Source organism: Pseudomonas sp. TE3895, from assembly GCF_056278855.1.
The window spans coordinates 799,718-1,027,539 of sequence record NZ_JBWBQE010000001.1; the positions used below are offsets into that span (position 1 = coordinate 799,718).

211 protein-coding genes, 2 rRNA genes and 6 pseudogenes (2 of these 219 running past the window's edge) are annotated in these 227,822 nt (G+C 60.9%); 99 read left to right on the forward strand and 120 right to left on the reverse strand.

The annotated features are described in order from the left end of the window. The 5 genes from ACZ889_RS03525 to ACZ889_RS03545 all read left to right on the forward strand — a co-directional run. Positions 1–673 carry the 3' portion of a LysR family transcriptional regulator gene (locus tag ACZ889_RS03525; protein ID WP_003253385.1) on the forward strand. Its footprint begins 200 nt before the window's first position, so only the last 673 of its 873 coding nucleotides appear in the window; its start codon lies off the left edge, out of view; its stop codon occupies positions 671–673. A gap of 240 nt (positions 674–913) precedes the next feature. Continuing rightward, positions 914–1,177 (forward strand): DNA-directed RNA polymerase subunit omega, encoded by a 264-nt coding sequence (gene rpoZ / locus ACZ889_RS03530; RefSeq protein WP_003253383.1) that lies wholly within the window; start codon positions 914–916, stop codon positions 1,175–1,177. A gap of 59 nt (positions 1,178–1,236) precedes the next feature. Beyond that, positions 1,237–3,345 (forward strand): bifunctional GTP diphosphokinase/guanosine-3',5'-bis pyrophosphate 3'-pyrophosphohydrolase, encoded by a 2,109-nt coding sequence (spoT, locus tag ACZ889_RS03535; RefSeq protein ID WP_003253381.1) that lies wholly within the window; start codon positions 1,237–1,239, stop codon positions 3,343–3,345. Between the two features lie 23 nt (positions 3,346–3,368). Beyond that, the gene (locus tag ACZ889_RS03540) at positions 3,369–3,749 is read left to right on the forward strand and encodes a RidA family protein (protein ID WP_476257179.1); all 381 of its coding nucleotides are present in this window, start codon (positions 3,369–3,371) and stop codon (positions 3,747–3,749) included. Positions 3,750–3,805: 56 nt separating this feature from the next. Next, positions 3,806–4,537, forward strand: a complete 732-nt coding sequence (locus ACZ889_RS03545) for a hypothetical protein (RefSeq protein WP_012054105.1) — start codon at positions 3,806–3,808, stop codon at positions 4,535–4,537. A gap of 169 nt (positions 4,538–4,706) precedes the next feature. On the opposite strand, the gene ACZ889_RS03550 is transcribed toward ACZ889_RS03545, so the two are convergent. Continuing rightward, on the reverse strand, positions 4,707–5,564 hold the full coding sequence (locus tag ACZ889_RS03550) for an SDR family oxidoreductase (protein WP_012054106.1): 858 nt from the start codon (positions 5,562–5,564) through the stop codon (positions 4,707–4,709). Between the two features lie 189 nt (positions 5,565–5,753). On the opposite strand from ACZ889_RS03550, the gene exbB reads away from it, so the two are divergent. From exbB to ACZ889_RS03580, 6 genes are all read left to right on the forward strand, one after another. After that, the gene (exbB, locus tag ACZ889_RS03555; protein ID WP_476257180.1) at positions 5,754–6,728 is read left to right on the forward strand and encodes a tonB-system energizer ExbB; all 975 of its coding nucleotides are present in this window, start codon (positions 5,754–5,756) and stop codon (positions 6,726–6,728) included. Positions 6,729–6,731: 3 nt separating this feature from the next. Beyond that, positions 6,732–7,160: a TonB system transport protein ExbD gene (gene exbD / locus ACZ889_RS03560; protein WP_003253367.1), complete on the forward strand. Its 429-nt coding sequence runs from the start codon at positions 6,732–6,734 to the stop codon at positions 7,158–7,160. Continuing rightward, positions 7,157–7,888, forward strand: a complete 732-nt coding sequence (locus ACZ889_RS03565) for an energy transducer TonB (RefSeq protein ID WP_010955804.1) — start codon at positions 7,157–7,159, stop codon at positions 7,886–7,888. The genes exbD and ACZ889_RS03565 overlap by 4 nt, the downstream gene beginning before the upstream one ends. Before the next feature lie 94 nt (positions 7,889–7,982). Beyond that, positions 7,983–8,909 carry a hydrogen peroxide-inducible genes activator gene (locus tag ACZ889_RS03570; RefSeq protein WP_003253362.1) on the forward strand — a complete coding sequence of 309 codons (927 nt, stop codon included), beginning with the start codon at positions 7,983–7,985 and terminating at the stop codon, positions 8,907–8,909. 3 nt (positions 8,910–8,912) lie between these two features. Continuing rightward, positions 8,913–10,991: an ATP-dependent DNA helicase RecG gene (gene recG / locus ACZ889_RS03575; RefSeq protein WP_014861179.1), complete on the forward strand. Its 2,079-nt coding sequence runs from the start codon at positions 8,913–8,915 to the stop codon at positions 10,989–10,991. A 78-nt stretch (positions 10,992–11,069) separates the two neighbouring features. Continuing rightward, the gene (locus ACZ889_RS03580; protein ID WP_476257181.1) at positions 11,070–12,473 is read left to right on the forward strand and encodes an HDOD domain-containing protein; all 1,404 of its coding nucleotides are present in this window, start codon (positions 11,070–11,072) and stop codon (positions 12,471–12,473) included. A gap of 125 nt (positions 12,474–12,598) precedes the next feature. Here the strand turns inward: ACZ889_RS03580 and ACZ889_RS03585 are convergent, their stop codons facing one another. The 4 genes from ACZ889_RS03585 to ACZ889_RS03600 form a co-directional block, all read right to left on the reverse strand. Further along, entirely contained in the window at positions 12,599–12,973 is a 375-nt protein-coding gene (locus ACZ889_RS03585) for an SCP2 sterol-binding domain-containing protein (RefSeq protein ID WP_180689073.1), read from the reverse strand. A gap of 148 nt (positions 12,974–13,121) precedes the next feature. Next, positions 13,122–13,421: an HU family DNA-binding protein gene (locus ACZ889_RS03590; protein ID WP_003253355.1), complete on the reverse strand. Its 300-nt coding sequence runs from the start codon at positions 13,419–13,421 to the stop codon at positions 13,122–13,124. Positions 13,422–13,608: 187 nt separating this feature from the next. Further along, entirely contained in the window at positions 13,609–14,757 is a 1,149-nt protein-coding gene (locus tag ACZ889_RS03595) for an NAD(P)/FAD-dependent oxidoreductase (RefSeq protein WP_180689072.1), read from the reverse strand. 16 nt (positions 14,758–14,773) lie between these two features. After that, on the reverse strand, positions 14,774–14,941 hold the full coding sequence (locus ACZ889_RS03600; RefSeq protein ID WP_003253349.1) for a rubredoxin: 168 nt from the start codon (positions 14,939–14,941) through the stop codon (positions 14,774–14,776). 225 nt (positions 14,942–15,166) lie between these two features. On the opposite strand from ACZ889_RS03600, the gene ACZ889_RS03605 reads away from it, so the two are divergent. Further along, positions 15,167–15,724 (forward strand): chorismate--pyruvate lyase family protein, encoded by a 558-nt coding sequence (locus ACZ889_RS03605; RefSeq protein ID WP_012054112.1) that lies wholly within the window; start codon positions 15,167–15,169, stop codon positions 15,722–15,724. Next, positions 15,724–16,614, forward strand: coding sequence for a 4-hydroxybenzoate octaprenyltransferase (gene ubiA / locus ACZ889_RS03610; protein ID WP_004575206.1), 891 nt, complete (start codon positions 15,724–15,726; stop codon positions 16,612–16,614). The genes ACZ889_RS03605 and ubiA overlap by 1 nt, the downstream gene beginning before the upstream one ends. Before the next feature lie 104 nt (positions 16,615–16,718). Here ubiA and ACZ889_RS03615 read toward each other — a convergent pair whose 3' ends face one another. Next, positions 16,719–17,090 (reverse strand): COG4315 family predicted lipoprotein, encoded by a 372-nt coding sequence (locus ACZ889_RS03615; RefSeq protein WP_180689070.1) that lies wholly within the window; start codon positions 17,088–17,090, stop codon positions 16,719–16,721. Between the two features lie 173 nt (positions 17,091–17,263). Here ACZ889_RS03615 and phoB point away from each other — a divergent pair, with 173 nt between their 5' ends. From phoB to ACZ889_RS03630, 3 genes are all read left to right on the forward strand, one after another. Beyond that, entirely contained in the window at positions 17,264–17,953 is a 690-nt protein-coding gene (gene phoB, locus ACZ889_RS03620) for a phosphate regulon transcriptional regulator PhoB (protein WP_003253341.1), read from the forward strand. Between the two features lie 48 nt (positions 17,954–18,001). Then, positions 18,002–19,309 carry a phosphate regulon sensor histidine kinase PhoR gene (gene phoR, locus ACZ889_RS03625; RefSeq protein ID WP_180689069.1) on the forward strand — a complete coding sequence of 436 codons (1,308 nt, stop codon included), beginning with the start codon at positions 18,002–18,004 and terminating at the stop codon, positions 19,307–19,309. A gap of 173 nt (positions 19,310–19,482) precedes the next feature. Beyond that, positions 19,483–20,823 carry a hemolysin family protein gene (locus tag ACZ889_RS03630; RefSeq protein WP_064491880.1) on the forward strand — a complete coding sequence of 447 codons (1,341 nt, stop codon included), beginning with the start codon at positions 19,483–19,485 and terminating at the stop codon, positions 20,821–20,823. Between the two features lie 12 nt (positions 20,824–20,835). On the opposite strand, the gene ACZ889_RS03635 is transcribed toward ACZ889_RS03630, so the two are convergent. The 8 genes and pseudogenes from ACZ889_RS03635 to ACZ889_RS03670 all read right to left on the reverse strand — a co-directional run bounded on the left by ACZ889_RS03635 (position 20,836) and on the right by ACZ889_RS03670 (position 31,351). After that, the gene (locus ACZ889_RS03635) at positions 20,836–21,732 is read right to left on the reverse strand and encodes a peptidoglycan DD-metalloendopeptidase family protein (RefSeq protein ID WP_476257182.1); all 897 of its coding nucleotides are present in this window, start codon (positions 21,730–21,732) and stop codon (positions 20,836–20,838) included. 146 nt (positions 21,733–21,878) lie between these two features. Next, the gene (locus ACZ889_RS03640; RefSeq protein ID WP_180689067.1) at positions 21,879–22,769 is read right to left on the reverse strand and encodes a response regulator; all 891 of its coding nucleotides are present in this window, start codon (positions 22,767–22,769) and stop codon (positions 21,879–21,881) included. Positions 22,770–22,932: 163 nt separating this feature from the next. Beyond that, positions 22,933–23,704: pseudogene (gene phoU, locus ACZ889_RS03645) on the reverse strand (phosphate signaling complex protein PhoU). Positions 23,705–23,805: 101 nt separating this feature from the next. After that, the gene (gene pstB / locus ACZ889_RS03650) at positions 23,806–24,639 is read right to left on the reverse strand and encodes a phosphate ABC transporter ATP-binding protein PstB (RefSeq protein ID WP_003253327.1); all 834 of its coding nucleotides are present in this window, start codon (positions 24,637–24,639) and stop codon (positions 23,806–23,808) included. Between the two features lie 72 nt (positions 24,640–24,711). Continuing rightward, entirely contained in the window at positions 24,712–26,328 is a 1,617-nt protein-coding gene (pstA, locus tag ACZ889_RS03655) for a phosphate ABC transporter permease PstA (protein ID WP_172830966.1), read from the reverse strand. A gap of 71 nt (positions 26,329–26,399) precedes the next feature. Continuing rightward, a complete protein-coding gene (locus ACZ889_RS03660) occupies positions 26,400–28,688 on the reverse strand; it encodes an ABC transporter permease subunit (protein ID WP_108078755.1) in 2,289 nt (762 codons plus the stop codon). 138 nt (positions 28,689–28,826) lie between these two features. Continuing rightward, complete coding sequence (locus tag ACZ889_RS03665; protein WP_014754876.1) at positions 28,827–29,825, reverse strand: phosphate ABC transporter substrate-binding protein PstS; 999 nt, start codon at positions 29,823–29,825, stop codon at positions 28,827–28,829. A 236-nt stretch (positions 29,826–30,061) separates the two neighbouring features. After that, the gene (locus ACZ889_RS03670; RefSeq protein WP_014754877.1) at positions 30,062–31,351 is read right to left on the reverse strand and encodes an MFS transporter; all 1,290 of its coding nucleotides are present in this window, start codon (positions 31,349–31,351) and stop codon (positions 30,062–30,064) included. A gap of 361 nt (positions 31,352–31,712) precedes the next feature. Here ACZ889_RS03670 and ACZ889_RS03675 point away from each other — a divergent pair, with 361 nt between their 5' ends. After that, on the forward strand, positions 31,713–32,111 hold the full coding sequence (locus ACZ889_RS03675; RefSeq protein WP_003253317.1) for an acyl-CoA thioesterase: 399 nt from the start codon (positions 31,713–31,715) through the stop codon (positions 32,109–32,111). A 71-nt stretch (positions 32,112–32,182) separates the two neighbouring features. Further along, positions 32,183–33,079, forward strand: coding sequence for a D-hexose-6-phosphate mutarotase (locus ACZ889_RS03680; protein WP_180689066.1), 897 nt, complete (start codon positions 32,183–32,185; stop codon positions 33,077–33,079). A 125-nt stretch (positions 33,080–33,204) separates the two neighbouring features. Here ACZ889_RS03680 and ACZ889_RS03685 read toward each other — a convergent pair whose 3' ends face one another. From ACZ889_RS03685 to purE, 4 genes are all read right to left on the reverse strand, one after another. Then, positions 33,205–33,738, reverse strand: coding sequence for a DUF3299 domain-containing protein (locus ACZ889_RS03685; protein ID WP_476257183.1), 534 nt, complete (start codon positions 33,736–33,738; stop codon positions 33,205–33,207). A gap of 48 nt (positions 33,739–33,786) precedes the next feature. Continuing rightward, positions 33,787–34,032, reverse strand: a complete 246-nt coding sequence (locus ACZ889_RS03690) for a GlsB/YeaQ/YmgE family stress response membrane protein (RefSeq protein WP_003253308.1) — start codon at positions 34,030–34,032, stop codon at positions 33,787–33,789. A 108-nt stretch (positions 34,033–34,140) separates the two neighbouring features. Beyond that, on the reverse strand, positions 34,141–35,223 hold the full coding sequence (locus ACZ889_RS03695) for a 5-(carboxyamino)imidazole ribonucleotide synthase (RefSeq protein WP_003253306.1): 1,083 nt from the start codon (positions 35,221–35,223) through the stop codon (positions 34,141–34,143). A 10-nt stretch (positions 35,224–35,233) separates the two neighbouring features. Continuing rightward, positions 35,234–35,725: a 5-(carboxyamino)imidazole ribonucleotide mutase gene (gene purE / locus ACZ889_RS03700; RefSeq protein WP_003253304.1), complete on the reverse strand. Its 492-nt coding sequence runs from the start codon at positions 35,723–35,725 to the stop codon at positions 35,234–35,236. 270 nt (positions 35,726–35,995) lie between these two features. Here purE and ACZ889_RS03705 point away from each other — a divergent pair, with 270 nt between their 5' ends. Next, positions 35,996–36,622, forward strand: coding sequence for a zinc-dependent metalloprotease family protein (locus ACZ889_RS03705; protein ID WP_003253301.1), 627 nt, complete (start codon positions 35,996–35,998; stop codon positions 36,620–36,622). On the opposite strand, the gene ACZ889_RS03710 is transcribed toward ACZ889_RS03705, so the two are convergent. After that, the gene (locus ACZ889_RS03710; RefSeq protein WP_003253299.1) at positions 36,614–37,531 is read right to left on the reverse strand and encodes a LysR substrate-binding domain-containing protein; all 918 of its coding nucleotides are present in this window, start codon (positions 37,529–37,531) and stop codon (positions 36,614–36,616) included. The two genes, ACZ889_RS03705 and ACZ889_RS03710, sit on opposite strands and share 9 nt — an antisense overlap. 182 nt (positions 37,532–37,713) lie before the next feature. Between ACZ889_RS03710 and aspA the strand changes: the two genes are divergently transcribed. The 4 genes from aspA (at position 37,714) to ACZ889_RS03730 (ending at position 42,804) form a co-directional block, all read left to right on the forward strand. Continuing rightward, the gene (gene aspA / locus ACZ889_RS03715; protein WP_003253297.1) at positions 37,714–39,138 is read left to right on the forward strand and encodes an aspartate ammonia-lyase; all 1,425 of its coding nucleotides are present in this window, start codon (positions 37,714–37,716) and stop codon (positions 39,136–39,138) included. Positions 39,139–39,368: 230 nt separating this feature from the next. Further along, positions 39,369–40,361, forward strand: coding sequence for an AraC family transcriptional regulator (locus tag ACZ889_RS03720; protein WP_003253295.1), 993 nt, complete (start codon positions 39,369–39,371; stop codon positions 40,359–40,361). 296 nt (positions 40,362–40,657) lie between these two features. Further along, the gene (locus ACZ889_RS03725) at positions 40,658–41,701 is read left to right on the forward strand and encodes a histone deacetylase family protein (RefSeq protein ID WP_144000519.1); all 1,044 of its coding nucleotides are present in this window, start codon (positions 40,658–40,660) and stop codon (positions 41,699–41,701) included. After that, positions 41,701–42,804, forward strand: a complete 1,104-nt coding sequence (locus tag ACZ889_RS03730; protein ID WP_108192092.1) for a polyamine ABC transporter substrate-binding protein — start codon at positions 41,701–41,703, stop codon at positions 42,802–42,804. The genes ACZ889_RS03725 and ACZ889_RS03730 overlap by 1 nt, the downstream gene beginning before the upstream one ends. Before the next feature lie 31 nt (positions 42,805–42,835). Here the strand turns inward: ACZ889_RS03730 and pdxR are convergent, their stop codons facing one another. After that, positions 42,836–44,365 carry a MocR-like pyridoxine biosynthesis transcription factor PdxR gene (gene pdxR, locus ACZ889_RS03735; protein ID WP_409259516.1) on the reverse strand — a complete coding sequence of 510 codons (1,530 nt, stop codon included), beginning with the start codon at positions 44,363–44,365 and terminating at the stop codon, positions 42,836–42,838. 89 nt (positions 44,366–44,454) lie between these two features. On the opposite strand from pdxR, the gene ACZ889_RS03740 reads away from it, so the two are divergent. The 3 genes from ACZ889_RS03740 to ACZ889_RS03750 are packed head-to-tail and all read left to right on the forward strand — an operon-like array spanning position 44,455 to position 46,221. After that, on the forward strand, positions 44,455–45,084 hold the full coding sequence (locus ACZ889_RS03740; RefSeq protein WP_108192094.1) for an FMN-binding negative transcriptional regulator: 630 nt from the start codon (positions 44,455–44,457) through the stop codon (positions 45,082–45,084). A gap of 11 nt (positions 45,085–45,095) precedes the next feature. Next, a complete protein-coding gene (locus tag ACZ889_RS03745) occupies positions 45,096–45,542 on the forward strand; it encodes a GNAT family N-acetyltransferase (protein ID WP_012054127.1) in 447 nt (148 codons plus the stop codon). 7 nt (positions 45,543–45,549) lie between these two features. Next, a complete protein-coding gene (locus tag ACZ889_RS03750; RefSeq protein WP_180689062.1) occupies positions 45,550–46,221 on the forward strand; it encodes a GNAT family N-acetyltransferase in 672 nt (223 codons plus the stop codon). 121 nt (positions 46,222–46,342) lie between these two features. Here the strand turns inward: ACZ889_RS03750 and oadA are convergent, their stop codons facing one another. Together oadA and ACZ889_RS03760 are read right to left on the reverse strand one after the other, a co-directional pair. Further along, positions 46,343–48,151: a sodium-extruding oxaloacetate decarboxylase subunit alpha gene (oadA, locus tag ACZ889_RS03755; RefSeq protein ID WP_003253282.1), complete on the reverse strand. Its 1,809-nt coding sequence runs from the start codon at positions 48,149–48,151 to the stop codon at positions 46,343–46,345. Positions 48,152–48,162: 11 nt separating this feature from the next. Further along, positions 48,163–49,578: an acetyl-CoA carboxylase biotin carboxylase subunit gene (locus ACZ889_RS03760; RefSeq protein WP_003253279.1), complete on the reverse strand. Its 1,416-nt coding sequence runs from the start codon at positions 49,576–49,578 to the stop codon at positions 48,163–48,165. A gap of 189 nt (positions 49,579–49,767) precedes the next feature. Between ACZ889_RS03760 and ACZ889_RS03765 the strand changes: the two genes are divergently transcribed. Further along, on the forward strand, positions 49,768–50,730 hold the full coding sequence (locus ACZ889_RS03765; RefSeq protein ID WP_003253277.1) for a LysR family transcriptional regulator: 963 nt from the start codon (positions 49,768–49,770) through the stop codon (positions 50,728–50,730). On the opposite strand, the gene ACZ889_RS03770 is transcribed toward ACZ889_RS03765, so the two are convergent. After that, on the reverse strand, positions 50,672–50,890 hold the full coding sequence (locus tag ACZ889_RS03770; protein ID WP_003253275.1) for a PA3496 family putative envelope integrity protein: 219 nt from the start codon (positions 50,888–50,890) through the stop codon (positions 50,672–50,674). The two genes, ACZ889_RS03765 and ACZ889_RS03770, sit on opposite strands and share 59 nt — an antisense overlap. A gap of 211 nt (positions 50,891–51,101) precedes the next feature. Continuing rightward, the gene (hexR, locus tag ACZ889_RS03775) at positions 51,102–51,968 is read right to left on the reverse strand and encodes a transcriptional regulator HexR (RefSeq protein ID WP_003253273.1); all 867 of its coding nucleotides are present in this window, start codon (positions 51,966–51,968) and stop codon (positions 51,102–51,104) included. A 103-nt stretch (positions 51,969–52,071) separates the two neighbouring features. Here hexR and zwf point away from each other — a divergent pair, with 103 nt between their 5' ends. The 4 genes from zwf (at position 52,072) to ACZ889_RS03795 (ending at position 57,421) form a co-directional block, all read left to right on the forward strand. Then, positions 52,072–53,514, forward strand: coding sequence for a glucose-6-phosphate dehydrogenase (zwf, locus tag ACZ889_RS03780; protein WP_180689061.1), 1,443 nt, complete (start codon positions 52,072–52,074; stop codon positions 53,512–53,514). A gap of 214 nt (positions 53,515–53,728) precedes the next feature. Next, positions 53,729–55,915, forward strand: a complete 2,187-nt coding sequence (gene uvrD / locus ACZ889_RS03785; protein ID WP_004575197.1) for a DNA helicase II — start codon at positions 53,729–53,731, stop codon at positions 55,913–55,915. 130 nt (positions 55,916–56,045) lie between these two features. Continuing rightward, positions 56,046–56,900: a Tim44 domain-containing protein gene (locus ACZ889_RS03790; protein ID WP_003253268.1), complete on the forward strand. Its 855-nt coding sequence runs from the start codon at positions 56,046–56,048 to the stop codon at positions 56,898–56,900. Between the two features lie 113 nt (positions 56,901–57,013). After that, complete coding sequence (locus ACZ889_RS03795) at positions 57,014–57,421, forward strand: SMI1/KNR4 family protein (RefSeq protein WP_003253266.1); 408 nt, start codon at positions 57,014–57,016, stop codon at positions 57,419–57,421. 158 nt (positions 57,422–57,579) lie between these two features. Here the strand turns inward: ACZ889_RS03795 and ACZ889_RS03800 are convergent, their stop codons facing one another. Continuing rightward, positions 57,580–59,340 carry a cation:proton antiporter gene (locus ACZ889_RS03800; RefSeq protein ID WP_003253264.1) on the reverse strand — a complete coding sequence of 587 codons (1,761 nt, stop codon included), beginning with the start codon at positions 59,338–59,340 and terminating at the stop codon, positions 57,580–57,582. Positions 59,341–59,679: 339 nt separating this feature from the next. Between ACZ889_RS03800 and ACZ889_RS03805 the strand changes: the two genes are divergently transcribed. Further along, positions 59,680–60,165 carry an acyl-CoA thioesterase gene (locus ACZ889_RS03805; RefSeq protein ID WP_003253263.1) on the forward strand — a complete coding sequence of 162 codons (486 nt, stop codon included), beginning with the start codon at positions 59,680–59,682 and terminating at the stop codon, positions 60,163–60,165. Here ACZ889_RS03805 and pdxY read toward each other — a convergent pair. After that, positions 60,162–61,034 carry a pyridoxal kinase PdxY gene (pdxY, locus tag ACZ889_RS03810; RefSeq protein ID WP_003253261.1) on the reverse strand — a complete coding sequence of 291 codons (873 nt, stop codon included), beginning with the start codon at positions 61,032–61,034 and terminating at the stop codon, positions 60,162–60,164. The two genes, ACZ889_RS03805 and pdxY, sit on opposite strands and share 4 nt — an antisense overlap. Before the next feature lie 120 nt (positions 61,035–61,154). Between pdxY and ACZ889_RS03815 the strand changes: the two genes are divergently transcribed. Then, a complete protein-coding gene (locus ACZ889_RS03815) occupies positions 61,155–61,547 on the forward strand; it encodes a DUF3301 domain-containing protein (RefSeq protein WP_003253259.1) in 393 nt (130 codons plus the stop codon). On the opposite strand, the gene ACZ889_RS03820 is transcribed toward ACZ889_RS03815, so the two are convergent. The 3 genes from ACZ889_RS03820 to zigA are packed head-to-tail and all read right to left on the reverse strand — an operon-like array spanning position 61,548 to position 64,391. Beyond that, on the reverse strand, positions 61,548–62,519 hold the full coding sequence (locus ACZ889_RS03820; protein WP_476257184.1) for a CobW family GTP-binding protein: 972 nt from the start codon (positions 62,517–62,519) through the stop codon (positions 61,548–61,550). It lies immediately after the preceding gene. A 40-nt stretch (positions 62,520–62,559) separates the two neighbouring features. Then, the gene (locus tag ACZ889_RS03825) at positions 62,560–63,186 is read right to left on the reverse strand and encodes a DUF1826 domain-containing protein (protein WP_012054130.1); all 627 of its coding nucleotides are present in this window, start codon (positions 63,184–63,186) and stop codon (positions 62,560–62,562) included. After that, positions 63,183–64,391 (reverse strand): zinc metallochaperone GTPase ZigA, encoded by a 1,209-nt coding sequence (gene zigA / locus ACZ889_RS03830; RefSeq protein WP_003253252.1) that lies wholly within the window; start codon positions 64,389–64,391, stop codon positions 63,183–63,185. Before zigA ends, ACZ889_RS03825 begins: the two co-directional genes overlap by 4 nt. Before the next feature lie 114 nt (positions 64,392–64,505). On the opposite strand from zigA, the gene ACZ889_RS03835 reads away from it, so the two are divergent. Further along, positions 64,506–64,886, forward strand: a complete 381-nt coding sequence (locus ACZ889_RS03835; protein ID WP_004575191.1) for a hypothetical protein — start codon at positions 64,506–64,508, stop codon at positions 64,884–64,886. A gap of 272 nt (positions 64,887–65,158) precedes the next feature. Here ACZ889_RS03835 and ACZ889_RS03840 read toward each other — a convergent pair whose 3' ends face one another. Continuing rightward, a complete protein-coding gene (locus tag ACZ889_RS03840; RefSeq protein WP_003253248.1) occupies positions 65,159–65,686 on the reverse strand; it encodes a DUF3617 domain-containing protein in 528 nt (175 codons plus the stop codon). Positions 65,687–65,818: 132 nt separating this feature from the next. Between ACZ889_RS03840 and cls the strand changes: the two genes are divergently transcribed. After that, positions 65,819–67,258: a cardiolipin synthase gene (gene cls / locus ACZ889_RS03845; protein WP_064613725.1), complete on the forward strand. Its 1,440-nt coding sequence runs from the start codon at positions 65,819–65,821 to the stop codon at positions 67,256–67,258. Between the two features lie 162 nt (positions 67,259–67,420). On the opposite strand, the gene cfaB is transcribed toward cls, so the two are convergent. Beyond that, positions 67,421–68,605 (reverse strand): C17 cyclopropane fatty acid synthase CfaB, encoded by a 1,185-nt coding sequence (gene cfaB, locus ACZ889_RS03850; RefSeq protein WP_004575189.1) that lies wholly within the window; start codon positions 68,603–68,605, stop codon positions 67,421–67,423. A gap of 207 nt (positions 68,606–68,812) precedes the next feature. Between cfaB and lpdA the strand changes: the two genes are divergently transcribed. Further along, positions 68,813–70,213, forward strand: a complete 1,401-nt coding sequence (gene lpdA, locus ACZ889_RS03855; protein WP_003253243.1) for a dihydrolipoyl dehydrogenase — start codon at positions 68,813–68,815, stop codon at positions 70,211–70,213. 111 nt (positions 70,214–70,324) lie between these two features. Here lpdA and ACZ889_RS03860 read toward each other — a convergent pair. From ACZ889_RS03860 to ACZ889_RS03900, 9 genes and pseudogenes are all read right to left on the reverse strand, one after another. After that, positions 70,325–70,525 (reverse strand): annotated as a pseudogene (locus ACZ889_RS03860) (transketolase family protein); the annotation flags it as partial. After that, positions 70,510–70,743: pseudogene (locus tag ACZ889_RS03865) on the reverse strand (GABA permease); the annotation flags it as partial. The pseudogenes ACZ889_RS03860 and ACZ889_RS03865, both read right to left, overlap by 16 nt. Before the next feature lie 147 nt (positions 70,744–70,890). Further along, positions 70,891–72,048, reverse strand: coding sequence for an MFS transporter (locus tag ACZ889_RS03870; RefSeq protein ID WP_476257185.1), 1,158 nt, complete (start codon positions 72,046–72,048; stop codon positions 70,891–70,893). A gap of 30 nt (positions 72,049–72,078) precedes the next feature. After that, positions 72,079–72,450, reverse strand: coding sequence for an ethanolamine utilization protein EutQ (locus tag ACZ889_RS03875; RefSeq protein ID WP_003253236.1), 372 nt, complete (start codon positions 72,448–72,450; stop codon positions 72,079–72,081). Beyond that, the gene (locus ACZ889_RS03880) at positions 72,447–73,775 is read right to left on the reverse strand and encodes an NAD(P)/FAD-dependent oxidoreductase (RefSeq protein WP_476257186.1); all 1,329 of its coding nucleotides are present in this window, start codon (positions 73,773–73,775) and stop codon (positions 72,447–72,449) included. Before ACZ889_RS03880 ends, ACZ889_RS03875 begins: the two co-directional genes overlap by 4 nt. A 9-nt stretch (positions 73,776–73,784) precedes the next feature. Beyond that, on the reverse strand, positions 73,785–75,020 hold the full coding sequence (locus ACZ889_RS03885) for an NAD(P)/FAD-dependent oxidoreductase (protein WP_223817420.1): 1,236 nt from the start codon (positions 75,018–75,020) through the stop codon (positions 73,785–73,787). Beyond that, a pseudogene (locus ACZ889_RS03890) lies at positions 75,009–75,170 on the reverse strand (rubredoxin); the annotation flags it as partial. The pseudogene ACZ889_RS03890 and the gene ACZ889_RS03885, both read right to left, overlap by 12 nt. Before the next feature lie 12 nt (positions 75,171–75,182). Further along, a complete protein-coding gene (locus tag ACZ889_RS03895; protein WP_014861157.1) occupies positions 75,183–76,628 on the reverse strand; it encodes an aldehyde dehydrogenase family protein in 1,446 nt (481 codons plus the stop codon). Positions 76,629–76,638: 10 nt separating this feature from the next. Beyond that, complete coding sequence (locus ACZ889_RS03900; RefSeq protein ID WP_003253228.1) at positions 76,639–77,829, reverse strand: aromatic ring-hydroxylating oxygenase subunit alpha; 1,191 nt, start codon at positions 77,827–77,829, stop codon at positions 76,639–76,641. A gap of 398 nt (positions 77,830–78,227) precedes the next feature. Here ACZ889_RS03900 and ACZ889_RS03905 point away from each other — a divergent pair, with 398 nt between their 5' ends. Continuing rightward, complete coding sequence (locus tag ACZ889_RS03905) at positions 78,228–79,931, forward strand: BCCT family transporter (RefSeq protein WP_367243740.1); 1,704 nt, start codon at positions 78,228–78,230, stop codon at positions 79,929–79,931. A 66-nt stretch (positions 79,932–79,997) separates the two neighbouring features. Here the strand turns inward: ACZ889_RS03905 and ACZ889_RS03910 are convergent, their stop codons facing one another. The 22 genes and pseudogenes from ACZ889_RS03910 to rpmH all read right to left on the reverse strand — a co-directional run bounded on the left by ACZ889_RS03910 (position 79,998) and on the right by rpmH (position 101,806). Beyond that, the gene (locus ACZ889_RS03910) at positions 79,998–80,906 is read right to left on the reverse strand and encodes a LysR substrate-binding domain-containing protein (protein ID WP_003253225.1); all 909 of its coding nucleotides are present in this window, start codon (positions 80,904–80,906) and stop codon (positions 79,998–80,000) included. A 544-nt stretch (positions 80,907–81,450) separates the two neighbouring features. Then, positions 81,451–83,286: a glutamine--fructose-6-phosphate transaminase (isomerizing) gene (gene glmS, locus ACZ889_RS03915; protein WP_004575180.1), complete on the reverse strand. Its 1,836-nt coding sequence runs from the start codon at positions 83,284–83,286 to the stop codon at positions 81,451–81,453. 3 nt (positions 83,287–83,289) lie between these two features. Then, positions 83,290–84,066 (reverse strand): DeoR/GlpR family DNA-binding transcription regulator, encoded by a 777-nt coding sequence (locus ACZ889_RS03920; protein WP_003253204.1) that lies wholly within the window; start codon positions 84,064–84,066, stop codon positions 83,290–83,292. Positions 84,067–84,255: 189 nt separating this feature from the next. Beyond that, positions 84,256–85,623: a bifunctional UDP-N-acetylglucosamine diphosphorylase/glucosamine-1-phosphate N-acetyltransferase GlmU gene (gene glmU / locus ACZ889_RS03925; protein ID WP_003253201.1), complete on the reverse strand. Its 1,368-nt coding sequence runs from the start codon at positions 85,621–85,623 to the stop codon at positions 84,256–84,258. Positions 85,624–85,742: 119 nt separating this feature from the next. Continuing rightward, positions 85,743–86,162 carry a F0F1 ATP synthase subunit epsilon gene (locus ACZ889_RS03930; protein WP_003253199.1) on the reverse strand — a complete coding sequence of 140 codons (420 nt, stop codon included), beginning with the start codon at positions 86,160–86,162 and terminating at the stop codon, positions 85,743–85,745. A 43-nt stretch (positions 86,163–86,205) separates the two neighbouring features. Next, positions 86,206–87,583 (reverse strand): annotated as a pseudogene (gene atpD, locus ACZ889_RS03935) (F0F1 ATP synthase subunit beta). A gap of 27 nt (positions 87,584–87,610) precedes the next feature. Next, positions 87,611–88,471, reverse strand: a complete 861-nt coding sequence (gene atpG / locus ACZ889_RS03940) for a F0F1 ATP synthase subunit gamma (protein WP_003253195.1) — start codon at positions 88,469–88,471, stop codon at positions 87,611–87,613. A gap of 48 nt (positions 88,472–88,519) precedes the next feature. Beyond that, positions 88,520–90,064, reverse strand: coding sequence for a F0F1 ATP synthase subunit alpha (atpA, locus tag ACZ889_RS03945; protein WP_003253193.1), 1,545 nt, complete (start codon positions 90,062–90,064; stop codon positions 88,520–88,522). A gap of 21 nt (positions 90,065–90,085) precedes the next feature. Further along, positions 90,086–90,622 (reverse strand): F0F1 ATP synthase subunit delta, encoded by a 537-nt coding sequence (locus tag ACZ889_RS03950; RefSeq protein WP_003253191.1) that lies wholly within the window; start codon positions 90,620–90,622, stop codon positions 90,086–90,088. Positions 90,623–90,634: 12 nt separating this feature from the next. Next, complete coding sequence (locus ACZ889_RS03955; RefSeq protein ID WP_003253189.1) at positions 90,635–91,105, reverse strand: F0F1 ATP synthase subunit B; 471 nt, start codon at positions 91,103–91,105, stop codon at positions 90,635–90,637. A 56-nt stretch (positions 91,106–91,161) separates the two neighbouring features. After that, a complete protein-coding gene (atpE, locus tag ACZ889_RS03960) occupies positions 91,162–91,419 on the reverse strand; it encodes a F0F1 ATP synthase subunit C (RefSeq protein ID WP_003097235.1) in 258 nt (85 codons plus the stop codon). Positions 91,420–91,563: 144 nt separating this feature from the next. Further along, entirely contained in the window at positions 91,564–92,433 is an 870-nt protein-coding gene (gene atpB / locus ACZ889_RS03965; protein WP_003253188.1) for a F0F1 ATP synthase subunit A, read from the reverse strand. A 16-nt stretch (positions 92,434–92,449) separates the two neighbouring features. Beyond that, the gene (locus ACZ889_RS03970; RefSeq protein WP_003253187.1) at positions 92,450–92,857 is read right to left on the reverse strand and encodes a F0F1 ATP synthase subunit I; all 408 of its coding nucleotides are present in this window, start codon (positions 92,855–92,857) and stop codon (positions 92,450–92,452) included. A gap of 149 nt (positions 92,858–93,006) precedes the next feature. Next, positions 93,007–93,879 carry a ParB/RepB/Spo0J family partition protein gene (locus ACZ889_RS03975; protein ID WP_003253185.1) on the reverse strand — a complete coding sequence of 291 codons (873 nt, stop codon included), beginning with the start codon at positions 93,877–93,879 and terminating at the stop codon, positions 93,007–93,009. Positions 93,880–93,888: 9 nt separating this feature from the next. After that, positions 93,889–94,680 carry a ParA family protein gene (locus ACZ889_RS03980; RefSeq protein WP_003253182.1) on the reverse strand — a complete coding sequence of 264 codons (792 nt, stop codon included), beginning with the start codon at positions 94,678–94,680 and terminating at the stop codon, positions 93,889–93,891. An 18-nt stretch (positions 94,681–94,698) separates the two neighbouring features. Continuing rightward, positions 94,699–95,349, reverse strand: a complete 651-nt coding sequence (gene rsmG, locus ACZ889_RS03985; RefSeq protein ID WP_003253179.1) for a 16S rRNA (guanine(527)-N(7))-methyltransferase RsmG — start codon at positions 95,347–95,349, stop codon at positions 94,699–94,701. After that, positions 95,346–97,238, reverse strand: coding sequence for a tRNA uridine-5-carboxymethylaminomethyl(34) synthesis enzyme MnmG (gene mnmG, locus ACZ889_RS03990; protein ID WP_003253177.1), 1,893 nt, complete (start codon positions 97,236–97,238; stop codon positions 95,346–95,348). The genes rsmG and mnmG overlap by 4 nt, the downstream gene beginning before the upstream one ends. 633 nt (positions 97,239–97,871) lie before the next feature. Beyond that, positions 97,872–99,242 (reverse strand): tRNA uridine-5-carboxymethylaminomethyl(34) synthesis GTPase MnmE, encoded by a 1,371-nt coding sequence (gene mnmE, locus ACZ889_RS03995; RefSeq protein ID WP_003253174.1) that lies wholly within the window; start codon positions 99,240–99,242, stop codon positions 97,872–97,874. 88 nt (positions 99,243–99,330) lie between these two features. Beyond that, the gene (yidC, locus tag ACZ889_RS04000; protein WP_003253171.1) at positions 99,331–101,013 is read right to left on the reverse strand and encodes a membrane protein insertase YidC; all 1,683 of its coding nucleotides are present in this window, start codon (positions 101,011–101,013) and stop codon (positions 99,331–99,333) included. A gap of 2 nt (positions 101,014–101,015) precedes the next feature. Then, positions 101,016–101,261, reverse strand: a complete 246-nt coding sequence (gene yidD / locus ACZ889_RS04005; RefSeq protein WP_003253169.1) for a membrane protein insertion efficiency factor YidD — start codon at positions 101,259–101,261, stop codon at positions 101,016–101,018. Next, a complete protein-coding gene (gene rnpA / locus ACZ889_RS04010) occupies positions 101,254–101,658 on the reverse strand; it encodes a ribonuclease P protein component (RefSeq protein WP_003253166.1) in 405 nt (134 codons plus the stop codon). Before rnpA ends, yidD begins: the two co-directional genes overlap by 8 nt. A gap of 13 nt (positions 101,659–101,671) precedes the next feature. Further along, entirely contained in the window at positions 101,672–101,806 is a 135-nt protein-coding gene (rpmH, locus tag ACZ889_RS04015; protein WP_003253163.1) for a 50S ribosomal protein L34, read from the reverse strand. Between the two features lie 595 nt (positions 101,807–102,401). On the opposite strand from rpmH, the gene dnaA reads away from it, so the two are divergent. From dnaA to gyrB, 4 genes are read left to right on the forward strand one after another with little or no spacing between them, the layout of a single operon-like run. Further along, complete coding sequence (dnaA, locus tag ACZ889_RS04020) at positions 102,402–103,919, forward strand: chromosomal replication initiator protein DnaA (protein WP_003253158.1); 1,518 nt, start codon at positions 102,402–102,404, stop codon at positions 103,917–103,919. 40 nt (positions 103,920–103,959) lie between these two features. Then, entirely contained in the window at positions 103,960–105,063 is a 1,104-nt protein-coding gene (gene dnaN / locus ACZ889_RS04025) for a DNA polymerase III subunit beta (protein ID WP_003253156.1), read from the forward strand. 15 nt (positions 105,064–105,078) lie between these two features. Then, the gene (gene recF, locus ACZ889_RS04030) at positions 105,079–106,182 is read left to right on the forward strand and encodes a DNA replication/repair protein RecF (protein ID WP_011953076.1); all 1,104 of its coding nucleotides are present in this window, start codon (positions 105,079–105,081) and stop codon (positions 106,180–106,182) included. 4 nt (positions 106,183–106,186) lie between these two features. Beyond that, the gene (gene gyrB / locus ACZ889_RS04035; RefSeq protein ID WP_064491469.1) at positions 106,187–108,607 is read left to right on the forward strand and encodes a DNA topoisomerase (ATP-hydrolyzing) subunit B; all 2,421 of its coding nucleotides are present in this window, start codon (positions 106,187–106,189) and stop codon (positions 108,605–108,607) included. A gap of 64 nt (positions 108,608–108,671) precedes the next feature. On the opposite strand, the gene ACZ889_RS04040 is transcribed toward gyrB, so the two are convergent. After that, on the reverse strand, positions 108,672–109,079 hold the full coding sequence (locus tag ACZ889_RS04040; RefSeq protein WP_180689056.1) for an RcnB family protein: 408 nt from the start codon (positions 109,077–109,079) through the stop codon (positions 108,672–108,674). A gap of 129 nt (positions 109,080–109,208) precedes the next feature. Further along, complete coding sequence (locus ACZ889_RS04045; protein WP_180689055.1) at positions 109,209–110,501, reverse strand: sigma-54 interaction domain-containing protein; 1,293 nt, start codon at positions 110,499–110,501, stop codon at positions 109,209–109,211. A 222-nt stretch (positions 110,502–110,723) separates the two neighbouring features. Between ACZ889_RS04045 and ACZ889_RS04050 the strand changes: the two genes are divergently transcribed. From ACZ889_RS04050 to ACZ889_RS04060, 3 genes are read left to right on the forward strand one after another with little or no spacing between them, the layout of a single operon-like run. Next, a complete protein-coding gene (locus tag ACZ889_RS04050; protein WP_010951461.1) occupies positions 110,724–111,608 on the forward strand; it encodes an MBL fold metallo-hydrolase in 885 nt (294 codons plus the stop codon). Between the two features lie 40 nt (positions 111,609–111,648). After that, positions 111,649–112,917 carry an NAD(P)/FAD-dependent oxidoreductase gene (locus ACZ889_RS04055; RefSeq protein WP_476257187.1) on the forward strand — a complete coding sequence of 423 codons (1,269 nt, stop codon included), beginning with the start codon at positions 111,649–111,651 and terminating at the stop codon, positions 112,915–112,917. Next, a complete protein-coding gene (locus tag ACZ889_RS04060; protein WP_014589206.1) occupies positions 112,914–113,732 on the forward strand; it encodes a sulfite exporter TauE/SafE family protein in 819 nt (272 codons plus the stop codon). The genes ACZ889_RS04055 and ACZ889_RS04060 overlap by 4 nt, the downstream gene beginning before the upstream one ends. On the opposite strand, the gene ACZ889_RS04065 is transcribed toward ACZ889_RS04060, so the two are convergent. Beyond that, positions 113,721–114,608 carry a LysR family transcriptional regulator gene (locus tag ACZ889_RS04065; protein ID WP_014589207.1) on the reverse strand — a complete coding sequence of 296 codons (888 nt, stop codon included), beginning with the start codon at positions 114,606–114,608 and terminating at the stop codon, positions 113,721–113,723. The two genes, ACZ889_RS04060 and ACZ889_RS04065, sit on opposite strands and share 12 nt — an antisense overlap. A gap of 234 nt (positions 114,609–114,842) precedes the next feature. Between ACZ889_RS04065 and ACZ889_RS04070 the strand changes: the two genes are divergently transcribed. Continuing rightward, positions 114,843–116,489 carry a GMC family oxidoreductase gene (locus ACZ889_RS04070; RefSeq protein WP_274082815.1) on the forward strand — a complete coding sequence of 549 codons (1,647 nt, stop codon included), beginning with the start codon at positions 114,843–114,845 and terminating at the stop codon, positions 116,487–116,489. Between the two features lie 97 nt (positions 116,490–116,586). After that, positions 116,587–118,206, forward strand: coding sequence for an MFS transporter (locus ACZ889_RS04075; RefSeq protein WP_476257188.1), 1,620 nt, complete (start codon positions 116,587–116,589; stop codon positions 118,204–118,206). Between the two features lie 174 nt (positions 118,207–118,380). Here ACZ889_RS04075 and ACZ889_RS04080 read toward each other — a convergent pair whose 3' ends face one another. Genes ACZ889_RS04080 through glyQ form a run of 4 tightly spaced genes read right to left on the reverse strand, consistent with a single transcriptional unit; the run spans position 118,381 to position 122,743 of the window. Further along, complete coding sequence (locus ACZ889_RS04080; protein ID WP_010951467.1) at positions 118,381–119,166, reverse strand: lysophospholipid acyltransferase family protein; 786 nt, start codon at positions 119,164–119,166, stop codon at positions 118,381–118,383. Positions 119,167–119,213: 47 nt separating this feature from the next. Next, positions 119,214–119,741, reverse strand: coding sequence for a D-glycero-beta-D-manno-heptose 1,7-bisphosphate 7-phosphatase (gmhB, locus tag ACZ889_RS04085; protein WP_003253129.1), 528 nt, complete (start codon positions 119,739–119,741; stop codon positions 119,214–119,216). A 3-nt stretch (positions 119,742–119,744) separates the two neighbouring features. Next, complete coding sequence (gene glyS / locus ACZ889_RS04090) at positions 119,745–121,799, reverse strand: glycine--tRNA ligase subunit beta (RefSeq protein ID WP_004575173.1); 2,055 nt, start codon at positions 121,797–121,799, stop codon at positions 119,745–119,747. Next, positions 121,796–122,743, reverse strand: a complete 948-nt coding sequence (gene glyQ / locus ACZ889_RS04095; protein WP_003253126.1) for a glycine--tRNA ligase subunit alpha — start codon at positions 122,741–122,743, stop codon at positions 121,796–121,798. Before glyQ ends, glyS begins: the two co-directional genes overlap by 4 nt. An 83-nt stretch (positions 122,744–122,826) precedes the next feature. Here glyQ and ACZ889_RS04100 point away from each other — a divergent pair, with 83 nt between their 5' ends. Together ACZ889_RS04100 and ACZ889_RS04105 are read left to right on the forward strand one after the other, a co-directional pair. Continuing rightward, positions 122,827–123,378, forward strand: a complete 552-nt coding sequence (locus tag ACZ889_RS04100) for a DNA-3-methyladenine glycosylase I (RefSeq protein ID WP_003253123.1) — start codon at positions 122,827–122,829, stop codon at positions 123,376–123,378. 41 nt (positions 123,379–123,419) lie between these two features. After that, entirely contained in the window at positions 123,420–124,307 is an 888-nt protein-coding gene (locus tag ACZ889_RS04105) for a lysophospholipid acyltransferase (RefSeq protein ID WP_003253121.1), read from the forward strand. A gap of 98 nt (positions 124,308–124,405) precedes the next feature. Here ACZ889_RS04105 and ACZ889_RS04110 read toward each other — a convergent pair whose 3' ends face one another. From ACZ889_RS04110 to def, 5 genes are read right to left on the reverse strand one after another with little or no spacing between them, the layout of a single operon-like run. Beyond that, positions 124,406–124,720, reverse strand: coding sequence for a tetratricopeptide repeat protein (locus ACZ889_RS04110; RefSeq protein WP_476257189.1), 315 nt, complete (start codon positions 124,718–124,720; stop codon positions 124,406–124,408). A gap of 11 nt (positions 124,721–124,731) precedes the next feature. Further along, the gene (trkA, locus tag ACZ889_RS04115; protein ID WP_003253117.1) at positions 124,732–126,105 is read right to left on the reverse strand and encodes a Trk system potassium transporter TrkA; all 1,374 of its coding nucleotides are present in this window, start codon (positions 126,103–126,105) and stop codon (positions 124,732–124,734) included. 23 nt (positions 126,106–126,128) lie between these two features. Beyond that, positions 126,129–127,439 carry a 16S rRNA (cytosine(967)-C(5))-methyltransferase RsmB gene (gene rsmB / locus ACZ889_RS04120; protein WP_003253115.1) on the reverse strand — a complete coding sequence of 437 codons (1,311 nt, stop codon included), beginning with the start codon at positions 127,437–127,439 and terminating at the stop codon, positions 126,129–126,131. After that, the gene (gene fmt / locus ACZ889_RS04125) at positions 127,436–128,368 is read right to left on the reverse strand and encodes a methionyl-tRNA formyltransferase (protein ID WP_003253113.1); all 933 of its coding nucleotides are present in this window, start codon (positions 128,366–128,368) and stop codon (positions 127,436–127,438) included. Before fmt ends, rsmB begins: the two co-directional genes overlap by 4 nt. A gap of 60 nt (positions 128,369–128,428) precedes the next feature. Then, the gene (gene def, locus ACZ889_RS04130; RefSeq protein ID WP_003253111.1) at positions 128,429–128,935 is read right to left on the reverse strand and encodes a peptide deformylase; all 507 of its coding nucleotides are present in this window, start codon (positions 128,933–128,935) and stop codon (positions 128,429–128,431) included. A gap of 206 nt (positions 128,936–129,141) precedes the next feature. Between def and dprA the strand changes: the two genes are divergently transcribed. From dprA to ACZ889_RS04145, 3 genes are all read left to right on the forward strand, one after another. Beyond that, on the forward strand, positions 129,142–130,239 hold the full coding sequence (gene dprA, locus ACZ889_RS04135) for a DNA-processing protein DprA (protein WP_019750121.1): 1,098 nt from the start codon (positions 129,142–129,144) through the stop codon (positions 130,237–130,239). Between the two features lie 42 nt (positions 130,240–130,281). After that, positions 130,282–130,839 carry an L-threonylcarbamoyladenylate synthase type 1 TsaC gene (gene tsaC / locus ACZ889_RS04140; protein ID WP_003253107.1) on the forward strand — a complete coding sequence of 186 codons (558 nt, stop codon included), beginning with the start codon at positions 130,282–130,284 and terminating at the stop codon, positions 130,837–130,839. A 379-nt stretch (positions 130,840–131,218) separates the two neighbouring features. Then, positions 131,219–131,536, forward strand: a complete 318-nt coding sequence (locus tag ACZ889_RS04145) for a hypothetical protein (protein ID WP_014859479.1) — start codon at positions 131,219–131,221, stop codon at positions 131,534–131,536. Positions 131,537–131,663: 127 nt separating this feature from the next. Here the strand turns inward: ACZ889_RS04145 and ACZ889_RS04150 are convergent, their stop codons facing one another. Continuing rightward, positions 131,664–132,641, reverse strand: coding sequence for an NADPH:quinone reductase (locus ACZ889_RS04150; protein ID WP_004574918.1), 978 nt, complete (start codon positions 132,639–132,641; stop codon positions 131,664–131,666). Between the two features lie 160 nt (positions 132,642–132,801). Here ACZ889_RS04150 and ACZ889_RS04155 point away from each other — a divergent pair, with 160 nt between their 5' ends. The 3 genes from ACZ889_RS04155 to aroE all read left to right on the forward strand — a co-directional run bounded on the left by ACZ889_RS04155 (position 132,802) and on the right by aroE (position 135,232). After that, positions 132,802–133,035 (forward strand): hypothetical protein, encoded by a 234-nt coding sequence (locus tag ACZ889_RS04155; RefSeq protein WP_143999436.1) that lies wholly within the window; start codon positions 132,802–132,804, stop codon positions 133,033–133,035. A 435-nt stretch (positions 133,036–133,470) separates the two neighbouring features. Next, positions 133,471–134,382: an oxygen-dependent coproporphyrinogen oxidase gene (gene hemF / locus ACZ889_RS04160; RefSeq protein WP_143999437.1), complete on the forward strand. Its 912-nt coding sequence runs from the start codon at positions 133,471–133,473 to the stop codon at positions 134,380–134,382. A gap of 25 nt (positions 134,383–134,407) precedes the next feature. Next, positions 134,408–135,232: a shikimate dehydrogenase gene (gene aroE / locus ACZ889_RS04165; RefSeq protein WP_010951480.1), complete on the forward strand. Its 825-nt coding sequence runs from the start codon at positions 134,408–134,410 to the stop codon at positions 135,230–135,232. A 129-nt stretch (positions 135,233–135,361) separates the two neighbouring features. Here the strand turns inward: aroE and ACZ889_RS04170 are convergent, their stop codons facing one another. The 3 genes from ACZ889_RS04170 to betC form a co-directional block, all read right to left on the reverse strand. Beyond that, a complete protein-coding gene (locus ACZ889_RS04170) occupies positions 135,362–136,927 on the reverse strand; it encodes a SulP family inorganic anion transporter (RefSeq protein ID WP_102886211.1) in 1,566 nt (521 codons plus the stop codon). A 128-nt stretch (positions 136,928–137,055) separates the two neighbouring features. Then, positions 137,056–137,979 carry a choline ABC transporter substrate-binding protein gene (gene choX, locus ACZ889_RS04175; protein ID WP_180689050.1) on the reverse strand — a complete coding sequence of 308 codons (924 nt, stop codon included), beginning with the start codon at positions 137,977–137,979 and terminating at the stop codon, positions 137,056–137,058. Between the two features lie 14 nt (positions 137,980–137,993). Continuing rightward, positions 137,994–139,511 (reverse strand): choline-sulfatase, encoded by a 1,518-nt coding sequence (gene betC, locus ACZ889_RS04180; RefSeq protein WP_017147851.1) that lies wholly within the window; start codon positions 139,509–139,511, stop codon positions 137,994–137,996. 108 nt (positions 139,512–139,619) lie between these two features. On the opposite strand from betC, the gene ACZ889_RS04185 reads away from it, so the two are divergent. Then, on the forward strand, positions 139,620–140,519 hold the full coding sequence (locus tag ACZ889_RS04185; protein ID WP_179053183.1) for a choline sulfate utilization transcriptional regulator: 900 nt from the start codon (positions 139,620–139,622) through the stop codon (positions 140,517–140,519). Between the two features lie 77 nt (positions 140,520–140,596). Continuing rightward, positions 140,597–140,731, forward strand: a pseudogene (locus tag ACZ889_RS04190) (choline sulfate utilization transcriptional regulator); the annotation flags it as partial. Between the two features lie 122 nt (positions 140,732–140,853). Here ACZ889_RS04190 and ACZ889_RS04195 read toward each other — a convergent pair. Then, positions 140,854–141,471: an NAD(P)H-binding protein gene (locus ACZ889_RS04195; RefSeq protein WP_108078768.1), complete on the reverse strand. Its 618-nt coding sequence runs from the start codon at positions 141,469–141,471 to the stop codon at positions 140,854–140,856. Positions 141,472–141,523: 52 nt separating this feature from the next. Between ACZ889_RS04195 and ACZ889_RS04200 the strand changes: the two genes are divergently transcribed. After that, positions 141,524–141,856, forward strand: coding sequence for a DOPA 4,5-dioxygenase family protein (locus ACZ889_RS04200; protein ID WP_003253084.1), 333 nt, complete (start codon positions 141,524–141,526; stop codon positions 141,854–141,856). 120 nt (positions 141,857–141,976) lie between these two features. Here ACZ889_RS04200 and trpA read toward each other — a convergent pair whose 3' ends face one another. After that, positions 141,977–142,786 (reverse strand): tryptophan synthase subunit alpha, encoded by an 810-nt coding sequence (gene trpA / locus ACZ889_RS04205; protein WP_047603773.1) that lies wholly within the window; start codon positions 142,784–142,786, stop codon positions 141,977–141,979. Next, entirely contained in the window at positions 142,783–144,000 is a 1,218-nt protein-coding gene (gene trpB / locus ACZ889_RS04210) for a tryptophan synthase subunit beta (protein WP_004575268.1), read from the reverse strand. The genes trpA and trpB overlap by 4 nt, the downstream gene beginning before the upstream one ends. A gap of 110 nt (positions 144,001–144,110) precedes the next feature. Between trpB and ACZ889_RS04215 the strand changes: the two genes are divergently transcribed. After that, positions 144,111–145,007 (forward strand): LysR family transcriptional regulator, encoded by an 897-nt coding sequence (locus ACZ889_RS04215; RefSeq protein ID WP_129931866.1) that lies wholly within the window; start codon positions 144,111–144,113, stop codon positions 145,005–145,007. Here ACZ889_RS04215 and ACZ889_RS04220 read toward each other — a convergent pair. Next, positions 145,004–145,327, reverse strand: coding sequence for an ElaB/YgaM/YqjD family protein (locus ACZ889_RS04220; protein ID WP_004575266.1), 324 nt, complete (start codon positions 145,325–145,327; stop codon positions 145,004–145,006). The genes ACZ889_RS04215 and ACZ889_RS04220 overlap by 4 nt on opposite strands. A gap of 150 nt (positions 145,328–145,477) precedes the next feature. Between ACZ889_RS04220 and ACZ889_RS04225 the strand changes: the two genes are divergently transcribed. Beyond that, positions 145,478–145,693 (forward strand): dodecin, encoded by a 216-nt coding sequence (locus ACZ889_RS04225; RefSeq protein ID WP_003253076.1) that lies wholly within the window; start codon positions 145,478–145,480, stop codon positions 145,691–145,693. 100 nt (positions 145,694–145,793) lie between these two features. Beyond that, complete coding sequence (locus ACZ889_RS04230) at positions 145,794–146,015, forward strand: DUF1161 domain-containing protein (protein WP_180689049.1); 222 nt, start codon at positions 145,794–145,796, stop codon at positions 146,013–146,015. A 72-nt stretch (positions 146,016–146,087) separates the two neighbouring features. Here ACZ889_RS04230 and ACZ889_RS04235 read toward each other — a convergent pair whose 3' ends face one another. Further along, positions 146,088–147,092 carry an LLM class flavin-dependent oxidoreductase gene (locus tag ACZ889_RS04235; RefSeq protein WP_180689048.1) on the reverse strand — a complete coding sequence of 335 codons (1,005 nt, stop codon included), beginning with the start codon at positions 147,090–147,092 and terminating at the stop codon, positions 146,088–146,090. Positions 147,093–147,244: 152 nt separating this feature from the next. On the opposite strand from ACZ889_RS04235, the gene ACZ889_RS04240 reads away from it, so the two are divergent. Continuing rightward, entirely contained in the window at positions 147,245–147,670 is a 426-nt protein-coding gene (locus ACZ889_RS04240) for an OsmC family protein (protein ID WP_003253070.1), read from the forward strand. Positions 147,671–147,745: 75 nt separating this feature from the next. Next, a complete protein-coding gene (locus ACZ889_RS04245) occupies positions 147,746–147,979 on the forward strand; it encodes a DUF1161 domain-containing protein (RefSeq protein ID WP_003253067.1) in 234 nt (77 codons plus the stop codon). A 35-nt stretch (positions 147,980–148,014) separates the two neighbouring features. On the opposite strand, the gene ACZ889_RS04250 is transcribed toward ACZ889_RS04245, so the two are convergent. Next, on the reverse strand, positions 148,015–148,428 hold the full coding sequence (locus ACZ889_RS04250) for a PA0061/PA0062 family lipoprotein (RefSeq protein ID WP_011953134.1): 414 nt from the start codon (positions 148,426–148,428) through the stop codon (positions 148,015–148,017). Positions 148,429–148,483: 55 nt separating this feature from the next. Next, entirely contained in the window at positions 148,484–148,897 is a 414-nt protein-coding gene (locus tag ACZ889_RS04255; protein ID WP_010951496.1) for a lipoprotein, read from the reverse strand. Positions 148,898–148,982: 85 nt separating this feature from the next. On the opposite strand from ACZ889_RS04255, the gene ACZ889_RS04260 reads away from it, so the two are divergent. Then, positions 148,983–150,056 carry an aminopeptidase gene (locus tag ACZ889_RS04260; RefSeq protein WP_476257190.1) on the forward strand — a complete coding sequence of 358 codons (1,074 nt, stop codon included), beginning with the start codon at positions 148,983–148,985 and terminating at the stop codon, positions 150,054–150,056. Between the two features lie 105 nt (positions 150,057–150,161). Here ACZ889_RS04260 and ACZ889_RS04265 read toward each other — a convergent pair whose 3' ends face one another. Further along, a complete protein-coding gene (locus ACZ889_RS04265; protein WP_004575264.1) occupies positions 150,162–150,812 on the reverse strand; it encodes an HAD family hydrolase in 651 nt (216 codons plus the stop codon). Between the two features lie 59 nt (positions 150,813–150,871). Then, entirely contained in the window at positions 150,872–151,420 is a 549-nt protein-coding gene (locus ACZ889_RS04270; RefSeq protein WP_004575263.1) for a gamma carbonic anhydrase family protein, read from the reverse strand. A gap of 66 nt (positions 151,421–151,486) precedes the next feature. Here ACZ889_RS04270 and prlC point away from each other — a divergent pair, with 66 nt between their 5' ends. The 6 genes from prlC to ACZ889_RS04300 all read left to right on the forward strand — a co-directional run bounded on the left by prlC (position 151,487) and on the right by ACZ889_RS04300 (position 159,851). Next, positions 151,487–153,574: an oligopeptidase A gene (gene prlC, locus ACZ889_RS04275; protein WP_019436839.1), complete on the forward strand. Its 2,088-nt coding sequence runs from the start codon at positions 151,487–151,489 to the stop codon at positions 153,572–153,574. Beyond that, entirely contained in the window at positions 153,571–153,852 is a 282-nt protein-coding gene (locus ACZ889_RS04280; RefSeq protein ID WP_003253053.1) for a YheV family putative zinc ribbon protein, read from the forward strand. Before prlC ends, ACZ889_RS04280 begins: the two co-directional genes overlap by 4 nt. Before the next feature lie 124 nt (positions 153,853–153,976). Next, the gene (locus ACZ889_RS04285; protein WP_476257191.1) at positions 153,977–155,971 is read left to right on the forward strand and encodes a M3 family metallopeptidase; all 1,995 of its coding nucleotides are present in this window, start codon (positions 153,977–153,979) and stop codon (positions 155,969–155,971) included. 70 nt (positions 155,972–156,041) lie between these two features. Then, the gene (locus ACZ889_RS04290) at positions 156,042–157,100 is read left to right on the forward strand and encodes a PA0069 family radical SAM protein (RefSeq protein ID WP_179053181.1); all 1,059 of its coding nucleotides are present in this window, start codon (positions 156,042–156,044) and stop codon (positions 157,098–157,100) included. Positions 157,101–157,406: 306 nt separating this feature from the next. Continuing rightward, entirely contained in the window at positions 157,407–158,126 is a 720-nt protein-coding gene (locus ACZ889_RS04295; RefSeq protein ID WP_003253046.1) for a carbonic anhydrase, read from the forward strand. Positions 158,127–158,318: 192 nt separating this feature from the next. Next, positions 158,319–159,851, forward strand: coding sequence for a SulP family inorganic anion transporter (locus ACZ889_RS04300; RefSeq protein ID WP_004575261.1), 1,533 nt, complete (start codon positions 158,319–158,321; stop codon positions 159,849–159,851). 371 nt (positions 159,852–160,222) lie between these two features. Here the strand turns inward: ACZ889_RS04300 and ACZ889_RS04305 are convergent, their stop codons facing one another. After that, positions 160,223–160,864 carry a hypothetical protein gene (locus ACZ889_RS04305; RefSeq protein WP_014861534.1) on the reverse strand — a complete coding sequence of 214 codons (642 nt, stop codon included), beginning with the start codon at positions 160,862–160,864 and terminating at the stop codon, positions 160,223–160,225. A gap of 369 nt (positions 160,865–161,233) precedes the next feature. Between ACZ889_RS04305 and coxB the strand changes: the two genes are divergently transcribed. From coxB to ACZ889_RS04325, 4 genes are read left to right on the forward strand one after another with little or no spacing between them, the layout of a single operon-like run. Then, positions 161,234–162,361, forward strand: a complete 1,128-nt coding sequence (gene coxB / locus ACZ889_RS04310) for a cytochrome c oxidase subunit II (RefSeq protein WP_476257192.1) — start codon at positions 161,234–161,236, stop codon at positions 162,359–162,361. A gap of 43 nt (positions 162,362–162,404) precedes the next feature. Further along, positions 162,405–163,994: a cytochrome c oxidase subunit I gene (gene ctaD, locus ACZ889_RS04315; RefSeq protein WP_476257193.1), complete on the forward strand. Its 1,590-nt coding sequence runs from the start codon at positions 162,405–162,407 to the stop codon at positions 163,992–163,994. Between the two features lie 9 nt (positions 163,995–164,003). Next, entirely contained in the window at positions 164,004–164,570 is a 567-nt protein-coding gene (locus ACZ889_RS04320; RefSeq protein WP_180689042.1) for a cytochrome c oxidase assembly protein, read from the forward strand. 16 nt (positions 164,571–164,586) lie between these two features. Next, a complete protein-coding gene (locus ACZ889_RS04325; RefSeq protein WP_003253033.1) occupies positions 164,587–165,474 on the forward strand; it encodes a cytochrome c oxidase subunit 3 in 888 nt (295 codons plus the stop codon). Positions 165,475–165,506: 32 nt separating this feature from the next. Here the strand turns inward: ACZ889_RS04325 and ACZ889_RS04330 are convergent, their stop codons facing one another. Beyond that, positions 165,507–165,710, reverse strand: coding sequence for a twin transmembrane helix small protein (locus ACZ889_RS04330; protein ID WP_003253030.1), 204 nt, complete (start codon positions 165,708–165,710; stop codon positions 165,507–165,509). Between the two features lie 51 nt (positions 165,711–165,761). Between ACZ889_RS04330 and ACZ889_RS04335 the strand changes: the two genes are divergently transcribed. Genes ACZ889_RS04335 through ACZ889_RS04355 form a run of 5 tightly spaced genes read left to right on the forward strand, consistent with a single transcriptional unit; the run spans position 165,762 to position 169,645 of the window. Then, positions 165,762–166,499 carry an SURF1 family protein gene (locus ACZ889_RS04335; RefSeq protein ID WP_143999441.1) on the forward strand — a complete coding sequence of 246 codons (738 nt, stop codon included), beginning with the start codon at positions 165,762–165,764 and terminating at the stop codon, positions 166,497–166,499. Next, positions 166,468–167,049, forward strand: coding sequence for a hypothetical protein (locus ACZ889_RS04340; protein ID WP_108078497.1), 582 nt, complete (start codon positions 166,468–166,470; stop codon positions 167,047–167,049). The genes ACZ889_RS04335 and ACZ889_RS04340 overlap by 32 nt, the downstream gene beginning before the upstream one ends. Positions 167,050–167,058: 9 nt before the next feature. After that, positions 167,059–168,138, forward strand: a complete 1,080-nt coding sequence (locus ACZ889_RS04345; RefSeq protein ID WP_476257194.1) for a COX15/CtaA family protein — start codon at positions 167,059–167,061, stop codon at positions 168,136–168,138. After that, complete coding sequence (cyoE, locus tag ACZ889_RS04350; RefSeq protein WP_047603781.1) at positions 168,123–169,016, forward strand: heme o synthase; 894 nt, start codon at positions 168,123–168,125, stop codon at positions 169,014–169,016. The genes ACZ889_RS04345 and cyoE overlap by 16 nt, the downstream gene beginning before the upstream one ends. After that, positions 169,013–169,645, forward strand: coding sequence for an SCO family protein (locus ACZ889_RS04355; RefSeq protein WP_014861528.1), 633 nt, complete (start codon positions 169,013–169,015; stop codon positions 169,643–169,645). Before cyoE ends, ACZ889_RS04355 begins: the two co-directional genes overlap by 4 nt. A 121-nt stretch (positions 169,646–169,766) precedes the next feature. Here ACZ889_RS04355 and ACZ889_RS04360 read toward each other — a convergent pair whose 3' ends face one another. From ACZ889_RS04360 to ACZ889_RS04370, 3 genes are all read right to left on the reverse strand, one after another. Next, positions 169,767–170,537 (reverse strand): MetQ/NlpA family ABC transporter substrate-binding protein, encoded by a 771-nt coding sequence (locus ACZ889_RS04360; RefSeq protein ID WP_003253017.1) that lies wholly within the window; start codon positions 170,535–170,537, stop codon positions 169,767–169,769. A gap of 64 nt (positions 170,538–170,601) precedes the next feature. Then, a complete protein-coding gene (locus tag ACZ889_RS04365) occupies positions 170,602–171,273 on the reverse strand; it encodes a methionine ABC transporter permease (protein WP_003253016.1) in 672 nt (223 codons plus the stop codon). Beyond that, positions 171,273–172,280, reverse strand: a complete 1,008-nt coding sequence (locus ACZ889_RS04370) for a methionine ABC transporter ATP-binding protein (protein ID WP_003253013.1) — start codon at positions 172,278–172,280, stop codon at positions 171,273–171,275. The genes ACZ889_RS04365 and ACZ889_RS04370 overlap by 1 nt, the downstream gene beginning before the upstream one ends. A gap of 227 nt (positions 172,281–172,507) precedes the next feature. Here ACZ889_RS04370 and katE point away from each other — a divergent pair, with 227 nt between their 5' ends. Further along, entirely contained in the window at positions 172,508–174,643 is a 2,136-nt protein-coding gene (gene katE, locus ACZ889_RS04375) for a catalase HPII (protein ID WP_180689037.1), read from the forward strand. Positions 174,644–174,711: 68 nt separating this feature from the next. Here the strand turns inward: katE and ACZ889_RS04380 are convergent, their stop codons facing one another. The 4 genes from ACZ889_RS04380 to zur form a co-directional block, all read right to left on the reverse strand. Beyond that, on the reverse strand, positions 174,712–175,419 hold the full coding sequence (locus tag ACZ889_RS04380) for a PA5502 family lipoprotein (RefSeq protein WP_011953148.1): 708 nt from the start codon (positions 175,417–175,419) through the stop codon (positions 174,712–174,714). Between the two features lie 126 nt (positions 175,420–175,545). After that, complete coding sequence (gene znuB / locus ACZ889_RS04385) at positions 175,546–176,328, reverse strand: zinc ABC transporter permease subunit ZnuB (protein ID WP_003253007.1); 783 nt, start codon at positions 176,326–176,328, stop codon at positions 175,546–175,548. Beyond that, positions 176,321–177,094 (reverse strand): zinc ABC transporter ATP-binding protein ZnuC, encoded by a 774-nt coding sequence (gene znuC / locus ACZ889_RS04390; RefSeq protein WP_003253004.1) that lies wholly within the window; start codon positions 177,092–177,094, stop codon positions 176,321–176,323. Before znuC ends, znuB begins: the two co-directional genes overlap by 8 nt. Beyond that, positions 177,091–177,576 carry a zinc uptake transcriptional repressor Zur gene (gene zur, locus ACZ889_RS04395; protein ID WP_003253002.1) on the reverse strand — a complete coding sequence of 162 codons (486 nt, stop codon included), beginning with the start codon at positions 177,574–177,576 and terminating at the stop codon, positions 177,091–177,093. The genes znuC and zur overlap by 4 nt, the downstream gene beginning before the upstream one ends. A gap of 66 nt (positions 177,577–177,642) precedes the next feature. Between zur and ACZ889_RS04400 the strand changes: the two genes are divergently transcribed. Next, positions 177,643–178,551 (forward strand): zinc ABC transporter substrate-binding protein, encoded by a 909-nt coding sequence (locus ACZ889_RS04400; protein WP_476257195.1) that lies wholly within the window; start codon positions 177,643–177,645, stop codon positions 178,549–178,551. Between the two features lie 111 nt (positions 178,552–178,662). Here ACZ889_RS04400 and ACZ889_RS04405 read toward each other — a convergent pair whose 3' ends face one another. Both ACZ889_RS04405 and ACZ889_RS04410 read right to left on the reverse strand, forming a co-directional pair. Next, positions 178,663–179,613 (reverse strand): homoserine kinase, encoded by a 951-nt coding sequence (locus ACZ889_RS04405; protein WP_476257196.1) that lies wholly within the window; start codon positions 179,611–179,613, stop codon positions 178,663–178,665. Between the two features lie 69 nt (positions 179,614–179,682). Further along, on the reverse strand, positions 179,683–179,970 hold the full coding sequence (locus ACZ889_RS04410; protein ID WP_003252997.1) for a DUF2782 domain-containing protein: 288 nt from the start codon (positions 179,968–179,970) through the stop codon (positions 179,683–179,685). Between the two features lie 75 nt (positions 179,971–180,045). Here ACZ889_RS04410 and polA point away from each other — a divergent pair, with 75 nt between their 5' ends. Next, complete coding sequence (gene polA, locus ACZ889_RS04415) at positions 180,046–182,793, forward strand: DNA polymerase I (protein WP_476257197.1); 2,748 nt, start codon at positions 180,046–180,048, stop codon at positions 182,791–182,793. A gap of 545 nt (positions 182,794–183,338) precedes the next feature. Here polA and yihA read toward each other — a convergent pair. Further along, positions 183,339–183,971, reverse strand: coding sequence for a ribosome biogenesis GTP-binding protein YihA/YsxC (yihA, locus tag ACZ889_RS04420; protein WP_010951522.1), 633 nt, complete (start codon positions 183,969–183,971; stop codon positions 183,339–183,341). Positions 183,972–184,172: 201 nt separating this feature from the next. Between yihA and ACZ889_RS04425 the strand changes: the two genes are divergently transcribed. The 7 genes from ACZ889_RS04425 to ACZ889_RS04455 all read left to right on the forward strand — a co-directional run bounded on the left by ACZ889_RS04425 (position 184,173) and on the right by ACZ889_RS04455 (position 191,409). Beyond that, positions 184,173–184,475, forward strand: a complete 303-nt coding sequence (locus tag ACZ889_RS04425) for a c-type cytochrome (protein WP_003252992.1) — start codon at positions 184,173–184,175, stop codon at positions 184,473–184,475. 31 nt (positions 184,476–184,506) lie between these two features. Continuing rightward, positions 184,507–185,124, forward strand: a complete 618-nt coding sequence (locus ACZ889_RS04430) for a c-type cytochrome (RefSeq protein WP_003252989.1) — start codon at positions 184,507–184,509, stop codon at positions 185,122–185,124. 151 nt (positions 185,125–185,275) lie between these two features. Further along, complete coding sequence (gene dsbA / locus ACZ889_RS04435) at positions 185,276–185,908, forward strand: thiol:disulfide interchange protein DsbA (protein ID WP_003252987.1); 633 nt, start codon at positions 185,276–185,278, stop codon at positions 185,906–185,908. Positions 185,909–185,920: 12 nt separating this feature from the next. Continuing rightward, positions 185,921–186,775 (forward strand): endonuclease/exonuclease/phosphatase family protein, encoded by an 855-nt coding sequence (locus ACZ889_RS04440; protein WP_003252985.1) that lies wholly within the window; start codon positions 185,921–185,923, stop codon positions 186,773–186,775. Positions 186,776–186,802: 27 nt separating this feature from the next. Next, positions 186,803–188,740: a GGDEF domain-containing protein gene (locus ACZ889_RS04445; RefSeq protein WP_180689034.1), complete on the forward strand. Its 1,938-nt coding sequence runs from the start codon at positions 186,803–186,805 to the stop codon at positions 188,738–188,740. A 77-nt stretch (positions 188,741–188,817) separates the two neighbouring features. Continuing rightward, entirely contained in the window at positions 188,818–189,606 is a 789-nt protein-coding gene (locus ACZ889_RS04450; RefSeq protein ID WP_011953154.1) for an N-acetylmuramoyl-L-alanine amidase, read from the forward strand. 204 nt (positions 189,607–189,810) lie between these two features. Next, entirely contained in the window at positions 189,811–191,409 is a 1,599-nt protein-coding gene (locus ACZ889_RS04455) for an EAL domain-containing protein (RefSeq protein WP_019437393.1), read from the forward strand. Between the two features lie 14 nt (positions 191,410–191,423). Here the strand turns inward: ACZ889_RS04455 and ACZ889_RS04460 are convergent, their stop codons facing one another. Both ACZ889_RS04460 and algB read right to left on the reverse strand, forming a co-directional pair. Continuing rightward, positions 191,424–193,205: a KinB sensor domain-containing domain gene (locus ACZ889_RS04460; RefSeq protein ID WP_180689033.1), complete on the reverse strand. Its 1,782-nt coding sequence runs from the start codon at positions 193,203–193,205 to the stop codon at positions 191,424–191,426. Beyond that, positions 193,202–194,548 (reverse strand): sigma-54-dependent response regulator transcription factor AlgB, encoded by a 1,347-nt coding sequence (algB, locus tag ACZ889_RS04465; protein WP_014589262.1) that lies wholly within the window; start codon positions 194,546–194,548, stop codon positions 193,202–193,204. The genes ACZ889_RS04460 and algB overlap by 4 nt, the downstream gene beginning before the upstream one ends. A 210-nt stretch (positions 194,549–194,758) precedes the next feature. On the opposite strand from algB, the gene ACZ889_RS04470 reads away from it, so the two are divergent. From ACZ889_RS04470 to ACZ889_RS04495, 6 genes are all read left to right on the forward strand, one after another. Continuing rightward, a complete protein-coding gene (locus tag ACZ889_RS04470) occupies positions 194,759–195,580 on the forward strand; it encodes a BON domain-containing protein (RefSeq protein ID WP_180689032.1) in 822 nt (273 codons plus the stop codon). Between the two features lie 172 nt (positions 195,581–195,752). Continuing rightward, positions 195,753–196,043 carry a hypothetical protein gene (locus ACZ889_RS04475; RefSeq protein ID WP_003252968.1) on the forward strand — a complete coding sequence of 97 codons (291 nt, stop codon included), beginning with the start codon at positions 195,753–195,755 and terminating at the stop codon, positions 196,041–196,043. Positions 196,044–196,086: 43 nt separating this feature from the next. Continuing rightward, positions 196,087–196,248: a DUF1328 domain-containing protein gene (locus ACZ889_RS04480; protein WP_003252966.1), complete on the forward strand. Its 162-nt coding sequence runs from the start codon at positions 196,087–196,089 to the stop codon at positions 196,246–196,248. Positions 196,249–196,250: 2 nt separating this feature from the next. After that, positions 196,251–196,721 (forward strand): inhibitor of vertebrate lysozyme family protein, encoded by a 471-nt coding sequence (locus tag ACZ889_RS04485; protein ID WP_014861521.1) that lies wholly within the window; start codon positions 196,251–196,253, stop codon positions 196,719–196,721. 743 nt (positions 196,722–197,464) lie between these two features. Then, entirely contained in the window at positions 197,465–198,793 is a 1,329-nt protein-coding gene (gene gltP / locus ACZ889_RS04490) for a glutamate/aspartate:proton symporter GltP (RefSeq protein ID WP_128573840.1), read from the forward strand. 147 nt (positions 198,794–198,940) lie between these two features. Next, positions 198,941–200,170, forward strand: a complete 1,230-nt coding sequence (locus tag ACZ889_RS04495; RefSeq protein WP_014754974.1) for a nucleoside recognition domain-containing protein — start codon at positions 198,941–198,943, stop codon at positions 200,168–200,170. On the opposite strand, the gene ACZ889_RS04500 is transcribed toward ACZ889_RS04495, so the two are convergent. The 9 genes from ACZ889_RS04500 to ACZ889_RS04540 form a co-directional block, all read right to left on the reverse strand. Next, the gene (locus ACZ889_RS04500; protein ID WP_476257198.1) at positions 200,152–200,787 is read right to left on the reverse strand and encodes an ABC-type transport auxiliary lipoprotein family protein; all 636 of its coding nucleotides are present in this window, start codon (positions 200,785–200,787) and stop codon (positions 200,152–200,154) included. The genes ACZ889_RS04495 and ACZ889_RS04500 overlap by 19 nt on opposite strands. Continuing rightward, positions 200,784–201,722: an MlaD family protein gene (locus ACZ889_RS04505; protein ID WP_014754976.1), complete on the reverse strand. Its 939-nt coding sequence runs from the start codon at positions 201,720–201,722 to the stop codon at positions 200,784–200,786. Before ACZ889_RS04505 ends, ACZ889_RS04500 begins: the two co-directional genes overlap by 4 nt. A gap of 3 nt (positions 201,723–201,725) precedes the next feature. Continuing rightward, a complete protein-coding gene (locus ACZ889_RS04510; protein WP_003252949.1) occupies positions 201,726–202,517 on the reverse strand; it encodes an ABC transporter ATP-binding protein in 792 nt (263 codons plus the stop codon). Beyond that, a complete protein-coding gene (locus ACZ889_RS04515) occupies positions 202,514–203,647 on the reverse strand; it encodes an ABC transporter permease (protein ID WP_180689030.1) in 1,134 nt (377 codons plus the stop codon). Before ACZ889_RS04515 ends, ACZ889_RS04510 begins: the two co-directional genes overlap by 4 nt. Before the next feature lie 201 nt (positions 203,648–203,848). Next, a complete protein-coding gene (locus tag ACZ889_RS04520) occupies positions 203,849–204,874 on the reverse strand; it encodes a DUF5924 family protein (protein WP_003252945.1) in 1,026 nt (341 codons plus the stop codon). Between the two features lie 93 nt (positions 204,875–204,967). After that, on the reverse strand, positions 204,968–206,374 hold the full coding sequence (locus ACZ889_RS04525) for a M16 family metallopeptidase (protein WP_180689029.1): 1,407 nt from the start codon (positions 206,372–206,374) through the stop codon (positions 204,968–204,970). Positions 206,375–206,404: 30 nt separating this feature from the next. Then, positions 206,405–208,063: a Na/Pi cotransporter family protein gene (locus ACZ889_RS04530; RefSeq protein WP_392490503.1), complete on the reverse strand. Its 1,659-nt coding sequence runs from the start codon at positions 208,061–208,063 to the stop codon at positions 206,405–206,407. Between the two features lie 282 nt (positions 208,064–208,345). After that, a complete protein-coding gene (locus ACZ889_RS04535) occupies positions 208,346–209,116 on the reverse strand; it encodes a TerC family protein (RefSeq protein WP_003252940.1) in 771 nt (256 codons plus the stop codon). Between the two features lie 69 nt (positions 209,117–209,185). Beyond that, a complete protein-coding gene (locus tag ACZ889_RS04540) occupies positions 209,186–210,493 on the reverse strand; it encodes a CitMHS family transporter (RefSeq protein WP_476257199.1) in 1,308 nt (435 codons plus the stop codon). Positions 210,494–210,760: 267 nt separating this feature from the next. Here ACZ889_RS04540 and ACZ889_RS04545 point away from each other — a divergent pair, with 267 nt between their 5' ends. Continuing rightward, positions 210,761–211,162: a GFA family protein gene (locus ACZ889_RS04545; protein WP_180689027.1), complete on the forward strand. Its 402-nt coding sequence runs from the start codon at positions 210,761–210,763 to the stop codon at positions 211,160–211,162. 38 nt (positions 211,163–211,200) lie between these two features. On the opposite strand, the gene ACZ889_RS04550 is transcribed toward ACZ889_RS04545, so the two are convergent. The 10 genes from ACZ889_RS04550 to ACZ889_RS04595 all read right to left on the reverse strand — a co-directional run bounded on the left by ACZ889_RS04550 (position 211,201) and on the right by ACZ889_RS04595 (position 221,012). Further along, positions 211,201–213,156: a DUF7844 domain-containing protein gene (locus ACZ889_RS04550; RefSeq protein ID WP_476257200.1), complete on the reverse strand. Its 1,956-nt coding sequence runs from the start codon at positions 213,154–213,156 to the stop codon at positions 211,201–211,203. Next, complete coding sequence (locus tag ACZ889_RS04555; protein ID WP_003252932.1) at positions 213,153–213,473, reverse strand: DUF2388 domain-containing protein; 321 nt, start codon at positions 213,471–213,473, stop codon at positions 213,153–213,155. Before ACZ889_RS04555 ends, ACZ889_RS04550 begins: the two co-directional genes overlap by 4 nt. 36 nt (positions 213,474–213,509) lie before the next feature. After that, positions 213,510–213,803, reverse strand: coding sequence for a DUF2388 domain-containing protein (locus tag ACZ889_RS04560; protein WP_011953168.1), 294 nt, complete (start codon positions 213,801–213,803; stop codon positions 213,510–213,512). An 89-nt stretch (positions 213,804–213,892) separates the two neighbouring features. Beyond that, positions 213,893–214,210 (reverse strand): DUF2388 domain-containing protein, encoded by a 318-nt coding sequence (locus ACZ889_RS04565; protein ID WP_011953169.1) that lies wholly within the window; start codon positions 214,208–214,210, stop codon positions 213,893–213,895. Positions 214,211–214,520: 310 nt separating this feature from the next. Further along, complete coding sequence (locus tag ACZ889_RS04570; protein WP_003252924.1) at positions 214,521–214,736, reverse strand: DUF1127 domain-containing protein; 216 nt, start codon at positions 214,734–214,736, stop codon at positions 214,521–214,523. Between the two features lie 372 nt (positions 214,737–215,108). Further along, complete coding sequence (locus ACZ889_RS04575) at positions 215,109–216,602, reverse strand: acetyl-CoA hydrolase/transferase family protein (protein WP_003252922.1); 1,494 nt, start codon at positions 216,600–216,602, stop codon at positions 215,109–215,111. A gap of 186 nt (positions 216,603–216,788) precedes the next feature. Next, the gene (locus ACZ889_RS04580; protein WP_003252919.1) at positions 216,789–218,225 is read right to left on the reverse strand and encodes an NAD(P)(+) transhydrogenase (Re/Si-specific) subunit beta; all 1,437 of its coding nucleotides are present in this window, start codon (positions 218,223–218,225) and stop codon (positions 216,789–216,791) included. 2 nt (positions 218,226–218,227) lie between these two features. After that, positions 218,228–218,542, reverse strand: coding sequence for an NAD(P) transhydrogenase subunit alpha part 2 (locus tag ACZ889_RS04585; RefSeq protein ID WP_003252914.1), 315 nt, complete (start codon positions 218,540–218,542; stop codon positions 218,228–218,230). A gap of 11 nt (positions 218,543–218,553) precedes the next feature. Further along, entirely contained in the window at positions 218,554–219,675 is a 1,122-nt protein-coding gene (locus tag ACZ889_RS04590; RefSeq protein ID WP_003252911.1) for a Re/Si-specific NAD(P)(+) transhydrogenase subunit alpha, read from the reverse strand. 419 nt (positions 219,676–220,094) lie between these two features. Next, positions 220,095–221,012, reverse strand: a complete 918-nt coding sequence (locus ACZ889_RS04595) for a LysR family transcriptional regulator (RefSeq protein WP_004575245.1) — start codon at positions 221,010–221,012, stop codon at positions 220,095–220,097. Positions 221,013–221,172: 160 nt separating this feature from the next. Between ACZ889_RS04595 and ACZ889_RS04600 the strand changes: the two genes are divergently transcribed. The 4 genes from ACZ889_RS04600 to ACZ889_RS04615 all read left to right on the forward strand — a co-directional run. Further along, positions 221,173–222,354, forward strand: coding sequence for an acyl-CoA dehydrogenase (locus tag ACZ889_RS04600; protein ID WP_003252907.1), 1,182 nt, complete (start codon positions 221,173–221,175; stop codon positions 222,352–222,354). Between the two features lie 13 nt (positions 222,355–222,367). Next, positions 222,368–223,588, forward strand: a complete 1,221-nt coding sequence (locus ACZ889_RS04605; protein WP_476257201.1) for a CaiB/BaiF CoA transferase family protein — start codon at positions 222,368–222,370, stop codon at positions 223,586–223,588. A gap of 553 nt (positions 223,589–224,141) precedes the next feature. Beyond that, positions 224,142–225,678: ribosomal RNA gene (locus tag ACZ889_RS04610) — 16S ribosomal RNA — on the forward strand. Between the two features lie 292 nt (positions 225,679–225,970). Then, positions 225,971–227,822: ribosomal RNA gene (locus ACZ889_RS04615) — 23S ribosomal RNA — on the forward strand; it runs 1,041 nt beyond the window's last position. The 16S and 23S rRNA genes sit together here, the layout of an rRNA operon.

Below are 227,822 nucleotides of genomic sequence, written 5' to 3' on the forward strand. Positions count from 1 at the left end.
CTTGGCCGAGCAGGCCGAACGTGCCGAGCAGGCGCTGGAAGCGGCGCGCATTGCCATGACCAGTGGCGAGCAGGTGGTCAGCGGCACGGTGCGCCTGACCTGCACAGAGGCGGTGATGCACAGCCTGTTGCTGCCGGCGCTGGCCGAGTTCATGTCCAACTACCCGGCTTTGTCGCTGGAGATGGGCACCTCCAATACCTTCGCCAACCTCAGCCGGCGCGACGCCGACATCGCCCTGCGCCTGACCAACACACCTCCGGAGCACCTGGTTGGCCGCAACCTGGGTTCGACCTCCTATGTAGTCTGCGGCCAGCCACAGTGGCGCGAGCGCCTGAGCGAGTCCCCCGCCAGCGTGCCGTGGATCGCACCAGACGACTCGATGCAGGACCACCCTACGGTGGTCTGGCGCAACCAACAACACCCGGGCCTGAGCCCGCGCTACCAGTGCAGCAGCATGTCGACCATCGCCCAGTTGGTAATGGCCGGCCTGGGCGTGGCAGCACTGCCGGACTATATGGTGCATGCGCTGCCTGGGGTGGATGCTCTCAGCGGTCCCCTGCCCGGCTGCGACACTCAGCTGTGGTTGCTGACCCGGCCGGATTGCCGGGCGTTGCGCTCGGTGCAGACCTTGTTCGAAGAGCTGACCCCGCGGTTGCGTGACGCGATGCTCTGAGGTTATCGTCAAGCTCATGCACTGAGGGTGTCTGTTCCGGCTCTTTCGCGGGTAAACCCGCCGCTACAAGCAACACGGTCCCTGTAGGAGCCGGTTCACCCGCGAAGAAGGCATCGCAGGGTTTGCAGGTACCGCCCGGCAAAACAGCGCTTCCCTATTGGCTGGTGAATTTTTATACTATCGAGTCCGCCTGCCCATTAATGGGCTGCACGCCCACCGCAATTGCTACTGAGGAAGACCATGGCCCGCGTAACTGTTGAAGACTGCCTGGAACACGTGGATAACCGCTTTGAGCTGGTCATGCTCTCGACCAAGCGCGCTCGCCAGCTGGCGACCGGCGGCAAAGAGCCACGCGTTGCGTGGGAAAACGACAAGCCAACCGTTGTTGCCCTGCGTGAAATTGCCGAAGGCATCGTCACCAACGAGTTCATCGCCGCTGAAGAGATCGTCACCGAGGATCCGGTGTTCGCCGCGTTCGAGGACGAGAACAACGAGGCTGTCTGATTGATGCCAGGTCGACGTCGTACGGCGCAAGGCCCTCTTCCTCGGCAGGAGGTGAACCCATGCCGGGTATAGAAGCCTTGGCCGAACGGCTGTCGACCTATCTTGGCCCCGAACAGGTCAACCTGGTTCGGCGTGCCTATTTCTACGCCGAACAGGCTCACGATGGGCAACGCCGCCGCAGTGGCGAGCCCTACGTGACCCACCCCCTGGCCGTGGCCAGCATCCTCGCCGACATGCACATGGACCATCAGAGCCTGATGGCGGCCATGCTGCACGATGTGATCGAAGACACCGGCATCGCCAAGGAAGCCCTCAGCCAGCAGTTTGGCGAGACAGTGGCCGAACTGGTCGATGGGGTCAGCAAGCTGACCCAGATGAATTTCGAGACCAAGGCCGAGGCACAGGCGGAAAACTTCCAGAAGATGGCCATGGCCATGGCCCGCGATATCCGCGTGATCCTGGTCAAGTTGGCCGACCGCCTGCACAACATGCGCACCCTGGAAGTGCTGTCTGGCGAAAAACGCCGGCGCATCGCCAAGGAAACCCTCGAGATCTACGCCCCCATCGCCAACCGCCTGGGGATGCACACCGTGCGCGTGGAGTTCGAAGACCTTGGCTTCAAGGCCATGCACCCGATGCGCTCGTCGCTGATTCATCGAGCAGTGAAGAGCGCACGCGGCAACCGCAAAGAAATCGTCGCCAAGATCGAGCACTCGCTGGCCAACTGCCTGTCCGCCGACGGCATCGAGGGCGAGGTCAGCGGTCGGCAGAAACACCTCTATGGCATCTACAAGAAGATGCGCGGCAAGCGCCGTGCCTTCAACGAGATCATGGACGTGTATGCCTTCCGCATCATTGTCGACAAGGTTGACACCTGCTACCGCGTGCTCGGCGCCGTGCACAACCTGTACAAGCCGCTGCCCGGACGCTTCAAGGATTACATCGCGATCCCCAAGGCCAACGGCTACCAGTCGTTGCACACGACCCTGTTCGGCATGCACGGCGTGCCCATCGAAATCCAGATCCGCACCCGCGAAATGGAAGAGATGGCCAACAACGGCATCGCCGCGCACTGGCTGTACAAGTCAAACGACGACGAGCAGCCCAAGGGCAGCCACGCGCGTGCCCGCCAGTGGGTCAAGGGTATCCTCGAACTGCAGCAACGTGCCGGCAACTCCCTGGAATTCATCGAGAGCGTGAAGATCGACCTTTTCCCGGACGAGGTCTACGTGTTCACGCCCAAAGGCCGGATCATGGAGTTGCCCAAAGGCTCCACGGCCGTCGACTTCGCCTACGCGGTGCACACCGACGTTGGCAACAGTTGCATCGCGTGCCGCATCAACCGCCGCCTGGCGCCGCTGTCCGAACCGCTGCAAAGCGGCTCGACAGTGGAAATCGTCAGCGCCCCGGGCGCTCGGCCAAACCCGGCCTGGCTCAACTTTGTGGTCTCAGGCAAGGCACGCACGAATATCCGGCACGCGCTCAAGCAACAGCGCCGTTCCGAATCCATCAGCCTGGGCGAGCGCCTGCTGAACAAGGTGCTCACTGGCTTTGACAGCAGCCTGGAGAAAATCCCCCAGGAACGCATCGAGTCTATTCTCGCCGAGTACCGCCTGGAGCTGATAGAAGACCTGCTCGAAGACATCGGCCTGGGCAACCGCATGGCCTACGTGGTCGCGCGCCGCCTGCTGTCGGCCGAAGGCGAACAGTTGCCGGCGCCAGAAGGCCCGCTGGCGATCCGCGGTACCGAAGGCCTGGTGCTGAGCTACGCCAAGTGCTGCACGCCGATCCCGGGTGACCCGATTGTCGGCCACCTGTCGGCCGGCAAAGGCATGGTCGTGCACCTGGAAAACTGCCGCAACATCAGTGAAATCCGCCACAACCCCGAAAAGTGCGTGCAACTCTCCTGGGCCAAGGACATCACTGGCGAGTTCAATGTCGAACTGCGTGTCGAACTGGAACACCAGCGGGGGCTGATCGCCCTGCTGGCCAGCAGCGTCAACGCCGCCGACGGCAACATTGAGAAGATCAGCATGGACGAACGCGACGGCCGTATCAGCGTGGTCCAACTGGTGGTCAGCGTGCACGACCGCGTGCACCTGGCGCGTGTGATCAAGAAGCTGCGTACCCTGACCGGTGTGGTCCGCATCACCCGCATGCGTACGTAGTCCGCCAACCGCAAGGAGTCATCATGAGCAAAACCGTCATCAACAGCGACAAGGCCCCTGCCGCCATCGGCACCTACTCGCAGGCGATCAAGGCCGGCAACACCGTGTACATGTCGGGCCAAATCCCTCTGGACCCGAAGACCATGGAACTGGTCGAAGGCTTCGAAGCCCAGACCGTGCAGGTGTTCGAGAACCTCAAGGCCGTGGCTGCAGCTGCTGGCGGTTCGTTCAAGGACATCGTGAAACTGAACATCTTCCTCACAGACCTGAGCCACTTCGCCAAGGTAAATGAGGTGATGGGCCGCTACTTCGAACAGCCCTACCCGGCCCGCGCCGCCATCGGCGTTGCCGCGCTGCCGAAAGGCGCCCAGGTCGAAATGGACGCCATCCTGGTCATCGAATGATGCCCTGGTGACGGGCCCTGCCCGTCACCCTCCTTCCTCTGCAAGGTTACCCCGTCATGCGTCAAGCACTGCCCTTCGCGCTGGCAGCCCTGCTACTGGGCGGCTGCACCAGCCACAAACCCGAAGATTTCAACGGCATCTGGATCAACCAGGAAGCCATCACTGCGGCGGTCAAAGCCGGCAGCCTGCGCCAGGCGCTGAATGAGCACGGCCCAGTGTTCGAGTGGAAGCTCGACGTGGCCAATCAGCAAGCTAGCTATAGCAATGGTTTCGAGGCCGCTGACGGCCAGCTGAGCGCCAATGAAAAGCAATGGCAGGCCCGTTTCCAAGGCGGCCAGACCGAGCAGCTTTCGCTCGATGGCGACGAGCTGCTGGCCGTCGACCAGAACGGCACCAAGCAAACCTTCGTGCGCGCCAAGACACCGGCGGCAGCCAATGCACCACTGGGCAGCAGCTTCGAGAAGGCGCTTTACCAGGCCTACCTGGGTGGTGACTGGAAGATCGTCGACGGCCAAGGCAAAGGTGCCAGTGTACGCTTCAGCGATACCGGCAACGTCACCGGCCTACCGGGGCCGGACCGCTTCGCCCTGTGCCTGGCAGGTGATTGCGCGACCATGGGTGGCAACAATGACAGCCTGTGGCTGGAGCGCAACCAGCGTGGCGCACCGTTCATCATCAAGCGCGATGGTGACAAGCTGGAGATTTTCCAGGCAGTGAACCGTGCCCAGCCGGATGAAATGCCAGAGCTGGCAGCGGGCAAGCGTCAATGGGCGCTGGAGCGCAGCTGAGATGATGCGCGGTTCCTGTAGGAGCGGGGTTACCCGCGAAGAAGACACCGCGGTGGATGGCACGGGCTTCGCCCGTGTTCGCGGGCAAGCCCGCTCCCACAGGGATCGCGCCAGCTTTTAGAAATTGAGCAAGACAGTTGCTCCCACAAGGGACCGCGCCACCTGCCAGCTAGGCTTTTCCTGCCAGAATCGCGGCGTAGCCTTCCTTGTAGCTCGGATACTCAGGCGCCCAGCCGAGCGCCCGCGCCCGGGCATTGCTGCAGCGCTTGCTGCCAGTACGCCGCACCCGCTGCTCATCGGACCATTCGGTAACGCCCATATACGCCCGCAGCCAGGCCACCACATCGGCCAGCGGCGCCGGGTCGTCATCGACGCCAATGTAGCAGTCGTCCAGAGCCTTGCCATCAGCATCGGCCTGCAGCAGAAACGCCAGCAGGCTGGCGGCATCTTCGGCATGAATGCGATTGCCATACAGCGGTGGCTCCTCGGCAACGCGGTAACCCTGACGCACCTGGCTCAGCAACCACTCACGCCCTGGGCCATAGATACCGGTCAGGCGGACCACGCTCGCCGGGATCCCGCTGGCCAGTGCCAACCGTTCAGCCTCCAGCATCACACGCCCGGAATAGCCCTCAGGCTCGGTGGCAGCGCCCTCCTCTATCCACTCGCCGCCTTTCTGCGCATACACACTGCTGCTTGAGATGAACAGCAGCCGACGCGGGCGCTGGCCACGCTCGGCCAACCAGGCCAACACATGGCGCAAACCATCGACATAGGCTGCTTGGTAACCCGCCTCATCGTGCTGGCTGGCCGCCACGCAGTACACCAGGTAGTCCAGCGGGCCCTGTGGCCAGGACTGCGGTATCGACGGTTCGGCCAAATCTGCGGCAACCGGCTGAACCCCTGCGGGCAGCTGACCAACAGAACGGCGCAGGCCGCTCACCTGCCAGCCTTTAGCCAACATCTGCTTGGCCAGACGCCCACCCACATCACCACAACCCACCACCATCACGGAAAGGTCTGACATCTCTAAACTCCCTAGACCAATTGATCAGCCTGGCCACGCTACACGATGGGCGGCTAGACCATAGGCGAAAAAAGCTACAATATTACTTTTGTTAACAAGAATTACTTGCAATAATGGCCGCCAAATTGTTCTCGGCCTACATCGAGGCCTTGGAGAACGTTCACTTTTTCTTCATCAGGTCCGGCCAGCATGACACGTACTCAACCTTCCGCTTCGCCAACCCCGTCGCGCGCCTGGCGCGCCATCGCCGCGCTGACACTCAGCCTGGTGCTGGCCCCGGTGGCCATGGCCGATGAGCCAACCACCAACGCAGCCACACCTGCGGCTGCTTCTGCCCCGGCCGCACCCGCTGCTGCCCCGGTCGATGCGCCGGCGCCTGGTGCCACTGCCACCAACCCGGCAGATACACCGGCCGCAGCAGACCCAAGCGTTCAAGCCCTGGTCGAAGACACCTCGCTGGGCATGGCCCATGACCTGTCCCCATGGGGCATGTACAAGAACGCCGACATCGTGGTGAAGATCGTCATGATCGGCCTGGCCATCGCCTCCATCATCACCTGGACCATCTGGATTGCCAAAGGCTTCGAGCTGATGGGCGCCAAGCGCCGCCTGCGGGGTGAAATCGCCCAGTTGAAGAAGTCCACCACCCTGAAGGAAGCCAGCGAAGTCTCCAACAAGGAAGGCACCCTGGCCCATACCCTGGTCCACGATGCCCTCGAAGAGATGCGCCTTTCGACTAACGCCCGCGAAAAAGAAGGCATCAAGGAGCGCGTCAGCTTCCGTCTGGAGCGCCTGGTGCATGCCAGCGGCCGTACCATGAGCAGCGGCACCGGCGTCCTCGCAACCATCGGCTCCACCGCACCGTTCGTTGGCCTGTTCGGTACCGTATGGGGCATCATGAACAGCTTCATCGGCATCGCCAAGACCCAGACCACCAACCTGGCCGTCGTTGCCCCAGGTATCGCTGAAGCGCTGCTGGCCACTGCTCTGGGCCTGGTCGCGGCAATCCCGGCCGTGGTCATCTACAACGTCTTCGCCCGCTCCATTGCCGGTTACAAGGCGCAGGTGTCCGATGCCTCCGCTCAGGTACTGCTGCTGGTCAGCCGTGATCTGGACCACCAGGGTAGCGAACGCGCCGCCCCGCACATGGTGAAAGTGGGGTAAGCCATGGGCCTGCATCTCAACGAAGGTGGCGACGACCTCGCCGAAAACCACGAAATCAACGTTACACCGTTCATCGACGTGATGCTGGTGCTGCTGATCATCTTCATGGTCGCCGCCCCCTTGGCCACGGTCGACATCAAGGTCGACCTGCCGGCCTCAACCGCCAAACCGGCGCCAAGGCCAGAGAAACCGGTGTTCGTCAGCGTCAAGGCCGACCAGAAGCTGTATGTCGGCGACGATCAGGTTGCTGCACCCGACCAGCTTGGCCCGATGCTCGACGCCAAGACCAAGGGTGACAAGGAAACCACCATCTTCTTCCAGGCTGACAAAGGCGTGGATTACGGCGACCTGATGGAGGTGATGAACAACATGCGCGCGGCCGGCTACCTGAAAGTCGGTCTGGTAGGTCTCGAGACGGCAGCCAAGAAATGATGAAAACGCGCTCTAACATGGCGCGCTACGGTGGCAGCCTGGCGATCGTGCTGGGTGTGCACGTAGTCGCCGTGCTGCTGACGCTCAACTGGTCGGTGCCACAGGCCATCGAGCTGCCCCCGGCAGCGATGATGGTCGAACTGGCACCGTTGCCGGAGCCTGCGCCACCACCACCCCCAAAGGCAGCTCCGCAGCCACCGGCCCCGGTCGAGGAACCACCGTTGCCGAAGCTGGCAGAAGCGCCCAAGCCCAAGATCGCCATCCCCAAGCCGCCCAAGCCGAAGGCCAAGCCCCAGCCGCCCAAGCCCGAGAAAAAGCCTGAGCCGCCGAAGGAAGCACCGCCCACCGAGCAAACGGTGGACGCACCACCCAGCAACTCGCCACCGCAGAAGTCTGCGGCACCGGCACCGAGCATTGCGTCCAACAGCAACGCCTTGCCAACCTGGCAGAGCGACCTGCTGCGCCACCTTGCCAAGTACAAGCGTTACCCGGAAGACGCGCGCCGTCGCGGCCTGCAAGGCATGAACCGCTTGCGCTTCGTGGTCGACGCCGAAGGCAAGGTCGTGTCGTACTCCATGGCCGGTGGCTCGGGCAGTGCCGCACTGGACCGGGCGACCCTGGAAATGATCCGTCGGGCCGGCACGGTACCCAAGCCGCCACCCGAGTTGCTGAACAATGGCACGATTGAAGTCGTGGCACCGTTCGTCTACTCACTGGACCGCCGCTAAGACTTTTGTTTCTGTCACAATTCGGCAAGTCTGATAACGTGCGTCTATCAATTGCAGCCGCTATGCTGGGCTCGCAACTTCATGGACGCACGTTATGACCCTCACAGAATTACGCTACATCGTCACACTCGCCCAGGAACAGCACTTCGGCCATGCCGCCGAGCGCTGTCATGTGAGCCAACCCACCCTGTCGGTCGGTGTGAAGAAGCTCGAGGACGAGCTTGGCGTTCTGATCTTCGAGCGCAGCAAAAGCGCAGTACGTCTGACCCCGGTCGGCGAAAACATCGTCGCCCAAGCGCAGAAGGTACTGGAGCAGGCCCAAGGCATTCGCGAGCTGGCCCAGGCCGGCAAAAATCAGCTGACCGCTCCGCTTAAGGTCGGCGCTATCTACACCGTCGGCCCCTACCTGTTCCCGCACCTGATCCCGCAGCTGCACCGCGTAGCGCCGCAAATGCCGCTGTACATCGAAGAAAACTTCACCCACGTACTGCGCGAAAAGCTGCGCAATGGTGAACTGGACGCGGTGATCATCGCCCTGCCGTTCAACGAAGCCGACGTGCTGACGCTACCGCTATACGACGAACCGTTCTGCGCCCTGATGCCTGCCGACCACCCATGGACGGCGAAGAAGACCATCGACACCGCCATGCTCAACGACAAGAGCCTGCTGCTGCTTGGTGAGGGCCACTGCTTCCGTGACCAGGTACTGGAAGCCTGCCCTACCCTGAACAAGGGGGGTGAAGGCTCACGGCACACCACGGTTGAGTCCAGCTCGCTGGAAACCATCCGTCACATGGTGGCTTCCGGCCTTGGCGTATCGATCTTGCCGCTGTCGGCAGTGCACAGCCATCACTATGCCCCCGGCGTCATCGAAGTGCGCCCGCTGACGGCACCGGCACCGTTCCGCACGGTCGCCATCGCCTGGCGCGCCAGCTTCCCGCGGCCAAAGGCCATCGAGATCCTCGCCGATTCGATCCGCCTGTGCTCGGTCGCCAAAAACCCTGCGGAACAACCGGCCTGAGTCATGAGTGAGCTGTCGAAGGTCCCGGTCACAGTACTGAAAGGCGTGGGCGAGGCTATGGCGGAGAAACTCGCCAAGGTCGGCCTGGAAAACCTGCAGGACGTGTTGTTCCACCTGCCCCTGCGCTACCAGGACCGTACGCGCGTGGTGCCAATCGGCCAACTGCGTCCCGGCCAGGACGCGGTTATCGAGGGCGTGGTCAGTGGTGCCGATGTGACCATGGGCAAGCGCCGCAGCCTGGTGGTGCGCCTGGGCGACGGGAGCGGTGTGCTGACATTGCGCTTCTACCACTTCAGCAACGCGCAGAAGGAGGGCCTGAAGCGGGGCACCCACCTGCGCTGCTACGGAGAAGCCCGCCCCGGCGCTTCGGGCCTGGAAATCTACCACCCAGAGTACCGTGCGCTGAACGGCAACGAGCCACCACCACCGGTGGAGCAGACCCTGACGCCGATCTACCCGTCCACCGAAGGCCTTACCCAGCAACGCCTGCGCCTGTTGTGCCAGCAGAGCCTTGCGCTGCTTGGCCCGCGTAGCCTGCCCGACTGGCTGCCTGACGAACTTGCCCGGGACTACCAGCTGGCACCCTTGGACGAAGCCATCCGCTACCTGCACAACCCGCCGGCCGACGCTGACCTCGACGAGCTCGCCGAAGGCCAGCACTGGGCTCAACACCGCCTGGCCTTCGAAGAGTTGCTGACCCATCAGCTGTCGCAGCAACGCCTGCGCGAAAGCCTGCGCAGCCTGCGTGCGCCGGTACTGCCCAAGGCCACGCGCCTGCAGGCGCAATACCTGGCTAACCTGGGCTTCCAGCCGACCGGCGCGCAGCAGCGGGTAGCCAACGAAATTGCCTACGACCTTAGCCAACACGAACCGATGATGCGCCTGGTGCAGGGCGACGTGGGTGCCGGCAAGACCGTGGTCGCTGCACTGGCGGCGCTGCAGGCGCTGGAGGCTGGCTACCAGGTGGCATTGATGGCACCCACCGAGATCCTCGCCGAGCAGCACTACATTACCTTCAAGCGCTGGCTGGAACCGCTGGGCATCGAAGTCGCCTGGCTAGCCGGCAAACTCAAGGGCAAGGCCCGGGCCGCCTCCCTGGAGCAGATCGCCAACGGCGCACCCATGGTGGTCGGCACCCACGCGCTGTTCCAGGAAGAGGTAAGGTTCAAGCACCTGGCCCTTGCGATCATCGACGAACAGCACAGGTTCGGCGTGCAACAACGCCTGGCCCTGCGCAAGAAGGGCGTGGCCGGCGAGCTGTGCCCGCACCAGTTGATCATGACCGCCACGCCTATTCCGCGCACGCTGGCCATGAGCGCCTACGCCGACCTGGACACCTCGGTGCTCGACGAGTTGCCGCCAGGCCGTACGCCGGTGAACACCGTGCTGGTGGCCGACAGCCGCCGCTTCGAAGTGGTCGAGCGGGTACGCGCCGCCTGCGCCGAGGGGCGCCAGGCCTATTGGGTATGCACGCTGATCGAAGAGTCCGAAGAACTCACCTGCCAGGCCGCCGAAAGCACCTACGAGGAGCTTGGCAGCGCGCTAGGCGAGCTGAGGGTGGGGTTGATCCACGGGCGCATGAAACCGGCGGAAAAAGCCGAGATCATGGCCGAGTTCAAGGCTGGCAACCTGCAGCTTCTGGTCGCCACCACGGTCATCGAGGTGGGCGTGGACGTGCCCAACGCCAGCCTGATGATCATCGAGAACCCCGAGCGCCTGGGCCTTGCACAGTTGCACCAGCTGCGCGGCCGGGTAGGCCGAGGCAGTGCCGTGAGCCATTGCGTGCTGCTGTACCACCCGCCGCTGTCGCAGATCGGCCGCGAGCGCTTGGGGATCATGCGCGAGACCAACGACGGCTTCATCATCGCCGAAAAAGACCTTGAACTGCGGGGCCCGGGTGAGATGCTCGGCACCCGCCAGACCGGTCTGCTGCAGTTCAAGGTCGCCGACCTGATGCGCGACGCCGACCTGCTGCCGGCCGTGCGCGACGCGGCCCAGGCCTTGGTATCACGCTGGCCGGAACACGTCAGCCCGCTGCTGGACCGCTGGCTGCGCCACGGCCAACAATATGGCCAAGTGTGACGCCAGTCCCAGAATGGATCCAGATTTGCTCGCAGGCTGGTTATACTTCGCGTTTAAAAGAAACAGTGGATACGGACCATGACTGAAGTTGCCCTGGACACCGCAACCCCACACGCCCCCTCCGTCATCAGGCTGCTGCTCGACAAGCTCGGCGTGCCCTACCGCCAGGTGGTCGAACACTCGCACCTGCCTGCGGCTTCGCGGGTGCAGGCTGTCCTTCTCGACGACGAGGTCGGCGCCCTCATGGTGCTGTTCCCGCAGAGCCACCTGCTGGACCTCAACCGCCTGGCCGAGCTGACCGGGCGCAAGCTGACCGCGGTGTCGGTGCCGCGCCTGAAGCAGATGCTCGACAAGCACCACCTCAAGGCCCTGCCGGGCATTCCGGCGCTGACCAGCTCGCCATGTCAGTACGAAAAGAGCCTGCTCGACGCCGAAACTGTCTTTATCCAGTCAGGCGAAGCCGGCCTGTTGCTGGAAATCGAACGTGCATACTTCAAGCGCATGCTGGCCAAGGCCAGCGCCAGCAGCTTCGGCCAGCAAGTCGAAGCGATCAGCCCCAATCTCGACCGCCCCGATGACGACACCCGGGAAATCACCGATGCGGTCCAGGCCTTCACTGCCCGACGCATTCAGAAACGCCTGGAAGAAACCATCGAAATACCACCGCTCGCCGACACTGCGCAGAAGATCATCAAGCTGCGGGTAGATCCCAACGCCAGCATCGACGACATCACCGGCGTGGTCGAAACCGACCCGGCGCTGGCGGCACAGGTGGTGAGTTGGGCTGCATCGCCCTACTATGGTTCGCCGGGCAAGATCCGCTCGGTGGAAGACGCCATCGTGCGTGTGCTGGGTTTCGACCTGGTGATCAACCTGGCCCTGGGCCTGGCGCTGGGCAAGACCTTGAGCCTACCCAAAGACCAACCGCAGCAGGCCACGCCCTACTGGCAACAATCGATCTACACCGCCGCGATCATCGAAGGCCTGACCCGCGCCATGCCTCGTGCAGAACGCCCCGAGGCCGGGCTGACCTACCTGGCCGGGCTACTGCACAACTTCGGCTACCTGCTGCTGGCGCACGTGTTCCCGCCGCACTTCTCGCTGATTTGCCGCCACCTTGAGGTCAACCCGCATTTGAACCACACCTATGTGGAGCAACACTTGCTGGGCATCAGCCGCGAACAGATCGGTGCCTGGCTGATGAAGCTGTGGGACATGCCAGAAGAGCTGTCGACTGCCTTGCGCTTTCAGCACGATCCGGCCTACGACGGCGAGTACTTCGCGTTCCCCAACTTGGTGTGCCTGGCCACCCGCCTGCTGCGCTCGCGAGGTATAGGCTCAGGGCCGCAGGAAGAGATACCTGACGAACTGCTGGAACGCCTGAGCATTACCCGGGACAAGGCCGAGGATGTGGTGAACAAGGTGCTCGAAGCCGAGAACCTGCTGCGTGAGCTGGCTTCGCAGTTCCATGCACCGCATTAAGCATTAACACATAGCCTGTGCGGGCATGCCCGCGAACACCGGCAAAGCCGGTGCCATGCACCGCGTCGCTTGTTTCGCGGGCACGCCCGCTCCCACAGGTAAAGCGTCATCATCCCCGTCGGGTTTCAGCCTTTCTTCTTCGGTTTCAGGTATTTCATCAACCCCTGGAACCACATCACCAGCGCCGGATTGCCCTTGATCTGGATGTGCTTTTCCTGAATCCCCTGCATGAACGCCAGCTGCTTGTTACCCGCCTGCATGGTGGCGAAGCCATAGGCGGCGTCCTTGAAGGCAATGGCGAATGCCGGCTGTGGGTGCGCGCCGCCCTTGCTGCGAATGCGTTCGTTGTTGACGATGAAGTGTCGGGCGACCTTGCCGTCCAGGGTCTGCATCTGGAACACCAGGTCCTTGCCCTTGAGCTGCTGCTGGAATGCGGGGTTATTACGGCTGGCCCTGGCCATCAACAGCCCCATGGCCCAGAGAAGAAAGCGGAACTTCATCAACGCGCCTCGAATGAAAAGTGACTAAGGCGCGCAGTTTATCCTTTTCCAGAACTATTTATGCAAGTTCGAAACATTTTACCTGCAGAAAGCACAACGGGCGCCTTGGGGCGCCCGCTTGGCCGACACTGGGGTTGTCAGGGAGCAATCACTTGCCTTTCTTGGCTGGCTTGGCGGGGGCGTTAACGCTGTCGCGCAGGTTCTTGCCAGGCTTGAAGGCCACAGTATTGCTGGCCTTGATCTTGACCGGTTCCCCAGTTTGCGGGTTCTTGCCGGTACGCGCGCCGCGATGACGTTTTTCGAAGGTGCCGAAACCGACCAGGGTCACGGTGTCCTTGTCCAGGGCACCGGTGATGCTGTCGAGAATCGCGTTCAAAACCTGATTGGCCTTTTCCTTGGTCAGATCAGCCTTATCGGCGATGACGGCGGCGAGTTCTGGTTTGCGCATAGTGAAGCCTCTTTGACGGAATTCTTGTTGTTATGCCGTGCTGCCTCTGGGAGCAGCGCTCAAGGCACCGCAGGCTCTAATCTGCGGCAGACGGGAGTGAGAATGGCACGAGCTCAGGGGCCGCGCCAGTATCTGGGCGGCCATTGTGCAGGCAACAACAGGATAAATCCGACAGAACAGCCGCTATTTACGCCATAACCGCTGGTAACTGACGATTCAGCGCCAGCTTCTCCATCACCGCCGCTCCGGTCAGGGCGTAGCCCAGCAACTTGCCGTCGGCATCAAGGCAGAGCACCTTGAGGTCACTGCCCTGCCCCTCTACCTGCCAGGTGCCTTCGCAACCCTGTGGCGCTGGCGAGACGACCAGCGGACAGGCCGGGGTTTTAACGGTGATAGGCATCGGCCCGTAGGAAACTGCCGTCGGCTTGCCGGCCAGGGTTTGCGCCAGCGCCCGGGCACAGCTCATCAGCGGCATCACGTACAGCAGGTTGATGCCATCAACTTCGGCACAGTCGCCAAGGGCGAAGATGTTGGCGTGTGATGTACGTAGCTCGCGGTCTACGCTTACACCTCGATTGGTCTGCAGCCCAGCTGCGGCAGCCAGGTCGGTACGTGGGCGCAGGCCGATGGCCGAAACCACCAGGTCGCAGGCAATCACGCTGCCATCCGACAGGTGCGCCTCCAGGCCTTGGGTCACCTGCTGCAGGCGGGTCAGCACCGGCCCCAAGTGAAAGCGTACTCCCAGCCCCTCCAGCCCACCCTGTACAGCCGCCGCAGCGGCCGGGTGCAGCAGGGTCGGCATGACCTGTTCACACGGAGCCACAACGTCGACCTTGAAACCGCCCAGGCTCATGTCGTTTGCGAATTCGCAGCCGATCAGGCCGGCGCCGAGGATCAGGACTCGCTGCTTGCCAGCGGCGGCAGCACGGAAGCGTGCGTAGTCCTCCAGATCGTTGATCGGGAATACCAGATGGCCGCCATCACCCTCGATCGGCACCTGCACGGTCTGCGCCCCCCAGGCCAGCACCAGATCGCGGTATTCCACGGCTTCTTCGCCGATCCACAGGCGCTTGTGGCCCGGGTCGATGCCGCTGATGCGGGTATGGGTGCGGACCTCGGCGTTCAATTGCTCGGCCATGGCGCCCGCCTCGGCCATGCACAGGCCGTCGGCGTCCTTCTGCTTGGCAAAGCCCATGGAAAGCATCGGCTTGGAGTACGAACGACCATCGTCGGCGGTGATCAGCAACAGCGGCGTCTGCGCATCGAGCTTGCGAAATTCACGGGCCAGGTTGTAGCCCGCAAGGCCGGTACCGATGATTACCACAGGGGACGTCATGTCGTGCTTTCCTCGATTAACCGATGGAGATCATTTCAAAGTCGCTTTTGCCGACACCGCAGTCGGGGCACAGCCAGTCTTCAGGCACATCCTCCCAACGGGTGCCGGGGGCGATGCCGTCGTCGGGCCAGCCTTCGGCTTCGTCGTAGATCAGGCCACAGACAATACATTGCCACTTTTTCATCAGGTCTATTTCCTCGGTTCAGGCTGGGGCTTGTGTTGCTGCTGATGGCCTCTTGGCGGGCAAGCCCGCGCCTACAGTGACCGCGCAGGCCTGGCGGGCTTGCCCGCGAACAGGGCCAGCGCGCAATGCGTGGGGGCTTTGTAGCGGCCCTGCCGGCAGTATGCAAGCAGTTGGGGCAATCATGCTAAGCTCGCCGCCTCTCTGGCTGTAACAAAGCATATCGACGTGTCGTACGAATCCCCGCAAGCAGCCGCTGTCGCGTGGCTGCCGTATTCACAGCTGGCGACCGACATCGACCAGCCCACCCTTGACTGGCTGTTCGACGAGGGCTCGCTGACCCGCCGCCTGACCCGTCTGTCCATCGATCACTTTTCCGTCACCCCGTTGTTCGAGGGCTGGCAGCCGCTGCGCGATGACGAATGCCAAGCGCTGGGCATCGCTGCTGGCGCCGAAGGCTGGGTGCGCGAAGTGTACCTGCGCGGCCATGGCCAACCTTGGGTGTTCGCCCGCAGCGTGGCCAGCCGTAGCGCACTGGAACGTGGTGGCCTGGACCTGGAATCCTTGGGCAGCCGCTCGCTGGGCGAGCTGCTGTTCTGCGACCAGGCGTTCATCCGTCATCCGCTCGAAGTGTGTACTTACCCACAGGCATGGCTGCCGTCCGAAGCTGCACATGCGGCGCTTTGGGGCCGCCGCTCGCGCTTCGAGCGCAACGGTCTGGACCTGCTGGTGGCAGAAGTGTTTCTGCCGGCATTGTGGCAAGCGGCCAAGGAGGAAAACCGCTGATGTACCTGCAACTGCTCAAGTCGCTCAACCGCCTGCACCCACGGGCCTGGGACTTCGTCCAGCTCAGCCGTATGGACCGGCCGATAGGCATCTACCTGCTGTTGTGGCCGACCCTGTCGGCAGTGTGGATTGCCGGCAATGGGTCACCCACCCTGGCCAATGTGCTCATCTTCGGCCTTGGTGTGGTGCTGATGCGCGCGGCCGGCTGCTGCATCAACGACTTTGCCGACCGCAAGGTTGACGGCCACGTCAAGCGGACCGCCGACCGCCCCCTGGCCAGTGGCCGGGTGCGGCCACGCGAGGCGCTGACACTGTTCGCGATTCTGGTCGGGGTGAGTTTCCTGCTGGTGCTGTGCACCAACAGCCGCACCGTCTGGCTGTCGTTCGGAGCGGTGGCCTTGGCGTTCTGCTACCCGTTCATGAAGCGCTACACCTACTACCCGCAGGTGGTGCTGGGGGCGGCGTATTCGTGGGGCATTCCCATGGCTTTCACAGCCGCTGGCGGTGAATTGCCGGCCGGCGCCTGGCTGCTGTATATCGCCAACCTGCTGTGGACGGTGGGTTATGACACCTATTACGCCATGGTCGACCGCGATGACGACCTGAAAATTGGTGTGAAATCCACTGCGATCCTGTTCGGCGACGCTGATCGCAGCATCATCCTGACCCTGCAGTTGCTGTCGCTGGGCTGCCTGTTGCTGGCCGGTAGCCGCTTCGACCTGGGTGGCTGGTTCCACCTTGGGTTGCTGGGTGCGGCGGCGTGCTTTGCCTGGGAATACTGGTCAACACGCAAGCTGGACCGGGAATCGTGCTTCAAGGCGTTTCTGCACAACCACTGGGCGGGGATGCTGGTGTTTATCGGGGTGGTGCTGGATTACGCGTTGCGCTGAGTAGTTTGGGGCTGCTGCGCAGCCCATCGCGACACAAGGCCCCACATGGTCCTGCGCACGCCGATCAATGTGACGCGATGGGCCGCACAGCGGCCCCGGCTATCTCAAGGCTTGGCAACGTGCCAGACGTCTTTCATGCCGTCACCGGTCATGTCACCGGCCTTCTTGTCCTTGATGAAGGTATACAGCGGCTTGCCGTCGTAAGCCCACTGCATCGAACCGTCGTCACGCTCTACATGGGTCCATTTATCCTTCGGTGCTTCGTCTTCTTTCTTGACCATCAACGGTGGCCAGTTCTTGGCGCACTCGCCATTGCACATCGACTTGCCACCCGCATCCTTGTCAAAGGTGTACAGGGTCATGCCGTCATCATCGACCCACTTGCCATCCTTCTCCATGGCATGGTGGGCCAACGCCACCCCCGGGAGCGCCAACGCAGTGAAAAGGGCCATCCAGCTCAGCGTATGTCGTGTCATTGGATTCACCATTGTTTCGGGGGGAAATGGGTTCGGGTTGCCATTAAAGCGGCCCTCTGTAGCCTAGTTCAGTCATGGAATGTCGCCAGAACGGCCAACACCCTGTCACACAGCTGCAATAATTCCGTTATCTAATGCGGGCCAAGACACCGAATCCAGGAGAGGTTTTGAGCATGGTAGGCAGGAACATTCTGATCGTCGACGACGAAGCACCCATTCGCGAGATGATCGCCGTTGCCCTGGAAATGGCCGGCTATGACTGCCTGGAAGCGGAAAACTCCCAACAGGCCCACGCGATCATCGTCGACCGCAAACCGGACCTGATCCTGCTCGACTGGATGCTGCCGGGCACCTCCGGCATCGAGCTGGCCCGCCGCCTGAAGCGCGACGAACTGACCGGCGATATCCCGATCATCATGCTCACCGCCAAGGGTGAAGAGGACAACAAGATCCAGGGCCTGGAAGTGGGCGCCGACGACTACATCACCAAGCCGTTCTCGCCGCGTGAACTGGTAGCGCGACTGAAAGCCGTGCTGCGCCGCACGGGTCCGAGCGACAGCGAGGCGCCGATCGAGGTCGGCGGCCTGCTGCTCGACCCGATCAGCCACCGTGTGACCATCGACGGCAAGCCGGCCGAGATGGGCCCTACCGAATACCGCCTGCTGCAGTTTTTCATGACCCACCAGGAGCGCGCCTATACTCGCGGCCAACTGCTGGACCAGGTGTGGGGCGGCAACGTCTACGTCGAGGAACGTACCGTCGACGTGCACATCCGTCGCCTGCGCAAGGCACTGGGTGAAGCTTACGAGAATCTGGTACAAACCGTCCGGGGCACTGGCTACCGTTTCTCGACCAAGAGCTGATCGAGTTCCCGAGCGCCAAGCTGCACGTCGTTGTACAAGGACCGTCAATTGAACCAGAACTGGCACGCAACCCTGATTCGCCATCTGCTGTTGCTGATTACCGTCTGCCTGATCGGCGGGCTGATCAGCGGCTACTACGGCTGGAGCCTGGCCATTGGCCTGGCGCTCTATCTGGGCTGGACCCTCAAGCAACTGCTGCGCTTGCACGACTGGCTGCGCAATCACCAACCCGACGAAGCACCGCCCGATGGCTACGGCCTGTGGGGCGAGGTATTCGATAGCATCTACCACCTGCAACGCCGCGACCAGCGCGTACGGGGCCGCCTGCAGGCAGTGATCGACCGGGTGCAGGAGTCCACCGCTGCGCTGCGTGACGCGGTGATCATGCTCGACAGCGACGGCAACCTGGAATGGTGGAACCGCGCCGCCGAGACCCTGCTGGGCTTCAAGACCCCACAGGACGGCGGCCAGCAAGTGACCAATCTGGTGCGCCACCCGCTCTTCAAAGAGTACTTCGAGGCAGAAAACTACCTCGAACCGCTGGAAATCCCTTCGCCGATCAATGACCGCATGCGTGTGCAGTTGCACATCACCCGCTACGGCAACAATGAACACCTGATGCTGGTGCGCGATGTCACCCGCATTCACCAGCTGGAACAGATGCGCAAGGACTTCGTCGCCAACGTGTCCCACGAGCTGCGCACGCCGCTGACAGTAATCACCGGCTACCTGGAAACCCTGCTGGACAACGTCGAGGACGTGAACCCGCGGTGGAGCCGCGCCCTGCAGCAGATGAGTCAGCAAGGCTCGCGCATGCAAACCCTGCTCAACGATTTGTTGCTACTGGCCAAACTGGAAGCCACCGATTACCCATCGGACAACCAGCCGGTGGCGGTCGATGCCCTGCTCGCCGCCATCAAGAACGACGCCCAGGCCCTGTCCGGGCCGCGCAACCAGCGCATCAGCCTGGAAGCTGCGCCTGGCATCAAGCTGAAGGGCAGCGAGTCGGAACTGCGCAGTGCCTTTTCCAATCTGGTGTTCAATGCAGTCAAGTACACCCAGGACGAAGGCAACATCCGCATCCGCTGGTGGGCCGATGCCCAGGGCGCACACCTGTCGGTGCAGGACTCGGGGGTGGGCATCGATGCCAAGCATTTGCCACGCCTGACCGAGCGCTTCTACCGCGTAGACTCCAGCCGTGCATCGAATACCGGCGGTACCGGGCTGGGGCTCGCAATCGTCAAGCATGTGCTGATGCGCCACCGGGGCAAGCTGGAAATCAGCAGTGTACCGGGGCATGGCAGCACCTTTACCTGTCACTTTGCGCCAGCACAATTGGCCAACGAAAAGGCTTGAGATTGAGGCTGCTGCGCGGGCCTTCGCGGGCATGCCTGCTCCCACAGGGACTGCAATGAGTCCGCTGCCCTTTGCTTTTACGGCCCCAGCCGCTACATTGGATCCCCTGTGCCAGCAAAAGCTGGCACTTTTTTTCTCTCTATCTCAAAGACGGACCCCGTAAAAACTCCATCATGGACCCTTCCTCTGGTATTAGCCTCACCTCGTTATTCGCCGACTTCGGCATGATCATCTTTGCCTTCCTGCTGGTGCTGCTCAACGGCTTCTTCGTTGCCGCGGAGTTCGCCATGGTCAAGCTGCGCGCTACACGCGTAGAGGCCATCGCCGAAAAGCACGGCTGGCGTGGCAACATCCTGCGCAAGGTTCACAACCAGCTCGACGCCTACCTGTCGGCCTGCCAATTGGGCATTACCCTCGCCTCGCTAGGCCTGGGCTGGGTGGGTGAGCCCGCCTTCGCCCACCTGCTGGAACCATTGCTGGCCTATTTCGGCGTGGACAGCGCCGAGCTGGTCAAGGCGATCTCGTTCTTCGTCGCCTTCTTCGTCATCTCGTACCTGCACATCGTGGTCGGCGAGCTGGCCCCCAAGTCCTGGGCTATCCGCAAGCCAGAGCTGCTGTCGCTGTGGACCGCCGTGCCGCTTTACCTGTTCTACTGGGCGATGTACCCGGCCATCTACCTGCTCAATGCCAGCGCCAACACCATCCTGCGCATTGCTGGCCAGGGCGAGCCTGGCCCGCACCACGAGCACCACTACAGCCGCGAAGAACTCAAGCTGATCCTGCACTCCAGCCGTGGTCAGGACCCAAGCGACCAAGGCATGCGCGTGCTGGCCTCGGCCGTGGAAATGGGCGAGCTGGAAGTGGTCGACTGGGCCAACTCGCGTGAGGACATGATCAGCATCGACGCCCATGCGCCTTTGAAGCAGATCCTGGGCCTGGTGCGCCGCCACAAGTTCAGCCGCTACCCGGTGTACGACGCCGAGCGCGAAGAATTCACCGGCCTGCTGCACATCAAGGACTTGCTGCTGGAGCTGGCTGAGCTGGAGCACTTGCCAGAGACCATCGACCTGGAGGACCTTGCCCGGCCACTCGAACGCGTGTCGCGGCACATGCCGCTGGCCCAGTTGCTGGAGCAGTTCCGTAAGGGCGGCGCGCACTTCGTGCTGGTCGAGGAAGCCGATGGCAAGGTGATCGGCTACCTGACCATGGAAGACGTGCTGGAAGTGCTGGTAGGCGACATCCAGGACGAGCACCGCAAGACCGAGCGTGGCATTCTTGCCTACCAGCCGGGCAAGCTGCTGGTGCGTGGCGACACCCCACTGTTCAAGGTCGAACGCCTGCTGGGTATCGACCTTGACCACATCGAGGCCGAAACCCTGGCCGGGTTGATCTACGAGACGCTCAAGCGCGTGCCGGAAGAAGAGGAAGTGCTGGAAGTCGAAGGGCTGCGCATCATCATCAAGAAGATGAAAGGGCCCAAGATCGTACTGGCCAAGGTGCTGAAGCTGGATTGATGGCCCAATCGGTCAGGGGTTGCCGGCAGTGAAATCCGGCATCCCGCTGATCGGCCTGTCGAAGCGGTAAGGTATCGACTCCAGCGCCAACCCCACATTGCGCTGCACCACAAAATGCAGGTGCGGCCCAGTGCTGTTGCCGGTATTGCCCGACTTGGCCAGCATCTGGCCCTGCCGTACCCGCTGCCCCTCCGCCACCATCACCGAACCACGCATCAGGTGGAGGTATACGCCCATGGTGCCATCCGGGTGCAAAATCCTGACAAAGTTACCCGAGGGGTTGGGGCCGCGCCCGCTCTGGCTGTTCTGCGTCTTCACCACCACCCCTTCCCGCGCCGCGATGATGGGTGTGCCTTCGGGCATGGCGATATCCATGGCGTAGCGCCCTCGGGGCCCAAAATGACTGACACGGCCATTGGGGCCCTGAGTGACGCGGAACGGCCCGCCAATCCACGGGAACGCATAGCGGAAGCCCTGGGGCCGTTTGCCCGGGTCACCCATGGCCTGCAGCAGGGTCGAACGGTAGTTCAGCAGCAGCCCGGGCCGCCCCCTGAGCACACTGAGCATCTGCGTGGTACGCGGCGGCAGCAGCCGGCGCACGATACGCGGGGCGTCACCGCCTTGTGCGTTGACCAGGTTGTCCAGCCGCAACTCTACCTCTACCGGCACATGCAGCTCGTTTCGTGCCGAAAAGCTCACGCCACCGTCGAAGGTTTTCGCGTTCAGCAGTACCTGGCCTTCGAGCGTTTCGACCATGGGCTCGAGCAACACCAAGGGCTTGGCGCCGGGGCCAGGGCGGTCGGAATAGGAGATGACACCGGAATCGTCGGTGATCTTGTAGAGGGTCACGCCCTGGCTCGACGCCGAGGCCATGAGCAATGCACAGAACAGCAGCAGGCGCGCGGGCATGATAGTGGCTTTTTGACAGTTATGATCTGTCGAAGCCTAGCAGCGGGTTTTACGGTAGGTATTGCAGTTGGTCGGATGGGGCAACTTGGGCTTGGGCAGAAGCAGCCGTGTGCTGCTCCTGCCCAAAGCATGGCGCGGGGCCGGGGTCAGGCACCGGGGGTGAAGTGCTTCTGCGCTGTGCCGCGGGCAATCAATCGAGACAGGTAGTCGAGCTTCTGGGCATCCTGGTCGACAAACTTGAACGTCAACTGCAACCAGTCACTGTCAGGTTTTGACTCCAGCGCCGCGACAGCATGCAGGTAGCCGTTCAGGCGAGCGACTTCGGCACTTTCGCCCTGCTCCAGGTCCAGCACCGCACCTTCCAGCACCTGTGGCAGCGCTTCGTTGCGGCGTACCACCAGCAGTGCCTCTTTCAGGCTCAACGCCTTGATCACGCATGGCTGCATGCCACTGGCCAGGCGCAGCTGGCCCTGGCCACGGCCGCTCGGCGCGGGGGCGGCAGGTGCGGGCGCCGCGACCAAAGGCTTGACCGGTGCCGGTGTCGGCGCCGCCACCTTGACCGCTTCGGGCTTGCCCGCAGTCAGCGCGTTCAACGAATCGTTGGCAAACGCCGGGTTGGCTCGCGCCGGGCCGGTGGCCATCAGGCTGTCGAGCTTACCGATCTTGGTCAGGGCTTTTTTTACCTTGGTCAGCAGTTGCTCGTTGGTGAACGGCTTGCCTACAAAATCGGAAACGCCCGCCTGGATCGCCTGAATGACGTTTTCCTTGTCGCCACGGCTGGTCACCATGATGAACTGCAGGTTCTTCAGTGCAGGCTGCTGACGGCACCAGGTCAGCAGTTCCAGGCCTGACATTTCCGGCATTTCCCAGTCGCAGAGGACCAGATCGAACGCTTCCTTGCCGAGCATGGCCATGGCCTTGCGACCGTTGACCGCGTCGTCGATGGCCATACCCGGGAAGGCGTTGCGCAGACACTTGCGGACCAGATCACGGATAAACGGGGCGTCATCCACGACCAGCACATTCACTTTACTCATCGATACTCCTTATGAATCCCGACTAGCCTACTGCCAAATGATGGCCATTTGCTACAACCTGGTCACGCCGGGACTTCTTCACATCGTTCGCGGGTGCCTGCCGGCTCTCGACCGCAAACGAAAACGCCCGGCCAAGGCCGGGCGTCGATGCTCGGGAGCAACCTTACTTATCGTCAGATTCACCCGGAACATTAGCCTTTTCGCCGTTAGCGACAGCAGTGCCCTGCACTTCTGCCGTCATGCGCTTGAGGCCCATGTGGCGCACGTCGGTGCCGCGCACCAGGTAGATCACCAGTTCGGAGATGTTGCGCGCATGGTCGCCAATACGCTCCAGCGAGCGCAGCACCCAGATCACGCTCAGCACCCGCGAGATAGAGCGCGGGTCTTCCATCATGTAGGTCACCAGCTCACGCAGCGCTGTCTTGTATTCGCGGTCGATGGTCTTGTCGTACTGGGCCACCGACAGCGCCAGGTCAGCGTCAAAGCGGGCAAAGGCGTCCAGCGCATCCCGGACCATGTTGCGCACCCTGGTCGCCAATGTGGCGCACCTCGACATAACCACGCGGCGACTCGCCCTCTTCGCACAGCTGGATGGCGCGGCGAGCGATCTTGGTCGACTCGTCACCGATGCGTTCCAGGTCAATCACCGACTTGGAAATGCTGATGATCAGGCGCAGGTCCGAGGCCGCTGGCTGGCGGCGGGCGAGGATGCGCAAGCACTCCTCGTCGATGTTGCGCTCCATCTGGTTGATCTGCTCGTCAACCTCGCGCACCTGCTGGGCCAGACCAGAGTCGGCTTCGATCAGCGCGGTAACCGCGTCGTTGACCTGCTTTTCCACCAGCCCGCCCATGGCCAGCAGGTGGCTGCGCACCTCTTCCAGCTCGGCGTTGAACTGCTGGGAAATGTGATGGGTAAGGCTTTCTTTGTTGATCATCGTTTTGTCCTTTGGTAGCGCGGCCCTGTAGGAGCGGGTTCACCCGCGAACACCGGCAACGCCGGTGCCAGACACCGAGGTGCCTGTTTCGCGAGCGGCGCTTAGCCGTAGCGACCGGTGATGTAGTCTTCGGTCTGCTTCTTCGCCGGGTTGGTGAACAGGGTATCGGTATCCCCGAATTCGACCAGTTTGCCCATGTACATGAACGCGGTGTAATCCGAAACACGCGCCGCTTGCTGCATGTTGTGGGTCACGATGACGATGGTGTACTTGGATTTCAATTCATAGATCAGTTCTTCGACCTTCAAGGTCGAGATCGGGTCCAGCGCCGAGCACGGTTCGTCAAGCAGCAGCACCTCCGGCTCCACGGCAATGGTGCGGGCGATGACCAGACGCTGCTGCTGGCCACCGGACAGGCCCAGCGCCGACTCGTGCAGGCGGTCCTTGACCTCGTCCCACAAGGCCGCGCCCTTCAACGCCCACTCGACGGCTTCATCAAGCACGCGCTTCTTGTTGATGCCCTGGATGCGCAGGCCGTAGACCACGTTCTCGTAGATGGTCTTGGGGAACGGGTTCGGCTTCTGGAACACCATGCCCACACGCCGGCGCAGTTCGGCAACGTCTTCGCCCTTGCGGTAGATGTTGTTGCCGTACAGGTTGATGGCACCTTCCACACGGCAACCGTCAACCAGGTCGTTCATCCGGTTGAAGGTGCGCAGCAGGGTCGACTTGCCGCAGCCGGATGGGCCGATGAAGGCGGTCACACGCTGCTTCGGGATGTTCATCTGCACGTCGAACAGCGCTTGCTTGTCGCCATAGAACAGGCTCAGGCCCGGCACTTCGATGGCCACGGTTTCTTCAGCCATTCGCAGGCTTTGCTTGTTGCGGCCCAGGGCAGACATGTCGATGCCATGGGTGTGGGAATCTTGCTGCATGGTCAACTCCATACGCTATCAAGTCGTTTCAAAGGGCCGCCCGGCTTACGGGCGGCACGCTTGTAATCAGGGTCAGCCGTCCAGCGCCTTGTACTTCTCGCGCAGGTGGTTGCGAATCCACACGGCAGAGAGGTTGAGGGTCGCGATCACCAGCACCAGCAGCAGCGCAGTGGCATATACCAGCGGCCGCGCGGCTTCGACGTTCGGGCTCTGGAAGCCGACGTCATAGATGTGGAAGCCCAGGTGCATGATCTTCTGGTCCAGGTGCAGGTACGGGTAGTTTCCATCCACCGGCAGCGACGGCGCCAGCTTCACCACACCTACCAGCATCAGCGGCGCGACTTCGCCGGCGGCACGGGCCACGGCGAGGATCATGCCGGTCATCATGGCCGGGCTGGCCATGGGCAGGACGATTTTCCACAGGGTCTCGGCCTTGGTTGCGCCCAACGCCAGCGAGCCTTCACGCACGGTGCGCGGGATTCGCGCCAGGCCTTCTTCGGTGGCCACGATCACCACCGGCACCGCCAGCAATGCCAGGGTCAGCGATGCCCACAGCAGGCCCGGGGTACCGAGGGTCGGCGCCGGCAACGCTTCGGGGAAGAACAGGCGGTCGATCGAGCCGCCCAGCACATAGACGAAGAAGCCCAGACCGAACACACCGTAGACGATCGCAGGAACACCGGCCAGGTTGTTCACCGCAATGCGGATAAGCCGGGTGACCGGGCCCTGCCTGGCGTATTCACGCAGGTACACGGCAGCCAGCACGCCGAACGGGGTAACGATCACGGCCATGATCAGGGTCATCATCACGGTACCGAAGATGGCCGGGAAGATACCGCCCTCGGTGTTGGCTTCACGCGGGTCGTCGCTGAGGAACTCCCAGACCTTGCCGAAGTAGGTGCCCAACTTGGTGAACGCCGACATGCCGTTCGGCTGAACGGCATGCACCACCTTGCTCAGGTTGATTTCCACTTCACGGCCGTTGCCATCCCGGGCCACCAGGCTGTCGCGGGAGAAAGCCTGGTGCAGGCCGGTCAGGCGGTCTTCGATAGCCTTGTAGCGGCTGTTCAGTTCGGCACGGTCGGCGTCCATGTCGGCCTGGGCAGCGGCGTCCAGCTTGCCGTCCAGCTCCAGCTTGCGCGCTTGCAGGCGCAGGCGCTCAAGGCCATGGTTGATGGCACCGATGTCCTTCTTCTCCAGCTGCTGCAGCTCGCTGTTGAGCTGGTTGGCACGCTTGAGGCGGGCCTGTAGTTCGTTCCAGGCAGCGGGGCCTTCGGCAACCACACGGCCTTGTTCCTTGACGCTGACCAGGTAGCCATAGAAGTTGCCCCACTCGCGGCGCTCAAGGGCCATCAGGTCCGCCGGGCGCTGTTCGTCGACCAGCCAGTCGCCGACCACCCAGGTAAAGTCGCTGCCGTTGAGGTCGCGGTTACCCACCTTGATCAGCTCCCGGGTCATGAACTCCGGGCCCTGGTCCGGTACCGGTAGGCCAGCACCCTTCAGACGAGCTCGGGGTACTTCCTCCTTCTGCACCACTTCGCCAATGACGACGTGATCGGCCTGGCCTGGCACCTTGTAGGTGGCCTGGACAAGATCGGCTGGCCAGAAGTGGCCCAGGCCGCGCACGGCGATCACCGCCAGCAGGCCGACGGTCATGATCACGGCCATGGCCACCGCGCCGCCGCTCATCCAGACGCCTGGGGCGCCGCTCTTGAACCAGCCTTTGAGGGAATCCTTTTTCACGGATCGCTACCTTTCTATCAAAGCGACGAGTATTTCTTGCGCAGACGCTGGCGAATCAGCTCGGCCAAGGTGTTCATGATGAAGGTGAACATCAGCAGCACCAGGGCGGCCAGGAACAGCACGCGATAGTGGCTGCCACCGACTTCCGATTCCGGCATTTCCACAGCCACGTTGGCGGCCAGGGTGCGCATGCCCTCGAACAGGTTCATCTCCATCACCGGCGTGTTGCCGGTAGCCATCAGCACGATCATGGTCTCGCCTACCGCACGGCCCAAGCCGATCATCAACGCCGAGAAGATGCCCGGGCTGGCAGTGAGGATGACCACGCGAGTCAGGGTCTGCCAAGGCGTCGCGCCCAGTGCCAGCGAGCCCAGGGTCAGACTGCGCGGCACACTGAACACGGCATCTTCGGCAATCGAGTAGATGTTCGGGATGACCGCGAAGCCCATGGCGATACCGACTACCAGGGCGTTGCGCTGGTCGTAGGTGATGCCTAAATCGTTAGTGATCCACAGGCGCATGTCGCCGCCGAAGAACCAGCTTTCCAGATGCGGGCTCATGGTCAGGGCGAACCAGCCGGTGAACAGGATGACCGGAATCAGGATCGCCGCTTCCCAACCATCCGGTACACGCAGGCGGATCGACTCCGGCAGCCGGCTCCAGAAAAAGCCGGCCAGCAGGATACCGATCGGCATCAGCAGGAACAGGCTGAACACACCGGGCAGGTGGCCTTCCAGGTACGGGGCCAGGAACAGGCCGGCGAAGAAGCCGAGGATCACCGTCGGCATCGCTTCCATCAGCTCGATCACCGGCTTGACCTTGCGGCGCATGCGCGGGGCCATGAAGTAGGCGGTGTAGATGGCTGCGGCAATGGCCAGCGGGGCGGCCAGGATCATGGCGTAGAACGCGGCCTTCAGGGTTCCGAAGGTCAGCGGCGACAGGCTCAGTTTAGGCTCGAAGTCAGTGTTTGACGCGGTCGATTGCCAGACGTATTTCGGCTCGTCGTAGTTCTCGTACCACACCTTGCCCCACAGCGCGCTGAACGAAACTTCCGGGTGCGGGTTGCGCAGGCTCAACGGCAACAACTTGCCGCCTTCTTCGATGATGATGCGGTTGGCGCGTGGCGACAGGGCCAGCGTGCCAGGGCCTTCGGCAGCAGGCTCTACCAGCAGGGTTCGGTGTGCAGTGCTATGGAACACGCCCAGTTTGCCTTCGGCGTCCAGGGCGATGAAGCCCTTGCGGCGCTCTTCGGCGTCGATCTGCACGATCGGCGCCTTGCCCATCTGGAAGGTACGGATCTGCTTGAAGCGCGATTCGCCATCCGGGTCGCGGGCCATGAACCACTGGGCCAGCCCGCCCTTGGAGTCACCGATGATCAGCGAAATGCCGCCAACCAGCTGGGCCGTGGCAGTAATTTCGGTGTCGGCGCTATCAGACAACTTGTAACGGCCGTTGAGGCTCTTGTCGCGCAGGCTGAACACGTCGGCCGTGGCGCGGCCGTTGATCACGTACAGCCAGTGCTGGCGTGGGTCGATGAAGATATTCTTCACCGTCTCGGTCATTTGCGGCAGTTCGATGCGGTTCTGCTCGGTGGTGACCTCTTCGGTCATCATGTTTTCCGTGCGGGTCAGCTCGACCACCTGCAGGTGAGCACCGGTAGAACCGGCCAGCAGCAGGGTGTCGCCGTTGACGTTGACGCTGACGTGGTCCAGCGCACGCCCCTGCTCGTCGAGCACGAACGATTGCTCGCCGTACGGGTAGTCGATGCCAGGGGTGATGGTTTTCTTGTTGTCCGGGTAGGTGATCTTGTAGGTGTGCTGGAAAACCAGCGCCTGGCCATTGGACAGGCCCAGCACCACCAGCGCGCTGCCCGGCTGGTCAGTACTGATGGACGTGACTTGGGTGTCTGCCGGCACGGGTAGCTCGACACGCTTGAGCTCGTTACCGGTCTTGGTATCGAAGAACAATGCCTGGCCCTTGTCCGAAACACGCATCCCCACCTGATTCTGCTCTTCAAGCGCGATCATCAGTGGCTTACCGGCATCCTGCTGCAGCCATGTCGGCTCCAGGGCTTTCTTGCTGGTCAGCTCGGCGCCCTGGAACAGTGGCAACACCACATAAGCCAGGTAGAAGAAGATCAACGTGATTGCCGCCAATACGGCAAGCCCGCCTACCAGCACATACCAGCGGGTCAGGCGGTCCTTGAGCGCGCGCATGCGGCGCTTGCGTTGCAACTCGGGCGTATTGAAATCAATGCGCACGGGCTGGGAGTTTTGGGTCATGTTGGAATTGGCCAGATCATTCATGCGCACACCCTAGCGGTCCCGTGTGACAAAAACATTACAAAGTGGTGACGCGCGAAAGCCCGCCGCACAGGGAACCTGGCTTCGGACTGGAAATTCGTGGAAGAGGCCGGGCTGTGGCACCGGCCTCCTCTTAATTACTTACTTCTTTGCAACGTTACCGGCGTGCGACAGGCCCAGGTCAGCCAGGGTCTTGTCGACGACTTTGGCCGGCAGCGGGATGTAGCCATCCTTCACCACCACCTGCTGGCCCGCTTGCGACAGCACCAGCTTGACGAACTCGGCTTCCAGCGGAGCCAGAGGCTTGTTCGGCGCCTTGTTGACGTAGACGTACAGGAAGCGCGACAGCGGGTAGGTGCCGTTCAGGGCGTTGGCTTCGTTGTCTTCAACAAACTCGCCGCCTTCTTTCTTGGCCAGGGCTACGGTCTTGACGCTGGCGGTCTTGTAACCAATACCCGAGTAGCCGATGCCGTTCAGCGAGGAGCTGATCGACTGCACGACCGAAGCCGAGCCAGGCTGTTCGTTGACGTTAGGCTTGAAGTCGCCTTTGCACAGGGCTTCTTCCTTGAAGTAGCCGTAGGTGCCCGATACCGAGTTGCGGCCGAACAGCTGGATTGGCTTGTTGGCCAGGTCGCCGGTCACACCGACGTCGCCCCAAGTCTTGATCTCGGCCTTGCCACCGCACAGGCGAGTGGAGGAGAAGATGGCGTCAACCTGAGCCATGGTCAGGCCCTTGATTGGGTTGTCCTTGTGCACGAACACGGCCAGGGCGTCGACGGCGACCGGGATGGCGGTCGGCTTGTAGCCGTACTTCTGCTCGAAGGCTTGCAGCTCGACGTCCTTCATCTTGCGGCTCATCGGGCCGAGGTTGGCGGTGCCTTCGGTCAGCGCGGGTGGCGCGGTAGAGGAGCCGGCAGCCTGGATCTGGATGTTTACGTTCGGATATTCCTTCTTGTAGGCCTCGGCCCACAGAGTCATGAGGTTCGCGAGGGTGTCGGAACCAACGCTGGAGAGGTTGCCCGAAACACCAGTGGTCTTGGTGTAGGTCGGGATCGCAGGATCGACAGCGGCTACCGCGTTGGCGGTTGCAACGCCAGCGGCGGCAAAGGTTAGGGCCGCCATCAAACGCTTCAGTTTCATGCCTTGCTCCTAGCAGGAATATTGGGGTGTTGGATGGAACGGGCCCAAGTATCGGCAGGCCGCATGAACACGATATGACTTCATTATGACAATTGGATGAAAGGCCATCACTGAAAGCAGGTGTGGCCTCTTCGCGGCTAAAGCCGCTCCTACAGGTTCGGTGTCGGCCTTGAGGCCTGTGCCAAACCCTGTAGGAGCGGCTTTAGCCGCGAAGAGGCCAGTAGCCGTAGCGCAGATCAGCGCTTGTTGGCGAGCAGGTACAGGCCCACGGCCAGACCGACGGCGCACAGGCCTGCCACGTAGTAGGCAGGCGCCATCGGGCTCACCTTCAGCAGTGCGGTCACCACCATCGGCGTCAGGCCGCCAAAGATGGCGTAGGCCACGTTGTACGAGAACGACAACCCGCTGAAACGCACCACCGCCGGGAATGCCTTGACCATCACATAAGGCACCGCGCCAATCACACCCACGCACAGGCCGGTCACGGCATACAGTGGGAACAGCAACTCGGGGCGGGTCGGCAGGCTGTGGTAGAAGCTCCAGGAGCTGGCCAGCAAAAGCAGGCTACCGATCACGAATACCCGGCCCGCACCATAGCGGTCGGCCAGGCTGCCGGCACCAATACAGCCGAAGCTGAGCAACACGATGGCCAGGCTGTTGGCTTTGAGCGAGTCGGTCGGGCTGATGTGGTAGAAGCTCTGCAGCAGCGCCGGGGTCATCAGGATGACCACCACGATGCCGGCCGAAAGCATCCAGGTCAGCAGCATCGACAGGATGATCGGACCACGGTGGTCACGCAGCACGGCGCGCAGAGGCAACTCCTCGGCCAGTGCCTTGCGTTGCTGCATTTCGGCGAACACCGGGGTTTCGTGCAGCCAACGGCGCAGGTACACCGAGAACAGGCCGAACACACCGCCAAGCAGGAACGGGATACGCCAGGCGTAGTCAGCCACTTCTTCCGCGCTGTACACGCTGTTGATCAAGGTCGCTACCAGCGAGCCCAGCAGAATGCCGGCAGTCAGGCCGGCGGTCAGGGTGCCGCAGGCATAGCCGGTGTTGCGAGCCGGCACGTGTTCAGAGACGAACACCCATGCGCCCGGTACTTCGCCGCCGATTGCCGCGCCCTGGATCACGCGCATCAGCAACAGCAGGATCGGTGCCCACATGCCGATCTGCGCATACGTCGGCAGCAGGCCCATGATCAGGGTCGGCAGGGCCATCATGAAGATGCTCAGGGTGAACATCTTCTTGCGCCCCAGCAAGTCGCCGAAGTGGGCCATGATGATGCCGCCCAGCGGCCGCGCCAGGTAGCCGGCGGCGAAGATGCCGAACGTTTGCATCAGCCGCAGCCACTCGGGCATGTCGGCCGGGAAGAACAACTTGCCCACCACCGTGGCGAAGAACACGAAGATGATGAAATCGTAGAACTCCAGCGCGCCGCCCAGGGCGGACAGTGAGAGGGTCTTGTAGTCGCTGCGGGTCAGCGGCCGCGAGGGCTGCTCGATACTGCTGGGCACGGAAGTCATCGCTCGTTGTTCTCTTTGTAGGGCATGCAGGCCGCTTGGCGCGCGGCTTCTGGATTGGAGACAGGCGAAGATAGCAAATTGCCGAGCTACGCCGAAAGCGATACAAAATCCACACAGATATTCGTGAATGCGCGGTCGTCGCTGGCCGTTATGCCCTATATACTGGCATTTCGTAGGATTATGTTGCTCCTAACGTGGGATGTTGTGCGAAAACGCCGGTCACTATTGTCAGGCGGTTTCGCAGAGTTTCCCTACGGCCGCCCAGTGAAACGAAATCGGCGTAGTATGTTTCAAGCTGAATCGTTTACCCGGCCTTTGCGCCACACCAACGAAAAGCGTCACGGGTCAGAGGCCCCATCGCATGATTGAGCTCGAACAAGAAGATCCAATCCCGCAAGGCGACCTGGCCTTGCAGATCACAGCACTGCCGAGAGAAACCAACGGTTTCGGCGATATCTTCGGCGGTTGGCTGGTTGCCCAGATGGACCTGGCAGGCACGGCCATGGCCAGCCGTGTAGCCGGCGGCCGCGTAGCCACCGTCGCCATCGACCGCATGGCCTTCCTGGTGCCCGTCGCGGTCGGCGCACAGCTGTCTTTCTATACCCAGACCCTGGAAATCGGCCGCAGCTCGATCCAGATGATGGTCGAGGTGTGGAGCGACGACCCGCTGTCCAGCGAATGGCGCAAGGTCACCGAAGCGGTATTCGTCTTCGTCGCCATCGACGGCAGTGGTCGTACCCGCTCGGTGCCTCGTCGCTGAGCCACGCTGGCGGTAAACTCATTGCATCTGCCCGGGTCCAAGGCCCACTGGGAATCAATGAGAAGAACGCAATGGCTACCTTTCAGGTCGTAACCGAGCAACATGGCGAACTCAACTGCTGGCGTATCAGCAGTGACCGTGCCGAACTCCTGATCGCCCAGCAGGGCGCACAGGTCCTCAGCTACCAGCAGGTAGGCGAACCGCCGCTGCTGTGGCTGAGCGACCAGGCCATCTTCCGCCAGGGCAAGTCGGTACGCGCCGGGGTACCGGTGTGCTGGCCATGGTTTGGCAACCTGCAGCGCAACCCTGAGGCCGTCCAGGCCATGTACCAGGGAACACCGGCGCCTGCCCACGGGCTTGCGCGCACGCGTGACTGGAAATTGCTGGGTATCAAAGAAGTGGGCGAGACCCTGCGGATCGAGTTCGAACTGCCTGAAGCGCGGGGCGACCTGCCCGGTTGGCCCCATGATGTCGAGCTGAAACTGGTGGTGGAGATGGGCGCAGACCTGACACTGAGCCTGACCAGCCGCAACATGGGCAATACCCCCGTGACCATCAGCCAGGCCCTGCATAGCTACTTCGCGGTCAGCGATGTGCGCCAGACGCGGGTCGAGGGCGTCGATGGGCTGGGTTATATCGAAACCCTGGCGGGCTGGGAACAGCGCCAGCAGCAGGAGGCACTGACGTTTGCCGGGGAGACGGACCGGATCTACCTGAACACCCCGCAGACCCTCAGCATCGTCGACCCGCATTGGAATCGGCGGATTACCTTGACCAGCAGCGGCTCGCGCTCGGCGGTGATCTGGAACCCGTGGACCGAGCGGGCCAAGGAGCTGGCGGACATGGCTGACGATGGATGGCAGCGAATGCTGTGCATCGAGACGGCGAATGTGTGGGATGACCTGGTGGAGTTGAAGCCCGGGCACAGCAGTTCGCTGGAAGTCAGGATTGTCAGCGAAATGATCTGAGTTTTACGGTGCCTGTGCCGGCCTCTTCGCGGGTAAACCCGCTCCTACAGATACCCCGCGGCATGCGAGGCCTGCCTAACGCCCGGTAGGAGCGGGTTTACCCGCGAAGAGGCCAGCACAGCCGTTCAGAGATCAGCATCCTCCACCACCCTCACCTTCCCCGCATCCAGCGCATAGGCCGCGTCGGCCAGGTCATTGCTGACCTTCTCCACCTTCAGCTTGCCGCTGACCCACAGCGGTGTGTAGATGTCGTCGATCTTCAACCCTTTCGGGTAGCGCACAAGCACCAGCTGGTTCGGCGGCGGTGGCGGCACATGGATGCACGCCCCCGGGTACGGCACCAGGAAGAACAACGTACTGTTGCCCTTGGCGTCACTCTCCAGCGGCACAGGGTAGCCACCTAGGCGGATGTCCTTGCCATTCATGGCCGCAACGGTCTTGGTCGAGTACATCACCGCAGGCAGGCCCTTGCTCTGCTTGAGGCCACCCTTGGCGGTAAAGGTGCCCATGGCTTCCGGTGAGTTGTGGTCGATTTCAGGCATTTGTTCCAGCGCCTTCTGGTCCGACCTGGGCATCAGCGCCAGCCAGTCGGTTTCGGGCAGTTCGGCATGGGCCAGGGTACTGGCCAACAGCAAGGGGACAAGGAAAAAGGCACGCATGGAAATGCTCGGCAACTCGAATGAATTGCCGAGCATTCTAACCAGTAATCAGCGTTTCTTGATGAATCCGTAGATCACCAGCAGCACCACGGCACCGACCAGCGCGCCAAGGAAGCCTGCCGCTTGCCCAGCCTGGTATATACCCAGTGCCTGGCCGCCATAGGTAGCCAACAAGGAGCCGGCAATACCCAGCAGGATGGTCATGATCCAGCCCATGCTGTCATCGCCCGGTTTGATGAAGCGGGCCAGCAGGCCGACGATGAGGCCGATGAAGATGGTTCCAATGATACCCATGGCAATCCCTCTGCAGTGAAGTTGGAACAAGCCAAAGCCTAGACGGGCTTCGGCTTGTTGCCATATTCAGAGGGCATGCCGCTTGCGGAAGTTCGATTCGAAGCCCGATCAGTTGCTGATCAGCGCCTCTACTTCGGCAATCTTGCGCTCGAGGGTGGCCATGTCAGGGCAGCGCAGGGTGGCGTGTCCTACCTTGCGGCCAACCTTGAAGGCCTTGCCGTAGTGGTGCAGGTGACAGTCGCCGATGGCGACAACCTTGTCCACGGCCGGCACTTCACCGATGAAGTTGAGCATCGCGCTCTCGCCCACCTTGGCGGTCGAGCCAAGTGGCAGGCCGGCAACGGCACGCAGATGGTTCTCGAACTGGCTGCACTCGGCGCCTTCGATGGTCCAGTGCCCGGAGTTGTGCACGCGCGGGGCGATTTCGTTGGCCTTCAAGCCACCGTCAACCTCGAAGAACTCGAAGGCCATCACGCCAACGTAATCCAGCTTCTGCAACACGCGGCCGACGTAATCTTCGGCCAGAGCCTGCAGCGGGTGTCCCTGGCTGGCTACCGACAAGCGCAGAATGCCGCTCTCGTGGGTATTGTGCACCAGCGGGTAGAAGCGGGTTTCACCATCGCGGCCACGCACGGCCACCAGCGACACCTCGCCGGTGAACGGCACGAAGCCCTCCAGCAGGCATGGCACGCTGCCCAGCTCGGCGAAGGTACCCACCACGTCTTCTGGCGTGCGCAGCACCTTCTGGCCCTTGCCGTCGTAACCCAGCGTGCGGGTTTTCAGCACGGCCGGCAGGCCGATGCTGGCCACCGCGGCGTCCAGATCTGCCTGCGAGAGGATGTCGGCGAAGGCCGGGGTGGGGATGCCCAGGTCGCGGAACATGCTCTTTTCGAACAGGCGGTCACGGGCGATGCGCAGCGATTCGGCGCTGGGGTACACGGGCACGAACTGCGAGAGGAAGGCCACGGTCTCGGCCGGGACGCTTTCGAACTCGAAGGTGACCAGGTCGACTTCGTCGGCCAGCTGACGCAGGTGGTCCTGATCGCCGTAGTCGGCACGCAGGTGTTCGCCCAAGGGCGCAGCGCAGGCGTCCGGTGCCGGGTCGAGGAAGGCGAAGTTCATGCCCAGCGGGGTACCCGCCAAGGCCAGCATGCGGCCCAGCTGGCCGCCACCGATTACACCGATCTTCATGGGTTGAGCCTCAAGCCTGGCGCGGGTCTGGGTTGTCCAGCACGGTGTCGGTCTGTTCCGTGCGGAACTGCTTCAACGCCGCGTGGTACTGCGGGTACTTGGCGCCCAGAATGCTGGCCGACAACAGGGCAGCGTTGACCGCACCGGCACGGCCGATGGCCAGGGTGGCAACCGGCACACCGGCTGGCATCTGCACGATCGACAGCAGCGAATCGACGCCCGACAGCATCGACGACTGCACCGGCACGCCCAGCACCGGCAGGTGGGTCTTGGCGGCGCACATGCCTGGCAGGTGGGCTGCGCCACCGGCACCGGCGATGATCACCTCGATGCCACGGCCCTCAGCCTCCTCGGCATACTGGAACAGCAGATCCGGGGTGCGGTGGGCGGAAACCACCTTCACTTCGTAGGGAATGCCGAGTTTTTCCAGCATATCGGCGGTGTGGCTAAGGGTGGACCAATCGGACTTGGAGCCCATGATCACGCCAACCAGTGCACTCATCGTCGAGCCTCTCCTGCAAGCGCCTTCTGGCGCGCTAAAAGCAACAAGCCACGCAGGTGGGCCGGCGTGGCTTGTCATACGGATTCTGAATCGACCAGGTCGGCCGAAGGCGCGGGATTGTAACGTATTTAAAGGCTGGCCGCCCACCCCTACAAGCACATGCCGGATCAAAGGGCAAGCTGTCTCGTGGGACAACTTTTTCCTGCTGCCTCGGGGTCGACGAGTGCTGCACGCTCGCAGCCCTTAACTCGCGCACTTTGGTACGTCTACATGAAAACTCCATGCTTTTTCGCACTTTCGTTTGGCCTGGTACTCAGCTTGCAATTGCCAAGTGCTTCGGCGGCCCACTCGCTCACCGTCACCGTCTATGTGCACGACGACCTGGCCGATATGCACGACGGGCAATTGAACGAAGACTTCTTCCAGCATTGGCTGAACGAAATGCGCCGTTTCAGCCAACATCCCATCGAAGTGATATTTCAACGCAATGTAAAACACATAACCGATATTGCTTATGCAGGAATGCCGTCCGAAAAGCTCCTGGAAGCTTTCAGCCAGCAGGTGTATGCACAACAGCGACACCGGCTCTACTCTCTCATGGACAAACATCTCCTGCTCACTCGCAACAGCTACGATCATAGCGGCCTGAACTACAACGCCGGCTTGGCCTATTTCAAGCAGAAAACGGCCATTGCCTCTGTGGCCGCATACGGTGCTGCCGCTCATGAAATTGGCCATCTGCTAGGCGCCACGCATGAAGACGCCGAACTGAAGTTCAATGGCTGGGTGTGCGAAACGTACACGCACCCCCGTGTACCGGCACGATCCAACTGCTACCGCTACAGCGACAGGAATCGTGCAAATATCACTGATTACCTGACATACAACTCAAATTGACGCTTCACCTTGTGCGCCAGACGACTCCAGCTTGCGCCATAGCAAGCGGACGTTAGCCTTACGCACCAAAGCACAGCGGTACAGGCGGATTTCCAGCGGCACATGCCATTGGCTACCGCCGCAGATCGCCAGTTCACCGCGTTCGAGCTCGCCACGCATCGACAGGCGCGGCACCCAAGCGATGCCCATCCCCTCCAGGGCCATGCTCTTGAGGCTGTCGGCCATGGCGGTTTCGTAGACGGTGGTATAACGCAGGTTGCGCTGGCGCAACAGCAAGTTGACCGAGCGGCCGAGGAATGCGCCGGCGGTGTAGGCTAGCAACGGCACACTGCCCTCGCCCTCCAGGTCGAACAAGGGCTTGCCATCGGCATCCACGGCGCACACCGGCAGCATTTCAGTGGTGCCCATGTGCAGCGACGGGAAGATCTCGGCATCCATCTGCAAGGCCGCGTCCGGGTCATAGAACGCCAGCATCAGGTCGCAGCCGCCTTCGCGCAGTGCATGCACAGCATCTCCGACGTTAGTCGCAACCAGGCGGGTGGCGATGTTCAAACCGTCGTTGCGCAGCTGGGCCACCCAACGGGGGAAGAAACCCGACGCCAAGGAGTGTGCCGCAGCTACCTGCACCACTTCGCCCTGCCCGCCTTCCAAGTGATGCAAATGGCGGAGAATTTCGCTCAACTGGTCGACAACAGTACGCGCTGTGACGAGAAATAGCTGACCCGCCTCGGTCAGCTCGATGGGTGTGCGAGAGCGGTTCACCAGTTGCAGGCCTAACGCCGCCTCAAGGCTGCGAATGCGCCGGCTGAAGGCCGGTTGGGTCACGAAACGCCGCTCTGCGGCCTGGGAAAAACTGCGGGTAGCGGCCAGAGCACTGAAGTCTTCCAGCCATTTGCTTTCAAGGTTCACGAAGCACATCTCCCGGCGCGCACCAAAATGGAACACGCTCGAATATCAATTGGCGTCACATGAAACACTATGCCGTTTGTGCATAGGTTAGCGTGCAATAGCATTGGCCGCAAAAACACCTTCAGGCCTAGGATTGGCGCCATTCCGGCATGTGCCGGGTCAAAATCGAGATGATATACATCATGTCCTCTGCTGCATCGTTCCGCGTCGAAAAAGACTTGTTGGGTACCCTTGAAGTTCCTGCAGATGCCTACTACGGCATCCAGACCCTGCGCGCTGCCAACAACTTCCACCTCTCCGGTGTTCCGCTGTCGCACTACCCGAAGCTGGTCGTGGCCCTGGCCATGGTCAAGCAGGCCGCTGCCGACGCCAACCGTGAGCTGGGTCACCTGAGCGATGCCAAGCACGCTGCCATTTCCGCAGCCTGCGCCCGCCTGATCAAAGGCGATTTCCACGACCAGTTCGTGGTTGACATGATCCAGGGCGGCGCTGGTACTTCTACCAACATGAACGCCAACGAAGTCATTGCCAACGTTGCGCTGGAGGCCATGGGCCACCAGAAGGGTGAGTACAAGTACCTGCACCCTAACAACGACGTGAACATGGCGCAGTCGACCAACGACGCCTACCCGACCGCAATCCGCCTGGGCCTGTTGCTGGGTCACGACGCGCTGCTGGCCAGCCTTGATAGCCTGATCCAGGCCTTCGCTGCCAAGGGTAAAGAATTCGACCACGTACTGAAGATGGGCCGTACCCAGCTGCAGGACGCCGTCCCGATGACCCTGGGCCAGGAATTCCGCGCCTTCGCCACCACCATGACTGAAGACCTGCAGCGCCTGCGCTCGCTGGCTCCGGAACTGCTGACCGAAATCAACCTGGGCGGCACCGCCATCGGTACTGGCATCAACGCCGACCCTGGCTACCAGGCCTTGGCCGTACAGCGCCTGGCCACCATCAGCGGCCATCCGCTGGTACCCGCTGCCGACCTGATCGAAGCCACCTCCGACATGGGCGCCTTCGTGCTGTTCTCCGGCATGCTCAAGCGCACCGCGGTCAAGCTGTCGAAGATCTGCAACGACCTGCGCCTGCTGTCCAGCGGCCCGCGTACCGGCATCAACGAGATCAACCTGCCAGCGCGTCAGCCAGGCAGCTCGATCATGCCAGGCAAGGTCAACCCGGTTATTCCAGAAGCTGTGAACCAGGTGGCCTTCGCCATCATGGGCAACGACCTGGCCCTGACCGTCGCCGCCGAAGGTGGTCAGCTGCAGCTGAACGTGATGGAGCCGCTGATCGCGTACAAGATCTTCGACTCGATCCGCCTGCTGCAACGCGCCATGGACATGCTGCGCGAGCACTGCATCGTCGGCATCACCGCCAACGAACAGCGCTGCCGTGAACTGGTCGAGCACTCGATCGGCCTGGTTACCGCACTGAACCCGTACATCGGCTACGAGAACGCCACCCGTATCGCCCGCGTTGCCCTGGAAAGCGGCCGCGGCGTACTGGAACTGGTGCGCGAAGAGAAGCTGCTGGACGACGCGATGCTCGACGACATCCTGCGTCCGGAAAACATGATCGCTCCACGTCTGGTTCCGCTGAAGGCGTAATCAGGCCGCTGTAAACAGTCTCACCAGGTCGAGGGACTAGACACCTCTCAACCTTTCCAAGGCCCGAGCGCTTGCTTCGGGCCTTTTTTTTGCCTGAAGGTTTTGGAGGCCGCTATGCAGGCCTTCGCGACACCCGGCCGCGCCGGCAGGGTATGTGGTTTGCCTGCAGCCCCGGATATCGGCACACAACTTGCTCCATAATGCGTCCCAGCCCAACGGGATTACCCAGCATGCTGCACAGCCACCTGACCACCCTCAACGCAGTTTCGCTGATCCTCAACGTCTTCCAGGCAGACGGTTGCGAGGCGTCGGCGTTGCTGGCCGGCAGCGGCATTGGCCCGGCAGACCTGGGGCATGCCGATGCGCGCATCACCACCCAGCAGGAGCTGCAGGTTTGCGCCAATGCTGTGGCCCGGCGCGAGGACATTGGCCTGGAACTGGGCCAGCGCATGCGTGTGTCGTGCTACGGCATGCTCGGTTACGCGCTGCTCTCCAGTGCCACTTTGGGTGACGCCTTACGCCTGGCGCTGCAGTATCCGGCACTGCTGGGAACAGTCTTCAAGCTGCGCTTGCTCGACGACGGCCAACGTGTCTGGTTCAGCGCCAGCGATTACCAGGACAGCCCGGCGCTGAGCGCTTTCAACGCCGAGTTCTGCCTGGTGTCGCTGAAAGTCATCTGTGACGACCTGCTTGGCCGGCCGTTGCCGCTGCTTGGCGCACGCTTCGAACACCCTCGCCCTGGTTACCACGCGCTCTATGCCGAAGCGTTTCAATGCCCGATCGGTTTCGCCGCCGAGGACAATGCCTTTGCCTTCGAACGGCGATGGCTGGATATGCCGCTGCCGCTGGCCGACCCGATTACTCACAAAGCCATGAGCGAGCGCTGCCGGCGCCTGAACCTTGAATTCACCGGTCGCCAGGCATGGCTGGGACGGATTCGCCAGCTGCTGGCGCAGCAACTGGACGCAGCACCTGGGCTGGAAGGGCTTGCGCGGCAGATGAACTGCTCGTCGCGCACCCTCCGCCGGCATTTGCAGGCGTTGGGCAGCAGTTATCAACAGCTGCTGGACGAGCTGAGGTTCGAGCGGGCCAAGCAGTTACTGGCCGATGAACAGATGCCGATCTACCGGATTGCGGAGACTTTGGGGTTCAGTGAGACAGCCAGTTTTCGGCATGCCTTCCAGCGCTGGAGTGGCGTGGCGCCCAGCCATTTTCGTGGTTGACCTGTTCTGGCCTCTTCGCGGGTAAACCCGCTCCTACAGGGGCGTCACAACCCCTGACGCCCTGGTGGCCATTGTAGGAGCGGGTTCACCCGCGAAAGGGCCGGGCCTGCCGGCCAATGTCCAAAGGCCGTTCACCGTTGCCGCCGCTGCCTTACCCGCGACGAGGCTGGGATAGGTCACCACCCATCTGGCCAAAGACCTTGGCCATATCGATCCCCTTTTGGCCGTTTGCGTCGTTCTCCCCTGCTGATCAGCCCATGACAATGGACCCACGCCAGTCCCACCGGAGAACAACAATGCTGACGATCTATTCCGATGACCACCGCCTACACCACGGCCGCTGCGAGCTGATCGATGGCAAGCTGATGCCCTGTTTCGAAATGCCTTCGCGCGCCGACCATGTGCTCGACCAAGTGAAGAAACGCAACCTCGGCGAAATCCAGGGCCCGACCGACTTCGGCCGTGCGCCGCTGTTGCGCGTCCACAGCGCCGATTACCTGGATTTCTTCGAAGGCGCCTGGGCGCGCTGGGCTGCACTGGGCCAAGAGGGTGACCTGCTGCCCTTCACCTGGCCAGCCCGCACACTGCGCCAGGTCAAGCCGACCGGCCTGCATGGCGAACTGGGTTACTACAGCTTCGATGCCGGCGCCCCCATCACCGCGGGTACCTGGCAGGCGGCCTATAGTGCTGCACAAGTTGCCCTGACCGCCCAGGCAGCGATTCAGCAAGGCGCCCATGCGGCGTTCGCCCTTTGCCGTCCGCCAGGGCACCACGCTGCCGGCGAAGTGATGGGCGGCTACTGCTATCTGAATAACGCCGCCATCGCTGCCCAGGCCTTCCTCGACCAAGGCCGACGCAAGGTCGCCATCCTTGACGTCGACTACCACCACGGCAACGGTACCCAGGACATCTTCTACAGCCGCGATGACGTGTTCTTCGCCTCGATCCACGGCGACCCGCAGGACGAATTCCCGTTCTTCCTCGGCTATGCCGATGAAACAGGCGAAGGCGCAGGCCAGGGCTACAACATCAACTACCCCTTGCCGGCCGGTAGCGACTGGGCCGCCTGGAGCGCAGCCCTGGAGGATGCCTGCAAGCGCATCGCCAGCTATGACGCCGACGTGCTGGTCATCTCACTGGGTGTGGACACCTTCAAGGACGACCCCATCTCGCAGTTCAAGCTGGACAGCCCGGACTACCTGGAAATGGGCAAGCGCATCGGCCAACTCGGCAAGCCGACCCTGTTCGTGATGGAAGGCGGTTACGCTGTGGAGGAAATCGGCATCAACGCGGTCAATGTGCTGGAAGGCTTCCAGCGCGCCCTGCCAGGAGCCCGATAATGGTCCGACTCAAACGTCTGCTCGCCCCGTTTATCGCTGCCACCCTGTTTGCGGGCGCCCTGCATGCGCAAGCTGAGCAGCGAACCCTGCGTGTATATAACTGGTTCGATTACATCACCCCGCAGACCTTGACTGCCTTCCAGAAGGACAGCGGCGTGAAGCTGGTGTACGACATCTTCGACACCAATGAGGCGCTGGAAGCCAAGCTGCTAACCGGCAACTCCGGCTATGACGTGGTAGTACCGTCCAACGTGTTCCTCGCCAAGCAGATCGAAGCCGGGGTGTTCCAGCCGCTGGATCGCAGCAAGCTGTCGAACTGGCAACACCTGGACCCGGCACTGATGAAGCTGATCGAAGCTAACGACCCGGGCAACAAGTTTGCCGTGCCGTATATGTACGGCACCGTGCTGATCGGCTTCAACCCGGCCAAGGTCAAGGCTGCACTCGGCGACAACGCGCCGGTGGACAGCTGGGACCTGATCTTCAAGGAAGAGAACATCGCCAAGCTCAAGCAGTGCGGCGTGGCCCTGCTCGACTCGCCGTCGGAGATTCTACCGCTGGCCCTGCAGTACTTGGGCTTGCCGCCGAACAGCGACAAACCGGCTGACTACAAGAAGGCCGAGGAGCTGATGCTGAAGATTCGTCCGCATATCACCTACTTCCACTCCTCGAAGTACATGGCAGACATCGCCAATGGCGACATCTGTGTGGCAGTGGGCTACAGCGGCAGCTTCTCGCAGGCAGCCAACCGCGCCCGTGAGGCGAACAACGGCGTGGTGGTGGACATGCGCCTGCCCAAGGAAGGCGCGCCGATCTGGTTCGACATGCTGGCGATTCCAAAGGGCGCAGCAAACCCGGAGGATGCGCATACGTTCATCAATTACCTGCTGCGGCCAGAGGTGATTGCGCCGATCAGCGACTTCGTGGGGTATCCGAACCCGAACAAGGATGCGACCGACAAGGTGAATCCGACGATTCGCAACAACCCCAACCTGTATCCGACAGCAGAGGCGATGGCCAAGCTGTATACCCTCAAGCCTTTGACGCGAGATGCCGAACGAGCCAGGACCCGCGCCTGGACGCGGATAAAGTCCGGTACCTGATGTTGAACCGGGGGCTGCTTTGCAGCCCCACTCATTTTTTCCAGACTTTGCGTAGTTTCATCAAGGCCTCGGCAATCTCGCCCTCCGGCACTGCCGCAAAGCCCAGCACCAGCCCTGCCCGCTTATCCACAGGCACCTCGCAGTCCGCCAACCAGAAATTGCTCAGTGGTGTCACTTCCACCCCCACCGCCTCAGCCTTGGCCACCAACTCCTGCTCCCGAGCAAAGTTATCCACATCGACCTTCACATGCAGCCCAGCCGCCACTTCCGGCATTGCGCCCAACCCCGGAATATCCACAGGCCAACCGGCCTTGAGCACATCGCGCCGCTTCAATGCCGCCTTGCGCATACGGCGGATATGCCGCTGAAAATGGCCACGGGCCATGAACTCGGCCATCACGCACTGGCTGCTGACCTCCGAATGCCGCACCGCCAACGCTTTGCCTTGGCTGAAAGCCTGCACCAGCTTCGACGGAAGCACCAGGTAGCCTAGACGCAACGCCGGGAAGGCGATCTTGCCGAAGGTGCCGACATACAGCACCCGCCCGTGCCGGTCGAGCGCTGCCAGCGGGGCCAGCGGCGCACCGCTGTAGCGATATTCGCCGTCGTAGTCGTCCTCGATGATCCAGCCGTCACTGCGTTCAGCCCAGGCCAGCAATGCCAGGCGACGTGCAAGGCTCATGGTCACCCCGGTCGGGTATTGGTGTGCAGGCGTGACATAGGTCAGTCGGCAATCGGTCAAATGTTCCAGGCGGCCGCAGTCCAGCCCGTCCTCATCCACAGGCACGCCACACACCCGGCCGCCCGCAAGCGTGAAGGCATGAGCGGCCGCCCGATAGCCTGGGTTTTCCACAGCCACACCGTCGCCCGGTTGCAGCAGCAACTGTGCACAAAGGCTGATGGCCTGCTGCGCACCGCTTGTGATCACAATTTGTTCAGCCGTACAGCTCAGCCCCCGCGAGCGGCGTAGATAGGCCGCTATCAGATCGCGCAAAGCCGGCTCGCCAGCGGGGTCACCATAGCCCAGTTGCGCAGGCGACGGGTTACGCCAGAAACCCGCCTGTAGCTTGGCCCAGACGTCAAACGGGAACAGGTCGAACGCCGGAATGCCAACGCGAAAAGCACGCGGCGCACCGCTTCTGGGCGGTGGCAAATGGTTGTTTTTCAGGCGCTGCAGAGGCGCGTTGAAAAGCCTCCCGCTGGATAAATCCTCAGTATTTTCTTCACGAAATGTGGATAACCCTGTTGATAAGCCCAGGGATAACCCTGTGGATACTTGTGTGGACAGTTTTGGCAGCCGGCTAACGTAGGTGCCATCGCCGACCCGGCTTTCGATGAAGCCCTCGGCATACAGTTGATCGTAGGCGCGCACCACGCTGTTGCGTGAAAGCGCCAACATGGCAGCCAGGTCGCGCGTAGCCGGCAAGCGAGTACCACTGCTCAGGCGCCCATCCAGTACCCGCGCTCGCAACGCCTGATATAGCTGCTGGCTAAGCCCGCGGCTGCGATCCAGAGCGATCCCGGCAGGGTCGAAAGGCAAGATGAGGGGCGACTCGCGCATGATATTGGACCTATGAAAACAGGCATTAATGGATCTTACCCAGAACCAATAGCCTGCCTAGGATGGAACCATTCGACAAGGATCCCGCCATGTACAACAGTAAGCCGCACCAGGAACACGACCTCACCCGCTTACACCAGCACATGCTAGACACCCGCCTGGCCGTTCTGGTCAGCCAAGGCGAACAGGGCCTTCTGGCCACGCACCTACCGGTGCTGGTCGATACCGCCGAGGGCGATTTCGGCACTGTGTATGCCCACCTGGCCCGGGCCAACCGCCAATGGCAAGACCTTCAACACGGCGGCGAAGCACTGTTGGTATTCCCCGGCGCCGATGCCTATGTCAGCCCCGGTTTTTACCCAAGCAAGGCCGAAAACCCAAAGGTGGTGCCGACCTGGAACTACCTGGCGGTGCACGCTTATGGCCCGGCCGAAGTTATCCATGAGGCCGAGCCGCTACTGGCTATCGTAAGCCGCCTGACCGACCGCCACGAACAGGGTCGCAGCGAACCCTGGAAAGTCACCGATGCCCCTGCCGACTACATCGAGGGCATGCTCCGCGCCATCGTCGGTATCCGTCTGCCCATCGCGCGCCTGCAAGGTGCACGCAAGCTCAGCCAGAACCGCTCCGGGCAAGACATCGCTGGTGTGCGCGAAGGCCTGAGCGCCAGCCCCGATCACCGGGACAATCAACTCGCGGCGCACATGCGCCAACTCTGAAGGAATAGCCCATGCCCAACCTTACCCTGCGCCCTGTCACTGCCCAAGATCACGCGGCCTGGCACGCCCTGTGGCAAGCCTACTTGCACTTCTACGAGACCGAGCTGGCCGATGCCGTCAGCCTGAGCACCTGGCAACGCCTGCTCGACCCCAGCGAGCCAACCCATTCGACACTGGCCTGGGTCGACGGCAAGGCGGTGGGGATGGTCAACTTCATCTACCATCGTTCCAACTGGAGCATCGAGAATTCCTGCTACCTGCAGGACCTGTATGTGGACAGCACGCAACGTGGCCTGGGCATTGGTCGACAGTTGATCGAGCACGTCTACACCACTGCCAAGGCCGACAACTGCATCAAGGTGCACTGGCTGACCCACGAAACCAACGCCACCGCCATCAGCCTGTACCAGCAGGTTGCCGAGCGCTCGGGCTTCATCCAATTCCGCAAAGGCTTGTAGGCCGCACATGACAGACGCATTGAACTGGAAACCCGCCGCAACCCCCAAGGCCGAGCCCATTGAAGGCCGCTTCATCCGCCTGGAGAAGCTCGATCCAGGTCGCCATGGCGAAGACCTCTGGGAGGCACTGCAGGGTCCGGCCTCAGATCCGGTGCTGTGGGACTACCTGCCGTACGGCCCGTTCGCCGAACGTGCCGCCTTTGACCGCTGGCTGGAAGGCAACGCTGCTGGCCGCGACCCGCTTTTCTACACCGTCATCGACCGCGCCAGTGGCCAGGCCCAAGGCATCCTCAGCCTGATGTCGATCGTGCCTGACCACGGCCGGATCGAGATCGGCCACATTGCCTTCGGCGCCGCCATGCAGCGCACGCCCAAGGGTACCGAGGCGGTGTACCTGCTGGGCAAGTTGGGCTTCGCGCTGGGTAATCGACGGCTGGAGTGGAAGTGCAATAACGCCAATGCCCGCTCCAAACGTGCGGCAGAGCGATTCGGCTTCGTCTACGAAGGGGTGTTCCGCAAGCACCTGGTGGTGAAGGACCACAACCGCGATACGGCGTGGTATTCGATTACCGATGATGAATGGCCGGCGGTGGCTGCCGGGTTTGAGCGGTGGTTGAGTGAAGAGAACCAGCAGCCGGGTGGCCAGGTGGAAAGCCTTGAGGTGTGCCGCAAAGGTTGAGCGGTATGCTGAATCAGGTCTCCTACAAGGGATGCGCGTTGAGAGGTGCGGGTGAATCCGGCACAAAAAAAGGGGAGCATCCGCTCCCCAGAGGTTAACCACTTGTAGATGAGGGCTTAAATCAGCCCTCGATCTCGATCAGGATTTCACCCGGCGTCACGCGATCACCCTTGGCCACATGGATGGCCACGACCTTACCGGCGATGGCCGCCTGCACTTCGGTTTCCATCTTCATGGCTTCGGTGATCAAGACCGCCTGGCCGGCCTTGACCATGTCACCTTCCTTGACCAGCACATCAACGATGTTCCCCGGCATGGTGGTGCTTACGTGGCCAGGGTCGGTCGCTTGCTTGCGCTTGCTGCCGCCACCGCTGACGAACTCGTTGAGTGGCTCGAATACCACTTCCTCCGGCATGCCGTCGATCGACAGATAGAAGTGACGCTTGCCTTCGGCCTTAACGCCCACACCGGTGATGTCGACGCGGTAGGTTTCGCCGTGTACGTCGATGACGAACTCGGTCGGCACGCCTTCACCGCCAGGTGCAGCCACGGCACCGGCTTCCGGAATCGGCAGCAGAACTTCAGGCGTCAAGGTGCCAGCTTCGCGTTCTTCGAGGAACTTGCGGCCAATGTCCGGGAACATGGCGAAGGTCAGCACGTCTTCTTCGCAACGGGCCAGGGCACCGATGTCGCTACGCAACTTGGCCATTTCCGGCTTCAGCAGGTCAGCCGGGCGCACATCGATCACTTCTTCACTGCCGATAGCCTGGCGACGCAGTTGCTCGTTGACCACACCCGGGGCCTTGCCATAACCACCTTGCAGGTACAGCTTCACCTCATTGGTGATGGTCTTGTAGCGCTCACCCGCCAGCACGTTGAAGAACGCCTGGGTGCCGACGATCTGCGAGGTCGGGGTGACCAGCGGCGGGAAGCCGAGGTCTTCACGCACACGCGGGATTTCGGCCAGCACTTCGTTCATGCGGTTGAGGGCGCCCTGCTCCTTGAGCTGGTTGGCCAGGTTGGAAATCATGCCGCCCGGTACCTGGTTGACCTGCACCCGGGTGTCTACCGCGGTGAACTCGCTTTCGAACTGGTGGTACTTCTTGCGCACGGCGTAGAAGTACAAGCCGATCTCCTGCAGAAGCTCCAGGTCCAGGCCGGTGTCGAACTCGCTGCCCTTGAGCGCAGCAACCATCGACTCGGTACCCGGATGGCTGGTGCCCCAGGCGAAGCTGGAGATGGCGGTGTCGATGTGGTCCGCGCCATTTTCCACAGCCTTGAGCTGGCACATGGCTGCCAGGCCGGCGGTATCGTGAGAGTGGATGAACACTGGCAGCGACTGTTCAGCCTTCAGCGCCTTGACCAGCTCGCCAGTGGCGAACGGGGTCAACAGGCCAGCCATGTCCTTGATCGCCACCGAGTCGCAACCCATGGCTTCCATCTGCTTGGCCTGGTTCACGAAGGCTTCGATGGTGTGTACCGGGCTGGTGGTGTAAGCGATAGTGCCCTGGGCGTGCTTGCCGGCGGCCTTGACCGCTTCGATGGCCACGCGCAGGTTACGCACGTCGTTCATGGCGTCGAAAATGCGGAACACATCGATGCCGTTGACCGCCGCCTTGGCGACGAAGGCCTTGACCACGTCGTCGCTGTAGTGGCGGTAGCCCAACAGGTTCTGGCCGCGCAGCAGCATTTGCAGGCGGGTGTTTGGCAGCGCTGCGCGCAGCTTGCGCAGGCGCTCCCACGGGTCTTCCTTGAGGAAGCGCACGCAGGCGTCGAAGGTGGCACCACCCCAGACTTCCAGCGACCAGTAGCCAACCTTGTCGAGCTTGTCGCAGATCGGCAGCATGTCTTCGGTACGCATGCGGGTAGCCAGCAGGGACTGGTGAGCGTCGCGCAGGATCGTGTCGGTTACGTGAATTTTCTTGGACATTATGGGGTTCCTCACAGGCCTGCGTGGGCGGCGATGGCGGCGGCGATGGCCAAGGCCAGCTCTTCGGGTTTGCGCTTGATCGAGTAGTTGGTCAATTCAGGGTGGCTTTCGACAAAGCTGGTATTGAACTGGCCGCTACGGAATTCCGGATTGCGCAGGATTTCCTGGTAGTACGCGGCGGTGGTCTTCACCCCTTGCACGCGCATGTCGTCCAGGGCCCGCAGGCCGCGGTCCATGGCTTCTTCCCAGGTCAACGCCCACACCACCAGTTTCAGGCACATGGAGTCGTAGAACGGTGGAATGGTATAGCCGGTGTAGATCGCCGTGTCGGTGCGCACGCCCGGGCCGCCGGGGGCGTAGTAACGGGTGATCTTGCCGAAGCTGGGCAGGAAGTTGTTTTTCGGGTCTTCAGCATTGATACGGAACTGCAGGGCGTAGCCGCGGTGCTGAATGTCTTCCTGCTTGACCGACAGTGGCAGCCCCGAGGCGATGCGGATCTGCTCACGAACGATGTCGATACCGGTGATTTCCTCGGTAATGGTGTGTTCCACCTGCACCCGGGTGTTCATTTCCATGAAGTACACTTCGCCATCGGCGAGCAGGAACTCCACGGTACCGGCGTTCTCGTAATTCACCGCTTTGGCCGCACGCACCGCCAGGTCGCCGATGTAGGCGCGTTGCTCAGGAGTGAGCTGTGGGCTCGGGGCAATTTCGATGAGCTTCTGGTTACGGCGCTGGATAGAGCAGTCGCGCTCGAACAGGTGCACTACGTTGCCGAAGCTGTCACCGAGAATTTGCGCCTCGATGTGCTTCGGGTTGACGATGCATTTCTCCAGGAACACTTCGGCCGAACCGAATGCCTTGGTCGCCTCGGAAATGACCCGTGGGAAGTTCTGTTCCAGTTCTTCGCGGCTATTGCAACGGCGAATACCGCGGCCGCCACCACCGGAGGTGGCCTTGAGCATCACCGGATAACCGATGCGGTCACCTTCGCTCAGGGCTTCATGAATATCGGCAACGTTACCTTCGGTGCCCGGGGTTACCGGCACACCGGCGGCGATCATGGTGCGGCGCGCTTCGGTCTTGTCGCCCATACGGCGAATCACGTCGGCGGCCGGGCCGATGAACTTGATCCCGCGCTCGGCGCAAATCTCTGCCAGTTCAGCGTTTTCCGAAAGGAAACCATAGCCTGGGTGCAGGGCATCACAGCCGGTTTCCACAGCCAGGTTCACCAGCTTGCGCGGGTTCAGGTAACCGGCCAGCGGCTCGGCACCGATGCTGTGTGCTTCGTCAGCGCGCTTGACGTGCAAGGCATGCCGGTCGGCGTCGGAAAAGATCGCTACCGAGCGAATGCCCATCTCGGCGCAAGCACGCACGATCCGAACTGCGATTTCACCTCGGTTGGCGATCAGGATTTTTTTTATCACTGGAGTCTTCCCAAAGCCGTAGGAACAGTCGAGCCGGTTCTACCGGTCGGCGCGTGACCAGACGATGCTGGCCAGTCGCGTATTCACCCTAGCGCTGTAGGTCGATAAACAAAAATCAATATTTGTTAGAGGCTGTATTAGCAAAAGCTTATAGTTGGGTAACAAGGTGTTGCCGAAGAGCAGATTAAAATGCGTAAGTCCTTGATGCGTATGACATTGCGTCAACTCCAGATCTTCAATGAGGTGTGCGATTTGCGGTCGTACAGCCGTGCTGCGGAGGAGATGGCGCTGACGCAACCCGCCGTTAGTCTACAGATCCGTCAGCTTGAAGAGCTGATCGGTCAGCCATTGTTCGAGTACGTGGGCAAGAAGCTCTACCTGACCGAGGCGGCCGAGGCCCTGCAGCGCGCCAGCCACGATATCTTCGGGCGCCTGGAGAGCCTGGACATGCAGCTGTCGGACATGCAGGGCTCACTGCAGGGTCAGCTGAAACTGGCGATCGAGTCCAGTGCCAAGTACTTCGTGCCACACCTGTTCGCCGCCTTCAAGCAGCGTCACCCGGAAGTCAACCTGACCCTGACGGTAGTCAACCGTGCCCAAGCCATCCGCCGCCTTTCCGATAACCGCGACGACCTGATCATCATGTCGATGGTGCCGCAAGACATGGGCCTGGAGTTTCTGCCGTTCCTCAACAACCCGATCGTTGCGGTTGCGCCGCCACAGCACCCGCTGTGCAAGCTGGACCAGTTGCGCATGCAGGACCTGGAGCCTCATACGCTGCTGGTCCGCGAGCAAGGTTCGGGAACACGCAAGGCTTGCGAAGAGTACTTCAAGGACAAGCGTGTGCATTTCGCCCAAACGCTTGAAGTAGCCTCGGCCGACGCCCAGCGCGAATGCGTGATCGCCGGGCTGGGGATCGCCCTGTTGACCCGTCACGCAGTCAACCTGGAGCTGGCTACCGGGATGCTGAAGGAATTACCGGTCGAGGAGCTACCGCTGTACCGTAGCTGGTGCGTGGTGCAGGCCAAGGCCAAGCGGCAGTCGCCGGTGGCCTTGGCGTTTCTTGCATTCATCCGCGGTGAACGTGCATTGATCAGCGCGCTTGTTGAACGTTTTTCGGGGAAACTGCCGCCGACGACTGCCATACCGTGAGTGCTTGCAGCTCGGGGTAGTCCGCCAGGTCGCGGAGCAGTTGACGTTGGTCGCAATAGCTCTCGATCGCGCGGCGGTATTCCATGCGACGCTGATCTTTTTCCTGCTGCTTGCGAGCCTTGGCGTTGGGTTGGTACGTACCGTCGAAGTCACGAGCCATTGCCTGTCTCCCAGATAGTATGCGGGAGTTTCAGACTGGCCTTGATGGTTTACCGTTTGGCGGTGGAATGGTGACAGAATCGTGAATTTTCACTGCCTGTACCGGCCTCTTCGCAGGCTTACCCGCTCCCACAGGAATTGCACCGATTTATAGAGGAGCACAGTACCTGTGGGAGCGGGCAAGCCCGCGAAGAGGCCAGTGCAGGTTGAATTCAGTCGTCGGTAGCCTTGATCGACTTGGGCGACAGACGCAAGCTGCGCAGGCTGCGTTTCACGCTCTTCAGGTGGTTGACCAGGCTAGGCCCGCGCGCCATGGCAACGCCCATGGCCAGCACGTCAATCACCACCAGGTGGGCAATACGCGAAGTCAGTGGGGTGTAGATCTCGGTGTCTTCATGCACGTCGATCGCCAGGTTGACCGTCGATAGCTCGGCCAGCGGCGTCTGGCTGGGGCACAGTGTAATCAGGTTGGCGCCGCTCTCACGGACCAGGTTGGCAGTGATCAGCAGGTCCTTGGAACGCCCCGACTGGGAAATACACACCGCCACATCACCCGGTTTCAGGGTAACCGCCGACATCGCTTGCATGTGCGGGTCGGAATACGCTGCCGCGCTGAGCAGCAGGCGGAAGAACTTGTGCTGGGCATCGGCCGCAACGGCACCGGACGCGCCAAAGCCATAAAACTCTACCCGTTGCGCCTGGGCCATGGCGCTCACGGCTTGTTGCAGTGCCTGCGGATCAAGGTGCTCACGCACTTCCATCAGGGTGTGCAGGGTGGTGTCGAAGATCTTCAGACTGTAGTCGGCGACCGAATCGTCTTCGTGGATGGCGAACTGACCGAAGCTGGCCCCGGCAGCCAGGCTTTGCGCCAGCTTCAGCTTCAGGTCCTGGAAGCCCGAGCAGCCAATGGCCCGGCAGAAACGCACGATGGTCGGCTCACTGATACCCACGCTGTGCGCCAAATCGGCCATGGAGCTGTGCATGACGGCAGCCGGGTCGAGCAGCACGTGGTCGGCCACTTTCAGTTCCGATTTGCGCAGCAGGTGGCGCGATTGGGCGATATGTTGCAACAGATTCACAGGCGGGACTCGGTTATGATCGGCTTGCCGGGTTGTAGCTTTCTTGTAGTTATACTACATGGACGCCAACCCGCCCAGTTAAACGAACGTGGAGAGTGGTGGTTTGACTATTCCTTGCGACATTCTGGTCTTCGGCGGCACCGGTGATCTTGCCCTGCACAAATTGCTTCCGGCGCTCTACCACCTGTTTCGCGAGGCCCGTCTGAACCCTGCCGTGCGGGTCATCGCACTGGCCAGACGCAACCTGCCACGCATCGACTATCTGAAGCTCGCCGAACGCCATTGTCGGGCACAGATTGCCCGCAGCGACTTCGACGAAGAGGTATGGCGGCGGTTTTCCGCACGGGTCGACTACTTCCCGATGGATGCTTCACAGAGCGCCGACTTCGGCCGCCTGGCACGCTACCTGGGCGAACCCGGTGGGCTGACGCGCATCTTCTACCTGGCCACCGCTCCCAACCTGTTCGTGCCGATTGCCAACCACCTGCGCATTGCCGGACTGGCCGACACCGAAGCGCGCATCGTGCTGGAAAAACCGATCGGCCATTCGCTGGGATCGGCCACAGCCATCAATGAAGCCATTGGCACGGTGTTCGAAGAAAGACAGGTATTCCGCATCGACCACTACCTGGGCAAGGAAACCGTGCAGAACCTGATGGCCCTGCGTTTTGCCAATGCCCTGCTGGAGCCGGTGTGGCGCAACAACCAGGTCGACCATGTCCAGATCAGCGTTTGCGAGACACTGGGCGTAGAAAACCGCGGTGCCTACTACGATCGCGCCGGGGCTATTCGCGACATGCTGCAGAACCACCTGCTGCAACTGCTGTGCCTGGTGGCCATGGAGCCACCCGCGCAATTCGAGGCAGAAGCGGTACGCGACGAAAAGGTGAAAATCCTGCGCGCCCTCAAGCCGATCACCGGCCAGGATGTGCAGGACAAGACGGTACGTGGCCAGTATGGTGCCGGGCGTATCGGCGGCCAGGAAGTGCCGGCCTACTACTTTGAAAAGGACGTCGACAACGACAGCGATACCGAAACTTTCGTTGCCATCGAGGCGCACATCGACAACTGGCGCTGGGCGGGCGTGCCTTTCTATCTGCGCACCGGCAAACGCATGGCGCGGCGCGCTTCGCAGATCGTCATCCAGTTCAAGCCAGTGCCTCACGAACTGTTCAGCGGCGGCCAGGTCAACCAATTACTGATACAGCTGCAACCGGACGAACGCATCAGCCTTCGCATGATGACCAAGAGCCCAGGCAAAGGCATGCGCCTGGAACCCGTGGACCTGGACCTTAATCTGGCCCAGGTGTTCAGCCAGACTCGCCGCTGGGAAGCCTACGAGCGTCTGCTGCTGGATGTGCTCGAAGGTGATTCGACGCTGTTCATGCGCCGCGATGAAGTGGAAGCAGCCTGGGCCTGGGTAGATCCAATCATCAAGGGCTGTGAAGAGCACTTCCAGGCGCCCCGCCCCTACCCGGCTGGCAGTTTCGGGCCCGAGCAAGCCAACAGCCTGCTCGCCAGGCATGGCAGGCACTGGCATGGCTGAATGACCTGCGCGATGGCGCGACCTTTAATCTGAAACAGCAGCAGATGAAATTCGAAGGTGCGAAATCCATAACGGGAAGGCCTTCGACTAACGATGCCTCAGCCAGCTTGCGCAGGCCGTGACCTGGCCCCGGACCGATGAGCGGGATGCCGCCAGGTGAATATTCATACAGTAGATATTTGCCCCTTACCCGGCATCGCCCTAGAATGGCCCGATGCGCACAGACGACCTCTCTCTCCTGCTGAATTCCCTCAACGATGCCCAACGCCAGGCCGTAGCGGCCACGCTCGGGCGTCAACTGGTGCTTGCCGGCGCCGGTTCCGGTAAAACCCGCGTGCTGGTACACCGCATCGCCTGGCTGATCCAGGTCGAGCAGGCATCACCGCACTCGATCCTGTCGGTGACGTTCACCAACAAGGCCGCAGCAGAAATGCGCCAGCGGATCGAGCAACTGTTGGGCATCAACCCGGCAGGCATGTGGGTCGGCACCTTCCACGGCCTGGCCCATCGCCTGTTGCGGGCCCACTGGCAGGAAGCGCGGCTGGTGCAGAACTTCCAGATCCTCGACAGCGACGACCAGCAGCGCCTGATCAAGCGGGTCATGCGCGAGTTGGGCCTGGACGAGCAGAAGTGGCCGGCACGCCAGGCCCAGTGGTTCATCAATGGGCAGAAAGACGAAGGCCTGCGCCCGCAGCATATCCAGGCGGGGGGCGACCTGTTCCTGGCGACCATGCGCGAGGTCTATACGGCCTACGAGCAGGCGTGCGAGCGCGCCGGTGTCATCGATTTCTCCGAGCTGCTGCTTCGCGCCCTGGACCTGTGGCGTGACCATCCGGGCCTGCTGGAGCACTATCAACGACGCTTCCGCCACGTGCTGGTGGACGAGTTCCAGGATACCAACGCCGTGCAGTACGCCTGGTTGCGCCTGCTGGCACGCGGTGGCGACAGCCTGATGGCGGTAGGCGATGACGACCAGTCGATCTACGGCTGGCGCGGCGCCAAGATCGAAAACATCCACCAGTACACCGCCGATTTCCCCGACGCCGAAATGATCCGCCTGGAGCAGAACTACCGCTCCACAGGCGGCATCCTCAAGGCGGCCAACGCGCTGATCGCCAACAACAGCGGGCGCCTGGGCAAGGAACTGTGGACCGACATGGGCGAAGGCGAACCACTGACCCTGTACGCGGCCTACAACGAGCACGACGAAGCGCGCTATGTCGTGGAAACCATCGAGAGCCTGGTCAAGCAGGGCAATGCGCGCAACGAGATTGCCATCCTGTACCGCTCCAACGCCCAGTCGCGCGTGCTGGAAGAGGCCCTGCTGCGCGAGCGCATCCCCTACCGCATCTATGGCGGCCAGCGCTTCTTCGAGCGCGCCGAAATCAAGAATGCCATGGCTTACCTGCGCCTGATCGAAGGGCGTGGCAACGATGCCGCTCTGGAGCGGGTGATCAACGTGCCGCCGCGCGGTATTGGCGAAAAAACCGTCGAAGCCATCCGCGAGCACGCCCGTCACAGCCAGCTGTCCATGTGGGAGGCCATGTGCCAGCTGCTCGCCGCCAAGGCCCTGAAGGGCCGCGCCGCCAGTGCCCTGGGGGCCTTTATCGAGCTGATCGAGGGGCTGGCCGCCAAGGTTGTGGACATGCCGCTGCATACCATGACCCAGACCACCATCGAACAGTCCGGCCTGATCACCTATCACCAGGAAGAAAAAGGTGAAAAGGGCCAGGCACGGGTAGAAAACCTTGAGGAACTGGTCAGTGCGGCACGCAACTTCGAGTCCACCGACGAAGACGCCGACCTGTCTCCGCTCTCGGCCTTCCTTGGCCACGCCTCACTCGAAGCTGGCGATACTCAGGCTGACGAGCATGAAGACAGCATCCAGCTGATGACCCTGCACAGCGCCAAAGGCCTGGAGTTCCCCTATGTGTTCCTGGTGGGCATGGAAGAAGGCTTGTTCCCGCACAAGATGAGCCTGGAAGAACCCGGCCGCCTGGAAGAGGAACGACGCCTGGCCTATGTAGGCATCACCCGCGCCATGCGCCAGCTGGTCATGACCTACGCCGAAACACGCCGCCTTTATGGCAGCGAGACGTATAACAAGGTGTCACGTTTCGTGCGTGAAATTCCGGCCGGCCTGGTTCAGGAAGTACGCCTGTCCAACAGTGTCAGCCGCCCGTTCGGCGGGGCCAAGACGGCCACCAACAGCAACCTGTTCGCCAATGCCAGCATTCCGCAGACCGCGTTCAACCTTGGCCAGCGTGTGCAGCATGCGGTATTCGGCGAAGGCGTAATCCTCAACTTCGAGGGTTCTGGCGCTCAGGCGCGGGTGCAGGTGAATTTTGCCGAAGGTAGCAAATGGCTGATGCTGGGGTATGCCAAGCTCGAGGCTGTCTAAGCCCACAAGGGTCGGGCCTGCCAACTTTGTAACATCAGGCAAAAGCTCGAAACACTATGTCGCTGGTCATGTGCCCGGGAACCTGTGCACCATGACGCGCGTGCAATCCACAACAGGGGATATCCCACTTATGCAACGTTTTCTTAGCATCGCACTGGCGCTCTGCGTCGGCCTGACGCTGAGCCTGGACGCCAGCGCCAAGCGTTTCGGCGGCGGCAAGAGCTCGGGCTCCGCGCCTATCCACCAGACCCGCCAGGCTACGCCAACCACGCCTGCTGCCGCGCCGACCGCACCTGGCCGTGCACCGGCTGCCGCCAGCGGTGCTTCGCGCTGGTTGGGCCCACTGGCCGGCCTCGCCGCCGGTGGCCTGCTGGCTTCCATGTTCATGGGCGACGGTTTCGAAGGCTTCCAGATCATGGACTTCCTGATCGTGGCGCTCATCGCCTTCCTCGTGTTCCGCTTCATCGCCGCGCGCCGCCGCCAGCAGCAGCCACAAATGGCCATGCCAGGCCATGCGCCGATGCAGCGTGAGGCTCACGCGCAGCCTGCCCAGCCTTCGATTTTCGGTGGTTCGGCCGCACCTGCTGCCGCAGCCGCACCGGTGATCAACGCCCCGGCCTGGTTCAACGAGCAGAGCTTCCTGGCGGCAGCCCGTAACCACTTCCAGTCGCTGCAGCAGCACTGGGATGCCAATGAAATGGACAAGATCAGCGAGTTCGTTACCCCGCAAATGCTTGAGTTCCTCAAGCGTGAGCGTGCTGAACTGGGTGATGGCTTCCAGTCCACCTACATCGATAACCTGGAAGTGCAACTGGACGGTGTCGATGACCGCGCCGACCGCACCGACGCGACCCTGACCTTCCGTGGCGTGTCGAAGAATTCGCGCTTCGACCAGGGCGAAGTGTTCAGCGAAAGCTGGCACATGGTTCGCGCCCAAGGCGAGAACCAGCCTTGGCTGGTAGCCGGTATCCGTCAAAACGGCTAATCGCTGCGTGCTAAACAGAGAACCCCGGGCTTGCCCGGGGTTTTTGCTTTTGCCAAAGTGGGCTACTAGGGTATAAGGCGCAGCGTTGTCATCTAGGTCAGAGGAAGTGAACCGTGGAAGAAGTGATCGAACAACTCCGTGAAGCGAATGAGCCAGTACCAGTGCCCCTGGAGCTTCCCGATGAAGACCAGCTGGTAGAGATCGAAGAACAGCTGTTCATCAATATTCCATTCGTGTTCAAAGAGTTTCTGCTGACCGTAAGTGATGTGGTTTACGGCTCCCTTGAGCCTGTTACCGTCACTGATCCGCAGTCGCACACCTACCTGCCAGATGTGGCCTCCAACGCCTGGGATGCCGGCGTACCGCGTGACCTGATTCCGCTGTGCCAGGACGGCGACAATTACTATTGCGTCGAAGAGGACGGCACCGTGGTGCTGTGGGATGCCGAAGAGGAAATTGTCGGCGAAGACAGTTGGGAATCGGTGTGGCACTGGGCGCGAGATGTTTGGCTGGAGAGCTGATCGCTAGCACCTATAGAGAAGCTCGCGATCTGAGTCAGTAACAATGACGTCTCAGCGCCTCAAGGTCGTTAAAATCGCCAGGCTTTTTGCGCCTGGCGACATCGCTATAATCCCATCTCCTCGGGCGGGCGAGATACCTTGCCCAGGGCGTAACCCCCTCAGTGCGAGTTCTCGCGACTGTTCTCCAGCGTCTCCAGCAACGCGATCTGCATGCGCGTGTGCACGCGGATAAACCAGCGCCACAACAACGCCACCACCACCGCAGCTACCACGGCAATCACCAGCAGCAATTCGCTGGTGGGCAGAATGCTGGCGGACAATGCCGACAGCAGCAGGAAAATCACCAGCAGCGACAATAGCGGGATCACTTCGGCGATCACACGGCGCACGCGCTGGGTATGTCGCCCGGCCATTTCCGGCTTCACGCCCATCTCTGCCAGCAGCATCGAGAGTGCTTTTAGCTTGCGGTACGCGGCGATCAGGAATGGCAGTGACAGCAACAACGCTGCCCCCCAAATGACGGCCTTCTGCTGGCTGACATCGCTGACCCACTCGCTGAGCCAATTGCCGATACGCCCTGCAAAGTAGCCGCCACTGAAGAAAATGGCGATCACCAGCGCCAGGTTCACCCCCACCTGCAACAGGATGCGCCGGATCATCGCCGCCAGCATGGCACTCTCGCCCTGGGGCTGGATGTTGCGTAACCACTCGCCATACAACGACAACACGCGTGCGAGGCGGGCGGGCACCACATTGCCCAGTTTCTGCGACAACGGGTCAGCCGCGCGGATGAGGTAGGGCGTCAGCAGCGTAGTGATTGCCGATACTGCGACCGCCACCGGGTAAAGGAAGTCGCTGGTCACCTGCAGGGTCATGCCCAGCGCGGCAATGATGAAGGAGAACTCGCCGATCTGCGAAAGCCCCATGCCCACACGCAAAGACGTACGCCCGTCATTGCCGGCAATGAACGCCCCCATGCCACAAGACAGCATTTTGCCCAGCACCACCGCCAGGGTGATGACAACGATAGGCCAGGCATAGTCGATCAGTACCTGAGGGTCGATCATCAGGCCGATGGCGACGAAGAAGATGGCACTGAACAGGTCGCGTACAGGCTCGATCAGACGTTCGATCTTCAGCAACTGGCGTGATTCGGCCATGATTGCGCCAATCAGGAAAGCGCCTAGCACCATGCTGTACTCCAGCTTCACAACCAGCAGGCAGAAGCCGAAACACAGGCCCAGAACAGTGATCAGCAACATTTCGTTGCTTTCGAACTTGGCGACATAGGCCAGTAACCGCGGTACCAGCAAAATACCGATGACCAAGGCGACGATCATGAACAGCGACAGCTTGCCGACAGTGGAGAACACTTCGCCCGAGCTGACCGTGCCGCTGACCGCGATGCCCGACAGCAGGGCAATGATACCGATACCCAGAATGTCCTCGACGATCAGCACGCCGAAGATCAGCTGGGCAAAGCGCTCGTTCTTCATCTTCAAGTCGTTGAGCGCCTTGACGATGATGGTGGTGGAGGAAATGGCCAGGATGGCGCCCAGGAACAGTGAATCCATGGTGCTCCAGCCAAACCAGCGGCCAATCTCGAAACCGATCCAGATCATCAGGACGATTTCCAGGAACGCTGCGATAAATGCCGTGGCACCGACCTTGAACAGCTTGCGCAAGCTGAACTCGAGCCCCAGGCAGAACATCAGGAAGATCACCCCCAGTTCGGCGAGGGTCTTGATGGTGTCTTCGTCATGAATCAGGCCGAACGGCGGAGTGTGCGGGCCAATGATGAAGCCGGCGACAATGTAGCCCAGCACCACCGGCTGCTTGAAACGGTGAAAAAGAATGGTGACCACGCCAGCGACCAGCATGATGACTGCCAGGTCCTGGATGAAGCTGATGGCATGCATGGCGTGATACTCCTTTTCTCGTCTTGTGAATGCCTGGGCAGACCGCTCCTCTGCCGAGGCAAACCTGAGCGAGCAGCAAGTACATACTGTATTGAATCCGGGAACACCCATGTTGCATGGGCGTACTCAGGTTAACATCGCGCTCCGCCGCTAAAAGCCAGTGCAATATGCAGAAACAGATCGGCTGGAAAAGCGCCGCTGATGGCATGATCAGCGTGACGATGATGCGCCAGCCAACGTCCCGTATCAGCAAGGCACATTCAAAAGAGGGGAACAGCAGTGTCAGCAGATAACGCCCTCCATTCGCCCGATTCAGCGCAACCTCACCGTGAGCACACTATGGAACCTGGAAACGCCCAGCTGAGCATGACCGTCCTGATGACCCCGGACATGGCCAACTTTTCTGGCAACGTACATGGCGGCACCCTGCTCAAGTACCTCGACGAAGTGGCTTATGCATGCGCCAGCCGTTATGCCGGCAGTTATGTGGTAACCCTGTCGGTCGATCAGGTGATCTTCCGTGAACCCGTGCACGTGGGTGAACTGGTAACCTTCCTGGCGTCGGTCAACTACACCGGCAACACTTCGATGGAAGTTGGCATCAAAGTGGTGACCGAGAACATTCGCGAGCGCTCGGTGCGCCATTCCAACAGTTGCTTCTTCACCATGGTCGCGGTCGACGACAACCGCCGCCCGGTGCCGGTGCCACCACGCCAGCCGCACAGCAGCGAAGAAAAGCGCCGCTTCCTGCAAGGCCAGCAGCGCCGGCAGATCCGCCAGGAACTGGAAAAGCGCTATCAGGACTTGAAAACCGACGCCATTTAAAGCGCCAGTAACTGCGCTTCGAAGCGCACCCGTGGGTGCGCAATGCGGTCCTGGGCCCGTACCAACTGCAATTCGTAGCTGGCGCAGGCCTGGGTTTCCAGCAACACTTCATGCACTGCCGCAGCCGTGAATTCGAATGCCTGCACCCAGCTGTCGCCCAGCAGCACACGCGCCAGGAACAAGCCTGAGGTCAGGTCACCCACCCCCACCGGCTGACGCGGAAACGCCAGCAGTGGGCGGCGCAAGTGCCAGCTGTGCTCGGCGGTCACCAGCAGCATTTCGAACTGTTCTTCGGCCCGCCCGGGGTACGCCAGGTGCTTGACCAGTACAACCTGCGGCCCACGCTGCAGCAGGCTGCGCGCCATGTTCACGCAATCCTCCAGCGACTGGGCGCGGCGCCCACAGAAGCTGTCCAGCTCCAGCTGGTTGGGGCACAGGATGTCCGCCGTGGCTGCCGCCTCGTCAAGCAGGAACTCACTGACTTCGGGCGGCACGATGCAGCCCTTTTCCGGGTGCCCCATGACCGGGTCGCACAGGTATAACGCTTTTGGGTTTACCGCCTTGATCCGCTCGACACCGGCCAGGATCGCTCGCCCTTGTTCGGCACTGCCCAGGTAGCCGGAAAGCACCGCATCGCAGTGGCCCAGCTCGCCGATGTTGGAAATGCCTTCCACCAACGCAGGAATTTGCGCTGGAGCAAGCACTTCACCCGCCCACTGGCCATACTGTGTGTGATTGGAGAACTGCACGGTATTGAGCGGCCAGGCATTGACCCCAATACGCTGCATGGGGAATACCGCGGCGCTGTTGCCGGCGTGGCCGAACACCACGTGGGACTGAATGGCGAGCAGGTGCGGGGTACGTTTCATGCGGGAGGTTTCCAAAGCTGTTTCTAGGATTGTGCGCAGCGCAGTATGAACTCGATTGCTACCTGTACGACAGGCCAGGAACGCAGTTAAGCTGGATCTACCTGTTTGGAGCATATGCAAATGTTGACCCTGGAGAACCTCTTCGTCCTGATGCTGGTAGCCACGGCAGGCGCCTGGTTGTGGCATAACCATGGGTTGCGTGAAAAGGCCCTGGAACGGGTCAAACAGCATTGCGCCAAACTCGACCTGGAGTTGCTTGACGATGCCGTAGCGCTCAAGCGCATCGCCTTTGTCCGGGATGCCAATGGCCGCAAGCGCCTGGCACGCGTCTATGCCTTCGAATTCACCGTCACGGGTGAGCAACGTCACCCCGGCACCGCGACCCAGTTCGGCGCCCACAGTGTGCAGATCGAGCTGGCGCCCTACCCGTTCGAAATCAAGACCCCACCGCGCGCCGACAACGTCATAGAGATGCAGCAATGGCGCCAGGAGCATAACCGCTGGCGCAACTGATCAACTGACGCGACATTCATCCAACCCGGCTTGCAATGCGGGTTGCGGTTGCGGCTGATCGAAAATCAGCTCGATACGCGTGTCCTTCCGCCAGTCGCTGGGCTGCCAAGCGGGCATATCCCCATTCAGCCCATTGAATGACCACCAGCCCTCCATGCTGTGGATAACTCCCTTGGCCCGTCGCCATGGCCAAGCACACAAGAAAGCCTTTAGCCGCTGTGGATAAAACTCTTGGCCAGGGTGCCACCGCCAGCCAATACTCCAACCGCCCTCCCCTTGCTGGGCAAGGCAAATCGGTTGACTCGGGTCAGCCCACAGTGCTGCTGGAGCGATTCCAGGATTGTCGACAATCCTGTTTTTCAAGAATGGGCTGTCAACAATCTGTGGAGATACCGTCGGGAGGCCGGACAAAGGCAACTGCCCCTGCACGGTCCACATGATCTTCTTTTCTTTAAATTTATTACTTATCAACAACTTATGTATTTCATCCACAGCCTCTGACTTATTGAAAACCACGCTTTCAGAGGCGTTGAAAGCCTGCTGTTGAGACTCTGGAAGAGGCTCGTTTCGAGCCATGGCCTGGGCATCCACAACCATGATGAGTGGCTGAATTGTCAGCACTCCAACCCAAGGCGCTTGTTGCAGCTGAGCCAGCAGCTGCAAGGGATGGCCCAGGCCGGAAGGTTCGATAAACAGCCGGTCAGGCCGCGATTTGCGCAGCAGTCGTCCCAGGCCCACCTGGAACGGCATGCCGTTGACGCAGCACAGGCAGCCGCCTGCGACCTCGCCGATGGCGATGCCGTCTTCGTCACGGCTGAGTAAGGCCGCATCCAGGCCGACAAGGCCGAACTCGTTGATCAATACCGCCCAGCGCTCGTTGGCTGGGCGCTGAGCCAGCAAGTGACGGATCAGCGTGGTCTTGCCAGCACCAAGCGGGCCGGCAATTACATGGGTGGGAATGTTCTGCAGCATGGGGTGGCTTCAGGCGGCGGTGATGCCTCACTATGCGCCGTCAGGCCAGCCAGTCAAGGCTGAGCAGCAAACGCCCCCGCTGCGTAGAAGGGGACCGATGCACCAGGCCTGCCCCTTCGTTACCCTGCCATTTTTCGCCTTTAAGTACCGCAACCTCGGCGGCCTGCAGGTGTTGGATGTTATCCACAGGTGGCTGAGCTGTGTGTAACTCTCCACGACAGCTATCCCGCTCTTGCAACCACTCACTACCTGGGCCGACGTAAGTGGTGAGCAAGCGCAACGGTACGTTATCCACATGGAAGCGTGGGCACATCGGAGCGTTCAACACGCGCAAGCGCAAACCGACCCGTCGTGCGCCAACCAGACAGGTATAAGCCGCCACCAACCACGTCACATCAGCAACGAAAGCTTCATACCCATGCAAATCCGCCGCTTCACGCAGCAGATCTGGCAATACCGGCTTCTGCTCCTCGTTCACATCAATCACCCGCTGATCAGCCAAGGGCTGGCCAAGGCTGATCACCAGTGCGGCAAAGTCCTCCAGTTGTGCCGGCAAGCGCCGCCGCCAGACGGCCAGGTTCACGCCATCCTGCAGCACTTCGGCCAGCACTTGAGGTGTCTCGCCAAACACCTGAAAGATATCCACAGGTCGGTGAGCCAGGTTCATGCTGCCGCTTCCTCATGCCATGGGCCAAATGGGTCAGGTAAACGCAGCCAGCCCATGTGACCCAAGCCCATTTCTTGATCCGTCAACAGGCATGCATCCAGGGCTGTGGATAATTTTTCGACGTCGATATTCTGCCCAATAAACACCAACTCCTGCCGGCAGTCACCGGTGTCGGCGGTCCAGTGTTTCAAGATCGCATTCGTGTTATCCACATCCTGTGGCCACTGCTCGCGTGGCACGAAGCGCCACCAGCGGCCAGCCAGACCATGGCGCATCATGCCGCCCGCTTGCGACCAGCTGCCAGCTTCCTGATATTTGCTGGCCAACCAGAAAAACCCTTTGGAACGCAGCAGCCTTCCGTTTTCCCAGTCCTTGTGGATAAAGTCGTAAAAGCGCTGTGGATGAAGCGGGCGTCGAGCCTGCCAGGTCATGGCCGCGATACCGTACTCTTCGGTTTCTGGTACATGTTCACCGCGCAGCTCCTGCAACCAGCCTGGTGCCTGGGCCGCTTGATCGAAGTCGAACAGCCCGGTGTTGAGGATCCGTGCCAGCGGCACTTGGCCCATGACCATGGGTACGATCTGCGCCCGGGCATTGAGGCTGCGCAAAATGGCGATGAGTTCTTCGCGCTCATGTTGGCTGATCAGGTCGATCTTGCTCAGCAGCAGTACATCTGCGAACTCGACCTGTTCGATCAGCAAATCACTGATCGACCGCTCGTCTTCTTCGCCCAACGTTTCACCACGGCTGGCCAGGCTCTCTGCTGCTTGATAGTCGCGCAGGAAGTTCAAGCCATCGACCACGGTGACCATGGTGTCCAGTCGCGCCATATCGGACAGACTGCGACCCAGCTCGTCACGGAAAGTGAAGGTCTCAGCCACTGGCAGTGGCTCAGAGATACCGGTGGATTCGATCAACAAATAATCGAAACGTCCCTCTTCGGCCAGCCGTGCAACCTCCTCAAGCAGGTCTTCGCGCAACGTGCAGCAAATGCAGCCGTTGCTCATCTCGACCAGTTTCTCCTCAGCGCGGTTGAGGCTGACATTGCGCTGCACCTCACTGGCATCGATGTTGATTTCACTCATATCGTTGACGATTACCGCCACCCGCAGGTTGTCGCGGTTGCGCAGCACATGGTTGAGCAGCGTGCTCTTGCCGGCGCCCAAAAAGCCGGACAGCACGGTGACGGGAAGACGATTGGACATGGCGAACCCCTTCAGGCAGACGCATTCGAAACGATGCATTGCACAATGTTATAAAGTAACAATACAATTTCGCCAAGTGGTTCTCGACGGACGAGTGCTCACAGGGGATGAAAAATGAATCTGCCACGCGTCATGGCATTGCTGGTGCTCACCATGCCTGCCTCGCTGTTGGCCATGCCGCAAAACGGTGCATTGGCCCTTTGTACGCGAAGCGCGACGCTGCTCGCTTGCCAGGACGGCAAAGGCAACTACTACAGCGTGCGCACCGAAGGCAGCACGTTCTACCTTCGCGGCTATGACTTCAGCAGCCGCCGACTATGGGCACAAACCAACAGCCGCTATGGCACGTTGACTTTTTTTACCGGCCTGGCCAGCAATGGTGAGGCCTGGGTGGGTTACAGCCGCCGAGTAGGCTGGACCACCTTGAACCGCGTATCGAGTTCCAGTGGGGAGCGCTTCAAGCTGCATTGCAGCTTGATCGAGGGCTGCCGTTGATGCCTTCTTTTGTTTTGAAGGCTTTGCCTCTACTGCCGCCTATTTGCACATCAGCTTCGAGCGCTAGCTGAAAACGCCTGCCTTGATCAGCCGTTCTCAGGCCGAAAAGCTATGCCTTAACCGCGTCGAGGCAAGGATTGAAAACGAAATGTTCCACGTGGAACTATTCGTTTCCCTACCGACTTCTGGAACTGGCCATGCTCGGCTGCTCGAACGGCAACAGAGGCTGCATGCCCACGACGCGGTTGCCACCAGCCAGTGGCAATGGAACTTCAGCTGCGCGGTTTGACTGTCCCGCAGTCATTGCCTAGCCACACCGCACGCGTGTTCATGCTGCCTTGCTGCTGCACACCCGATGCGTTGAACGTGCCACTGACCTGGGTGGTGAATTCCCGATCACTGAGGAATGTAGCCTGGCCACTACCCTGTGCCTTCGGGCAGCTGAACTGGAATTTCCACACGTTACCGGTACGGTCGGTAATCTTCTGCGTGCAGCCCGATTTCGGGTCCTGCAGCGGAATGTCATTCGTTGCCACCTGTTCTGGTGTCAGGCACGAACGCACACCCTTGCCACCTACACTGACCCCTTGTTTGGCCAACACCCCCTCCATCATTGCGCGCTGCTCTGGCGGCAGGTTCTTCAACTGGCCAAGCATGAATTCCATGTCGGGTAGCGGCTTGCCATCGACCTGCATGTTGCTGGTGGTCAGCTCCCACAACCCCGGTTGCAGCATCTGGGCTTGCACCAGCGGACTGCTCATGCCTAGGGCCAACGCCAACAGTGGCAGACGAATCTTCATGGACGAACGCTCCTGGAAAAAAACCGGTCAAACGGGCCGGACTGAGCCTTAGACGCCAAATCCGCCTGCGGGTTGCAGGCGGACCGGGAACGTGTTCTGTTACCTCAAGTGTACTCGGCAAGCAGGATGCATATGGATTACCACAGCCCCTACTTCTTTGGTTACCTACTCGGCCTGATCCATCTGCTGGGTATAGTCGCCGCACTGCATGCGCTGTTCACCGTGCGGACAGCTCAGGGTGCCATTGCGTGGGCGATGCCCTTGCTCTTCATCCCCTACCTCACCTTGATCCCCTACCTGATCTTCGGCGCCCGCTCGTTCTACGCCTACATCAAGGCTCGGCGTCAGGCCAACCAAGAAATGCACGTGGCCATGGCCAACCTCAACTGGCGACCTTGGGTTGAAGAAGCCCTTACCGCCCGCGAGTCCGAAAGCTACGCAGCGTTGCGGGCGATGCCCAAGCTGGGTCGCATGCCATGCCTGGCAAATAACCAGGTAAAACTGCTGATCAATGGCAAGGCCACCTTCGATGCCATCTTCGCAGCCATCGAAAAAGCACGCGATGTGGTATTGGTCCAGTTCTTCATCATTCATGACGACACCCTCGGCAAGGCACTGCAGCAACTTTTGCTACGCAAAGCCGCCGAAGGCGTGCAGGTGTTCGTGCTGTATGACCGTGTCGGCAGCCACGCCTTGCCGGCCAGCTACAGCCAGATGCTGCGTGACGGCGGCGTGCGGATCCATGCATTCGCCACCCGTCGCGGCTGGTTCAACCGCTTCCAGGTGAACTTCCGCAACCATCGCAAGATTGTGGTGGTGGATGGCTTGCTCGGCTTCATTGGCGGTCACAACGTGGGAGACGAGTATTTGGGTGAACACCCACAGCTTTCACCCTGGCGTGACACCCACGTACAGATCAGCGGGCCGGTACTGGCCTGCCTGCAAGAGTCGTTCGCCGAGGACTGGTATTGGGCCACGCGCCAGCTACCGCCGCTGATCCTGCCCGATACGTACCCGGACAACGGTGTGCTGTGTCAGGCCTTGGCCAGCGGCCCGGCAGACCCACAAGAAACCTGCTCGCTGTTCTTCCTTGAGGCGATTCATTCGGCCACCCGCAGGGTGTGGATCACCAGCCCCTACTTCATCCCTGACGAGGCCGTGTTCGCCGCCTTGCGGCTGGCGGTACTACGAGGAGTCGATGTGCGGGTGCTCATCCCGTCACGGCCGGACCACCGCATCGTCTACGCCGCCTCCAGCCTGTTTGCCTTCGAAGCGGTGCGCGCGGGGGTACGTATGTTCCGTTACCAACCCGGGTTTCTGCATCAGAAGGTGGTGCTGGTGGATGATGACGTCAGCGCGATTGGGAGTGCCAACCTGGACAACCGCTCGTTCCGTCTGAACTTCGAGATTACCCTGCTGACAGTCGATCGCGGCTTCGCCGACCAGGTCGAGCACATGCTCCACGAAGACTTCGAACACGCGCGGGAAATTACTGCAGAAGACACCCAAGACACCCATCGACTACAGCAGTTGGGGATGCGGATTGCGCGGCTGATATCGCCGATTCTTTAAGGTGAGCACGCCCGTTGTGAGAGCGACCTTTACCGCGAAAGGGCCGTAACGCGGCCCCAGCAATATAGGCTGCACAGATGAAATGCAGTGGCCGCATTGCGGCCCTTTCGCAACACAAGGCCACTCCTGCAAAGCCATATCAGCGCTGTGACACTTACGATGTCAGCGGTACAGGTCTTCCCGCGTCCAAGGCAGGTCATGATGCCCGTCGGCGTATGGCTTCACGGCCAATATCTGGTGCAGGTTGATCCAGCCCTTCTGAAAGGCGTAGGCACACCCGGCCAAGTACAAACGCCAGATCCGCAGGGTCTTCTCAGGCACCAGCGCTGCCGCCTTGTGCAATTGGTTCTCCAGGTTCTCGCTCCAGTGGTGCAAGGTTTTAGCGTAGTGCAGGCGCAGGCTCTCCACGTCCACCACCTCCAGCCCGGCTTCACAGATACTGGCGCTGATCATCGACAGGTGCGGCAGCTCGCCGTGGGGGAATACATAGCGATCGATGAACTCACCCGCCCCACGCCCGACCGGTCGGCCATCGACGTGCTTGGCAGTGATGCCGTGGTTCATCACCAGCCCCCCTTCCCTCACCGCCCCGAACAGCTTCTGGCAATACAGCGCCAGGTTGGCATGCCCGACATGCTCGAACATACCCACGCTGACAACCTTGTCGAAGCGACCATCCTGGGGTAGATCGCGGTAATCGAGAATCTGCAGGTCGACCTTGTCGGCAAGCCCTTCCGCTTGCACACGCTTGCGGCCGAGCTTCAATTGCTCCTTGCTCAGGGTAATACCGAACACCTTGGCGCCATATTCACGGGCAGCGAACCGCGCCAGCCCGCCCCAGCCACAGCCAACATCGAGCAGGTAGTCACCGGCATCCAGTCGCAGCTTGCGGCACAGGTGGTCAAACTTGTCCTGCTGCGCCTGGTCGAGCGTATTGTCCGGCTCACGGAAGTAGGCGCAAGAATAGGCCATGTCCTGGTCCAGCCAAAGCTGGTAGAACGCGTTGGACACGTCATAGTGGTAGGAGATGGCTTTGGCGTCGGTGCTCTTGTCATGAGACAAACGGGGCGGCGGCGTTTCATCCTCATCCGCCAGCAGCGCTTCGCTCAGCTCGTCGCACACGCGGATAGCCTCACCGATATCGCCTTCCAGCTCCAGCTTGCCTTCGACGAATGCGGTGCCCAGTTGGTCCATGCTTGGGTGGGTCAACTGGCTGATCAGCTGCGGTTCCTTCACCAGAATGGTGACCTGAGGACTAGGCCCAAGATCAATCTGGTTACCGTCCCACAGCTTCAGCCTCAGCGGCAGATGCAAGCTCTGCAATGCAGGTGGAAGTTGAGCAAGCATGAAACACCCCTCCTGTCCGTAATTAGCCACGACGCCTAATATTTCGAACGTCGCCGGATCAGAGTAGTTCATCTGTGGGATGTTTCCTCTAAACAAGACCATGGTCTAGAACCAACTGATCTTATCCATACAGCAGATTGTATACAATCTCTGCATCTCAGCTTAACCTTGTGCCCTCTCGCGCTTCTACATCCTGGAGTTGAACCCATGAAATCCTATGACGTGGTGATCATCGGCGGTGGCCCTGGTGGCTATAACGCAGCCATCCGCGCTGGCCAGTTGGGCCTGAGCGTTGCCTGCGTGGAAGGCCGCTCGACCTTGGGCGGTACCTGCCTGAACGTCGGCTGCATGCCATCCAAGGCACTGCTGCATGCTTCGGAGCTTTACGAAGCTGCCAGCGGTGACGAGTTCGCCCACCTCGGTATCGAAGTAAAGCCCACCCTCAACCTCGCCCAGATGATGAAACAGAAGGATGAGAGCGTGACAGGCCTGACCAAGGGCATCGAATACCTGTTTCGCAAGAACAAGGTCGAGTGGATCAAAGGCTGGGGCCGCCTGGATGGCATCGGCAAGGTCGTGGTCAAGGCCGAAGACGGTAGCGAAACCGCGTTGCAGGCCAAGGACATCGTCATTGCCACCGGCTCTGAGCCCACCCCTCTGCCAGGTGTGACCGTCGACAACCAGCGCATCATCGACTCGACCGGCGCGCTGTCGCTGCCGCAAGTGCCCAAGCACCTGGTCGTCATCGGTGCTGGCGTGATCGGTCTTGAGCTGGGTTCGGTCTGGCGCCGCCTGGGTAGCCAGGTCACTGTCATCGAATACCTGGACCGCATCTGCCCCGGCACTGATACGGAAACGGCCAAGGCCCTGCAGAAGGCTCTCGCCAAGCAAGGCATGGTGTTCAAGCTGGGCAGCAAAGTGACTCAGGCTACCGCAGGTGCCGATGGCGTCAGCCTGACGCTGGAGCCTGCCGCCGGGGGTACCGCAGAATCGCTGCAAGCCGACTACGTGCTAGTGGCTATCGGCCGCCGCCCTTATACCAAAGGGCTGAACCTGGAAAGCGTGGGCCTGGAAGCCGACAAGCGCGGCATGCTCGGCAACGAGCACCACCGTACCTCAGTGCCGGGTGTCTGGGTGATTGGCGACGTCACTTCGGGCCCGATGCTGGCGCACAAGGCCGAAGACGAAGCGGTGGCCTGTATCGAACGCATCGCCGGCAAGCCCCACGAGGTCAACTACAACCTCATCCCTGGGGTGATCTATACCCGCCCGGAGATGGCCACTGTGGGCAAGACTGAAGAGCAGCTCAAGGCCGAAGGGCGTGCCTACAAGGTTGGCAAGTTCCCCTTCACCGCCAACAGCCGTGCCAAGATCAACCACGAGACCGAAGGCTTCGCCAAGGTCATCGCCGATGCCGAAACCGATGAAGTACTGGGTGTGCACCTGGTGGGCCCAAGCGTCAGCGAGATGATTGGTGAGTTCTGCGTGGCTATGGAGTTCTCGGCCTCGGCAGAAGATATCGCCCTCACCTGCCACCCTCACCCGACGCGCTCCGAGGCCCTGCGCCAGGCGGCGATGAATGTGGATGGCATGGCCATGCAAATCTGACGAGCCCCATTCGCTGCGTCAGGCCATGCCCTTGCCTTCGGCATTCGCTTGGCGGGCATACAGGGATAGAGCCGCCTTCAATTCCGGCCGGCTCTATCTTCAGGTATCAAGTCACAGCCAAGCCTTGATCTGCGCGCTCACTGCATCGGTGGAGATACCGTAGCGGTCATGCAGCGTCGGCAGAGCGCCGGCATCGAGGAAGGCATCGGGCAAGGCGATCTGGCGGAATGTCGGCGTTACCCCGTTGCGCAGCAGCAGGCCCGCCACCGCTTCGCCCAGGCCGCCGATGATCGAATGGTTTTCGGCAGTGACACTGCCATCTCGCCAAGCATTCGCATTACCAGCACCACCAGAGCGCCAGCAAGCGCATAGGCAATGATTGCTGCCGGACCTGCCGCAGCGATCGCTTGTTCGGACCCTACGAACAAATCCGCGCCGATCACACCGGCAATCGACAACATGGTCACATGTCGAGGCTTGAATCCCTGAGCCAACTGATCGCTGGCTTTCCCAGACGTCGTCATAGTCATTATGGTCCCTGCTTTTGCTCTTGTTATGGGTAGGGTGCAGTGCCAGGGGCACTTCACCGCTTAACCATAGAGAGCGAAAACAGGGCTCAATTAACTGGTTCGGACATCAAATGGAGTGAGGCGGACATATCCCTGGGCTCCGACGTTTCATGACAACCTTGCCAATGACACATCAACGCCGGATTTATTCCTTATAAAGCAAACAACCATAGCCGTTACACCAATGCCGAACAGATACAGTGCTTGTGGACCGGCATGCTCCATCATCGCCCCTGCAACCAGCGGGCCGATGGTCGCGCCGATACCAAAGGTCATCAGCAGCACTCCGGCCAGCGATACACGCAGTTCCGGCTCTAGGTTGTCATTGGCATGGGCAACGCCCAGCGGATACAAACAGAACTGCAAGAAGCCGATGGCAGCCCCGGCCAACATGATCCACAGCTGCCCTGATGCCAGCCCGAAGGCCAGCGGCAAATAGGCTATGCACAGCAATGCAGCGGTAGCGCGGATCAAGGTGATGCGGGAAATATGATCCGACAGTTTACCCAGCGGTAGTTGCGCTAGAAGCCCGGCGGCAATGCTGACAGCCATGAACTGCCCGACCTGCGCCGGACTAAAGCCCAGTTGTGCAGCAAAGATCGGCGTCAGCCCATACAGGCAACCGTTCAGCAATCCCGAGGCAAGAATCGTGAACAACGATTGAGGAAGTCTACGCAGGTACAGCAAGGGTTTGATCCGGGCCTGGTTGATGTTGCTCGGCTGGGTACCGTTGTGCAGAGCCACGGGGATCAAACCAATGGCAAAAGCCATGGCCACGCCCGTCAACGCCAAGGTGTGCAGCCCATCTCCCAGACTGAGCATCAATTGCCCTAGCATCATGCCGACATAGCTGGCCACCATGTACAGCGACATGGCGCCGCCTCGCCGGCTGACCGGTGCGCAGTCGTTGAGCCAGCTCTCGATGACCATCAATTGGCCCATCATTGCCGCACCAACGACAAATCGCAGGGCAAGCCACAGCAGTAAGCCATCACTGAGCTGGTGCGAGAGCACCGCAGTGACAATCACCCCGGCGCTCACCACAAAGGCCCGAGCATGGCCGACCAGGCCAATCAGCCAATAACCGGAGCGGGCTCCCAACACCATGCCCAGCGCGTTGGCGGCCATAAGCGCACCACCCCATACCTGCGCCACACCGGAAGCATTCAGGCGCAGGGCCAGGTAGGTCATCAGCAGGCTGGAACCCAGCTGCATCAACAAGGTAGCGACATAAATCGTGCCGAACCGTTTGGATAATGCGAACAATTGGATTCCCCAGACCAGGGTGGTCGGTAGTCAGGCAAGGCCGTGGCGCTGTTTCCAATCACCCGGGTACACCACATAACCGAACAGCGCGTGGCCTGCGTACACCAGCTCCGTGCCTTCGGGAATCCACAGCACCTGACCTGGCGACACGCGGTACACCTCGCCGTTGGCCTGGAGTTCAAAACAGCCCTCAATGACAAAAATCACTTCGTCATAGAGCACCGTCCAGGCCACTTCAGCACCTTCCCAGCGGGCAAAGCCGATACCCAGGTTGGGCGACACCTCATTACTGACAGCACGCGCTACCGAGGCGCCGCCAGGCGGCCCGCCCCGGTGGACAAAGTCCAGGTTCCGGTGGTCGACTAGACGCACCGGGCCTTTTCCGCTGAGTGTGCGGGTCATACTTCGCTCCTACTGTTGAACGCGGCCCAGCGGATCCGGGCCCGCACCCCCATACCCAAGAACGGCTCAGGCGGGTTAAGGGAGGGCAGGCCAGTCACTGCGCGGATGTCACTCAATTGCTGGGAGTCCGCCCCCACCGCCATGTCTGCCAGGAGCGTTCCGGAAATGGTGCCCCAGGCCGCGCCCACGCCGTTGTCGCAGGCGGTGGCGTAAACACCCTGATCGAGTTGGCCGAAATAGTTGGTAAAGTTGCGTGAGATCGCATAGACCCCACCCCAGGTATGGGTAAACGGCACTTGGGCCAGTTGCGGATAGCGCGCCTCGAAGGCCTTGCGATGGTCATCGCGAATCTTGTTGCGGGTAGCATCGGTTACGCTGCGACCGTAGCGAGGGACATGCTTGTAGGTATTGCGGATGATCAGGCGCCGGTCCTGGGTCATTCGTACGGTGGTACCGGCGTGGTCGGCAGGGGTGAGGCCCCAGTCGGCCTGGGCACCAACCGTCGCCATCTCGACGTCGCTCAGTGGTCGCGTCCAACTGGCGAAGGTCATCACCGGCAGGAGTCGGTTGCGCAAGTAGCCGAACTCCTGGGTGAAGATGCTCGTGCCCAGCAATACCTGCGGGCTCCGGATCAGCCCGTTGTCGCCCCGCACCAGCCACGTGCCGCAGGGGTCTTTCTGGAGTGTGCGGATTGGCGACTCTTCAAGCACTTCGACGTTGCCGGGAAGCGAATTACCCAGGCCACGTACCAGGGCAGCAGGCTGCATCAGGTAGCAACCGGGGGTGTAGATGGCGCGGCTGTAGTAGCGGCTACCGAGTACACCGGCTAGTTCGTCACGCCCGACCACGCGATAGGGCTCACCCAGGTCGGCCATCAGTTTTTCAAAGTGATCCAGATAACCCTGGCCACGTTCTCCCACCGCGCCCTGGTATTTTCCCGCATGGGACCACTGGCATTCGATGCCGTGACGGCCGATCAATGTTTGCAGTTGATCGATGGCTGAGCGGTTTAGGCCCAAGAGCCGTTGTTTATGCTGAGGATCGGGATGTTCGAGGGCGAATTTGTGCGGCAGGTCGATGACGAAACCCGAGTTGCGCCCGGAGGCGCCGTAGGCGATTCGCTGGGCATCTACCAAAACAATGCGCGACTGCGGCAGGTGCTCGGCCAGGCGCCGTGCGGCGGCAAGCCCAGCAAAGCCAGCACCGATCACCACATAATCGGCGTTATGTTCGCCACTTAGGCGCTTGCTCGGCGCCTGTTCAGGCAGCGCGGCATACCAGCCGCAATTGCGGTCATCGTGAGGCAGATTGACGATACTGTTCATGGTTCAGCCTCAGGCCACATTTTGTTGGGTGTCCTGGCAGTTTTGCAGCCAGGTATTTCGTTGCATTTGTGCCTGACGGCCGAGCAGCACGAACCCGCGCAGGGCACCTGCGTGGTCATGAAACGCAGCGCTCAATCCATCGCTGGTCGCATCGCAGCGCCATTGGCCCTCGCAACCACCGGGAGGTGTCAGCAGGCACAGAGGGGCGACCGGGGTTTTCACCGTCACGGGCGCCAATGGGTAGTGGGCGGCGGTCGGTTGGCCCAGCAAGGTCTTGGCGAGGGCACGAATGCCTTCGTTGATCGGCGCGAGGTAAGGCAGCAACTGGCCGTTGATCTCGACGCAATCGCCCAAGGCATAGATGCCCGGTTGTGAGGTCTGTAGTTGTGCGTCGACCTTGATCCCGCGGCCACAGTCCAGGCCGGCTTCCAGCGCCAGCTCAAGGTTGGGGCGCAAGCCCACTGCACTGAGCACCAGGTCTGCACCGACGACCTGACCGTCGGCAAGGGTCAGTCGGTAGCCTTCGCCGTCCGGCTCGATGCACTGCAAGGTGGTACGCAGGCTCCATTGCACCCCCAACCCCGATAGCGCTTGCTGCAAGTGCTGGCCTGCCGCCTCGGGCAGCAGGCGTTCCATGGGCCAGGCACCCAGGCCGATTACCCGAACCTGATAGCCATTGCTCGCAAGGTCGTTGGCAAACTCGCAGCCGATCAAACCGTCGCCCAGAATGGCCACTCTGCGCACGCCATCAAGGCGTTGGCGGAACGCCTGGTAATCCTGCAGGTTGTTGACACTGAGCAGTGCCTCGGCGCGGCCCTCGATAGGCAACCGCACGGGAGAGGCACCACTGGCTAGCACCAGTTGGCCGTAGTCCATTTCGCCGAGGCTGGTGTACAAGCGCTGCGCCTGGGCATCGATGCGTTCGACTTTGCAGCCGGTATAGATACGAATGCCAAGCCTCTGTTCGATCGCCAGCGGCGTTTCGGTGGCCAGGGCTGCGGCGGTGCGCCCCTGAGCCAGGGCGATGGATAGCGCGGGCTTGGAATAAAGATGGCCCGACTCCTGGGTCAGTACGCGAATCTCCAACTGCGGGGCGGCCTTGCGCAGGGCCTGTGCCAGGCCGTAGCCGGCATGGCCGCTACCGATGATGACCACCGGTTGGGCGGGACGAGCGGTAACCAGTGGTTGCGCCTGGATAACCGGCGCGGTAGCCACTGCTGCGATCGGGGTGCTGAGTTCGATCATTTCAAAGTCGGCTTTGCCGACCTTGCACTCAGGGCATAGCCAGTCTTCGGGCACGTCCTCCCAGCGGGTACCGGGGGCAATGCCGTCGTCGGGCCAACCTTTGGCTTCGTCGTAGATCAGACCACAGATGATGCAGAGCCAGGTTTTCATCATGCTGCCTCCTCACTCGCCCTTGATACGCACGGCCAGGTTCTTGGTCCTGACGTAGCTGTAGAGCGCCTCCTGGCCTTTTTCCCGTCCGAAGCCCGAGAGCCCGACGCCGCCGAACGGCGTTTCGATGCCACCGGCATACCATTCGTTGACGAACACCTGGCCGGTGCACAGTCGCCGGGCACAGCGCAGGGCGCGATTGAGGTCCTGGGTGAATACGCCGGCCACCAGACCGAACACGGTGCCGTTGGCAATGGCGAGGGCCTCCTCTTCGCTGTCGAAGGGAATTACTGCCAGCACAGGGCCGAAGACTTCAGTCTGGGCTATCTCCATCTGCGCAGTCACATCGCGCAATACGGTTGGCGCCATGTAATGCCCGCTCAGGCCGCTGATGGCCTCGCCGCCGGTTGCGACCACCGCGCCTTGCTGCTGGGCACGTCGGCACAAGGCCTCGATGCCTTCGAGCTGAGCAGCAGAAATCACGGGGGTGTGGTCAGGGTTGTCCTGGCCCAGGCCCACGGTCAGCCCCTCGGCCATCGCTACCACGTCAGCTACAACCTCGTCGTAGATAGAGCGATGTACCAGCAAGCGCGACATGGCAGAGCACACCTGGCCGGCATTGAAGAAGATGCCGCTTTTAACGCTACTGATCAGTTGCTCACGATCGGCATCCGGGAACACTAGGGCCGCCGACTTCCCGCCCAGCTCCATGACGCTGGGAATCGCGTGTTCGGCGGCACTGCGCAGAATGCTCTGGCCGGTGCCGACGGAACCTGTGAAGACGATCTGGTCGACATCGCGATGGCCGGCCAGGTAGGCACCCACTTCACGACCACGGCCGCAGATCAGATTGACGGCCCCCTGTGGCAGGCCGGCACGCTCGATGGCCTGCATCAGCACGCACAGGCCCAGTGGCGACAGTTCCGGCGACTTGATCACTACCGCGTTGCCGGCCGCCAAGGCAGGGGCCAGGGAGCGGGCGCAGATGGATACCGGGAAATTCCACGGCACGATCTGCAGCGACACGCCCAAGGGGTCGTAGACGGTGAAATCTATGTAGCCGTCGCCCAGCGGAATCGACTTCCCTTCGATCTTGTCGGCCATGCCGGCGTAGTATTCGAAGTAGCGCGCGGCCTCGATGAATTCGTCACGGGCATCACGCAGGCTCTTGCCGTTTTCCTGGCAAAGCACCCACGCCCCTTCGTCGGTGATCGCACGAATCTGCGCGGCAACCTCAAGCAACCAGGTCACCCGCTGCGCAGGACGCACACGGTTCAGAGCGTTGCTGTCAGCACAGCGCCGAGCCGCCTGCAGGGCGCATTCGGCGTCGGCCACACTGGCTTGGGCGATGGTCGCCACAAGGTCCGTGGTGCCAGGGTTGTGGATGCTCAGGTACTGCTCACTGTCGGTCCACTGGCCGTCGATGAAGTTCAGCCAGTGCGGAGCTATCGGATGCATGATGATCACCTCAGGCGCGTTGAGCACAGTCAAGCAACTGGCGGGCAGCCCACTTGTGGAAGTAGTGAGTCGGCAGATCCATTTCCGGCGAGAACGCACCGCCGCTGTAACCAGGCGAGGAGCGGCCCTTCTGCATGCCTTCGACCGAGGCGATGTCTTCGGCGAACACTACGCGCCAGGATTCCATTACCGCTTTGCGCGAGGCGTCGTAACGGCTGTCGAGCGCTTCGTCACCCACGTAGAACAGGCGCAGGTGCTCGATGGTTTTACCCGGCGCCACAGGCTCGAGCATCATGGCGAACGCATGGTCGGCCTGGATGCCCAGCAGCACATTGGGGAAGAACGCCACGTACTCAGCAGTGCGCAGGCGGTCCTGTGGCCAGGATGGGAAGATCGGCAAATGGGTACCGGCAACGGCCGAGAGGTTGTAGGCGTGGCTGCCTTGGCCAGCGAATTCCTCGAACATGATGTTGTAGTGGTCTTCCAGGCGCGAGTAGCTGTTCAGGCTCGGGTGCACCCACGGCAGGTGATAGGCCTCACAGTAGTTCTCGACTGCTAGCTTCCAGTTGCAGTTGACCTCGATGCTCATAGCACCACCGTTCGCTTCACGACGCAGCAGACTCATGCCGTCATTGCCCAGGAACTGAGTCCAGCGTTCGGTCAACGGCTGCAGTTGCTCTTCAAGCGCCGGTGCCTCGCCAGACAGGTTGATGAACACCATGTCCATCCAGATCGTGGTGCGCAGCGCCTTCAGGCCGTGTTTCTCGCATGCGAAACGTTCGTCTTTGTGCTGGTTGATCCCGCCAATGTGCGGAGTGCCTTTGAGACCTCCGTTCAGGTCGTAGGTCCAGGAGTGGTAGGGGCAGCGGATCACACCCTGCACTTCACCCGCCTGTTGAACCAGTTTCACGCCGCGGTGGCTGCAGACGTTGTGAAACACCTGCACCAGGCCTTCACGGTTGCGCATCATCAGCAGCGGCAGGCCCATGAAATCGACCGGCTTGACGTAGCTGTTGGTCGGCAAGTCGCTGGCAAAACCTATACACGCCCAGTTACGCCCCAGCACTTCGTCGCGCTCGAGTTCGAAATAGCGCTGGTCGGTGTAGAACTCGTTGGTCAGGCCATGAGCTTCATGGATAGGCGCCAGAACGGTTTCCAAGACGTGGACGGGAATAAGGCGGGAGTCAGTCGATACGGTCATTTTTTGTTTTCTCTTGTTAGATGCACGGCAGGCAATGCCTTGATGCCTGGTGCCAGTTTCAGCAAGAGAAGAAGGGCGCGACAAACGATTTATTTCAACGCTATTTATCAGTTTTTATCATTAATGATTTATTCGTCGATGACGGTAGTGGTAGATAATCATTGATGAACTGCCAGGCTCTGGACTTTTCATATTAATGACTTTTGGTAATCAATTAATGACTAGAAATGGTTTGTCGAAGAGCGGGTAATTCTCCCATTTTGATAGGGCCCGAGAGAGCGTACCGCGCCTTGGGCCTGCGGGAAGACCGCCGCCAGGGATCCGGCACCTGCCTGTGGCAGCGGCTCTACCCAAACCGTGACATCAAACCCTTGAACAAAAACAATAGGGGATAACCAATGCGTGCCGAATCTGGCCTGCTCAAAGGCCTCAATCCCACCGTGACGATCTGGTCGTTACTGGCCGTAGTAGCCTTTGTGCTGTTTTGCGCCCTGTTTGCCGAACATGCAGCAGCGGTTTTTCAACGTGCATCCGACTTCATCCTGCAGAATTTCAAATGGTTCTACCTGATTTCCGTCACGGGTGTGCTGGGGCTACTGATCTATCTGATGTGCAGCAAGTTTGGGTCTATGAAGCTTGGGCGAGACGACGACAAACCCGAGTTCAGCTTCGGCTCCTGGATCGCCATGTTGTTCAGTGGCGGCATGGGCATCGGACTGATCTTCTGGTCGGTTGCCGAACCCATGTGGCATTACGCGGGCAACCCGTTCGCCACCGGCCTCACCGACGAAGCCGCCACCACAGCTATGCGAATTACCCTATTCCACTGGGGCTTGCATCCCTGGGCTATTTTCACCATCGTTGGCCTGGGCCTTGCTTACTTTGCCTATCGCAAGGGCTTGCCGCTGAGCATGCGCTCGATCCTTTACCCGCTGATTGGTGAGCGCATCTATGGGCCCATCGGACATGTGGTGGACATCCTTGCCGTGGTGATTACCGCGTTCGGTGTATCCCAGTCGCTGGGCCTGGGCGTGGTGCAAATGAACACCGGGCTGAGCCAGGTGTTTGACCTGCCCATCAGCCTGGGGGTGCAGATCACCCTGATCGTGCTCATTACCCTGGTTACTACCGTATCGGTGATGGCCGGCGTGTCGCGTGGCATGAAGCGCCTTTCGGAATGGAATATGCTGTTGTCGGTGGTGCTGGTGGTGTTGATCCTGCTGCTGGGGCCAACCCGCTACATCATCAACCTGATGTTGGAGAGCACCGGCGACTACGCCAGCCATGTAGTGGGTCTGAGCTTTTGGAGCGATACCCAGAAGGACAGCGGCTGGCAGAACTGGTGGACGGCGTTCTACTGGCCGTGGTGGATGACCTGGGGCCCGTTTGTCGGTCTGTTCATTGCGCGAATTTCCAAAGGCCGCAGCATCCGTGAACTGATCGCCGGCGCGCTGTTGGTACCCACCCTGGTGACGATCATCTGGATGTCGGTGTTCGGTGGTACCGCGCTCAAGGCTGAGCAGCTCGATCGTCAGCAGCACGCAGAACTGGTTGCCAGTGGTGAGCTGCAGGGCGGCAAGGCCAAGTTCGAAGGTGGCACGGTATTGCTGGCGACCAAGCAGGAAACCACCGCTGCCATGTTCACCCTGCTGCACAAGATCGACGCCGGTACGTTGGGCAAGGTGCTGAGCGTGCTGGTCTGTATCCTGCTGGCGACGTACTTCATCACCTCGGCCGACTCCGGCACCCAGGTGCTGTGTACGTTGAACTCCATGGGCAGCGCCAACCCGCCGCAGAGTATCCGCCTGCTCTGGTGCATCCTGGAAGGTGCTATAGCCATGGCTCTGCTGATGGCGGGGGGGCTCAAGGCGATCCAGATGGCGAGCATTGCGGCGGGATTGCCGATTGCGGGGTTCATCCTGCTGATTAGTTACACCCTGATGCGCAGCTTGCGCCAGGAGATGGCTGACGGCCTGCTTGATACGCCGCCGGGTGGGCGCCTGCCTATACCTGGGATTCACCCGCAAGGCATCACGCCGGTGGCTGGGCCCTTGGCCTGCGAGGGGCTTGATATGGGGCTGACAGCGAAGAAAGCCAGCTAACCTAAAGCCACCCTGGAAGAGACAAGACCGACAGCCATCAGCTGTCGGTCTTGTGTTTTGGGCAGGCTATTTCTGCACCGAAGGCAGGGCCATCAACCAGTCCCGGAACAGCCGCACGCTTTCACGAGGACCACGCTCGGTGGACGACTCCAGCAGGCAGAACTTGGCGTCGGTTTGGAGTACCACATCGTTGGGCTTTACCAGCGCACCGGTGCTCAACGCATCGTCCACCAGGTTGCCCCAGGCCAGGGCCACGCCCTGGCCACTGATCGCCGACTGGATCAGCATACCGTAGCTGTTGATATTGACGCGATGCTTGGGGGTCATGGGCTCGTATCCCAGGCGCTTGAACCATTCGGGCCAACCTACCCAGTCGCGCTGGGAGTCTTCAAGCCAGAGCCAGGTACACGACGACAACCCTTCGATGCTGCTCAGTTGCGGATGCCTGGCCAGATAGGTCGGGCTGCACACCAGGAAGATTTCTTCCGAGAACAGCGGCGTGACAGCCATGTCCTTGGGCGGTGGGTTGCAGTAGTAAAGCGCCAGGTCGCTGTCGAGCCTGGCGTAATCCTTCACATGATCGTGGGCGATGATCCGCAGGTCGATGTTTTCATGGGCACTCTGGAATTCCGACACCTTGGGCAGTAACCACAGCGACGCCATGGCGGTACTGGTGGCAACGGTGACTTGTTGGTTGCCTTGCCACTGGCGTATATCGCCGGTGGCGCGGGCCAGGTGAAGCATGCATTCACGCACCGTTTCGTAATACTGCGCGCCGGTGGGGGTCAGGGACATGCTACGGGTGGTACGGGTGAATAGTGCCTTGCCCAGGTAGTCCTCAAGAAGGCGAACCTGACGGCTAATTGCACCCTGGGTAACATTCAATTCCTTGGCGGCAAGGGTAAAGCTCAAGTGGCGTGCCGCAGACTCAAACGCATGAAGACTGTTGAGCGGCGGAAGAGGCTGGATTTTCACAGGCAGGAGTTCCACTCATTTTTATTATCATCCGCTCACTGGAGTGGCGGTTTCCTCCCTAACGCATTCAGGGCAGAACGAAGCAACCGGTTTACTATACTGCACATTCGCAGAAAGATATTCGTTCCCTGAATAGGCAATATCCCAATCACTTTTAATGACATTGAACGCGGCGTGCATTGTGTGACAGTGAACAAGCCGATTGAAGCCATAGCACCCTGGTCACCCGAATTCAGCAGCGAGCATGCGGAACTCGGAGCTCTTGATCACATGGCTTGGGGCCAGGATTTCGAAGGTTGCTGCCTTGGGATCAACCCAGGAGAGCAGCAAATTCCTTCTCATGTAATGACAGAAAAGGTTCATAAGTCTGAATTGGAAGGGGCATAAGCGAACGCCAGACCAAGGGGGAGACGGGACGCGAGGGAGACGGTTGAAACCGTCCGATGAAGGGAAACGAGCGCTTCCCCTCTACCGGCGACAGTTTTAATTGTTCGACGACTGTTTTAATTCAACGAAACCAAGTTGATCAACACCTGACTACCCGTTACTCGACAGTCACCGACTTGGCCAGATTACGCGGCTGGTCAACGTCGGTCCCCTTTAGCACGGCCACGTAATAAGACAGCAACTGCAGCGGAATGGTGTACAGGATTGGCGCCAGGGCATCGGCAATGTGCGGCACCTTGATCACGTGGGTGCCTTCACCATTGGTCATGCCAGCGTGCTCGTCGGCGAACACGACCAGCTCGCCACCACGGGCACGCACTTCCTGCAGGTTGGACTTCAGCTTCTCCAGCAGTTCGTTGTTTGGTGCAACGGTAACCACCGGCATGTCGTTGTCCACCAACGCCAGCGGGCCGTGCTTCAACTCGCCTGCAGGATACGCTTCGGCGTGGATGTAGGAGATTTCCTTAAGCTTGAGAGCACCTTCCATCGCCACCGGGTACTGCGCGCCGCGGCCGAGGAACAGGGTATGGTGCTTGTCGGCGAACAGCTCGGCAATTTTCTCGACGGTGGCATCCATGGCCAGGGCTTCGCCCAGGCGGGTCGGCAGGCGACGCAGCTCTTCAACCAGCTCAGCTTCGACACCGGCTTCCAGCGTACCGCGCACCTGACCAAGGGCCAGGGTCAGCAGCATCAGCGAAACCAGCTGGGTGGTGAACGCTTTGGTCGAAGCCACGCCGATTTCAGGGCCGGCCAAGGTCAGCAGGGTCAAGTCCGACTCGCGTACCAGCGAGCTGATACCCACGTTGCAGATCGCCAGGCTGCCAAGGAAACCCAACTCCTTGGCGTTGCGCAGTGCGGCCAAGGTATCGGCGGTTTCGCCGGACTGCGAGATGGAAACGAACAGCGTGTCCGCCTGCACCACCACCTTGCGGTAGCGGAACTCGCTGGCCACTTCCACCTGGCAAGGGATGCCGGCCAGGCTTTCCAGCCAGTAACGCGCAACCATACCGGCGTGGTAGCTGGTGCCACAGGCAACGATCTGCACGTTGCGCACCTTGGCAAACAGGTCGGCAGCTTGCGGGCCAAAGGCCTGGACCAGCACGTTGTCCTTGCCCAGGCGGCCTTCAAGCGTGCGCTGAACAACGCTTGGCTGCTCGTGAATTTCCTTGAGCATGAAGTGGCGGTAAGCGCCCTTGTCGGCAGCCTCGGCACCTTCGTGATATTGCACGGTTTCGCGCTGGACCTTGTTGCCCTGCTGGTCCCAGATAGAGACCTGATCACGGCGGATTTCAGCGATGTCGCCTTCTTCCAGGTACATGAAGCGGTCAGTAACCTGACGCAGCGCCAGCTGGTCGGACGCCAGGAAGTTCTCGCCAAGGCCCAGACCGATAACCAGCGGGCTACCACTGCGCGCGGCCACCAGGCGGTCCGGCTGCTTGGCACTGATCAGCGCGAGGCCGTAAGCGCCGTGCAGGCGCTTCACCGCCGCCTTAAGGGCGTCGGTCAGGTCTGGAATGCTCTTCAGGGTGTGGTGGATCAGGTGGACGATGACTTCGGTATCGGTCTGCGAAGTGAAGACATAGCCCAGGCCCTTCAGCTCTTCGCGCAGCTCCTCGTGGTTCTCGATGATGCCGTTGTGCACCACGGCCACGTCATTGCCCGAGAAGTGCGGGTGGGCGTTGCCTTCAGTCGGCGCGCCGTGGGTAGCCCAGCGGGTGTGGGCAATACCCAGCTGGCCTGCCAGTGGGTCATCAGCAACAGCAACCTCCAGCTCACTGACCTTACCAATGCGCCGGCGGCGCTGCAGTTCACCGTTCTGGGTGAGTACAGCCAAACCGGCGCTGTCGTAACCGCGGTATTCAAGACGCTTGAGGCCTTCGATCAGGATGGCTGTGATATTACGCTCGGCGACAGCACCAACGATTCCACACATGTTTTATTGCTCCTGGCTGATCGCGGCGCAGATCAGGTTGATGCCGCGGGCTTGAATTTGTTCGCGCGCTGCTGCTGGCAGGCGTTCATCTGTAATAAGGGTGTGCACACTGCCCCAGGGCAGCTCGAGGTTAGGGATCTTGCGCCCCACCTTGTCCGACTCGACCATCACGATTACTTCACGGGCAACTTCGGCCATGACCCGGCTCAGCCCAAGCAGCTCGTTGAAGGTGGTGGTACCCCGGCCGAGGTCGATGCCATCGGCACCGATGAATAATTGGTCGAAATCGTAGGAGCGCAGTACCTGCTCCGCGACCTGGCCCTGAAACGATTCGGAATGCGGGTCCCACGTGCCACCGGTCATCAGCAGCACCGGCTCGTGTTCGAGGTCGCAGATTGCACGGGCCACATTCAGCGAATTGGTCATCACCACCAGGCCTGGCTGGCGCCCCAGTTCGGGGATCATTGCCGCCGTAGTGCTGCCGCTGTCGATGATAATGCGCGCATGTTCGCGGATACGCCCCACAGCAGCACGCGCAATGGCCTTTTTATAGGAAGAGACGGGTTGTGCCGGTTCACCGAGCAACTCTTGCGGCACCGGCACCGCACCACCGTAGCGGCGTAACAACAAGCCGTTGGTTTCCAAGGCGGCGAGGTCTTTGCGAATGGTCACTTCCGAGGTGGCGAAACGCTTGGCCAACGCGTCCACACTTACCTCACCCTGCTCGCTGAGCAAAGCCAGAATATTGTGTCGCCGTTGTGGTGTGTTTCGTTTCGACATGTGCGTTTAAGTTTCGATTCGAAAGTTAGTGGTTGCAATCAAAACCTAAGACGCGCGATTCGTCAAGCTGTCGCTGACCTGTGGATTGTTTGCTTCTGCTTTGACGCGGTCCTTTTGGCGCGGCAGCGCCAATAAAAAAGCCGACTTATTCACATAAGTCGGCTTTCGATCGAAACGGCTGTGAATAACTCAGCTCTTCTTGATCTTCTCCGGGCGCTTCCAGCCCGAAATGTTGCGCTGGCGCGCACGGGCTACAGCCAGGTCACCCGCTTCTACGGCCTGGGTGATGGTCGAGCCGGCTGCGGTGGTCGCGCCGGCCTTGATTTCCACAGGCGCCACCAGCGAGTTGTTCGAACCGATGAACACGTCTTCACCCATCACGGTCTTGAACTTGTTGGCGCCATCGTAGTTGCAGGTGATGGTGCCGGCGCCGATATTGGTACGCGCACCGATTTCGGCATCCCCCAGGTAGGTCAGGTGACCAGCCTTGGCCCCCTCACCCAGGTGGGCGTTTTTCAGTTCGACGAAGTTACCCACATGGGCCTTGGCGTCCAGTACGCTGCCCGGACGCAGGCGGGCGAACGGGCCAGCATCGCTGCCTTCGCCCATCACAGCGCCTTCGAGGTGGCTGTTGGCCTTGACCACCGCGCCTTTGCGCAGGGTCGTGTTCTTGATCACGCAGTTAGGGCCGATCTGCACATCGTCTTCGATGACCACCTTGCCTTCGAGAATCACGTTGATGTCGATCAGCACATCACGACCAACGCTGACTTCACCCCGAACATCGAAGCGTGCCGGGTCACGCAGGGTAACCCCCTGAGCCATCAGACGGCGGCCTTCACGCAACTGGTAGTGACGCTCCAGCTCGGAGAGCTGGCGGCGGTCGTTGGCGCCCTGCACTTCCATAGCGTCGTGTGGCTGTTCAGTTGCCACCACCAAGCCATCGGCCACTGCCATGGCAATTACGTCGGTCAGGTAATACTCGCCCTGGGCGTTGTTGTTCGACAGCCGGCCCATCCAGTCAGCCAGACGCGCGGCTGGCAGCGCCAGAATTCCGGTGTTGCCTTCCTTGATCGCTTTTTGCGCGTCGTTGGCGTCCTTGTGCTCAACGATGGCAGTTACCCTGCCCTGCTCGTCACGCACGATCCGGCCATAACCGGTCGGATCGTCGAGGGTGACTGTCAGCAGTCCCAGCTGCTGATCGTTGGCCTTCGCCAACAGACGCTGCAGGGTCTCCACTTCGATCAACGGCACGTCGCCGTACAACACCAGCACGGTATCAGCGGTCAGCGCTGGCAGTGCCTGGGCAACAGCATGACCGGTACCCAGCTGTTTATCCTGCATGACGAAATTCAGGTCGTCAGCGGCCAGGCGCTCGCGAACCAGCTCGGCACCATGGCCAATGACCACATGAATACCTTGCGGCTGAAGTTGGCGCGCGCTGTGGATAACATGGCCGAGCATGGAATTGCCAGCTACCGGGTGCAACACTTTGGGCAGCGCCGAGCGCATGCGGGTGCCTTGGCCGGCGGCGAGAATAACGATATCGAGTGACATTACTGGCTACCAATCCTGGGCGGTCAGTGAAAGACCGGGGGGAGAAAACAGAAAAAGAAAAAGGGTAGCCGAGGCTACCCTTTTACTCAATCGCAACAGAAGTTATCAGCCGGGGCCGATTACTTGCCTTTGCGCATTTGCTGGACGGTACGCAGCTGGGCTGCGGCCTCGGCCAGACGTGCGGCGGCGGCACTGTAGTCGAAGTCCGCGCCTTTCAGATTCAGGGCGTTCTCGGCAGCCTTGAGGGCCTCCTGAGCCTGAGCTTCATCCAGGTCTGTAGCACGTTGCACGGTATCGGCAAGCACCTTGACCATGTTCGGCTGAACCTCGAGGAAACCACCAGAGATGTAGAACACCTCTTGTGCGCCACCCTGCTTGGTCAGCGTGATCGGACCAGGCTTGAGATTGGTAATCAGCGGCGCATGGCCTGGAGCGATACCAAGATCACCCAGGTTACCGTGCGCAACCACCATCTCGACCAGGCCGGAGAAGATCTCTCCTTCCGCGCTGACGATATCGCAATGGACTGTCATAGCCATCTGCTTGCCTCAACCTGATAGCGCCCCTTGCGGGGCGCAGGAATTACAGTTTCTTGGCTTTCTCGATCGCTTCGTCGATGCTGCCGACCATGTAGAACGCTTGTTCTGGCAGGTGGTCGTAGTCACCTTTGAGGGATGCCGCTGAAGCCAGCGATGGTGTCTTTCAGAGAAACGTACTTGCCTGGCGAACCGGTGAAGACTTCTGCCACGAAGAACGGCTGCGACAGGAAGCGCTGGATCTTACGAGCGCGGGCTACCAGTTGCTTGTCGGCTTCGGACAGTTCGTCCATACCCAGGATCGCAATGATGTCCTTCAGCTCTTTGTAGCGCTGCAGAACATACTGAACGCCACGAGCGGTCTCGTAGTGCTCGTTGCCGATCACGTTCGGGTCCAGCTGGCGCGAAGTCGAGTCCAGTGGGTCGACCGCTGGGTAGATACCCAGGGAGGCGATGTCACGGGACAGAACGACGGTGGCGTCCAAGTGGGCGAAGGTGGTCGCTGGCGACGGGTCGGTCAAGTCGTCCGCAGGTACGTATACGGCCTGTACGGAGGTGATCGAACCTTCCTTGGTGGAGGTGATGCGCTCTTGCAGAACGCCCATCTCTTCAGCCAGGGTCGGCTGGTAACCTACTGCAGAAGGCATACGGCCCAGCAGTGCGGATACTTCGGTACCGGCCAGGGTGTAACGATAGATGTTGTCGACGAACAGCAGAACGTCGTTACCTTCGTCACGGAACTTCTCGGCCATGGTCAGGCCGGTCAGCGCTACACGCAGACGGTTTCCTGGTGGCTCGTTCATCTGACCGTAGACCAGCGCTACTTTGTCGAGAACGTTGGAGTCCTTCATCTCGTGGTAGAAGTCGTTACCCTCACGAGTACGCTCACCCACACCAGCGAACACGGAGTAACCGCTGTGTTCCATGGCGATGTTACGGATCAGTTCCATCATGTTTACGGTCTTGCCGACACCGGCACCACCGAACAGACCAACTTTACCACCCTTGGCGAACGGGCAAACCAGGTCGATAACCTTGATGCCGGTTTCCAGCAGGTCGTTGCCGCCTGCCTGGTCAGCGAACGAAGGCGCTGGCTGGTGGATACCGCGACGCTCTTCTTCGCCGATCGGGCCGGCTTCGTCGATCGGGTTGCCCAGTACGTCCATGATACGGCCCAGGGTGGCCTTACCAACTGGAACGGAAATGGCAGCGCCGGTGTCGACGACATCCAGACCGCGCTTCAGGCCTTCGGTCGAGCCCATCGCAATGGTACGAACCACGCCGTCGCCCAGCTGCTGCTGAACTTCCAGGGTGGTTTCCGCGCCTTGTACTTTAAGCGCGTTGTATACACTCGGCACGACGTCACGTGGGAATTCCACGTCGATGACGGCGCCGATGATTTGAACGATACGTCCGCTACTCATAGCTGGATCCTCTGAATATGTGAACCGTTAAACCGCGGCAGCGCCGCCGACGATTTCCGAGATCTCCTGGGTGATCGCAGCCTGACGCGCCTTGTTGTAGATCAACTGAAGCTCTTTGATCAAATCACCGGCGTTGTCTGTGGCGTTCTTCATGGCGATCATCCGGGCCGCTTGTTCAGCAGCGTTGTTCTCGACCACCGCCTGGTATACCTGCGACTCCACGTAGCGCACCATCAAGCCGTCCAGCAGCTCTTTTGCGTCGGGTTCGTACAGGTAGTCCCAGTGATGCTTGAGATCCTGATCCGGGGTTGCCACCAACGGTACCAATTGCTCGACCGTCGGCTTCTGGGTCATGGTATTGATGAACTTGTTCGAAACCACCGAGAGGCGATCGATACGGCCGTCCAGGTAGGCGTCCAGCATCACTTTGACGGAGCCGATCAGATCGTTGATCGATGGCTCTTCGCCCAAGTGGCTGATCGCTGCTACGACGTTGCCGCCAAAGATGCGGAAGAAAGTCGCACCCTTGCTGCCGATCACGCACAGGTCGATTTCCACGCCCTGTTCGCGGTTTGCGCTCATGTCCTTGACCAGGGCCTTGAACAGGTTGGTGTTCAAGCCACCGCACAGACCACGGTCACTGCTCACCACGATATAACCAGCGCGCTTTACAGGGCGCTCGATCATGAACGGGTGGCGGTATTCCGGGTTGGCGTTGGCCAGATGACCGATCACCTGGCGGATACGTTCCGCGTAAGGACGGCTAGCAGCCATGCGCATTTGTGCCTTGCGCATCTTGCTGACCGCCACTTTCTCCATGGCGCTGGTAATTTTTTGCGTGCTTTTGATGCTCGCAATCTTACTGCGAATCTCTTTTGCGCCTGCCATGTATCACCTATCAGGTTAGCAAGCGGGGGCCTGAGCCCCCGCTGCGGCTTACCAGGTCTGGGTGGCCTTGAACTTCTCGATACCGGCTTTCAGGCCTGCGTCGATTTCGTCGTTGAAGTCACCCTTCACGTTGATCTTCGCCATCAGTTCAGCGTGATCACGGTTGAAGAAGGCGATCAGAGCTTGCTCGAAGCTGCCGATCTTGGAGACTTCTACGTCGATCAGGAAGCCACGCTCAGCGGCGTACAGCGACAGAGCCATGTCCGCGATGGACATCGGCGCGTACTGCTTCTGCTTCATCAGCTCGGTAACGCGCTGACCATGCTCCAGCTGCTTGCGGGTCGCTTCGTCCAGATCGGACGCGAACTGGGCAAATGCAGCCAGTTCACGGTACTGAGCCAGAGCAGTACGAATACCACCGGACAGCTTCTTGATGATCTTGGTCTGAGCGGCACCACCTACGCGGGATACCGAAACACCGGCGTTCACTGCAGGGCGGATGCCCGAGTTGAACATGGCCGATTCCAGGAAGATCTGACCGTCGGTGATGGAAATCACGTTGGTCGGAACGAACGCAGAAACGTCGCCAGCCTGGGTTTCGATGATCGGCAGAGCGGTCAGGGAACCGGTTTTGCCAGTGACAGCACCGTTGGTGAACTTCTCGACGTACTCTTCCGAAACGCGCGATGCACGCTCCAGCAGACGGGAGTGGAGATAGAACACGTCGCCTGGGTATGCTTCGCGTCCTGGTGGACGGCGCAGCAGCAGGGAGATCTGACGGTAGGCAACGGCCTGCTTGGACAGGTCATCGTAAACGATCAGTGCGTCTTCACCGCGGTCGCGGAAGAACTCGCCCATGGTGCAACCGGCGTATGGCGCCAGGAATTGCAGTGCGGCGGATTCCGAAGCACTGGCAACAACCACGATGGTGTTGGCCAGGGCGCCGTTTTCTTCCAGCTTGCGAACGATGTTGGCAACGGTGGAACGCTTCTGGCCGACAGCAACATAAACGCAGAAAATACCGGAGTCTTTCTGGTTGATGATGGCGTCGATGGCCATGGCGGTCTTGCCGATCTGACGGTCGCCAATGATCAGCTCACGCTGGCCACGGCCGACAGGGATCATGGCGTCGACGGATTTGTAACCAGTCTGTACAGGCTGGTCTACCGACTTACGCCAGATCACGCCTGGAGCAACTTTCTCGACAGCGTCGGTCTGGGTGTTGCCCAGAGGACCTTTGCCGTCGATCGGGTTGCCCAGTGCGTCGACGACGCGACCCAGCAGTTCCTTACCAACCGGAACTTCCAGGATGCGGCCGGTGCACTTGGCGCTCATGCCTTCGGCGAGGGTGTCGTATGCACCCAGGATCACTGCACCTACGGAGTCTTGCTCCAGGTTCAGGGCCATGCCGTAGACGCCGCCAGGGAACTCGATCATTTCGCCGTACATGACGTCGGCCAGACCGTGGATCCGCACGATACCGTCGGATACCGAAACGACGGTACCTTCGTTACGGGCTTGGGAGCTCACATCGAGGTTATCGATGCGGCCCTTGATGATTTCACTAATTTCGGAAGGATTGAGTTGCTGCATTGCTCTGCTGCCCCTTCAAACTCAAGATTTCAATGCTTCGGCCAGTTTCGCGATTTTGCCGCGAACAGAGCCATCGATTACCAGGTCACCAGCGCGGATGACGACGCCGCCAATCAGGCTGGCATCCTCCGACGCGTGCAGGCGCACTTCCTGGCCTAACCGTGCACTGAGAACCTTGGCGAGTTTGTCTTGCTGTTCTTGGTTCAACGCGAAGGCACTGGTGACTTCCACGTCCACGGATTTCTCTTGCTCGGCCTTGTACAGGTCGAACAGGGCGGCAATCTCCGGCAGAAGCAGGAGACGGTCGTTTTCCGCGGCAACATGAATGAAATTCTGTGCCTGTGCATTGAACTTGTCACCGCACACGTCAATGAACGTGGCGGCCTTTTCTGCGCTCGTCAGTCGCGGGGCCTTGAGCAGGCGCTGCATGGTGTCGTCTTGCGACACCGCAGCAGCCAGGCCGAGCATGGCTGACCAATTGGCCAGTTGCTGATGGGCCTGGGCATGCTCAAAGGCAGCCTTAGCGTAAGGTCGGGCCAACGTGGTCAGTTCTGCCATGATCGCCCTCGCTTAAATTTCAGCGGCCAGTTTGTTAACCAGCTCCGCATGCGCGTTTTGATCGATTGTGGCGCCAAGGATCTTTTCAGCACCACCAACGGCCAGAGCACCCACTTGGGCACGCAGGGCGTCTTTAGCGCTGTTCAGTTCCTGTTCGATCTCGGCCAGAGCCTGAGCCTTCACACGGTCAGCTTCGACGCGGGCCTGTTCACGGGCTTCCTCGACAAGCTGAGCAGCGCGTTTCTTGCTTTGCTCGATGATTTCGGCTGCTTGTGCTTTAGCTTCACGCAGTTGCTGACCCGCTTTCTCTTGGGCCAGCTCCAGGTCGCGAGCTGCGCGGTTGGCAGCGTCCAAGCCGTCGGCAATCTTCTTTTGGCGCTCTTGCAGAGCAGTGATGACCGGAGGCCATACATACTTCATGCAGAAGAGTACAAAAATCAGGAAAGCAACGGATTGGCCAATCAGGGTTGCATTAATGTTCACGCCAACACCTCGCTCGGTCTTAATTCATACAGCCATCAACTCGTGGTGACGAGTGATTAGCCGGCGATCTGACCAACGAACGGATTCGCGAAGGTGAAGAACAGAGCGATACCAACACCGATCATGGTTACGGCGTCGAGCAGACCGGCAACGATGAACATTTTGACCTGCAGCATCGGAACCATTTCTGGCTGACGAGCAGCGCCTTCCAGGAATTTGCCACCCAGCAGGCCGAAACCAATGGCGGTACCCAGAGCACCCAGGCCGATCAGCAGAGCAACAGCGATAGCGGTCAGACCAACTACAGTTTCCATCTTTCCTCCCGACTTTTACGTCGTATTGGTTAGGTTTTTAGTTTGAAGCGGTAAAACAAATCGTTTGGTACAGCATGCCCTTGCGGACTTTTTAAGCCCTCCCCCCGTACAGGCAGGGAAGGCTATCAGACACGCCAGGCGGTCTTAATGGTTATCTTCGTGAGCCATCGACAGGTAGACGATGGTCAGCATCATGAAGATGAAAGCTTGCAGGGTGATGATCAGGATGTGGAACACAGCCCACGCCCATTGCAGCACCACACCCAGGCCGCTGAGCCACAGCAGGCCGGAGCCGAACATTACAGCGATCAGGATGAACACCAGCTCGCCAGCATACATGTTGCCGAACAGACGCAGTGCCAGCGAGATCGGTTTGGCGATCAGGGTGACGAATTCCAGCAGGAAGTTGACCGGAATCAGCAGGATCTGCACGAAGATATTCTTGCTGCCAAACGGGTGCAGGGTCAGCTCACCGATGAAGCCGCCCAGTCCCTTGACCTTGATGCTGTAGAAGATGATCAGGGCGAAGACGCAGAAGGCCATGGCCAGGGTCGCGTTCGGGTCGGTGGTCGACACGGCGCGGAACGGAATGTGCGGGTCACCGGAAATCAGGATGGCCAGCTGAGGAATCCAGTCGACCGGTACCAGGTCAACGGCGTTCATCAGGAATACCCAGACGAAAATGGTCAGCGCCAGTGGTGCGATTACCGGGCTACGGCCGTGGAAGGAGTCCTTCACGCTGCCGTTGACGAAGTCGACCATCACCTCAACGAAGTTCTGCAGACCGCCAGGTTGGCCGGAAGTCGCCTTCTTGGCCGCCATGCGGAAGATCAACAGGAAGATCAGACCCAGCGCGACGGACCAACCCAGGGTGTCCAGGTGGAACGCCCAGAAGCCCATTGCCTTGGCTTCTGCAGCCGAATGGGCGAAGCCCCAGCTGCCGTCTGGTAGTTGACCGTAGGTCAGGTTCTGCAAGTGGTGCTGGATATAGCCCGAAGCGGTTTCTGCTGCCATGGTTGCCTCAAACGCCCTAAGGTCTCGAAAGTCTTTTATTCATCAGCAGGGGCGCGAACCAGCTGACCAAAAGGGTCAACACGAAGACGCCGAATACTGCTAGCGGCGCCAGTGGCTTCACTCCTGCAAAGGTCAGTGCAAAAAGCACTGCCGTCAAAATCATCTTGCCTGCCTCGCCAGCGTAAAACGACTTGACGATAGCTTGTGCCGCCCGAGCTCCGCTGAAGCGAAAAGCCTTCCAGGCGAAATACACATTGGGCAGCCAGGCAATCAAACCTCCGCAAAGGCCTGAATATCCACTGACCGACCCTTTCCACTGCCACACCACCAAGGTTGCCAGCAGCAGTACGACAAATTGAGCCAGCAGTACCGGAAAAACCGCCCAGCGATGGAAAGGCAGGCGGTTTGGCGTGCGTATTTCCATCACAACTGCTCCTCGGAAGTCGACCAACAAGTCAGCTATGACTTGGCATAATTTGTGCCGACAAAATGCGCGCAGAGTATAGGGGTGGATTAACCCCTATTCAACTCTTCGGTAGTGATTTCCGACTTCACGCTACAACAGGAATTGTTTCAGCGGATGTGAGCGAGCACGCCTTGCAACTCATCAAGCGAGTTGTAGCGAATAACCAACTGGCCTTTGCCCTTGTTGCCATGACGGATCTGCACGGCCGAGCCCAGGCGCTCTGCGAGCCGCTGTTCAAGGCGTGCGATATCCGGATCAGGTTTGCTCGGTTCGACCGGATCAGGCTTGTCGCTGAGCCACTGACGGACCAGTGCCTCGGTTTGGCGCACGGTGAGGCCACGTGCGACAACATGACGCGCCCCCTCCTCCTGACGATTTTCATCCAGGCCGAGCAATGCACGGGCGTGCCCCATCTCCAGATCACCGTGGGCGAGCATGGTCTTGATCGCATCGGGCAAGGTAATGAGGCGCAGCAGGTTGGCCACAGTCACCCGCGACTTGCCCACAGCGTCAGCCACCTGCTGCTGGGTGAGCTCGAATTCCTGTTGCAGGCGCTGGAGGGCCATGGCCTCTTCCAGCGGGTTGAGGTCTTCACGCTGGATGTTCTCGATCAATGCCATGGCGATGGCGGCTTCGTCGGGCACTTCGCGGACCATTGCCGGGATCGTGTCCAGGCCGGCCTGCTGGGTAGCGCGCCAACGGCGCTCACCGGCGATGATCTCGTATCGGTTGTCGCCAATCGGGCGTACCACGATCGGTTGCATCACACCATGGTTGCGAATCGAGTGCGCAAGCTCTTCCAGCGCCTCCGGGTCCATGTCCCGGCGAGGCTGATACTTGCCGCGCTGGACCAGCTCGACCGGCAGGTGTTGCAGTTCTTTCTGGTCGATCTTCACAGCCTGCTCTTCGAGCGCGCTGACGGAAGGACCACTGAGCAGTGCATCCAACCCACGTCCGAGACCCCGTTTCTTGACGGCCATACGGATTCCTTAAGTTGTTTGTGCAGTGCGTGATGGACGGCGTTGACGGCGTACCAGTTCCCCAGCCAGGGCCAGGTAAGCCAGCGCGCCCCGCGATTGCTTGTCGTAAGCAAGGGCTGGCATGCCGAAGCTGGGGGCCTCGGCCAAGCGAATGTTGCGCGGAATGACCGTGTCGTACAGCTGAGGGCCAAAGTGCTCCTTCAACTGTGCCGAAACATCGTTGTTCAGGCTCAGACGCGGATCGTACATGGTCCGCAGCAGGCCCTCGATCTTCAACTCCGGGTTCAACCGGGCGGCGATACGCTTGATGTTATCCACAAGGTCGCTGAGACCTTCCAGTGCGTAGTACTCACACTGCATGGGGATAATCACGCCATCGGAAGCGACCAGAGCATTCAGCGTGAGCATCGACAGCGACGGCGGGCAGTCGATGAGGATGTAGTCGTAGTTATCGCGAATAGGCGCCAGGGCGTTGCGCAGACGGCTTTCCTTGACCTGCATTTCCAGCAGCACCACCTCAGCGGCGGTCAGGTCACGGTTGGCCGGCAGCAACTGGAAGCCTCCGTGCTCGGAGTAGTGCATAGCCTGGGCCAAGTCGCACTCCCCGATCAGCAGGTCGTAGACCGAATGCTCGAGCTCGTGCTTGTCCACACCGCTGCCCATGGTGGCGTTGCCCTGCGGATCGAGGTCGATCAGCAGGACACGACGCTTGGTCGCAGCCAGCGAGGCGGCGAGATTGATACAGGTGGTTGTCTTGCCCACACCACCTTTCTGGTTCGCGATTGCGAATACCTTAGCCATTGTTGCGAGTGTTCCCAGTCATGCCTTGCGGCGCAGTATCAGCAGATGGCGCTGGCCCTGGCAACCCGGAACGGTCAGGGCCTGTTCGCTTTCCACTGTGAAGTCTGCGGGCAATGCTACCAGTTCATCGGCAGGATGCAGCCCCTTCATTGCAAGCCATTGCGTCCCGGTGTCGCCCAAGTGGCGGGTCCAGTTGGTGAAGTTCTCCATGCTGCTGAAGGCGCGGGAGATGATTCCGTCGAACGGTTGTGCCGGCTGGAAGGCCTCGACCCGGCTGTGGATAACCGTGAGGTTGTCCAGCTTGAGTTCCATTTTCACCTGAGTCAGGAAACGGGTTTTCTTGCCATTGGCGTCCAGCACGGTGACGCGCTTGTGTGGATGCAGGATAGCCAGCGGGATGCCGGGCATGCCACCGCCGCTGCCAACATCCAGCCAGTTATCACGATCGTTGTGGATAAAAGACATGACGCTAAGGCTGTCGAGCAGGTGACGCGAAACCATCTCGTCCGGATCGCGCACAGCAGTCAGGTTGTAGGCTTTGTTCCATTTGATCAACAGAGCCAGGTAGCCAAGCAGCTTCTCGTGCTGCTCGGCAGTCAGCTCGACGCCAAGCTGGCGCGCACCTGTGGATAACTCTTCAGCGTGTTGAGGGGTGACCAGGGAACTCAAGCGCTTTGCTCCAATTCGCGGCCAGCGCCGCGTTTTTTCAAGTGAATCAGCAACAGGGAAATCGCCGCCGGGGTCACACCCGGGATACGCGAAGCCTGGCCCAGCGTCTCCGGACGGGTCTGGCTCAGCTTGCCCTGTATCTCCTTGGACAGGCCGGAAATCGTCGTGTAGTCGATATCCACAGGCAGGCGTGTGTCTTCGCTGGCGCGCAGTCGGGCAATTTCATCCTGCTGACGGTCGATGTAGCCGGCGTACTTGGTGCGGATCTCGACCTGCTCGGCAACCTGTGGATCGATTGCTTCACCGCCAGTCGCTTCGATCAGGCCGGCGTAGTCGATTTCGGGACGCGCCAGCAGGTTGAGCAAGCTGTACTCGTGGCTCAGCGGAGTGCCGAATTTATCCACAACGGCCTGGCCTTGCTCGGTATTCGGCCGAACCCAGGTCGATTTCAGGCGCTGTTCCTCACGCTCGATACCGTCGCGCTTGGCGCAGAACGCGGCCCAGCGCTGGTCATCGATCAGGCCCAGTTCACGGCCCTTTTCGGTCAGGCGCAGGTCGGCGTTGTCTTCGCGCAGTATCAGCCGGTACTCGGCACGCGAGGTAAACATGCGGTACGGCTCCTGAGTACCCAAGGTAATCAGGTCGTCCACCAGTACGCCGATGTATGCCTCGTCGCGGCGCGGGCACCAGCTGTCACGGCCCTGCGCCCGAAGTGCGGCGTTAGTCCCGGCCAGCAGGCCCTGGGCGCCGGCTTCTTCGTACCCGGTGGTGCCGTTGATCTGCCCGGCGAAGAACAGGCCGCCGATGACTTTGGTCTCGAGGCTGTACTTGAGGTCACGGGGATCGAAGTAGTCGTACTCGATGGCATAGCCCGGGCGCACGATGTGGGCGTTTTCCATGCCGCGGATCGAACGGACCAGCTCCAGCTGCACGTCGAACGGCAGCGAAGTGGAAATACCGTTGGGATACAACTCATGGGTGTTCAAGCCTTCCGGCTCAATGAACACCTGGTGGCTTTCCTTGTCGGCGAAGCGGTGGATCTTGTCTTCGATCGACGGACAGTAGCGCGGACCGACACCTTCGATCACGCCTGAGTACATCGGTGAACGGTCGAGGTTCGACGCAATGATCTCGTGGGTGCGCGCATTGGTGTGGGTAATCCAGCAGCTCACCTGACGCGGGTGCATTTCGGCATTGCCCATGAACGACATCACCGGGATCGGCGTATCGCCTGGCTGTTCGGTCATTACCGAGAAGTCCACCGAGCGGCCGTCAATGCGTGGCGGGGTACCGGTTTTCAGGCGGCCGACGCGCAGCGGCAGTTCACGCATGCGGTGGGCCAGGGCAATCGAAGGTGGATCACCGGCGCGACCACCGGAATGGTTTTGCAGACCAATGTGGATAAGGCCGCCGAGGAAGGTACCGGTAGTCAGCACCACAGATTCGGCAAAGAAACGCAGGCCCATCTGGGTCACCACGCCTTTGACCTGGTCCTGTTCGACAATCAGGTCGTCGCAGGACTGCTGGAATATCCACAGGTTTGGCTGGTTTTCCAGGATTTCACGTACCACTGCCTTGTAGATGGCGCGGTCGGCTTGTGCACGGGTGGCACGTACGGCCGGGCCCTTGCGGTTGTTCAGAACGCGGAACTGGATGCCGCTCTTGTCGGTGGCCAGCGCCATGGCGCCGCCGAGCGCATCGATCTCTTTGACCAGATGGCTTTTGCCAATACCGCCGATGGCGGGGTTGCAGCTCATGTGACCGAGGGTTTCCACGTTATGGGTCAGCAGCAGGGTTTTCACACCCATGCGTGCAGACGCAAGCGCAGCCTCGGTACCGGCATGGCCGCCGCCGATGACGATCACGTCAAAACGGGAAGGGAAATCCACCACGCACCTCGTGCCTGTTTTTGCGAATAGAGAAGGTAAGCGGACAAGTATAGGGACTTCACCCCCACTAAAGAAACCGTCTGAGCAAATTTTGACCAGTCTGTGGATGAGTGGCAAACAACAGAAATCAAAGAGAAGAAATTTAAAAAGCTTTGTTTTTATGTTTATTCTTATGCACAGCGATATCTGTGGATAAAGTCCTATATCCCAATAATGGCGCTATGTAGAGAGAAATTAAACCCTGTGTCTGGAGTGCCATGAGGCCTATGGATAACGTCTTTTAGCCTGTGGATTAAATGGCTGTTTACCCACAGGCGGGTTTTTCCTCAGAAAAAAAGCCCGCTTATCAACTGAGCTGAAGGCGACTTTTCCACAGGGCTCCTGAGCACAGTTTTCAAGCCGAGCATGGAAAATTCATCGCGCTGGCGGCCAGACATGGTCAGGTTGGAGCGGTCGAGCCCGCGAAAGGGTCGGTACATCCACAGGGATCTGGAGCTTGTAAGGGCTTCTTCGCGGACCCGCCCGCCCCCACAGGTGTTTGGGTCATCGGCCTGCATTCATCTTCTGCAACGAATTTCAGGCAAAAAAAAGCCGCTCCCTAAGGAGCGGCGCTTGGCCTTGCCTGGCTGTGGATTACTTGCCGATGCAGAAGCTGGAGAAAATCCGCCCAAGCAGGTCATCCGAGCTGAATGCTCCTGTGATCTCCCCCAGCGCATGCTGTGCCTGGCGTAAGTCCTCAGCCAGAAGCTCTCCCGCGCCCGCCAAGGTCAATTGGGCACGGCCGTGCTCCAGGTGCTCGCTGGCCTGGCGCAAGGCATCCAGATGGCGCCGGCGGGCGCTGAAGCCACTCTCTGCAGTCTGCTCGTAACCCATACAGCCCTTCAGATGGTCGCGGAGCAGTTGCAGCCCTGTGTCGTCGCCCTTGGCGCTCAGGGTAATGGTCACATGGCCGTCATCGCACTGTTCCAGCGCTACCCGCTCACCACTCAGGTCGGCCTTGTTGCGAATCAACGTGACCTTGGCCGGGTCCGGCCGCTGAGCGAGAAACTCCGGCCACAAAGCGAACGGATCGCTGGCCTCGGGCGCAGTGGAGTCGACTACCAGCAGAACGCGGTCTGCCTCGCCAATGGCCTTCAGGGCGCGTTCCACACCGATCTTTTCCACATGGTCATCGGTATCGCGCAAGCCAGCGGTATCGACAACGTGCAGCGGCATGCCGTCGATGTGGATATGTTCGCGCAGGATATCCCGCGTGGTGCCGGCGATGTCAGTGACGATGGCAGCTTCCCGCCCGGCCAGCTGGTTCAGCAAGCTCGACTTACCAGCATTCGGCCGGCCGGCAATGACTACCGTCATGCCGTCACGCAGCAAGGCGCCCTGCCCGGCCTCGCGCTGCACAGTGGATAACTCGCTGCGCACGGCATCAAGCATCGACAGCACGTGGCCATCGGCGAGGAAGTCGATCTCTTCCTCAGGAAAGTCGATCGCCGCCTCGACGTAAATACGCAAGGCAATCAACGCCTCGGTGAGGCTGTGCACACGCTTGGAGAATTCCCCTTGCAGCGAGCGCAGGGCGTTGCGCGCTGCCTGGCTGGAACTGGCCTCGATCAGGTCGGCGATGGCTTCGGCCTGCGCCAGGTCGAGCTTGTCGTTGAGGAAGGCGCGCTCGCTGAACTCGCCCGGGCGAGCCAGACGACAGCCGACTTGTACACAGCGCTGCAGCAGCATGTCCAAAACCACCGGGCCGCCGTGTCCCTGCAGTTCAAGCACGTCCTCACCAGTGAACGAATTAGGCCCGGGAAAGAACAGAGCAATCCCTTCGTCCAGCACCAGCCCTTCATCGTCGCGGAACGGACCGTAATGGGCATGCCGCGGGGTCAGGGTGCGGCCAGTGATCAACAGGCCGGCCTTGGCAGCCAGAGGGCCGGACAACCTGACAATTCCCACACCGCCCCGGCCTTGGGCCGTGGCGATGGCGGCGATGGTTTCACGCACAGTGTTCATGCTCGAAAGCCTCTACGACAAAAACGACAGATAGCAAAAACGCCCCACTAGGGGGCGTTTTTTATTCACAGGCTAGCGTATTAGCCCGTCAAGCAGCAGCTTTTTTGGTAGCTGCTTCGATACGGCGAGTGATGTACCACTGCTGCGAAATCGACAGGCAGTTGTTCACAACCCAGTACAGCACCAGACCGGCAGGGAACCACAGGAAGAAGAAGGTGAAGATGATTGGCATCATTTTCATCACCTTGGCCTGCATCGGATCCGGCGGTGTCGGGTTCAGGCGCTGCTGGATGAACATGGTGGCGCCCATGATGATCGGCAGGATGAAGAACGGATCCTTGATCGACAGGTCGGTAATCCACAGGATCCATGGGGCCTGGCGCATTTCCACGCTTTCCAGCAATACCCAGTACAGGGCCAGGAATACCGGCATCTGCACCAGTATCGGCAGGCAGCCGCCCAGTGGGTTGATCTTCTCTTTCTTGTAAAGCTCCATCATCGCCTGGGACATCTTCTGGCGATCGTCACCGAAGCGTTCCTTGAGTGCGGCGAGCTTAGGTGCAACGGCTCGCATACGCGCCATGGAGCGGTAGCTGGCAGCCGACAGTGGGAAGAACAGGCCTTTGATCAACATGGTCAGCACGATGATCGACCAGCCCCAGTTACCCAGCAGGCTGTGGATATGTTGCAGCAGCCAGAAGATCGGCTGAGCGATGAACCACAGGAAGCCGTAGTCGACGGTCAATTCCAGGCCTGGGGACAACTCTTTCAGCTTGGACTGGATTTTCGGGCCGGCGTACAGCAGGGCACTGGTTTCGACCTTGCCGCCAGCCGGTACGCTGATAACCGGGCCGGTGTAGCCGATGATGTAGTTGCCCTGGCTATCCTTGCGGGTCTGGACAACGTTGTTGTCCGACTTGGCCGGAATCCAGGCGGTCACGAAGTAGTGCTGCAGCCAGGCAACCCAACCGCCGGACACATTTTCTTTCAAACTACCTTTGTCGATGTCCTTCATCGAGACCTTTTTGTAAGGCTCAGATGCTGTCCACAGGGCAGCGCCCAGGTAGGTAGCGGTGCCGGTGGCAGTACTGGAGGACGGATCGCCGCTGGCATCACGCTTGAGCTGGGCAAACATGTTGCCGCTCCAGGCCTGGCCGCTCTGGTTGTCGATCAGGTAGCTGACATTCAGGTCGTACTCACCGCGCTTGAAGCTGAAACGCTTGATGTAGTTGACACCGTTGTCACTGAACTTCAGGTCGACCACCAGTTGTTCCTGGCCGTCGGCCAGCTGGTAGCTCTTCTGCTCGGCGGCATACAGGGGACGGCCGCTGGCGCGGGCATCCGGGCCGTCGGTGCCGGTCAGACCGCTTTGTGCCAGGTAAACACGCTCACCACCGTTGTCGAACAACTGGAATGGAATGTTCGGGTGGTCTTGACGGCGTGGGTACTTCGGCAGGTTCAGCTGGACGATGTCACCACCGACCGGATCGATAGCCAGTTCCAGAACGTCGGTCTTGACTCGGATCAGGTCCTTGCTGAGTGCGACCGGTGCCAGTTCGGCAGGGCTCGATTCGGCGTTGGCGCTCGGTACATCGGCGCTGGCACCGTTGTTACCGGCCGGCACGCCATCGGGCAAGCCCGGAGCAACAGTGCTGGCAGCAGTATTCTGAGTCGGCAGGGCAGCCTGGCCGTAGTCATCGTTCCACTTCAGGACCATGACGTAGGACACGACTGCCAGCGCGGCGATCAGGATCGTGCGTTTAATATCCATGATTACTCGGCTATCGAAGAAGTTCGGGAGGAAGGAGCGGGTGGAACGGGGTCGAAACCGCCGTCATTCCACGGATGACAACGCCCCAGGCGACGAACGGCCAGCCACCCACCACGCCAGATGCCATGGTTTTCGATGGCTTCATACGCGTAACAGGAGCAACTGGGGAAAAACCGACAGTGATTGGCCATCAGAGGACTAATGGCGTAACGGTAAAACTGGATCGGAACGAGTGCCAGTTTACGCATCTTGGCTGTCTACCCCTGCGGAATTGGCGGTGACTGCTGGTGTCGGCCGGCTGCGCGCCAGGCGTTTCCAGAGTTTGCCAAAGTGTTGGTGCAATTCCGGGTTTTCTATCTCACCCAATCCCTTGCGCGCGACGATCACGATGTCCAGGCCGGCAAGCAATTGCTGGTTCAGACGAAAGGAATCGCGCATCAAGCGCTTGAGGCGGTTGCGTTGAACGGCGAGCTTGACACTCTTCTTGCCGATTACCAAGCCAAGGCGTGGGTGATCGAGGCCGTTCTCGCGAGCAAGGATCAGCAGGTTTTTCCCTGGAACCTTGCCGGTTGGGGAGTCGAAGACCGCTTTGAAATGCCGGGGTGTAAGCAGTCGCTTTTCCCGACTGAAGTCCTGACTCACCACCTGTGCCGAAAAATCAAATGGCCAGACGCTTACGGCCTTTGGCACGACGACGCGACAGAACAGCACGGCCGTTCTTGGTAGCCATACGGGCACGGAAACCGTGGGTGCGGGCGCGCTTGATGGTGCTTGGTTGGAAAGTACGTTTCATGGCGTGTTACCTGGTTTGTCGACGACGGGCCGGGATGGCCCCCTTTTTAAGAGACCGGCGATTCTAGAGAAAGCAAGCCCATAGGTCAATTTCCAACCAGTCTTTCCATATAGAGCATGTGATGGACGGTGCCTGTTGATCAGTGCCCAAGGGGTGCTTGATCGGACACACGGATCGGGGACAACATGAAAAAAAAGAAGAGACATATAAAAAGCTTTTTTGAAGAACTTATAACTCTTAAGTGGATAACCTTCTGTGGATAACCTGCGCTAGCCCATGAATTACGGGGTGTACAGAGTTTTACAACTTTGTTCTGAACCCGTGCTGCGCTTGTTCCCATCGTGAGCGAAAGCTGTGGATGAAAACACCTGTTATCCACAGCGGAGTTATCAACAGGCTAAGGGCTGGGGTTGTGCATAGCCCTCATGGGCGTTTATCCACAGGGCTTATTCACAGAGGCGAAAAGTCGTTTTGGTCGATAAATGGCTGTTTTGTCGTGGTTCCTAACGTGTCCACATGTGGATAACTGAACGCTCGACCGGTACAATGGCGGTTTGTTTTTGCCTCATCCGGCTTTCAAACTCAGGGGATATCCGTGTCAGTGGAACTTTGGCAGCAGTGCGTGGAGCTTCTGCGCGATGAACTGCCTGCCCAGCAATTCAACACCTGGATCCGTCCGCTACAGGTCGAAGCCGAAGGCGACGAGTTGCGCGTCTATGCGCCTAACCGTTTCGTTCTCGATTGGGTCAATGAAAAGTACCTGGGTCGTTTGCTCGAGCTGTTGGGTGAGAACGGTAGCGGCATTGCACCAGCCCTTTCCTTATTAATAGGTAGCCGTCGCAGCTCGGCCCCAAGGGCTGCGCCCAACGCGCCGGTCAGCGCTGCCGTTGCGGCTTCGCTGGCGCAGACTCAGGCACACAAGACGGCTCCGGCAGCAGCGGTTGAACCCGTTGCCGTGGCTGCGGCCGAGCCTGTACTGGTCGAGACGTCTTCGCGTGACAGCTTTGATGCCATGGCCGAGCCTGCTGCTGCGCCGCCCAGTGGTGGCCGGGCTGAACAGCGCACCGTGCAGGTTGAAGGTGCGCTCAAGCACACCAGTTACCTGAACCGGACCTTTACCTTTGACACTTTCGTCGAAGGTAAGTCGAACCAGCTCGCCCGCGCGGCTGCCTGGCAGGTTGCGGACAACCCTAAGCATGGCTACAACCCACTGTTCCTTTATGGCGGTGTGGGTTTGGGTAAAACCCACCTTATGCATGCTGTGGGTAACCATCTGCTGAAGAAGAATCCGAACGCCAAGGTGGTGTACCTGCATTCGGAGCGTTTCGTCGCGGACATGGTCAAAGCGTTGCAACTCAATGCCATCAACGAATTCAAGCGCTTCTACCGCTCGGTGGACGCTTTGCTGATCGACGATATCCAGTTCTTCGCTCGCAAAGAGCGCTCGCAAGAAGAGTTTTTCCACACCTTCAACGCCTTGCTTGAGGGTGGCCAGCAGGTAATCCTTACCTCTGACCGCTATCCCAAGGAAATCGAAGGCCTGGAAGAGCGTCTGAAGTCGCGCTTTGGTTGGGGCCTGACGGTGGCTGTCGAGCCGCCAGAGCTGGAGACCCGCGTAGCGATCCTGATGAAGAAGGCCGACCAGGCCAAAGTCGAGCTCCCCCATGACGCAGCCTTTTTCATCGCTCAGCGCATCCGGTCCAACGTCCGTGAGCTGGAAGGTGCACTGAAGCGGGTTATTGCTCACTCGCACTTCATGGGGCGTGACATCACCATCGAGCTGATTCGTGAATCGCTCAAGGATCTGTTGGCGCTGCAAGACAAACTGGTCAGTGTGGATAACATTCAGCGTACCGTCGCTGAGTACTACAAGATCAAGATCTCCGATCTGTTGTCCAAGCGTCGTTCGCGTTCTGTCGCGCGCCCGCGTCAGGTAGCCATGGCCCTGTCCAAGGAGTTGACCAACCACAGTCTGCCGGAAATCGGCGACATGTTCGGTGGTCGCGACCATACGACCGTGCTGCACGCCTGCCGCAAAATCAATGAACTGAAGGAATCCGACGCGGACATCCGCGAGGACTACAAGAACCTGCTGCGGACGCTGACGACCTGATGGCCGTCTGCGCAGCTAATTGAAGGCAAGGGACTAGACCATGCATTTCACCATTCAACGCGAAGCCCTGTTGAAACCCCTGCAACTGGTCGCCGGTGTCGTCGAGCGCCGTCAGACCTTGCCGGTCCTGTCCAACGTATTGCTGGTCGTACAAGGCCAGCAACTGTCGTTGACCGGTACCGACCTGGAAGTCGAGCTGGTAGGCCGCGTGCAACTGGAAGAGCCGGCCGAGCCTGGCGAGATCACTGTTCCGGCGCGCAAGCTGATGGACATCTGCAAAAGCCTGCCTAACGACGCCCTGATCGATATCAAGGTCGATGAGCAGAAATTGTTGGTAAAGGCCGGCCGCAGCCGCTTCACCCTGTCGACCCTGCCTGCCAATGACTTCCCGACTGTGGAAGAAGGCCCGGGTTCGCTGACCTGCAACCTGGAGCAGAGCAAGCTGCGCCGCCTGATCGAGCGAACCAGCTTCGCCATGGCCCAGCAGGATGTGCGCTATTACCTCAACGGCATGCTGCTTGAGGTTTCCCGCAACACGTTGCGCGCCGTATCCACCGACGGTCACCGCCTGGCGCTTTGCTCGATGAGCGCGCCGATCGAGCAGGAGGATCGACACCAGGTCATCGTGCCGCGTAAAGGTATCCTGGAGTTGGCGCGCCTGCTGACCGATCCTGAAGGTATGGTCAGCATCGTGCTGGGCCAGCATCACATCCGCGCCACTACCGGCGAGTTCACCTTTACCTCCAAGCTGGTGGACGGCAAGTTCCCGGACTACGAGCGCGTACTGCCCAAAGGCGGTGACAAGCTGGTCGTCGGAGACCGTCAGGCGCTGCGTGAAGCCTTCAGCCGTACTGCAATTCTTTCCAACGAAAAGTACCGCGGTATTCGCCTGCAGCTGGCTGCCGGTCAACTGAAGATCCAGGCTAACAACCCCGAGCAGGAAGAAGCTGAAGAAGAAATCAGCGTGGACTACGAAGGTAGCTCACTGGAGATCGGTTTCAACGTCAGCTATTTGCTGGACGTGCTGGGCGTGATGACTACTGAGCAAGTTCGTCTGATCCTGTCCGATTCAAACAGCAGTGCGCTGCTGCAGGAAGCTGGCAATGACGATTCTTCCTACGTTGTCATGCCGATGCGCCTGTAACCTGTAGCAGGCGAAATGTCCCTTCGACGTATCATGGTCACCGCGGTGCGCAACTTGCACCCGGTGACACTCTTACCCTCCCCCCGCATCAACATCCTTTACGGCTCCAACGGCAGCGGCAAGACCAGCGTGCTCGAAGCCGTGCATTTGCTCGGCCTGGCCCGTTCATTTCGCAGCACCCGCCTGAATCCGGTTATTCAGTACGAACAGGCTGCCTGTACTGTTTTCGGCGAGGTTCAGCTGACGGAGGGTGGTACGAGCAACCTGGGTGTGTCCCGTGAGCGACAAGGGGAGTTTACTATCCGCATCGATGGGCAGAATGCGCGCAGCGCCGCGCAATTGGCTGAGTTACTGCCGCTCCAGCTCATCAACCCAGACAGTTTCCGGCTGCTTGAAGGTGCCCCAAAAATACGCCGCCAGTTTCTGGACTGGGGGGTGTTCCACGTGGAACCTCGTTTTCTGCCAGCCTGGCAACGCCTTCAGAAGGCGCTGCGGCAGCGGAACTCATGGTTGCGTCATGGTACACTTGACCCAGCTTCGCAAGCCGCCTGGGACCGGGAATTGTGCCTGGCTAGCGCGGAAATAGATGAATACCGTCGCAACTACATCAAGGCCTTGAAGCCCGTCTTCGAGCGAACCCTGAGCGAACTGGTCGAGCTGGACGGGTTGACCCTGAGCTACTACCGAGGCTGGGACAAGGACCGGGAACTGCAAGAAGTGCTCGCCTCCTCCCTCCTTCGCGATCAGCAGATGGGCCATACCCAAGCCGGTCCGCAGCGTGCTGATCTGCGTTTGCGGTTGGCTGGCAACAACGCAGCCGACATCCTGTCGCGTGGTCAGCAAAAGTTGGTGGTATGCGCATTGCGCATTGCCCAAGGCCACCTCGTTAGTCAGGCTCGCCGCGGTCACTGTATTTATCTCGTGGATGACTTGCCGTCCGAACTGGATGACCAGCATCGCCGCGCACTGTGCCGCTTGCTTGAAGAATTACGCTGCCAGGTGTTCATCACCTGTGTAGATCACGAATTACTGAGGGAAGGCTGGCAGACGGAAACGCCAGTTGCTTTGTTCCACGTGGAACAAGGCCGTATCACCCAGACCCACGACCATCGGGAGTGAAGGCATGAGCGAAAATCAAACGTACGACTCCTCCAGCATCAAGGTGCTGAAAGGTTTGGATGCCGTACGCAAGCGTCCCGGCATGTACATTGGCGACACCGATGATGGTAGTGGCCTGCACCACATGGTCTTCGAGGTGGTCGACAACTCGATCGACGAAGCCCTCGCCGGTCACTGCGATGACATCACTGTCATCATCCATCCGGACGAATCTATCAGTGTGCGCGACAACGGTCGCGGCATTCCGGTCGATGTGCATAAGGAAGAAGGCGTTTCCGCAGCCGAGGTCATCATGACTGTGCTGCACGCCGGCGGTAAGTTCGACGACAACTCCTACAAAGTATCCGGCGGTCTGCACGGTGTAGGTGTGTCGGTTGTGAACGCCCTGTCCGAGAAGCTGGTTCTGACCGTTCGCCGTAGCGGCAAGATCTGGGAACAGACTTACGTTCACGGTGTTCCACAAGCGCCCATGGCGGTTGTCGGTGACAGTGAATCCACGGGTACCCACATCCACTTCAAGCCATCGGCTGAAACCTTCAAGAACATTCACTTCAGCTGGGACATCCTGGCCAAGCGCATCCGCGAGCTGTCGTTCCTCAACTCGGGCGTTGGCATTCTGCTGAAGGATGAGCGCAGCGGTAAGGAAGAGTTCTTCAAGTACGAAGGCGGTCTGCGTGCGTTCGTCGAGTACTTGAACACCAACAAGACGCCGGTCAACTCTCAGGTTTTTCACTTCAACGTTCAGCGTGACGATGGCGTGGGTGTTGAAGTCGCCCTGCAATGGAACGACAGCTTCAACGAAAACCTGCTGTGCTTTACCAACAATATTCCGCAGCGAGATGGCGGCACCCACCTGGTGGGCTTCCGTTCCTCGCTGACCCGTAGCCTTAACAGCTACATTGAGCAGGAAGGCCTGGCCAAGAAGAACAAGGTGGCAACCACTGGCGACGACGCCCGTGAAGGCCTGACCGCAATCATCTCGGTGAAGGTACCGGACCCGAAGTTCAGCTCGCAGACCAAGGACAAGCTGGTCTCCTCGGAGGTGAAAACCGCCGTGGAACAGGAGATGAACAAGTACTTCGCCGATTTCCTCTTGGAAAACCCGAACGAGGCGAAGGCCGTCGTTGGCAAGATGATCGACGCGGCTCGCGCCCGTGAAGCCGCCCGTAAAGCCCGTGAAATGACCCGCCGTAAAGGTGCGCTGGATATCGCGGGTCTGCCGGGCAAACTGGCCGACTGCCAAGAGAAGGATCCTGCTCTCTCCGAACTGTACCTGGTGGAGGGTGACTCTGCGGGTGGCTCGGCCAAGCAAGGCCGCAACCGTCGTACCCAGGCGATCTTGCCGCTGAAGGGTAAAATCCTCAACGTTGAGAAAGCGCGCTTCGACAAGATGATTTCGTCCCAGGAAGTGGGCACGCTGATCACTGCGCTGGGCTGTGGTATCGGCCGTGAAGAGTACAACATCGACAAACTGCGTTATCACAACATCATCATCATGACCGATGCTGACGTTGACGGTTCGCACATCCGTACGCTGCTGCTGACCTTCTTCTTCCGTCAGCTGCCGGAGCTGGTCGAGCGTGGCTACATCTATATTGCCCAGCCGCCGCTGTACAAGGTGAAACGAGGCAAGCAGGAGCAGTACATCAAGGACGATGAGGCCATGGAAGAGTACATGACCCAGTCGGCTCTGGAAGATGCCAGCCTGCACCTGGACGAATCGGCGCCAGCAGTTTCCGGTGTGCAGCTGGAAGCGCTGGTGAATGAGTTCCGTAGTGTCATGAAGACTCTCAAGCGCCTGTCGCGCTTGTACCCGGAAGAGCTGACTGAGCACTTCGTCTACCTGCCTGAGGTGACCCTGGAGCAGTTGGGTGACCACGCAGTGATGCAGGCCTGGCTGGCCCAGTTCCAGGCGCGTCTGAACTCCAGCCAGAAGTCTGGCCTGGCTTACAACGCCAGCCTGCGTGAAGACAAAGAGCGCAACGTATGGCTGCCTGAAGTGGAAATTACCTCTCACGGTCTGGCCAGCTACATCACCTTCAACCGCGATTTCTTCGGCAGCAATGACTACCGTACCGTAGTCAACATTGGTGCCAAGCTTTCGAGCCTGTTGGGTGAAGGTGCGTACGTGCAGCGCGGTGAACGCCGCAAGGCAATCGTCGAGTTCAAAGAGGGCCTGGATTGGCTGATGAACGAGACCACCAAGCGCCATACGATTCAGCGATACAAAGGGCTGGGTGAAATGAACCCGGACCAACTGTGGGAAACCACCATGGACCCGACCGTTCGCCGTATGCTCAAGGTCACTATCGAAGATGCCATCGCAGCTGACCAGATCTTCAACACCCTGATGGGTGATGCGGTCGAGCCGCGTCGTGACTTCATCGAAAGTAACGCGCTGTCGGTGTCGAACCTGGACTTCTGATCAGGTGTAATTCGCCAGACACTAAGAAGCCCGCTGATGCGGGCTTTTTAGTGCCTGCAAAAAATCAGTAGCCGGTGAGAATGTTCACGATCACACCGCTGGCAATGGCCACCAGCACATAGTCGCCATTCACATACAGCCAACGATGATCACGAGGTGGCGCATACAGGTGGCGCGCTTTCCAGTCAGTTACCCAGTAACGGTCTCCACGGTAATGTGGATCAACGGCATGACCCCGCTGCCACTGCTTATGAGGTATCGGCATGCCTTGTTGTGGGCGGAAGTTTGGATCACGGTAAGCAGGACCGCGGCCATTGTCATGTCGGCCCTGGTGCTGTGGTTGACCCTGTGGCGGGTTGCCTTGGTGCGATGGGCCGCCATCATGCCGATCAGGCGGGCCCGGTTGCGCGAAGCTTGCCAGCGGTGTGCTGAACATGAGCGCGGCGCAGATCACGGTTAGGGTTTTCTTCATTTGATGCGGTCCTCTGCCTGTAATCGCCTGGCAAGTAATGATTGCCAGGTTCGGTTAACTGATCAGACCACGATTTTTCCCTTTCAATGTCAGGGCGCAGGTAAAGGTCCGGTAAAGTCTGGCGTTCTTTCAGTTCAGCCCGAGCGCTTTCAAGCGGCGATACAGCGTGCGTTCACTCATGCCAAGATGACTGGCCAGTTCACTGCGCGAGCCTTTGAACTGCTCCAGCGCCTGCGCCAGCTCACCCAAGTCATTGCGACGGCCGCTTCCTTTAGCCGCGCCAGTCAGCCCGGTGTCTTCCGGTAAATGCTCTGGCCTGATCACACCGTCATCGGCAAACAAACGCGCGCGTTCAAGAATGTTGCGCAGTTCGCGGATATTGCCCGGAAACGGATGCAACGCAAGTTGCTGCAAGGCGTCTTCACTCAGCCTGGGCGTCGGCTGGCCGGCCATGCGCTGCAGCAGGCTCTGTGCGAGCAGCGGCAGATCTTCCACCCGTTCGCGCAATGCAGGCAGACGAATCGGGAAGCCGCTGATGCGGTAATACAGGTCTTCCCGGAAGGAGCCATCCGCGACCATTTGTTTAAGTGGTTTATGGGTGGCCGATATCAGGCGGAAATCCGAATGCACAGTGCGCAGGCTGCCCACGGGACGGAAACTCCCGGACTCTATCAGGCGCAGCAACTTCACCTGCATCGCCAGCGGCACTTCACCAATTTCATCGAGGAACAGGGTGCCGCCATGCGCCGCCTCGGCCAAGCCGATCTTGCGCTGATTCGCCCCGGTGAACGCGCCCTTCTCATAGCCGAACAGTTCACTCTCGAACAACGACTCGGTCAGGCCGGTGCAGTCGACCACCACCAGTGGGCCGTTGGCCCTGGGGCTGCCCATGTGCACTGCGCGGGCGAACAGCTCCTTGCCGGTCCCCGACTCCCCCTGCAACAACACCGGGATCTGCGCCGGTGCCGCACGCTGCAGGCTGGCCAGCGCGGCCTTGAAGGTTGGCGCGCGGCCGACCAACCCTTGCTCCTGTGGCTGCGCCGAAGCGAGGGTGATGGTGGTGAGGCGTTCGACAAAGGCAACTACCTTGCCCTGCTCATCCAGGATCGGCCGCAACTCCACATCCACATGCTCCGGGCCGCGTGGTGTGTGATGAATGTGCAATACCCGCTCCGGTACCTTGCTGTCCCACGCCTTGCGCATCGGGCAATGTTCGCCAGCCTGGTCGCACGGCACAGCGTAGTGGTGCGAAACCCTGTGGCACTTCTCGCCCAGTGGGGCCTGATCATGCTGGCCAAACTGACGGCGATAGGCCGCATTGGCGGCGAGGATGTTGTAGTCGGTGTCCAACACGATGGTCGGAAGGGCATCGTGCTCGAGGTAGGAAACCAGAGCTAGGATGAGGGGATGGGCTTCAGGCATGTCGGCACCGTATGGATGACCGACGCAGGGTAACAAGGACTGCCAAACACTGCCATTGGCTGTCAGTCGACTGCCACCTGGGCTGCCAGTTTTGCCCGCAGCTGTCTGCAACTGGCCGGTTTTACTGGCCAGTGAGTGGCAAAAAGCCTGGCATGCATCTTGATAAAGCTCCTGTCACTGCCTACGCCTGTACAAGGCGGGGCGGATAAATTGGAGAACGTGATGATCATCGGCAACAACCTTCACGTGGACGCCTTCTACGACGAGGCGACCTCGACCATCAGCTACCTGGTCATGGACCGTGAAACCCGACAATGCGCATTGATCGACAGCGTGCTGGATTACGACCCCAAGTCCGGGCGCACCTGCAGCGCTTCGGCTGATCGCCTGATCGAGCGTGTGAACGAGCTGAATGCCAGCGTGCGGTGGGTGTTGGAAACCCATGTGCACGCTGACCACCTTTCAGCCGCTGCCTACCTGAAAGAAAAGCTGGGCGGCCATACCGCAATTGGCGCGCACATTACCCAGGTGCAGAAAGTGTTTGGCGCCTTGTTCAACGCAGAGCCCGGCTTCGCCCGTGATGGCAGCCAGTTCGATGTACTGCTCGAAGACGAGGAAGGTTTCCGTATTGGCAACCTTCAGGCCCGTGCGTTGCACACGCCTGGGCACACACCCGCGTGCATGAGTTTCATGATCGAAGATGCCGGCGAGATCGCGGTGTTCGTTGGAGACACCTTGTTCATGCCCGACTATGGCACCGCGCGCTGCGACTTCCCCGGGGCCGATGCCCGCACCTTGTACCGCTCAATCCGTCGCCTGCTGGCTTTCCCCGACCAGACTCGGTTGTTCATGTGCCACGACTACCTGCCGGGTGGCCGCGACATGCAGTACGTCACTACTGTCGCCGAGCAGCGCGCCCACAACATTCACATCCATCAGGGTATCGATGAGGACAGCTTCGTTGCCATGCGCGAAGCCCGCGACAAGACGCTCGAAATGCCCGTGCTGATCCTGCCTTCGGTGCAGGTGAACATGCGTAGCGGCCAGCTACCTCCTCCGGAGGCGAACGGCGTGAGCTATCTGAAGATCCCGCTGAACAAGCTGTAAGCGCCCTGCCCCCATAATCAGATTTCCAGGATTTACCGCCATGCCTGCCTTGTTGTCCCCTACCAATACCGACCACCACAAGGTGGTCATCGTCGGTGCCGGTGCCGCCGGGATCGCCACTGCTTCCAGCCTGATCAGCCGCGACCCATCGTTGGACGTCGCCTTGATCGACCCTGCCGAAGTGCACTACTACCAACCCGGCTGGACCATGGTCGGTGCCGGTGTGTTCAAGGCACCCAGCACTGCTCGCACCATGGCGTCGACCATTCCTCGCGGTGTGCGCTGGGTCAAGGCGCGGGTAAAAGGATTCGACCCGTTGGGCCAGTTGGTCATCCTCGATGATGCTCGCGCCATCAGCTATGAACAGCTGATCGTCTGCCCCGGCCTCAAGCTGGACTGGGCGGCCATCGATGGGCTCAGCGAGACCCTGGGCCGCAACGGTGTCACCTCCAACTACCGCTACGACCTGGCACCCTATACCTGGGAACTGGTGCAAAAGCTCAAGCAAGGACGCGCGGTGTTCAGCCAGCCGCCCATGCCGATCAAGTGCGCCGGTGCACCACAGAAGGCGCTGTATCTGTCTTGCGACCACTGGCTGCGCCATGGCCATTTGGGGGCGGTGAAAGCCAGCTTCTACAATGCGGGTGCCGTACTGTTCGGTGTCGCGGATTACGTGCCCGCGCTGATGAAGTACATCGAAAAATACGCCGTCGACCTCAACTTCTCCCACAGGTTGGTTGCCGTAGACGGCCCGGGAAAGCGCGCTACATTCTTGCGTACCCTGCCCGATGGCAGCAGCGAAACGCGCATCGAGGCCTTCGACATGCTGCACGTGGTACCGCCACAGGTGGCGCCAGACTTCATTCGCGAAAGCCCCTTGGCTGATAGCTCCGGCTGGGTTGACGTCGATCCGCATACCCTGCGCCATCGCAAATACACCAACGTTCATGCCTTGGGTGACGTGGCTAACACCAGCAATGCCAAGACCGCCGCTGCGGCGCGCAAGCAGGCACCGGTGGTCGCCAACAATGTGCTGGTGGCGCTGGGCAGGCTGGCGACCCTGGCTCAGTACGACGGCTATGGCTCGTGCCCGCTTACCGTCGAGCGCGGCAAGATCGTCCTGGCCGAGTTCACCTATGGCGGCAAGCTGGCACCGAGCTTCCCTAACTGGTTACTGGATGGCCGCAAGCCGACACGTCTGGCCTGGCTGCTCAAGGCACAGGCGCTGCCACCGCTGTACTGGCAAGGCATGCTCAAGGGGCGCGAGTGGTTGGCACGCCCGCAGCTGGTAGCCGAGGGTGGGCAGTGATCGAGCATCAACTGTTAGGGGCGGGCCTGGGCGCAATCATCGGCGCAGTGCTGGCGCTGACCGGCGCAGGCGGTGGCATTCTTGCAGTACCCTTGCTGGTGTTCGGCCTGGGGCTATCGATGGTCGAAGCGGCACCGGTGGGCCTGTTGGCTGTAGGTTTGGCTGCAGCGGTTGGTGCCGTGCTGGGCTTGCGTCAAGGGCTGGTGCGTTATCGGGCTGCGCTGTTCATTGCGTTGGTTGGTGTGGCAGCAGCGCCGTTCGGGCTGATGCTGGCGCACCGCCTGCCGAATGCACCGTTGCAGGTGGTATTCGCTGGCGTGCTGGTTTATGCCTGCCTGCGCATATGGCGCAAGGCGGCCAAAGAACTGCGTGGCGAAGCCAATGACGCTCATCGCTTTATCGAGCCGTGTGTGCTGAACCCGTTGCAGGGGCGTTTGCGCTGGACCCTACCCTGCGCGCGCGCATTGGCATTCACGGGTGCCTTGTCCGGGTTGTTGTCCGGCCTGCTCGGCGTGGGTGGGGGGTTCGTCATCATCCCTGCCCTGAACCGCTACACCAACCTGCGCATGGCCAGCATCGTTTCCACTTCGCTGGCGGTGATTGCCTTGGTCTCTACCGGCAGTGTGGTCAGCGCCAGCCTTGCGGGCGTCATGCACTGGCAGGTTGGCGCCCCGTTTGCCGTCGGCGCGGTGCTCGGTCTGCTGCTGGCGCGACCCTTGGCAGCCAGGTTGGCCGGGCCGCGTCTGCAGCAGATGTTTGCCGTGGCAGGTTGGGCCGCTGCCCTGTTGTTGGCCGGCAAGGCACTACTCGGCTAGCAACTCGCTTTGTTCGGCCGCGCACAACGCCAGCAGGTAGTCCCACACCACCCGCAGGCGCACAGACTTGTGCAGCTCGCGGCGGGTGCAGATCCAGTAGCTGCGCTGGATGGTTTCTCCCGGCAGCACGCGCACCAGTGTCGGGTCGTGGCGGGCCATGTAGTTGGGCAGCACGGCGATGCCCAGCCCGGCGCGGGCGGCGGCTTGCTGGGCGATCACGCTGGTGCTGCGAAACACCACGTTGGGTGCTCGGCAGAAACTGTTGAGAAACAGCAGTTCCTGGCTGAACAGCAAATCGTCAACGTAGCCGATCCAGCTGTGCCGGGCCAGGTCTTCGCGGTGGCGCAGTGGTGGCGCGCGGTCCAGGTAGTCCTGGCTGGCGTATAGCGCCAGGCGGTAGTCGGTGAGTTTGCGGGTGATCAGCAGGTCGGCGTTGGGTCGCTCCAGATGGATGCTGATTTCTGCCTCGCGGTTGAGGATGCTGACGAAACGCGGCACCGCTACCAGTTCCACCTCCAGGCCGGGGTAGCGCTCGAACAACGCGTTCATGCGCGGGGTGAAGAACATGATGCCAATGCCTTCGGTTACCCCCAGGCGAATCTTGCCCAGCGGGGTGATGGCCTGGGTGATTTCCTCCTGCGCCAGCAGGGCGACGTTTTCCATGGCTTCGGCATGCTTGAGCAGGGCTTGGCCCGAGGGGGTCAGCTCGTACCCCTGGGCATGTTGCACGAACAGCGCGGTTCCCAGGCTCTGCTCGATGCTCTCGATATGCCGGGCCACGGTGCTGTGGGTAGTGTTCAGGCGCTTGGCGGCGGTCAGCAGGCGGCCGCTGCGCTGCAACTCGAGGAAAAACCGCAGATCATTCCAGTCGAACATGCTTGTCCTTTATGGCAGTTCGTTCCGGCCTCTTCACGGGCATGCCCCACAGGTGCGGTGAACACCCTGAAGGTAACGTGATCCCTGAGGTGCGGGCGAGCCCGCGAAAAGGTCGGTACAGGCTTGCCACTGTGCTAAAACGCACAGCGGCTGCGCGAAATCTCGTGTTTCATCCACGAAATTACTCACTAAGATGGATCGGGACAAGAATAAAAAACAGGCGCGAGGTTGCACATGCCATCAGCCGATTCTGTCTTCGACTACGTGGTCGTAGGGGCCGGTCCTGCCGGATGCCTGCTGGCCAATCGTTTGTCCGCCGACCCTTCCTGCCGCGTGCTGCTGCTGGAGGCGGGTGGCCGCGACAATTATCCTTGGATCCACATCCCCGTTGGTTACCTCTACTGCATCGGCAACCCGCGCACGGACTGGTGCTTCAAGACCGAGGCACAGCCTGGCCTCGGCGGTCGCGCTTTGGGTTATCCAAGGGGCAAGGTGCTAGGTGGCTGTTCGTCGATCAACGGCATGATCTACATGCGGGGCCAAGCCGCCGACTATGACCATTGGGCCGCGCAAGGCAACGACGGCTGGGCGTGGAAAGATGTGTTACCGCTGTTCAAGGCCAGCGAAAACCACTTTGCCGGCGCCAGCGAGCACCACGGCGCGGAGGGCGAATGGCGGGTCGAGCGCCAACGCTACAGCTGGCCGATCCTTGATGCTTTCCGTGATGCCGCCGAGCAGAGTGGTATTGGCAAGGTCGACGATTTCAACACCGGCGACAACCAGGGTTGTGGATATTTTCAGGTCAACCAGCGCAGTGGTGTGCGCTGGAACGCTTCCAAAGCTTTCCTGCGGCCGATCAAGGATCGCGCCAACCTCACTGTGCTGACCGGCGTGCAGGTTGACCAGGTACTGCTCGACAACACCCGCGCAAGGGCAGTGAAGGCGCTCTGGCAAGGGGCCTGGCATGAGTTTGCGGCGCGCCGCGAGATCATTCTCTGTGCTGGGGCAGTTGGTTCACCGGGCATCCTCCAGCGCTCCGGCATCGGCCCGCGTCAGTTGCTGGAAAGCTTGGGTATTGGTGTTCGCCACGATATGCCAGGCGTTGGTGGCAACTTGCAGGACCACCTGCAACTGCGCCTGATCTACCAGATCCGCAACACCCGTACCTTGAACCAGATGGCCAACAGCCTGTGGGGCAAGATGGGTATGGGCCTGCGTTACCTCTACGACCGTAGCGGGCCGCTGGCCATGGCGCCGAGCCAATTAGGCGCGTTCGTGCGTTCAAGCCCCGAACAGGCCACCGCCAACCTTCAGTATCACGTGCAGCCGCTGTCACTGGAACGCTTCGGTGAGCCGTTGCATCAGTTCCCGGCCTTTACTGCCTCGGTGTGCAACCTGCGCCCGGCCAGCCGCGGGCGCATCGACATCTGCAGCACCGACATGAACAGCACGCCGCTGATCGACCCCAATTACCTCAGTGCTCCGCAGGACTTGCGGGTTGCTGCCGATGCCATTCGCCTTACCCGGCGCATCGTCCAGGCCCCTGCCCTCGCCGCTTTCGAGCCCAAGGAATATTTGCCGGGCCCAGCGCTGCAAAGCGAGGAAGAACTGTTCGAGGCCGCTGGCAAGATCGGCACCACCATCTTCCACCCGGTCGGTACCTGCCGCATGGGCAACGGTGCCATGGACGTTGTGGATAACCAGCTGCGCGTGCATGGCATCCCCGGTCTTCGTGTCGCTGATGCTTCGATCATGCCGCAGATAACGTCCGGCAATACCTGTTCCCCCACCCTGATGATCGCCGAAAAGGCGGCGCAACTGATCCTCAAAGGAGCGGCTACCCAGACCTACCTGAACGAAGACGCGTTACCGACGCCCTGACCCGGGTGCGTGCAGTACCGGCGGCTTGCGGTCAGAAGTCGCCGACAGTGGAACAACAAGAATAATCACTGTGGCCTAAGGGCCGAGGACAGCAACGATGTCGGATTACATCCAAGAGCAGGGTGCGGCGGCCAGCAGCTCCAGCCGCCGTGAAGAACGCAAGATCATTTTCGCGTCATCCCTCGGGACGGTTTTCGAGTGGTATGACTTTTTTCTCTATGGTGCGCTGGCAGCGGTCATCAGCAAGCAGTTCTTCGCTGGCGTGAACGATACCACCGCTTTCATCTTCGCCCTGATGGCCTTTGCTGCGGGCTTTCTGGTGCGGCCGTTTGGCGCGCTGGTGTTCGGCCGCCTGGGTGACATGATCGGGCGCAAGTACACCTTCCTGGTCACCATCGTGCTGATGGGCCTGTCCACTTTCGCTGTGGGGTTGTTGCCCACCTACGCCAGCATCGGCATCGCCGCACCGATCATCCTGGTGATCCTGCGCATGCTTCAGGGGCTGGCGCTGGGCGGCGAGTATGGCGGTGCAGCCACTTACGTGGCCGAGCATGCGCCGCCCGGCAAGCGTGGCTTGCACACTGGTTTCATCCAGTCCACCGCAACGCTGGGCCTGTTGTTGTCGCTCTTGGTGGTGCTGGGTAGCCGGTATATCAGTGGCGACCAGTTCGAAACCTGGGGCTGGCGCTTGCCGTTCCTGCTGTCGATTGTGCTGCTGGCGATCTCCACCTGGATTCGCATGAGCATGCACGAGTCGCCGGCCTTTGTGAAAATGAAGGCTCAGGGCAAGGTCAGCAAGTCGCCCATCCGTGAGTCATTCACCTCCTGGCCAAACCTGAAAGTGGTGCTTACCGCCCTGTTCAGCATCAACGCGGGGCAGGCTGTGACCTTCTACACGGCGCAGTTCTACGTTCTGTTCTTCATGACCCAGATGCTGAAAATGGACTCGGCTCAGGCCAACACCCTGCTCATCATCAGCGTTGTGATTGGTGCGCCGTTCTTCGTGTTTTTTGGCTGGTTGTCCGACCGTATCGGCCGCAAGCCGATCCTGATGCTCGGCCTGTTGCTGGCCACGGTACTGTACTTCCCACTGTTCAAGGCGCTGAGCCACTACGCCAACCCGCAGATCGACGCTGCCAGCCGTCAGGCGCCGATCGTGGTCACCGCCGACCCGCAAGGCTGCACATTCCAGTTCGACCCAGTGGGCAAGGCTCGTTTTGACAGCCCGTGCGACAAGGTCAAGACCTTCCTGGTCAAGCAGGGCCTGCCGTACAGCTCGGTAAGCGTGGCCGGCAGTGAAGTGGTGGTGAACATCGGTGACAAGACCATCAACGGCTTTGACGAAACCGCCATGCGTGCTGCAATCGAGCAGGCTGGTTATCCGGCCAAGGCCGACCCTGCGCAGGTTAACCAGGTAATTGTGGTGGTGCTGATCGTGGCGATGATCCTGATCGCGACCATGACCTATGGTCCGTTGGCGGCGGTGATGGTCGAGCTGTTCCCGACCCGCATCCGCTACACCTCGATGTCGCTGCCCTACCACATTGGTAATGGCTGGTTCGGTGGTTTCCTGCCTACCGTATCGTTCGCGCTGGTGGTCTATACCGGGGATATCTTCTACGGGCTGTGGTACCCGGTGCTGGTGACCGGGATCAGCCTGGTGGTAGGGATCTTCTGTCTGAGAGAAACCAAGGATGTAGATATCGACAAAGTCTGATGTCCACATGCCATAAAAAAACCGGCTGTAAAAGCCGGTTTTCTTATGCTTCAAAAAAACTTATGCACGATTTTCAGAAAAAATTCATACAAAGAAATAACTATAAAATTCATACACTTAGGTATCAATTAAAGCATTTAATCCAAAAACTGCACACAAGTTATCCACAGAAGGTCAAGCCATCTGCTCCTGAGGTTTTTCCGCAGCTGGCGGTAGCGATCCCATGGCCCGCTGGGTCGCTTCGTTCCAAGCTGCAGCGCGGTCGTTGAGTTCGGCGATGGCACGTGGCCCCGTGCCGTTGGCGTACATCGGCTCGCCAATTACCACTTCGATTGTACCGGCACGCTTGCCCCAACCGGTCTTGGGCCAGAACTTGCCAGCGTTGTGGGCAATCGGCAGCACCGGCAGCCCGGCATTCACGGCCAGTGCCGTACCGCCGCGGGAAAACTTACCGATGGTGCCGAACGGCACACGGGTGCCTTCTGGGAAAATCAGCACCCACGTCTTCTGCTTGAGCAGTTCGTCACCCTTGCTCGCCACCTGGCGCAACGCTTCCTTGGGGTTGTCGCGGTTGATCGCGATGGGCCGGAGCATGGCCATGGCCCAGCCGAAGAACGGTACATACAGCAGCTCACGCTTGAGTACCTGGCTAAGCGGCGAGAAGTACTGGGACAGGAAGAAGGTTTCCCAGGTGCTCTGGTGATTGGACAGAATCACGCAAGGCTCAGCTGGCACGTTTTCGGCGCCAGTGATCTTGTAGTCGATGCCCAGGATGGTGCGCACCAGAAACAGCGCGCAGCGGCACCAGTACACGTTGATGAACTTGTAGCGCTTGGGGAACGACAGGAACGGCGCGACGAAGAAGCTCAGCGAGCACCACAGCAGCGAACTGGTGCCCAGCAGCAGGTAAAAAAGAAAGATTCTGATCGCCTGCAGGATCGACATAGTGGCTTGTACCATTGCGGGGCATGCCCGCCTGAAGAAAAATGCGCCAAAAGGCGCACTGTTTAAATTAGTTCTCTGGCGATAGCCGCCAGATCGTCGAAAATCAGTGTAGTTTCCGGGACGCCTTTTTCCAGGGTCCGCTCGCCCTTGCCGGTCTTCACCAGCACGGGTTGTGCACCGACGGCCAGGGCGGCCTCCAGGTCACCTTTGCTGTCGCCGACGAACCAGACGCCTTCAAGGCCAATCTGGTAATGCTCGGCGATCGCCCGCAGCATGCCGGGCTTGGGCTTGCGGCAATCGCACCCTTCGTCCGGCCCATGCGGGCAATACACGATGTGGCCTACCTCGCCGCCCTGCTCGGCCACCAGCGCGCGCAGGCGCGCGTGCATGGCCTCAAGGGTTGCCAGCGGGTAGTAGCCACGGGCAATGCCGGACTGGTTGGTGGCCACGGCCACCGTCCAGCCCGCCTTGCTCAACTGCGCGATCGCATCGACCGAACCGGGGATCGGCACCCATTCTTCCAGCGTCTTGATGTACGCATCGGAGTCGTAGTTGATCACCCCGTCACGGTCGAGAATCAGCAGTTTCAAGGCTTACCCCAGCAGCGAAATGTCAGCCACGCCCAGGAACAGGCCGCGCAGACGGCTGAGCAGGGCATAACGGTTGGCACGTACCTTGGCGTCTTCGGCGTTGACCATGACCGCCTCGAAGAAGGCATCGACCGGGTCACGCAGGGCCGCCAGGCGGGCCAGCGACTCGCTGTACTGACGTGCAGCAGCCATCGGTTGCACGGCCTGGTCGGCCTGCTGGATGGCAGAGTACAGGGAGAACTCGTTGGCATTGTCGAAGTACTTCGGCTCGACCTGCTCGGCGATGGCACCTTCGGCCTTGCTCAGCAGGTTCGACACGCGCTTGTTCACCGCGGCCAGGGCCTCGGCTTCCGGCAGTTTGCGGAACGCCTGTACGGCTTGTACGCGCTGGTCGAAGTCCAGGGCGGAGCCTGGCTGCAGTGCGCGTACCGACAGGTACGTGGCCACGTCGATGCCTTCGTCTTCGTAACGCGCGCGCAGGCGGTCGAAAATGAACTCCAGTACTTGCTCGGCCAGGCCGGGGGCCTTGACCTTGGCGCCGAACTGCTTGACCGCAAACTCGACCGCACCGGTCAGGTCCAGGTCCAGTTGCTTCTCGATCAGGATACGCAGCACGCCTAGAGCCGCACGGCGCAGGGCGTACGGGTCCTTGCTGCCGGTAGGCAGCATGCCGATGCCGAAGATGCCCACCAGGGTGTCGAGCTTGTCGGCGATGGCCACGGCAGCACCGGTGAGGGTCTGCGGCAGCTCGGCACCAGCACCGCGCGGCATGTACTGCTCGTTCAGGGCCAGGGCTACGTCTTCCGGCTCACCGTCGTTGAGCGCGTAGTAGTAACCGGCAACACCCTGCATTTCAGGGAATTCGCCGACCATCTCGGTGGCCAGGTCGCACTTCGACAGCAGGCCGGCACGGCCAGCGCGCTGGGCGTCGCCGCCGATCAGCGGAGCAATGAAGGCGGCCAGCCTGGAAACACGTTCGGCCTTGTCGTACACGGTGCCGAGCTGAGCCTGGAACACCACGTTCTTGAGGCGCTCGTTGAAGGTTTCCAGTGGCTGCTTCTTGTCCTGCTTGAAGAAGAACTCGGCGTCGGTCAGGCGCGGGCGCACGACTTTTTCGTTGCCTTGCACGATCTGCTTCGGGTCGCGGCTTTCGACGTTGGCTACGGTAATGAAGCGCGGCAGCAGCTTGCCTTCGCTGTCCAGCAGGCAGAAGTACTTCTGGTTGTCCTGCATGGTGGTGATCAGGGCTTCTTGCGGCACCTCGAGGAAACGCTCCTCGAACGAGCACACCAGCGGCACGGGCCACTCGACCAGTGCGGTCACTTCGTCCAGCAGCGCCGGTGGCACGATGGCCGTGCCTTCCTGCTGCATGGCCAGCTCGGCGGTACGCTTGCTGATCAGCTCGCGGCGTTCGGCGAAGTCGGCCAGCACGTGAGCTTTACGCAGGTCTTCGACATAGTTGGCCGGGGTAGTGATGACCACGGTTTCCGGATGATGGAAGCGGTGGCCACGGGATTCACGGCCGGCCTTCTGCGACAGAATGGTGCAGTCGACCACCTGGTCGCCCAGCAGCATTACCAGCCATTGGGTCGGGCGCACGAACTCTTCACGGCTGGCCGCCCAGCGCATGCGCTTGGGGATCGGCAGGTCGTTCAGCGAATCTTCGACGATGGTCGGCAGCAGGTCAGTGGTGGCCTTGCCCGGGATGTGCTGGGAGAAGCGCAGCTTGGGGCCGCTCTGGTCGATTTCGGCCAGTTCCACACCGCACTTCTTGGCGAAGCCCAGCGCAGCCTGGGTCGGCTCGCCTTCGGCGTTGAAGGCAGCCTGCAGGGGCGGGCCGTCGATGTTGATGCTGCGGTCAGGCTGCTGCACGTCCAGTTGGCGAATCAGCACGGCCAGACGACGCGGCGCGGCGTACACCTGCTTGCCGGCGTAGTTCAGGCCAGCAGCCTGCAGGCCTTTTTCGATACCGGCCAGGAAGGCGTCGCCGAGGCTGGCGAGGGCCTTGGGTGGCAGCTCTTCGGTGCCCAGTTCTACCAGGAAATCTTGAGCACTCATTGTGCAGCCTCCAGCTTAGCCAACACTTCGTCACGCAGTTCAGGGGTGGCCATCGGGAAGCCCAGGCGTGCGCGGGCTTGCAGATAGCTTTGCGCCACGTCCCGGGCCAGGGTACGTACACGCAGGATGTAACGCTGGCGCTCGGTTACCGAGATGGCGCGGCGGGCGTCCAGCAGGTTGAAGGTATGCGATGCCTTCAGGACCATTTCATAGGTCGGCAGCGGCAGCTCCAGCTTGATCAGGCGGTTGGCTTCGCTTTCGTAGAAATCGAACAGTTCGAACAGTTTGTCGACGTTTGCATGTTCAAAGTTGTAGGTCGACTGCTCCACCTCGTTCTGGTGGAACACGTCGCCATAGGTGACCTTGCCGAACGGGCCGTCGGCCCACACCAGGTCGTACACCGAATCGACGCCCTGGATGTACATGGCCAGGCGCTCCAGGCCGTAGGTGATTTCACCGGTGACCGGGTAGCACTCGATGCCGCCAACCTGCTGGAAGTAGGTGAACTGGGTCACTTCCATGCCGTTGAGCCAGATTTCCCAGCCCAGACCCCAGGCGCCGAGGGTCGGCGATTCCCAGTTGTCTTCGACGAAACGAATGTCGTGCACCAACGGATCCAGGCCGATGGCTTTCAGCGAGCCGAGGTACAGCTCCTGGAAGTTGGCCGGGTTCGGTTTGAGCACCACCTGGAACTGGTAGTAGTGCTGCAGGCGGTTGGGGTTTTCGCCATACCGCCCGTCGGCAGGACGACGGCTCGGCTGCACATAGGCGGCGTTCCAGGTTTCTGGACCCACGGCGCGCAGGAATGTAGCGGTGTGGAAAGTGCCGGCGCCTACTTCCATATCGTAGGGCTGAAGTACCACACAACCTTGAGCTGCCCAGTAGTTCTGCAGGGCAAGGATCAGGTCTTGGAAGGTACGCACGGCTGGCGTAGGCTGGCTCACGAAATTCACCTGTATCTGGGGATGCGGATGTAAAGAGCGGGAGTATAACCTGATTCGCCTCGCCCTCTACTCATTGGAGCCTTATGCCACGCTGCTTTTGGTGTACCGACGATCCGTTGTACCAGGCCTACCACGACCAGGAATGGGGGATGCCACAGCGCGACCCGGCGTTGCTCTTCGAGATGCTTTTGCTCGAAGGGTTCCAGGCAGGGCTTTCATGGATTACCGTTTTGCGCAAACGCGAGCGTTATCGCCAGGTGATGTACGGCTTCGACCCCGTAAAGCTGGCGGCCATGGGCGACGAACGCATCGAAGAATTGATGCAGGATGCAGGCATCATCCGCAATCGCCTCAAGCTCAAGGCTGCGCGGCGCAACGCCCAGGCCTGGCTGGCTGTGGATAACCCCGCCGAATGGCTGTGGTCGTTCGTCGGCGGCTCGCCGAAGATCAACCACTTCAAGGCGCGCGGCGACGTGCCAGCTGTTACCGATGAAGCCAAGGCAATGAGCAAGGCCTTGCAGAAAGCTGGCTTCACGTTCGTCGGTCCGACCATCTGCTACGCCTTCATGCAGGCCACCGGCATGGTCATGGACCACACCACCGACTGCGATCGCTACGCCGCCTTGTTGCGCTGAGGGGTTACAATGCGCGCCTTGCTGAAATAAGGAATTCGCCTGTGGAAAAGTTCAAGGGCGCCCTGATGGTCGGGGTGCTGCGCCTGTTTGCCAAGCTGCCCTGGGGCGCTGTGCAGCGTGTCGGCGCCGGTATTGGCTGGCTGATGTGGAAAATCCCCAACAGTTCGCGCAACGTGGTACGGATCAACCTGGCCAAGTGCTTCCCGGAGATGGACCCGGTTGCCCGTGAGCAACTGGTGGGCCAGGCGCTGCGGGATATCGGTAAATCCTTTGTCGAAAGTGCCTGTGCCTGGATCTGGCCGCCACAACGCTCGCTGGAGCTGGTCAAGGAAGTGCATGGCCTGGAAGTGCTGGAGCAGGCTTTGGCCTCAGGTAAAGGGGTGGTCGGCATCACCAGCCACCTGGGCAACTGGGAAGTGTTGAACCACTTCTACTGCAACCAGTGCAAACCGATCATCTTCTACCGCCCGCCGAAGCTGAAGGCGGTGGATGATCTGCTGCGCGAGCAGCGCGTGCAGATGGGCAATCGCGTGGCACCGTCGACCAAGGAAGGCATCCTCAGCGTGATCAAGGAAGTGCGCCGTGGTGGCCAGGTGGGTATTCCTGCCGACCCGGAGCCGGCGGAATCGGCGGGCGTGTTCGTGCCGTTCCTCGGCACCCAGGCGCTGACCAGCAAGTTCGTGCCGAACATGCTGGCCGGTGGCAAGGCGGTAGGTGTGTTCCTGCATGCGCTGCGGTTGCCGGATGGCTCGGGCTTCAAGGTGTTCCTGGAGGCGGCGCCAGAGGAGATGTACAGCACCGACGTTAATGTGTCGGCGGCGGCGATGAGCAAAGTGGTCGAGCGTTATGTGCGCGAGTACCCGAGCCAGTACATGTGGAGCATGAAGCGCTTCAAGAAGCGCCCGGCTGGCGAGCCGCGCTGGTATTAAGCCATTCACCGCCCTCTGGTAGGAGCGGGTTTACCCGCGAATGCGATGTTGGATTCACCGACGCATTCGCGGGTAAACCCGCTCCTACAGGGGCCGCGTCAACCCGCTGCTCTGTTGAGCTTCTTCAGGAATACGGTCATTTCTTTTTCGGCCTGCTTGTCACCATGGGCCTGCGCCGCCACGATCCCGTCTTCCCACGCCTTGCGCGCCGCCGGCAGGTCGCCCTGCAACTGATAGGCCTTGCCCAGCAGCTTCCACGCTGCCGAGTATTTCGGATCCTGCTCTACGCAGCGCGCCAGGTGCACCGCTGCTTCAGCGCCGTTGCATTCATCCAGCCAGGCCTTGCCCAGGCCAAACCTCAGCAGCGGGTTATCCACACCTTTGGCCAGCATCTTCTCCAGCGATTCGCGCATGCCCTCTTCTCCTAGAAGAAACTCAAGCCGACGTGGAACAGCTTCTCCACATCACGAATGTGCTTTTTATCCACAACGAACAGGATCACATGGTCACCCGATTCGATCACGGTGTCGTCGTGGGCAATCATCACCTCTTCGTCACGGATGATCGCGCCGATGGTGGTTCCCGGTGGCAGGGCAATGTTCTCGATCGCCTTGCCGACCACCTTGCTCGACTTCGAATCGCCATGTGCCACCGCCTCGATCGCTTCGGCCGCACCGCGGCGCAGCGAGTGCACGCTGACAATGTCGCCCCGGCGCACGTGCGCCAGCAGGGTACCGATGGTGGCCAGCTGCGGGCTGATGGCAATGTCGATATCACCGCCCTGCACCAGGTCGACATAAGCCGGGTTGTTGATGATGGTCATCACCTTGCCTGCGCCCAGGCGCTTGGCCAGCAGCGACGACATGATGTTGGCTTCGTCATCGTTGGTCAGGGCCAGGAAAATATCGGCGTCGGCGATGTTCTCTTCGAGCATCAGGTCTTTGTCCGAAGCGCTGCCCTGCAGCACCACCGTGCTTTCGAGGGTATCGGAGAGGTGCCGACAACGCGCCGGGCTCATCTCGATGATCTTCACCTGATATCGGCTTTCGATGGCTTCCGCCAGGCGCTCGCCGATCTGCCCGCCGCCGGCGATGACAATGCGTTTATTGGTTTCGTCGATGCGGCGCAGTTCGCCCATCACCGCACGGATATCCTTCTTCGCGGCAATGAAGAACACCTCGTCGTCGGCTTCGATCACCGTGTCGCCACGCGGGGTGATCGGCCGGTCGCGACGGAAGATGGCTGCCACGCGGGTGTCGACGTTGGGCATATGCGCACGGATCTGGCGCAATTGCTGGCCGACCAGCGGGCCGCCATAGTAGGCCTTCACTGCCACGAGCTGGGCCTTGCCCTCGGCGAAGTCGATCACCTGCAGCGAGCCTGGGTGTTCGATCAGGCGCTTGATGTAATTGGTCACCACCTGCTCGGGGCTGATCAGAACGTCGACCGGGATATGGTCGTTGTCGAACAGCTCTTCGCGGGTCAGGTAGGACGATTCGCGCACCCGTGCAATCTTGGTCGGGGTATGGAACAGCGAATAGGCCACCTGGCAGGCAACCATGTTGGTCTCGTCACTGTTGGTTACCGCCACCAGCATGTCGGCGTCGTCGGCACCGGCCTGACGCAGCACCGTCGGCAGTGAGCCGCGGCCCTGGACGGTGCGGATGTCCAGGCGGTCGCCGAGGTCGCGCAGGCGGTCGCCGTCGGTGTCGACCACGGTAATGTCGTTGGCTTCGCTGGCCAGGTGTTCAGCCAGCGTACCGCCTACCTGCCCTGCGCCGAGGATGATGATCTTCATGCGCTACTCCCTATCCTTTGTTCTTATCCGCGCGAGGCGGCGATCTTGATCAGCTTGGCATAGTAGAAACCGTCGTGACCGCCTTCCTGGGCCAGCAGCTGACGGCCGTGGGGCTGGCGCAGGCCGGCTTCGGTCGCCAGGTCCAGCTCACGGGCGCCCGGGGTGCGGGCGAGGAAGGCTTTGATCACTTCAGTGTTTTCGGTCGGCAAGCTGGAGCAGGTGGCGTATAGCAGCATGCCGCCCACTTCCAAGGTCGGCCACAGGGCATCGAGCAGCTCGCCTTGCAGCGTGGCCAAAGCCGGGATGTCGTCGGCTTGGCGGGTCAGCTTGATGTCCGGGTGGCGGCGAATCACGCCGGTGGCCGAGCACGGCGCGTCGAGCAGAATGCGCTGGAATGGCTTGCCGTCCCACCAGCTGGCAGTGTCGCGGGCATCGCAGGCGATCAGCTCGGCGTCCAGCTGCAGGCGGTCGAGGTTTTCTCGCACGCGGGTCAGCCGCTTGGCTTCGAGATCGATGGCCACCATGTGCGCCAGGCCAGCCTCGGCCTCCAGCAGGTGGCAGGTTTTGCCGCCCGGTGCGCAGCAAGCATCGAGCACGCGTTGGCCGGGGGCCAGTTCCAGCAGGTCGGCAGATAGCTGCGCAGCTTCGTCCTGCACGCTCACCCAGCCTTCGGCGAAGCCTGGCAGGCCGCGCACGTCGCAGGCTTCGGCCAGCACGATGCCATCCCGGCTGTACTGGCATGCGCTGGCGCCGATGCCGGCTTCGGCCAGCAGTGCCAGGTAGGCATCGCGGCTATGGTGACGGCGATTGACCCGCAGAATCATCGGTGGGTGGGCATTGTTGGCGGCGCAGATGGCTTCCCACTGCTCTGGCCAGAAAGCTTTCAGCGCTTTTTGCAGCCAGCGCGGGTGCGCGGTACGCACCACCGGGTCGCGCTCCATGCCGGCGAGCAGCTCCTCGCCTTCGCGCTGCGCACGGCGCAGTACGGCATTGAGCAGGCCCTTGGCCCACGGCTTCTTCAGTTTGTCGGCACAGCCCACGGTCTCGCCGATGGCGGCATGGGCCGGAATGCGCGTGTAGAACAGCTGGTACAGGCCGACCAGCAGCAGCGCCTGAACATCGGCATCGGCTGCTTTGAAGGGTTTTTGCAGCAGCTGTGCGGCCAGCAGGTCGAGGCGTGGCTGCCAGCGTGCGGTGCCGAACGCCAGGTCTTGGGTCAGGCCGCGGTCGCGTTCATCTACCTTGTCCAGTTGCGCCGGCAGCGAGCTGTTCAGCGAAGCCTTGCCGCTGAGCACAGCAGCAAGCGCACGGGCGGCGGCGAGGCGTGGGTTCATTGGCCCAGCACCTTGCCGGCGGCGAACTTCTCGCGGCGGCTGTTGAACAGGTCACTGAAGCTCAATGCCTTGCCGCCAGGCAGTTGCAGGCGGGTCAGGCTCAGGGCTTGGTCACCGCACGCAACGACGAGGCCGTCCTTGCTGGCGGAAAGTATCTCGCCCGGGGCGCCTTGGCCTGTGGACAGGTTGGCGGCCAGCACCTTGACGCTTTCACCGTCCAGCATGCTGTGGCACACCGGCCATGGGTTGAAGGCGCGGATCAGGCGTTCCAGCTCGACGGCCGGGCGGGTCCAGTCGATACGCGCTTCGTCCTTGTTCAGTTTGTGCGCGTAGGTGGCCAGGGCATCGTCCTGTATTTCGCCTTGCAGCGAACCGTCAGCCAGGCCGGCGATGGCCTGAACGACTGCGGGCGGGCCCATTTCGGCCAGGCGATCGTGCAAGGTGCCGCCGGTGTCCTCGGCGCTGATCGGGGTGACGACCTTGAGCAGCATCGGCCCGGTGTCCAGGCCGGCCTCCATGCGCATCACGGTCACGCCGCTTTCGGCGTCGCCGGCTTCCACGGCACGCTGGATCGGCGCGGCACCGCGCCAGCGTGGCAGCAGGGAAGCGTGGCTGTTGATGCAACCCAGGCGCGGGATATCCAGCACCACCTGCGGCAGGATCAGGCCGTAGGCGACCACTACCATCAGGTCTGGTTTCAGTGCGGCCAGTTCGGCCTGGGCATCGGCATTGCGCAGGGTCTGCGGCTGGAACACCGGGATGTCATGGGCCACGGCCAGTGCCTTGACCGCACTTGGCATCAGCTTTTGGCCACGGCCGGCCGGGCGGTCGGGCTGGGTGTAGACGGCCACGATCTCGTAGGGGCTGTCGAGCAGGGCCTTGAGGTGTTCGGCGGCAAACTCTGGAGTGCCTGCAAAGACGATGCGCATGGAGTTCTCGCTTCAAAAAAGAAAAAGGCTTGCCGGAGCAAGCCTTCAGGAAGGTGGGGATCAGGCTTGCTGGCGATGCTGCTTTTCCAGCTTCTTCTTGATCCGGTCGCGCTTGAGCTGCGACAGGTAGTCGACGAACAGCTTGCCGTTGAGGTGATCGAATTCGTGCTGTACGCACACCGCCAGCAGGCCTTCGCATTCCAGTTCGAACGGCTTGCCGTCGCGGTCCTGGGCCTTGACCCGGACACGCAGCGGACGGTCGACGTTCTCGTAGAAGCCCGGTACCGACAGGCAGCCCTCCTGGTACTGGCCCATGTCATGGGTCAGCTCTTCGACCGACGGGTTGATGAAGACGCGCGGTTCGCTGCGGTCTTCGCTGAGGTCCATGACCACAACCTGCTTGTGCACGTTCACCTGGGTAGCGGCCAGGCCGATGCCAGGGGCTTCGTACATGGTTTCAAACATGTCGTCGATCAGCTGACGCAGGGCGTCGTCGAACTCCGTCACCGGTTTGGCGAGGGTGCGCAGGCGCGGGTCCGGGAATTCGAGAATGTTCAAGATGGCCATAAGGTCAGGCAGTCACTGTGCGTTCGGTTGAAAACTGAGCACACATAATAAAGGGAAACGGGGATTTCGGCACCTGGCAAGCTCGTCTAGGGTGACTATGGGCTTGATAGCCCCCAATCAATGGACAGCTTTTCAAAGTGTTACTCACAGAGTTATCCACAGGTTGTGCCACGTAGATGGCCCTGTTTCGATCAAGGACGATCCCCATGCCCAGTTACCATTCGTCGCTCTGCCCGCCTGCTGAACTGGAGGCCCGATTACGCCTGCATCGCTTGCCCGAGACAGGATTGCGACGTTTTCGCACCTTGCTGGATGCGTTCGGCAGCGCCTCTAGTGCGCTTAGCGCTCCCGGTTCGGCCTGGCGAGCGTTGGGCATCCCCCAAGCCACCATCGATGCCCGGCGCAGTGCCGAGGTACGCGAGGGCGCGCTCGCCGCAATGGCCTGGTTAGAGCGCCCTGGCCAGCATTTGCTGATGTGGGACGGCCCAGACTACCCAGCCTTGCTGGCAGAAATCGACGATGCTCCGCCGCTGCTTTTTGTCGCTGGCGAACCTGCCTTGCTCGATCGTCCTCAGCTGGCGATCGTGGGCAGCAGACGTGCCACACCCCCGGCGCTCGACACCGCCCGGGCATTTTCCCGCTACCTCGCGCAGGCTGGTTTCACCATTACCAGCGGGCTGGCGGTAGGTGTCGACGGTGCCGCTCATCGGGCCGCGTTGCAGGCTGGCGGCGGCACGATTGCCGTGCTCGGTACGGGGTTGCAAAAACTTTATCCACAGCGCCATCGGGACCTTGCGCAGGCGATGATCGACAACGGCAGCGCGCTGGTTTCCGAGTATCCCCTGGATGCCGGGCCGCTGCCTGGCAACTTCCCACGGCGCAACCGCATCATCAGTGGCCTGTCGCTAGGTGTACTGGTGGTTGAGGCGAGCCTCGCCAGTGGCTCGCTGATCACGGCGCGCCTGGCCGCAGAGCAAGGCCGTGAGGTGTACGCCATTCCGGGCTCCATTCATCACCCGGGGGCCAAGGGCTGCCACCAGCTGATTCGTGATGGGGCGCTGCTGGTGGAAACTGTGGAGCAGATCCTGGAAAGCTTGCAGGGTTGGCAGAACCTGCCGCCTGCGGTTGTGGACAGGTTCGACCACCCCCTGCTCGCCCTGCTGCATGCCGCACCCCAGACCAGTGAAAGCCTGGCCCACTGCAGCGAGCAGCCGCTGGCCGACGTGCTGGCGCAGTTGACCGAGCTGGAGCTGGAAGGCCGGGTCAGCAATGAAGCCGGGCGTTGGTTTGCCCGCGCGGGCTAAGTACACTGCGCACAAGCAAGGTATTCAGGCGGAGAAACAGCAATGGTGAGCAGTTTTCGTGTGCAACAAGCCGCACGTGAGATCCGGGCGGGCGCGGTGATCGCCTACCCGACGGAAGCGGTCTGGGGCCTGGGCTGCGACCCATGGAACGAGGACGCGGTGTATCGCCTGCTGGCGCTGAAGTCGCGTCCTGTGGATAAAGGGCTGATTCTGATCGCTGACAATATCCGTCAGTTCGACTTCCTGTTCGAGGACTTCCCCGAAGACTGGATCGACCGCATGGGCAGCACCTGGCCGGGGCCGAACACCTGGCTGGTGCCGCACCAGGACCTGTTGCCCGAATGGGTGACCGGGCAGCATGACACGGTGGCGCTGCGGGTCAGTGATCACCCGGTGGTGCGTGAGCTGTGCGCGCTGGTGGGGCCGCTGATTTCCACCTCGTGCAACCCTGGCGGGCGCCCGGCGGCGAAGACCCGCTTGCGGGTTGAGCAGTACTTCCATGGCCAGTTGGACCTGGTGCTTGGCGGTGCGCTGGGCGGGCGGAAAAACCCGAGTGTGATTCGCGACCTGGCAACCGGCGAAGTCGTTCGCCCGGGTTGATACCTATCCACAGGCCTGGCTCGGGACTCGGGCCCCTGTGGGCATGCCCACAGGTTAGGGCCAAATCCACCGCAGGGTTTTCTGATTTTTACCAAAATGTCTGTCCAGCTGGGCACTTCGGAAATATCCTACGAATCGCGTCTCCTTCCATCACCTTCTAAGTGGGAACCTCTGCCTCTAGGCTCTATCCGTCGCCGAATAACTTGGCGATCGGGTGTGGTAGCCCGGACGCATTTTTTCCATGACAGTCTATGGTGGCTGTGCGTGGGAGGCTTTCGAGCCTGCCTGGATTGGAAAATGCCCGGGTCTACCACCTCGCGTACAGTCGCCACCCATTCACGTGGTAGTGAGGGTTGGCGGCCTTGAGGAGCATTTTCCAATGATGAAGAAAATAGTCCCCGATCCACCTCTCCCATGCACCTCCACCCGCCCCTTCGGCCGCTGCGATGCCGGCCACGATCCACTCTTCACCGTCAACCCAAACATTTCTGCCGAGGACGCTCTGGTCCACGTAGCCCTGTACCTGCGCAGCGCTTACGAAACCGGCTACAAAGCTTTGGACTACATGCGTGAAGAAGGCCGTGGCATGTTCTGGTCGAACCTGCATGCGATTGAGATGGCAGAGGGTGTGATCGAGGCGATACTCGATGGCATCGAGTCGACGCCATCGCCGTCACGCCCAGGCTCCAAGGCATAGTGCTGCTATCGAGGCCGACGCAGTACCTGTGGGAGCGGGCTTGCCCGCGAACACCGGCAAAGCCGGTGCCATCCATTGCGGTGGCTTCTTCGCGGGTAAACCCGCTCCTACAGGGAATGTGTGTGGCTCAGGGGATTAGTACAGTCGATCCTACAGTCCGCCGCGCCGACAGCTCTGCCTGCGCCTTGGCCGCCTCGCTCAGTGGATACCGCTGCTGGATATCCACAACCAGCTTCCCGCTCGCAATCATCGCAAACAGGTCATCGGCCATGGCCTGGGTGTTCTCGGCATTGTTGGCATAGGTGGCCAAGGTCGGCCGGGTGACATACAGCGAGCCCTTCTGCGCCAGGATCCCCAGGTTCACCCCGCTCACCGCACCGGAAGCGTTGCCAAAGCTCACCATCAACCCACGCGGGCGCAGGCAGTCCAGCGAGGTCAGCCAGGTGTCGGCACCCACGCCGTCATACACCACCGGGCATTTCTTGCCGTCGGTCAGCTCCAGTACGCGCTTGGCTACATCCTCATGGCTGTAGTCGATGGTCGCCCAAGCCCCCAGCGCCTTAGCCCGCTCGGCCTTTTCGGCAGAACTCACGGTACCGATCAGCTTGGCGCCCAAGGCCTTGGCCCACTGGCACGCCAGCGAACCCACGCCGCCAGCCGCCGCGTGGAACAGAATCACATCACCCGGTTTCACCTCATAGGTCTGCTTCAGCAGATACTGCACGGTCAAACCCTTGAGCATCACCGCCGCCGCTTGCTCGAAACTGATGTTGTCGGGCAGCTTGACCAGGTTGGCCTCCGGCAGCGTATGCACTTCGCTGTACGCCCCCAGCGGGCCCCCGGCATGGGCCACGCGGTCGCCGACCTTGAGCCGGGTCACACCCTCGCCCACCGCCTCGACCACGCCCGCAGCTTCAGTACCCAGGCCAGAAGGCAGGGACGGCGGCGCATACAGCCCGCTGCGGAAGTAGGTATCGATGAAGTTCAAGCCGATTGCATGGTTACGCACACGCACCTGCTGTGGGCCGAGCGGGGTCGGGGCGAATTCCACCAGCTGCAATACTTCCGGGCCGCCATGCTGAGTGAACTGGATACGCTTTGCCATCACACGCTCCTTTAGTTGGATCGAAATCTGTAGATACTAAATAGTAGCCCCTTAACACAGCTGTTTGGTTGTAGTCAACTGAGTTTTCTGTCAGTTGTTATAAGAAAAATGAAGGTTCAAGATCTTATTCGCAAGACAACTAATTAAGAGGGAGTTGAAAATGGATATTGAGTATACTATGACTATGATCCTAGAAAACGGTGAACCTGAGAGGGTGTACCTACCGCAAGAACAATTGAAATACATTTTTGAGCATATGGAAATAGGCACCCATGTTTGGACAACCAATAATTATTATCAAACTGGAAAACTTATTTACAAAGATTTCCGTGGGGAGATAGCTCATCTGCTGATTTCAGTTCCCGACCAAGATTCAAAAAAATCATATTTCTAAATCAACGGCTGTTTTTGCATTGATCTGGAAGTTTGGAAAGGCTACATCTTCTTAATTTCCAGATTTTTTTGTTAGATGCAATGTTTTTCGATATATTCACGGCGTTAGAAACTTTAGGCTCTGTACTAAACGCCTTTACACTTAGTCATGCTGTGTTGAAAATAGCTTAGGAATACTCATTTACTCCAGTAAAACTCCGCTTCCTCGGCTGTTTTCGCCATGCCTGAGCGGCGTCTCAAGACGTTTCATACAGAGCTTGGGTCGTAATGATCGGATCGGTAAGCATGTACCCATAAGCAAAATGACATCATTTTGAGTTTAGTGTGCCTCAAGATAACTCAATGCCCTCTTTGCTTGACCATCGTTAACTACGACGCGGCGTCGGCCGGTGTTATGCTACGTGGCGAATTTTCCTCGCTCCTTCCTGGTGACCCGATGACTAGCCGCACCGAGGCCGTGAAAGCCTACCTGCTCGACCTGCAAGACCGCATCTGCTCTGCCCTCGAAACAGAAGACGGCGGTGCCCGCTTCGTCGAGGACGCCTGGGTGCGCGAAGCCGGTGGCGGGGGCCGCACGCGGGTTATCGGTGAGGGCAACGTGATCGAAAAAGGCGGGGTCAACTTCTCCCATGTGTTTGGTAGCGGCCTGCCGCCGTCGGCCAGTGCCCACCGCCCCGAACTGGCAGGCCGTGGCTTCGAAGCCTTGGGCGTGTCGCTGGTTATACACCCGCACAACCCGCATGTGCCCACTTCCCACGCCAACGTTCGCTTCTTCATCGCCGAAAAGGAAGGTGAAGAGGCCGTATGGTGGTTCGGCGGCGGCTTTGACCTGACGCCATACTATGGCAACGAAGAAGACTGCATCCACTGGCACCGCGTGGCCGAACAGGCCTGCGCACCGTTCGGCGCCGACGTGTATCCGCGTTACAAGGCCTGGTGCGACCGCTACTTCCACCTCAAGCACCGTGGCGAGCCACGCGGCATCGGCGGCCTGTTCTTCGACGACCTGAACGAGTGGGACTTCGACACCTGCTTCGCTTTCATCCGCGCCATCGGCGATGCCTACATCAACGCCTACTTGCCGATCGTCCAGCGCCGCAAAGACACGCCTTACACCCCGCAACAGCGCGAGTTCCAGGAATACCGCCGCGGCCGCTACGTGGAGTTCAATCTGGTCTACGATCGTGGCACCCTGTTCGGCCTGCAATCCGGTGGCCGCACCGAGTCCATCCTCATGTCGCTGCCGCCTCAGGTGCGCTGGGGCTACGACTGGAAGGCTGCACCCGGCAGTGAAGAAGCGCGCCTGACCGAGTACTTCCTGCAGGACCGCGACTGGCTCGGCCAGTAAGCCTGTGGATAACCAAGGAGCCGTCATGGACCAGTACGTCGTTTTTGGTAACCCCATCGGCCACAGCAAGTCGCCGCTGATCCACCGCCTGTTCGCCGAGCAGACCGGTCAGGACCTGGAATATGCCACGCTGCTGGCGCCACTGGACGAGTTCAGCGACTGCGCGCGCGGCTTCTTCAAGCAAGGCAGTGGCGGCAATGTCACCGTGCCGTTCAAGGAAGAGGCCTTCCGCCTGTGCGACAGCCTGACCCCACGTGCCCGGCGCGCAGGCGCAGTGAACACGCTGAGCAAGCTGGCTGATGGCACCCTGCAGGGCGACAACACCGACGGCGCTGGCCTGGTGCGCGACCTGACGGTGAATGCCGGGGTCGAGCTGGCTGGCAAGCGCATTCTCATCCTCGGTGCCGGTGGCGCCGTGCGCGGCGTGCTGGAGCCTATTCTGGCGCACAAGCCGCAGTCGCTGGTGATTGCCAACCGTACCGTGGAAAAGGCCGAGCAGCTGGCGCGCGAGTTCGATGAACTGGGGCCGGTAGTGGCCAGCGGGTTTGCCTGGTTGCAGGAACCTGTGGATGTCATCATCAACGCCACCTCGGCGAGCCTGGCCGGGGAATTACCACCGATTGCCGACAGCTTGGTCGAGGCGGGTCGTACGGTTTGCTACGACATGATGTATGGCAAGGAGCCGACGCCGTTTTGCCAGTGGGCTACCAAGCTGGGGGCTGCCAAGGTACTGGATGGGTTGGGGATGCTGGCTGAGCAGGCGGCTGAAGCCTTCTTTATCTGGCGTGGCGTGAGGCCGGATACGGCGCCGGTGTTGGCTGAACTGCGCCGGCAACTCGCTCGGGGCTGAGATGGCCGGGGCCGCTTTGCGGCCCTATCGCGACACGAGGCCGCTCCCACAAAGTACGTCGTACGCCGATCCTCTGTGGGAGCGGCCTCGTGTCGCGATGGGCTGCAAAGCAGCCCCAGAATCCCAATCTCATTCCTCAAACCGGATCGGGCACAACTCCACCCCTTCCAGCTTCTGCAACTCCTCGATCACTTGGGGCCTGGCCCGGTGCAAGGTCAAACTCCCCCCCAATCGCCGCAACCTTCGTGCCTCACGGTGCAACATATCCACACCCGAGTAATCGATGAAATTCACCTGCCGGGCATCGATCACTACATGCGGCCCTTGGCAGCGCTGCAAGCGCACCTGCAGGTAATGCGCCGCACCAAAGAAAATCGACCCACCTACCCGCAAGACATCCGCGTCCCCTTCACGGCTTTGTTGGATCCGTGGTCGTGAGGTGCGCTTCAAATAGAAGAACAGCGAAGCCAGCACCCCGGCATAGATGGCCGTCTGCAGCTCCAGCAGCAATGTCGCTGCAGCCGTCAGCGCCATCACCAGAAACTCCGAGCGGCTGACCCGGAACAATGCACGGATCCCTCGGTGGTCCACCAACCCCCAGCAGATCAGCAAAATGCTGCCGGCCATGGCCGGTATCGGCAGGTGCGCGATCAGGCTGGCGCCGGTCACGGCGAACAACGCCACCCACAGCGCAGAAAACACCCCGGCCATCGGTGAGCGGGCGCCCGCCTCGTAGCTCAGGCCCGAGCGGGTGAAGGAGCCGGCAGACAGGTAACCAGAGAAAAATGCACCGGCAATGTTCGACAGGCCCTGTGCGCGTATTTCCTGGTCCGGGTCGATCAGTTGTTCTGAACGTGCCGATAGCGAGCGGGCAATCGACAGGCTGGTGACCAACCCCAGCATGCCTACCGCAACGGCGCTGGGCAGCAGACGCAACATAAGCTCCACGTCTAGCAAAGGCAGCGGGCTGAAAGGCGGGAGTTGCCCGGTGAACGCTGCCACCCGCGGCACATGGCCAAAGAAGCCCGGCAACAGCCAGGCCAGCAAGCTGACCAGGATCAGGCTTATCAACAGGCTCGGCCAGCGTGGGCGCCAAAGCTTGAAGGCCACGCCGATCACTACGGTGGCCAGGCCCAGCAGCAAGGAAGGCAGGTCGACCTCGCCTGCGTGGCTGGCCAGGTCTTGCACGGTCTTCAGCGCGGTGGCCTGGCTGGGCAGGGCCATGCCCAGCAGGTTGGGTAGCTGGCCCAAGGCAATGACGATGGCGGCACCCAGCGTGAAGCCGAGCACCACGGAATGGGAGACGAAGTTGACCAGCGCGCCGAAGCGCAACAGCCCGAGCAGCAGCTGGAAAATGCCGCCGAGGAAGGTCAGCAGCAACACCAGCGTGATGTAGTCAGCGCTGCCGGCCACGGCCAGCGGGCTGATGCTGGCGTAGAGCACGATGGAAATGGCAGCGGTCGGGCCGCAGATCAGGTGCCAGGAAGAGCCCCACAGGCAGGCGATCAGTACCGGCACGATGGCGGCGTAAAGCCCGTATTCGGCGGGCAGGCCGGCGATCAGGGCGTAGGCGATGGATTGCGGCAGGGCGAGGATGGCGCCGCTCAGGCCTACCAGCAGGTCCTGGCGCAGGCTGCGGCCCGATTGGCGGGGAAGCCAGCTGAGGAAGGGCAGCAGGTGGATGATGCGATGCATGAGATATTCACATTTCCGAAGGTCCACTGTCCCCTTGTAGGCGCGGGTTTACCCGCGAATACGGCGGTACATTCACTGCAGCATTCGCGGGTAAACCCGCTCCTACAAGGGGCGCGTCGTGTCTGAGATTACAGCTTGGCTTTGACGGCCTCCAGGGCATCCCCATCGGCCTTGGTGGTAACCCCGGCCAACCACCCATCCAGCCGTTCAGGATGCGCTTTCACCCAAGCCTTGACCGCTTCATCGAAGCTGATCTTCTTGTCCACAACCTCTGCCATGATGCTGTTTTCCATGTCCAGTGTGAACTTAAGGTTACCCAGCAGCTTCGCGGCATTCGGGCAGGCTTGTGGATAACCCTTGCGCGTCAGCGTGTAAACCTCCCCCTTGCTGCCGAACCATTTTTCCCCACCGGTCAGGTAATGCATTTTCAGCTTCACGTTCATCGGGTGCGGGGTCCAGCCAAGGAAGGTGATGAATTGCTGCTTCTTCACCGCCCGGTCGACCTGGGCCAGCATCGCCTGCTCGCTGGACTCCACCAGCTTCCACTGGCCGAGGTTGAATTCATTCTTGTCGATGATTGCCTTGAGCGATAGGTTGGCCGGGGCGCCGGAGCCGATTCCGTACAGCTTTTTGTCGAACTGCCCGGCGTGTTTCTGCAGGTCAGCGAAGTCCTTCACCCCGGCATTCCACACATAGTCGGGCACTGCGAGGGTGAACTCGGTTCCCTCCAGGTTGCGCGACAGCTGCTGCACATCGCCGTTGGCGATGAACTTGTCATGGAAGCCTTGCTGCGCCGGCATCCAGTTGCCGAGGAAGGCGTCGACCTGGCCGTCCTTGAGGCCGCCGTAGATGATCGGTACGGCCAGGCTGTCGATCTTCACCTGGTAACCCAGGCTTTCCAGTAACAGGCGTGCCACGGCATTGGTCGAGGCAATATCACTCCAGCCGGGGTCGGCCATTTTCACGGTACTGCATTGCGCATCGCTGTCTGCGGCGTGGGCCGTGGTGGCGCTCAGGGCCAGGACGAACACGGCGGCGGAGAACTTGTGCATGGCGGCCTCTCTTCTCAATCCAGGGGGGCGGGCTGTGGATAACGTGCCTTGCGCTCGAGGTCATCGAGATCGATGTGGTTGCGCATGTACTGTTGGCTGGCGTCCACCAGTGGTTGGTGATCCCAGCTTTTCAGCTTGCCGATGGCCAGCGCTTCGGCCACCAGCCGGCGGCGGCGCTGGCTGGCCAGCACCTGCTGGCGCAGGCTGGGGATGTCCCAGCGCTGTTGCGCTTCATCGACAAATGCCTGCAGCAGCACCTGGTGGTCCGGGCTGCCGGTGAGGTTCTCCCGCTCGTGCGGGTCGCGGCTCAGGTCATAGAGTAGGCATGGGTCGTCTTCGCTGTACACGAACTTGTAGGGCCCGCGGCGGATCATCATCAGCGGGCCGACGGTGCCTTCGGCCATATACTCGCCGATCACCTCGTCGTGACCGCCCTGCCCTTGCAGGTGGCCCAGCAGTGAGCGGCCGTCCAGATGCAGGTCTTTATCCACAGCGCCGCCAGCCAGTTCGACCAAGGTTGGCAACAGGTCGCAGGTCGACACTGAAGCAGTGACCCGGCCCGCTGCAAAGCGCTTCGGCGCATGGATCAGCAGCGGCACCCGCGCCGACATTTCAAACCAGTGCATTTTGTACCAGAGGCCACGCTCGCCAAGCATGTCGCCGTGGTCGCCGGAAAACACGATCAGTGTGTCATCGGCCAGGTTGCATTCCTCCAGGGTCTGCAGCAATTGGCCAATGTTGTCATCGATATAGCTGCAAGCGCCGAAGTAGGCGCGGCGGGCGTCGCGGACCTTGTCCACAGGCAGTGGCTTGTTCCACAGGTCGTAGACTTTCAGCAGGCGCTGGGAGTGCGGGTCGAGTGCTGCCTGGCTGAACTCGGCACGGGGCATGGGGATATCCACACCTTCGTAGCGGTCCCAGTAGCGTTTGGCAATGGTGTAGGGGTCGTGCGGGTGCGTCATTGAAACGGTCAGGCAAAATGGCCGGCCATCGTTTTCGCGCACATGGTCGTACAGGTACTGGCGCGCCTTGAACACCACCTCCTCGTCGAAATCCAGCTGATTGGTGCGCACGCATGGACCGGCCTGCAGCACCGAGGACATGTTGTGGTACCAGCTTGGACGCACATCGGGTTCGTCCCAGTTCACCGCCCAACCGTAGTCGGCCGGGTAGATGTCGCTGGTCAGGCGTTCTTCATAGCCGTGCAACTGGTCCGGGCCGCAGAAGTGCATCTTGCCCGACAGCGCGGTGCGGTAGCCCAGGCGACGCAGGTAATGGGCGTAGGTCGGCACATCGGCAGGGAAGTCGGCCGCGTTGTCGTAGGCGCCAATGCGGCTTGGCAACTGACCGCTGACCAGGGTGAAGCGTGATGGCGCGCACAGTGGGCTGTTGCAGTAGGCCGAGTCGAACACCACGGCTTGCTCGGCCAGGCGGCCGAGGTGCGGCATCTTGATGGGCGAAGGGCCGTAGATGGGCAGCAAGGGCGCGGCCATCTGGTCGGCCATGATGAACAGGATATTCGGACGCGTCATGGTGGCTTCCATCGTTGAGGGTTATGCGAACTGCTTGCCTACCAAGATGCGACTGTGGATAACATGGGTAAAGCCCATGGCGGGCAATGACTGGGATTAGCCAAGCTTATGTTTGAGCACCTTGCCGGGTTGTCGCTGGATACCTTGCGCGTATTCGAGGCTGCTGCGCGCCTGCGTGGCTTTACCGCTGCGGCGCTGGAGTTGGGTACCACGCAGCCGGCAGTGAGCCAGCAGGTGAAGCGCCTGGAGGCACAGTTGGGCACGCGCCTGTTTGACCGCATTTACCGGGGTATCGAGCTGACCGAGGCTGGCCAGGTGCTGTTCGAACAGGTGCATCAGGGGCTGCAGGCCATGGATGACGGTATTTCCCAGGCCAGCGGGCGCGGCCAGCGCGAAGTGCTGCAGGTCGCCACCGACTTTGCCTTTGCGGCGTTCTGGCTGATGCCAAGGCTGCAGCGCTTTCATCAGGCTTATCCACAGGTGGATGTGAGCCTGGTGACGGGTGAGCGCAGCCAGGGCATGTTGCGCCCGGACATCGATGTGGCGGTGCTGTTTGGCGATGGACGCTTTCACCAAGGAGAAAGCCGCTGGCTATTCGATGAGGAAGTGTTCCCGGTGTGCAGCCCCCATCTGATTCATGGCAAAGCCTTGTCAGCTGTGGCTTTGCAACGATTGCCGCTGCTGCATCTGAAGGGCGAGCAGGCCAGCCGCTGGTTTGACTGGGCGGGGGTATTTCGTGGGTTTGGTGTGGACAGCCCACCGCCGGCGGGGCAGTTGCGGTTTGATAACTATACCTTGCTGATTCAGGCAGCGATTGCCGGGCAAGGGGTGGCGATTGGCTGGGCTCACCTGGTGGATGGATTGGTGGAGCAAGGGTTGCTGTGTCGGCCGCTGGAGGGGAGCTTGCGCTCGGAACGCGGCTATTACGTAGTTTTGCCGCCGCGCAAGCGGCGTGGGGCGTTGATCGAGCGGTTCGTGGATTGGTTGGAGCAGGAGCGCAGCCTTTGAGATTTTGGGGCCGCTTTGCGGCCCATCGCGACACAAGGCCGCTCCCACAGTTGCACTGCGCACGCCGGCCCATGTGGGGGTTGCTGTGTCGGCCGCTGGAGGGGAGTTTGCGCTCGGAACGCGGCTATTACGCAGTTTTGCCGCCGCGCAAGCGGCGGGGAGCGTTGATCGAGCGGTTCGTCGATTGGTTGGAGCAGGAGCGCAGCCTTTGAGATTTTGGGGCCGCTTTGCGGGCCATCGCGACACAAGGCCGCTCCCAGAAAGACACTGCACACGCAGGCCCATGTGGGAGCGGCCTTGCGTCGCGATGGGCTGCGCAGCAGCCCCCGGCAATCTAGACCACGAAGTTCAGATGCTCGCCCCGGTGCAAGTCCAGCTCCAGCATGTCCACCATCCCCGCTGCGATCCTGGCCAAGCGCCGCAACGGCTCAGCCAGCCCAGGCTCCAGCGTCCCTTCGGTATTGCGAAAATGCTCCATGCCCAACCCGGCCAGTTCCTGCGGTGCATTGATCAGCGTCCAGTGCAACGCACTGCGCTGCAACCCATCAACCACTTTGGCCACGCAATCCCGCTCCATCTCGCTGTACTTGCTCGGCTCATCCAGCACATCGAAATCGCCCACAAGCAGCAGCCGGCGTATAGTCGTATGCGCAAGCCCCGCCACCAGCGCCTCGCTCAAGCGTGCCTGCCCCGGCAGGTCACCCGGCGCCAGCGCTGGTAACAGGGCGATCACCGCCGAGCCGCCCGCTGCGCCCTGCTCCGCCTGGTGGGCATCACCCAGCCCCCCTATCTTGAAGTGCAGGCCCGGGCGCGGCGAATGGCGGTTGAGGTCGTCGACCACGGCGATGACTTCGTGCTGGCGCGACAGCAGCTCGACCATCAGGGCATTGCCCAGGCTGCTTTCAGGCCCGAACAGGACCAGTTTGAACACTGGGGTTTCGGCGTTTTTCACTGCATCACTCCTGTTGCAGGTGGTGATGGTTGGACCGCAATCAGGAGCTATCGTGCAGAGGATCAAGGGTTACCACGCCCACGTTTATTACGACGCAGCCACCATGGAGCAGGCCCGCGAACTGTGCGAGGAGGCGGCGCGGCTGTTCCCCGTGACCATGGGGCGCATGCACCAGAAACCGGTTGGGCCGCATCCGGACTGGAGTTGCCAGCTGGCGTTCGGGCCCGAAGTGGTGGGGGTGGTATTGCCTTGGTTGGCGCTGTACCGCAAGGGCCTGGTGGTATTCATGCATCCGGAAACCGGGGATGAACTGGCGGATCACCGGGATCATGCGATCTGGATGGGGGCCGTGCGGCCCTTGAATCTGTCGATTTTTGGGGGCTAGGCGGGGGTAGCCTGTGCTGGCCTCTTCGTGGGTGAACCCGCTCCTACAACGATAGCGCAGAGCCAGAGGGTGGCGCTGGCCCCGTAGGAGCGGGTTTACCCGCGAAGCAGACGACGCGGTTTAGCGGCGTGCGCCACGCACCCCTTCAGCCAATGCCGAGCACAGGCTCAATACATCGGTCACCGCCTGATCGGCGCTTTGGGCTTGGGCGATCTTGTCGACCAGTGCCGAGCCCACCACCACGCCATCGGCCAGGCGGGCAATGTTCGCAGCCTGTTCCGGCGTGCGAATGCCGAAGCCAACGCTGATCGGCAGATCGGTATGCCGGCGCAGGCGGGCAATGGCTTCGGTCACATGCTCGGTGGTCGCCGAACCTGCACCGGTTACACCAGCCACCGACACGTAGTAGACGAACCCGGAGCTGCGCTCCAGCACGCGCGGCAGGCGCGCGTCGTCGGTGGTCGGGGTGGTCAGGCGGATGAAGTCGATGCCTGCAGCCTGGGCCGGGGTAGCCAGTTCGGCGTCGTGCTCTGGCGGAAGGTCGACGATGATCAGGCCATCGACGCCCGCGGCCTTGGCTTCAGCCACGAACGTGTCCACACCAAAGCGGTGGATAGGGTTGTAGTAGCCCATCAGCACGATCGGCGTGGTTTGGTTATCCACACGGAATTCGCGAACCATCTGCAGGGTCTTGGCCAAGGTCTGACCAGCCTCAAGGGCGCGCAGGGTGGCCAGCTGGATGGCCACGCCATCGGCCATCGGGTCGGTGAACGGCATGCCCAGCTCGATCACGTCGGCGCCAGCAGCCGGCAGGCCCTTGAGGATCTGCAACGAGGCGTCGTAGCCCGGGTCGCCAGCTGTGACGAAGGTGACCAGTGCCGAGCGGCCTTCGGCCTTCAGCTCGGCGAAGCGTTGTTCAAGACGGCTCATGCGTGTTTCTCCTGGGCGGCCATGTGGTTCATGACGGTTTGCATGTCTTTGTCGCCGCGGCCCGACAGGCACACGACCATCAGGTGGTCCTTGGGCAGCTTCGGTGCGCGCTTGATCGCTTCGGCCAAGGCGTGGGAGCTTTCCAGGGCTGGAATGATGCCTTCCAGACGGCAGGTTGCGTGGAACGCATCCAATGCTTCGTCATCGGTGATGCTGACGTACTCGACGCGCTTCACCTCATGCAGATAGGCGTGCTCCGGGCCGATGCCCGGGTAGTCCAGGCCTGCGGAAATCGAGTGGGCATCGGTGATCTGGCCGTCTTGGTCCTGCAGCAGGTAGGTGCGGTTGCCGTGCAACACGCCCGGTACGCCGCCGTTCAGGCTGGCGGCATGCTTGTCGGTGTGTACGCCGTGGCCACCGGCTTCAACGCCGATGATCTGCACGCTCGGCTCTTCGAGGAATTCATGGAACAGGCCCATGGCATTGGAGCCGCCGCCGACGCAGGCAACCAGGCTGTCTGGCAGACGGCCTTCCTTCTCTTGCAACTGGGCACGGGTCTCTTTGCCGATGATCGACTGGAAATCGCGGACCATGGCGGGGTACGGGTGTGGGCCAGCCACGGTGCCGATCAGGTAGAAGGTGTCTTCGACGTTGGTAACCCAGTCACGCAGGGCTTCGTTCATGGCGTCTTTCAGGGTGCCGGTGCCGGCGGTAACCGGCACGATCTCGGCGCCCAGCAGCTTCATGCGGAACACGTTCGCCTGCTGGCGCTCGATGTCGGTGGCGCCCATGTAGATCACGCAAGGCAGGCCGAAGCGCGCGGCGACTGTGGCGGTGGCGACACCGTGCATGCCGGCGCCGGTTTCGGCGATCAGGCGCTTTTTGCCCATGCGCTTGGCCAGCAGCACTTGGCCGATGCAGTTGTTCACCTTGTGCGCGCCGGTATGGTTGAGCTCTTCACGCTTGAAGAAAATCTTCGCCCCGCCGCAATGCTCGGTCAGGCGCTCGGCGAAGTACAGCGGGTTGGGGCGGCCGATGTAGTCGCGCTGAAAATAAGCCAGCTCTTCAAGGAACTTGGGGTCTGCCTTGGCCGCTTCGTATTCGCGGGCCAGGTCCAGCACCAGTGGCATCAGGGTTTCGGCCACGTAGCGGCCGCCGAACGAGCCGAACAGGCCATTGGCGTCGGGGCCGGGGCGGTATTGGGACTGGGTCATGGGGCGCTCCAAGGCGTAGTGAATGAGTGATGGGCTTTACTCTAACCACGGCAAGCTCGGCTGAAAACCGATAAGATTGCGTAAACTTGTCAGAAAAACTCACAGGTAAAATGGCCCACGACCTCCCTCCCCTCAATGCCCTGCGCGCCTTCGAGGCTGCAGCCAGGCTGAACAGTGTCAGCCAGGCGGCGGAAGCGCTGCACGTCACCCACGGCGCTGTCAGCCGGCAGATCAAGGTGCTTGAGGAGCATCTGGGCGTAGCCCTGTTCGTCAAGGACGGGCGTGGCATCAAACTCACAGATGCCGGTGTGCGTCTGCGCGATGCCAGCGGTGAGGCCTTCGACCGGCTGCGCAGCGTGTGTTCCGAGCTCAGCCGTGATGTGAGCGAGGCGCCATTCGTGCTGGGCTGCTCGGGCAGCCTGCTGGCGCGGTGGTTTATCCCGCGGCTGGGCCGGTTGCAGGCGGATTTGCCTGAGCTGCGCTTGCACCTGTCGGCGGGTGAGGGCGACCTTGACCCGCGGCGGCCTGGGCTGGATGCGTTGCTGGTGTATGCCGAGCCACCTTGGCCGGCGGACATGCAGGTGCATGTGCTGGCCGAGGAATGCATCGGGCCGGTGCTCAGCCCGCATTTCGCAGGCTTCCAGCGCTTGCAGGGTGCGCCCGCCAAGGCACTGCTGGGTGAAGCCTTGCTGCACACCACTTCACGCCCGCAAGCCTGGCCGACCTGGGCGGTGCAACAGGGCCTGGACCCGGCGGCCATTCACTATGGCCAGGCTTTCGAGCACCTGTATTACCTGCTGGAAGCTGCCGTGGCCGGATTGGGCGTGGCGATAGCACCGCAGCCACTGGTCGCTGATGACCTGCGGGCGGGCCGTTTGAGTGCGCCTTGGGGCTTTTCACCTACCCAGGCGGCGCTGGCATTGTGGGTGCCACGGCGCGCCGCAGACGGGCGCGCCGAGCAGTTGGCGCAGTGGTTACGGGCGGAACTTGCGCGGCAGAGCGCTTAGTTTCGCTTGCATATCAGGTAGGCCGCCAGCAGGCCCAGCGCACCAATGGCCACACCGGCGGTGGTGTAGGGGTGTTCCTGGGCGTAATCCCGGGTGGCTTTGCCGGTCTGGCGGGTGCGCTGCTTCACTTCCTCGTACGCATCGCTCAGTAGGCTGCGCGAATGACGCAGTGCGCTTTCAGCGTTGCTGCGGATTGCCTTCACCGACTTCTGGGACTCTTCCGACGCATCATGCTTGAGGTGTTCCAAGCTTTTCAGAAGGCTCTCGATCTCCGCTTCCATGCTTTCCAGGGACGTTTTACGCAGCGAGTTGCGGTGCATGTTGACTCTCCTTTGCAGTATGGGCTGTAAGGATTGCGACCCTTGGGCTGCGTGAAAGTGCGATCGAACTTTCGCTGACAGTGACCGCTCGCAGGTAAACTAGGCCTGCGCTGCTAGGCTGAATCTCACTGTCACCCATGGAGAGCACTCATGACCGATCATCACACCTACAAGAAAATCGAACTGGTCGGGTCTTCGCCCACCAGTATCGAAGAGGCGATCAACAATGCTTTGGCCGAAGCCGGTAAAAGCATCAAGCACCTGGAATGGTTCGAAGTGGTCGATACCCGCGGCCATATCCGCGACAACAAAGCGGCGCATTTCCAGGTCACGCTGAAGGTCGGCTTCCGTATCGCCAATAGCTGAAACAACGTTGGGTTGTATGATCCCGGCGTGATGAGGTATTCAGAAAAGGGGCGCCTTGGTGGGGCCCCTTCTGATTTCATCTGCACAAGGAACGCGAGTGATGAACAAACTGATTCTGGCGCTGGGCCTGATGACCCTGGCCGGTGGTGCGCTGGCAGCGGGCAAACCGTGCGAGGAACTGAAGGCGGAAATTGCGGCCAAGCTGGATGCCAAGGGCGTCACTGGCTACAAGCTGGAGATCGTCAATAAAGGCGACCCGGCGGGCAAGGTGATTGGTAGCTGCGAGGCCGGTACCAAGGAGATTGTTTACCGCCGCGGCTGATGCGTTTGCCCTTTCGCGGAGTTGCCCGCTTCCACAGTCAACCTATGGGAGCGGGCGAGCCCGTGTCGAGAGTCACTCGGTCTTGAGGGCCTGCGCCATCAGCTCATATGACCGAATGCGGTCCGCATGCTCATACAGGTCACAGGTAAAGATCAGCTCATCCGCACCCGTCTGTTCCAGCAGCACTTCTACCTTGGCCTTTACCTTCTGCGGGCTGCCGATCATGGCCAGCCCCAGGAAGCTGCCCACTGTCTCCCGCTCATGGGGCAACCACAGCCCATCCATGCTTTCCACGGGGGGCTTCTGCATCAGGCTCTGTCCACGAATCAGCGCCAGGATGCGCTGGTAGACCGAGGTGGCCAGGTATTCGGCCTTCTCGTCGGTCTGCGCCACCACCATGGGAATGCCCAGCATCACATACGGCTTGTCCAGCGTGATCGAGGGCTTGAAATGGTTGCGGTACACGCGAATGGCCTCGTGCATGTAGCGTGGCGCGAAATGCGAGGCGAAGGCATAGGGCATGCCGCGCATGCCCGCCAGCTGGGCACTGAACAGGCTGGATCCCAGCAACCACATCGGCACGTCGGTGTCGTGCCCCGGTACGGCGATCACTTTTTGATCATCAGTGCGTGGCCCGAGGTAGCGCGAAAGCTCCTCGACATCGTCCGGGAAGTCGTCCGGGCCGCCAGCGCGGTCGCGTCGCAGGGCATAGGCCGTCATCTGGTCCGAACCCGGCGCACGGCCCAGGCCAAGGTCGATACGCCCCGGATAAAGGCTGGCCAAGGTGCCGAACTGCTCGGCGATCACCAGTGGCGCATGGTTGGGCAGCATCACCCCGCCAGAGCCCACGCGAATACGTGAGGTGCCACCGGCCAGGTAGCCGATCAGCACCGACGTCGCCGAACTGGCGATGCCGTCCATGTTGTGGTGCTCGGCCACCCAGAAGCGGTTATAGCCAAAGCGCTCGACATGCTGCGCCAGGTCCAGCGAGTTGCGCAGCGATTGCGCGGGGCCAGCGTCGGCGCGTACGGGCACCAGGTCCAGGGTGGAAATCTTCAGGTCACGCAGCTGCGTCATGGAGCCTCCGCAAAAGTGATTGGCCAGAGGCCTTTTTGATTCTGTATGGGCGCGTTCGTTGGATTCAATGCCTGCAAGCATATTGCTCTGAACTTGCGGCAGGTGGCAGGCCTCTGAACCCTAGGTAAGCAACCCAGTGACCAGGAGGCATCATGAAAAAGACAGCATCGGCGATCTGGCAAGGTGGCCTGAAGGATGGAAAAGGTCTGCTTTCTACCGAAAGCGGCGCACTCAAGCAGAACCCTTATGGCTTCAACACACGTTTCGAGGGCACGCCCGGCACCAACCCGGAGGAGCTGATTGGCGCGGCCCATGCCGGTTGTTTCTCGATGGCGCTATCCATGATGCTCGGCGAGGCGGGGCTTACTGCGGAGCGGATCGACACGGCTGCAGAGGTGACGCTCGACAAGCAAGCTGACGGTTTTGCCATTACCGCTGTGCACTTGGTGCTCAGGGCCAAGGTACCGGGGGCCAGCGAGGCTCAATTCCTGGAGATTGCCAACAAGGCGAAGGAAGGCTGCCCAGTGTCCAAGGTTTTGAATGCGAAGATCAGCCTGGATGCGGCGTTGGTGGGGTGAAACGGTGCAACGGTGGTGGTTTGCTGTAGTCTAAAGAACGTCGGCAGCGCCACTGCCCTTTCCAGGAGCCGTTCCATGATTCGCGTAGCTATCGCTGTGTTGGCTTCCCTTGTCGCCACGTCTGCGCTGGCGGCCGTCAAGCCTTGCGAGGAGCTGAAAACCGAGATCGAGGCCAAGATCCAGGCCCAAGGGGTTTCGTCCTATACGCTGGAGATCGTGCCCAACAGCGAGGTCAAGGACCAGAACATGGTCGTCGGGACCTGCGATGGCGGGACGAAGAAGATCATTTATCAAAAGAATGATCGATAAGCACCAAGGCCCGGGGCTGCAAGGCAGCCCCACATTCACGGTATGCAGAACACTTCGCTAGGCTCGTTCACCACCACCTTGCGGTTGGCGTCATACAGCAGCACCTGCGGCTCCATTACCGGCGCCCGCGCTTCCAGGCGATAGCGTTCGCCGGCCTTGAAGTTGTCAAAGCGTACGGTCAGGTAGCAGGTTCGGTCCCTGGGCTCGGACATGATGCCGCCCGAGTAGATTTCATAATCGAAGCGCACCACCAGTTCGTGCTTGCCCGGCGTCACCTGAAAATATCGGCCATCGTCCAGACGCTTGCCGTCGAGGCGGTCGGCCATGATCACCCGGCCGGGGGTCATGGTGTACAGATCGACCCAGGCCTGCTTGGGGTCGACGGGCGGCAAGGGGCTGGCGCAAGCCCCCAGTGCACTGAGGGCGATCAGCATCATGGGCTGGCGCATGGCAAAACTCCCACTTGCGATTTACAAGTAACAAGCATAGCGCCGTTTGTGCGGTTCAGGTGCGTTGACAACCCGCCGGCAGCCCTTGACCCAGCAGTTTTTGCTGGTGGTCGTAGAGTTTGATCCAAGGGCGGAAGCCAATACTGCCGGCTTGCAGCTGATAACGCTGCCCGGCGCTGAAGTCCTTGAAGGTCAGCTTGACCTGGCAATCGCGCCACAATGGCTCCTCGACGGGGCCGATATTGCTGGGGTTAACCGGAAACTGATAGCGCACGGTCAGTTCGTGGCTGCCGGGTTGAACCTCGAAATAGCGGCTGTCAGCCCAGTCACGCTCATCGACCTGCACGGCGTCTAGCGAAGTATTGTCGTAGCGGGTGAGGTCGATCCAGGCCTGGTTCGGGTCTGGGTCTGGCAATGTTGAACAGGCAGAGATCAACAACACTGAGCCGGCGACCAATAATGCACGCATGGCGAAACTCCCCCTTGGCGAGATAGTCTTGGAGCGAAATGGTCTTGAGCGAGTCAGACAGTCCCGGATGCTTCGACTTTTTCTTATGCAGCGCTCAGGCCCTGGGGCACTCGACCGCATTTTCACCCGTTTGGTTCCGCTGCTTGCGGCGCTCCTGCTGAACGGTTGTAGCAATGCTGCCTACTATGGGCAGCTGGCGCAGGGCCAGTGGCAGTTGCTGCGGGCGCGGCAGCCTGTAGAGCAGGTATTGGCCGACCCTGCTACCCCTGCACCCTTGCGCGCGCACCTGCAGCAGGCCGAAAAGGCGCGGCTGTTTGCCAGCCAGCAATTGAAACTGCCAAACAACCGCAGCTACCGGGTATACGCCGACCTTGGCCGCCCCTACGTGGTGTGGAATGTGTTCGCCACGCCCGAGTTGTCGTTGCAACCGGTAACGCACTGCTTTCCGATTGCCGGGTGCGTGGCGTACCGCGGCTACTACCAGCAAGGCGCGGCGCGAGGCGCGGCGGCGTTGATGCGTCAGGATGGCCTGGATGTGTACGTGGGCGGCGTGGAAGCTTATTCGACCCTGGGTTGGTTCGATGACCCGATTTTGTCGTCGATGGTGGGCTGGGGCGATGAGCGCCTGGCTACGTTGATCTTTCATGAACTGGCCCACCAGCGCTTCTATGTGCAGGACGATACCGAGTTCAATGAGTCGTTTGCCTCGTTCGTCGAGCAGGAAGGCACGCGGCAATGGCGTGCGGCGCGTGGGCTGGCGGCGGTTGGCGGGGATCAGGGAAAGCAGCGCGACCAGTTTATCCGCCTGGTGTTGGCCAGCCGTGAGCGATTGCAGGCGATTTATGCGGGGCCGTTGGATGATGCACACAAGCGCCGGGCCAAGCAGGCCGAGTTTGAGCGTTTGAGGCGTGAATACCGGCAGGTGCGTGATGGCCAGTGGGGCGGTGACAAGCGCTATGACGCCTGGATGTATGGGCCGATGAGTAATGCCAAGTTGTTGCCGTTCGGGCTATATGACCAGTGGGTGCCGGCGTTTGCGTCGCTGTTTCGTGAGGTGGGTGGGGATTGGGTTCGGTTTTACGCGCGGGTCGAGCATTTGGGGCGGTTGCCGATTGAAGAAAGGAAAGCGGCGCTGCAGCGTCTGATGGTTAGCTTTTGAGATTTTGGGGCCGCTTTTGCGGCCCATCGCGCCACAAGGCCCACAAAGGCCCTGCGTACGCCGATCGATGTGGGAGGGCCGGCTGCAAAGCAGCCCTGCTGGCCCTCAAGCCTTGCTAAAAGCCTGGTGCAAATCGGCTACCGTGGCGAAGTGGAAAGCGGGTTCTTCTGCCATCAGCTCTTCCCGGCTGCCAAACCCGTACCCCACCGCGACGGCCTGCAGCCCGTTGCTGCGCGCGCCGATCAGGTCATGCTTGCGGTCTCCGATCATCAGGGTGTGCGCCGGGTCCAGCCCTTCTTCATCCAGCAAATGGCGAATCAGCTCGACCTTGTTGGTGCGCGTGCCGTCCAGCTCACTGCCGTAGATCACCTTGAAGTGATGATCGAAAGCAAAGTGCCGAGCGATTTCGCGGGCGAACTCCCATGGTTTGGAGGTGGCAATGTACAGCGTGCGGCCCTGCCCGTTCAGGGCCTCAAGCAACTCCGGCACACCTTCGAACACGAGGTTTTCGTAAAGACCGGTCACGCGGAAGCGCTCGCGGTAGAAGTTCACCGCATCCCAGGCCTTGGCTTCATCGAAGCTGTAGAACTGCATGAAAGCCTGCAGCAGGGGTGGGCCGATGAAGTGTTCGAGGCGGGCCAGGTCCGGTTCGTCGATGCCCAGCTTGGCCAGGGCGTACTGGATCGAGCGAGTGATGCCCAGGCGTGGGTCGGTCAGGGTGCCGTCGAGGTCGAAGAGGATGTTTTGCTGGTGCATGTACAGGGTTCCACTTGAGTGCTGCGTGGCCTTCTTCGCGGGCGTGCCCGTGAATGCGGTCATTCTGGTTGATCGTAGCCTTCGGCCAGGTGCTGGTCCTTGAGCTTCACGTAGTTGCCGGCGCTGTAGGAGAAAAATGCGCGCTCCTTGTCGTTCAGCAGCCGGGCCTGTTTTACCGGGCTGCCCATGTACAGGTAGCCACTGACCAGGCGTTTGCCCGGCGGCACCAGGCTGCCGGCGCCAATGATCACTTCGTCCTCGACGATGGCACCATCCATGATGGTGCTGCCCATACCCACCAGGATACGGTTGCCCAGGGTGCAGCCATGCAGCATCACCTTGTGCCCGATGGTCACTTCGTCGCCGATGATCAGCGGGAAACCGTCCGGGTTGAAAGGCCCGGCGTGGGTAATGTGCAGCACGCTGCCGTCCTGCACGCTGGTGCGCGCGCCAATGCGGATGCGGTGCATATCGCCGCGCACCACGGTCAACGGCCAGACCGAACTGTCTTCACCGATCTCCACGTCGCCCAGCACCACCGCCGAACGGTCGACGAAGGCCCTGGGCCCAACTTTCGGAGTGTGTTGCTGGAAGCTGCGAATGGCCATGATAGCGTCTCTCATCTGTGCCGATAGGCAGGCTGCCTGCTGCGGTCGGCGTCGATTGTAATTAAGATGGGGCAGTGTTTCTTCTGCCAAGGTATCCAAACCGTGACTGCGAACAACCCGCTTCTGCAATCCCACGATCTGCCGCCCTTCTCGCAAATTCGTGCCGAACACGTGTTGCCGGCGATCGAAGCGATCCTGGCCGACAACCGTAAAGCCATTGCCGAGATCCTCGAAAAGCAGGGCAAGAACCCTACATGGGCCGGCCTGGTGCTGGCCATGGACGAACTGAACGACCGCCTGGGCGCTGCCTGGAGCCCGGTCAGCCACCTCAATGCGGTGTGCAACAGTGCCGAGTTGCGTGAGGCCTACGAGTCGTGCCTGCCGGCGTTGAGCGCCTACTCTACCGAACTGGGCCAGAACCGCGCGCTGTTCGAAGCCTACCAGGCGCTGATCGACAGCCCTGAGGCTGCCGGCTTCGACGTGGCGCAGAAGACTATCCTCGAGCACGCCCTGCGTGACTTCCGCCTGTCGGGTATCGACCTGCCGGCGGACAAGCAGCAGCGTTACGCCGAAGTGCAGAGCAAGCTCAGCGAGCTGGGCAGCCGTTTCTCCAATCAGCTGCTCGACGCCACCCAGGCATGGACCAAGCATGTTACCGACGAAGCTGCGCTGGCCGGCCTGACCGATTCGGCCAAGGCGCAGATGGCCGCTGCAGCCCAGGCCAAGGGCCTGGACGGCTGGTTGATCACCCTTGAATTCCCCAGCTACTACGCGGTGATGACCTACGCCAGTGACCGCGCCCTGCGCGAAGAGCTATACGCCGCCTACTGCACCCGCGCCTCCGACCAGGGCCCGAATGCCGGCCAGTTCGACAATGGCCCGGTGATGCGCGAAATCCTCGACCTGCGCCAGGAACTGGCCGAACTGCTGGGCTACAAGAACTACGCCGAGCTGAGCCTGGCCACCAAGATGGCCGAGTCCAGCGACCAGGTGCTGAGCTTCCTGCGTGACTTGGCCAAGCGTTCCAAGCCGTTCGCCGCCCAGGACCTGCAACAGCTCAAGGCCTACGCTGCCGAACAAGGCTGCCCCGAGCTGGCCAGCTGGGACGCCGGCTACTTTGGCGAGAAGCTGCGCGAGCAGCGCTACAGTGTGTCGCAGGAAGCCCTGCGCGCCTACTTCCCGATCGACAAGGTGCTGGGCGGCCTGTTCAGCATCGTGCAGCGCCTGTACGGCATCGAAATCGCCGAGCTCAAGGGCTTCGACAGCTGGCACCCAGACGTACGCCTGTTCGAGATCAAGGAGAACGGTCAGCACGTTGGCCGTTTCTTCTTCGACCTGTACGCCCGCGCCAACAAGCGTGGCGGCGCCTGGATGGACGGCGCCCGTGACCGTCGCCGCACTGCCGGTGGCCAGCTGCAGAGCCCGGTGGCCAACCTGGTGTGCAACTTCACCCCGGCCGCGCCCGGCAAGCCCGCCTTGCTGACCCATGATGAAGTCACCACCCTGTTCCACGAATTTGGTCACGGCCTGCACCACATGCTGACCCGCATCGAGCATGCCGGCGTGTCCGGCATCAACGGCGTGGCCTGGGATGCGGTCGAGCTGCCAAGCCAGTTCATGGAAAACTGGTGCTGGGAGCCGGAAGGCCTGGCACTGATTTCTGGTCACTACGAAACCGGCGCCGCCCTGCCCCAGGACCTGCTGGACAAGATGCTGGCCGCGAAAAACTTCCAGTCGGGCATGATGATGGTGCGCCAGTTGGAGTTCTCGCTGTTCGATTTCGAGCTGCACGCCAGCCATGGCGACGGCCGCAGCGTATTGCAGGTGCTCGAAGGTGTGCGTGACGAGGTGTCGGTCATGCGCCCGCCGGCTTACAACCGCTTCCCCAACAGCTTTGCGCACATTTTCGCGGGCGGTTACGCGGCCGGCTACTACAGCTACAAGTGGGCCGAAGTGCTGTCCGCTGACGCCTTCTCGCGCTTCGAGGAGGAAGGCGTGCTGAACGCCGAGACCGGCCGCGCCTTCCGCGAGGCGATCCTGGCCCGTGGTGGTTCGCGCGAGCCGATGGAGCTGTTCGTCGACTTCCGTGGCCGTGAGCCTTCCATCGATGCATTGCTGCGCCACAGTGGTCTCACCGAGGACGCTGCAGCATGAGTGAGGTAGCTGTGAACAAGACCAAGAAGCGCTTCATTGCCGGTGCCGTGTGCCCGGCGTGCAGCGAGCCCGACAAGCTGATGATGTGGAACGACGACGGCGTACCGCACCGCGAGTGCGTGGCTTGCGGCTTTACCGACACCCTCAACGAGCAGGGCTTGTCGGTGCCGAAGGAACTGGGCACGCGGGTCAACCACCTGGCGCCGAAAGCCGCGCCGGCCAAGGTGCAGACCGTGCAGTTCTTCCCAAATCCGAAGCTGAAAAAGCCGGCTGAGTAATCCTGTCATGCCGCCCGGGTGCAATGCCCGGGCAGGCATGGACAGGTGTTAGATAGTCAGGCCACCTGGCGCATGCTGGCCATGCAAGCTCTCTTGCTCATTTCTATCAGCAAGGTGATGCACCATGGCCAACCCTCTTCTGCAAGATAGCCATATCCCCGTCGATTACTCTTCCATCACCCTCGAAAACATGCAGGCGGCATTCGCTCACGTGCTGCAGGCACACGAGAACGGTGTCGAGCGCATCATCCGTGATCAACGAACCATGCCCACCTGGGATGACATGGTGCTGGCGGTGGATGGGCTGGATAGCCGGCTGCTGGCAGTGTTGTATGCCGCCTCACCACTGGTCGGCCGGGATACGGCGTGGGCCAACGCCATCATTGATTTCTACGGGAAAGTGACGGCGCGCTTCGAGCAAAAATTCGCCAACACGGTTTTGCATGACCTGTATGCACGCTTGGCCGGCAGTGACATCGGCAAGCAACTGGATGTCGGGAAGCGTGCCACTTTGCGTTGGCACCTGGACAAGTTCGCCGCTAGCGGGGCGTTACTCGACACCGCAGGCAAAGCGCATCTGGCAGACCTTCAAGCGCAGATTGGCACTGCACGCGAGGCGTTCCGCAGCAACATCGACCGGCCTGGGTTGAATATCACCGATGAAGCGGAGCTGAGCGGCATCCCGCAGCGGGTACGTGACGAATTGGCTGCAAGCGCACAGCAAGCAGGTAAGCAGGGCTGGTTGATTGCGTGTGACACGGTGACTACGCGTGAGGTGCTCAAACATGCTGCCAACCGACAGCTCCGTGAGCGTGTGTACCGGGCTTTTCACGCCCGTGGCGTCAGCCATGATCGGCAACAGGACAACCGCACGTATCTGCAGCAACAGGCGCAATTGCTTGAGGAGAAGGCCCTCCTGCTCGGTTATTCCGGCCATCTGGAGCAGAGCCTGCAGGTGAAAAGTGCCGGTTCGGTAGACCAGGTGCGCGGCTTTCTCCACGATCTGGCCGATCATGTGCGACCTGCCATGTTGCGGTGGCGTTCGCAGGTGGAGTGTTGGGCTGCCGAGCAGGGCCTGGGCAAACCCCAACCCTGGGATTTCGAGTACCTGCGGTGTGCTTCGCGCAGCGAGTTTCCTGCCGAAGCGCTGCGCGATTTTTTCCCGCTGAATACCGTTGTCAGTGCGTTGCAGCAATTGGCGCAGACGTTGTTTGGTGCAGTGCTGCAGCCCAAAGCGCTGCCTGTCTGGGATGACAGCGTGCAGCCGTTCGAGGTGTGGCAGGACAGCGCTTTCATTGGCTTTCTGTATCTGGATGCCGTGCAACACGCAGGCAAGCAGCCAGACGCGGTGTTCACCACCTATGTAAGGAATCGCCGGGTCGATGCAGAGGGTATCTGCCAGGCAGCCTCGGTGGTGGTGTTCAGTGATGTGCCGCAAGCGCTGTCAGGTTCGCAGCCGTTGCTCGATCATTTGTCACTGCGCAAGCTGTTCCATGAATTCGGCCATGCCCTGCACCACCTGCTGGTACGTACGACGAACCACGTCATGTCCAATGTGACCGAGCTGGGCACCGATGGTGTGGAGTTGTTCGGCAAGCTGTTCGAACGTTGGGTCTGGGACGCGGACTACCTGGTGGCGATCTCGGCGCGCACGCACGACGGCCACCAACTATCCCGCGAGCAAGCTGATGAGTGCCTGCGGCAGCTACGGCAGCAGGGCGTGGAGGAGATCGCGGGTGATCTATGCCTGGCGCTGTTCGACATGGACCTGCATGGCACACCAAACGATGGCAGGACCTTTGAACAGCGACTGGGTGATGCCCGCGCGCGTTGCGGTTACTGGCCACTCGCTGACTTTGAACATCCAGCGCATGCCTTCGACCACCTTGTGAACGGCTACGATGCGGGTTACTACGCCTACCTGTGGTCGGATGTGCATGCCTTCGATGTGTTCACCCGCTTCGAAGCCGAGGGCCTGTTGAGCGGAGCCACGGGGCGGGCACTGCAGGAAGCACTGTTCGCCCCAGGAGCATCGCGCCCATTGCGTGAAGGCATCGAGGCGTTTCTTGGGCGGCAATCGAGCCAGGCAGCGTATCTCAGCTGGCATGGCCTGAAGTAGTCAGACCAGAGGTGCTGGAAAGATACCGGCATGCGCGATACTGTATATGAATACAGTATTCAGGTGAGCCATGATTCCTCCAGCACCGCAAAAGGGCCGTGGCACGGCGCACAATCCACACAACCGCTTTGCCCCTGGTCATTCGGTGGCGGAGGATGATGGCTGGTACCAGGAAGTGCCGCAAACCCAGGGCACCGAGGTGCGGATCGAGACAGCCAAGTCGGTGATCAGCCGCAACACTTCACCCGACCTGCCTTTCGATCGTTCCATCAACCCTTACCGTGGCTGCGAGCATGGCTGCATCTACTGCTATGCCCGCCCCTCACACGCCTACTGGGACCTTTCTCCCGGCCTGGATTTCGAGACCAAACTGATTGCCAAGACCAACGCCGCAGAGGTGCTGGCACAGCAATTGAGCAAACCGGGCTACGTGTGCGCGCCGATCAATCTGGGCTCCAACACCGACCCGTACCAGCCGATTGAGCGGGAACAGTTACTGACCCGGCGCTTGCTCGAAGTGTTACTGCGTTTTCGTCACCCGGTGACCATTGTCACCAAGGGTTCACTGGTGCTGCGCGACCTCGACCTGCTGGCCGAGATGGCCCGCCAGCGCCTGGCACGAGTGATGATCAGCCTGACCACGCTGGACGACGGCCTCAAGCGCGTGCTCGAACCCCGAGCGGCCTCACCCGGTGCGAGGTTGAGGGCCATCCGGGTATTGCGTGAAGCGGGCGTACCGGTGGGTGTTTTGTGTTCGCCGATGATTCCGATGATCAACGACAGTGAGCTGGAACGCCTGTTGGAGGCGGCCAAGGAGGCTGGCGCACAGAGTGCGGCCTACATGATGTTGCGCCTGCCGCTGGAAGTGGCGCCGTTGTTTGAGCAGTGGTTGCAGGATCATTACCCGCAGCGGGCAGCGCATGTGTTGAGCCTGATCCGCCAGAGCCGTGGTGGCGAGCTGTATGACAGTCGGTTCGGTGTGCGTATGCGTGGTGAAGGGGTGTTTGCCGAGTTGCTGGCGCAGCGCTTTGCCAAGGCAATGAAACGGCTGGACTTCGAAGGGCGCGATGCGCAGGCGCTGGATTGCTCGGCGTTCTGCCCGCCGGGTGGGCAGATGGCGCTGTTCTGACATGAACCCACCCCCCCACAGGGGGCTGCGCATTGCTCACAACACAACTAATAACAACCAATAATTGCGCTAATACATATTGGCAGCTGATGTTTTTTTGCTATTATCCAGTTCCCGCCTTTTTCATCTAGAACGGCCGTTCTAGAGCCTTCGAATTAAGTTTCAGTTAAGTTTTCCCCGCTAGCGTAGGTAATAAGTCCACAGCGACTGTGATCTACGGCCCGTGCGTGTCATCTAAAACCCTGCATAGCCTGAATCTTTCACCGGTAAAATGGATTTACCTACACACCGTCAAGAGGATGAATCATGCCCGTCAAGGACCCATCCAAGGTCGTACCGCAGGTCCCCGCGGAAAGCGCCGATGCTGCCCTTAAGCACATCGTCGACGGCTTCCTGCGCTTTCACCATGATGTTTTCCCTGATCAGCAAGAGCTGTTCAAGAAGCTCGCCACCGCGCAAACACCACGCGCGATGTTCATCACCTGTGCCGATTCGCGCATCGTTCCCGAGCTGATCACCCAGAGCTCGCCAGGCGACCTGTTCGTGACCCGTAACGTGGGTAACGTGGTACCGCCTTATGGCCAGATGAACGGCGGCGTTTCCAGCGCCATCGAGTACGCCGTAATGGCGCTTAAAGTTCACCACATCATCATCTGTGGCCACTCCGACTGTGGTGCCATGCGTGCGGTACTCAACCCGCAGTCGCTGACCAAGATGCCTACCGTTGGCGCCTGGTTGCGCCACGCTGAAGTGGCCCGCACCGTGGTCGAGAACAACTGCTCCTGCGGCAGCGAACACGAGACGATGCAAGTGCTGACCAAAGAGAACGTCATCGCCCAGCTGCATCACTTGCGCACCCATCCTTCGGTGGCTTCGCGCCTGGCAGCCGGTGAGCTGTTCATTCATGGTTGGGTGTACGACATCGAGACCAGCAAGATCGAAGCCTACGACGCCGCCAGCGACAGCTTCCTGCCCTTGGCCGCGGGTGAACCCGTTCCCTGCGCCACTCCGAGAGGCCGCTACTAAGCGACCCGTCCGCCGCTAGAACCTTGATAGCCGGCTGCACCCTGCAGGGGTGTGGCACGGCATTCGGCTGCCTTGAATTCCCTGACTAACCTGCCGGCGTGCTCGCTGGCGGCCCGCGCCTGCGCGCTTGTCAGGGGCAAACGTGCCCACGGCCAGGGGAATGGCCGTGCGACTAGAGAAAGGAGAAACACGGTGAACATTACACAGTTGAAAGCGGCCCTGCCGCGTGAGTTGCTGGCGTCGGTGGTGGTCTTCCTGGTGGCCCTGCCGTTGTGCATGGGCATTGCGATCGCTTCTGGCATGCCGCCGGCAAAAGGCCTGATTACTGGGATTATCGGCGGCATTGTCGTCGGTTTCCTTGCTGGGTCGCCGTTACAGGTCAGCGGCCCCGCTGCCGGTCTGGCGGTACTGGTGTTCGAGCTGGTACGCCAGCACGGCATGGCCATGCTCGGGCCAATCCTGTTGCTGGCCGGCCTGTTGCAGTTGCTGGCCGGTCGCTTGCGCCTGGGCTGCTGGTTCCGCGTGACCGCGCCGGCGGTGGTTTACGGCATGCTCGCCGGGATTGGCGTGTTGATCGTGCTTTCGCAGGTGCATGTGATGTTCGACACCGCGCCGCAACCGTCGGGCCTGCAGAACCTGCTGGCGTTCCCGGCAACGTTGTCGGCAGCCCTGCCACAGGAGAGCACCGGCGCCGGCTGGATGGCCGGTGCGCTGGGCCTGGGGACCATCGCCATCATGTGGGGCTGGGAGCGCTTGCGGCCGCAGCGGCTGCGTTTCGTGCCGGGTGCATTACTCGGCGTGGCCAGCATGACCGCTATCAGCCTGTGGCTGGCCTTGCCGGTGAACCGCGTGCAAGTCCCGGCCGACCTGTCCGAGGCCATCGACTGGCTTCGTCCGGCGGACCTGATGCAGCTGGCCGACCCTGCCCTGTTGGTCGCCGCTTTTGCCCTGGCGTTCATTGCCAGCGCCGAAACCTTGCTGTCGGCCGCAGCAGTGGACCGCATGCACAGCGGCCAGCGCTCGGACTTCGACCGCGAACTGTCGGCTCAGGGCATCGGCAACATGCTGTGCGGGGTGCTGGGTGCCCTGCCGATGACCGGGGTAATCGTGCGCAGCTCGGCCAACGTCCAGGCCGGGGCGCAAACCCGGGCCTCGGCAATCTTCCATGGCTTGTGGTTGCTGGCCTTCGTGGTGGCGCTGAGCAGCGTGCTGCAGCAGATCCCGGTGGCGAGCTTGGCGGGGGTGTTGGTGTTTACCGGGGTCAAACTGGTCGACTTCAAGGCGTTTCGCGGGCTGGGCCGTTATGGGCGCATGCCGATGTTCACCTACGCGGCGACTGCGCTGGCGATCATCTTTACCGACCTGCTGACCGGTGTGCTGCTGGGCTTTGCCCTGACCTTGCTGAAGCTGGCGTTCAAGGCGGCGCGGCTGAAGATCAACCTGGTGAGCCTGGCCAAGGATGGGCACATGGAGCTGCGCCTCAGTGGCGCGGCGACCTTCCTGAAGGTGCCGGCGCTGACCCAGGTGCTGGATACCGTACCGGCGGGCACCACGCTGCATGTGCCGCTGGGGAACCTGAGCTATATCGACCACTCGTGCCTTGAGTTGCTGGAGGACTGGAGCCGCAGCAATTCTGCCAATGGGTCACGGTTGCTGATAGAGCAGCGGCGCCTGAAGCGTCGGATCGAGGGGCGGTTGCGGACTACGGCGGGGGTTGGGGCGTAGGAGCGGGTTTACCCGCGAATACGGTAGCGGCGGCAACGGTGATCGGCGGGTGGAGATTGGCCAGCAGGGCCGGCCCTTTCGCGGGTGAACCCGCTCCTACGATGGCCTGTGCCGAACCACCGATGCGTGTAATCGATGGCGGCGGCAACGGTGATCGGCGGGTGGAGATTGGCCAGCAGGGCCGGCCCTTTCGCGGGTAAACCCGCTCCTACGATGGCCTGTGCCGAACCACCGATGCGTGTAATCGATGGCGGCGGCAACGGTGATCGGCAGGTGGAGATTGGCCAGCAGGGCCGGCCCTTTCGCGGGTGAACCCGCTCCTACGATGGCCTGCGCCGAACCACCGATGCACCTAGGCCGTGACAGGTCTATCAGGCCGGCTGACCCAGCTCGACACCCAGTTGGCGCGACAGGCACGGCCAGCGCTTCCACGCCGCGCCAGTTGCCGGGCTGCTCAGCTTCTCTCGATAAGCCTCCACCGATTCAACCGCAAAGCTCTCGTCGTTGAGCATTTCGTCGACCGAGTGGTGCACCACTTCATCCAGCTGGTTGGCAAAGCTTTCGCCAATCAACTGGTGGGCAATCAGGTTGGCGACCGTGGTGTCGACCGGGATCAACGGCTGCTGGAAGTGGCGAATGTACAAGTCATTCACCTCTTCCACCAGGCGGTGCGCCAGGTACGCTTCATCCAGAAGGCAGTCCAGGCCTACATGCCCTTGCATCACGCTGGGCGGCTGCAGGAAGTAGGCTTCGGCAATTTTCAGTACAGGTTTGATCTGCGATTCGATCCCGGCTTCGCGGGCGACCTCGTGGGCGGCCTCCAGCAATTCCGGAACCTGATCGATGTAGGCGCTGACGAAGCGCGCCAAAGTACCCTGGGCGTCCTGCTCAGGCAGTTGGATCGAGGGGTGCAGGTGGGGCAGTTGCAGCTCGAGACGCTGTTTCAATTGGCCGGTCTGGCCTTCATGTTGATGGGCTTGGCTTACCTGCTCGCGTACAGCAGCGATGTTCATGACAACTCCAGGGACATTACGTTTCAAACGGAAGACACTAAATTAGCTCGGTATACAGAATACCTAAGACGTATTTGTTATAAGCCTCGCAAACGTGTGCGCTATCAGGCATATCGACGTGCCATTATTACGCCATGCCCTGTCAAGCACGCGGTTTTCCGGCCATTCGGCCATTTCATGAAGTTCATTTCACAGGCTTCATTGCGTGCCATTGGTCGCTGTCTATACTCCCGGTGAACGTGATTCGTTGATGAGGCCCGACTGCTTTTAGCAGGGGCTCGGTCGTCGAAGCCATGCAGTCTTGACCGCCGTTCCCTCTTGCCGCAGGCCACGCCTCCGGGACAACAAGAATTAGAAGGGGAACCCGCAATGATGCGACATCCACATGTCTGGATGGGCCTCCTGTTGTGGTCGGTTTTTGGCCAGGCAAACGCCGCCTGGACCGTGAACATGCACCCAGGGGCGACGGAAGTCTCCAACGCCGTCTTCGACCTGCACATGACCATCTTCTGGATCTGCGTGATCATCGGCATCGTGGTGTTTGGCGCGATGTTCTGGTCGATGGTCATCCACCGCCGCTCCACTGGCCAGCAGGCCGCGCATTTCCACGAGCACACGTGGGTGGAAATTCTCTGGACGGTGGTGCCCTTCCTGATTCTGGTGGTGATGGCCATTCCGGCTACCAAGACCTTGATCGACATCTATGACGCCAGCGAGTCGGACATCGACGTCCAGGTCACCGGCTACCAGTGGAAATGGCACTACAAATACCTGGGCCAGGACGTGGAGTTCTTCAGCAATCTGGCCACCCCCACCGACCAGATCCACAACAAGGCGCCGAAGGATGAGCATTACCTGCTGGAAGTCGACCAGCCGCTGGTGCTGCCGGTGGGCGCGAAAGTGCGCTTCCTGGTCACTGCTGCCGATGTGATCCACTCCTGGTGGGTGCCGGCCTTCGCGGTCAAGCGCGACGCCATCCCAGGCTTTGTCAACGAAGCCTGGACCCGTATCGAAAAGCCAGGCATCTACCGCGGCCAGTGCACCGAGCTGTGCGGCAAGGACCACGGCTTCATGCCGGTGGTGGTCGAGGTCAAGTCCAAGGCCGATTACGACACCTGGCTGGGCGAGCGCAAGGCTGAAGCCGCCAAGCTCAAGGAGCTGACCAGCAAGGAATGGACCCTGGAAGAGCTGGTGGAGCGCGGCGACAAGGTCTACCACACCGCCTGCGTGGCCTGTCACCAGGCCGAAGGCCAGGGCCTGCCGCCAATGTTCCCGGCGCTCAAGGGCTCGAAGATTGCCACCGGGCCGAAGGAAGGCCACCTGAGCATTGTCTTCCATGGCAAGCCCGGCACGGCCATGGCCGCTTTCGGCAAGCAGCTGTCGGAAGTCGACATCGCTGCTGTGGTCACCTACGAGCGCAATGCCTGGGGCAACAACAAAGGCGACATGGTGACGCCGAAGGACGTGCTGGCGCTGAAGCAGGCAGAAGCCAAGTGAACCGGGTTACTCGCGGCAATCAATGGATTGCAGGAGACAGGACATGAGTGCAGTGATCGACGACCACGCCCACGGCCACGACCATGCGCACGGCCCGGCCAGGGGCCTGATGCGCTGGGTGCTGACCACCAACCATAAAGACATCGGCACGATGTACCTGTGGTTCAGTTTCATCATGTTCCTGCTGGGTGGCTCGTTTGCCATGGTGATCCGCGCTGAGCTGTTCCAGCCGGGTTTGCAGATCGTGGAGCCGGAATTCTTCAACCAGATGACCACCATGCATGGCCTGATCATGGTGTTCGGCGCGGTGATGCCGGCCTTCGTCGGCCTGGCCAACTGGATGATTCCGCTGATGATCGGTGCGCCCGACATGGCACTGCCACGGATGAACAACTTCAGCTTCTGGCTGCTGCCGGCGGCCTTCCTGCTGCTGGTATCGACCCTGTTCAGCCCGGGCGGAGGGCCGAACTTTGGCTGGACGTTCTACGCACCGCTTTCCACCACCTATGCGCCAGCCAGCGTCACTTTCTTCATCTTCGCCATCCACCTGATGGGTATCAGCTCGATCATGGGGGCGATCAACGTGATTGCCACCATCCTCAACCTGCGTGCCCCCGGCATGACGCTGATGAAAATGCCGCTGTTCGTCTGGACCTGGCTGATTACCGCGTTCCTGCTGATTGCGGTGATGCCAGTACTGGCCGGCGTGGTAACCATGATGCTGATGGATATCCACTTCGGTACCAGCTTTTTCAGTGCCGCAGGTGGCGGTGACCCGGTGCTGTTCCAGCATGTGTTCTGGTTCTTCGGTCACCCTGAGGTGTACATCATGATCCTGCCCGCTTTCGGTGCGGTCAGCTCGATCATCCCGGCGTTCTCGCGCAAGCCGCTGTTCGGTTATACCTCGATGGTGTATGCCACCGGCGCCATTGCCTTCCTCTCATTCATCGTCTGGGCCCACCATATGTTCGTGGTCGGCATCCCGGTGGTCGGCGAGCTGTTCTTCATGTACGCCACCATGCTGATTGCCGTGCCCACCGGGGTGAAGGTATTCAACTGGGTCAGCACCATGTGGGAAGGTTCGCTCACCTTCGAAACGCCGATGCTGTTCGCCATCGCCTTTGTCATCCTGTTCACCATCGGTGGTTTCTCCGGGTTGATGCTGGCGATCGCCCCGGCGGACTTCCAGTACCACGACACTTACTTCGTGGTGGCGCATTTCCATTACGTACTGGTGCCTGGTGCAATTTTCGGCATCTTTGCCTCGGCCTACTACTGGCTGCCGAAATGGACCGGCCACATGTACGACGAAACCCTCGGCAAACTGCACTTCTGGCTGTCGTTCGTCGGCATGAACATGGCCTTCTTCCCCATGCACTTCGTAGGCTTGGCCGGCATGCCACGGCGCATCCCCGACTACAACCTGCAGTTCGCCGATTTCAACATGGTGTCGTCGATCGGCGCGTTCATGTTCGGCGCCACGCAGATCTTCTTCCTGTTCATTGTCATCAAGTGCATCCGCGGTGGCGCGCCGGCACCGGCCAAACCCTGGGATGGCGCCGAGGGCCTTGAGTGGTCGATACCCTCGCCTGCGCCCTACCACACCTTCCAGACACCCCCGGAAGTGAAATAGGAACCCGCCATGAACGGCCTGTCGGTGAAACGCCTGGTAACGCGCCTGTTGATGCTGACGGTGGTGATGTTCGCCTTCGGCTTCGCGCTGGTGCCGATCTACGACGTCATGTGCAAAGCGTTCGGTATCAACGGCAAGACCGGCGGCCAATACGAAGGTAGCCAGGTCAGTGACCCGACGCGTGCTGTGCGGGTGCAGTTCATGTCGACCAATGCCAGCGACATGGTCTGGGACTTCTACTCCACTGCCGACCAGCTGGAGGTCAACCCGGGGGCGGTGAACCAGATGATCTTCATTGCCCACAACCCGACCAACCGGCCGATGAGTGCGCAGGCAATACCCAGCATTACCCCGGCCGAGGCCGCGGCCTACTTCCACAAGACCGAGTGCTTCTGCTTTACCCAGCAGGTGCTGCAGCCCGGCGAACGCATCGAGATGCCGGTGCGCTTCATCGTCGACCGCGACCTGCCGGCCAGCGTGAAGCACCTGACACTGGCCTACACCTTGTTCGACATCACCGCTCGCCACCCGCCGGTCGCGCACGTTGCGGCGCAGGACGTCCAGGGCGCCCGTTAAGGGAAGGAGAACAGCAATGGCAAGTCATGAGCACTACTACGTTCCGGCGCAGAGCAAATGGCCGATCATCGCCACCATCGGCATGTTCATCACGGTATTCGGCCTGGGCACCTGGTTCAACGACATGAAGGCGGGCCACCCGGATTCGCACGGGCCGCTGATCTTCTTCGTGGGTGCGTTGTTTCTGGCCTACATGCTGTTCGGCTGGTTTGGGTCAGTGGTCAAGGAGAGCCGCGCCGGGTTGTACAGCCCGCAGCTGGATCGCTCGTTCCGCTGGGGCATGAGCTGGTTCATCTTCTCTGAAGTGATGTTCTTCCTGGCGTTCTTCGGCGCGCTGTTCTATGTCCGCGTACTGGCGGGGCCGTGGCTGGGAGGCGAAGGGGCCAAAGGTGTTGCGCACATGCTGTGGCCAACCTTCGAATTCACCTGGCCGCTACTGCACACCCCCGATCCCAAGCTGTTCCCACCCCCCAAGGAAGTGATCGACCCGTGGCACCTGCCGCTGATCAACACCATCCTGCTGGTCAGTTCCAGTGTGACAATCACCATTGCCCACCACGCCTTGCGCCGTGACCACCGCGGCCCGCTGAAATTCTGGATGGCGCTGACCATTGTCCTGGGCATCAGCTTTATCGCACTGCAGGCCTTCGAGTACCACGAGGCCTATACCAAGCTGGGGCTGACACTGGGTTCAGGGATCTACGGTGCGACGTTTTTCATGCTTACCGGGTTTCACGGCGCCCACGTGACATTGGGCACGATCATTCTGATCGTGATGTTCGTGCGCATTCTACGCGGGCATTTCAACCCGGAAAAACACTTCGGCTTCGAGGCAGCCAGTTGGTACTGGCACTTCGTCGATGTGGTGTGGGTGGGGTTGTTCATCTTTGTCTATGTGTTGTGAATACGAAAACCCTGTAGGGGCGGGTGAGCGCTTCAGAAAGGGGCGTGGGAGACCAGCTGACCGCTGATCAAGCCCCAGGCGACCAGGCCTATGGTCAAGGCTGCCAGGGTGACCCGTACGGTCAGGGCCTTGAGCAGACGGGTCGAGTTTTCATCATCCTTGACCAGAAACACCAGGCCACTGAACAGGCTGGCAATCGTGGCCAACAGCATCAGGACAATCGCGGCCTTGAGCATGGCGTTACTCCGGGGGGATGCGGTGATGTGGATAAGTATAGCGAGGCGCCCGTGAGGCCGTTTCGCCCAGGCTGGGTACCGACGCTGGTGGTGCTTGCACTGCTGCCGGGGCTGATTGCGCTTGGTTGCTGGCAACTCGGCCGTGCCGAGGAAAAGCGCGTGCTGCTGGCCACCTATGCAGAACGGCGAATTGAAGCGCCGATCGCCACCGCCCAGCTCCTCTCGAAAGAAGACAACGCCTTCCGCCGCGTGCACCTGTATGGCCGCTTCGACGCCGAGCATAGCGTGCTGCTGGACAACCGCATGCGCGACGGCAAAGCCGGTGTCGAGCTGCTGCAGCCTTTCCACGACCAAGCCAGCGGCCTGTGGTTGCTGATCAATCGTGGCTGGCTGCCATGGCTGGACCGCCGGGTGCCGGTGCACTTCGAAACCCCTGCCCAGGCCTTGGCGCTGGATGCCTCTGTGTATGTCGCGCCCGGTAGCACCTTCCAGCTGCACCCGGACCCCATCGGCGGGCAATGGCCGCATCTGTTGACCGCTATCGATGCCGCGCAGCTATGGCAACAGCTTGATCGCGAAGGCTTCGCCCAGGAATTGCGCCTTGAGGCGGGTCCTGCGAGCTATCGCCTGGACTGGCCGGTTGTCGCCATGAGCCCCGAAAAACACGTGGGCTACGCCGTGCAGTGGTTTGCCCTGGCTACCGCTCTGGTTCTGCTCTACCTCTACTTCGGCTGGCACCAAACAAAGGAGAAACGCCATGGCCACCGCCACTCCACTGGACGTGCCTGAACGTAGCAAGCCCAGAGCCCGCGGGCGTTTGCAGCTGTTGCTGATCCTGCTGGTGGTGCTTGGGCCGATGGTTCTGGCCACCAGCATGTACAAACTCAAATTCTGGGTACCGGAAGGCCGCAGCTACCATGGCGCCATGATTGGCAATGGGGAAAGCCGTGCCGATCTCGGCGTGGGGGGGCAGGACGATCGCTGGCAGTTGCTGGTCAGCGCACCCCAGGCCTGCACCGAAGACTGTCAGCGCCTGGTGTACCTGGCTCGGCAGATTCAGGTCGGGCTGGGGCGTGATGCCAGCCGCGCCAGCCATGCGCTGGCCGCTGCCCAGCCGCTGAGTGCCGACTACCAGGCACTGCTCGGCCGCGAGTACCCGCAGTTGCAGCGCTACCCGCTGGATGCGCAACGTTATCAGCAGAAGGTTGTCGAGCCCGGCCCGCAGCTGTGGATCGTCGACCCGCACGGCAACCTGGTGCTGCGCTACGACGGCAAGGTCAACGGCAAGCATGTGCTGGATGACCTGCGCCACCTGCTCAAGCTGTCCAATATCGGCTAGGAGCCTGCCATGGCCAGACCTGGATTTCGCCTTGCTGTGTTCGCCACCCTGCTGGCACTGCTGGTCGTCCTGCTCGGTGCCTATACCCGCCTGACCCACGCCGGCCTCGGTTGCCCCGACTGGCCCGGGTGCTATGGCTTTATCAGCGTGCCAAAGAGTGACGCGCAGTTGGCCCATGCCGAGCTGTACTTTCCTGAGCACCCGGTGGAAGCTGCCAAGGGCTGGGCCGAGATGGTCCACCGCTACTTTGCCGGTAGCCTGGCCGTGGTGATCGCCCTGCTCGCGTTCCAGGCAATGCGCCGGCATGCCCGCGATGGGCAGCCTTATCGCCTGCCGATGCTGCTACTGGGTGTGGTGCTGGCCCAGGCAGCCTTCGGTATGTGGACGGTTACCCTGAAGCTATGGCCGCAGGTGGTCACGGCGCACTTGCTGGGTGGCTTTACCACGTTGAGCTTGCTGTTCCTGTTGTCTCTGCGTCTGTCCCGGGCCTTTGCGCCCTTGCCGAAACTGCCGCTGAGCCTGCGCCGGATCGCTGCGCTGGCGCTGCTGGTGGTAATCGGCCAGATCGCCCTGGGCGGTTGGGTCAGCGCCAACTACGCAGCCGTGGCCTGCATCGACCTGCCGACCTGCCATGGCCAGTGGTGGCCAGCGGCGGACTTCAGCAACGGCTTCCACCTTACCCAGCACGTCGGCCCCAATTACCTTGGCGGGCAGTTGGACAGTGATGCGCGCACGGCCATCCACATCAGCCACAGGCTGGGCGCGTTGCTGGTGACCTGCGTGCTGTTGATGCTCAGCTGGAAGCTGCACCGCTGTGGCCTCCCCGGCCTGGCGCGGCTGGTGCTGCTGGCGCTGGCCCTGCAAGTGGGCCTGGGCATCAGCAACGTGGTGTTCCACCTGCCGCTGGCGGTGGCTGTTGCGCACAATGCCGGCGGGGCGATGCTGCTGCTGAGCATGGTGCTGGTGAACTACCGCATTCGAGTGGTCGACAAGGTTCGTATGGGTGTCGGCCATGGTTGGCGTCTGCGGCCGGTGGTCGGGGTGGGCATTTCCCATCATATGAGGAACGACTCGTGGCGACGCTTCTAAGCGTACGACGGGCCCGCTGGCGCGATTACCTTGAGCTGACCAAGCCCAAGGTGGTGGTGCTGATGCTGATCACCTCGCTGGCGGGCATGTTCCTGGCCACCCGGGCGGGCGTCAGCTGGAGCGTGCTGTTGTTCGGCAACCTGGGCATCGGTCTGTGCGCGGGTGGCGCAGCGGTGGTCAATCATGTGGTGGATCGGCGCATCGATGCGCTGATGGCACGCACCCACAAACGGCCTTTGGCTCAAGGCCGAGTCGAGCCTCTGCCGGCGCTGTTGTTCGCCTTGGCCCTGGCGCTGCTGGGCATGGTCCTGCTGCTGGTGTTCACCAACGCCCTCACCGCCTGGCTGACCCTGGCCTCATTACTCGGTTATGCGGTGCTCTACACCGGCTTTCTCAAGCGCGCCACGCCACAGAACATCGTCATCGGTGGCCTGGCCGGGGCCGCTCCGCCGTTGCTCGGCTGGGTGGCGGTAAGTGGCCATGTCAGCGCCGAACCCTTGCTGCTTGTGCTGATCATTTTCGCCTGGACCCCGCCGCATTTCTGGGCGCTGGCCATCCACCGCAAGGAGGAATACGCCAAGGCCGATATCCCGATGTTGCCGGTGACCCACGGCGAGCGCTACACCAAACTGCATATCCTGCTGTACACCCTGATCCTGCTGGCGGTGAGCCTGCTCCCGTATGCCATCCACATGAGTGGCCCGCTGTACCTGGCCTGTGCCCTGGGCTTGGGCCTGCGCTTCCTGCATTGGGCCTGGGTGTTGTACCGTAGCAGCCGGCCGCACGCGGCGATCGGCACCTTCAAGTACTCTATCGGCTACCTGTTCGCGCTGTTCATTGCGTTGCTTCTTGACCACTACCTGTTGCTGAACCTATGACCCGAACCCAGAAAACCGTCTTCATCCTCGTTGCCCTGGTCGCGTTGATCCTGGGCCTGACCGTCAACAAGGTGCTTAATGGTCGTGACCAGCCCAACCCTGCCGAGCTGATCGATGCGGGCATCATCCTGCTGCCGCAGAGCCGAGCCGTGGCTGATGTCACCATGACCAACCAGGACGGCCAGCCGGTGCAGATGGATGACCTCAAGGGCAAATGGTCGCTGCTGTTCTTTGGCTACACCTACTGCCCGGACATCTGCCCGACCACCCTGGCCCAGCTGCGCCAGGTGAAGAGCGAGCTGCCCAAGGATGCCGTCGACCGGCTGCAGGTGGTGTTGGTGAGCGTGGACCCTAACCGCGACACGCCGAACCAGCTGAAGCAGTATCTGGGCTATTTCGACAAGGAATTTGTCGGCGTGGCGGGGTCGATCGAGGATACCCAGAAGCTGGCCAATGCCTTGAGCATTCCGTTCATTCCGGCGGATACCAGCAAGCCGGGGTATACCGTGGATCACAGCGGTAACCTGGCGATTGTCGGGCCGGATGGGCGACAGCGTGGGTTCATTCGGGCGCCGTTCAACAACCAGAAGCTGGGGGCGCAGTTGCCGGGGCTGGTCAAGCGGGATTGAGAGTGCTGGGCCTGCTGCGCAGGCCTTTCGCGACACAAGGCCACGGATCGGCGTACGCCTTACTTTGTGGGAGCGGCCTTGCGTCGCGAAAGGGCCGCAAAGCGGCCCCGGGGATGTTGGCTCAGAACGCCGGAACCACAGCGCCTTTGTACTTCTCGATGATGAACTGCTTCACCTCAGGCGAGTGCAGTGCAGCCGCCAGTTTCTTCATGTCGTCCGAGTCCTTGTTGTCCGGGCGGGCAACCAGGATGTTCACGTAAGGCGAGTCGCTGCCCTCGATGGCCAGCGCGTCTTTTTCCGGGTTCAGCTTGGCTTCCAGCGCGTAGTTGGTGTTGATCAGGGCAGCATCTACCTGGGTCAGCACACGCGGGATGGTGGCGGCTTCCAGCTCACGGAACTTCACGTTTTTCGGGTTCTCGGCAACATCCTTCACGGTCGACAGGATGTTCTTGTTGTCCTTGAGCTTGATTACGCCAGCCTTGTCCAGCAGCAGCAAGGCGCGGCCGCCGTTGGTGGCGTCGTTGGGGATGACCACGGTGGCGCCGGAGGACAGCTCGTCCAGCTTCTTGATCTTGGACGAATACACGCCCAGTGGCTCGATGTGCACGCCTGCCACGCTCACCAGCTGGGTACCCTTGGCCTTGTTGAACTCATCCAGGTAAGGCTGGTGCTGGAAGAAGTTGGCGTCCAGGCGCTTTTCGGCCACCTGCACGTTCGGCTGGATGTAGTCGGTGAATTCCTTGACCTTCAGCTCTACGCCTTCTTTCGCCAGTTGTGGTTTGACGAAGTTGAGGATCTCGGCGTGCGGCACCGGGGTGGCGGCGACGGTCAGGGTATCGGCCTGGGCCGAGAAGGCCGCGACAGCGGCAGCGACAGCAAGCAGCTTCTTCATTGATCACTCCTTGTGAGGGCCGCGACGGCCCCCGAACGGGTCGGCCTGGCCGACCCCATTGGGGTTATTTACGGGAAAAATGCACGACCAGTTTGTCGCCCACGCTCTGCAGTACTTGAACCAGTATCAGCAGCAGTACCACAGTCACTACCATCACATCGGTCTGGAAACGCTGGTAACCGAAGCGGATAGCCAGGTCACCAAGGCCACCGGCACCCACCACACCGGCCATGGCGGTGTAAGAAACCAGGGTGATGGCGGTTACGGTAATGGCCGCGAAGATGCCCGGACGGGCTTCCGGCAGCAGCGCACTGGTGATGATCTGGCGGGTGGTGGCGCCCATCGACTGGGTGGCTTCGATGATGCCGCGGTCCACTTCACGCAAGGCGGTTTCAACCAGGCGTGCAAAGAACGGCGTGGCACCCACTACCAGCGGCGGGATGGCGCCTGCAACGCCCAGCGAGGTACCGGTGATCAGCACGGTGAACGGGATCATCACGATCAGCAAAATGATGAATGGCAGCGAGCGCAGGATGTTGACCACCAGCGACAGCAGCGCATAGACGCCTTTCTGTTCGAACATCTGCTTTGGCCCGCAGAGGAACAGCAACACGCCCAGTGGCAGGCCCAGCAGCACGGTGAAGAACAGCGAGCCGAACAGCATGATCATGGTATCGACGGTGGCCAGCCAGATTTCGGCCCAGTCGACGTTGGCAAAGAAATTCAGGGCGTCCATCAACGCAGTACCTCCATATGTACGTCAGCTGCCTTGAAGCGGGCGAACGCCGCTTCCATGTCTCCGCCGATCAGGGCGAGAGTGAGCTGGCCATAGGGGACATCCTTGATGCGGTCGATACGCCCGGCGAGGATGCTGTAGTCGACACCGGTTTCGCGGGCCACGGTGCCCAGCAGCGGCGCGTAGGTGGCGTCGCCCTGGAAGGTCAGGCGTACGATGCGGCCTGGCACGTGGGCAAAGTCGTCGCGCTGCTCGCCTTCGTCGACCTGCTCGTCTTCCTGGACGAAGCGCTTGGTGGTGGGGTGCTGCGGGTGCAGAAACACCTCGGCCACCGAGCCTTGCTCGACGATCTGACCGGCGTCCATCACGGCCACGCGGTCGCAGACACGGCGGATCACGTCCATCTCGTGGGTAATCAGCACGATGGTCAGCTTCAGTTCACGGTTGATCTCGGCCAGCAGTTGCAGGACCGAGGCCGTGGTTTGCGGGTCGAGGGCACTGGTGGCCTCGTCGCATAGCAGAATCTTTGGGTTGGTGGACAGGGCGCGGGCGATGCCGACGCGCTGCTTCTGGCCGCCGGACAGCTGCGCCGGGTACTTCTTGGCGTGGTCTGACAGGCCAACGCGAGCCAGTAGCTCGGTGACACGCTTGTCGATTTCGCTGCGCGACAGCTCACCGGCCAGGGCCAGTGGCAGGGCGACGTTGTCGGCGACGGTCTTGGAGGCCAGCAGGTTGAAGTGCTGGAAAATCATCCCGACCTGCTGGCGGAAGCCGCGCAACTGGCTGGCATTGAACGCGGTGACGTCTTCGCCGTCGACGATGATCGTGCCGCCGGAGGGTTCCTCCAGGCGGTTGATCAGGCGCAGCATGGTGCTTTTGCCAGCGCCGGAATGGCCGATCAGGCCGAACACCTGGCCATCTTCGATGGTCAGGCTGGTCGGATTCAGTGCGGGGATTTCCCTACCGGCAACGCGGTAGGTTTTATGTACCTGTTGGAACTCGATCACGTAGCGAACCTTGTGGGGCGCATTGAAATTTGGGTCAGCGGTTAGCTGGGGTCGCGCATTTTAGCCTTTTCCCATAGCTGTTCTTAGCATTTATTTCGTCATGCACCAATCCATCGGGCATATCGCGACAACCGGTAATCCTGATTGAACGCTCGGCAACGCCCTCCAGTCACTACTTGCACAAGCCCTGAACGGGCACGCCTTAAGACTGATGAGGAGAGCCGATCATGCCCAGCAAGAAAACGGATGCGCCCAAGCACAGTGAGGCCGCCGGTACCCAGACCCCTGACAGGGCCAACACCAATGCCAAGCTGCAGAGCCTGGAGGCCGACCGCAGCGATGCGACCGGGCATGCGCTGCGGACCAACCAAGGCGTGCGCATTGCTGACAACCAGAACTCCCTCAAGGCGGGTGATCGCGGGCCTTCGCTACTTGAAGACTTCATCATGCGCGAGAAAATCACCCACTTTGACCATGAGCGTATCCCCGAGCGCATCGTGCACGCCCGCGGTACCGGGGCACATGGGTTCTTCCAGAGCTATGGCGACCACGCTGAGCTGACCAAGGCCGGTTTCCTGCAAGATCCGGAAAAGATCACCCCGGTTTTTGTCCGCTTCTCGACGGTTCAGGGCCCACGCGGTTCTGGCGACACGGTGCGAGATGTGCGGGGCTTTGCCGTCAAGTTCTATACAGATGAAGGCAATTTCGACTTGGTCGGCAACAACATGCCGGTGTTTTTCATCCAGGATGCCATCAAGTTCCCCGATTTTGTCCACGCGGTGAAGCCAGAGCCCCACAACGAGATACCGACCGGCGGTTCGGCTCATGACACCTTCTGGGATTTCGTCTCGCTGGTGCCGGAGTCGGCCCATATGGTCATGTGGGCCATGTCTGACCGCGCCATCCCGCGCAGCCTTCGAATGATGGAAGGCTTTGGCGTGCATACCTTCCGCCTGATCAATGCCGAGGGCGTGGCCAGCTTCGTCAAGTTTCATTGGAAACCACGCCAGGGCGTGCATTCCCTGCTGTGGGACGAAGCCCAGAAACTGGCGGGCAAGGACACCGACTTCCAGCGCCGTGACCTATGGGAAGCCATCGAAACCGGTGACTACCCCGAATGGGAACTGGGCGTGCAGATTGTGCCTGAGGCAGACGAACACAAATTCGACTTCGACCTGTTGGACCCGACCAAGATTATCCCGGAGGAACTGGTACCCGTCACGCCGCTGGGCAAGATGGTGCTCAACCGCAACCCGGACAATTTCTTTGCCGAGGTCGAACAGGTGGCGTTCTGCCCAGGCCATATCGTGCCAGGTATCGACTTTACCAACGACCCGCTGCTGCAGGGCCGGCTGTTCTCGTACACCGATACCCAGATCAGCCGACTGGGTGGGCCGAACTTCCACCAGATCCCGATCAACCGGCCGGTAGCGCCGAACCACAACAACCAGCGTGATGCGCTGCACCAGCACGTCGTGCACAAGGGCCGGGCTTCCTACGAGCCCAACTCGATTGACGGCGGCTGGCCGAAGGAAACCCCGCCTGCGGCGCAAGACGGCGGCTTCGAGAGCTATCAGGAGCGTATCGATGCGCACAAGATTCGCCAGCGCAGTGAGTCGTTCGGCGATCACTTCTCGCAGGCCCGGCTGTTCTTCCAGAGCATGAGCCCGACCGAGCAACAGCACATCATCAAGGCTTACAGCTTCGAGTTGGGCAAAGTGGAGCGTGAACATATCCGCGCCCGGGAAGTGAATGAAATTCTCGCCAACATCGACCTGAAGCTGGCAGCGGCAGTTGCGGCCAACCTGGGCCTTCCTGGGCCGAAAGCGGGTACGGTGAAGGTGAAGGGTAGCCAGCTGGCGCAATCGCCTGCGTTGAGCCAGATGAACCACCCAGGTTCGGTGGGTATCAAGGGGCGCAAGATTGCTGTGCTGGTGGCAGATGGCGTGGACGCTGCCAGCGTGGACAAACTGGTCAAGGCCCTGGAAGCGCACAGTGCCCGGCCGATGCTTTTGGGGCCGACCTCGGCGCCGGTGAAGGCGGCGGATGGCAAGCAACTGCCGGTAGCTGCGTCGATGGAGGGGATGCCTTCGATCATGTTCGACGGGATTGTCGTGCCAGCGGGCAAGGCCTCTACGGATGCGCTGGCGGCTAGCGGATTGGCCAAGCACTTCGTGCTGGAGGGTTACAAGCACCTGAAGGCGCTGGTGCTGACCAAGGAATTGGCGAAAGCGTTGGGGCTCAAGGAGGACAAGGGGCTGTTGCTCGGGGATGAGCAGAAGGCAGTGGATGCCTTTGTCAAAGCGGTAGAAGGCCACCGGGTGTGGGAGCGGGAGGCGGCGGCTGAAGCTGTTCCTGCCTGATAACGCCGCTTCGCGGGTAAACCCGCTCCTGCATCGGCCGTGTAGGAGCGGGTTTACCCGCGAAGCTTTTACTGCTGATGCGGGACCAGCACCACCTGCGCCGGCAGCGAGCGCTGGATCTGATGCTTCTGCTTCAGCTCAAACCCACTGTCAATCTTGCGCACGCGCTTTTCCAGCAAGGTCTTCAGCCAAGGTGCATCCTCGGTGCGCGGTACCTGGAATACCACTTCACACTGGTAACTCACCACATCGGCGGCAATGTCGTCCAGTTGGCGGCGCAGCGCGCGGCTGTCAGTGGTCTTCAAGGCCACCACGGTACTTGGCGCTGTCGGGTCGATGATGCGTGCCTTGGGCTTGGCTTCGGCGGCTTTCAGCGCAGCTTCAGCCTTTTCCAGCTCGGCCTTGCGGGCCTGGGTCACGGCATCCCCGCCGGTCACCGCTGGCGCCTGCGGCATCAGTGCCCGGGCACGGGCCAGCGCGGTAGCTGCCGCGTTCACATCGCCCTTCTGCAGGACGATCTGGCTACGTTGCAGGTAAGCTTCGGCCAGTTGGCGCTGGTATTGTTCCAGGCGTGCATCATCCGGCGACTGGGCCTGCAGAGCTGCAAGCTGGTCTTCGGCGGTAGCCAGCTCGTTGCTGGCGATGTTCTGTTGCAACTGCTGCCAGGCATCTGCTTGAGCAGGTGCGGTGGCCTGTTCGACCGGCGCATTGGAACAGGCAGCCAGGATCAGGGAAAACGCGGCAACAAGCAGATAACGGGAGGCGAACGGCTTCATTCCTGCGACTCTCTATTTGCGCAAAAAGCGAGCAAGTCTACACCCAGGTGCGCACGCTCGAAAATAGGCCTTACAGACCCTTTACGGGCCGAAGGTTTCAAGGCGTGCCTGCACACGCCTTGCTTTTCAGCGTTTTGGCAGGGCCAGGCTCAGCAAGAATAGCACTGCGGCGCAGACCACGATCGAGGGCCCGGCGGGGGTGTCCTTGAACCAGGACATGGCCAGGCCGCCGCAGACCGCGGTGACACCCAGCAGGCTGGCACCCAGGGCCATCTGCTCTGGTGAGCGGGCGTGGCGCTGTGCCGCAGCGGCAGGAATGATCAGCAGTGAGGTAATCAGCAACACGCCAACGATTTTCATGGCAACCGCAATCACCACCGCGATCAGCAGCATCAGCGCCATGCGCAAGCCGGCCACGGGCAGGCCTTCAACCATGGCCAGTTCTTCGTGCACGGTAACCGCCAGCAGCGGCCGCCACAGCGCAGCGAGCAGCAGCAGGACCAGCGCACTGCCACCGAGGATCCAGGCCAGGTCGGTGGTGCTAATGGCCAGCAGATCGCCGAACAGGTAAGCCATCAGGTCGATGCGCACATCGTGCATGAAGCTCAGCACCACCAAGCCCAGCGACAAGGTGCTGGGGGCCAGGATACCCAGGAGGGTGTCGGAGGCCAGCGGCTGGCGTTGCTGCAATGTCACCAGCAGGATCGCCAGCAACAGGCAGCCCACGGTTACCGCCAGTGCCGGGCTGACATCCAGGGCAAAGCCCAGGGCCACACCGAGCAGCGCGGCGTGAGACAGGGTGTCGCCAAAATAGGCCATGCGCCGCCATACCACGAAGGAGCCCAGTGGGCCTGCAACCAGTGCCAGGGACAAGCCGGCAAGCAAGGCGTAGAGAAGAAAATCAGCCATGCTTGCAGTGCTCTCCGTGAACATGGGTGCCAGGGGCGACCACCGAGCCATGCAGGTCGTGGCTGTGGTCGTGATGGTGGTGGTAGATGGCCAGGCTCGGTGCGGTCTTGCCGAACAGCTCGACGAACGCCGGGTCACCGCTGACTTGCTCTGGGTGGCCCGAGCAGCACACGTGGCGGTTCAGGCACACCACCTGGTCGGTGGCGCTCATGACCAGGTGCAGGTCGTGGGACACCATCAGTACGCCGCAGCCGTGGCGGTCGCGCAGGCGGGTGATGAGGTTGTAAAGCTCGGTCTGGCCGACCACGTCCACACCTTGTACCGGTTCGTCGAGCACCAGCAACTGGGGTTCGCGCAGCAAGGCGCGGGCCAGCAGCACGCGTTGCATTTCGCCGCCGGAAATAGTCTGGATCGGGCTGTCGATGACCTGCTCGGCGCCCACTTCCTGCAGCGCCGACAAGGCTGCCGCGCGGTCTACGCCGGGCACCAGGCGCAGGAAGCGCAGCACCGACAGCGGCAGCGTGGCATCAACCTGAATCTTCTGCGGCATGTAGCCAATGCGCAGCTTGGGTTTGCGCCATACCTTGCCGCGATGTGGCTTGAGCAGGCCAAGTACGGCGCGCACCAGGGTCGTCTTGCCCGCCCCGTTGGGGCCAATCAGGGTGACGATCTGGCCTGGGGCGACCGACAGGTCGATGCTGTCGAGCACTGCCTCACCGCCAAAGGTGACGCCGACCTGCTCCAGGCGAATCAGGGCGTCGCTCATGCCGCGCTCCGGCAGTTACCGCACAGGCCGACCACTTCCACGGTCTGGGTCTCGACCGTGAAACCCACGCCTTTGGCGCTGTTGATGATGGCCTCGCTGATGCTGCTCTGCTCGAGCTCGATGGCCACATGGCAGGCCCGACAGATCAGGAACTGGCCTTGGTGCACGTGCTCGGGGTGGCTGCAGCCGATGAAGGCGTTGAGCGATGCGATGCGATGCACCAGGCCGTTTTCCAGCAGGAAGTCCAGCGCACGGTACACCGTGGGCGGCGCGGCGCGGCGGCCGTCCTGCTCACTGAGCACAGCGAGGATGTCGTAGGCGCCCAGTGGCTTGTGGCTCTGCCACACCAGCTCCAGCACACGGCGGCGCAGGGCTGTCAGGCGCAGGCCCTGGCGGGTGCACAAGGCGTCGGCTTCAGCCAGTGCGCTGTGTACGCAATGGGAGTGGTCGTGAGGACGGTTGGCCAGCGGTGTGATGGACATGGGCAGCGACGGTTCTGGACAGAGACGTTATTATGTTACCTGTTTCTGAAGATTCGAGTATCCACCGTGTCCCGATTCCTGGCTCTGTTTGTCGCTTTCATCGCATTATCCGCGCAGGCCGACGTGCGTGTGCTCACCAGTATCAAGCCCCTGCAGCAGATTGCCGCTGCCGTGCAGGAGGGTGTTGGCAGCCCTGACGTGCTGCTGCCGCCCGGCGCTTCCCCCCACCACTATGCGCTGCGCCCCTCGGACGTTCGGCGGGTAGGCGATGCCGACCTGTTGTACTGGATCGGCCCGGACATGGAGAACTTCCTTGCGCGCGTACTGGGAAGCCGTAGCAAGGCCACAGTGGCTGTGCAGTCGCTGCCGGGCATGAAGCTGCGCCACTTTGGCGAGGACAGCCATTCCCACGAGGAAGAAGACCATGACGATCATGACCACGACCACCGCCCAGGTAGCCTGGATGCGCATTTGTGGCTATCGTCGGTCAATGCGCGAGTAATCGCGGCAAAAATGGCAGCTGACCTGGCCCAGATCGACCCGGCGAATGCGGCTCGCTATCAGAGCAACCTGAAGGCCTTCGATGAACGCCTGGATGCGTTGGATGGGCGTATCAAGGCGCGTGTGGCCGGTATTGCCGGCAAGCCGTACTTCGTCTTCCACGAAGCCTTCGACTATTTTGAAGCTGAATATGGCTTGAAGCACGCGGGCGTGTTCAGCGTGGCATCCGAGGTGCAGCCTGGGGCGCAACATGTGGCGGCCATGCGCAAGCGTCTTCAGGAAGTGGGCAAGACCTGCGTGTTCAGCGAGCCGCCACTGCGGCCGCGATTGGCCGAGACGCTGACTGCCGGGTTGCCGGTGCGCCTGGCCGAGCTGGATGCCTTGGGTGGCACCGATCCGGTGGATGGCAAAGGGTATGAACGCTTGCTGGAGAAGCTGGGCGGTGACCTGGCAGGCTGCCTGGAACAGTTGTAAGCCTGTACCGGCCCCTTCGCGGGTGAATCCGTGCCCACAGGTACTGCGCAGGCCTCAAGGCTGTCGCTATCCCTGTGGGAGCGGGTTCACCCGCGAAGAAGCAGACGTGGTCTACAGAGCGAACGGCAGGTGCAAAGCCACCTGCTGGCGCTGCGCCAGACGTACTTCAAACTCGCTCGGATCGTGGATCATCACATCCATCCCGGCAAACGATTCGGCGGCAATCAGGCGCGACAGCCAGAAACGTACGCAGCCTACCCTCAACATTTCCGGCCACAGCTCGGCTTCGGCTGCAGTGAACGGCCGCAGCGCCGCATAGGCTGCCAGCAGTGCCTGGGCGCGTGGTACATCCACCGCTTCCTGCTCATCCAGGCACCAGTCGTTTACGGTGATGGCAATGTCATACAGCATCGGCCCGGAGCAGGCATTGTAGAAGTCGATTACACCGGTCAGGTGGGTGCCTTCGAACATCACGTTGTCGCGGAACAGGTCGGCATGCAGGTTGGCCCGCGGCAAGGCCAGGATCTGCGCCTTGTGTGCGCTGATTTCGTCCAGCGCCGGCTGCAGCAATGCGGCTTGCTCCGCAGTCAGGCGTGGCAGTAGCTCGGCACCCGAGGCCAGCATCCAGTCCAGGCCGCGGTCGGTGCGGCGCTCGATGATGTGCTCTCGGGTGGCCAGGTGAATGTGTGCCAGTAGCTCGCCGACCTGGGCGCAGTGCTGGTTGTTGGGTGCCTTGATGTGTTTGCCCGACAGCCTGGGCTGCAGCAATGCCGGCTTGCCGCACAGCTCGCGCAGGCCGTTGCCGTCGCGATCACGAATGGCATAGGGCACCGGCATGTCGGCACCGTGCAGGGTATCGAGCAGCTCGATGAAGAACGGCATGTCCTCGCTGGGCCCACGCTCGATCAGCGTCAGGACGAACTCCCCCTGTTCGAGGCTGACGAAGAAATTGCTGTTCTCGGTACCGGCGGCAATGCCCTGGAAGTCGAGCAGACGGCCCAGCTCGTACGGCGCCAGAAAGGTTTCCAGCTCAGGCCGGGTCACGGGGGTGAAGACTGACATGATGAAAAATTGCCCATACGGGCACTTCCGCCGGGAAGTGCCGGGTTGATGTGAACGGTGCGCGTCAGCTTACCACTCGAAGATCTTCCAGGACGGAATCAGCATGTCCGGCTGGTCGGATCGAATGAAATTGGCATCAGTGCCATCAGCGCGTACCAGAAAGTAAGGCTTGCCGTTTTTCGGCGTGATCTTGATCGCATACAGGAAGCCGTTTTGCCGGTATTCCTGGATGGTTTTATCGCCTTCCGTGCGAATGGTCACCTCGGGATCGGCCGAGGGGGCGTCGTCCGCCGCCAGGGTGACGACAGGCGTGGTTGCCAACAGGCCGAGCAGTAACAGGCGATTGAGTGTGCGCATGATAACCTAGTCCCTTTGTCGTCAATGATTCTGGCTATTCTAGCGCCGGACCCGTCGAAAAGGTTGATTCTGCTCATGAGCCAAGCGCCCCTCGTCCTGGTGGACGGTTCCTCCTACCTTTATCGCGCCTTCCACGCGCTGCCACCGCTGACCACGTCCAAGGGCATGCCGACCGGTGCGGTGAAGGGTGTGCTGAACATGCTCAAGAGCCTGCGCAAGCAATATCCCGACAGCCTGTTCGCCGTGGTGTTCGACGCCAAGGGCGGCACTTTCCGCGATGCCATGTTCGCTGAGTACAAGGCCAACCGCCCCAGCATGCCGGATGACCTGCGGGTACAGATCGAGCCGCTGCACGCCAGCGTCAAGGCGCTGGGCTACCCGCTGCTGTGCGTGGAGGGTGTCGAGGCTGACGACGTGATCGGCACCCTGGCGCGCAGTAGTGCCGCCTTGGGTCGCCCGGTGATCATCTCGACCGGTGACAAGGACATGGCGCAACTGGTGAACGGGCACATTACCTTGGTCAACACCATGACCGGAAGCGTGCTGGACGTGGCTGGCGTGCACGAGAAGTTCGGCGTCGGCCCGGAACACATCATCGACTTCCTGGCCCTGATGGGTGACAAGGTCGACAACATCCCGGGCGTGCCGGGCGTGGGCGAAAAAACGGCGGTGGGGCTGCTGACCGGCATCGGCGGCGGTCTCAGCGACCTTTACGCCAACCTGGACAAGGTGCCAACGCTGGCCATTCGCGGCGCCAAGACCTTGCCGGCCAAGCTGGAGGAGCACCGCGACGCGGCTTTCCTGTCCTACGAGCTGGCCACCATCAAGGTTGACGTGCCGCTGGATGTGGAGGTCGAGGCGCTGGTGTGCGGTGAACCTGACCGCGAGGCGTTGCTGGCGTTGTACACCGAGATGGAGTTCAAGAGCTGGGTTGCCGAAGTGCAGCGCGATGCGGCCAAGGCTGGTGATGATGTCGCCCCGGCTGTGGAGCCTGCGGCCAAGGTCGAGCCCAAATACGAAACCATCCTCGACCAGGCCCGTTTCGACGCCTGGCTGGAAAAGCTGCGCCAGGCACCGCTGTTCGCCTTCGACACCGAGACCACCGGCCTGGACGCCCAGCAGGCGCAGTTGGTCGGCCTGTCCTTCGCTGTCGAGCCGCACGAAGCGGCCTATGTGCCGCTGGCCCACGATTATGAAGGCGCGCCGGTCCAGCTGGATCGCGAGGCCGTGCTGTTGGCGCTGAAGCCCTTGCTGGAGGACCCGGCCAAGGCCAAGGTCGGGCAGAACGCCAAGTACGACATCAACATCCTCGCCAATGGCTCCCCCGCCATCGAGATGCGCGGCGTGGCCTATGACACCATGCTCGAGTCGTACGTGCTGAACTCCACCGCCACCCGTCATGACATGGACAGCCTGGCGCAGAAGTACCTCGACCACACCACGATCGCCTTCGAGGACATCGCCGGCAAGGGTGCCAAGCAGCTTACCTTCAACCAGATCACCCTGGACAAGGCCGGCCCCTACGCCGCCGAAGACGCCGACATCACCCTGCGCCTGCACCATGCATTGCAGGCCCGCCTGGCACAGACGCCGAGCGTGCAACCGGTGCTGATGGATATCGAGATGCCGCTGGTGCCGGTGCTGGCCAGGATCGAGCGCCAGGGTGCGCTGGTCGATGCCGAGCTGTTGAAGGTACAGAGCGGTGAGCTGGGCGTGAAGATGGCTGAGCTGGAGCTGCGTGCCTACGAGCTCGCCGGTGAGACGTTCAACCTCGGCTCGCCCAAGCAGCTGGGCACGATTCTTTACGACAAGCTGGGCATGCCGGTGCTGAGCAAGACCGCCAAGGGCCAGCCATCCACCGCCGAAGCAGTGCTCGACGAACTGGCCGAACAAGGCTACCCGCTGCCAGAGGTGCTGATGCAGTACCGCAGCCTGAGTAAGCTCAAGAGCACCTACACCGACAAGTTACCGGGGCAGATCAACCCGCGCACCGGGCGCATCCACACGTCCTACCAGCAGGCGGTGGCGGCCACCGGCCGGTTGTCGTCGAGCGACCCGAACCTGCAGAACATTCCGATCCGCACCGCTGAAGGGCGGCGTATTCGCCAGGCGTTCATCGCCAGTCCGGGCTACAAGCTTCTGGCGGCGGACTATTCACAGATCGAGCTGCGCATCATGGCCCACCTGGCCAAGGACGAAGGCTTGCTGCATGCCTTCCGCAATGACCTGGACGTGCACCGCGCCACGGCAGCCGAAGTGTTCGGTGTGGCTCTGGAAGACGTGACCACCGACCAGCGCCGCAGCGCCAAGGCCATCAACTTCGGCCTGATTTACGGCATGAGCGCCTTTGGCCTGGCCAAGCAGATCGGCGTCGACCGCAAGCAGTCACAGGACTACATCGACCGTTATTTTGCCCGCTACCCGGGCGTGCTGGCCTATATGGAGCGCACCCGCGCCCAGGCGGCCGAGCAAGGCTTTGTCGAAACCCTGTTTGGCCGCCGGCTGTACTTGCCAGACATCAATGCCAAGAACCCTGCCCTGCGCAAGGGCGCCGAGCGCACGGCGATCAACGCCCCGATGCAGGGTACTGCGGCCGACATCATCAAGCGGGCCATGGTCAAAGTAGATAACTGGTTGAGCGAGAGCGGGCTGGATGCCCGGGTGATCCTTCAGGTGCACGACGAACTGGTGCTTGAGGTACGCGAGGACCTGGTGGAGCAGGTGAAAGATGAAATTCGCCAGCACATGAGCCAGGCCGCGCAGCTGGATGTGCCGCTGCTTGTCGAAGCAGGCGTTGGTGCGAATTGGGACGAAGCTCACTGATTGAGCAGGTAAAACTGTGTAGGATCTGCGGCGTAGTGACGCGGATCCGAGCACCGCTCAGTGCTGTGGGTGCTTAAGTTTCATGAAACTATCGCAAATAGTTTTGTGGGCTTCGGAACTAAACCGGTGAAGCGGAACTCAGAGTAACTGAATGGCTGGTGAAGCCCTTCGATGCTCCTATGTTGTGTTAAGTGTTGGCAGATATCTGGACCCCGCCCTAGCGGTCCGGACTTGGACCCCGAACTTCCCCCTCCCCATACGAAGTCCGGGGTTTTTTTTGCCCGGAATTTGCCGGATGGCTTGTACTGAGCCCCCGTAGGAGCGGGTTTACCCGCGAATGCGATGTCGAATTCACCGCTGCATTCGCTGGTAAACCCGCGCCTACAAGGGCCTGCGCCCAATCACCAAAGCGTGTCCAACCCCGATCAGGTGTAGGAGCGGGTTTACCCGCGAATACGGTAGTGGCGGCAACGGTGAACGGCGGGTGGAGAGCAGGCCCGGCCCTTTCGCGGGTAAACCCGCTCCTACGAGTCAGGCGCAAAGCATTAAACGACCGGCTTGTCTTCCAGTTCCATCCAGTCCGCCAGCACTCGGTAGGCGTCTTCCACGCCCAGGCGCTTGGGTGCCGAGAACAGCTGGATGGTCACGCCATCCCCCCAGCCCTTGCGGATTTCCGACTGTACTTTCAGCAGTGTGTTCTTGCCCGCGCCGTGGGTCAGCTTGTCGGCCTTGGTCAGCAGGATATGCATCGGCATGCTGCTGGCCTTGGCCCAGTCGAGCATCATCTTGTCGAAGTCGGTCATCGGGTGACGCACGTCCATCATCAGGATCACGCCACGCAGGCACTCACGGCTGCCCAGGTAGGCTTCCAGGTGTTTCTGCCAGTGCTGCTTGAGCGGAATCGGGACTTTTGCATAACCATAGCCCGGCAGGTCGACCAAACGCCGTTCATCGTCCAGACTGAAGAAATTCAACAGCTGGGTGCGCCCGGGAGTCTTCGAGGTACGCGCCAGGCTGGCATGGGTCAGGGTATTGAGGGCGCTGGATTTGCCGGCGTTGGAACGGCCGGCAAAAGCCACCTCGTAACCCTGGTCGTCCGGGCATTGTTCGACCTTGGCTGCGCTGAGGGCGAATTTGGCTTTCTGGCAGAGGCCGAGGATGGGGTTCTTGACTTGCATGGGATATCCGATGTGGGTGTTGCCTGACTTTGTAGAGCCAAGCCTGGCAAGCGGTGTCGTTTCCGTTTGGATGGCGGAAGTATATAATGCCCCAGTTTTTGTGTGCTCATTCTCCCAGCGAAGGAGAACGGGCATGGGGTGTCGAACAATAGCTCGCGCAACAGAACGCAGCGCGGCCCCCAACCCTGAAGGTCGTTCCGCATGGCGAAATGGCTGCTTGCTGTCGGTATGTTCCTGCCGTTTTTCAGCGCACAGGCTACACAGGATCCCGAGGTGTTGTACAACCGCACGTGTGCGGCCTGCCACACCGGGCAGTTGCCACAGGCACCCAGACGGGGTGACCGGGCAGCATGGGAGCCAAGGCTGGCGCAAGGCATGGATGTACTGGTGAAGCACGTGACCCAGGGTTTCAAGGCTATGCCGCCGCGTGGATTGTGCATGGACTGCAGTGCCGAGGACTACCGTTTGGTCATCCTTTGGATGAGCGGCAGTCCCGATACATAACATTTCACCCTTAGCCGTGTTGGATTAGCTGATGAACAAACTAGTCGTGAGTCTGCTGTTGACCTTGGGTGTCGCTGGTGCGGCCACTGCTGCGCAACCTATCAAAGGCGATGCCGCCGCTGGCCAGGCCAAGACCGCCGTCTGTGGCGCCTGCCACAATCCTGACGGCAACAGCCTGGCACCGAACTTCCCGAAACTGGCCGGCCAAGGCCAGCGCTATCTCGAAAAACAACTGCACGATATCAAGTCGGGCAAGCGTACCGTGCTGGAAATGACCGGCATGCTGGCCGCATTCAGCGACCAGGATCTGGCCGATATCGCCGCCTACTTCTCCAGCCAGAAAGGCAGCGTGGGTGCCGCCGATCCCAAGTTGGTCGAGCGCGGCCGTGCGCTGTTCAATGGTGGCGACCTGGAAAAGGGCATGCCGGCCTGCACTGGCTGCCACTCGCCTAACGGCGCGGGCATCGCCTTGGCCGGCTTCCCGCACCTGGGCGGGCAGCACTCGCAGTACGTGGCCAAGCAGCTCACTGATTTCCGCGAAGGCAACCGCACCAACGATGGCGATGCCATGACCATGCGCACCATCGCTGGCAAGCTGAGCAACCATGACATCGAAGCGTTGGCCAGCTACATCCAGGGCCTGCATTAACTTTCGGTTAATGTTGTAGGCCAATGATGAAAGGGCGGCCGGGCTGCCCTTTTTTCTGCCCGCAGCCGTTACACTACAGAACTCGAGCCCTTCCCGGCCTGTCTCAGTGCAGGTCGCGTCGTGGCGACCCATGACTGCTCAGGAGTAAAGCATGCGTAAACTGATTCTCAGCGCTGCGCTGGTCGCCGCCAGCGTATTCGGTATGACTGCCGTTCAGGCCGCCGAGCCTGTCGCCGGCAAGGAATACATCGAGCTGAGCAACCCTGTTCCGGTTTCCGTGCCTGGCAAGATCGAAGTCGTCGAGCTGTTCTGGTACGGCTGCCCACATTGCTACCACTTCGAGCCGACCATCAACCCTTGGGCTGAAAAGCTGCCCAAGGACGTCAACTTCAAGCGCGTACCGGCCATGTTCGGTGGCCCGTGGGATGCACACGGCCAGATGTTCCTGACCCTCGAAGCCATGGGCGTCGAGCACAAGGTGCACGCGGCGGTGTTCGATGCCATTCAGAACCAGCACAAGCGCCTGACCGACAAGAACGACATGGCCGACTTCCTCGCCACTCAAGGTGTGGACAAGGACAAGTTCCTCGCCACCTTCGACTCGTTCGCCATCAAGGGCCAGGTCAAACAGGCCAAGGAATTGGCGAAGAAGTATGAAATCACCGGCGTACCGAGCATGGTCGTCAACGGCAAGTACCGCTTCGACCTGGGGACTGCCGGCGGACCGGAAGGCGTGCTGAATGTCGCCGACCAGCTGATCGACAAGGAGCGCGCTGCCAAGTAGGCGGCGTCACCCATGCCCCGCTTCAGAGCTACGCGTGGCATTGGCCTGCACGAGCCGCAGGTCAACGAGCATCACCTGCAGGCCCCGGGCCTGCCCGAGGATGGTCGTCTGCGGCTGCTCAGTTTCAACATCCAGGTGGGCATAAGCACCGAGCGCTACCGCCATTACCTGACGCGTAGCTGGCAGCACCTGCTGCCGCATAACGGCCGTGCCGGTAACCTGCAGAAGATCGGCAGGTTGCTGGGCGACTTCGACCTGGTGGCCCTGCAGGAAGCCGATGGTGGCAGCCTGCGCTCGGGCTACGTCAACCAGGTCGAACACCTGGCCCACTTGGGGGCCTTCCCCTATTGGTACCAGCAGCTCAACCGCAACCTTGGGCGTTTTGCCCAGCACAGCAACGGTGTGCTCAGCCGCCTGAAGCCGCAACTGCTCGAAGACCATCCGTTGCCTGGCCCGGCCGGGCGTGGTGCGATTCTGGTGCGGTTTGGCGAAGGCGAAGATGCGCTGATAGTGGTGATGATGCACCTGGCATTGGGGGCCAAGACCCGCGCCCTGCAGCTGGGTTATATCCGCGAGCTGATAGGCGGTTACCGTCACCAGGTGCTGATGGGCGACATGAACACCCATGCCACCGACCTGCTTGAGCATTCGCCGCTGCGCGATTTGGGCCTGGTCGCCCCACAAGTCGAGGCCACCTTCCCCAGCTGGCGACCGCAGCGTTGCCTTGATCATATTTTGCTCAGTTCAAGCCTCACGCTGGAGCGTGTCGAGGTGCTGGCGCAGCCAATTTCGGACCACCTTCCCGTTGCTGTCGAGATTCGATTGCCTGATGCATTGACTGTGGATACGCTGCCGGTTTTGAGCTAATTGCCATCACCGTTTGCGGACCCGGGCATGACTGAAGACGCTGAGCGCTGGAAAGAAAAATACCTTAAAAGCATCGAGCAGCAAGAAAAGCTCGAACGCCGTTGGGATGCCCGTCTTGACCTGCTGCGTCGAGGCCTGGTGCGCAGCACCCTGGCTGCTGAAGGCAGTGACAAGGTGGTAGACGAGTGCATGAAGGAAATGCGCGATGTCATTCGCAGCGACAACATGGACGCCGGCCTCGCCGGCTTGATTCCGCGCCTTGAGAAAGCGGTACTGGATTCCGAACAGCGTCGCGAAACCCGCATGAACCAAGTCAGCGATGCGCTGACCGCACTGGTTGGCCAACTGCAAGGCCTGCCCCTGCCCAGTGAAATCTCGCGGCCATTGAAAAAACTGGCGAAGAAGCTCGACGGCGGGGTTGCCCAGTCACGCGAGCTGCCGCCGCTGTTGGGCGAGTTGAGCGGCTTGCAGGGGCGCGCGCTTTCGGCCCTTGGCAAGCCGGGTGAAGAAGCCCGACCCGGGTTTCTGCAGCGGTTGTTCGGAAGCCGTGAGGAAGATGCACAGGCAGGAGCAGAGCTTGCGCCGGTGGCGTTGCCTGCTGCCGAGGTTGTGCCCCAGGCAGCCGGCAGTGCCGAGCCCTCGCGGCCCGATGATGTCGATGCGCTACAACCGTTGCCGGCCCCTGCTGCTCCGACTGCCGAGGTGGCCGAAGCGCCCGAGCTTGAGCTGGAGGCATTTGGCCCGGCGCTGATCGAAACGGCGGAAATGGCGCCAGCCCCGTTGCCAAAGGACAAGGCGCCATTGCCGGAAGCTGCAGTTTCCGCCAGCGAGCCGTTGGCTGAGGCAGAACCCTTACAAGCCCTTGAAGAAACCTTTGGTGAAGACGGCCCCTATGCCCTGCCCTACGCAGTGGAGCCGCCTTACAGCCAGGTTGCCGCGCACATCGAGCAGACCCTGATCGGTCTGCTCGATGACCTCAGCCTGCCCGAGCGACACAAGGCTCAGGCGCTGGAAATGCGCGAGCGGGTTGCTCGCGGCTTGAACTGGTATGAGCTGATCCCGGTGCTGGATGACTTGGCAGTACTCATGCTGGCGATCACCGACAGCGGCCAGCACGAATTCGAAACCTACCTGCAGCAGCTCAATGAACGCCTGGAAGGTTTCCAGAGCCACCTGCACGAGGCCAGCGCCGGTCACGCGGACAACAGCACCGCTGCCCGCGAGCTGGATAGCCAACTGCGTGAGCACGTCGACGGCCTGCAGAGCAGCGTGCAAGGTGCCGCCGATGTAGACAGCCTCAAGCACATTCTGGAAAACCGCCTGGAAGGCTTGCTGATGACCATGGACGAGCACAAGCACGAGCGTGATCGCCGCGAGCAGGAACTGGCCGGTCGCCTGCAAGGCTTGTCGGAGCGGGTGGCGAGCATGGAGCATGAGGCGCTTGGCTATCGCGAGCACCTGGAAGAACAGCGCCAGAAAGCGCTGCTGGACCCGCTCACCGGCCTGCCCAACCGTGCGGCCTGGAGCGAGCAAGTCGAACGCGAAATGCTTGACTGGCAGGAAAACGGCGGCCATCTGGCGATGGCGATTCTTGACCTGGACCATTTCAAACGCATCAACGACAACTATGGTCATCTGGCTGGGGACAAGGTCCTCAAGATCGTGGCCGACCAGTTGCGCAAGCGTCTGCGGGGCCGGGATTTCATCGCCCGTTTTGGCGGCGAGGAATTCGTCTTGCTGCTGCCGCAGACTACGCCCGCAGTCGCTGCGCAAATGGCCGAGGTGTTGCGCGCCACAGTCGAAGCCTGCCCATTCCACTTCAAGGGTGAACGGGTGGTGATCACCACCTCCATCGGCCTGGGTGCATTCCGTTCTGGCGAACGCAGCGACCAGGTGCTCAAACGGGCCGATGCAGCGCTGTACCGGGCAAAGGAGCAGGGGCGTAATCGCGTCGAGCATGGTTAGCCAGCCACCGTTTCCTCGGCAGGCACAGCGCAGGTGAGCACGTTATACTGTAGCGCTCATACGCTGAGGCCACTGACGTGCTTTCCACGCTTAAAAAAACCCTGATTTCCTTTTTGCTGTTGTCTGTCGCCGGTTGCTCGACGGGCCTGCGCATCGACCGCAGTCACCCTTCGGCCAATCAGGACAACCGCATCCAGTTCGTTGTCCTGCATTACACCAATGCTTCGCTGGAGCGCTCGCTGGCGCTGCTTACCCAGGGTGAGGTCAGCAGCCATTACCTGATCGGCGATGGCCCGGCAACGGTGTATCAGCTGGTGGATGAAAACCGTCGTGCCTGGCATGCCGGTGATAGCCAGTGGCAGGGGCGCACCTGGCTGAACTCCTCGTCCATTGGTATCGAGATCGTCAACCCGGGCTTTACCGACACCCCGAACGGCCGGGTCTGGCACCCTTACAGCGAGGCGCAGATCCAGTCGCTGATCGCGCTGCTCAAGGACATTGTCAAACGCAACAACATCGAACCACGCCATATCATCGGCCACAGTGACATCGCTCCGCTGCGCAAGCTGGACCCGGGGCCATTGTTCCCGTGGAAGCGCCTGGCCGACGCCGGGCTGGGTATCTGGCCGGATGCCAACGCCGTGGCACGGCAGCAAGCCTACTTCAGCGTCAACCCGCCAAGCGTTGGCTGGTACCAGCAGGAGCTGGCACGGTTTGGCTATCAGATCGAGCAGACCGGCGTGCTGGATGTTGCCACACGTCATGTGATCGCCGCCTTCCAGATGCGCTTCCGCCCGCAGCGCTTCGACGGCATGCCGGATGCGCAGACAGCAGCGATGCTGCAGGTACTTAACCGCATGCGTTGAGTCACGGCGGGCGGGGGCCTTGTTGCAAGCCTTGCGCTGCGAAGAGGCGAGTTGGGTCGACGCGGTTGTATCGACTTTAACGGTCTCATCGCAGCCACAAGGCTGCTTCTACAAAGAGCGTGGCTGGATTGCAGCGAAGCGCCAAACGGTGAGGGTGATTATTGATTCCGTTGCTATACCTTGGTTATCAACTGGATGCCTTCGATGTCAGCCTTCATTGCCTTGCTGCGCCAAATTTTTTACCGTCCCTGGATGCTGGCCACTTTGGCAGCGCTGGCCAGCGCCGCGGTGTTGCTCTCTGCCAGCATTGGCATTGCCCTGCAACAAATGAAGCAAAGCGAAAGCGAACAGATGAATGCCCAGGGCGAGCGTTTTCTGGAACGGCTAGAACAGGTGTTCGGCCAATTGCGCGAAGGGGTCGACCTGCTGCAGGCCCAACCCTTGCGCGGCTGCAGCCCGGCAATGCTGGCAGCCTTGCAGCAGGTTGGCCTGAACTCGCGGTTCATCTATGAAGCTGCTTATGTAGATGGCAATGTTGCCTGCTCCAACCGCGGTGATGAGCGAGCGTTCGTTCCCTTGCGGGCGCCAGATATCCAGGGGCCGACGTACAGCTACTGGCTTAACACCACCACCGAGCCGAACGAGAACCTGGCAGCACTGATGCTGGGCCGGGGCAAGTTTCTGGTTTCCACCTCCCGTGGGCATTTGACCGATGTGGTGGACCTGCCCCCAGGTGGCAGCCTGGTGGTGGTGCTGGACAACGGCGCCCGGGCCATTCCGGTGCTCGGCCCGCCACAGGTATGGCCACCGCCCTCGGCCTGGTCGACCAGCCACAAGTCGCTGCTGGAACTCAGTGATCGGCTGATCTACCGAATGCCGACCAAGTCGCCGGATTACCAGTTGGTGCTGATTGCCCCGAGGGCCAGTCTGCCGCTGAAGATGAACGGCATGCTCTGGTTGCTGTTCCCCGGCAGCGTGCTGGCGGCCTGCTGCATCGGTTGGTTGGTACTGCAGTTGATTCTGCAACGACGGTCGATGAGTTCAGAGTTGCAGAATGCCTTGCGTCGTGGAGAGCTGCAGGTGCTCTACCAGCCAATCATCGAGCTCGACAGCCGGCGCTGTGTGGGCGCCGAGGCCTTGGTGCGCTGGCGCCGCCCGGACGGCACCCTGACCAGCCCGGACCTTTTCATTCCGCTGGCGGAGAATACCGGGCAGATTCGCCAGATCACCGACTTTGTCCTGCAGCGTGTGCTTGAACAGCTAGGTCAGCTACTGCGCTCGCACCCCAAGCTATACATATCGATAAACCTGGCGGCCTGCGATGTGATGGTGCCACGTATTGGCCGGGTGGCGGCGCGCTTGTTGGCCTTGCATCGAGTGGCGCCCAGCCAGATTGCCTTCGAGGTGACCGAGCGCGGCCTGATCGACGTGGTGGTCGCCCGTGACAATCTGCAGGCGCTACGCGCCGTGGGGCACCAGGTGCTGATCGACGACTTTGGTACCGGTTATTGCAGCCTGGCCTACCTGCAAACCCTGCCGGTGGACTGCCTGAAGATCGACAAGGCATTCATCGACGCTCTGGGCCACGATGCCGCCAGTAGCGGCGTGGCCCCGCATATCATCCGCATGGCCCATGACTTGCACTTGCGGGTAATTGCCGAAGGTATCGAGTTCGAGGACCAGGCAGTGCTGCTGAACAGCGAGGGGGTCAATTATGGCCAGGGCTGGTTGTTTGCCCGGCCGCTGAACGCCCGGCAGTTTGCCGAGTTGGTGACTCGTGGGCACCTGCCGCGGCGGGTGTAGGCGCGTTGAAGCAATCAGACCGGCAACGCCATGTAGAACTGGGTCCCCTGCCCCGGTCGGGAAAACACGCCCATGCGCCCTCCGTGCAGCTGCACAATTTCCTTGCACAGCGCGAGCCCCAGCCCAGCGCCGCCTTTCTTGCGACCTACTTGCACGAAAGGCTCGAAGATGCGCGCTTGTTGCCCATAGGAAATGCCCTCTCCGTTGTCCTCGACGCTGATGATCACCCGTTCTGCATGCCGTCTGGCATGCAGGCGGATGCGCCCGCCGTTGGCGGTATGGCGGATGGCGTTGTGCAGCAGGTTGTCCAGCACCCGGTCCAACTGGGCGACGTCGGCCTGGATGCGCGGTAGCGGCGGGTCCAGTTCCTTGATCAACTCGATCTGCTTGTGCGCGGCCTGTTCGGCAAAGCGCGATTGCGCGTGCTCCAGCAGGTCGTCGATGGCACAGGGGGCCAGCTCGAGCTTTTGCAAACCGCTCTGATAACGGGAGAAGTTGAGCAGGTCGTTGATCAGTTGGGTAAGACGCTGCATTTCTTCGCCGATGGTTTCCAGCAGGTCGTTCTCGCGGGCTTCGGGCGGGAACTTGACCCGCTCGCGCAGCAGGCCGAAGGCCATGTGCATGCCGGTCACCGGGGTACGCAGTTCGTGGGAGGCGCGCAGCACGAATTCGCTGCGCACCCGCTCGAAGGCCCTTTGCTCGGTCACATCGTGCAGCACCATCACCGCGCCGAGGATTGGTCCCTGCGGGTGGCTGACCGGGGTCAGGCTGTAGGTGAGCAGACGTGATTCTTCATCGACCTCCATGTTCAGGTCGTCTGGTGGGCGGTCGAGGCTGCCCCCGCGCAGAACCTGGCGCAGTTGTTGCTCAAGCTCGGGTCGCTGCAGGGCTTCGACCAGGCTGCTGCCCACGCGGCTATCGTTCCAGCCCAGCTGGCGCTGCGCCACCGGGTTGAGGTGCTCGAGGCGGCCCTGGCGGTCGATGATCAGCAGGCCGTCGTCGATGCTGTCGAGTACGGCCTGTAAACGCTGCTGGCCGGCCAGCAGCTCGTCGACGTTGGTGGCCTGGTGCTTGCGCAAGGCATCGGCCATCAGACCAAAACGGCGGGTCAGCTGGTTAAGCTCGGCGGCCTGGGTAACCGGCAACGTAACGTCGAAATTGCCCTTGCCTAGCTGGTCGGCCGCCTTGGCCAAGGCTTCGATCGGCTGGCCGAAACGCCGGGCGATGTTGTGCGCGGTGATAAAGCCCAGTACCAACACCACCAACCCCATCAGGCCGAGTACACCACTGACCAGCAAGGCGCGGTCACGGGTGCGCTCCTCGCTACGGGTAATCAGGTCCAATGCCTGCTTGTGAGAATCGATGAGGTCGGTGCGCACCTGATTGAACGCGGCCCCAAGCGGCTGATCGGCACCCATGCTGCGAGCGGGTGTGGCGCTGTCGCGATAGGTCTGGAGGAAGGCCTGGTAGTTGCTGCTGGCCTTGCTGAAACCGGTGCGCTCACCGCCTTGCTCCAGCCCTTGGTTGAGCAGGTCCTGGAAGTTTTCCTGCAGCAGCCGCAGGCTTTCCGGGGCGGTGTCTTCATCGAGAATCAGCATCAGCTGTTCGCCCAGGTTCTGGCGCAACTTCAGCCCCACTTCCAGGACATGGGTGGTATCGCGCACCAGTTGCTGTTGCACTGTAGCCATCTGCAGCATGCTGACCAGACCCAGCAGCAGCCCCAGCAACGCCACGGTGACGAGCGTCGAGATGCTGAGGAAAAGCCGCGTACGCAGCTTCATGGGCGGCCATTTCATAGGTTGTACTGCTTGCGCTTGCGGTACAGGGTAGAAGCATCGATGCCCAAGGTCTTGGCGGCTTGGTCGAGGGTATCACTGGCGGCCAGTACGGCACCGATATGGGCACGTTCCAGTTCATCCAGGCTAAGCGCGGCACCTACGCGTGGCGCATTGCCGGCGGGTTGTTCACCCATGCCCAGATGGCTGATTTCCACGCGCTCCTGCGGGCAGATGATGCTGGCCCGTTCCACTACGTTGCGCAGTTCGCGAATGTTGCCAGGCCAGCGGTAGTTGAGCAGGGCGGTGCGCGCCTCGTCACTGAAACCGCGGGCGGGGCGGGAGTATTCCTTGACGAAGCGGGCAAGGAAGCGGTCGGCCAGTATAAGGATGTCTTCACTGCGCTCGCGCAGCGGGGGCAGGTGCAGGGTAATCACGTTCAAGCGATACAGCAGGTCTTCGCGAAAGCGGCTTTCGCGCACCATCTCTTCAAGGTTGAGGTTGGTGGCAGCCAGGATACGTACATCGGCACGCCGGGTAACCGGGTCGCCGACGCGTTCATATTCCTTGTCCTGGATGAAACGCAACAGTTTGGGCTGCAAGGTCAGCGGGAAATCGCCGATCTCGTCGAGGAATAGCGTGCCCCCGTCAGCCTGGCTGACCCGCCCCAGGGTGCTTTCGCTGGCGCCGGTGAAGGCGCCGCGGGTGTGGCCGAATAGCTCGCTTTCCATCAGCTCGGCGTTAAGCGACGGGCAGTTGATGGTCACGCAGGCTTTGCGTGCACGCTTGCTCCAACCATGGATGGCCCGTGCCAGCTCGCCCTTGCCGGTACCAGATTCGCCAAGGATGAGGATGTTGGCGTCAGTGATGGCGACTTGGCGGGCGGTTTCAAGCACCGCCATCATGGCCGGGCTATGGGAGTCGAGGCCGTCCTTGGGTTTGCGTATTTCACCTTCCAGCGCTTCCAGGCGCGCAGAAAGCTGGCGCACCTCCAGTTGCTTGGCAGTGGCCAGGCGCAACTGGTCGGGGCTGCATGGCTTGACCAAGTAGTCGGCAGCGCCGGCCTGGATGGCATCTACTGCGGTGTCGATCGCCGAGTGCGCGGTGACGATCACCACCCGCATCCACGGGGCCTGGATACGCATCTGTGCCAGCACGTCGAGGCCGTTGTCTTCCCCCAGGCGCAAATCGAGGAAGCATAGGTCGAACACCTGGCGCTGCAGCAGGGTTTCTGCCTGGGCGGCGCTGTTGGCCGTGGCCACGCTGTAGCCCTCGTCTTCGAGGCAGTAGCGGAACGTGCGCAGGATCGCGGACTCGTCATCCACCAGCAGAATTCGGCCTTGGTTGTCCTGGGCTGATTCCATTTCCTGTGCTCCTTAGGGAAAGATCTTTATTTAGTGTGGGAAAAATCGGGCAAGTTGCATGGTCAATTCTGAAGGATTCTGTCCTTTGCATGCTAGCCAGTGGCCAAACGATGTCTACAAGCCGTGATTCTTCAATGATTTGCTTAGAGGCACGCGCTGGCACATTGGTTGCGATGATTTTCAGATTTTGCCCACGAAGGAGGCGCTGTCATGCCCTTTTCCCTGCGTACAGCCGTTTTGGCCGCCACCCTGCTGCCAATCTTTACCCCCGCATTCGCCGACCCTGTGCAGGACGCGCGCCTGGAAGGCGCCCTGCAAACCGCTTTGTCACTGAACCGCATGCTTGATTCATTTCGTATCAAGGTTGAAGTGGACGGCAAGCAGGCGCGGCTTTCCGGTGAGGTGGAGAACGAGGTCGAGCGGCAGCTGGCCGAGGACGTGGCCCGTGCTACCCGGGGCATCGAACAGGTGGAGAACCTGCTGCAGCTCAATACCCAACTGGTGGAGCGTCCACTGGAGCTGCGTGCCTACGCCCAGCGCCTGGAGGATGTGACCCTGGCGGCGGTGATCCGTGCTCGGCTGTTGTGGAGCCGTACCACCGAAAAGGCACCTATAGAAGTACAGAGCAGCGAGGGTGTGGTGACGTTGCGTGGCAAGGTCGACAGTGCCGAAGCCAAGGAGCTGGCGGGCGTGGTAGCGCGTACCACCGACGGCGTGTACCTGGTCAACAACCTGGTCAGCCTCGATACCGCTGCCATGGCCAAAGCGCGGGAAACACCAGCGGGTGCGCCAACCGGGCTGCAGCCAAGCGACAGCTGGATCGTCGACAAGATCCAGAGCAGCTATCGCTTCAGTCGCAACCTCGATGGCCTGAACCTGAAGGTGGCCAGCGAAGCAGGCATGGTTCGGCTTTCGGGCGAAGTGGTTAGCGCGGAGCAGAAAACCATCGCCGTGGAGATCGCCCGGCAGATCATCGGCGTACGGGGCGTGGATGCTGACCTGCTGAAGGTGGCGACCAAGGTTGAAGGCTGATCGTGCAATTCGCACGACCGTACAGGCGCCATCGTGCAGGATACGTCCTCACGATGCATTCGTGTATTGGTTAAGTCATTGATTTATAAAGATTTTATTTAAATCAAAAGGCTGGCATGCAGGCTGCAATTACCTGTTCAGGTTGAACAAAAATTACAGCAGGAGAGCCAGCATGAACCGCCAATCCGTCAACCGCTCGCAGAGCGCCGCACTGCCTTTGCGCCAGATGCTGACACTCGGCATGGCGATGCTGCTGACCTTGGCCGCTGGCCTCTTCTACTACAGCTTGCAGACGGCGCGTCTGGCTGAGCAGGTGGCGGCTCAGACTGCCCTGTTGACGCAGATTCAGGCCACTCGTGCCAACACCTTGGTCAAGGCCGCCGACTGGCAGCCCGCTGGCCAGGCCATTGCCTCACCGGCCACTGTGGAAAAAGTTGTTCCCCAGGAACGCTGGGTTTTCTGACCAGGCGGCCGGATCGATTCCGCAAAAAGAAAGGAGAACTACCATGCTGAGTTGGGCTATCACTTTCCTCATCATCGCCATTGTCGCCGCCGTATTGGGCTTCGGTGGTATCGCGGGCGCTGCTACAGGTATCGCCAAGATCCTGTTCATTGTCTTCCTGGTGTTGTTTGTAGCCTCCTTCTTCTTTGGACGCGGACGAGGTTGAAGATGAGCAGGAAGCTTCGTTCAGCCGTGGTCGCCGCCCTGTTGCTGGGCGGCAGCGCGGCGGCCATGGCGGCCAATGACGGCCAGGTTCGGGTCGACCAACTGCTCGGCTCGGACCCGGAGTACCGGGAAACCTGGCAGGACACCCTCGAAGGCGAGGAACGCCTGCCCGATTGGGTGGTCAATCTGACCGGCAGTGCCCAGCAGCAGATGTCTGCCGTTACGGAAGACGGCGACAAGTACCTGGTCGGCCCGCTGTGCGAAAAACAGGACAATTGCACCTACAAGCGGCTGATCGTGGCGTTCAGTTGGGACAAGGATGATGCCTACGGGATGCTCGTCGAGGTGCCCGAAGGTTTGCCGAGCGACAAGTCGCCTACCCGTCATGCGCAGTACCGCTGGCTGGGCGAACCTGACGACGGCATGAAGGCAATGCTGCAGGAGCAGCTCAAGCGTGACCCGAACTGGTACTGAGCATTGTTGCCGGTACGGATGAAAGGTCACTCACTGTCACGTAATAGAAGCTGAAGCTTTCTATAGTTCAGCCTTCTATGATGCGCCGCCCCGAGGAGGGGTAGCACATGACCAAGGGGTCGGGCTGCTCTGATTGTTTCAGGATCGGAGTGGCCTAGGGGTACAGGGAGTGCCTCCAGTAATGGGCCGGGTCAGGAAAGGCGGAATCGGAAGTCTCAGGTCGGCGGTGTCACAGGGATGCCTTGCCAGACCTGACTTCCGAGGAGCCATGTAGGAAACGTCGCCTCCCTTGCGCGTTTTTCCCTTGGGACACATTTTGTCTCGACCGTACATCAAATTTTTTTCGACCTTCCTGGTGCTGCTACAAGTGGCATTTCCGCCATTCGGATTGTCGAACAGGCCATCTTTCGTGTCCTATCTGTCCCGCCAAATCTGCCGAAATATGGCGGTTTGGTCTTGTTCGGGATTCCGAATGTTATAAATCAAGCACTTGCGAAGCTGCCGGCTAGGTCGAAAACAGTATGCATAAACGGCATGGGCTATGCGTTTCAGGCATTAGCTTTCGCCCCTTGCCGTCGCAATAGTTGCCGCCTTTTTCGCTGGCCAGAGCGCCCTGTCGCTCGCCTGCGGTGTCCTTACATGACGTCGCCTGACGGAAGCCCCTACTGCCCGTGACCTTGCCTATGGCGCTGTTACGCGTGTTTCCGCCAGGTGCCATGACCACTAAAACAAAGGGTAAAGACATGAAGAAGGCAAAACTGAGCCTCGCCTGGCAGATCGTCATCGGTCTGGTCCTGGGTGTTGCAATCGGCGCGCTACTGAATCATTTCAGTGCAGAAAAGGCATGGTGGATCAGCAACGTCCTTCAGCCCGCTGGTGACATCTTCATCCGCCTGATCAAGATGATCGTCGTCCCGATCGTGATTTCGTCGCTGATCGTGGGCATCGCCGGTGTTGGCGACGCGAAGAAACTGGGCAGCATCGGCCTGAAGACCATCATCTACTTCGAAGTGGTGACCACGATCGCCATCGTCGTAGGCCTGGTGCTGGCCAACTTGTTCCATCCGGGTGCCGGCATCGACATGAGCACCCTGGGCACGGTGGACATCTCCAAGTACCAGGCGACAGCGGCCGAAGTGCAACATGAGCACGCGTTCATCGAAACCCTGCTCAACCTGATTCCGTCGAACATCTTCGCAGCGCTGATGCGTGGCGAAATGCTGCCGATCATCTTCTTCTCGGTGATGTTCGGCCTGGGTCTGTCGAGCCTGCAGGCAGAGCTGCGTGACCCGCTGGTGCGTACCTTCCAGGCTGTTTCGGAGACCATGTTCAAGGTCACCCACATGATCATGAACTACGCCCCGATCGGCGTGTTCGCCCTGATTGCGGTGACCGTGGCCAACTTCGGTTTCAGCTCGCTGCTGCCGCTGGCCAAGCTGGTTGTGCTGGTGTACTTCGCCATCGCCTTCTTCGCCTTCATGGTACTGGGCCTGGTTGCCCGCCTGTTCGGCTTCTCGGTGATCAAGATCATGCGCATCATGAAAGATGAGCTGATCCTGGCCTACTCCACCTCCAGTTCGGAAACCGTGCTGCCGCGGGTGATCGAGAAGATGGAGAAGTACGGCGCGCCGAAGTCGATCTGCTCGTTCGTGGTACCGACCGGCTATTCGTTCAACCTCGACGGTTCGACCCTGTACCAGAGCATCGCGGCGATCTTCATTGCCCAGTTGTACGGTATCGACCTGTCGTGGAGCCAGCAGCTGCTGCTGGTACTGACCCTGATGGTCACTTCCAAAGGTATCGCGGGTGTGCCGGGCGTATCGTTCGTGGTACTGCTGGCCACCTTGGGCAGCGTGGGCATTCCGCTGGAAGGCCTGGCCTTCATCGCGGGCGTGGACCGCATCATGGACATGGCCCGAACTGCGCTGAACGTTGTGGGCAACGCCTTGGCTGCATTGGTCATTGCTCGCTGGGAAGGCATGTACGACGCGGTCAAGGGCGAGCAGTACTACGCCTCGCTGCTGGCCGAGAAGCAGGAAGCTGCAGTGGTTGGCGAAACCGCCAAGCGCTGAGCCTGATGGCTGTTTGACCAAGAGCCCCGACTTGTCGGGGCTTTTTGTTATCTGCGAGATCTTGAGCCGCGCCTACAAAGGCTCGCGATCGCCAGTCACAGGCTGCGATACGCTATTATTCGGGCACTTTTCAGGGGGAACATACGGATGCTCAACGGCCTTTGGCTCGGCTTTTTCCTGGTGGCGGCGGTGTCCGCCATGGCCCAATGGCTGGTAGGTGGCAACGCTGGCATCTTCGCTGCAATGGTCGAAAGCATCTTCGCCATGGCCAAGCTGTCGGTCGAAGTAATGGTGTTGCTGTTCGGCACGCTGACACTGTGGCTGGGCTTTCTCAAGATCGCCGAGAAGGCCGGTATCGTCGAGTGGCTGGCCAAGGTGCTAGGCCCTCTGTTCGCCCGCCTGATGCCGGAGGTGCCGCCCGGCCACCCGGCCCTGGGCCTGATTACCATGAACTTCGCCGCCAACGGCCTGGGACTCGACAACGCCGCTACGCCGATTGGCCTGAAGGCCATGCGCGCGCTGCAGGAGCTGAACCCCGGCAGTACCACCGCGAGCAACGCGCAGATCCTGTTCCTGGTGCTCAACGCCTCTTCGCTGACCCTGCTGCCGGTAACCGTCTTCATGTACCGGGCGCAGCAAGGCGCACCAGACCCGACCATGGTGTTTCTGCCAATCCTGCTAGCGACCAGCGTCTCGACCCTGGTAGGCCTGCTGTCGGTGGCAGTGATGCAGCGTTTGCGTCTGTGGGACCCGGTGGTGCTTGCCTACTTCATCCCCGGCGCTTTGCTGCTGGGAGGCTTCATGGCTTTTCTTGGCACCCTGTCGGCCGCCGCGCTGGCCAGCCTGTCGTCGCTGATGGGCAACCTCACGCTGTTTGGCGTGATCATGCTGTTCCTGGTGGTGGGCGCCCTGAAACGGGTGAAGGTGTATGAAGCCTTTGTCGAAGGCGCCACGGAAGGCTTCGATGTGGCCAAGAGCCTGCTGCCCTATCTGGTGGCGATGCTGGTGGCGGTGGGTGTGCTGCGCGCCTCTGGTGCCCTGGAGCTGGCCCTGGACGGTATCCGCCATGCGGTGAACTGGATGGGCCTGGACACGCGCTTCGTCGAGGGCCTGCCCACCGCGCTGGTCAAGCCGTTCTCTGGCAGCGCAGCGCGGGCAATGCTGATCGAGACCATGCAGACCCAAGGCGTGGACAGTTTCCCTGCCTTGGTGGCGGCGACGATTCAGGGCAGCACCGAAACCACCTTCTACGTACTGGCCGTGTACTTTGGTGCCGTGGGCATCCAGCGCGTGCGCCATGCGGTCGGTTGCGCACTGCTGGCCGAGTTTTCAGGGGTGGTCGCGGCGATCTTCGTCTGCTACTGGTTCTTTGCCTGAAGCTTCTGTTGTGCCTGATTGGCCTGGGTGATGGTCCAGCTCACCACCTGCCCCACCAGCTGGTCGCTGGCCTGACCAAAGCCGGCGACTACCGCTGACACTTGCTTGTCGGCAAGCGGCTGGCGAATTTCGAAGCGCTTGCTGGCCTGGATGCGCTGGTCGCGCCCCTTAACCAGACGCGCATCGTAGCGGATCACCACCTCCACCGCCCCGCCCGGGCGGTACTCACTCTGAAACGCCTGCAGCTCGCCAGCCAGCTCGTAGTCGGCTTGCAGGTTGCTGTCGTCAGCGCTCAGGCGCTGCACTTGGCCGTCACGCTGGAATCCATCAAGCAGGCGGTTGCGCAGCAGCACCGGAGCCGCATCGCTCCAGCGTGCGCCCTTGTAGCTGCTTATCACATCGCCTTGGGGAATGACGGCAATGCGCGGCCCAGCCAACACTTCACTGGCCAGCGGCTTGTTCAGGCGCAATGACCACTCCAGCGGCGGCGCTGTGCGGCTGGGCTGGTTCACCGGCAGGCGATAAAGGTCCACAGGTTCGCTCTTCGGCAGGATCGAGCAGGCACTGACCAGGCTCAGCGAGGCCGCCAGGGTCAGCAGGCGCAGCGACAGATTCATGGCTGGAACTCCTTGTTGTTGTCGCGGCCAAGCAGGTAGCCGCTCGGGTCGGCCTCCAGTTGCCGGGAAATGCCTTTGAGCGCGTTAAGGGTTTCGCGCAGTTCACGAATGGCCGGGGCGAGCTGGTTCAGGCTCTGGGCGCCGTCACCGATAGCCTCGCTGTTGTTCTTGAGCAGGCTATTGATGGTTGCCGTGCTTTGGGCCAGTGACTGCATGGCCTGTTCGGCGCTACCGATCGCCTGTTTGCCTTCGCTACCCAGCAGGCCGTTGGCATTGCGCATCAGCGCCTGGGTTTCGGCCAGGGTGGCGCTGGCCTGATTACCCACCTTTACCAGCTGTTCGATGGCCTCGGCGATGCTGCCGTGCTGGCCGGCAAAGGCGCCGGTGGTCTTGTCGAGGTTGGCCAGCGTGTTGCTGAGGTGGCCTATGTTGTCCTCAGAGAACATCTGGTTGGCGTTATGGAGCAGCATGTTGATGTTGGTCACCAGGTCGCTGCTGTCGTTGAGCAGGCGCGAGATTGGCGATGGCGAAGCGATGATCACCGGCAGCTTGCCATCCTTGCCTTTAAGCTCGGGGCTTTGCGGCGTGCCGCCACTGAGCTGGATGAATGAGTTGCCGGTGACGCCGGCCAGGGTCAGCTTGGCCTGGGTGTCTTCCTTCACCGGGGTATCGGCGCTCAGGCGCACCCGTGCCAATACCCGGCGCGGGTCTTTCGGGTCCAGACGCAGGGTCGACACGTCGCCCACCTTGATGCCGTTGTACTGCACCGTGCTGCCTCGGGAAAGGCCAGACACGGCTTCGTTGAACACTACTTCGTAATCCTTGAAGGCGTCGTCGACACTGGACTTGGCCAGCCACAGGCCGAACAGCATGGCCCCGGCCACCACCAGAACGGTGACCAGGCCGATGAGGACGTGATGGGCTCGGGTTTCCATTGCTCAGCGCTCCTGCCCGGCACGGGTGGCAGCCTGTTCGGCGGCGCGCCCGCGAGGGCCGTGAAAGTATTCTTGGATCCAGGTGTCGTTGGTCTTCTCGACCTCGGCCAGCGGGCCGGCCACCAGGACTTTCTTTTGCGACAGCACCGCGATGCGGTCGGTGATGGTGTACAGGGTGTCGAGGTCGTGGGTGATCAGGAACACCGACAGCCCCAGAGCATCGCGCAGGGTAAGGATCAACTGGTCAAATGCCGCGGCACCGATCGGGTCCAGGCCAGCCGTGGGTTCGTCGAGGAACAGGATGTCCGGGTCCAGGGCCAGGGCGCGGGCCAGCGCTGCGCGCTTGATCATGCCCCCCGACAACGAGGCCGGGTACTTGTCGGCAGCCGAGATCGGCAACCCGGCAAGGGCCAATTTCACCCCGGCCAAGTGCTCGGCATCATTGCGCGACAGCCCGGCGTGCTCGATCAGCGGCAAGGCCACGTTTTCGGTCACCGTCAGCGAAGAGAACAGCGCCCCCTTCTGGAACAGCACGCCAAAGCGCCGCTCGACCAGTGAACGCTGTTCTTCGCGCAGGCCGGTCAGGTCCTGGCCGAACACCTTGATCTGCCCTTCATTGGGCCGGCGCAGGCCAATGATGCTGCGCAGAAGCACCGACTTGCCGCTGCCTGAGCCGCCTACTACGGCGAGGATTTCGCCGCGGTACAGGTCAAGGTCAAGGTTTTCATGTACCACCTGGCGGCCGAAGCGGTTGCAGATGCCGCGGGCTTCGATTACGCAATCCTGGCCACTCACCAGCCCATCTCCATGAAGAACAGCGCTGCCACCGCATCCAGCACGATGACCACAAAAATCGACTGCACCACTGCCGAGGTGGTGTGTGCCCCCACCGACTCGGCGCTGCCGCTGACCTTGAAGCCTTCCAGGCAGCCGATGGCGGCGATCAGGAAGGCGAAGAACGGTGCCTTGGCCAGGCCTACCAGGAAGTGCTGCACGCCAATGTCGCTTTGCAGCAGCGACAGGAACATGGCCGGCGAAATATCCAGTGTCAGGGCGCATACCACCGCACCGCCAACGATGCCGCAGATCATCGCGACAAAGGTGAGCAACGGCAGCGAAATCAGCAGGGCCAGTACCCGCGGCACCACCAGCAGTTCCATGGGGTTGAGGCCCAGCGTGCGGATGGCGTCAATTTCTTCGTTGGCCTTCATCGAGCCGATCTGCGCGGTGAACGCGCTGGCAGTGCGGCCGGCCATGAGAATGGCTGTCAGCAGCACGGCGAACTCGCGCAGGAACGAGAATGCAACCAGGTCGACGGTGAAAATGGTCGCACCGAAGTCGGCCAACACCGTGGCACCGAGAAATGCGACTACGGCGCCCACCAGAAAGGTCAGCAACGCCACGATGGGCGCGGCGTCCAGCCCGGTCTGCTCAATATGTGCCACCACAGGAGTGAAGCGCCAGCGATGTGGCTGGAAGGCGCGGCGCAGCAAGGTTTCCAGAATCACACCGACGAAACCAAGCAGTTGCATGCTGTCCTGCCACAGCGTGCCGACGGCGCGGCCGATACGCTCCAGCAGCAGCAACAGCACATTGCGCTCGGGCTCCTTGACCGGGATGCAGTAATCCTGGACTGAACAGTAGACATTCTTCAGCAGCGCCTGGCTGGCTTCAGGCAGCGCGTGGGTACAGCGCGACAGGCGCTCGGCGCCTAGCAGTTCGGCCAGCAGCGAAGCGCCGGCGGTGTCCAGGCGGCCCAGCTGGCTGAGGTCGGCGATCGTGTTGGCAGCGCACTGCGTGCGCAGGCGCTCGCTCTCGCGCTTGAGGCTGGCGTAGTGTGCCAGGGTCCAGTCACCGGTAATACGCAGGCAGGCCGGTTGGCAGCTGGTGTCCAGGGTGGCGCTGGGGGTGGTCATAGGCTCCATGCAATTGACTCGGCGCTAAGGCTTAGGGGCTGATCATAGCGCAGGGGGCATGGGCTGTTTGGTGATTATGTGCTGTGTGTGCGCTTGGCAGCAGTGCCTTGGAGCAGGCTTGTGCTGCGAATAGGTCGTAAGCGCCCATCGAAGTGGTGTGCTGTACCGGCCCTTTCGCAGCACAAGGCTGCTCATGCGCAAGGCAGGGGGTCAACTACCCGCGGGTGCATCATTGACCACCTTGAAGCGCAGCACGCCAATCACTTGCCCATCCTCGGTCAGCACCCTCACCTGCCACTTGCCTACCGGGTTGGGTGGGAAGTTCTGCTTGTGGGTCCAGGCCCGATAGCCTTCCTTGCGCCCGCCGTGGATGTCCAGGGCAATGCGGTCGACCTCTTGGCCGTCCTTTTGCCACACGTGGTAGATCCGCTCGTTCAGGCCGCGTGGCGCGTTGATGGCGGTGTAGGCATACAGGCCACTGCTGCGTATGCGGCTGGCGGCAATTTCGTCCAGCGAGTCGCCCGGTTGGCGGTTCATTACTTCGGTACTCACCGCCACCTCGGTCATCCATAGGGTTGCCGGCGGTACCCAGGAGCGCAGCAGCCAGCCACCGGCACCGACCGACAGGGTAACCAGCACCAGTGCCACGGCGCGGCGCCAGTTGTTGATCGGGAAGCTGCTGGCCAGGCTGGGGAATGACAGGGCCATGGCCGCGATCAGGGCCAGCTTGAAGCTTTGTGCGGTGGTCAGGTGCAGGATGATCGGTAGCGCGGTCAGCAGAGCGGCAAACAACGTCAGGGTATGCAGCGCCAGGAACAGCCAGCGCCGTGGTGCCAGCCACTTGTAGTACAGCGGGTCGGTGATCGAAACCAGGCCGGCGGCGCCGAGCAAGCCGGTGAAGACCAGCTGACCGCTGTTCCAGGTGGTGGTGATGAAAAAGAACGGCAGCACGAAGAACAGCGTTTCCTGGTGGATCATCTGCGTTGCATAGCGCAGCAGCGGCTGAGGGATCTCGCGGTTGAACGTGCGCGCGAACAGCCCGGTGAGGGTGTTCTCCAGCATCAGCCAGACCCAGCTGACCAGCATGAGCACGGCGACCCAGCTGGCCAGGCCAGCCTGGCGGTCGACCAGGATGAAGCTGCCGATACCGGAGAGGAAACCGCCGAGCGCAATGATGCCGGGGTAGCGCTTGAGGAGTTCGATGACGCGCTGGACGATATGGGGGATTTGGGGCATTGGGGGCTACAACGGAAAAGTGAGGTGGCTGTGCCAGCCTCTTCGCGGGCAAGCCTGCGAAAGGGTCGGTACTGGCAAAAGGATACCGCCGATTTACCGCTGCCGTGTAGCACCACTGGGCCGTTCAGGCCCATGCCGCCGCCAGCGCAACAGCCCCGCCGCCAGGCACAGCCCCACAAGCAAGGCCATCAGCCCGTAAAGCTCGTCATAGCCAAGCAACGGCTTTTCGATGCGCACATAGCCATCTTCCTTGAGCAGATCCTTCAGTGCCTCGTTGGCCTGTTCCAGGCTGACCTGGCGCAGCTTGCGCACCGGGCTGGCAAAGCGCCCGTCGGTATAGTCGTTCAGCGCCCCCCAGTAGTAGTCGGCCAAGGCGCTGTTGCCTTGGGTACTCCAGCTTTCCTTGGCGATGCTGGCTTCCTTGATGCGGGCGAAGGTGTCCGGGTCCAGGCCTTCCTTGCGCAGGTGGTCGAACAGGGCCTGCATCACCTTGACAGCCTTGTCGATGTCATCGCGCTCAAGGTCCGCATTGAGGCTGAGCAGGCCGGTGTCGCCAAAGCTTTCACGTTGCACGGAGGGGCCGTAGGACAGCCCGTTGCGCAGACGTAGCTGGTCGTACAGCGCCCAGTCCAGGTAGCGCGAAAGCAGGTCGAGGGTGGCTTGATGGTCGTTGTCCAGCACCGGCTCGATGAACAGCCAGTGCAATTTGACGCTATCACCCAGCCAGCCGCGGGTCAGGTTGCGACGCTGTTCGGCCTGTTGGCTGATGCTTTCAAGGTTGCGGCGCTCTTCGGGTTCAGTGGCGGGCAGTTCGCCGAACGACCGCTCCAGATAAGCCGGAAGCAGGCGATCGAGGCCTCCGACCATGATCAGGGTCATGTTGTTGGCCGCGTACCAGCGGTCACGCAACGCCTGAACTTGCTCCAAGGTCATGTCGTCGAGGTTGGAGCGCTCCGGGCATTTCAGACCCAGCTCGGTGGCCAGCTGGTCGTTGGCGGGGTGGCCGATATCCTGGCGGTCGAGCCAGCGCTGCAGGTGGCCATAGTGGCCGCCATCCTCGCGCTCTATGATGCGCTTGGCGGTGGCCAAGGCCTTGGCGTCGATGGTGGTATCGCGGATGACTGCCAACAGCAGGTCGAGGACCTTGCGCTGGTTGCGCGCCGGGGCCTCGATGACAAAGGTGGTGTCGGCACTGCTGGTATAGGCGTTCCACTCGCCGCCGAGCGCTTGCAGGCGCTCTTCCAGCCCGCCTTCGCCTGTTTCGTCGATGCCACTGAACAACAGGTGCTCAAGCAGGTGTGGCAGCTCTTTCTGCTCGCAGTCGAAATCATCCAGGCCCACGCCGACCACTAGACGAATCGCCACATGGTCACGTTCGTAGCCGTTTTTCAGGATGACCTGCAGACCATTAGGCAACAGGTAGCCTTCAACCCGCGAGCGGTCGAGGGCGAACGAGGGCAGGCTGCAGATCAGCAGGCAAACGAACATCAGGCAACGCATGGGCGAGCGAGGGTCCTCAGCTAGGAGAAATCACGGCTGGCGGGCTTCATCGGGCACACTGTCGAGCATCAGCCCTCCGGTGTCCGAGCCGCCCAGTACCACATAGGCACTGCTACAGAACAAAGAGTTCAACCGCTTCATGTCGGCGATCAGCTCCAAGTGTAGCGAACTGGTCTCGATACTTTGCACGACCTTGCGCTGCAGGCGGCTGACATGGGCGTGTGCGAGGCGCCGTTCCTGGGCACGGAACCGGCGTTTTTCCCGCAGCAGCAAGCGGGCGCTTTCCGGGTCGGCACTGAGGAACACCGAGAGGCCCAGGCGCAGGTTGGCCAGCAATTGCTCCTGCAGGCCGGTCAGCTCTTCCAGGCCTACCTGGGAAAATTCCCGACGCTGGCTGGTTTTCTGCTGCTGAACCTTGCGCAGCATGCGTTCGATCAGGTCACAGGCGAGTTTGAGGTTAATTGCCAGCTCGATGATTTCGGCCCAACGGCGGTTGTCCTGTTCGCTGAGGTCTTCCCGTGACATCTGCGCCAGGTACAGCTTGATTGCGCTGTACAGGGCTTCGGCGTCTTCGCCCAAGGCGCGAACTTGCTGTGGCAACGCGGTCTGGGTGCCACGCAGGGCTCCAAGCATCGCTTCGAGCAGGCTGTCGACGATATCCCCCAGGCGCAGCGTTTCGCGGGCGGCGTTGGCCAGCGCCAGGCTGGGCGTTTCCAGGGCCGAGGCATCAAGGTGACGGGGGCGGACCTGACCATTGCCGGTTTCCCGTTCAGGCAGCAGGACGTTGCACAGCCGACCCATCGGTTTGACCGTGGGCAGCATGATCAGACAGCGCAGCGTGTTGTAGAGCAGGTGAAAGCCGATGACCAGCTCCTGAGGGCTGAAACTCAGCGAGTCCATCCATGCCACCAGCGGGTGCAGCACAGGGATGATCAGCACCAGGCCGATCAGCTTGTACAGCAGGCTGCCCAAGGCCACCCGACGCCCGGCGGCGTTCTGCATGCTGGTACTGATGAAGGCCAGCAGCCCGCTGCCGATGTTGGCGCCGACCACCAGCCCGATGGCTACCGGCAAGCTGATCAGTTCGGCGCCGGCCAGTGTCGCTGTGAGCAGAACGGCGGCCAGGCTGGAATAGGAAATCATGGCGAACATTGCCCCGACCAGAGCGTCGAGCATGATGTCGCCGGTCAGTGAGGCAAACAGCACTTTCACGCCCTGGGCATGGGTGATCGGCGCAGCTGCCTGCACGATAAGCTCAAGTGCCAGGATGATCAGGCCAAGCCCGATGCCTACTCGGCCCAGTTGGCCGGCCCGTGTCTGCTTGCGCGAAAGAAAGAAGATCACGCCAAGGAAGATCAGCAGCGGCGACAGCCAGGACAGGTCGAAGGTCAGTACCCGGGCCATCAGTGCGGTGCCCACGTCGGCACCCAGCATGATCGCCAAGGCCGGGGTCATGGCCATCAGGCCTTGGCCGACGAAAGAGGTGACCAGCATGGCCGTGGCGTTACTGCTTTGAACCATGGCCGTGACCAGAATACCGGCGATGAATGCCAGCGGGCGCTTGTCCATGTTCTGGCTGATGATGCGTCGCAGGTTCGAGCCGAATACCCGAAGGATGCCGGTACGCACAATGTGGGTACCCCAGACCAGAAGCGTCACGGCCGAGAGCAGGTTGAGCAGGGTCAGCATGGCGAAGGCCCCCTGTTGCATAGGCCCATCGGGCCAAGAAAAGAAACGTGAGCGTTTGAAGAATTTTCGGTGCTCACTCAAAGCTTTAGCTGTTTTGCCAAGCTGTCGCCAGCTTCGCATGGCAGTCATTTATTTGAAACAGATCTTGAAACGAATGACGGCCTGTCGGGGCTGCTTCGCGGGCAAGCCTCCACAGTGACAACGCGCAGGAAAAAACGCACAGAAAAAAGGCATGAAAAAGGGCCCTGCGAAGGGCCCTTGTTGTGTAGCACTTCCTTGGCCTTATTGACCCGGAATGTCCTTGCGCAGTTTCACCGGTTCATGATCTTTGCCTTCCTTGCGGGCCATGGCGGTGCGCATGCGTATGTTGATGGCTTCCACCCCCAGCGAGAAGGCCATGGCGAAGTAGACATAGCCCTTCGGCACATGCACATCGAACGCTTCAGCGATCAGTACAGTACCGACCACGATCAGGAACGACAGCGCGAGCATCTTCAGCGACGGGTGCTTGTCGATGAAATTGCTGATGGCGCCGGCGCACAGCATCATCACCAGCACGGCCACGACGATGGCGGCGATCATCACCGGTACGTGGGAAACCATGCCCACAGCGGTGATCACCGAGTCCAGCGAGAACACGATGTCGATGATGGCGATCTGGATGATGGTGTAGAAGAACTTGCCACCTGCGCCTTTGGGCTCCTCTGCGTTCTCGTCCTCGCCTTCCAGGCCGTGGTAGATCTCTTGCGAGCTCTTCCACAGCAGGAACAGGCCACCGAAGAACAGGATCAGGTCACGCCCGGAGATGCCTTGGCCAAAGACCACGAACAGGTCGGCGGTGAGGCGCATGACCCAGGTAATCGACAGTAGCAGCATGATACGGGTGACCATGGCCAGGGCCAGGCCGAAGATCCGGGTGCGTGGCTGCATGTGCTTGGGCATGCGGCTGACCAGAATCGAGATCATGATGATGTTGTCGATACCGAGGACGATCTCAAGCGCGGTAAGGGTGAAAAAGGCAACCCAGATTTCCGGGCTGGTCAGCCATTCCATGTATTTTCCTTCGAGCGGTAATGGCAACGCGCCCCGGTCAGGGCGCGTCGCGTACGTGATACGGATGTATTAAAGACTACTGAACAGCGGGAAAATCCCCATCAGCAGTGCGCCGAGCATTATGCACAGGCATACCAGCACTGCCCACTTGAGTGTGAAACGCTGATGATCGCCGAACTCGATACCGGCCAGGGCCACCAGCAGGTAGGTGGAGGGTACCAGCGGGCTGAGCAGGTGTACCGGCTGCCCGACGATCGACGCACGGGCCATTTCCACCGGGGTGATGCCATAGTGGCTAGCGGCCTCGGCCAGCACCGGCAGCACGCCGTAGTAGAACGCGTCGTTGGACATGAAGAAGGTGAACGGCATGCTCACGATCGCGGTGATTACGGCCAAGTATGGGCCCAGCGCCTCGGGGATGACCGCCAGCAGGCTCTTGGACATGGCGTCGACCATGCCGGTGCCGGACAGGATGCCGGTGAAGATGCCGGCGGCGAAGATCAGCCCGGTTACGGCCAGCACGCTGCCGGCGTGGGCGGCGATGCGGTCCTTCTGCTGTTGCAGGCACGGGTAGTTGACGATCATGGCGATACTGAAGGCAATCATGAACAGCACTGGCAGCGGCAGCACGCCGGCGATCAACGCGACCATCAGGGCGGCGGTCAGGGCACCGTTGAAGTACAGCAGCTTGGGCCGGCGTGCGTCCGGGTACTGCGAGACGGTGATTTCGCTGTGGTCGATGTCGTCGGTAGGCAGATGCAGTTCGCCCAGGCGGGCACGTTCACGCTTGCCATACATGTAGGCAATGGCCAGGATCGCCAGCACACCGAACAGCATGGCCGGGATCATCGGCACAAAAATGTCTGACGGGTCTACGTGCAGGGCGCTGGCAGCACGCGCGGTCGGCCCACCCCATGGGGTCATGTTCATTACGCCGCCGGCGAGGATGATCAGGCCGGCCATGATCCGCGGGCTCATGCCCAGGCGGCTGTACATCGGCAGCATGGCGGCGCAGCAGATCATGTAGGTGGTGGCACCGTCACCGTCGAGCGAGACCACCAGGGCCAGTGCAGCGGTGCCGACCGAGACTTTCAGCGGATCGCCCTTGACCAGTTTGAGGATCTTGCGAACGGCCGGGTCGAACAGGCCGGAATCGATCATCAGGGCGAAATAGAGGATGGCGAACATCAGCATCACGCCGGTAGGTGCGAGCTTGCTGATGCCCTCTAGCATCATGGGGCCGATCTTGGCGGAAAAACCACCGAACAGGGCGAACAGGATCGGTACCAGAATCAGCGCGATCAAGGCCGAAAGGCGCTTGGTCATGATCAGGTACATGAACGTGATGACCATGGCAAAGCCGAGGAAGGTCAGCATGGCAATACTCCAGGCGTGGCGCGGCGAAAGGACAGTCGATTCGGGCGTATCAGCGCGTAGGGCGCTGTGCGGGGAGCATGCGGAGGGGGACTACGAAAAGGCGGGCACAGGAATACATCAGAATCACCATTGTTGTTGTTGATTGGGCCGGGCGCGGTATTGACCGGGTGCCCTGGCTGACCGGTCTTGTGCCGGTAGTGGGCGCTATCCTAAAAGGGCAAGCTTTCAGCCAGCTTTCGCTGAAGCAAAGGTGACGAGAGGTAGGTGATGCCGGATGTAACCGAAGGTGGCTGCCATTGTGGTGCCCTGCGTTATCGGCTGGAGGGCAACCTGACGGACATTGCCCACTGTCATTGTTCGATCTGCAGGCGGGTCAGCGGTGGACTGGTGGTCACCTGGCTTACCCTGCCCCGTTCTGGGTTCCAGTGGTTAACGGGCGAGCCGAACTGCTATGTGGCGCCTGCCAGTTGCAGCCGTTACTTCTGTGGGCAGTGTGGGGCGCATGTGGCGCTGGTGACCACGCATAGCCCGCAGACGATTGATGTGACGGTGGCGACGCTGGATCACCCTGAGCGGGTACGAGCCAACCGGCATATCTGGGTGGGCAGCCGGTTGCCCTGGTTGCATCTGGATGAGGATTTGCCCTCGGAAGATGAGGAGCGCCTGTAGGCGCGGGCTTGCCCGCGAAAGGGCCAGCCCGTCATCCATCACAACTGCAGGCCACCAGCAGCCTTGTGCAACGCCCGCAAGTGCTCGCCGATCTGCTTCACGTTGGCCTCGACCGCTGCAATTTCCTTGGCTCGCGACGGTTCCAGCAGCGCCCTCACCTCTTTGTCCAGGCTGGTGCTCAAGCGCAACAGCTGTGCCTGCCGCTCTCTGCTCACCTGCTCCAGGTGCTTGCGCTCTTCTGGCTGCGGCAGCCCGTAGCCTTTGGAATCGAGCAACTCTGCCGGGCGGCTGAGAAAGCCGCTGTTGGCAAGCATTTGCTTGAGCGTGGCATCGGCTTTGTTGATGCTGCCATCCTTCAAGGCTGCGGCATTCAGGTAACGCTGCTTGACCTCGTCCTGGGCCAGCAGAAGCTGCCGGCGCAGGCTGGCCTGCTCAAGCAGAAGCAGCGCCGCGCTGGTGCGCAGGTCAGCCTTGGTGAACCAGCTACGGCGCTGCTCGGCATTGAGGGCCAGCCAGTCTTCAACCAGAGCTTGCTTGATTGGCAACTGTTTTCTCAGCACTTCGAACATGGCCTGGTACCGGTCGCGGTAAGAATCGAAGCGGTAGCCCAGGCGTAACGCTTCGCGCGGGTTATCAAGCACGCTGGTATCTGCCAGCCCCCTGCCCTTGAGCACGGCCAGCAAACCGTTGGGCATGATGCTGTCCAGGTCGTTGAGGCGTGGATTGGCGGTGCCGCTGCGCAGCAGCTTCAACGACTCCACTGCACAGTTGTTGGACAGGAACCAGTAGTTGCCGTCATAACTCCAGTGCATCTCGGCGGCCTGGCGCACCAGGTTCTCGATTTCGTCGCGGTTGAGCTTCAAGGGCACCGAGGCCAGGCTGCGCAGCTCGGTCTTGGTGTATTCGTCGATCACCTGGCCCAGCGGAAGCACGAATAGCCGCGACGGGTAGTTGCCGACCAGGCCGTCCCAGCTGGACAGTTGCACGTCGTTGACGAAGGCGCGGTACGACAGCACCAGGCTTTGATCGAGGTCCAGGCGGCAGTCTGGCCCGCGTGGGCGGCCCGGCTTGCAGATCACCAGGCGCAGCATGCTGTGCCCCCAGCGGCTGACCAGGTTCTGATTGGCTTCAGCCAGCAGATAGTCCACTTCGTAGACCCGCTCTGGGTCGATTTCACCTAGCGGCTGGCGGGCGAAGTCGCTGCCGGCATTGATGAATGGCAGGCCCTTGGCACAGGTGTCCTGTTGGGGTGCCCAGCCGAAGTGTTCGCGAAGGTACTGATACAGCGCCGGGCGACGGCAGCTGTAGCTTGGGTCGAGGAGGAAATACTCCATGTTGACCGCGATGTATTCCTTGGGGCTGCTCAACTCATAGCTGTCGGGGCTGCGCACGAATTGGCCATTTTGCTGTTCGCGCTCGCCTCGTCGGCCCACGTACTGCTGCCACCCGGCCAGGTCGAGCAGGCGTGGGTCGTCGCTCAGGGTGAAGCGGCGCTCGGCCTGGCCGCGGCATTCTTCCGGCAGGCCGACCTTGCCCAGCGTGCCTTGCTGGCGCTTGCAGCGTGCAATCAGCGAATTCTCGACGCTGGGCCACAAGCGGGCACGGTCGTAGAGATGGGTGAGCTCGTGCAGCACGGTGGCCAGCAGCTCTTCACGCACCGTGCCATGTGGGCGGTCGGTGCGCTCATTGGCGGCGCTGCCATCGGTGAGGCTGGGCAGCAAGCGGCGGTTGAGCTCGAGGGTGGATATCAGTGATGCCTGCCCATAGGCGTCGGCAGGCATGTTGTCGCTCCAGCTGACCCGCACTCGACGGTCCAGCTGTTGCTTGAAGCGCGGTGGCAGCTTGCCCATGGCCTCGTCGAGCAGGGCTTGGGAGGCTTGTGTTTGTTGTGGGTCGAGGCCGGACGCCTGCAGCTCAAGCTGCAGGTCGGCCAAGGCGGGCGTGCCGAGCAGCGTCAGGGCGCAGCCGAGCAGCCAGGCACGCACGCGCTTCACAGTGCGAGTATGGCTTCAGCCAATACCTGGTCGCTGGCGCCTCGCGCTTCCGGTACGCGCTCGCGCAGGGTATTGAAGGCTGCCTCAAGTTGGACGCCGCGGATGTCACCGTTGCTGGCGACAAAGCTTGCAGCGTCGTCGTGGGCTTCGCGCACCACTTTGGAGTCGCGGATCGATGTGGTGGTGTCTGAGGTGAAGTCGATCGAACGGCCAAAGGCACGCACGATGATGTTGCTGGTGGCCACCAGGGTCTGTGCCTGGGCCAGGTCGGCCAGCAGCAGCATGCCGAGGGAAGCGGCAATCAGCGGTTTACGCATGGAGCATCTCCGAAAAATACAGGGAGTCAGATGTAGTTATTGGACGAGAATTGCCTGCGCCAGTTCCAGATCGCCGACGGCGTGCCGTGCGCAATTGTGGCGTAATGATTCAAGGGCGGCTTCCAGGCGTGCACCACGGATCAGGCCGTCGCTGGCAACGAATGCGGCGGCATCGTCGCGGGCCTGTCTGACCAGTTTGCGGTCGAAGGGTGCGGCTGTGACCTGGCTGGTGACATAGCCGGTGATGACCAGGCTTTGTGTGGTCGTGTCCATGGCATGGGCGCTGGCCATGCCTGCGGCGGCGAACAGCAACGGCAACAGATAACGCATGAGCTTTCTTGAAGGCTGGAAAAATGAACGGCGAAGCCTACCTCAGGTGCGAGGGCCGAAGCCAACGCACCTGTTGTGCATGGCGCGTATCAGAGTGCCAGGATGGCCTGGGCCAGCTGTGCATCGCTGGCTTGCAGGGCCGGCATGTTCGAACGGATGTGTACAAAGGCGCTTTCCAGTCGGGCGCCGCGGATAGCGCCCTGGGTGCCGACGAAGCTGGCTGCGTCATCGCGGGCTGCCTGGACGATCTTGTCGTCACGGAACGAAGAACTCACGTCGGATGTGGCGTCGGTGGAGGCAGCAACGGCGCCCACTACCGCGTCGGTGGTGACAACGAAACTGGTGGCATTGGCAGTGCCAGCCAGGCCAAGCAGCAGGGCGGCGCCAAGCAGGTGTTTACGGGACATGATCGTGGACTCCTGGGGTAGGGTCAGGTTGGTTCTGCTTTATCGGACGTTTGCAGGATCGTCACGGTACGTTTCAACAACGGGTTCCAGCAGACGGTTATGCCAAGCGTATCACGCAGTGCTGCGTAGGGATGATAACGAGTGCTACGCCAGGCAACTGTTAAGGTGTTTTTTTGTATCTGTAAAACTGTACTGGTCGTGATCTCAAGTGCTCTACAGCGCATCTCTCGGGCAATAAAAAACCCGCTGCAGTTACCTGCAACGGGTTTGGGGAATTCACGGTGCCGGCCGAAGCCGGCAAGCCGGGAGCTTAGCGCCAGAAAGGCTTGCTCAGCTCTTCGTAACGCTGCGACTCGCTGATACCGGCGTCTGCCAGCAGGCGGGAGTCCAGGCGAGCCAGTTGACGACGGCTGGTCATACGGCGCTGCCACAGCAGCAGGGTCGACAATGCGCGCAGTGGCAGCGAGGTGTTGGATTGCTGGGCGTTGCTTTCAAAAACCAGACCGGAACTGAGGGTACGTTCCATGATGCTTCATCCTTCCGCTTATGGCGGCATTAGGTAGTGATTTAACTGATGCCAATGATCCTCCTCTGTCGTCCATAACAGTAGATACAGTTCAGTTGAAAGACGATGGCTCAGTTAACTGTGTAACCCTACTGTTGCACTCGAAATAGGCGCAACTGTACTGGTCCGCACTTATTTAGTGCGTTTTGATTCGAAGAAGGGGATTTGTCAGTCAGGAAGGTCTGAAATAACCAGTACAGTAGTACAGATTATGCTGCTAGTAGAGGGGTGGCGTAGTGATAGAAGGGTTTGACTGTTATGCCCATTCGCGGGCAAGCCCGCGAACAGGCCGGAACAGCGGAGGCAGGGCCGCCGTTCCGTACCACATCGGGATTAGCTAGCCAGCATGCGCCCGGTTTCTTCCAGGTTTTCGTGCCAGCTCAGGGCTTCACGCAGGATGTGCGGGGTATGGCCGCCACGCTGGCAGGCGCGGTCGAAGTAGTCGTTCAGCGCAGCGCGGTAGTCTGGGTGAACACAGTTGTCGATAATTGCTCGCGCCCGTTCGCGCGGCGCCAGGCCACGCAGGTCCGCCAGGCCCTGCTCGGTGACCAGGATGTCCACGTCGTGCTCGGTGTGGTCGACATGGCTGACCATTGGCACCACGCTGGAAATCGCCCCGCCTTTGGCAATCGACTTGGTGACGAACACCGCCAGGTGGGCGTTACGGGCGAAGTCGCCGGAGCCACCGATGCCGTTCATCATCCTGGTACCACAGACGTGGGTGGAGTTGACGTTGCCGTAGATATCGAACTCCAGTGCGGTGTTGATACCGATGATGCCCAGGCGACGTACCACTTCCGGGTGGTTGGAGATTTCCTGCGGGCGTAGCACCAGCTTGTCCTTGTAGCGTTCCAGGTTGCCGAACACATCGGCATTGCGGCGCGTCGACAGGGTGATCGAGCTGCCCGATGCGAAGCTAAGCTTGCCGGCGTCGATCAGGTCGAAGGTGGAGTCCTGCAGCACTTCGGAGTACATGGTCAGGTCTTCGAACGGCGACTCGATCAGGCCGCACATCACCGCGTTGGCAATGCTGCCAATGCCGGCTTGCAGCGGGCCGAGCTTGTTGGTCATACGGCCTGCATCCACTTCCTTCTTGAGGAAGTTGATCAGGTGGTCGGCGATGCCCTGTGTTTCATCATCTGGCGGCAGCACAGTGGACGGCGAGTCTGGCTGGTCGCTGATGACGATACCGACGATCTTGGCCGGGTCGATCGGGATCGCGGTGCTGCCGATACGGTCGTCTACCTTGACCAGCGGGATTGGCGTGCGAGTCGGGCGGTAGGTTGGGATATAGATGTCGTGCAGGCCTTCGAGGTTGGTGTTGTGCGAGAGGTTGATCTCTACAATCACCTGCTTGGCGAAGATCGCGAAGCTGGCCGAGTTGCCCACCGACGTGGTTGGCACGATGTGGCCTTGCTCGGTGATGGCCACGGCTTCGATGACCGCGATGTCCGGCAGCTTCAGCTGCTGGTTGCGCAGTTGCTCGACGGTTTCCGACAGGTGCTGGTCAATGAACATCACCTGGCCGTCATTGATGGCTTTGCGCAGGGTGCTGTCGACCTGGAACGGCATGCGGCGGGCCAACACACCGGCCTCGGTCAGTTGTTTGTCCAGGTCATTGCCCAGGCTGGCGCCGGTCATCAGGCTGATTTTCAGTGGCGATTGCTTGGCACGTTCGGCCAGTGCATGCGGTACGGCCTTGGCTTCGCCGGCGCGGGTGAAGCCGCTCATGCCGACAGTCATGCCGTCCTCGATCAGACCAGCGGCATCAGCCGCACTCATTACCTTGCTGTGCAGGGAGGACAAGCGGATACGATCACGGTACATGGATTGTTATCTCGGGCTACTGAAACTACTGCAGCGCAGTCTAGAGATTTCGCCCATTGCCGTCCCACGACCATGGTCGTATGAGAAGCCTTGTATTTGAGCCGTTGATCCGGATCAATAAAAGAAAAGCCCCGGCAGATTCTGACCGGGGCTTCCTTTATATCAGCTGGTTTGCAGCGGCTGGTGTCACTCCACTGCCTTGACCATGTCCTCGATGACCTTCTTGGCGTCACCGAACACCATCATGGTCTTGTCCAGATAGAACAGTTCGTTGTCCAGGCCGGCATAGCCGCTGGCCATCGAGCGTTTGTTGACGATGATGGTCTTGGCTTTGAACGCCTCGAGGATCGGCATGCCGGCGATTGGCGACTTGGGATCGTTCTTCGCCGCCGGGTTGACCACGTCGTTGGCGCCCAGCACCAGCACCACGTCGGCCTGGCCGAACTCGGCGTTGATGTCTTCCATCTCGAATACCTGATCGTACGGCACTTCAGCCTCGGCCAGCAGTACGTTCATGTGCCCGGGCATGCGGCCCGCCACCGGGTGAATCGCATACTTCACGGTCACGCCGTTGTGGGTCAGCTTCTCGGTCAGCTCTTTCAGTGCGTGTTGTGCGCGGGCCACCGCCAGGCCGTAGCCCGGAACGATGATCACGCTGTCGGCATTGCTGAGCAGGAAGGTGGCATCGTCAGCCGAACCGGACTTCACCGGCCGCTGTTCTTGCGAACCTTGCGCCGCGCCAGTGTCGGTATCGCCACCGAAGCCGCCAAGGATGACGTTGAAGAACGAGCGGTTCATCGCCTTGCACATGATGTACGAGAGGATGGCACCGGACGAACCTACCAGGGAACCGGCGATGATCAGCATCGAGTTGTTCAGCGAGAAGCCGATGCCGGCCGCTGCCCACCCCGAGTAGCTGTTGAGCATCGACACCACCACTGGCATGTCGGCGCCGCCGATCGGAATAATGATCAGCACACCCATGATGAAGGCCAGGACCAGCATCAGGGTGAAGGCACTGTAGTGGCCAGTGAAAGTGAACAGCAGGCCAAGGGCGATGGTGGTCAGGCCAAGGATCAGGTTCAGTTTGTGCTGGCCAGCGAACTGTACCGGTGCGCCTTGGAAGAGGCGGAACTTGTACTTGCCCGACAATTTGCCAAAGGCGATCACCGAACCGGAGAAGGTAATGGCACCGATGGCAGCACCGAGGAACAGCTCCAGGCGGTTGCCGGTGGGGATCGGATCGCTGATGGCAGCCACAATGCCCATCGACTGTGGCTCCAGCACGGCGGCGATGGCAATGAACACCGCGGCCAGGCCGATCATGCTGTGCATGAAAGCGACCAGTTCGGGCATCTTGGTCATTTCGACGCGCTTGGCCATGATCGAACCGGCGGTGCCACCGACCAGCAGGCCGACGATGACATAGCCGATACCGGCAGTGGCAAGTTCAGCCCCAAGCTTATAAATGAGGCCGACCGTCGTGAGGATGGCGAGCCCCATGCCGATCATGCCGAACAGATTGCCGCGCCGCGAGGTAGTCGGGTGCGACAGGCCCTTGAGCGCCTGGATGAAGCACACCGAGGCGACGAGGTAGAGGAGCGTTACCAGATTCATGCTCATGCTTACTTCTTCGCCTCGTTCTTGGTTTTCTTCTTGAACATTTCAAGCATGCGGCGGGTGACCAGGAAGCCACCGAACACGTTGACTGCGGCAAGGGCCACGGCCAGGGTGCCCATCAGCTTGCCGGCCGGGGTCACGGTCAGGGCCGCGGCCAGCATGGCGCCGACGATGACGATTGCCGAGATGGCATTGGTGACCGCCATCAGTGGGGTGTGCAGCGCCGGGGTGACGTTCCACACCACGTGGTAGCCCACATAGATGGCCAGCACGAAAATGATCAGGTTGTAGATGCCGTGGGAAATCAGCATGTCTTCCATTGTCGTGCTCCTTAGCCGTTCTTGCGGACGATCTGACCATCACGGCACATCAGGCAGGCCGCGACGATGTCGTCTTCGAGGTTGATGATCAGCGCGCCATCCTTGTCGAACAGCAGCTTCATGAAGTCCAGCAGGTTGCGTGCATACAGTGCCGAGGCATCGGCACTCACCTGGGCCGGCAGGTTGGTCGGGCCGACGATGGTCACGCCGTTCTCCTGCACCACCTGGTCTGCGACGGTCAGTGGGCAGTTGCCGCCTTGGGCTGCAGCCAGGTCGATGACCACCGAGCCAGGCTTCATCTGCGCCACGGTTTCGGCGCTCAGCAGGGTTGGCGCCTTGCGCCCGGGGATCAGCGCGGTGGTGATGACGATATCGGCCTGCTTGGCGCGCTCGTGCACGGCCTGCGCCTGGCGCTGCATCCAACTGGCCGGCATTGGTCGGGCATAGCCGCCAACACCTTCGGCGCATTCTCGCTCCTCGTCGGTCTCGTAGGGCACGTCGATGAATTTTGCACCCAGTGATTCGATCTGCTCTTTCACCGCCGGGCGAACGTCGGATGCTTCGATCACCGCACCCAGGCGCTTGGCGGTGGCGATAGCCTGCAAGCCGGCAACGCCAGCGCCCAGTACCAAGACGCGTGCGGCCTTAACGGTACCGGCAGCGGTCATCAGCATTGGCATGAAGCGTGGGTAGTGATGGGCTGCCAGCAACACGGCCTTGTAGCCGGCGATGTTGGCCTGCGACGACAGCACGTCCAGGCTCTGCGCCCGCGAGGTTCGCGGCGCGGCTTCCAGGGCGAAGGCGGTAATACCGCGTTCGGCCATCTTGCCGATCAGTTCACCGTTGAAGGGGTTGAGCATGCCCACCAGAAGGCTGCCGCTGTTGATCAGGGCCAGTTCCTGGTCGTTGGGGGCGACCACTTTGAGTACCAATTGGGCGCCGTAGGCATCGGCGGCGCTTCCAAGGGAAGCACCCACGGCTTCATAGGCACTGTCCGGAATGGCGGCGTTGAGCCCTGCCCCCCGTTGAACGGTGACCTGATGGCCCTGGCCAATCAGTTTCTTGATGGTTTCGGGGGTCGCAGCGACCCTTGTCTCACCGGTCTGCGTCTCGAGAGGAACACCAATGTGCACGACTATTTCTCCTGCGGTGACCTTTTGTCTTTGTAGAAGCCAGCACACTTCGGATGGTGCGCTGGGGCGGCTGTGGAGCGCCAACCCGCCGGATCCCGGGCGGGGCGAAGCATTTTGCAGACGAACCCGAAGGCCTTCAACCGGTTCTGAAGCGAAACGAAGTCAAAACTACAAGTCACCCTGTGACCGCTTGTCGCAGCAATAGGGTTGCAGCCCCTCAAACATGCGCCATTGGCAGATTAGGAGAAAAAATCAAAAAAAAAGCGGCCAATTCGCTTACGACTAGTTGGATGTCGCAAAATAACCCGCAAAGCCGCGTACTGAGCACGGTTAAAGGGTGTTTTTATGCTTGCGTTACAGTTTGCGAATATGCGACATATACATATATCTGTAGGTGTTTAAAATAATTGACTACAGGGTCAATTTGTCGCGCTTGCCCCTGATCTATTCAGGTAGGCCTGAGCCTGGCTTACCAGCCAGTCGCGAAAGGCGCGTAGCGACGCCGACTCCACCTTGCGCTCTGGAATCATCAGATAGTAGGCCTTGTCGCTACTCAGGGCATGCCTGTTAGCGACCACCAGCCTTCCCTCCTCCAACTCCCGCTGGATCAGGAACGGTGGTATCAGGGCAATGCCCATGTCGTGCATGGCCGCCTGGGCGAGCATCGAGAATAGTTCATAGCGCGGGCCTGTCATGTCGCGCTCCACATTCATGCCCACACTGCCGAACCATTGCCGCCAGGCATACGGGCGCGTGCTCTGCTGCAGCAGTGGTAGCTGCGCGATGTGGCGTGCCTCGAGCATGCCCTGGCCGTTCAGCAGTGCCGGGCTGCACACGGGTACTGGGTTTTCACCCATCAGTTGGTGCGACTGGGTGCCTGACCAGTCCGCATCACCAAAATAGATGGCGGCATCGAAGGTAGTGTCGGCGAACAGGAATGGCCGGGTGCGGTTGGTGAGGTTGACTGTGACCTCCGGGTGGCGCTGCTGGAAGTCCTTGAGCCGTGGCAGGAGCCATTGAGTGCCAAACGTCGGCACTACCGCCAGCTCGATCACATTGGCGCCTTGCTGGCGCATGACCGACAAGGTATCGCGCTCCACGGCGTCCAGTTGGGCCGCCACCTGGCGACTGTAGGACAGGCCGGCTTCGGTCAGCCTTACGCCGCGGCGCGAGCGACGGAACAGTTCCACATTAAGGAAGGCTTCCAGGCCACCGATCTGCCGACAGACGGCACCCTGGGTCAGCGCGAGTTCCTGGGCAGCCTTGGTAAAGCTCTCGTTACGGGCTGCCGCCTCGAAGCAAATCAGGGCGGCGGTACTGGGGATCTTACGGCGCATGTACGTCAACCTCACTTGTAAGGCTGTCAATAAGGCGTTTTGCCGATTTACGGAGTGACAAAATATCACTAATTGGTGCGCAATCCTCGTTTGTCCCGGCGGCCGATCAGGCCTAGGCTCAAAGGCACAAGAAACTGACCCCTATTTCGAGGATTCGCTCATGGCCGGTAAAGCAAGCTTCAACTGGATCGACCCGTTGCTGCTGGATCAGCAGCTCACTGAAGAAGAGCGCATGGTGCGTGACAGCGCTTATCAGTTCGCCCAGGACAAGCTGGCCCCGCGTGTGCTTGAGGCCTTCCGCCATGAGCAGACCGATCCGGCGATCTTCCGCGAGATGGGTGAAGTAGGCCTGTTGGGTGCAACCATTCCCGAGCAATACGGTGGCAGTGGCCTGAATTATGTGTGCTATGGCCTTATTGCTCGCGAAGTGGAACGTATCGACTCAGGTTACCGCTCGATGATGAGTGTGCAGTCGTCGCTGGTGATGGTGCCGATCAACGAATTTGGCACCGAAGCTCAAAAGCAGAAGTACCTCCCCAAGTTGGCCAGTGGCGAGTGGATCGGTTGCTTCGGTCTGACCGAGCCTAACCATGGCTCCGATCCTGGTTCGATGATTACGCGCGCGAGGAAGGTCGACGGTGGCTACCGGCTGACCGGCAGTAAAATGTGGATCACCAACAGTCCCATCGCCGATGTGTTCGTGGTGTGGGCCAAGGATGATGCGGGCGATATTCGTGGCTTCGTACTGGAAAAAGGCTGGCAAGGCCTCAGTGCCCCGGCAATCCATGGCAAGGTTGGCCTGCGCGCGTCGATCACTGGTGAAATCGTCATGGACAATGTGTTCGTGCCAGAAGAGAACATCTTCCCGGACGTGCGTGGCCTCAAGGGCCCGTTCACCTGTCTGAACTCGGCTCGCTATGGTATTTCGTGGGGTGCGCTGGGTGCCGCTGAAGCCTGCTGGCACACCGCCCGCCAATACACTCTGGATCGTCAGCAGTTTGGTCGTCCACTGGCCGCCAACCAGTTGATACAGAAGAAGCTTGCCGACATGCAGACAGAAATCACCCTGGCGCTGCAGGGCTGCCTGCGTCTGGGTCGCATGAAGGATGAAGGGACGGCTGCGGTGGAAATCACCTCCATCATGAAGCGCAATTCCTGCGGCAAGGCGCTGGATATCGCCCGTATGGCGCGTGACATGCTGGGCGGCAACGGCATCTCCGACGAGTTTGGTGTGGCCCGCCACCTGGTTAACCTGGAGGTGGTCAACACCTATGAAGGTACCCACGACGTGCATGCACTTATCCTGGGGCGTGCGCAGACTGGTATCCAGGCGTTCTATTAATAAGGAGCAAGCCATGGGCGCGCTATCACATCTGCGGGTGCTAGACCTTTCGCGCGTGTTGGCCGGCCCGTGGTCTGGTCAGATTCTGGCTGACCTTGGCGCCGACGTGATCAAGGTCGAGCGCCCAGGCAGTGGCGACGATACCCGCTCATGGGGGCCGCCTTTCCTCAAGGATGTCGAAGGTGAGGACACCAGTGAGGCGGCCTATTACCTGTCGGCCAACCGCAACAAGCGCTCGGTGACCATCGACTTTACCCAGCCGGAGGGGCAGCGGCTGGTGCGTGAACTGGCGGCGAAGTGCGATATCGTCATAGAGAACTTCAAGGTAGGTGGGCTGGCTGCCTATGGCCTGGACTACCAGAGCCTGAAGGCGATAAACCCGCAGCTCATCTATTGCTCCATTACCGGCTTCGGTCAGACCGGGCCCTATGCCAAGCGCGCTGGCTATGACTTCATGATCCAGGGGTTGGGTGGGCTGATGAGCCTGACTGGTCGTCCGGAGGGTGAAGAGGGCGCCGGGCCGGTCAAGGTGGGGGTGGCGCTTACCGACATTCTGACCGGGTTGTATTCCACGGTCGCCATGCTGGCTGCCCTCGCCCACCGGGATCAGGCCGGGGTCGGTCAGCATGTCGACATGGCATTGCTCGATGTGCAGGTGGCCTGCCTAGCGAACCAGGCAATGAACTACCTGACCACGGGCACCCCTCCTCGTCGGCTGGGTAATGCGCATCCTAATATAGTCCCTTACCAGGACTTTCCGACGGCAGATGGCGATTTCATTCTTACCGTCGGTAATGACAGCCAGTTCCGTAAATTCGCTGAGGTGGCCGGGCACCCGCAATGGGCGGAGGACCCTCGGTTCGTTACCAATAAGCTGCGGGTGGCCAACCGGGCTGAGCTGATACCACTAATTCGCCAGGCTACGGTGTTCAAGACCACAGCTGAGTGGGTGGCCCAGTTGGAGGCTGCAGGAGTGCCATGTGGGCCTATCAATAACCTGGCGCAGATGTTCCAGGACCCCCAGGTGCTGGCGCGCGGGTTGGCGTTGAATATCCCGCATCCATTGGCGGGTAGTGTGCCGCAAGTTGCGAGCCCGATACGGTTGTCGGAGACGCCAGTGGAGTATCGCCGGGCGCCACCACTGCTGGGCGAGCATACCGAAGTGGTGCTGGGGGAAGTGTTGGGGCTGGATGCCGGCGAGGTACAGCGTCTGCGTGGTGCTGGTGTGCTCTAGATGAAAAGCGGGGAGGCCGTCAGGCCTCCCCGCTTTGTTTTTCTGCGCTATCAAAGATTATTGAAATTAAAGGTTGACGCGCTTTCGAATCCCCTTATAATGCGCCCCACTTCCAGCGACATCGGAACGAAAAACTCCTTGAGATTCAAAGAGTTAAGTAGTTAAGACGAAAGCTGGAAGGGCTACGATCGAATGATCGAAAGCGGTTGAAATGGTGGTTGACAGCGCTTTCAAGTGCTGTATGATTCGCCTCCCGCTACGAGAGATCGCAGCGAGCCAAGTGTTTGAAGCTAAACGAGTTTCTCGCAAAAACTTCAAAATAAACGCTTGACAGGCTCTGAGGAAAGCGTAGAATGCGCGCCTCGGTTGAGACGAAAAGCTCTTAACCAAACGCTCTTTAACAAATCGAATCAAGCAATTCGTGTGGGTGCTTGTGAGTGCGGACTGATAGTCAAAAAGATTATCAGCATCACAAGTGACCATGCGAGAAATCACATAGTCATTTGAGATTGCTGAGCCAAGTTTAGGGTTTCTTAAAAACCCAAGCAGTATTGAACTGAAGAGTTTGATCATGGCTCAGATTGAACGCTGGCGGCAGGCCTAACACATGCAAGTCGAGCGGATGACGGGAGCTTGCTCCTTGATTCAGCGGCGGACGGGTGAGTAATGCCTAGGAATCTGCCTGGTAGTGGGGGACAACGTTTCGAAAGGAACGCTAATACCGCATACGTCCTACGGGAGAAAGCAGGGGACCTTCGGGCCTTGCGCTATCAGATGAGCCTAGGTCGGATTAGCTAGTTGGTGGGGTAATGGCTCACCAAGGCGACGATCCGTAACTGGTCTGAGAGGATGATCAGTCACACTGGAACTGAGACACGGTCCAGACTCCTACGGGAGGCAGCAGTGGGGAATATTGGACAATGGGCGAAAGCCTGATCCAGCCATGCCGCGTGTGTGAAGAAGGTCTTCGGATTGTAAAGCACTTTAAGTTGGGAGGAAGGGCAGTAAGCTAATACCTTGCTGTTTTGACGTTACCGACAGAATAAGCACCGGCTAACTCTGTGCCAGCAGCCGCGGTAATACAGAGGGTGCAAGCGTTAATCGGAATTACTGGGCGTAAAGCGCGCGTAGGTGGTTTGTTAAGTTGGATGTGAAAGCCCCGGGCTCAACCTGGGAACTGCATCCAAAACTGGCAAGCTAGAGTACGGTAGAGGGTGGTGGAATTTCCTGTGTAGCGGTGAAATGCGTAGATATAGGAAGGAACACCAGTGGCGAAGGCGACCACCTGGACTGATACTGACACTGAGGTGCGAAAGCGTGGGGAGCAAACAGGATTAGATACCCTGGTAGTCCACGCCGTAAACGATGTCAACTAGCCGTTGGAATCCTTGAGATTTTAGTGGCGCAGCTAACGCATTAAGTTGACCGCCTGGGGAGTACGGCCGCAAGGTTAAAACTCAAATGAATTGACGGGGGCCCGCACAAGCGGTGGAGCATGTGGTTTAATTCGAAGCAACGCGAAGAACCTTACCAGGCCTTGACATGCAGAGAACTTTCCAGAGATGGATTGGTGCCTTCGGGAACTCTGACACAGGTGCTGCATGGCTGTCGTCAGCTCGTGTCGTGAGATGTTGGGTTAAGTCCCGTAACGAGCGCAACCCTTGTCCTTAGTTACCAGCACGTTATGGTGGGCACTCTAAGGAGACTGCCGGTGACAAACCGGAGGAAGGTGGGGATGACGTCAAGTCATCATGGCCCTTACGGCCTGGGCTACACACGTGCTACAATGGTCGGTACAGAGGGTTGCCAAGCCGCGAGGTGGAGCTAATCTCACAAAACCGATCGTAGTCCGGATCGCAGTCTGCAACTCGACTGCGTGAAGTCGGAATCGCTAGTAATCGCGAATCAGAATGTCGCGGTGAATACGTTCCCGGGCCTTGTACACACCGCCCGTCACACCATGGGAGTGGGTTGCACCAGAAGTAGCTAGTCTAACCTTCGGGGGGACGGTTACCACGGTGTGATTCATGACTGGGGTGAAGTCGTAACAAGGTAGCCGTAGGGGAACCTGCGGCTGGATCACCTCCTTAATCGACGACATCAGCCTGCTGATGAGCTCCCACACGAATTGCTTGATTCATTGTCGAAGACGTTTTTCCTGGTCAGAGCCTGGAAATGAGCATTCGCATCGAATGTTGATTTCTGGCTTTTGTCAGATCGTTCTTTAAAAATTCGGATATGTGATAGATATAGACTGAACACCAGTTTCACTGCTGGTGGATCAGGCTAAGGTAAAATTTGTGAGTTCTGCTCGAAAGAGCAACGTACGAATTTTCGGCGAATGTCGTCTTCACAGTATAACCAGATTGCTTGGGGTTATATGGTCAAGTGAAGAAGCGCATACGGTGGATGCCTTGGCAGTCAGAGGCGATGAAAGACGTGGTAGCCTGCGATAAGCTTTGGGGAGTCGGCAAACAGACTGTGATCCAGAGATCTCTGAATGGGGGAACCCAGCCAGCACAAGCTGGTTATCTTGTACTGAATACATAGGTGCAAGAGGCGAACCAGGGGAACTGAAACATCTAAGTACCCTGAGGAAAAGAAATCAACCGAGATTCCCTTAGTAGTGGCGAGCGAACGGGGACCAGCCCTTAAGTTGGTTTGAGATTAGTGGAACGCTCTGGAAAGTGCGGCCATAGTGGGTGATAGCCCCGTACACGAAAATCTCTTATCAATGAAATCGAGTAGGACGGAGCACGAGAAACTTTGTCTGAATATGGGGGGACCATCCTCCAAGGCTAAATACTACTGACTGACCGATAGTGAACCAGTACCGTGAGGGAAAGGCGAAAAGAACCCCGGAGAGGGGAGTGAAATAGAACCTGAAACCGTATGCGTACAAGCAGTGGGAGCCTACTTTGTTAGGTGACTGCGTACCTTTTGTATAATGGGTCAGCGACTTATATTCAGTGGCGAGCTTAACCGAATAGGGGAGGCGTAGCGAAAGCGAGTCTTAATAGGGCGTTTAGTCGCTGGGTATAGACCCGAAACCGGGCGATCTATCCATGGGCAGGTTGAAGGTTAGGTAACACTGACTGGAGGACCGAACCGACTACCGTTGAAAAGTTAGCGGATGACCTGTGGATCGGAGTGAAAGGCTAATCAAGCTCGGAGATAGCTGGTTCTCCTCGAAAGCTATTTAGGTAGCGCCTCATGTATCACTGTAGGGGGTAGAGCACTGTTTCGGCTAGGGGGTCATCCCGACTTACCAAACCGATGCAAACTCCGAATACCTACAAGTGCCGAGCATGGGAGACACACGGCGGGTGCTAACGTCCGTCGTGAAAAGGGAAACAACCCAGACCGTCAGCTAAGGTCCCAAAGTCATGGTTAAGTGGGAAACGATGTGGGAAGGCTTAGACAGCTAGGAGGTTGGCTTAGAAGCAGCCACCCTTTAAAGAAAGCGTAATAGCTCACTAGTCGAGTCGGCCTGCGCGGAAGATGTAACGGGGCTCAAACCATGCACCGAAGCTACGGGTATCATCGTATGATGATGCGGTAGAGGAGCGTTCTGTAAGCCTGTGAAGGTGAGTTGAGAAGCTTGCTGGAGGTATCAGAAGTGCGAATGCTGACATGAGTAACGACAATGCGAGTGAAAAACTCGCACGCCGAAAGACCAAGGTTTCCTGCGCAACGTTAATCGACGCAGGGTTAGTCGGTCCCTAAGGCGAGGCTGAAAAGCGTAGTCGATGGAAAACAGGTTAATATTCCTGTACTTCCAGTTATTGCGATGGAGGGACGGAGAAGGTTAGGCCAGCCTGGCGTTGGTTGTCCAGGTTTAAGGTGGTAGGCTGAAATCTTAGGCAAATCCGGGATTTCAAGGCCGAGAGCTGATGACGAGTTGCCTTTAGGCGACGAAGTGGTTGATACCATGCTTCCAAGAAAAGCTCCTAAGCTTCAGATAACTGGGAACCGTACCCCAAACCGACACAGGTGGTTAGGTAGAGAATACCAAGGCGCTTGAGAGAACTCGGGTGAAGGAACTAGGCAAAATGGCACCGTAACTTCGGGAGAAGGTGCGCCGGCGAGGGTGAAGGACTTGCTCCGTAAGCCCATGCCGGTCGAAGATACCAGGCCGCTGCGACTGTTTATTAAAAACACAGCACTCTGCAAACACGAAAGTGGACGTATAGGGTGTGACGCCTGCCCGGTGCCGGAAGGTTAATTGATGGGG

Coding starts and splice junctions, on each gene's coding strand:
- ubiA (WP_004575206.1), top strand. CDS start 15,724: ATGTACCTGCAACTGCTCAAGTCGCTCAACCGCCTGCACCCACGGGCC.
- ACZ889_RS04230 (WP_180689049.1), top strand. CDS start 145,794: ATGAACAAACTGATTCTGGCGCTGGGCCTGATGACCCTGGCCGGTGGT.
- ACZ889_RS04080 (WP_010951467.1), bottom strand. CDS start 119,166: ATGGTACAAGCCACTATGTCGATCCTGCAGGCGATCAGAATCTTTCTT.
- phoB (WP_003253341.1), top strand. CDS start 17,264: ATGGTAGGCAGGAACATTCTGATCGTCGACGACGAAGCACCCATTCGC.
- ACZ889_RS04285 (WP_476257191.1), top strand. CDS start 153,977: ATGGCCAACCCTCTTCTGCAAGATAGCCATATCCCCGTCGATTACTCT.
- trkA (WP_003253117.1), bottom strand. CDS start 126,105: ATGAAGATCATCATCCTCGGCGCAGGGCAGGTAGGCGGTACGCTGGCT.
- ACZ889_RS03745 (WP_012054127.1), top strand. CDS start 45,096: ATGCCCAACCTTACCCTGCGCCCTGTCACTGCCCAAGATCACGCGGCC.
- ACZ889_RS03770 (WP_003253275.1), bottom strand. CDS start 50,890: ATGGCTCGTGACTTCGACGGTACGTACCAACCCAACGCCAAGGCTCGC.
- glmU (WP_003253201.1), bottom strand. CDS start 85,623: ATGTCACTCGATATCGTTATTCTCGCCGCCGGCCAAGGCACCCGCATG.
- ACZ889_RS04470 (WP_180689032.1), top strand. CDS start 194,759: ATGCCCTTTTCCCTGCGTACAGCCGTTTTGGCCGCCACCCTGCTGCCA.
- ACZ889_RS04340 (WP_108078497.1), top strand. CDS start 166,468: ATGGCCACCGCCACTCCACTGGACGTGCCTGAACGTAGCAAGCCCAGA.
- ACZ889_RS03660 (WP_108078755.1), bottom strand. CDS start 28,688: ATGAATGATCTGGCCAATTCCAACATGACCCAAAACTCCCAGCCCGTG.
- ACZ889_RS04595 (WP_004575245.1), bottom strand. CDS start 221,012: ATGCGCCGTAAGATCCCCAGTACCGCCGCCCTGATTTGCTTCGAGGCG.
- ACZ889_RS03970 (WP_003253187.1), bottom strand. CDS start 92,857: ATGGAAATACGCACGCCAAACCGCCTGCCTTTCCATCGCTGGGCGGTT.
- ACZ889_RS04445 (WP_180689034.1), top strand. CDS start 186,803: ATGACTGAAGACGCTGAGCGCTGGAAAGAAAAATACCTTAAAAGCATC.
- glmS (WP_004575180.1), bottom strand. CDS start 83,286: ATGTGTGGAATCGTTGGTGCTGTCGCCGAGCGTAATATCACAGCCATC.
- ACZ889_RS04145 (WP_014859479.1), top strand. CDS start 131,219: ATGATGAAGAAAATAGTCCCCGATCCACCTCTCCCATGCACCTCCACC.
- ACZ889_RS04485 (WP_014861521.1), top strand. CDS start 196,251: ATGAGCAGGAAGCTTCGTTCAGCCGTGGTCGCCGCCCTGTTGCTGGGC.
- yidC (WP_003253171.1), bottom strand. CDS start 101,013: ATGGATATTAAACGCACGATCCTGATCGCCGCGCTGGCAGTCGTGTCC.
- ACZ889_RS04555 (WP_003252932.1), bottom strand. CDS start 213,473: ATGCGTAAACCGCTGATTGCCGCTTCCCTCGGCATGCTGCTGCTGGCC.
- ACZ889_RS04040 (WP_180689056.1), bottom strand. CDS start 109,079: ATGAAGAAAACCCTAACCGTGATCTGCGCCGCGCTCATGTTCAGCACA.
- ACZ889_RS04045 (WP_180689055.1), bottom strand. CDS start 110,501: ATGCCTGAAGCCCATCCCCTCATCCTAGCTCTGGTTTCCTACCTCGAG.
- ACZ889_RS03875 (WP_003253236.1), bottom strand. CDS start 72,450: ATGACCCGCACACTCAGCGGAAAAGGCCCGGTGCGTCTAGTCGACCAC.
- ACZ889_RS03720 (WP_003253295.1), top strand. CDS start 39,369: ATGCTGCACAGCCACCTGACCACCCTCAACGCAGTTTCGCTGATCCTC.
- ACZ889_RS04255 (WP_010951496.1), bottom strand. CDS start 148,897: ATGCGTGCATTATTGGTCGCCGGCTCAGTGTTGTTGATCTCTGCCTGT.
- zigA (WP_003253252.1), bottom strand. CDS start 64,391: ATGTCCAATCGTCTTCCCGTCACCGTGCTGTCCGGCTTTTTGGGCGCC.
- ACZ889_RS04440 (WP_003252985.1), top strand. CDS start 185,921: ATGCCCCGCTTCAGAGCTACGCGTGGCATTGGCCTGCACGAGCCGCAG.
- ACZ889_RS04050 (WP_010951461.1), top strand. CDS start 110,724: ATGATCATCGGCAACAACCTTCACGTGGACGCCTTCTACGACGAGGCG.
- pdxR (WP_409259516.1), bottom strand. CDS start 44,365: ATGCGCGAGTCGCCCCTCATCTTGCCTTTCGACCCTGCCGGGATCGCT.
- ACZ889_RS03920 (WP_003253204.1), bottom strand. CDS start 84,066: ATGTCGAAACGAAACACACCACAACGGCGACACAATATTCTGGCTTTG.
- ACZ889_RS03675 (WP_003253317.1), top strand. CDS start 31,713: ATGATTGAGCTCGAACAAGAAGATCCAATCCCGCAAGGCGACCTGGCC.
- ACZ889_RS04605 (WP_476257201.1), top strand. CDS start 222,368: ATGGGCGCGCTATCACATCTGCGGGTGCTAGACCTTTCGCGCGTGTTG.
- ACZ889_RS03815 (WP_003253259.1), top strand. CDS start 61,155: ATGTTGACCCTGGAGAACCTCTTCGTCCTGATGCTGGTAGCCACGGCA.
- gltP (WP_128573840.1), top strand. CDS start 197,465: ATGAAGAAGGCAAAACTGAGCCTCGCCTGGCAGATCGTCATCGGTCTG.
- ACZ889_RS03950 (WP_003253191.1), bottom strand. CDS start 90,622: ATGGCAGAACTGACCACGTTGGCCCGACCTTACGCTAAGGCTGCCTTT.
- gyrB (WP_064491469.1), top strand. CDS start 106,187: ATGAGCGAAAATCAAACGTACGACTCCTCCAGCATCAAGGTGCTGAAA.
- ACZ889_RS03630 (WP_064491880.1), top strand. CDS start 19,483: ATGGACCCTTCCTCTGGTATTAGCCTCACCTCGTTATTCGCCGACTTC.
- ACZ889_RS03550 (WP_012054106.1), bottom strand. CDS start 5,564: ATGTCAGACCTTTCCGTGATGGTGGTGGGTTGTGGTGATGTGGGTGGG.
- ACZ889_RS03695 (WP_003253306.1), bottom strand. CDS start 35,223: ATGAAGATCGGTGTAATCGGTGGCGGCCAGCTGGGCCGCATGCTGGCC.
- ACZ889_RS03585 (WP_180689073.1), bottom strand. CDS start 12,973: ATGAAGTTCCGCTTTCTTCTCTGGGCCATGGGGCTGTTGATGGCCAGG.
- yidD (WP_003253169.1), bottom strand. CDS start 101,261: ATGCGTAAACTGGCACTCGTTCCGATCCAGTTTTACCGTTACGCCATT.
- dprA (WP_019750121.1), top strand. CDS start 129,142: ATGCCCAGTTACCATTCGTCGCTCTGCCCGCCTGCTGAACTGGAGGCC.
- ACZ889_RS04270 (WP_004575263.1), bottom strand. CDS start 151,420: ATGGCCATTCGCAGCTTCCAGCAACACACTCCGAAAGTTGGGCCCAGG.
- trpA (WP_047603773.1), bottom strand. CDS start 142,786: ATGAGCCGTCTTGAACAACGCTTCGCCGAGCTGAAGGCCGAAGGCCGC.
- ACZ889_RS04055 (WP_476257187.1), top strand. CDS start 111,649: ATGCCTGCCTTGTTGTCCCCTACCAATACCGACCACCACAAGGTGGTC.
- ACZ889_RS03880 (WP_476257186.1), bottom strand. CDS start 73,775: ATGAACAGTATCGTCAATCTGCCTCACGATGACCGCAATTGCGGCTGG.
- ACZ889_RS03570 (WP_003253362.1), top strand. CDS start 7,983: ATGACCCTCACAGAATTACGCTACATCGTCACACTCGCCCAGGAACAG.
- ACZ889_RS04515 (WP_180689030.1), bottom strand. CDS start 203,647: ATGGAGCCTATGACCACCCCCAGCGCCACCCTGGACACCAGCTGCCAA.
- ACZ889_RS03900 (WP_003253228.1), bottom strand. CDS start 77,829: ATGACCGTATCGACTGACTCCCGCCTTATTCCCGTCCACGTCTTGGAA.
- exbD (WP_003253367.1), top strand. CDS start 6,732: ATGGGCCTGCATCTCAACGAAGGTGGCGACGACCTCGCCGAAAACCAC.
- ACZ889_RS04495 (WP_014754974.1), top strand. CDS start 198,941: ATGCTCAACGGCCTTTGGCTCGGCTTTTTCCTGGTGGCGGCGGTGTCC.
- ACZ889_RS04365 (WP_003253016.1), bottom strand. CDS start 171,273: ATGGACGCCCTGAATTTCTTTGCCAACGTCGACTGGGCCGAAATCTGG.
- ACZ889_RS03895 (WP_014861157.1), bottom strand. CDS start 76,628: ATGCATCCGATAGCTCCGCACTGGCTGAACTTCATCGACGGCCAGTGG.
- ACZ889_RS04425 (WP_003252992.1), top strand. CDS start 184,173: ATGGCGAAATGGCTGCTTGCTGTCGGTATGTTCCTGCCGTTTTTCAGC.
- recG (WP_014861179.1), top strand. CDS start 8,913: ATGAGTGAGCTGTCGAAGGTCCCGGTCACAGTACTGAAAGGCGTGGGC.
- znuC (WP_003253004.1), bottom strand. CDS start 177,094: ATGAGCGACGCCCTGATTCGCCTGGAGCAGGTCGGCGTCACCTTTGGC.
- betC (WP_017147851.1), bottom strand. CDS start 139,511: ATGACGCGTCCGAATATCCTGTTCATCATGGCCGACCAGATGGCCGCG.
- trpB (WP_004575268.1), bottom strand. CDS start 144,000: ATGACCCAGTCCCAATACCGCCCCGGCCCCGACGCCAATGGCCTGTTC.
- pdxY (WP_003253261.1), bottom strand. CDS start 61,034: ATGAAACGTACCCCGCACCTGCTCGCCATTCAGTCCCACGTGGTGTTC.
- atpA (WP_003253193.1), bottom strand. CDS start 90,064: ATGCAGCAACTCAATCCTTCCGAAATTAGTGAAATCATCAAGGGCCGC.
- ACZ889_RS03580 (WP_476257181.1), top strand. CDS start 11,070: ATGACTGAAGTTGCCCTGGACACCGCAACCCCACACGCCCCCTCCGTC.
- aroE (WP_010951480.1), top strand. CDS start 134,408: ATGGACCAGTACGTCGTTTTTGGTAACCCCATCGGCCACAGCAAGTCG.
- ACZ889_RS03730 (WP_108192092.1), top strand. CDS start 41,701: ATGGTCCGACTCAAACGTCTGCTCGCCCCGTTTATCGCTGCCACCCTG.
- ACZ889_RS03820 (WP_476257184.1), bottom strand. CDS start 62,519: ATGCTGCAGAACATTCCCACCCATGTAATTGCCGGCCCGCTTGGTGCT.
- prlC (WP_019436839.1), top strand. CDS start 151,487: ATGGGGCAGTGTTTCTTCTGCCAAGGTATCCAAACCGTGACTGCGAAC.
- ACZ889_RS03705 (WP_003253301.1), top strand. CDS start 35,996: ATGAAAACTCCATGCTTTTTCGCACTTTCGTTTGGCCTGGTACTCAGC.
- ACZ889_RS03680 (WP_180689066.1), top strand. CDS start 32,183: ATGGCTACCTTTCAGGTCGTAACCGAGCAACATGGCGAACTCAACTGC.
- ACZ889_RS04240 (WP_003253070.1), top strand. CDS start 147,245: ATGAAAAAGACAGCATCGGCGATCTGGCAAGGTGGCCTGAAGGATGGA.
- ACZ889_RS04320 (WP_180689042.1), top strand. CDS start 164,004: ATGAACGGCCTGTCGGTGAAACGCCTGGTAACGCGCCTGTTGATGCTG.
- atpB (WP_003253188.1), bottom strand. CDS start 92,433: ATGGCAGCAGAAACCGCTTCGGGCTATATCCAGCACCACTTGCAGAAC.
- ACZ889_RS04475 (WP_003252968.1), top strand. CDS start 195,753: ATGAACCGCCAATCCGTCAACCGCTCGCAGAGCGCCGCACTGCCTTTG.
- yihA (WP_010951522.1), bottom strand. CDS start 183,971: ATGCAAGTCAAGAACCCCATCCTCGGCCTCTGCCAGAAAGCCAAATTC.
- ACZ889_RS04170 (WP_102886211.1), bottom strand. CDS start 136,927: ATGCATCGCATCATCCACCTGCTGCCCTTCCTCAGCTGGCTTCCCCGC.
- ACZ889_RS04520 (WP_003252945.1), bottom strand. CDS start 204,874: ATGCCCCAAATCCCCCATATCGTCCAGCGCGTCATCGAACTCCTCAAG.
- ACZ889_RS04065 (WP_014589207.1), bottom strand. CDS start 114,608: ATGTTCGACTGGAATGATCTGCGGTTTTTCCTCGAGTTGCAGCGCAGC.
- ACZ889_RS03670 (WP_014754877.1), bottom strand. CDS start 31,351: ATGACTTCCGTGCCCAGCAGTATCGAGCAGCCCTCGCGGCCGCTGACC.
- ACZ889_RS03930 (WP_003253199.1), bottom strand. CDS start 86,162: ATGGCTATGACAGTCCATTGCGATATCGTCAGCGCGGAAGGAGAGATC.
- ACZ889_RS03800 (WP_003253264.1), bottom strand. CDS start 59,340: ATGCATGCCATCAGCTTCATCCAGGACCTGGCAGTCATCATGCTGGTC.
- ACZ889_RS04235 (WP_180689048.1), bottom strand. CDS start 147,092: ATGACGCAGCTGCGTGACCTGAAGATTTCCACCCTGGACCTGGTGCCC.
- purE (WP_003253304.1), bottom strand. CDS start 35,725: ATGAGTGCACTGGTTGGCGTGATCATGGGCTCCAAGTCCGATTGGTCC.
- ACZ889_RS04225 (WP_003253076.1), top strand. CDS start 145,478: ATGACCGATCATCACACCTACAAGAAAATCGAACTGGTCGGGTCTTCG.
- ACZ889_RS03615 (WP_180689070.1), bottom strand. CDS start 17,090: ATGACACGACATACGCTGAGCTGGATGGCCCTTTTCACTGCGTTGGCG.
- rsmB (WP_003253115.1), bottom strand. CDS start 127,439: ATGAACCCACGCCTCGCCGCCGCCCGTGCGCTTGCTGCTGTGCTCAGC.
- zur (WP_003253002.1), bottom strand. CDS start 177,576: ATGTCCATCACACCGCTGGCCAACCGTCCTCACGACCACTCCCATTGC.
- polA (WP_476257197.1), top strand. CDS start 180,046: ATGAGCCAAGCGCCCCTCGTCCTGGTGGACGGTTCCTCCTACCTTTAT.
- exbB (WP_476257180.1), top strand. CDS start 5,754: ATGACACGTACTCAACCTTCCGCTTCGCCAACCCCGTCGCGCGCCTGG.
- katE (WP_180689037.1), top strand. CDS start 172,508: ATGCCCAGCAAGAAAACGGATGCGCCCAAGCACAGTGAGGCCGCCGGT.
- ACZ889_RS03685 (WP_476257183.1), bottom strand. CDS start 33,738: ATGCGTGCCTTTTTCCTTGTCCCCTTGCTGTTGGCCAGTACCCTGGCC.
- ACZ889_RS04600 (WP_003252907.1), top strand. CDS start 221,173: ATGGCCGGTAAAGCAAGCTTCAACTGGATCGACCCGTTGCTGCTGGAT.
- ACZ889_RS04545 (WP_180689027.1), top strand. CDS start 210,761: ATGCCGGATGTAACCGAAGGTGGCTGCCATTGTGGTGCCCTGCGTTAT.
- lpdA (WP_003253243.1), top strand. CDS start 68,813: ATGAAATCCTATGACGTGGTGATCATCGGCGGTGGCCCTGGTGGCTAT.
- uvrD (WP_004575197.1), top strand. CDS start 53,729: ATGCGCACAGACGACCTCTCTCTCCTGCTGAATTCCCTCAACGATGCC.
- recF (WP_011953076.1), top strand. CDS start 105,079: ATGTCCCTTCGACGTATCATGGTCACCGCGGTGCGCAACTTGCACCCG.
- ACZ889_RS03825 (WP_012054130.1), bottom strand. CDS start 63,186: ATGAACCTGGCTCACCGACCTGTGGATATCTTTCAGGTGTTTGGCGAG.
- ACZ889_RS04150 (WP_004574918.1), bottom strand. CDS start 132,641: ATGGCAAAGCGTATCCAGTTCACTCAGCATGGCGGCCCGGAAGTATTG.
- oadA (WP_003253282.1), bottom strand. CDS start 48,151: ATGTCCAAGAAAATTCACGTAACCGACACGATCCTGCGCGACGCTCAC.
- ACZ889_RS04460 (WP_180689033.1), bottom strand. CDS start 193,205: ATGAAATGGCCGCCCATGAAGCTGCGTACGCGGCTTTTCCTCAGCATC.
- ACZ889_RS03905 (WP_367243740.1), top strand. CDS start 78,228: ATGCGTGCCGAATCTGGCCTGCTCAAAGGCCTCAATCCCACCGTGACG.
- ACZ889_RS04570 (WP_003252924.1), bottom strand. CDS start 214,736: ATGGAACGTACCCTCAGTTCCGGTCTGGTTTTTGAAAGCAACGCCCAG.
- ACZ889_RS03975 (WP_003253185.1), bottom strand. CDS start 93,879: ATGGCCGTCAAGAAACGGGGTCTCGGACGTGGGTTGGATGCACTGCTC.
- ACZ889_RS04410 (WP_003252997.1), bottom strand. CDS start 179,970: ATGCGCACACTCAATCGCCTGTTACTGCTCGGCCTGTTGGCAACCACG.
- ACZ889_RS03840 (WP_003253248.1), bottom strand. CDS start 65,686: ATGAAGATTCGTCTGCCACTGTTGGCGTTGGCCCTAGGCATGAGCAGT.
- ACZ889_RS04530 (WP_392490503.1), bottom strand. CDS start 208,063: ATGCTGACCCTGCTCAACCTGCTCTCGGCCGTGACGCTTCTGGTCTGG.
- pstA (WP_172830966.1), bottom strand. CDS start 26,328: ATGAGCGGCGGCGCGGTGGCCATGGCCGTGATCATGACCGTCGGCCTG.
- ACZ889_RS03635 (WP_476257182.1), bottom strand. CDS start 21,732: ATGCCCGCGCGCCTGCTGCTGTTCTGTGCATTGCTCATGGCCTCGGCG.
- dnaN (WP_003253156.1), top strand. CDS start 103,960: ATGCATTTCACCATTCAACGCGAAGCCCTGTTGAAACCCCTGCAACTG.
- ACZ889_RS04220 (WP_004575266.1), bottom strand. CDS start 145,327: ATGCACCGCAACTCGCTGCGTAAAACGTCCCTGGAAAGCATGGAAGCG.
- atpE (WP_003097235.1), bottom strand. CDS start 91,419: ATGGAAACTGTAGTTGGTCTGACCGCTATCGCTGTTGCTCTGCTGATC.
- pstB (WP_003253327.1), bottom strand. CDS start 24,639: ATGCAGCAAGATTCCCACACCCATGGCATCGACATGTCTGCCCTGGGC.
- ACZ889_RS04185 (WP_179053183.1), top strand. CDS start 139,620: ATGTTTGAGCACCTTGCCGGGTTGTCGCTGGATACCTTGCGCGTATTC.
- ACZ889_RS04245 (WP_003253067.1), top strand. CDS start 147,746: ATGATTCGCGTAGCTATCGCTGTGTTGGCTTCCCTTGTCGCCACGTCT.
- choX (WP_180689050.1), bottom strand. CDS start 137,979: ATGCACAAGTTCTCCGCCGCCGTGTTCGTCCTGGCCCTGAGCGCCACC.
- ACZ889_RS04535 (WP_003252940.1), bottom strand. CDS start 209,116: ATGGAATGGCTGACCAGCCCGGAAATCTGGGTTGCCTTTTTCACCCTT.
- znuB (WP_003253007.1), bottom strand. CDS start 176,328: ATGGCTGATTTTCTTCTCTACGCCTTGCTTGCCGGCTTGTCCCTGGCA.
- ACZ889_RS04070 (WP_274082815.1), top strand. CDS start 114,843: ATGCCATCAGCCGATTCTGTCTTCGACTACGTGGTCGTAGGGGCCGGT.
- ACZ889_RS04565 (WP_011953169.1), bottom strand. CDS start 214,210: ATGTCCCGTAAACACCTGCTTGGCGCCGCCCTGCTGCTTGGCCTGGCT.
- glyS (WP_004575173.1), bottom strand. CDS start 121,799: ATGAGTGCTCAAGATTTCCTGGTAGAACTGGGCACCGAAGAGCTGCCA.
- ACZ889_RS03750 (WP_180689062.1), top strand. CDS start 45,550: ATGACAGACGCATTGAACTGGAAACCCGCCGCAACCCCCAAGGCCGAG.
- def (WP_003253111.1), bottom strand. CDS start 128,935: ATGGCCATCTTGAACATTCTCGAATTCCCGGACCCGCGCCTGCGCACC.
- ACZ889_RS04580 (WP_003252919.1), bottom strand. CDS start 218,225: ATGAGCATGAATCTGGTAACGCTCCTCTACCTCGTCGCCTCGGTGTGC.
- ACZ889_RS04155 (WP_143999436.1), top strand. CDS start 132,802: ATGGATATTGAGTATACTATGACTATGATCCTAGAAAACGGTGAACCT.
- ACZ889_RS04355 (WP_014861528.1), top strand. CDS start 169,013: ATGACCCGAACCCAGAAAACCGTCTTCATCCTCGTTGCCCTGGTCGCG.
- ACZ889_RS04265 (WP_004575264.1), bottom strand. CDS start 150,812: ATGCACCAGCAAAACATCCTCTTCGACCTCGACGGCACCCTGACCGAC.
- ACZ889_RS04525 (WP_180689029.1), bottom strand. CDS start 206,374: ATGCGTTGCCTGATGTTCGTTTGCCTGCTGATCTGCAGCCTGCCCTCG.
- ACZ889_RS03565 (WP_010955804.1), top strand. CDS start 7,157: ATGATGAAAACGCGCTCTAACATGGCGCGCTACGGTGGCAGCCTGGCG.
- ACZ889_RS04540 (WP_476257199.1), bottom strand. CDS start 210,493: ATGCTGACCTTCCTCGGCTTTGCCATGGTCATCACGTTCATGTACCTG.
- ACZ889_RS03540 (WP_476257179.1), top strand. CDS start 3,369: ATGAGCAAAACCGTCATCAACAGCGACAAGGCCCCTGCCGCCATCGGC.
- ACZ889_RS04250 (WP_011953134.1), bottom strand. CDS start 148,428: ATGCGCCAGCCCATGATGCTGATCGCCCTCAGTGCACTGGGGGCTTGC.
- ACZ889_RS03595 (WP_180689072.1), bottom strand. CDS start 14,757: ATGACGTCCCCTGTGGTAATCATCGGTACCGGCCTTGCGGGCTACAAC.
- ACZ889_RS03835 (WP_004575191.1), top strand. CDS start 64,506: ATGAATCTGCCACGCGTCATGGCATTGCTGGTGCTCACCATGCCTGCC.
- ACZ889_RS04295 (WP_003253046.1), top strand. CDS start 157,407: ATGCCCGTCAAGGACCCATCCAAGGTCGTACCGCAGGTCCCCGCGGAA.
- ACZ889_RS04560 (WP_011953168.1), bottom strand. CDS start 213,803: ATGCGTTATCTGTTGCCGTTGCTGTTCGCCGCCGCAGGCATGGCCAGC.
- ACZ889_RS04380 (WP_011953148.1), bottom strand. CDS start 175,419: ATGAAGCCGTTCGCCTCCCGTTATCTGCTTGTTGCCGCGTTTTCCCTG.
- ACZ889_RS03725 (WP_144000519.1), top strand. CDS start 40,658: ATGCTGACGATCTATTCCGATGACCACCGCCTACACCACGGCCGCTGC.
- coxB (WP_476257192.1), top strand. CDS start 161,234: ATGATGCGACATCCACATGTCTGGATGGGCCTCCTGTTGTGGTCGGTT.
- ACZ889_RS04455 (WP_019437393.1), top strand. CDS start 189,811: ATGTCAGCCTTCATTGCCTTGCTGCGCCAAATTTTTTACCGTCCCTGG.
- hemF (WP_143999437.1), top strand. CDS start 133,471: ATGACTAGCCGCACCGAGGCCGTGAAAGCCTACCTGCTCGACCTGCAA.
- mnmE (WP_003253174.1), bottom strand. CDS start 99,242: ATGAACACTGTGCGTGAAACCATCGCCGCCATCGCCACGGCCCAAGGC.
- tsaC (WP_003253107.1), top strand. CDS start 130,282: ATGGTGAGCAGTTTTCGTGTGCAACAAGCCGCACGTGAGATCCGGGCG.
- ACZ889_RS03980 (WP_003253182.1), bottom strand. CDS start 94,680: ATGGCTAAGGTATTCGCAATCGCGAACCAGAAAGGTGGTGTGGGCAAG.
- dsbA (WP_003252987.1), top strand. CDS start 185,276: ATGCGTAAACTGATTCTCAGCGCTGCGCTGGTCGCCGCCAGCGTATTC.
- ACZ889_RS04500 (WP_476257198.1), bottom strand. CDS start 200,787: ATGAATCTGTCGCTGCGCCTGCTGACCCTGGCGGCCTCGCTGAGCCTG.
- ACZ889_RS03690 (WP_003253308.1), bottom strand. CDS start 34,032: ATGGGTATCATTGGAACCATCTTCATCGGCCTCATCGTCGGCCTGCTG.
- ACZ889_RS04575 (WP_003252922.1), bottom strand. CDS start 216,602: ATGTACCGTGATCGTATCCGCTTGTCCTCCCTGCACAGCAAGGTAATG.
- cls (WP_064613725.1), top strand. CDS start 65,819: ATGGATTACCACAGCCCCTACTTCTTTGGTTACCTACTCGGCCTGATC.
- ACZ889_RS04075 (WP_476257188.1), top strand. CDS start 116,587: ATGTCGGATTACATCCAAGAGCAGGGTGCGGCGGCCAGCAGCTCCAGC.
- ACZ889_RS04305 (WP_014861534.1), bottom strand. CDS start 160,864: ATGAACATCGCTGCTGTACGCGAGCAGGTAAGCCAAGCCCATCAACAT.
- cfaB (WP_004575189.1), bottom strand. CDS start 68,605: ATGCTTGCTCAACTTCCACCTGCATTGCAGAGCTTGCATCTGCCGCTG.
- ctaD (WP_476257193.1), top strand. CDS start 162,405: ATGAGTGCAGTGATCGACGACCACGCCCACGGCCACGACCATGCGCAC.
- atpG (WP_003253195.1), bottom strand. CDS start 88,471: ATGGCAGGCGCAAAAGAGATTCGCAGTAAGATTGCGAGCATCAAAAGC.
- ACZ889_RS04290 (WP_179053181.1), top strand. CDS start 156,042: ATGATTCCTCCAGCACCGCAAAAGGGCCGTGGCACGGCGCACAATCCA.
- spoT (WP_003253381.1), top strand. CDS start 1,237: ATGCCGGGTATAGAAGCCTTGGCCGAACGGCTGTCGACCTATCTTGGC.
- ACZ889_RS03805 (WP_003253263.1), top strand. CDS start 59,680: ATGGAACCTGGAAACGCCCAGCTGAGCATGACCGTCCTGATGACCCCG.
- rpoZ (WP_003253383.1), top strand. CDS start 914: ATGGCCCGCGTAACTGTTGAAGACTGCCTGGAACACGTGGATAACCGC.
- ACZ889_RS04505 (WP_014754976.1), bottom strand. CDS start 201,722: ATGGAAACCCGAGCCCATCACGTCCTCATCGGCCTGGTCACCGTTCTG.
- ACZ889_RS03545 (WP_012054105.1), top strand. CDS start 3,806: ATGCGTCAAGCACTGCCCTTCGCGCTGGCAGCCCTGCTACTGGGCGGC.
- ACZ889_RS04215 (WP_129931866.1), top strand. CDS start 144,111: ATGGCCCACGACCTCCCTCCCCTCAATGCCCTGCGCGCCTTCGAGGCT.
- ACZ889_RS04345 (WP_476257194.1), top strand. CDS start 167,059: ATGGCCAGACCTGGATTTCGCCTTGCTGTGTTCGCCACCCTGCTGGCA.
- ACZ889_RS03640 (WP_180689067.1), bottom strand. CDS start 22,769: ATGAGTAAAGTGAATGTGCTGGTCGTGGATGACGCCCCGTTTATCCGT.
- ACZ889_RS03885 (WP_223817420.1), bottom strand. CDS start 75,020: ATGATCGAACTCAGCACCCCGATCGCAGCAGTGGCTACCGCGCCGGTT.
- ACZ889_RS04325 (WP_003253033.1), top strand. CDS start 164,587: ATGGCAAGTCATGAGCACTACTACGTTCCGGCGCAGAGCAAATGGCCG.
- ACZ889_RS03665 (WP_014754876.1), bottom strand. CDS start 29,825: ATGAAACTGAAGCGTTTGATGGCGGCCCTAACCTTTGCCGCCGCTGGC.
- ACZ889_RS04360 (WP_003253017.1), bottom strand. CDS start 170,537: ATGAAGAAGCTGCTTGCTGTCGCTGCCGCTGTCGCGGCCTTCTCGGCC.
- ACZ889_RS04405 (WP_476257196.1), bottom strand. CDS start 179,613: ATGTCAGTCTTCACCCCCGTGACCCGGCCTGAGCTGGAAACCTTTCTG.
- ACZ889_RS03765 (WP_003253277.1), top strand. CDS start 49,768: ATGCGTAAGTCCTTGATGCGTATGACATTGCGTCAACTCCAGATCTTC.
- ACZ889_RS04585 (WP_003252914.1), bottom strand. CDS start 218,542: ATGGAAGACATGCTGATTTCCCACGGCATCTACAACCTGATCATTTTC.
- ACZ889_RS03590 (WP_003253355.1), bottom strand. CDS start 13,421: ATGCGCAAACCAGAACTCGCCGCCGTCATCGCCGATAAGGCTGATCTG.
- fmt (WP_003253113.1), bottom strand. CDS start 128,368: ATGCGCATCGTCTTTGCAGGCACTCCAGAGTTTGCCGCCGAACACCTC.
- ACZ889_RS04110 (WP_476257189.1), bottom strand. CDS start 124,720: ATGCGCGAATCGCTGGAGAAGATGCTGGCCAAAGGTGTGGATAACCCG.
- ACZ889_RS03740 (WP_108192094.1), top strand. CDS start 44,455: ATGTACAACAGTAAGCCGCACCAGGAACACGACCTCACCCGCTTACAC.
- ACZ889_RS04330 (WP_003253030.1), bottom strand. CDS start 165,710: ATGCTCAAGGCCGCGATTGTCCTGATGCTGTTGGCCACGATTGCCAGC.
- ACZ889_RS04100 (WP_003253123.1), top strand. CDS start 122,827: ATGCCACGCTGCTTTTGGTGTACCGACGATCCGTTGTACCAGGCCTAC.
- ACZ889_RS04280 (WP_003253053.1), top strand. CDS start 153,571: ATGAGTGAGGTAGCTGTGAACAAGACCAAGAAGCGCTTCATTGCCGGT.
- ACZ889_RS04430 (WP_003252989.1), top strand. CDS start 184,507: ATGAACAAACTAGTCGTGAGTCTGCTGTTGACCTTGGGTGTCGCTGGT.
- ACZ889_RS03600 (WP_003253349.1), bottom strand. CDS start 14,941: ATGAAAAAGTGGCAATGTATTGTCTGTGGCCTGATCTACGACGAAGCC.
- algB (WP_014589262.1), bottom strand. CDS start 194,548: ATGGAATCAGCCCAGGACAACCAAGGCCGAATTCTGCTGGTGGATGAC.
- ACZ889_RS03790 (WP_003253268.1), top strand. CDS start 56,046: ATGCAACGTTTTCTTAGCATCGCACTGGCGCTCTGCGTCGGCCTGACG.
- ACZ889_RS04480 (WP_003252966.1), top strand. CDS start 196,087: ATGCTGAGTTGGGCTATCACTTTCCTCATCATCGCCATTGTCGCCGCC.
- ACZ889_RS04260 (WP_476257190.1), top strand. CDS start 148,983: ATGCAGCGCTCAGGCCCTGGGGCACTCGACCGCATTTTCACCCGTTTG.
- rpmH (WP_003253163.1), bottom strand. CDS start 101,806: ATGAAACGTACTTTCCAACCAAGCACCATCAAGCGCGCCCGCACCCAC.
- aspA (WP_003253297.1), top strand. CDS start 37,714: ATGTCCTCTGCTGCATCGTTCCGCGTCGAAAAAGACTTGTTGGGTACC.